This window comes from Metabacillus halosaccharovorans (assembly GCF_002019635.1).
Lineage (GTDB): Bacteria > Bacillota > Bacilli > Bacillales > Bacillaceae > Metabacillus > Metabacillus halosaccharovorans.
The window spans coordinates 288358-519043 of sequence record NZ_KV917372.1; the positions used below are offsets into that span (position 1 = coordinate 288358).

The window sequence follows — 230686 nt, forward strand, 5'->3', positions numbered from 1 at the left end:
AAAAAAATAAGCTCTGGCAGAAAGATGTTAACATTTTCAGTTAAAGTGAACAAATATAGGAAAGGACTCGGCAAGTACTCTACGAACTTGTGGTGTTTTATTTTAAAAAAGAACTAAATCTGATCTCGTTTTTGGACAATAACAGCCATTATATTTGGCTGTGTTTTTTTGTGAATTTTTCATCCTCAATCAGTATAGTTCCTCTTAAGACAGATGCTTTTCCTAATGAACGAGAGTAGGCTTTCTTAGAACATCCCATATGGTTTTCGAAAAAAAGTTATCAGAAAATTATAAACAAACCATTGACCTATGACATCATATGATGTACTATAACCTTATAGATGATGTTATATGACATCATAATATCTTAGAGTGGTAGCTGAAGACAAAAAATTCACTACCAATCTAAGTTAAAACTAGAGGGGAGAGGTAAAGTATGAAAAAAGAACATGTAGAACAAATTGAAAACGTTATCAGTGCTGTGAAAGGGAAGGATATTAAAAACATATTCTTCGTGGCTTGTGGCGGTTCAATGGCAGCGCTTTCGCTAGGGGATTATTTTATTACGAAGGATACTGACATGCCAAGCTTTGTTTATACATCAAATGAATTTATTCATCGTGCACCAAAAGCATTAGGTGAAAACAGTCTTGTCATACTAAGATCTCATTCAGGTACAACGCCGGAAACAGTTGGAGCTGCTACATATGCTAGAGAACAAGGTGCCCTAACTGTTACAATTTCAATGGAAGTTGAATCTCCTCTGTGTCAAGAATCAGAATATATTATTCATTACAATTACAAAGATGGCTCAGATGCAATTGATGGCGAAATAGGGATGTACTACACGTTACTCTTTAAATTGCTTCATCAATTCACCGGGGAAGAAAAATACCTTCGTGGTGTAGACCAATTATCTAAGCTAGGTCAATTAATAGAAAGCAACCAGGCAAAGCATAAGGATGTTGCTGACGCTTTTGGAAAGAAATATAAGCGTGATAAAGTGATTTACACTATGGCAAGTGGAGCGTATATTCATCATGCTTATTCATTCACTAGTTGCTTGTTGATGGAAATGCTTTGGATTCACTCAAATGCTATTCATGCAGGAGAATATTTCCATGGACCATTTGAAGTCACGGATGATGATGTACCATTTTTAGTTGTAGTTGGAGAGGGACCAAGTACACCACTTGATCAACGTGCTCTTGATTTTGTCACAAAATACAGCGACAAAATTGAGGTTGTTAACGTGAAAGAGTTTGATTACAGTGGCGTAGACGAAGATCTTAAAGAGTACTTTGGGTCAGCATTAGCAGGTCCTGTATTACGCTTATACGCTGATGGTTTAGCTGAACATACTGGACACCCATTATCAGTACGAAGATATATGTGGAAAATGGACTATTAATAGAATAAAAATTGGTTACGGGGAGGAAATAATGAATGAGAAAGTTTTTAAGCTTTTTAGTTATTATTTTAGCTAGCTCTATGTTTTTAGCAGCATGTTCTTCCTCCAATGAAAGCAATGGCGAAGCATCTAATGGTGATCAAGTGGTGATTGATTTCTTTCATAGATGGCCAAATGAACCTAGAAAATCATTTTATGATGAAAAAATTGCAGAATTTGAAAAGCTGCATCCTAATGTAAAAATTAATGTTGATTCTGTTTTGAATGATTCTTATAAAGAAAAGATTAGAGTACTTGTTTCAAATGATGATCTTCCTGATGTTTTCACCTCATGGTCTGATACATTTGCCGCAAATCTAGTAAGTTCCGAACGTATTATGGAGCTAAATGACATCATGGCGGAGGATACAGAGTGGTCAGGAAATATTATTGAGTCCCAATATGCCGGATTTACATTTGATGATGTGACATATGGAATACCATTTACTGTTGATGGTAAAGCGTTCTTTTATAACAAACAGATATTTGAAGAACATCATATAGCGGTACCAGAGTCATATGAGGAACTTATTAATGCGTTAGATCAACTAAAGAAAGCCGGCTATGAAACACCAGTTGTAGAAGGTTTAACAAATGGTTGGGCAATTTCTCATTACATGGGAACGATCTTTGATAGAGTTATAGAAAATGATGTCCTGCTTAAAGACTACAACATCGAGACGGGTGAATATACAGATCCAGGATATATTCGCGGGCTGGAAATCTTTAAAGAATTAACCTCCTACATGGGTGAAGTTTCAACAGCTATTGACCATGAAGCAGCTCGAAACATGTTTGCGGCTGGTGAAGTTCCAGTTCTTTATATGCAATTTGCAGAGGTTGGATATGTAGAAGAAGCTGGGGATGTGGAGTTTGGGTTCTTTAATTTCCCTGCAGTTGAAGATGGAGAAGGAAGACCTAAATCCCTTACTGGTGCACCTGAAGGATGGATGTTAAGTAAAAATGCTCCACCTGAAGCCGTAGAGTTTTTAAAATTCCTGACTTCAGAGGAAACGGCTAAAGCATTTACAAAAGCTGATGGACAGTTGAACGCGATTAAAGGAGGAGTAACGGAAGAAACCTCCAATCCAACAAGTCTGGAAGCCTATCAAATTATTCTGGATGCATCCGATTCGACTCCTTGGTTTGATAATGCAGTGGATATAACAATTGCTGATATTTTCATGAGAGGTGGTCAAGAATTAGCAACCGGTCAAACGACACCAGAAGAAATTATGAAAAAAGTACAGGAAGCATCTGCTAAATTACGTAACCAATAAAAAAAGAGAATTGCCCTAACTAAGATATGAAAAAGTTAGGGCAATTCTTGAAAATAAGGGCGGGGGGTTTGAAATGAAGCTAAAAAAGGCGAAAATAACACCAATCTTATTCATGTTACCTACCATTTTATTTTTAGGACTATTTATCTACATACCACTTATTCAAAACTTTTATAATAGTTTTTTTGAATTTAGTGTATTTTCTCAGTCGAAAGAGTTTGTTGGTTTCAGTAAAATAAAAGAATTACTTGTTGATGAGGTAGTCTTCATTGCATTAAACAATAATGTCAAATATGCCATCATTTCCGTGTTACTGCAAGTGTTCTTTGCGTTAGTACTAGCTGCTATTTTAGAGGATAAATTTTTTAGACGCTTCGCTCCAGCTTTACGGGTTATTTATTTTATGCCGGTTATGATTTCAATCTCTGTTATTGCCTTATTATTTGGATTTGTCTATAATCCCCAAATTGGGTTATTAAATAGTTTCCTAGAACTCGTTGGATTAGATCATTTTGCAAAGCCGTGGTTAGGTAATTCAACAACGGCCATCTATAGTGTGATCGCCATGTCCCAATGGCAAAGTATTGGGCTTATTACGATGTTGTTTATCGTTGCGATTCAGAAAATTCCAAAGGATTTATATGAAGCTGCAGAGATAGATGGTGCTGGAAAAATACGAAGATTCTTTAGTGTAACAGTGCCACAAGTAAAAGAAGCGATGTTTGTTAACTTATTAGTGACTGTGACAGGATCGATTCTAGTATTTAATGAACCTTATATTCTCACAAATGGCGGCCCGGGAAATAGTTCTATCACATTAGCGGTTCACATGTATCAAACAGGCTTCATTAAAGATGACATGGGCTATGCATCAACGCTAGCAACTCTTATCTTCTTACTATCTGCTGCATTTGCGCTTATACAAATCAAAGTATCGAAAACAGGGAAGGAGGATTGAAAGACATGTTAAAAACAAATATAAAGAAGTCAACATTCCCGAGTACCCTTCCTACAAATAAAATGAAAACCTCAGTTCAATCAAGAATCACCAAAAATATCGTCTTGCTCGGTTTACTGAGCTTTGCGGTTATTATTCTCTATCCACTATTTTGGATGTTGATCTCATCATTTAAAAGTTATCAGGAAATCTACAGTAATGTGTGGGCTTTACCAACAGAATGGAAATTTGAAAACTATTCGTTGGCATGGTCGAAAGGGATTTCGAGTTATTTTATCAATAGTGTTTATGTAACCGCTTTAACGATTATCTTAACTGTTATAATAGGATCGATGGCTGCGTTCGTCATATCCAGATATAAAAATCGATGGGTTGACGCGTCACTCTTATTTATAATTGGCGGGTTAATGATGAACCCACAAGTTGCCTTAATCCCTTTATTTGAAATCTTAACAATCACAAACTTATTAGATACACATTGGGCACTTATTTTGACCTATGTAGCCTATCGATTACCTTTAACCATTATATTGATTCGGGCTTTCTTTTTAACAGTACCAAAAGAGTTATCTGAATCAGCTTTGATGGATGGGTGTACGGAATTTGGTATTTATTGGCGTATTTATTTGCCAATATCATTACCTATTGTCGTAACATCTGTTATCTTAACCGCATATTTCGCTTGGAATGAATTCTTATTCGCGACCGTTTTCATTAATTCCAGTGAATTAAAAACGATTCCATCCGGTTTAATGGTCTTTCGAGATGCTCTCCGGACAGACTGGGGCGTATTGCTATCAGGTATGGTGATCGCAACAGTCCCAATGATTGTTCTACTTATCTTCTTACAAAAATATTTGGTTAGGGGTCTTGCAGAAGGATCTGTGAAAGGATGATAAATTATGAAACTAATAACAATCGGTGATAACGTAGTTGACTGCTACTTGGATCAAAATAAATATTATCCCGGTGGTAATTGTGTCAATGTAGCCGTAAACGCCAAACGAAATGGGGCTAGTGAAGTTTCTTATATTGGTATATTTGGAAACGATGAGCCTGCGAATCATATTAAGTATGTACTAAGCCAAGAAGACATCGATTATCGTTTTTCACGCGACGGTTCGGGTATTACAGGACAGCCACAAGTGACATTAACAGAAGATCATGACCGTGTATTTGTTGGAGGGCCTAAAAATACCGTACAGCATAGATTAAAAATTCAGCTCGTTCAAGAAGAGCTGGATTATATAAAAACCTTTGATTTAAGTCATGTGAGCTGCTATTCCTCCATGGAAAGTGAACTACCTAAATTGTCACAAGTGTCCAAAATCTCGTTTGATTTTTCAAATAGGAAGGACCTACCTTATATTGAATCGATTGCTCCATATATTTCTTATGCTTTTTTTTCAGCTGCTGAGCTTTCAGAAAAAGAGGTCGAACGTTTCATTAAAGATTTAAGGACTTTTCAATTTGAAATCATTGGATTGACGAGAGGAGGAAGGCCGGCGATTTTTATCAAAAATGGAGAGACTTACGAGCAGAAGGTAAAGAAAATTAATGTAGTTGACACAATGGGGGCAGGTGACAGCTTAATCGCAGGCTTTTTAACTTCTTTTATAAGTGGTGATGACATAGAAGTGGCGATTGCGAAAGGAACAAGCTCTGCCGAAAAAACATGCCAAGAATACGGTGGATTCGGTTACCCAAAAGAAATACAAAAAGTTTAACGGCTATCCAAAGTTATTGTATAATTAATGGTAACGTTAAACATATAGGAGCGAACGTAATGAGTAACCGCGATCAAATTCAAAATTATTTATATGAAGAAATTATGACCGGTATTAAACAATATATTGAATCAAATCAGCTAAACCAAGGTGATCAGATTCCGACTGAAGCGGAATTATGTGACATTTTTCAGGCGAGCAGAATTTCCATTCGACGTGCAATAAAAGAATTAGTAGACGAAGGAGTTCTTCAAATTATTCGGGGAAAAGGTACATTTGTGAATACAGTCCGTAAAGAAATTCACCTTTTACATTTTCAGGGATACACCGAAGGCTTGACGACAAAAAGTGATTTTATTAAAAAAGACATTATATCAATGGAGAAAATAAAGGGTACACCCCATATAAATCATAAATTTAACAATAAATTCGATGAGTACATTGAATTGGTGAGAAAAGTCTATCGAAATGACCAAATTTTAAGCTTGGATTATGCCTATTTTCCAACAGCACTTTATCCCTCAATTGAAGATAAAATAACATCAGAATGTTCAACCTTTAAGATTATAAACGACGAGTATGGAATAAAGTTCAAAAAAGTGTGTAAAGATCTGGAATTTGTCCATCCAACAGAAGAGGTGCAAAAGCACCTAGAAGTCAATCGAATGACACCTATCATTCTAGTAGACAAAATTATTTACAACGAAGAATCAATCCCTGTCCATTATTCAAACTACCATCTAATCGCAGATCGGGTGAAGTTACGACTGGAGACGGATTACTGAATGTGGTACACGGGGACAGGTACATCGTCCCTAAAATTTTGGCAGGGTAATACGTAGAAGTAGGGAAGGTTCTTTTGTTTTCAATCATGGAGCAAAAGAATCGTCCCTCTGTTTTCCTACAGCGGATTTATCATTTAACGAAAGATAGGAAATAGGGTTCAGAAAGTAAATTCCTAATCTAACAATAAATGGTTCATGTAAATCACAACCGTTCCTTTTGGCGACTAGTTGGAAAGATAACGCCAGACTATAAGGGTAAATGGTTGACTTTATCAAATATGAATGTTTAAAAGCCAAGGATGTATTAAAATGTTATGTACAGCTTAATAAAAAATAGAGAAGTGATTTAGATATTTCATCACTTCCCTTATTTTATTTAGTTTGGTATTTCCTTCAGCTATATTGATTAAATTATTTAATTGCTTTGCTCACTTTTAGTTTCTTACCTTTGATTGTTGCCTTTTCCATTGCTTGTAAAACAAGTGAGCCTTTTCCATTAAGAATATCAACGTATGACATATTATCATGGATAGTAATAATACCAATATCATCAGCTGTTACTCCAGGAATTTTCGCTATAGTTCCGACAAAATCTAGAGCTCGAATCTTCTTCTTTTTTCCACCACTGAAATGAAGTTTAATAATATCTTGGTTAATTCGAGCAGTTTTATTGTTCTTCACGATCCTGCGTCCACTCATTTTTTCTTCGAAAGCGGCTGTTCCTTTAGCAACTTCCTGATTTGTAGGAGCTTCTCTTACAGGTATTTCAAAGCCAATGTACTTTTCTATTGCTTTTATAAATTTCTCTTCATAAGGTGTCGCAAATGTAATGGCTTTTCCTTTATTACCGGCACGACCAGTTCTTCCTGTTCGGTGGACATAGCTCTCTTTTTCCATTGGAGTGTCATAATTGATAACAAGTGTTACATTATCAATATCAATTCCTCTTGCGGCAACATCGGTTGCGACAAGATAACGGAAATTCCCCATTTTGAAACCATCCATCACAGCAAACCGTTCCTCTTGCTCTAAACCTCCATGGATTTTTTCACAAGAATATTGGGATCTTTCCAATTCGGTATACACTGTATCTACGTTTTCTTTAGTTCTGCAGAAAATGATACAGCTCTCAGGGTTTTCAACGATTGTAACGCTTTTAAGAAGTGAAATCTTATCTCCCTCATTAACTTCAAATAATTGGTGTTCAATACTATCTGTGGTTATCGCAGTTGCTGCAATTTCGATATTAATAGGATTTTTCATATATTTGTGGCAGAGATTTTCTACATTTTCAGGCAATGTTGCAGAAAATACCATCGTTACTCTGTCTAAAGGTAGCTCCTTTATTATTGTTTCCACATCGTCAATAAATCCCATATTAAGCATTTCATCAGCTTCATCAATGATAAGATACTTAACTTGGTCTAAAACAAGGGTTCCTCGTTCGATATGGTCAAGGACACGTCCGGGTGTACCGACCACAACATGATTTTTTTGTTTCAATTCTTCTTTTTGTTTCATAAAAGGCTCTTTTCCATAAACGGCCATAGCTTTAATCCGCTTTAACCTTCCAATATTCGTTATATCTTCTCGAACTTGAACAGCAAGCTCCCTTGTAGGTGTAAGAATTAATGCCTGTGGCTTTTTTTCTTCCCATTTAACCATTTCGCAGATAGGTATACCAAAGGATGCGGTCTTCCCACTACCTGTTTGAGATTTAACAACAAGATCTTGATTTTCCAATGCTAATGGTATTACTTCATTTTGAACCTCTGTGGGGGTTTCATATTTTAACACTGCAAGTGCTCTTTTTATTTCATTGCTTAACTGATAATCCTCAAAACTTTTTTTACTCATAAATTAACCTCTTTTTTAGTATTATCCGATTTACGTATAGGATTCTCTTAAAAAAATCATCATATGCAAAATCTGAATATCGTTCATTATACTTGAAACATCAAACAAATCATCTTTTATTTTGAATTTTATACGGATAATGAATATATTTTCCCTTTTAGCTTAATGGTATATGACAAGTATCATACCATGTACATGATACATGCTACTTACAAGTCCATTATTTTTCGTGTATCATTCACTTTAGCACACATAACAAGGAAGGAAATTTCAAATAAAATGAACTTACAAAATACGAAAACTTTAAGAAAACAAGTTGCTCCATTTGAAAAAACAACAACAATGAAAAGTATATGGCAGATCACCAATACAATCGTTCCATTTATTACATTATGGTATCTTGCCTATATATGTCTGTCCGTTTCTTATTGGTTAGCATTAGTGCCAATAGTGTTAGCAGCTGGGTTTTTGGTAAGAGTCTTTATTATTTTTCATGATTGCACCCATCATTCCTTTTTTAAAAGCCGTCGCGTCAATCGAATAGTTGGAACAGCTATGGGTGTATTAACTTTATTCCCGTTTGATCAATGGGGGCATGAGCATTCTATTCATCACGCTACAAGTGGTAATCTGGATAAGCGTGGTACAGGAGATATTTGGACACTTACAGTGGATGAGTATTTGGCAGCACCGCTTAGACTTCGTTTAACATATCGTTTTTATCGTAATCCTCTCGTTATGTTTGGGTTGGGGCCAATCTATGTTTTCCTTCTAAAAAATAGATTTAATCGCAAAGGGGCCAGAAGGAAGGAACGCTTGAATACTTATTTGACGAACGTTTTATTCGTTGCATTAATGGGAATACTCTGCTGGACAGTTGGATGGCAGTCGGTGATTTTAGTTCAAGGATCTATTTTCTTGCTATCAGGGTCACTAGGCATTTGGCTGTTTTACGTTCAGCACACTTTTGAAGATTCTTATTTTGAGGAAAATAGTGAATGGGAATATGTAAAGGCAGCTGTGGAGGGAAGTTCCTTCTATAAGCTTCCAAAATTTATTCAATTCTTGACTGGAAATATTGGTTATCACCATGTTCATCATTTAAGCCCTAGAGTCCCAAACTATAAATTAGAAGAAGCACATAATAATACAACTCCCTTACAAAGCGTACCAACCATTACACTTGCTACAAGTTTAAAGTCGCTCCGTTTCCGTTTATGGGATGAAAAAACTAAGAATTTCGTAAGCTTTAAAGACGTTAAAGCGTTAGCTAAAAAAAGAGTTTCTGTTCAAATAAAACCTGAATTGTAACTATAATAAATAGAGCTCCCCATTATTAATGGGGAGTTTCTGCTTAATAGTAGCTTTCAGAAGGAGAGAACTAAAATGATTCGAATTGTCATTGCTGAGGATCAGGAGATGCTGTTAGGTGTAATAGGTTCCCTTCTTAATTTGGAAGAGGATATGGATGTGGTTGGTCGGGCTAGGAATGGGGAAGAGGCTGTTACTCTTGTGTACCGATTGCAGCCTGATGTTTGTATCATGGATATAGAGATGCCTAAAATGAGCGGACTTGAGGCAGCTGAAGCATTAATGCCAGCGGGATGCAAGGTAATCATTTTAACTACATTTGCTAGGAATGGTAATATAGACCGTGCACTAAAAGCTGGTGTAAATGGTTATTTATTAAAGGATAATCCAAGCAAGAAGTTAATCTGCTCGATCCGCAGTATTATGGATGGAAAACAAATTTACTCCCCCGAACTAATGGATGTTTCAAGAGATAGCAGACTTGGAACTGAAGTGTTAGAACTGTTTGACGATGGTCAAACTATAGATAAAACCTCTAATGGACCTAGAAACAAAAAGGGATCTGTGAGGAATTATTTTTCAGCAATTATTGATAAAATAAAGTTACAGACTGGTTAGGAATAGTTTTCTAGTTACCATAAAATAACAAACAGAACAGGCCTGCAAAATAAATTGATCCCATCACAATCTGTGGTGTTCATGACATTAGTAGATTAGATAGTAAAAGGGACCTTCTTTAATAGTAAGAGAGAGTCCTTTTACTATCTAAATATTAGTTTTTAACACTCTGCAACCTAATGTGTAGCTTAAAGAGATGAACATCTTTTCTCTCGGTCTTATAAAATATGGATAGAGTATACAGAAGGATGTTGAGTCGTGGGACACGGGGACAGGTACATCGTCCCTCTATTTTTGGTAGGGTAAGACGTAGAAGTAGGGACGGTTCTTTTGTTTTCAATTATGCAGCAAAAGAACCGTCCCTCTGTTTCCTACTATTGAATTTTTAAAATCCGATCTGTTTCACGTCCATACCCATCAACTTCCAATCGATCCTTGTAAACCCGAACAATTGAGTAGGAGTTTGTGTCATCGGTTTCGACCATTCCTTTGAGGTTTACATAGTGAATTCCGTTTTTCACTCCATAATTGCCTGCGTGATTATGTCCGTTGAAATAAGCAACAACATTTCCGGCTGCTTCTAGTTCTGCGATGACTGCTTCATCATTCCAAACATTGTGGTTATTTTCAGGGTACACAGGCATGTGGGACAATACCACAACTTTTTCTTGTCTTTGTGACGCTTTTTCCAGGACTCCGCGAAGCCATATTAACTGTTCCTCGCTGACCCCGCCATTCCATGTTTGAGCATTGATTTCATTAGTAGCCTTTAACGAATTGTACATATCTTGGGCTTGTTGGTATTTTTCTGAATCTACCGGGTTCGCGTAAAGGCTAAGGTCATTGGTATCAAGCACAACAAAGCGCCAGTTTTTGAATTTGAAGTCATAATATTGGTTCTTCATGCCGAGTATGTCAACCACTTCGTCGGTTGTCACAGGGAAGTCATGGTTGCCAAGGACATGATACTTCGGACCTTCTATAGTGTTGTAGATTGGAAGAATGTCTGAAAAGCTGGAAAGGTTTCGGTCGATTAAATCTCCCGTTTGAACAGTGAAATCAACTTTTTCATTGTTAAACGTTTGAACGGCTTCCATCAGCTTGTCCAATGAATTCGTATAGTAGCGCGTACCATTTATTTCACAGTCGCAATACTGGGCATCTGGAACAATCCCAAATTCGAGTTTTGGCTTTTCTTCGCTTTTAGCAAATGCGGATGTAGCACCTGTAAGGACCATCCCAAGTACAGCAGTTGCAGTTAGGTATTTCATTTTGGTTCCAAGTCCTTTTCTTCTTTTTTGCTCATTCAACATAAACATTCTCCTTTCGTTATCACCAGTAATCATCATTTATTTCCATTCAAATATGGCTGTTCACGGTCCAATACAATTTCAGCCGTGATTGGGAGATGGTCTGAAGCCAGACTTTGAATTACTTCAGCACTCACTGTTTCGATGTCATTTGATGTAAAGATATAATCGATACGCTTTGTAGGATTTTTTGCAGAATAAGTAAAAGCAGTCGGCTGATCTGCAAAAACATCAAGATAATTATCATACAAAGATTTCATTTCATTGCTTTCTGGAGTTGCGTTTAAATCTCCTACAATCACTTTTGGTCCTGCTGATTGGTTTGCAATTTTGACAACTTCATTGATTTGGATTTCGCGTTCAGCAGGTGTTAACGCCAAGTGGGTGTTATACACATGCAAATGGTTTCCCTTTACATTGATTGTTGCTTCTAACAGACCGCGCTGCTCCGTGTTTCCGATTTTTGTTAAGGAATGATTTTCAGATGATAGTATTGGATATTTACTTAAAATAGCTGTGCCATATTGACGACGCTCATCTCCATCATTCAAAGGTTCATTGTCAAGATTTGCTGCATAGGTATAAAACATGCCAAGACGCTCTGCCAATAATTTTGCCTGGTCTTGAAAATCACTGCGGCTGGACCAATGGTTGTCCACCTCTTGTAAGCCCACAATATCTGTATTGGATTCTTCGATGATTTTAGCAATTCGTTCTATGTCTAAAACATCGTCTTCACCTACAGCGTGATGAATATTATAGGACATCACGTTAATGTTTACTGGTTTACCATGTCCAAAGGCAAAAGTGTTATTGCTAAAACCTAAAACTAGCAAAAGCACCGCTATTAAACTGAGTAAAGTCCATTTCCTACTTGTTATCCGATTTAATCCAACCACCATTCATTACCTCCTTAATAAATTTTGATTACCATTTGATGCTATCAGATGAAATTAAAGCCTTTATTGATTTAATGTAAAAACAGAATGTAGGTTCTATTACATGTTTGTTAAGACAAGTCGTATTGCCCGTGTATATATTCCTAAGGAAAGGGGGGAGTTACTATAACTAAAATTGCAATTAACCGAAATTGGACAAAAAAGTTACTAGCTTTATATAAAACAGATAAATGATTGTGTAACGATGGGACGGTTTGAGACCGGTGAAAATGTAGAAAAACAACCTTTAGAGGAAGAAGATTAAAGAGAATAGTTTGAAAGATAGAGCTAATTCTTTGATAAAAGCAAGCCAATTTATATACAATATGTCTTGAACAAACCTGGCTTTTGTAATCTATGAAGAAGAGGATGATTTCACCATGAGTAATCATGACGCTAAAAAACAAGATATCCTTGCTGCATTCAATTTCCGCCATGCAACAAAGGTATTTAACCCGACAAAGAAAATTTCCGAAGAAGATTTTAGATTCATTTTAGAAACTGGCCGTTTGTCTCCAAGTTCGGTTGGATATGAGCCTTGGAAATTCCTTGTTGTACAAAATAAGGAGTTTCGTGAAAAGCTAAGAGAGGTTTCATGGGGTGCCCAAGGACAGCTGCCGACTGCAAGCCATTTTGTTATTATTCTTGCACGTACAGATGTAAGGTATGATTCTGAGTATGTGCAGCAGTTGCAGAAGAATGTGAAGCAGATGCCTGATGATTTACTTGAGACACTGAAGCCAAGATATAGAAGCTTTCAAGAGGAAGATCAGCGTCTGTTTGAAAGCGACCGGGCATTGTTTGATTGGGCGAGCAAGCAAACATATATTGCGCTAGGCAATATGATGACAGCTGCGGCGCAAATCGGCATTGACTCTTGTCCGATTGAAGGCTTTAGTTATGACAAAGTAAATGAGTTATTGGAGAAGGAAGGATTTCTTGAAAATGGCAAGCTAGCCGTATCAGCTATGGTTGCCTTCGGCTATCGCAAAGAGTATCCGGCACGCCCGAAAACGCGCCGGGCTATAGAAGATGTTGTAGAGTGGATTAACTAACTAGTGATTAACTTGAAGGAATTTTGCATGTATTTAAGGTCTGACCTCAAAATGGATTAACGTTTCTGAACGGATGCAAATAGTTAGACATGAGTAAGGCTAAATGCCTGGCTCGTGTCCTTTTTTTGCCTTCATTCATTTTTGGGTTGTAATAGGGGGCACATCTTGAAAAGGGAAAATTGGAAAATTTACTGGGAATGGGGATATATTGAGTTATTTATTTCATTTCTAACTAAGTAACATGGAGTTTATAATTTTAGTGCAAATTTTCAGATGGAAAATCTCCTTCCTCTTTGAGAATAGTGGATATTTTATATCTATATGAAATCGATTTCCTTTAGAAATTAAAGTAAAATATTTAGTTTTTTGGTATTGATGAAATCTAGTGGTTGATATAATATCTCTGTAATAAAAATTAGCAGATAATTAATGAAAACTCTAGTAAGCCTTTTTATTATTTATCTACTAGCAAACTATTAATAGGAGGGAAGATTGCAATTTTTTGTAAGCCTTTTCAAATGATGGAGGAGTTGAAAACATGCTAAAAGTTTTACGTAAACCTATTATTACTGGATTAGCTTTGGCCTTATTATTACCAACAGGATCGAATGTTTTGGCTGACACTACGAAGATTGAAAAAAAACCCACTATTAGCGCATTAACTGCACCAAAATTGGATAAGAGATATAAAGATTTTTTCACTATTGGTGCAGCTGTTGAGCCTTATCAATTATTAGATAAAAAAGACTCTCAAATCCTAAAACGCCATTTTAATAGTATTGTGGCAGAGAATGTCATGAAGCCTGTGAATATTCAGCCAGTAGAAGGTCAATTTAACTTTGAAGAAGCAGATAAAATTGTCAAGTTTGCAAAGGAAAATAATATGGACATTCGTTTCCATACCCTTATTTGGCATAGCCAGGTACCAAATTGGTTCTTCAGTAATAAACAGGGTGAGTGGATGCCAAATGAAACAGATCCAGTAAAGCGTGCGGCAAACAAAGAGCTATTATTAGAGCGTTTAGAAACTCATATTAAAACAATTGTTGAACGCTATAAAGATGATGTAAAATCTTGGGACGTAGTCAATGAAGTCATCTCTGATGGAGGTGGGTTACGTACCGATTCTAATTGGTATAGAATTGCAGGACCAGACTATATTAAAGTTGCTTTTGAAACAGCGAGAAAATATGGTGGAGAAGACATAAAGCTTTATATCAATGATTACAATACAGAGGTAGAACCAAAGAGATCTAGTCTATACAATCTAGTTAAGGATTTACTAGATCAGGGTGTTCCGATTGATGGTGTTGGTCATCAGGGACACATCCAAATTGGATGGCCTTCTGAAGCAGATATTGAAACGTCAATTAACATGTTTGCCGAACTTGGATTGGATAACCAAATTACGGAACTTGATGTTAGTATGTATGGCTACCCGCCAAGAGCGTATCCAACTTATGCTGCTATTCCAGAATTTAAATTTATGGATCAAGCAGCCCGCTATGATCGTCTGTTTAAATTGTATGAGAAATTGGGCAATAAAATTAGTAATGTGACATTTTGGGGCATTGCCGATAACCATACCTGGCTCGATGACCGTGCAAATGTTTACTATGATGCAAATGGTAACGTTGTAACTGATCAAAATGCACCATATACAACAATTGAAAGCGGAGCAGGAAAAGATGCACCTTTCGCATTTGATCCAGATTACAATGTAAAACCAGCCTATTGGGCAATTATCGACCATAAATAGGAGGAAAGTAAATCAGCTTCGTGTTAAACGGAGCTGATTTTTAAATTGAAAAGAACACATATATAATGGCACCATTTAGTATAACAAAAGATATCTTTATTGTGTAAGTGAGACCACTAAATAAACTCAATAAAAAGTTGAATAACCAATTGGACTAGCAATTAAGGACCACTTCAGTTCATTATTCAGATAGATTTTTAGATTGGTAAGATAAATGGGTTGATCTAAAAAAACACTTTAACAAAATAAGGAAGAAAGAGATTCAAACATTTGAGAAGATCTCTTTCTGTTTCTTTGAGAAATAGGATTCCGCAAAAGAACAAGTGTTTTTGTTTGTGTTGTATTAGAATTGCAATAGTTAGGTAAACTCAAGGGTGGTCAGCGTTACCCCGGATTGAAAGGGAGGATGCTTATTATGTCAGTATTTCAAACGTTAATGCCAATGATTGCATTTGCAAGTTTGGTATTGTACAATCATATCTTTTAGAGATAAAGAAAACTCGCCGATTGGCGAGCCTGAAAGGCGAAGACAGAGGCGTAGTTGCCTTATACTTTATACTTAAAATTGGTCTCTACGTCGAGTCACCTTCTAGCTGCCAATTTATCTATTTTAACTACAAAAAATAACCCACCCTTGAGCTTTTGCACGGCGATAGGATGAGTAATCTTCCAAGATCGCTGATCCCCTTGATGGGAATCTAGCTATTGTATGACTGTTTAGTGTTCGAGCACCGAACAGTCTTTTTTAGTTTATTCATATTACTACTATTAATATAACCAAAGATATTTATGTTGGAAAGTCATTTGTAAGTTAAACAATAAGTGTGATCGATTAAGTATAAAAAGGAATTTTGCGCTTCTTTATATAAAAAATGGCAATGTTTCGGGAACATTGCCATTTTTTTATTTCATTCAGTTCCTTACTTCTTAGAAATCCAAACGCTCTTAACTTCAGTATAGTTGTTCAATGCATAAGATCCCATTTCACGACCAATACCCGATTGCTTGTAACCGCCAAATGGTGATGCAGCATCGAAGACATTGTAGCAGTTTACCCATACCGTACCTGCACGTAAGTTTTCCGCAATATAGTGGGCTTTTGCCACATCCCTTGTCCAAACACCGGCAGCTAATCCATATTCACTATTGTTTGCACGAGCAATCAGATCATCTATATCATCATAAGGCATAGCTGAAATGACCGGACCGAAGATTTCTTCTTTCGCAATCGTCATGTCATCATTCACATTTGCGAAAATAGTAGGAGAAACGAAGTAACCTTCTTCATACGGTTTTGATCCACCTACTAATAGTACAGCACCTTCATTTACCCCTTTTTCAATATAGCCTAATACCCGGTTTTGTTGTTCGGTCGAAACAAGTGGACCAATTTCCGTATCAGCGTGGATTCCTGATCCTTGTTTGATTTTTTCTGCATGACTCACCATGTCTGCCACGACATTATCGAATTGTTTCTTTTGAACGAATACTCGGGATCCAGCACAGCAAACTTGCCCCTGGTTAAACATAACTCCGTTTAATGCACCAGGAATGGCTTGTGAAAGATCTGCATCAGGTAAAATGATGTTCGGAGATTTACCGCCTAATTCAAGCGTGACACGTTTTAACGTTTTCGCAGCCTTTTCCATAATAAGCTTTCCAACTTCAGTAGATCCTGTGAAGGCAATTTTATCTACTTTTGGATGATCAACTAGCGGTTGACCTGCCGTCTCACCAAAACCAGGAACAATATTAAGAACTCCTTCAGGGAATCCAGCTTCTTGAACTAATTCTGCTAAGTATAGTGCAGATAAAGGTGTTTGTTCTGCAGGTTTTAATACGACTGTACAGCCAGTTGCCAAAGCAGCTCCCAGCTTCCACATTGCCATTAATAATGGGAAGTTCCAAGGGATAATCTGCCCAACTACACCAACAGCCTCATGACGGGTATAGTTAAAATATGGCCCATTGACAGGAATGGTTTGTCCGACGATCTTTGTCGTCCAACCTGCGTAATAACGCATATGTTCTATCGCTAAAGGAATATCTGCATTTGTTGTTTCTCTAATTGGTTTACCGTTATCTAAAGTTTCTAATTGCGCTAAATCATCTTTGTGTTCTTCCATTAAATCTGCCAGCTTGTACATTAAGCGGCTTCTCTCAGCAGTTCCCATCTTAGACCATGGACCTTCATCAAACGCTTTACGAGCAGCGTTAACAGCAAAATCGATGTCCTCAGGTCCTGCTTCAAATACATGTGCTAGCACTTCACCTGTAGCCGGGTTATATGTCTCAAATGTTTTTTGTGAAACACTCTCCACAAACTCTCCATTAATAAAGAGCTTCTTCTTTCCATTCAGAAACTTTTCTACTCTTTCTCTTAATTGAACTACTAATTGGCTCATGCTATTCCTCCTCATGATTTGTATTATGTAATGGTCGACACAAGAAAAATAAGTGCCAAAATATTACACTTACAAAACTAGTTTTACATAGTAAGAGGAAGTAGCGCAAGGAAAACGCTTCCAAATATTTAGATATAATTTGACAAAGTGATTGAGGGTAGGTGACAGTTATCATGAAATTTTGTCGAAGTTGATAGAATATTAGATTGTAAGAGGTTGGTCGATTTGTTATGTAGACGGAAATTGTGATGGTGGTTGGTTATTTTACCAAAAATTCAATAGATCAAACATAAGCTTCCTATAAAGAATTACACTTATCTTCTAAAAATATGAAGCAAAGGCATATTATTAAAAAATTCACTAATTTTTATAGAATTTTTGAAAACAGAAAATCTATATCACATGGAATATTTACTACATACTAATTACTAAAAATCATATAGGAGTAATCTTTAAGATTTCCAAATGTGAGTTTGTTTCTGCTATTTTAAATCGTTCTGCTTCCTCATCGTATATTACTTAGCACACAGAATCAAATAACTAGAGGTTCTGAAAACAAAACTAAAAATAAATTAAAATTCATCTTTATAGAATCTATTATTTTACATATTAGCATTGAAAAACCCTACATATAAAGTAGGGTTTTTACTCTTTAACGCACAATCTTTTTCAACAATTAAGTTAGGTTCAAAATCAGCATTTAGTAGGTGTCTTATAACCTATTAAGAATAGATATAAATATTAATATATTTTGGTTTTTACCTACAGATATAATCAAGGCAATTTACAAACAATTCTGGTCCAAGAAACTGTTTCTTTCATTAATATATAATTCTATTAGAAGAAGCATTCTCGGTATTAGACTCTAATTGAAACAACAATAATATCTAAAAAATATGGTCAAAAGCAGATGTTAGAATTAACGGAGGTGCGGTTCTCTTGTATCTAAAATGAACATTGGAACCGTCCTTGTTTCTTATAAATAGCCTTAAAGTTTTCAAATGGTCACCTAATTGTTTTCTATTTGTTAAAATAGTACTTACGTGTCAGTCAAAAAGAGAGTAATTAGTCTGGAAGTGATATAATTAACAATACCTTGCACTTTTGGTAACTTTTTCATTGAGCTTAGAAATGCTATTTTAGAAAATATACCAAGGTGGAATATATGTCAGAGGTAGAGATTGATACGTGGCCATTTGGAGAAGAAAGTTTAAATCTTATGTGAATTATCAGTCTATTTATTTATTAAATAATGCTAAAGAAGGAAATATATACGAGACAGTATATTTTAAAAAATGTATGCGTGCACATGTATTTTGCAGGTGGAAAGCAGTAGGTAATTTGAGGTATTTTACTGCATTTGTATTCTTTATTTGAAAAACTAATTAAAAGTATGAAATTTGGAGAATTATGTTTAAAATGTAGGAACTTAGCAACTTTTATTTTAATCAGGTTCTCTCACTTATTTACTATTTTGAAATGGGAAATTAAGATTAATATTATATAAGGAATAATAAAGTATTTTAAAAGATATAAAGAGAGGTACATAATGATGGCGATGAACATGAAGAACATAATAAATGATTTTTCTACCCCCAAATATGATGAGCATCGAATGGCAATCGAAAAGTTGCGTAATAAAGGACGAGACTGGGATTTTATTAAATATTACGGTAAACAGGATGAAGAAGGGCTGCAGTATAAACTTGAACAATTACAAGAAGATGATATGATTCCTGAAGATTTAAATGCACCAATCTGGTTAGCAATTGTAGAGTTTTTACGTGAAGCAGCAGAACGGGAACAAATGATTGAAGAGAAAATTGCCAATAATCGCATTTTAAGTCTTCGTCAAGATAATGATTTGACAATCCCAAGTGGAGCAGCGAGTAGCTGGCAATTATATAAGGACAAGCTAATCAGACAAGGTTGGACTGATGAATCTGTAAAAGATATTGAAAATACAACAATAAGCATTTTAAGAAAGCTACGAGTAGAAACAGATAATCCTATTAAAGGGTTAACTATAGGGCATGTGCAATCTGGTAAAACAGCAAGTATGGCAGCATTAATGGCTATGGCTGCTGATTGGGAGTTTAACTTCTTCATTGTTTTATCCGGAACAATCGAAAATTTGCGTCAACAAACAGAAGATCGTCTAATGAGTGATTTAAAAATATCAGGCAACCTTTCTTGGGAACGTTTAAGTAAACTCTCATTAAAGGCAAGTTCTTCACATAAGGTAAGCAGTCTTTTATTAAATAAAGGATCACGTGAACGGTACTTAAATGTATGCCTAAAAAATAAAACTCGTTTAAATGATTTAATTCTTTGGTTAAAATCCGATGGAAAAAAGCTTTCGCAAATGCGTATTTTGATCATTGATGATGAATCGGATCAGGGTGGAATCAATACAAATGATGTGAATGATTCATTGGCCGAACGAACAGCTTTGAATAAAGCAATTGTAGAACTGGTAGATATTCAGGCAAATGATGGCTCGAAACCTTTAAGTATGAATTACATTAGCTACACAGCTACACCTTATGCTAACTTTTTGAATGAGGCTTCAGAAAAGTCCCTCTATCCACGTGATTTTATAGCAGTATTAAATCCAGCGAAAGAATATTTTGGAGCAAAACAAATTTTTGGGCTAGAAAAAAATGAATATTATCGCGGGCTGCCGATAGTACATGAAATAACAACAGATGAACGTGATTTAGTCGATAGTATTCATAAAGGAGAAGAATCATATTTACCGCAATCATTTGAAGATTCACTACATTGGTTTTTAATAGCAACTTCGATTATGCGCTATCGCAAATATAAAAAGCCGATTAGTATGCTTGTCCATACAAGTCAAAAACAGATACATCATCAAATTTTTGCGGAGTTAATAAACAGTTACTTCCGTAGTACACCTAAAGCTCAAATCATTGAATCTTGTCGAGTGCTGTATTACCAAGAACAAAAAAGGTTTACAAAAGAAGATTTTGAAATGGAATTTGAGGAGTATCCAAATAAAGATGAGGTAAAGGGTTATCCACCTTTTGAAAAAATCGAAGAAGAGCTAAAACGATTAATCCGTAATCATCCTTCGCACATCAATGTGTTAGAAGAGACAAAGAGCTTGGAATATCATGAAGGCCTACATTTATGTATCGATAACTGTGCAAATAATGGAATCACAGAAGATTTAGAGCATGTACGATTAGCATATCCTGATCCCAAATCACCGAATTACCCGGCACCGGCACCAGCATTTATTGTTATTGGTGGCAGTACGTTATCTCGTGGATTAACAATTGAAGGGTTAGTGAGTACCTATTTCCTTCGTACTACTTCTCAAGCAGATACATTACTGCAAATGGGTCGTTTCTTTGGCTACCGTAAAGGTTATGAAATGTTACCGCGTATTTGGCTGACAACTGATACAGAGGCAAAGTTCAGGTTTATGGCGACTCTTGAGGAAGAATTGCGTGAGGATATTGAAACTTATATTTTAGAAGGAATGGATGCCAACGATTACGGGCCAAAAATTAAAAACTCACCAAAACTGTCATGGCTGCGTATTACAGCGAAAAATCGAATGCAGAATGCAGAGGAAATCGATTTAGACTTCTCTGGGACGTCGAGTCAAACGATTTTATTTGATGATGATGCAAACATTCAGCGACAAAATATTGAAATAACTGAGAACTTTTTACATCGCTTAGGTATGCCGAAGGAAACACGAAATGGTCGTGGTCTTTATTGGGAAGAAGTGCCGTACCAACAAATAATGGATGACTTCTTCCATAAATTCTCTTTTAGTAAACAGAGCGAGTTTTCCAATATGAAAACCTTCTTTGAATGGTATCAAAGAAAAGAAGCTGAAGCAGGCTTTACTAATTGGAATGTCGTGTTATCTGGTACCGGTAAGTTAGATGATGACTCACATAATCAATGGATTGTCGGTGGTCGTGGTGTAGGACTGGTTACACGTAGTCGTCGTGGTTCGGCAACTGGCGAAAAAATTAATATTGGTGTGTTACGTGCGCCATCTGATTTATATGCAGATATGACAAAAGAGATGTATGACTCAATTCCAGAGGAATTTAAGTTTACTAAGGCTGGGAAAGAAGAGCGTACACGTATCGAGGATCAATTAGATGAAATTGATCAAAAACAACCAAAGAAAAGTGTTGTCAATGAAATACGTAAAGCCGCGGGTATTGGTTTAACTCCACAGCTGCTTTTATATCGAATTGATAAAAATTCGACATTTGGAAATAAACAAAGTCAAAATACAAAAGAAGCTAATAGACGTTATGACTTAAATGCTTCAGAAGATCTGATTGGTGTTAGTTTATTTGTTCCGGGATATCGTACGGGCAGAAATTTAGCAACAAAACTGTCTGTTCGCATCGAAAATCCAATGGGAGAGTCTGAAACGGAAGAAGGAAAAGAGTAATGCAAATCGAAATTGCAGAATTCGGGAAAATGTCCCAATCTGGCAGTTCATTATTAAAACTTATTCAGAATAACGATTTACCTATTCTTGATTTACTTGTACGTGAAGCTGTACAAAATAGTTTAGATGCCGGTATTCGTGTAGAAGGCCTCAATTCTGTGTATGTGGACATTGGTATTAGGGATGTCAATGTCCAAAACTTTGCTAAGCATTTAGATGGAGTTACTGATTCGTTAAACGAAAAGTTTGGAGCCTCGCCACAAAAGGCGATTTATATTGAAGATGCCAACACAACAGGATTAACGGGTTCATTAGACTTTAAGAATTCACCAAACGGGAATATTTTTAAACTAATTTATGGGATTAGTATGGCGCAGGATACACCAGGTGCAGGCGGGTCCTGGGGATTAGGGAAGACTGTCTATTTCCGTGTAGGCATTGGCTTGGTTGTTTACTATTCACGTATTTTAAACGAAGACGGTCAGTTCGAGCATCGCCTAGCTGTGACATTAGTAGAAAACGAGAAATTACCAAATCCACTTATTCCAAAATCGGCTGGAAAAGTCCCGAGCGGAATTGCCTGGTGGGGGAAAAGTTTAGCACCAGATAGTAATGATACCATTCCAATTACAAATGAACCAATGATTCATGATATTTTACAATCCTTATCTATTGAGCCATTTGAGGGAGAGCGGTTAGGGACTAAAATCATTATTCCATTTATCGATGAACAGCAGCTGCTTATTAAGCACGATATCAGTCCAGATGAAAAAAAACCGTGGGAATCGAATGCAGTAGATTATTTACGTATTGCAATGCAACGTTGGTATGCACCGCGCTTGGCTAATAATAAGTATACCTATGGCAAATATTTAGATGGACATATTAACGGAATGAGACTGGATAAGGATGATTTTTCACCATTATTCCTTGAGCTGCAATTAATGTACAATGCAGCTGTGTTGGGTGGTGAATCAAATCGTTACTTTGTTAACGATATTCAAATTCGTAATTATTTTGAAAACAATAAAGTAAATAACGCGGGGCGGGTTGCATATAAAAAGTTCACGAAGAAGCAGCTGGATATGCTGGCGCCACTAAATGGTCCGAGTCCGTTTACATGTGTGAATGAAAAAAATCCGATGGGCGAGCAAAATGCACCATTGATGACTTATGCGAGAAGACCAGGAATGATTGTCAATTATGAAACAAATGGTGAATGGTGTAAAGGAATTAGTGCAACAGAAGGACACGAATTCTTAGTGGCTATTTTTGTACCAAATTCCAATACCAAGCTACTGAATCCAGATAATGATGTCGTCGACTTAGAAGCGTATTTACGAAAAAGTGAGATGGCCGATCACACCTCATGGTCAGACATTATTATAAAAAGTAAGCCATTTGATATTGTTGAGAAAATTCGCTCACAGATTCGTCGTAAAATTAAAGCTTCATATGAAAATAAAGAAGAAGTGAAAGAAAAGCAAGGTATGAACACACTAGCACGCAATGTTGGAAAGCTGCTATTACCACCGACAGGATTTGGTCGTCGTGCTTCCAGTCGCAATCGGGCTGGAGGTACTAAGCTTTCAACTAATAAAGGAAGTGGTGGTGGCAATAGTTTTACGCTTGTATCACAAAAATATTTAGATACCGGTGACCTAGAAGTTCATTTTCAAATGAAACTAGCGAAAAATGTCACTGCTTTTACAATAGAGTTATTTATTTCTTCTGAAGGTGGAAAAATCTCAGCAACAGATTGGGAATCAGTAGATAGTGTTGGGACACCATTCCCTGCACAAATTACCGGCATTTCATTCCCAGGTAAGATTGGTCTATTTGGTCGATCCACGGCTCTAAAAAGTGACAATAAAGTGTTGCATGCTGTACGTATTGAGAAAACAGATAAGGCTGTAGAATGTACATGCATTTTAGCATTCACTTGCACGGACCCTCATGTACAAGTCGAAATGTCGATGAAGCCAGAAGGAAGTGTAGAAAATGCCTAATAAGGTTAGCATGAATCGACTTTTTGATGAGGCGATCGAAGAGTTGTTAAATGTCTCTGTAGATTTGCAGTTCTTTTATAGAGATGATAATGGCTCAAAGAAATTCCTCAATCAAACCGAAGACTATGAGTATAAAACATTATTGAGTAATGACGATGATAGCTGGGACTATGTAGAAAAAGGTTTTGGGCTCTTAGGCATTGTAAAATTGGGTTTTCCGTCTAGCTTGTTTGGTCCTACTCAATTGGTCAATGCAGATGCAGAGTTAGGGTTAGCATTACAATGGATGTCTAAACAATCTTCGCAGCGAGGTGTAATTTCGCTTTCAACCATTACAAGTACAACACCAAATGACGTGAGTATCCCTATTGATTATTATTTCCAAAAGGATAAATTATTTGGTGAAGTTCATATCTCACTTGTTGTTTTTTTGAAAAAGGCTAGTCGAAATAATATGCGAGGACAAGCACAACTACCAGGTACAATTTTAGGTAGGTTAGTAGAATGGCTTGTCATTTTAGATGGCTCTGGCTCGACGTTCCCGATCGTAATTGTAAATGAACCGGATAAACCTTTATGGTACGTCGATTTCAATTATTCGGAGCCACTAGTCGAGCCGTTTGATAAAGAATATATTGCAATCTATTTAAATAAAGCTCATGTTGCATACCAAGCAATACAAAAACCGAAAACCAAGCTAGATCAAGCATTGTATGTAGAATTTTTAGCGGGTGCATTGCAGCTTATATTGCAACACTTGATGGAATGTCCTGATTGGCAGGATATTCAGGACGGGAGAAACTGCGAAGAAGGTTCCATAGGGCAAGTCATACATTATTTTAAAACAACATTAAATTGGGATTTCGATACACCGGAAAAACTAGCGATGTCTCTACGTAACGATTTAGAAACAAGAGTAAAGACAGGTGATATGTAGTGTGGGAAAATGTAGTCTATACAAAAGCCCAAGCAAAATTTAAGTTTCAACAAATTGAGGCTGAACCAGAAAACTGTGCACCACGCCAAGTGAAAGCACCTTTTAATCAGCTGCGTAAAATCATGATGAACGAAAAGAATAAATTTTTAATGGATGAAATGAAGAAAATTAATTCCTATTCATTCGACTTGCATATGGGATTGATATTGTATCGTGTCCTTAAAGAAGAATACGGTTTTAACGAGAGACTAGCAGCTCAAGATGAGATGTGGCGTTACTTATCATTGGAAGTATTACCTGACTTAGTATACGATCGTTTTGGGATGAATGATCTGCGTTTTTATAAAGGAACACGTCGTATTTGGATGAAAAGTATTTGGTGGTATATTCATCTTTCTTGGCAAGGATCAGAGGAAGAAACATTCGTCATTTTAAAAGATAATTCGTCAGATGAAATCCTTCAGTTACTCGACCGTTCAGGAAGTGGCGGTTATCGCTTGGAACTTACACGCGAACTGATGCGTCAATATAAAGAACATGCTAGTAGCAAAGTGCCACAATTATTTCGTCGTGTGTTAAAATTAAACACAGCACGGTTAAATATGATTGAACCTAGTTTAGTAGAAGGCGGCATAGAAACATATGTAACAGATTTATATAAGTATTTTTTAAATGATGTAGCAAAATTGGAGAAAAGAGTAGAAGTATATGGAAATAACACGAAAAATTAGAGAAGGCTTCGCTTATTTTCGAACATCTGTAAAACGCTCTATTTCATTAAAAGAGCAGTTTTATTGGATTGTGAAAATAAATGGAATGCAAGGAGTTGCCATTGAAATCCCGCCAGAAAAACATGTAAATGAGCAGTTTGCCAACATCTATTACTTTACGAAAGTATATGTACTTGGTGGTCAAGAAAAGCATTTGTTAATACTCGTATCTGATCATCCGAAGTTATACGAAGATTTTGCGATCATTTGTGCCGGCTTTTTAGAGAGGGTACTCGATTCAGAATCGTATCAAGAAATCCAACAGAATCCGATTTCCTGGTGGCACGCAATGAAGGAACTGATGGGTAATGCCAATATTGAAAAAGCAGCTTATAGCGTACTGGCTGAAATGCTAAGCTACTATTATTTATTGAAAAAAGAAAAAGATGTTTCCTGGGTAGGCCCATTTGGTGGTTCAATTGATTTTAATAGTAATGATGGTGGCTATGAGGTGAAATCAACTATAGCTCGTTATGGATCACAAATTACTATTAATAGTGAATATCAGTTAAAAGCGAATTTTTTATTATTTTATCGTTTTGAGCCTGATATTTTTGGTATTTCAATTCAAGATATGATTAAAAAATTAGTAGAATGGGACGTAGAAGAAACGGAAATTGAACGTGCGCTTGAAAATCTAGAATACCCAATCGGCAGTGAAATTCGTAAAAAGTCTTATCGCCTGGTTGAAGTGACCAAATATAAAATTGATGAAAACTTCCCAAAAATTTTACCAGAGAGTTTTATTGAAGGACATTTGCCTAAACATATTAGTGGACTCATATATAAATTGAATTTAGAGGGTTTAGATGGAGAAGTTATTGATATAAAGGAATTCTAATATATATAGTCGATGTTTTCATATTTAACATCGACTATTTTTGATGCTTCATACAGAACTCTTAATAACATCACAAATATACTTCGTCCAGTTGAATTGCCAAATTTGCCTTCATATCCCTGTTAAGGCTACCAATCTTATACTTTGTTACTTTTAAAGATAAATAAAAGATTATAACATAAGCTTGCAAAGTTAATAACTGAAGATTGGAAGGCATGTTTATGCCCTCCAGTAATGTTCGATTAATTAAGGAGTACTTCTCCATTATTCATTATTTTTCATAAGGGTTAGTAGAATCCGATTGTAACTGTTCACTGTTTGATAAATAAAACCTCAATAATTTTTCTTTAAAGCCACTTTGACTATTATTTGCATAAGACTCCATAGCTTTGAAAACATCTATGATAAAACCATTGATTTGACCTAGATTAGATATCCCGTCTACAGCAGCAAATCCTAAGTATTCAATATCTTCATTAGTCTGGCCTGGAAAAAGAAATATATTTTCTATTTTATCTTCTTTATTTTTTATTAAAGTATGTCTATAAAAAAATTGTTTTACTAAATCACCCCAGCCAGGCAACTTAAGAGGTGCGTGTTTGATTCTGTAGTACTTTGCATCTAATATAAAAAGCCTGTTATTTATCCGAAACATAATATCAGGAATCTGTTCTGTTTTTGCCATTCGATTACCCACATTCCAATAAGGATTCGGGAGCTTTGGCATACTCTTATCGTTCACATCCGCAAATAACGAATAGCAAATCTTTTCCCAAACAGTGTGAAAATACGGTGTTACAATAGTTGTAATGCTGTCTTTTGACTGAGTATGACTTCCTATAATAAATTCTTTCAAATTTAGAAATAGATTCAATTTTCGTTCTTGAAATGTTCGTTGAGCTTCTAACTCCAAAATATACACAGCTGCATCTACATCACAGGGAAGATCATATTCCATCATATGTTCTCCATCATAATCAAATAACCAGCCATATAAATTTAAAGACTGTTCCACTGCATATTTATGAATTTGAGTAATTAAATGATCATACAGTATATGCTTTTTCGTGACTAGATCTAGATAGATAGGCCTTTGATTAGATATCACAGGGTTGATGCTCTTAATTGTCCTTGACCAATTGATATTTGTACTTTTATTTAAGTCGTAATCTTGGCGTTGAAAATTGATAGTACCGTTTTCAAAATAATCCCTGATTAACCAAAATGCAGCGGCAATATAAGCTGCGTTTTTTCCAGTACTTCCTAATAGAGAACTTTCACTGGGATCCAATTTACTATTATGGCTATATTTAGTTAAAACATCTATTAAAAGTCGAATATGTTTTTTTAATGACTTTTCCTCTTGAGGTATGACATAGCCTTTTGGAAAGACGACAAATATGTAGTTTTGAAAAACAATAAATCCTGTGCATTTAAATAATAGAGTATTTTCATTTTTAACACATAAACCTCTAATAAATAATTCATTAGGTATTTTTTCTTTAAAGCGGTCAAAAGGATATTCCTCTAATTCAACAAAGCACTTTTCATATAAATTAAGATCACTCATTTTTGTTATCTACACCTAAATCAAATTCAATCGTTTTTTCCGCAATCCTTTCATTCGGAGCATCTGGATGAATAGATTGATCATCTAATAAATCATTATCGGAACTTCTTAACGGTTCATTATATTCGTCTTTTATATATTGAAAATCCGTTTGAAACACGGGGATGCCTTCATTATATAACTTAACAAGTTGTGAGAACGTCTTTATTCCTTCTATAAAAATCTTTGAACGCTTTAGACGGGCAGCATCATCCCAAAGGTACATCAATAATTTTGACGTAATAATTTTGTTATTAGATGGTTCACCAGGTTTTAGGAAGTATGGCCCAATATGGCGATCTTCATTAATTGTGTGAGCAGCTAATAAATCATTTAATGATTCTATAAAATTGGACCATCTAACTAACTGTTTATTATAGGCAACATTTTCATCCTTATGAACAGCTTTTTTAGGATCTATCGGCATATATTCAAAAAACCAGCGTCTTTTAAAAGCGGAGTCCATTACAAATACCCCTTGGTCAGCACTGTTCATTGTTGCAACTATATTCAAGTTAAGTGGTATTCTAATTTCTGTTTGATCGGTATCGATTACCCGTTTGTCTTTTAAATATTTTATAATTTCAAGGTTAGAAACACCATATGTACTTTCTCCATTACTTTGTCGATCTAATAACTGAAATAAGTCACCAAATACAGAAGGAGCATTAGCACGATTAATTTCTTCTATAATTAATGTATACATTTGGGGATTAAGATCTTCTTTTGTTGAACGAAGTGCTTTTTCCAGTGATAGAGTAAAAGGGCCAGGTATAAAGTTATAATTTATATAGGGTTCTCCTTTATCGAAAGGCTCTCTTACTTCGGTTACAAACTTATATGTATCTGTATTAGTAGCTTCTACTTTATAGATTGGTTGAGGGCGGTAACTTCCTACAAAATCGTGATAAGTATACTCAGGATGAAAAGTTACCCGCACACTATTTTTGCCAGAATATCTTTTATCCAGTTCATGGCTTTTACCCGTACCAGGAGCACCGTAAATAATTAGATTTACTCCCGGTGTTGCAGGCTTTAATGAAACGTCATCTCCCCATTCTTCCGGAGATGATAAGGTCGAGGTCTGCCTTGTAGGAGAAAAGTCATCATATGCTACAAAACTTCGTTTAAAAGTATCCTCAATTTCAGCATAATCATCGTTGTTTATAACGATTAAATCATATGAAAACATATAACGATGTTTAAGAAAGATCAGAGTGTCCCCAATATCAAATAATCTCCTAAAGTCAGTAAATTCCTTTGAATCTGTATACATCGATCCCATTTCTGATTGATTTCCACCCCGGCTCAAATAATGAGTCGTAAAGCAGGAGATATCTGTACTCTCCTCATGCGTTTTGTATTCGAGGTTTTCTTTTAATAAATGAATGTTAATTTTAACGCCATAACGTCTTTTAAACTCGTTCGAATTATATCCAGGTACTTTTTTTGCAATCACTTCAACAAAGTTATCCAAGTAAGGAAAGAAATTAATTTCGTGTTCACTGCTAAATGCAATATGTTTTTGTTTTCCTCTATTTTTTGTTAACGTATTAGACTCAGCAAGTTTTTTTATAAATATCCCATCATAGCTATTACTGGTCGATAAGTTTAATCGATATGCAAGTGGATGATCTATTTTTTGAAAAAATCGATTTAGTATTTCCAGTGTTTCCTTAAAACTATAAGCCATAATTACTATCCTCCAGTTTATAATCTTGTTTGTACTAGATTAATTATACCAAAAGTACTGTAAAAATTAACTTTTACCTGTAAAAATGGGATTCTGAAATTTACTATTCAATTTACACCCTGATCTAAATGTGATATAGTAGAACATATTTTCGTAAGGAAAGGGAGAAACATAAGTTGAGCTCAAACTTAGTTGGAAGGCCAAGAGGGAAAAAAAAGACTGCTAAAATAGAAATTACAATTGAGCCAGAAATTAAAGAAGCATTTATGAAATCTTTGCATGAGAACAATCAATATGCATCTATTGTTTTACGTGAATGGATTATTGATTATATTAATGGACATGGAGTTGGAAAAAAATGAACGTTGTATCACTATTTAGTGGGTGTGGTGGATTAGACCTCGGATTTATCCAAGCAGGATTTAATATTATTTGGGCAAATGACATTGATAAATATGCCGTACAATCATATAGGCATAATATTGGAGATCATATCATTGAAGAAGATTTAACAAAAATTCCTGTTAGCCAAGTGCCGGAACATGATGTATTAATCGGTGGTTTTCCATGTCAACCATTTAGTATGATGGGAGAACAGAAAGGCTTTACAGATACTAGAGGGACATTATTTTTCAACATTGAACAGATTATTTTACACCACAATCCAAAAGTAGTTGTTTTAGAAAATGTTCGTAATCTGGTGAATCACGATAATGGAAGAACGTATAAGGTGATTAAAGAACATCTTGATTTAGCTGGCTATGAGGTATTTGATAAAGTATTAAATAGTGTAGACTATGGGGTGCCGCAAACCCGTAACAGAATTTTTATTGTATGTTTTAAAAAAGACTTAAATATTACTAAATTTGATTTTCCAAAAGCTGTTCCGTTAGAGAAGACGCTGCAAAGTATTTTAGAAACGAATGTCCCGGCAAAATACTATTTATCTCAGAAAATACTTCCAACGATCATGGCAAGTGGGACAAAGACATATAAGGCAAAATCGGAAATTGATCTACAGATCGCCAGACCGTTATGTGCTACGATGGCTAAGATGCATCGTGCCAGTCAAGACAATTATGTTACACAGCCGAGTGATATAGCAGAAAAAGAAGGAAAAACAAATATTAGAAGATTAACACCCAGGGAATGTGCCCGTCTTCAAGGATTTCCTGAAGAACCTAATTACGAGATTATAGTGTCTGATTCTCAAGCCTATAAACAATTTGGGAATGCAGTTACCGTAAATGTAGCTAAATATGTTGCTAAAGCAATTTTTGACATAGTACACAGCAAAGAGGTTGAGACATGTGAATTACAATATCAAGGATCTTAATGATAAAAAAGTAAAAAAGTCATTTCTTAATGAGATCAAAGAATTAATAAATACGTTAATAAATATGGATGAAATAGAAAAAATTCAGGATGATCAAAAAAGTATACAGCAAAAACTAATTGAAGTTGGAGTAATCTCCAAGCAGGAAGAATTAGAAGCTGTTTTGTCTCTGGTAGATAAAGAGTTTCATATTCCCTATGATGAATTTGTTTCGTTAATAAGTAAAATCCAGCATGATGAAACGAAGAACTGCTGTGTTTATAAATTTTGTAATTACTGTATTGACAATATATCATGTATAGAAGAAAAAGATGATAAGCCAGTGATTGTAGATTTATTCTGTGGTGCTGGAGGAATGTCATTAGGGTTTAAACAAGCAGGTTTTAAAATTGCTTTTGCAAATGATATTGAACAATCCTGCATCGAAACGTATTCTTTTAATCATCCTGAACTACCTAAAGAATATATTTATCATGAAGATATTAATAATATAATTGAAGAAATTGATGAAAGAATCAGATATTCAGAAGTAGATGTTGTAATAGGAGGTCCTCCTTGTCAAGGTTTTAGCAACGCAAATAGACAAAGAATTATTGATGATCCTCGTAACAAGCTTTATAAGAGCTTCGTAAAGATCGTGGAGAAGTTACAGCCGAAATTTTTTGTTATGGAAAATGTACAAGGTATGCTTTCGGTTGCTTCACAGGTACAGGAAGACTTTGAGGCTATTGGATATAAACTTCATTGTGAAGTATTAAATGCATTAGACTTTGGAGTTCCCCAAAATAGAAAACGAATCATCTTTATCGGAAACAGGCTTGGTTTAGACAACGCATCCATCTTTGCGGAAATAAATCTGCAGAATGCATACTTAAACAGACAATTTACTCTTAGAGATGCTATCGAGAAATTACCTAAACTAGAGGCTTTACGTGTAAAGAATGCAACAAATATAGAAAGCGAAGAAAGCGGCAGAGTGATTGCAAAATATCCTTCATTGCCATTAAACCATTTCTTATTGCTAATCAACAGTGGATCATCTCCTGAAATTCTGTACAACCATAAAGCGAGGTATAATAACGACCGAGATATTGAAATATTTGGAAGGATGAATCAAGGAGATAAATCGGATGATCCGAAAATTGCCGATATTATGCCTTATCAAAGTAGAAATGGTATTTTTAAAGATAAATATTATAAGCTCATATATGATGCACCATGCAAAACAATTACAGCTCATATGAAGTTTGATTGTAATATGTATATCCATCCAACGCAGGCAAGAGGATTAACTCCAAGGGAAGCAGCAAGGGTCCAGACATTTCCGGATGACTATTTCTTTAAAGGTTCCTATACAAAAACTTATATGCAGGTCGGTAATGCAGTTCCTCCACTAATGAGCAGAGGAATTGCTGAAGCGGTATTAAAAAGTTTAAAGGAAACTGAGCTCAAAAGTACAAACAATTAAATATATAATTATTATTAAGTAGGGTAGAAAAAGTCGGAGTGGATGACTTTTTGAAGACCCTTTTAACATAGACATTATAAAAACGTGAATAAAAAATAATCTGATTATAGCTCAAGAGACGATTAAACTCTTGGGCTATATTTTGTAACCGACAATGAATAAATAGTGGGGTAACTATGAAACTTTTATCAAACTTATTTAAAAAGAAGGATCAAGAAAATGAACAAAAATCACAAATAAAAGCTGAAACTCCAAAAATAAAACACAATGAAAAGGTCGCAAACAGAAAAGGAGAGCTTGGAGAATACAAAATCGATATACAATTAGCACAACTTCCTAAAGAGTATAGGCATTTATCTGATATCATGATAAAAAACGAAAAAGCTAAATCAGGCTTCTCACAGATTGATCATATTGTCATTACGCCATATGGAATCTTTGTAATCGAAACAAAAAATTATCAAGGTACCATATATGGTGGTAAAGACAGAATAACCTGGTCAGTAAATGGAAAGTTTAAGATGATGAATCCATTTATTCAAAATTATGGACATATTCAAGCGATAAAAAATCATATTGAAGAGAAATATCATCACTCATTTATTTCAATGGTGTCATTCACTAAACGGTGCACATTCAAGATTGACGAGTTAGATTTTAGAAAAATGAGTTCTGATGAGTTGATTGTATATGATGTTGAATTGTCGGAGTATATACATAGGAAAGTATCAGTTAATAAGATACATAATAAAGAGCCAATTTTAAAAGAAGATGAGATAAAAAGAATCCATTCAATATTAGTTGAAGCTAACATAGATGATCATTCTATTCGAGAGCAGCATGTTCAATCCCTAAAGTTAGAGGGGGAGGTAAATAGTCAAAATCAACAAGCAAAGTGCTTTGTATGTAATAAGACTGTCTCAGAAAAGGTCAAGTCATTTTGTTTGTCCAGTAAGGAGTTTAATGGGAAGATATATTGTTTTGAACATCAAAAGAGTTTAGGATAGTAGGTTACTTTTAGACAATTAAAATCCTTTTTTGATAACCCCATCTAATGAAAATAGAAGGGGTTATCTTTTTTGCACTTAACAAAATAATTGTTTTTAACATTTCGAGGTTGATTTTTACCTATTTAATAGTAAAATGAACCTATAACTTATAGCCTATTAGAAAACGGCAAACCTATCGAAAGGTAGGGACGCAAAACTACGGACCTAAAGCAAATGCTATGGTGGCCGAGTCGCCTAAAAGATGGACGTCAATACATAATGTTGATCCGCCTATTTAGGCGGGTCTTTTTTAGTTTGTAAAAATATAAAGAGGAGGAATATATATGGGGTTTTTAAGAGATGTAGGGAAATTCGCTGGAAAAGCAACAGGAACGGTTATTGGTGGGGCTGTTAATGTTGTTGGAGATGTAACAGGCAGCAAATTTATTAAGGAAGTTGGGGATGGAGTTAAAAGGCATCTGAATTTGCTGGGGATACAGTAGGTCAAATCGCAGATGGAGCTTGGAATACTGCATCAGGTATGATCCAGGACGAAAAATCTAAAATTGATCAAGGATTAAATGATATGGGTGATTCAGTAGGTAGAACGGCAAAGGGTGTATATCATACTGCCAAAAATACTTATCATAGTGGTAAATCTACATATGAGGGATTTAGAGATGGTGATGATACAAAAATTAAACAGGGTTTACGAGATATTGGCAAAACAGTAGCAATAGGTACACTTGCTGTTGGAGTTATTGATTTAGTTGATGGAGTTGACGGTGGTGACCCATCTACAAATAATCAGAATATGGCTGAAGGCGGAACAGAGGGAACATCCAATGTCATCAGGTTCAACCACATGTGGCACAAACAGATGTGGCAACTTCTGATGATACGACAGAACAACCAGGAACACATCATGTAAAACCTCACTGGGTAGAAGGCCATTGGCGTGATGGTGTATGGATTGACGGCTATTGGAGAGATGGAGATGGAAATACTGCCGTCAACTTAACTGAAGCAGATGGTGGAGGTTATTTACGTTCTGATGCTGATGGAAATCCTAATAATAATTTAAAATCATAGTTTAATTGCGAGGCTAAATGTTAGTCTCGTATTTTTTTGTCTTATGTAGAGGTAAAGACTAATAAAATATGATGTTAAACATAGTACTATACTCTCTATACTTTCAAGTTTTCGACCATGAAATATTTCCTGTAGACAAAGGAGAAAGTGAGCATATAGTTTTGATTTCATTTACATTTATATGAAATGATCCACTCAAATGGATAAATATGTTATATGTAATAAGTGTGACATTTTGATCAAAGACGATTATAAAACAATACTAACTCACTAGCCATGATTATACATAAAAAACCAGGAAGTGAGGGATGATGGCGACTTGAAAGTATTAGAGACAAAGACATTAATAGAATCAATGGAAGATAGAGCGAAAGTGTACACAGATTTTCGCGATAAAATTGATACATTAAAAAAGGCATTTACTGATATTACTCAGTTAGATGACGACTTGCAAGGTAAAGGAGCAGACTCCATAAAAGGGTTTTATCAGGCGCAAATAGATGTGGCAGATGGCCTGCTGCGTCTTGTTGACATGCAAATTGCTTTTCTAAATGGTGTATCAGGAGCTATAGCGGATATTGATTTATCCGGTGACACAGTGGTAGACGTCAACTTTCTAGAAACTGATCTATCTATCCATGCTTCGAACCATATCGCAATGGTGGAGAGCCAACGGGAAGATCTACAGAAAATCATTGATGGAATTGACGATATTGTTAATCTCGAAGCATTTTCAGCTGATGATTTCAATACTGCAATGGATGATGCTAAGAAAAAGAGAGAAAACACCATCAAGGACGTTGATGCATTGGATCAGCAATTACTAGAGGAATACAAGTTATCAGAAAATGCAGAATTCCATATTGGAGCTCTTTTTCAACAACTGTTAGAAGCAACAGCACAAGGCAACACCATTTCTCCAATCAACTTTAATGCGCAAGCATATAAAGCGAGTGAAGCCTATCAACTTTCAGATGAGGTTCAGCAATACGCAGATGACTACCTTTCATTTAAAGAGGATCAGGAAAAAATTAGAGAAGAGTTAAAAAAGGCCGAAGAATTAGAAAACCGTCCGATTTACGAAAAAGCATGGGATACTGTCAAAACGTTCACTGGAGAAGCAACAGGATATTACGATTTTCTCCGTGCAAAAGATGGTGTTGACCCCGTAACAGGAGAAGAACTAACAGACGGCCAACGAGTAGCCGCTGGTGCCATGGCCACCGCAGGATTCATCCCGGTTGTAGGATGGGGAGGAAGACTCTTCAAAGGCGGAAGTGCAATCTACAAAACTGCCAAAGGAATGAATACGGCCGAACAAGCACTAAGTGTTTACAAATCAAGCAGCACATTCTCAAATCTCCAAAAAGCAGAACTAGGAATCTACGGCCTCGCTTCCGCGAACGGACTTAGTGAATATATCACAGGGAAAGATATGTTTGGAAATGAGCTAACAGACGTTCAAAGACAATCTAGTTTATTTAATAGTATCCTAGGAGCTTCTTTAGTCGCTTCACCATTCGTGCCAGTACTCGTGAAAAATGGTAAACTAGTAAAAGAGGAAACACTTAACCAAATGCATAAGCTAGCGACAAATACGAAAGCTAGTGCGCGGTTTGTCTATGACGAAGTAAGAGGTGGCATGCAGGTTCTTTTAGGTAATCAGAATATGAATTTTGCGTTGGCTGGGGCAGACGGCGTAAAACCATTACTGTCCAACGTAATGAACTCAAAGGAAGTTAGAAATAGAATTGAAGAGACTATTTCGAGGTTTTCTTTTGCTAAGGATACAAGTAAATATAATAGAAGGACCATGAAACACATTTATCATGGTGAGATCAATAAACGCGGTAAAGCAGTTGGTTATCATCATGAGAGTATGATGGGTGGAAAGATTATTCCAGGAACGGAGACAAAGCCAGATAAAAATGGAGTCTATAGAGCTAAGGTAGAGATTGAAGGAGTCAGAAAAAAAGCTACTTCAAGTTTTTTCCCTAAAGAATGGGATCGTGTCCAAGTTTTAAAAGCGATCGAAGAGGCTTTTAATAATAAAAGACTTATTGGCGATAATAAATACTCTGGGAAAAGTGAATCTGGTCTTATAATTGAAATGTATTTAAATAAGGATGGTTCAATTGCAACTGCATATCCAATTTATAAAGGAGATTAAGAATGAAGTATCATTATAATTTTTATAGAGACCATCATAATGTTCTAAGAGTAAAATTGCCAGATAGTATAAAATTATTTGCTGATTTTATAGAAGATATTAGTACACAACAAGAATTAGATGAGTATGTAGAGGATATTAAAAAAGTTACCAATGGCTTATATGAAGACTTTGAAATTCAATTAAATGCTGCGAGCGTATCAATAAATAAAGATGTGACAATTGTAGAAAATAACTTTCGGATTGAAGAACCTTATGAAAATACTATTGAAACTGAGCAATTTATAGAGTTGTTGTTAATTTGGAGAGAGAAGATTTCAGAAAGATTTAAAGATTAAAGTTTTATTTGATCTAATTAGAATTATATGTTTGCAAAAAAATTATCTTTAAGGATTATGCCTTCTAGGTTTTTTCTTGAATTTTTAGCCCAATAATAGCAGATACTTATTTGAAGGATGGAGATATCATAGTCACAGCTTTTACTGATCTTAGCTGAACATCAATTATTTTCTCCATAAAAGGCATCTACACAAAAGTTGGTTGACTAGTGACACATGAAGCCGTTATCTCAAGTGTATTTGGCTTACCAAGCAGTTACAGGATTGGAAAATACTAATAAAATGATAATTAATGTCAACGAATTCGTGTTAGTGGAACAGCAGGGATATAGAATTAATGTAAATGTTGATTATCTATTAGTTTAAATAAAATATAGTCAGTGTTACTTGAGCGGTGCATACTTACAAAGCTTAATATGAAATTTACATGGAAAAGGTATGAGGAGTAATCCTATACCTTTTTTTATTTGAATGGAATGCTATTAAGATATGAATTATCTTTAGTACTTTATCCTCTGTTTTATTGAGGTTTATATATGATTTATTTCCTGTTTACATTTAACTTACTAAGTATATAGTTTTGATTTCATTTACATTTATATGAAATGATCCACTAAAATGGATAAATATGTTATATGTAATAAGTGTGACATTTCGATCAAGGACGAATATAAAACGAGACTAACTCACTAGTCATGATTATACATAAAAAACCAGGAAGTGAGGGATGATGGCGATTTGAAAGTATTAGAGACAAAAACATTAATAGAATCAATGGAAGATAGAGCGAAAGTGTACACAGATTTTCGCGACAAAATTGACACATTAAAAAAGGAATTTACAGATATCACTCAGTTAGATGACGCCTTGCAAGGTAAAGGAGCAGACGCCATAAAAGGGTTTTATCAGGCGCAAATAGATGTGGCAGATGGCCTGCTTCGTCTTGTTGACATGCAAATTGCTTTTCTAAATGGTGTAACTGGAGCTATAGCGGATATTGATTTATCAGGTGAAACAGTGGTAGACGTCAACTTTTTAGAAACTGATCTATCTATCCATGCTTCGAACCATATCGCAATGGTCGAGAGCCAACGGGAAGATCTACAGAAAATTATAGATGGAATTGACGACATTGTTAATCTCGAAGCATTTTCAGTTGATGATTTCAATACTGCAATGGATGATGCTAAGAAAAAGAGAGAAAACACCATCAAGGACGTTGATGCATTGGATCAGCAATTACTAGAGGAATATAAGGTATCAGAAAGTGCAGAATTCCATATAGGTGCTCTTTTTCAACAACTATTAGAAGCAACAGCACAAGGCAGCACAATTTCTCCAATCAACTTTGATGCGCAAGCATATAAGGCGAGTGAAGCCTATCAACTTACAGATGAGGTTCAACAATACGCAGACGACTACCTTTCATTTAAAGAAGATCAGGAAAAAATTAGAGAAGAGTTAAAAAAGGCAGAAGAACTAGAAAACCGTCCGATTTACGAAAAAGCATGGGATACTGTCAAAACGTTCACAGGAGAAGCAACAGGATATTACGATTTTCTCCGTGCAAAAGATGGTGTTGACCCCGTAACAGGAGAAGAACTAACAGACGGCCAACGAGTAGCCGCTGGCGCTATGGCAACCGCAGGATTCATACCGGTTGTCGGCTGGGGAGGAAGACTCTTCAAAGGTGGAAGTGCAATCTACAAAACCGCCAAAGGAATGAACGCCGCCGATCAAGCACTAAGTGTTTACAAAACCACCAGCACGTTCTCAAATCTCCAAAAAGCAGAACTAGGAATCTACGGCCTCGCTTCCGCGAATGGACTTAGTGAATATATCACAGGAAAAGACATGTTTGGGAACGAGTTAACGGACGTTCAAAGACAATCGAGTCTATTTAATAGTATCTTAGGAGCCTCTTTAGTCGCTTCACCATTCGTGCCAGCACTTGTGAAAAATGGTAAACTAGTAAAAGAGGAAACGATTAACCAGATGCATAAGCTAGCGACAAATACGAAAGCTAGTGCGCGGTATGTCTATGATGAAGTTAGAGGTGGCATGCAGGGTCTTTTTGGAAATCAGAATATGAATTTTGCGTTGGCTGGGGCAGATGGAGTAAAGCCGATACTTTCCAATGTGATGAACTCAAAGGAAGTTAGTAAGAGGATTGAAGAAGTTACTTCGAAGTTTTCTTTTGGGAAGAATATGGGTGGTAGTAAGGGGACTGCGAAGAAATCTAGTTTAGTAGGAAGAGAAGTAGAACTTGAATGGCTAGGTGACAATTATAAAGCAATAGAGATTGAAGGAACAGTCAAAGTTGGCGGGAAAGAAATGGATATCTCAAGACGTGTATATCAGAAAATTGATATCGATTTTGATTATACTCCAAAAACTCCAAAAGCCAAGGGTTTGTCAAATAGAGAGCTTGTTGCAAAAGGTCGACCGCCATATGTAATTGACAAGAATGGTGAAGAAGCACAAATTGAACTTCATCACATAATTCAAAAGGAATCAGGTAATATGGTTGAGATAATTGCAACAACTCATGATGATTATAAAAAAATATTACATGGTTTAATTAAAAATGGTGATAGTTTTAGAAATGATGAGGTCTTAGATAAACAATTTAACAATTTTAGAAAGAAGTACTGGAAATGGCGTTCAAATAACCTAGAATGAGGTGAAACTAAACATGAATAAAAAACTTGAAGAGATGATTAATGAATATATAGAAAAAGGGGACTTTATTGGAGAGGTTTCTGATGATCATATAAAAAAAGCAGAAAGAACCTTAGAGGTTAGTTTTCCAACAGAATATAAAGACTTCGTTAAAAAATATGGTTCTGGAGGAATTTGCGGGGTTGACATAAATGGAGTTGAGGGAGCAGATTACGCATCTGTTGTTGAAAGTACAGAACGGTATAGAAAATTAGGTTTACCAAATAAATATATTGTTTTAGAGAGTGTCGATGAATTTGTTTATTGCTTAAATACTTTAGAGAAATATAATGTTGTTCGATGGGATGATATAAGTAAACGAGAAGTAACTAGATACACAACTTTTATTGAATATTTACAAGATAACTTTCAAGAGGCAATTGATAACTGGGATTAATAAAACCCTTATTATTGAAGTGTTACTATTTGTAGTCTAATACACTAAAATATTCAAAGCATAAAGCACTAAAATGCATTTTAAGCATTAGGTGCTTTTTGTATTTTTGTATAAATTAGACAGGCTATACTCGTTATAATAATATTTAATGGAGTAGGAAGTGATTTTATTGGAAACAAAATTTGAATTTTCATTTGAACCAATTTTCGATAATGATATTGAGGCTTTCGAGAATGAATATAACGTAAATCTCTCGGAAGATTATAAGAAGTTTTTGCTACACAAAAATGGTGGTAAACCTGAGAAAAGAAGATTTAAAACTGCTGATGGAACTATTACATCCTCAGTAATGTTGTTTCTACCAATTTCAGAAGAAACCGATTCAAATTTAAAGAACTTTTATGAGAAGTATACTTTAAGCAAGATAGTTCCTCCTAATTTAATTCCAATTGGTTTAGATCCTGCTGATAGCTTGATTTGTTTGAAAATTGGTGAGAAGGATCAAGTGTATTTTTGTGATATGGATTACTTTGAAGAAGATAATGAGTTAAAAGATGAGTACATTAAGTTAATTTCGGAAAATTTCACATCTTTTCTCAATAACTTATATGAAGCATAAATATGAATATAAACATGTTGGTTACAAGATTAGTAATAACATTAAATTAATTAAATTATCTAACGATAAAGCACTTGATTGCCTTTTAGGCAACAGGTGTTTTATTGTATTATGAGAAATTTAATTTTTTAAATGACTTTGATGTTACTTTCTAATATTCAGAGCTCAGAATGATTGTATCAGCATGTGTATAGGAAAGATAAGAAAGCAAATAGACAGAAAATATTAGGCTTTTGTCCTATAATTGATAAAACATTGAGGGAACATTTCCCTCAATACGTTATTAAACAATTATTTAATAATACATTAATTCACTATCCCTTAGGTGGGTAAGCGATAGCATTACCAACAAAGTTACATCCAGGAACAGGTGGTATTCATAATGCCGAAAAGGCTGCTGGTGTATGGGGAAAAGATAGTGAATATGCTGAATTACTTGAAAAGTTTTTAAATAAGTATAGGGTGGTTACTTTGTCAACAAAACAAATAATGAAGAAATATTTTCAGATGAGAACTGAGTTAGTTGCTGAGGGTTTAGATTTTTTATTTAAAACACCGGTTAATTATGATGAAAATCTAGTAATATATAAAGGTGAGGTTGATGAGGACGAATATATCTCTTGGAAACCTGTAGAAATGACTGAATCACAAGATTTTAAAACATTAAAAAATGATTTTAAAATAGACTTGCACATCTCAATAATTGATTATTTTAACTCATATTGGTTTGCAGACTTAGATGGTTTTTTCAAAGAACACTATATTAAATTAGAACCTGTACTGCCAGGGTCGGAGTTAAGTTCCTTTATTGAGACTTTGGAGGGATATAAAAAAAATCATGGAAATATACTAGAGAAAATACCTATTGGAATTGAAGGAAATGGGTTATTGGTAGTTATTGATAACAAAAGTGGAATCGTCCAATTAGAAGATTTTGAAAGAGGTTCATTCGAGCATATAGCAGAAAATCTTCAAGAATTAATCGGTAATTTAAGATTAAAACGATAACTTATTTTTGATTATCGTTTGTTTTTAAGTTTACCGATAGAGGAAGTAGTAGAGATTGCTTTAGCATATAAGGAATGAGAAATAATTGTTTTTATAATACGTACTTGAGAACCTTGATTGGCATTTGATAATCAAGGTTTTTTTCCAAGCGATAAAATAATCTCCTCGTAATCATAAATGTAAATTTGGTCTTCACTCGGTGAAGGTAGTTTTACATTTATAGAGTAAAACATTATGGTGTGTCAGGGCCAATAGGGGATGTTGATTCATTGAATCAATAAATTATTAAGAAGGTAAGGTATAGACCTGATTGGTAAGGAAAACCTTGTTGGGCACCAAATGCTGTAATAATACCATAGTTTGGAGACTTTGGAGATTGTGGTGATTCATTTAAAGGCTGTGGAAGCACTGGAAGAATAAGGAGTATTAGCTAGTAGATGATAATTAAAAAATTGTGGAGGGAATGTTTTGGATAAAAAAAGCTTAAACAAAGCAATAGGGAATGCTATTAAATTGGGGGATATTAGAGAAGTCCAGCAATTAATAGGAAATGATAAAGAAATATTAAATACAATGACTGCATTCGGTACTTGGTTACACGTAGCTGCAAAGCAAGGACACGTTGAAATAGTTAAATTTCTAATCGATAAAGGTATAGATATTGATGCCAAAGGTGGTACTTTTGATGCTTCGGCATTAAATTTGGCAGCAGGAGCAGGACAATTAGAAATAGTAAAATATCTAATAGAGTCTGGCGCAGAATTAGATGAGAGCTTAGCTAAAAGAAATCCATTGTTTGGAGCAATTTATGGTGGGAATAAAGAAGTAGTTGAGTTATTAGTTGATTCTGGAATAAATATTTCAGTACGATATACTGGAGAAAGTATGAAGGATATGGATGCTTATGAATATGCTAGAGAATTTGGTCAAACTGAAATTGCTGAATATTTGAAGCAAAAGTTAGATGAGAGAAAATAAGAAATAGAACGACAACTAAACACTTATTATCTAGTAAAACAATTTTTAAAGTTCTCAGTAAAACACTTGATTGTCCGAAAAGACAACAAGTGCTTTTTGTATTAAATTTTATGCTTGAAACCAAAGGATTTTATCAAGCCCAAATTGATGTAGCTGAAGCCTTGCTACGTTTAATTGACATGCAAATTACTTTTCTAAATGGTTTATCAGGAGCTATAACGGATATTGATTTATCCGGTGACACAGTGGTAGACGTCAACTTTCTAGAAACGGATCTATCTATCCATGCTTCGAACCATATTGCTATGATTGAGAGCCAACGGGAAGATCTACAGAAAATTATTGATGGAATTGACGATATTGTTAATCTCGAAGCATTTTCTGCTGCTGATTTCAATACTGCAATGGATGATGCAACGAAAAAGCGAGAAAACACCATCAAGGATGTTGATGCATTGGATCAGCAATTACTTGAAGAATACAAGGTATCAGAAAGTGCAGAATTCCATATTGGAGCACACTTTGAACAATTATTAGAAGCAACAAAGCAAGGAAATACAATTTCTCCATTTAACTTTGATGCTCTAGCATATAAAGCCAGTGAAGCCTATCAACTTTCAGATGAGGTCCAGCAATACGCAAATGACTACCTCTCATTTAAAGAAGAGCAGGAAAAAACTAATTACTTACCCGTGCGTTCGAGACTGTTTGATTACGACCGTAGGAAACACCTTCTACAGTAGCTGCAAACGATAGTGAAGCTGCAGCGAACCAAGTGATCGCATAATTAAAAAGGACCTCTATTTTTTGTAATGTTACATGATGAATAATCACGTTTTGTAACATACTTCAACCTTATATCCCAACGTCATCCAGTTTTTCGACTTCTTTCAAGAAGAAATTTACTGGAGGGGGAGGAACACGATCTACGTAAAGGTAGAGAGGTTCCCTTCTACTCGACTAATTCAAGATGGGCCCCCGCAAAAAACACATATCAAGGTAGAAAAGTGCGTTTATCTTTTTTTGTAATTGCACTGGTCTCGGTAATAGAATAGCACTATCTCCATCTAGGTAAAACCAATATTCATTTTTTACGAAATTGAAGTATTATCTATAAGTTGACATTGCATGCTCTTGGATATGCTTATGAATAATATCAGGAACTTCTTGAAGTGAATTTAGTGTCAAAAAAGCACTAGTATGCTCAACGTTAACTTCAACAACGTTATATTGCCATTCTGTTTCAGCTGGAATATATATTGCATTGATGTCCATTTCAAGCGCTGGGACAATATCAGTTCTTAATGAATTTCCAACCATCCATGTTATTTTAGGATCGGCTTTAATTGTTTTTAAAATATCCGATAGAGCTGTTGTATCTTTATGTTCCGAAATAAAAACACGATGTTCAAAATATGTAGTGAGTTCTAACTGGACAATTTTCTTTCTTTGATTAGCCTTATCCCCACCTGTGTGTAAATATAATTCATGTCCCTCTTCTTTTAAAAGTTGGAGTGTTTCACCCATATATGGAATTGGTTCAACGGGAATTTCAAATACCTTAAAACCCAACTCTCTTAAATATTGGATTTCGTCTTTCTTCTTTTCCTTCCCTGTTAAGTCACAAAAGTATTTATAAGTATCAACAAAAGACTCAGGAAACCGTTCCGACTTTAAACCGTGCTGACTAATCGCCGTAACATCAATTTGAAGTTGTTTCTGTTTTACTTCTTCCTTGGTTATAGAATCAAACCATGTGATCATTTGGTCTGCGAACTCACCTATTACTCGGTTAAAATATCTATTACAGTAAGATAATGTATCGTCAAGGTTAAATAAAATGTTTTGTTTTTGCATGTTTTACTCCTTTCCAAATATTTTAAGTTCTAACTATTTTCCCACAATGTCTAAGTTAATATTACTTGAAGTAAGTAAGCAGCATGTAAATAAATGTACTTCATAAATACGGCTTTTTATAGTTACCCGGTTCAGTTTAGAGAGAAAATGACAAATAACTTACATTTTTAAAGATCTAATCTATAAAATTGGTCTTATTATGTCACTGTTAAATTAACGTTTTAACATACCAAAAAGCACACGGATTCGTAAGGAAATAACAATCGACCTATTAGTCATTTGTTAAAAGCTTTGTCAAAAAACATATCTTTATGAGACAAATACCGGAATGGGAAGAGGAAATTGGTAAAACAAGAAGTAGAGACTATATTTCAATATTGTAAGGAGATCATGTGTTTAAATTTGTTTTCACAGAAATGTTTGGAGGTTTTTTACCCATTTTTGTGACTGTGTATTAACAAAATAAGTCGTGGACTAATTGAGAAACTCGAATCCTATTAATTCTTGTTATAAAATGTAAATTGTTGCGGTTGCCTAGGAAATATTTTATATAAAAAATTATTGATAATGATGGTTAAAATAAGTTAATCTAGGAAAAATATACATCTGTTTGTTTATAGTATTTATAAGCGAAAACAAATGTTTTGTTTTTGAGGAGGAGAATAATTGAGCGGAATCAGGTGGTTATATATTTCTATGTAGCTTTTGCTACTTTGAGTTCATCTTTACCATTATTGATTTCATCATTTAACTCTAAAATATGATCATTCATTACATGTACTGCACACACTGTGAAGGACCGAAAGAACCACCAATTAACAATGCAATAACTGCAACTACAATATATCTCCAATGTCATTTGCTAAAACTAATTAACTTTTTCACTTAAATCTTCCTCTCAAATTATTAATTTTATTAACACTAAATTAATATCGTTATGACTCCATATAATTTTAAAATTTATATGTAAAAAAATTTATATGTAAATTAATGAAAATAAAAAACCATGCATCGTCTTCCAGTTTGTATGGGTGTACTCATACGTGCATTTGACTGACAAATATGTTCTCTAAATGATTGTAGTATGTCTCCTATTTGATATTCCTCAGGTATTCTAGATATCGTGATTTAAAATCCATCTTATGTGAAAAGTTAGAGGCATTAATGGAGGTAAATATTCAAACAAAAGAAAAGATAAATAAATTAGAGAAAATATTTGTTGGATGGGAAGTATTAAGTGTTACTCAAAAACCGTTAGAATATAAAATTATTAGAAATGAGAGGTCAGTTTTAGATGTTATTAGAGACTTTTGTAATAGGACACTTATATGCAATTAATATTGCTATCATTAGAGGTGCTCAAGCGGTATTGGTGAAGCTACAACGCACCGTTTAACAAATGAAGGTGCAAAAAATGTACTATTGTGATGAATTATCAAAAAAGAGAAAAATAATTCTAATTGATATTATTATTTTCTTCAATTTGTTATAATGAATTGTTTTTACATTATTAAGGGGGACATAATATTTATGTCAATTGAAGTAGGCAGCAAGGTACAAGGTAAAGTAACAGGCATCACTAATTTTGGAGCTTTCGTAGAATTACCCGGAGGTTCAACAGGTCTTGTGCATATCAGTGAAGTAGCGGATAGCTATGTAAAAGATGTTAATGATCATCTAAAAGTAGGCGACCAAGTTGAAGTGAAAATAATTAGTGAGAAAGATGGAAAAACGGCCTTGTCCATCAAAAAGGCTATAGATAAACCAGAAGGACAAACCTCTTCTTATTCCCAACGCCCACCACGTCAGGGAAGAACTGATAGCAAATCTAAAGACTTCCGTTCAAAAAGCAATTTCAAACCGAAGGAAAATTTTGAAGATAAAATGTCTCGTTTTTTAAAAAGTAGTGAAGAGAATTTATCCACTCTTAAACGTAGTACAGAATCAAAACGGGGCGGAAGAGGCGGAAGACGCGGATAACTGTTGTTTTTTTGATACTTCATTATACAGATAAAAGAACTTTTCTTTTAAAAAATGCATGGTTAACCTTGCTTTGAACTTTATCCCGAAATTCGGGATTTTTTTATTTTTTATCATAGAAAACTGATTATAATCAAATCAAATAGTGAAACGGGGAACTAGATATGAGTAAAGCACTGTATAAGAACCCCCCTTGATAAACAGAGGGATAGTTCTCTTGTATCAAAAATGAAACATAAGAACCGTCCCTCTGTTTTGTGTTTTGTATGAAGTTACAAGGGAGGAGTTTCACTTTATGAGCTTTTTTGAACAAGTTTGTATAGGTGTTGATAGGATTTGGATTCTTCTAGCATACCGAGTTCACGATATACCTTTATTAACCACTTTATAGGTTTAGAGCTGGAGGGATTCATCTCGATGTCCCAGAGAAAGCATTCGACTGCTTGGGGCAGCTGGTCTAGCTGGTAATATAATTGTCCCATATAGAACTGTTGGTCAGGCTCTTCTTGAATTTGATACATGATTTTAATGGTCTGAAAAGAGTCTAAAGGTAGATGGAGAAGAGGCTTTAGCCATTTATATACATAGGTAATATTGTTTTTTACAAAGAGTCTTGGAATAAGAATGAGCATCAGCTGTTCTAATTGTTCCTTGACTGCATGAACTAGATTACGTGTATTGATCAGTTCAAAAGGGATGGAATAAGATGGACCAAGATGATGAAGGACTTTTAGGAATAAATCGATTTGAGCTTTTGATAACGGCTCTTGATGTTGTGCGAGTACTGTAAAAATTTCCTTGTACTGCTTTGATGTCCATAAGATGGAAAGGAATTGTATATGCACCATTGCTTTGTTTTCTGTTGAGGTGGTTTCCTTGTAAAGGCTCTGTAGGATCGAGAAGGATTCTTGTTCTGAATAAGTGGTAGATAATAATTCAAGAAATTCATGAAAAAGCTCACTAAAGTGGTGTGTTTCTTTCGTTAATCGATCGAAATATAAGGCGAGACATTCCTGTTCTCTTGATTCTGAACGTAATTTTTTCTGAAGTAGATGAAAGGATTGAGCACTTTCTTTGTTTGAATACAGCTGGTTTTCGGCATAAAGAGGGTCGTAGTTAAGAAGTGTTACAGGATTAGATTGATAATGGAGTGAGTATTTATGATAGTCAAGATGACTAATTAAAGAGCGAGCCCATTCATTAGTAGGATATTTTTCTACTACTAGTCGGAGGATGCGATAGGCGTTAAGAAAATCTCCATCTCTACGGAATTGTAAACAAATATCCTTCACAATGGAAAGGAGTTTTTCTTTTTTTATATAGCAATCAAAAGCGGTTAAAATGTATGCTGCTTCAGCTTTAGGGTAGGTTTTATTTATTTTTTTCCAAGTTATGTTTAATGTTGGGAATTGTTGCAAAGGATGCTTGGATGTAAAGGAATCAAGCAGAGGGTGAGGAGAAGGAATGTATACACCTTGCGTTAAAATTTTAGCAAGTGTTGAGTTTCGTTTTATTTTTGTTGTCTTTTTTCCGAGAAGAAATTGATTTTTATAATAAAATGCATAATAACATTCTTCATTCTTGTAAGCCTCTATCACTTGAAATCCTTGGAAAAAGTAGAGACCATCAATGGTGAATGAGAAATTTGGGTTACTATCTTCAATAGATATAACACGTTCGTTTTTCATTTGCATCATCCCTTCACGATTCTTATTCTAATTATACCACTAATTATATCGAATTAAAAATGAGTAAAAATTGAGTAAGCATGTCCCGTGTATTTAAGAAATATATGCCACTTGTTGCTTAAGGTATGTCTGTCTGAATTAGGTTTTAAGATAAGACCTGACTTTTAGAAGGAAAAACAAGATCTGAAACGAGAACAACGTGAGAGGGGGCAGATTATCTTAGTTCACAATTGGAGCAAGACAACCATCCCTATTTTTCTATTTATAAAAAGTATTTTCATGATTATCTTTAACTCAACGTATTCAGGTAGTGACTAGTCATGAATCGATCACTATGAGTTGATTCTGTATAATCCGGAAACGAGGGAGCTCGTTATCAAAAACTGGGGAAATAAAACTTGGATAAGGGTGGAAAACCATTTATCGATTGTGTTTTGTCTGAATGAATTTGCTCTTTGGAACTGAAGTCAAAAGCACCTAGAAGCTATGGAACTCGAAAAATAAAAAAGGAATTGATGAAACTCGGCAAGATCGTTTCTAGACGACGGATCGGGCGAATTATGAAAGAGCAGGGTCTGGTATCTACTTATACACTAGCGCAATTTAGACAACTTTTTTAAGGTGTTCAAGTTTGAATTCTATTGGGCTTAGATAGCCTAGTGTTCCATGAATTCTTTTGTTATTAAACCAGTGGATATAGGTATGCAATTCCTTTTCTAAATCTTCAAGACTATCAAAGTGACTCCCTTATAAACTCTCAGTCTTAATGATTTTAAACGTAGCTTCTTCTACTGCATTATCATAAGGACATCCTTTCATACTTAAAGATCGAACGATATTAAATCTTGCTAATCTTAAACTGCTTGGTAAAAAACATTTAATTGATTTATCTACTATTACTCTTTTTTATTCAGATAGTTAGCAAAAAAATACACCTGAATAAAATTCTTAATATTGTGCAAATACTACTTAGTTTTGTGACTGTTGGTCCAATGTTTACTATTTTATACTTTAATGGAGATAAAAAAAGGAGGTAATAGATATAAATGGAAGCGAATACACCGTTATTACTAACAGATGAGCAAATGCGAAAGTTTATTACAGATGGATTCTTAATTCTTACGACCGATTTTTCTGAGGATTTTCATAATAACCTGATGGAAAGGTTAAATCATGTATATGAGGAAGAGGGAAATCCAGGTAACAATTTATTACCTCGTGTTCCGGAATTACAACGTGTATTTGAGCACCCCGTTATAACAGGTGCATTAACAAGTGTACTTGGTCCGAATTATATGCTCCATGCCCACCGACACGGACATTTTAATGCGGTTTCAAATCCAGGTGGATGGCATAAGGACAGCTATTGGGGCTATGAAAGAATGAGGAACCATCATCCTTGGTGGGCGATGATTATGTATTTCCCTCAAGATACGCCAGTGGAATTAGGACCGACTGGAATTATGCCTGGAACGCAAAATTATGAATCCCGCGTGTTTGATGCGGATGAAATGGAAACAGAAGCATTAGCGAGTGGAAATGCAGGAACATTTGCACTCATTCATTACGATATATGGCATCGCTCCACACCAAATTTATTAGGGAAGCCGCGTTACATGTTAAAGTTTGAGTTTATGAGAACAATAGCACCTGAAGCACCGAGCTGGAATAATGCTGAAGCTGCGTGGAGAAAACCACAAACAGTGAATTCACCTTTTGCAGATCATGATGTGATGTGGGAGGAAACTTGGAATTGGTTATCTGGAAAAACTGGCAGTATTACTGATATAAAATCAAATAATGAAGCAAGTATTCAAGAGTTAACGATGGAAATGCAGGATCAGTTTGAACCTATCGCTCTAAATGCAGCGTATGAGCTTGCCAGAAGAGGGAAGCATGAGGAATTATTCGATGCCATTCAAAGTGAAAATGTGAAGGTATCTCGTCTTGCTGCATATGGCTTATCTGTTTCGAGTAAAGAAGTTATACCTGGATTAATTGAAAATTTGGAAAGTCGCCGGGTTGAGACAGTCATACACACTATTTTTGCACTTGGAGAACAGCGCGAACAGGCAAAGGAAGCCGTATCTGCTCTTAATAAACTGTTAAAACATCCTTCAGAAAAGGTACGCCGTGCTGTTGTTGAAGCACTAGGGATGATTCAACAACCAACAGATGATGTAGTCGAAGGACTTTGCCATTGCTTAGAGGATAAGGATGTCCAAGTTAAATTTATGGCAGGTCTTTCCTTATCACGTCTTGGACCTTCGGCAGAGAAGGCCGTCCCTAAGTTGGAGATTGCATTAAACGATGAAAACCGTTATGTTCGTGCACATGCCGCAGAAGCATTACGTTATATCAATACAGAACAAGCAAAAGATGTATTGATTAAATTCTTATTTAATAGCCGTTGGTGTCCAACAACAACCAAGGTTAATACATTCTATCCATAAGCCGAACAATGTCAGAAGACTTTGGTCACCATTTCACGATAGGCAGTGGCGGTAAAACCGGTATGTTCTCGAAACTGCCTTGAAAAATAGGCAACCTCCATACCTAATGTGTCAGCAATGTTAGATACGGTGGAATCAGTCGTTGTTAATAAATGCTTCGCCTTCTCCATTCGGCGACGATTGATATATTGTATGGGTGAATAGCTAGTAAACTCTTTAAATACTTTGATGAAATAGTTTGGGTGGAAATTTGCAATTTGAGCCAATTGTTCAATTGTGATATTTCCATCCAAATTAGTTTCAATATAATTCAGCACACTATTCATTTTTTTGAAAGAAGGATTATCGTTGAGCGGTAATCTATCTATTTCATAATGTTCTAGAATGTTGGCAATCAATTGTAATAGTAAAGCATGCACTCGAAATTCACTTGAAAGGGAATCCTGTCTTGAATGATAAATAAGCTGTTTAAAAATAGTTTGTAATTCTTGTTTGTTGGTAGATTTAATACATACAGGTGCCTTTAGAATATGAAATAAGTGTAAATCACCTAGTTTTGCGGTAAAGTGACACCAATATTTTAAAAAGGTGTTTTCATTTACTACACCATAGGATTGTTTCGTTTCAGCAGGTAGCAGATATAACTCTCCAGGCTGTGGAAGATACCTCTGGCCATTGATTTCTAAAAATCCCTCTCCATCCAATATAAAGTAGATTTTATTAAAGTCCGGTTCGTAATTGATTTCGTTCCATGTTAGAGGTACCTTTGTTTTGTCTGCAATCGATAATTCGAACTGTGCATTTGCTAAGTAATTCTTCCAAAAAGCCCTGTTGTTCTGCATTATACTTCATCCCCATCCTTTCTCGTCCGCAGATGATACATTTCAAACACATGCTTTACATTATGGACACTCAACCTGATCAACACCTTCGCTTTAATGCCTAATCCAGTTCGTTCCTGTTCTCTAGCGATTTGTACCATATCCATGTTTGTCCAATTTAGTACTCTAAAATATATTATAAATTCCCATAAAATCAAAGTGAAGACACTTAAATAAAAATAATGTTATAAAAATGATTCACTCCCTCACACCAATACGGACACAAATCCATAACCAATTTTGTAATTGTGTATGCGTTTACACGTTGATAAGATAAGATCATAGCAAGGACGAAATGAGGTGAGAATTTCTTGAATGATCGAAAGAGTAAAATCATTGAAATTCTGAGAAAGGAGAGTCGATATGTAACAGCCGCTGAATTGGCTGCGGAGCTTTCTGTATCAGCTAAAACGATTTACCGGGATATGCAAGATTTATTAGAATTGGCTTCTCCTCAGTATAAAATAAGAAAAAAAGAGAAGTCAGGATACTGCCTTGAAGAGGTTAAGGAAAGTAAGTGGAATGAAGAAGATCAAATTGAGCATCCCGAGGAAAGACGTCTAAATTTATTACTATTTCTCCTTTCTATTACACCATGTAAAACATCCATCCAGAAAATATCAGAACGTTACTTTGTTAGTCAAAGTTCCATCATGAATGATTTTAAGCATATCGAAAATAAGATAAAGCCCTACGGTTTGCGATTATCGAGAAAAAATGACGGAACTTGTTTGAAAGGAAATCAACTTTCAACCTATCGGATCATGTCTGTTATTATAGAAAGTTATTTGAAACAATCGGGAGATCCGTTTAATCAATATGATATTCCTGATTCGATTCGAAATATAAAGGTTATAAACAAAAGCCTGAGAAAAATCAAAGAGCTTCTACACGAAATGCAATTGGATCATGACTTGGTATTAGATCAGCCATACTATTTAACTTTATTTTGTTCACTGCTTTCCATTATTGAAAAACATACGAATAATGTTCAACCTGTAATGAAAAAAGAGAAGATTTATGAAGAAATGGAGCAACTATCATCTATCTATGAAATGACGATGAATTTGGTTGCAAAACTTGAATCATCTTATTCCATTCAGTTAAGAAAATCCGAAATTTATCATCTTTATTATATTTTAAAAGCCTATAAACTTAATTCCCGTTTTTTATTAAATCATGACACTGAAAAGATCCTTAATAAAAATGTTGAGAGATTGGCACAGCAGTTAATTTTAAAAGTGAGTGAAAACAGTGGCTATCAGTTTATAGAGGATGACGATTTAATAGAGCGTTTGACCCTGCATCTTCACAGTATGGTATATCGGCTGGACCATCACATTTACATTATTAACCCAATCTTAAAGTCTATTAAAACGAATTTTTCCAATATATTCAACTTGGTCAAACACAGTACTGAAGAATTAACAAAAGAGGAAATCTACGATAGAGAATTGACAGAAGAAGAAATTGGCTATATCACACTTTATTTTCAAATTTCCTATGATGAACGATTTGCCAATAAGATCCCAATCCTTATAGAGTGTACAAGTGGTATTGGTACTTCACATTTGTTAAGCGGGAAAATCAAGAAAAGCTTTCCGAATATCCTTGTGAAAAAGATTATCGCTCAACAGCGGATTAAACAAAGTGATTATGACGATGTTGAACTCGTGATTTCCACAGTCAAAACTCATAGCATTATAGATAAACCAACGATTCTTGTCAGTCCTATTTTAAATGATGAGGATAAGTACAAGATCGATGAATTTATAAAAAATTATTACAAGCAACAAGTGATTTTATCCCAAACCTAATCAGTAGAAAAGGAGGCTCTTAGATTGGAAATAAAGATGGAAGAACTAGATTTTAGTAAGGTTGTTTCAGAAGACCTCATTCAGTTGGATTTACAAGCAACATCGAAGATTGAAGTTATCGAGGAACTAACAAACCTCTTATTTGTAAACGGTTGCATAAACGATGAAGAAGGGTTTATTCAGGATGTGATGTATCGTGAAAATGAGGGAGTTACAGGTTTAGAAAAAGGAATCGCCATTCCTCATGGCAAATCAGATTATGTATTGAAGACCTCTATTGCCATTGGAAGAACAAAGGAGCCTGTGGAATGGGAGTCTATGGATGGGAATCCCATCAATATTATCATCTTATTCGCGGTGAAAAACGCTGATAAAACGACAACACATATTAAGCTGCTTCAGAAAGTGGCCGTCTTATTATCAGACGAAGAGACCATCGAACAGTTTCAAACATTGAAAACAAAAAAAGAGTTTTTACATCTATTATCCAAACATAATTAGGGGGAATTGATATGAATATTGTTGGAATCTCTGCTTGTACATCTGGTATTGCCCATACGTATATCGCGAAAGAAAAACTAATCAAAGCAGGGCATGAATTCGGACATAAAGTTCGGATCGAAACACAGGGAACGATTGGCATCGAAGACGAGTTAACAAAAGAGGAAATTGCTGCAGCAGACTTGGTCATTATCGCTACTGATATCAAAGTTAGCGGGAAGGAACGTTTTAAAGGAAAGAAAATTATTGAAATCTCAACAAATATTGCGATCAAGGCACCGAAGCAATTGTATAAAAAGATCGAGGCTGAACTGAACACACAACAATAAGGGAGGTCTGTTATATGTTAAAAAAACTTCAAATTAAGAAGCATGCTTTAACCGCTATATCCTTTATGTTACCGCTTGTTGTCGCATCAGGACTATTAATTGCGATTGGAAATTTAACCGGTGGAACGGTCATTGAAAATTATCAGGAGGCTTATTCGATTCCATCAGCACTTGTCTCTTTAGGTGTCCTTGGAATGGGCTTGCTGGCCCCTGTTATTGCAGGTGCGATTGCCTACTCAATAGCTGATCGGCCGGGTATTGCTCCGGGACTCTTAATGGGGCTTATTGCAAATGCAATAGGGGCAGGATTCTTAGGCGGTATGCTGGGTGGATTTATCGTAGGTTACTTTGTTTTATTCCTGAAGAAACATTTAAAAGTACCAAAATGGGCAGAGGGCTTAATGCCAATGATGATTATTCCGCTGATTTCCAGTATTGTGGTCGGGTTACTGATGTTCTTTATCCTTGGAGTTCCAATTGTATGGGCAACAGATGGATTAACTTCCTTTTTAACAAGTATGCAGGGTTCGATGAGATTCGTTTTTGGAGCTATTTTAGGTGGGATGGCAGCGTTTGACTTTGGTGGTCCAGTTAATAAAGTTGCTTCACTGTTTGCAGATGGCCTTTTACTAGAGGGAATTTATGAACCGGAAGCAGTGAAAATTCTGGCTTCCATGGTACCTCCGTTTGGTGTGGCAATTTCCTGGGTTTTATCAAAAGCTCTACGAAAAAAGCGTTATACCAAATCGGAAGAAGACAATATTAAAATCGCTTTTCCAATGGGAGTTTGTATGATTACAGAAGGTGTCATTCCTATTGCAGCTGTTGATATCGTAAGAGTTGTTGTTTCTTGTACTACTGGTGCTGCAATCGGGGGCGGATTCTCGATGATGTGGGGTGTGGGATCACCTGTTCCATCAGGTGGATTGTTTATCGTACCGGCAATGACACATCCATTCCTTTTCCTGTTAGCTTTACTGATTGGATCAGTCATAACCGGAGTGATGTTGTTTCTGTGGAAGAAAGAACCTGCAAATGAATTGGCCGAGGATACGACTGAGGAAGAAGAGATGGATCTTTCAGATATAAAAATAACAATTTAATAGATTGGAAGCGATAAATATGTATGTATCAATGAAAGGCATGCTTGATCGTGCAAATAACGGCAAATATGCGGTTATGGCGATTAACTGTTTTAACTTAGAAACGGCTAAAGCTGTGATCGATGCAGCTCAGGAATTAAGGGCACCGATTATCATTGATTTACTTCAAGATCATCTGATGGCACACTTAGGCAGCAAACTTCTGACACAGCCAATCATTGAGATGGCAAATGCAGCAAGTGTGGAGGTAGCGATCAACTTAGATCACGGCCAGGAAATTGGCTTTGTCAAAAGATGCTTAAAAGATGGATTTTCCAGTGTCATGATGGATGCTTCCAAATATCCAATTGAGAAAAACATTGACATTACGCGGAATATGGTCGAATTCGCCCAAACCTATGATGCCAGTGTAGAAGGGGAAGTCGGAAGCATTGGCTCAATCTCCAGTGACCATATGACAGATGACGAGATGTATACCAATCCTGATATTGCAATTGAGTTTGCATTAAAAACAGGAGTAGATGCTTTAGCCATCTCTTTTGGCTCAAGTCATGGAAATTATCCTGACGGCTATGTACCTGAATTTCGATTTGATATTGTCGAAAAGATAAAAAAGGCAACAAATATTCCGCTCGTTCTCCACGGAGGATCAGGGTGTGGGGAAGAAAATATAAGAAAATCAATTGAGCTTGGGATCAATAAAATAAATGTTGGATCAGACTTTATGAATGCTCAGGTACAACAAATAAAAAATGACTTAAGAGAGCACCCGGAACTGAGTTACTTTGATGTAATCCACCATACAGTTACTGCGGGAACAGAGTTAGTCAAATATTATATCCGATTATCCGGATCTGAAAACAAATCTATATAATAAAAGGAGAGATAAGAAAATGTTAATAAATATGAAGCAATTATTAGAGGTGGCAAAGGAACATACATTTGCAGTAGGTGCTTTCAATGTAGCAGATAGTAATTTTCTAAGAGTTGTAGTAGAGGAAGCAGAGAAAAATAATTCGCCAGCCATTATCGCAGTACATCCAACAGAATTAGAGTTTACGAAGGATGACTTCTTCAGTTATGTGTTAAACAGAATTAAAAACAGTCATGTACCTTTTGTTCTTCATTTGGATCACGGAGGAAATGTAGCTGATATTATGAGGGCAATACGGGTCGGCTTCAGCTCAGTGATGATTGACGGCTCACTATTACCATTAGAAGATAATATTAAACTAACAAAGGAAATCGTCGAAATTAGCCATCCATTAGGTGTGTCAGTTGAAGGTGAGCTAGGAACAATTGGAAACACTGGAACATCAGTTGAAGGAGGCGTGTCAGAGGTTATTTACACAAGACCTGAAGATGCAAAGGAATTTGTAGAAAGCACAGGTGTGGACACATTGGCTGTTGCGATCGGCACATGTCATGGCATCTATCCAAAAGATATGGAACCAAAACTCCGCATGGATATTCTGCAGGCGATTAAACAGGAGGTAGATATTCCACTTGTCCTTCACGGAGGCTCAGCGAATCCGGATGAAGAAATTGCCGAAGCTGTGAGAATTGGGATTCAAAAGGTAAACATCTCATCAGACTATAAATACGCCTTCTATAAAAAATGCCGTGAAATTTTAGCAGCAACCGAACTCTGGGACCCAAACGCGATCTATCCAGAATGCATCGATGCAGCGAAAGAAGTAGTGAAATACAAAATGAACTTGTTTAACTCTCAGGATAAAGCAGACCTGTATCGTGATGAGAAGGTTTTAGCTTGGAGGAATGAATTGCTGTAAGGGATTTCAAAATCATATATAGTAGCAGCGCTTCTTGTGAAGGGTGTCACAAAGTTCTAAAGGTATGGGGAATCCATGCTTTTTTTGTTTGAAATAAATGGTACTATTTATCTGTTGTTAATTAAGAATTTATGACCTGTTGATATAGAAATCTGTCATTTATAGTTTCGTTTCATTTACAAATATAAAATGATCCAATCAAATGGATAAATAGGTTGTATGTAATAAAGTGTGACATTTCGATCAAAGAAGAATTTTAAACGATACTAACTCACTAGTCTTTATTATACACAAAGACAAGGAAGTGAGGGATGATGCGACGTGAAATGATTAGATCCTTTTTAACATAGACCCACTCATTTTTTAGATAAAATAATTAGGTTGGTTATGTTGAAGTGGGGATGATTGATTTCAAGCGTAAAGATGTAAGGTTAATATTGATTTCTTCACTTTATGATATATGATAAAATAATAAAATGAATAAGTTTAGGAGATGGTTGGAATGAATTTGTACATAAATGAGTCAATGTCCATTGATGACTATTATAAAATTCGAGAGAAGTCCGAACATCTTTTAGAGTACATTGACGGTTTCATCTATATGTCACCATCACCCTCAACAAAACATCAAAGAATTTCTAGCAAACTCCATATTAAACTTGGCAATTTTCTTGCAGGTAAGCATTGTGAAGTTTTTCATGCTCCGTTTGATATTGAATTAAAAAATGAAAACATAGAAGGAACGAAAATTGTTATACCAGATCTAAGCGTAATTTGTGAAAAAAGAGGTTTTACTGAATCACGGTATATTGGAGTTCCAAATCTTATTGTTGAAATCCTTAGCCCATCTAATCAATCGCATGATTTAATTACTAAACTAAATCTTTATATGAATTATGGTGTTAAAGAATACTGGATTGTCAATCCGATGCTACATTCAATCACTGTCTATGCTCTTAATGACGAAAGTATGTATGATCAACATGATATGAAAACAAGGAATGGGATCATTACTTCGAAGTTCCTAGTTGGATTCAAGATTGATTTAGAGGAAATATTTTAGTAATATGGGGACGATTTTGTTGATCGTTTTGGAAATATTTAAAATAAAAACATTCACTAATGTTGTTAATCAACGTTTGTGAGTGTTTTTATTTTACATAATTTCAATTCATGATGTTGGTTTAATTCTTCATGTTTTCTTAGGTTTCCTTTATATACCCAAATATTTCAGAAGAAAGAATCCCTAGACCTTAAACACTCACACTAAAAAACTTCTTTCTTCAACCTCTTCCTAACTCAATTATATCACGTAAAAACATGCGGAAATAGACTTTTTATTCCCATCTACTACTGCTAAAATCAATTGAACATTAATCGTTAGGGGAGATGTGGAATGAGTTCTTTGGTACTCGATTTTCAAGACGTCGAAAAATTACAGCTTATGCTCGTAGGCGGTAAAGGGTTAAATTTAGGGGTATTATCAAAAATCCAAGGAATACAAGTTCCCGAAGGATTTTGTGTTACAACATTAGGTTTTCAAAAAGCCATCAATGAAAACAAAAAGTACCATGCTTTATTGGATCAATTAGCAACGCTAAAAGTTGAAGATCGAGATCAAATTCGTGAAATTAGCAGTAAGATGCGACAACTCATAATGGAAGTAGGAATTCCTTCAGATGTTGTGAAAGAAGTTACTCATTATCTCTCCAAGTTCGGCGAGGAACACGCATATGCAGTGCGTTCTAGTGCGACCGCTGAAGATTTACCACATGCCTCTTTTGCCGGTCAACAAGACACCTATTTAAATATCATCGGAATAGACGCCATCCTGCAACATATCAGCAAATGTTGGGCTTCCTTATTTACGGAGCGCGCGGTCATCTACCGGATGCAAAATAGGTTTGACCACAGTGAAGTTTTTTTATCAGTCATCATTCAAAAAATGGTCTTTCCACAGGCTTCAGGAATTTTATTTACCGCTGACCCGATTACTTCCAATCGAAAATTACTTTCTATTGATGCAAGTTTTGGATTGGGGGAAGCACTGGTCTCAGGCTTGGTATCTGCAGATTGTTATAAGGTACAGGAAGATCAAATCGTTGATAAAATGATAGCAACCAAGAAACTGGCTATGTATGGACGAAAAGAAGGCGGAACAGAGACACAACTAATCGCTCATAATCAGCAAAAAGCCCAAACACTTTCTGATCAACAAATTTTAGAACTAGCACACATCGGCAGGCAGATCGAAGCATATTTTGGTAGCCCTCAAGATGTTGAATGGTGTTTGGTTGATGATATTTTTTATATTGTCCAGAGCCGTCCGATCACAACTTTATACCCGATTCCCGAAGCGGAGACACAAGAAAATCGCGTCTATGTATCTGTTGGTCATCAACAAATGATGACTGACCCCATGAAACCATTGGGATTGTCTTTTTACCTGTTAACAACTCCCGCACCTATGCGTACAGCTGGTGGAAGATTGTTTGTTGATGTGACGAATAATTTAGCTTCACCTGTCAGAGGAAAAATGGTGATAGAGGCTTTGGGAAAATCCGATCCTCTTATAAAAGATGCACTCATTAAGGTCCTTGGGCGAGAAGATTTTATAAAAACTTCACCAAATCCAATAAATATACCAGGTCCTAGTGATACCAATAAAGCAGGTCCTCAATCACAAATCGAAAACGATCCAAAAATCGTTTCTGATTTAATAAAGAAAAATCAAACATCGATAGAAGAGTTAAAACATAACATCGAAACGAAATCAGGAACAGAATTATTTGATTTTATTTTGGAAGATATCCAGGAATTAAAGAAGATTTTATTTGATCCACAAAGCTCGGCTGTTATTATGGCTGCTATGGATGCTTCATCATGGATCAATGAAAAAATGCTGGAGTGGCTAGGTGAAAAGAATGTAGCAGATTTACTTTCTCAATCTGTTTCAAACAATATTACTTCGGAAATGGGTCTGGATTTATTGGATGTCGCTGATGTGATTCGTCCTTATCCAGACGTCATTGAGTATTTACAACATGTAAAAGATGATAACTTCTTGGATGAATTAAGTAAATTTGAAGGTGGACAGGAAACTCAAATTGCAATAAGAAATTATCTTAATAAATACGGTATGAGATGTGCAGGAGAAATCGATATAACGAAAACTCGTTGGATTGAAAAACCAACTACACTTGTGCCTATGATTCTAAATAATATCAAAAACTTTATGCCTAATGAAAGCAAACGTAAATTTGAGCAAGGTCTGCATGTTGCGTTGGAAAAAGAACAGGAATTATTAGATCGCTTGAAGCAATTACCGGATGGTGAACAGAAATCCCAAGAAACAAAACAAAAGATTGACATAATCAGAAATTTTAGCGGATACAGAGAATACCCTAAATACGGCATGGTAAATCGTTACTTTGTTTATAAACAGGCTCTACTGAAGGAAGCCGAAAAGCTCCAACAAGAGGGAGTTTTTCATAAAAAAGAAGATATCTATTACCTTACTTTTGAAGAGCTCGGAGAAGTCGTTCGCACAAAATATCTAGATTATGGAATCATCACCCAACGAAAAAATGATTACAAATTATATGAAAAACTAACTCCACCACGCGTTATCACGTCTGATGGTGAAATCATGACAGGTGAGTACAACCGAGAAAATCTTCCAGCTGAAGCTATTGCAGGTCTAGCAGTTTCTTCAGGTGTTATAGAGGGACGTGCTCGTGTCATTTTAAATATGGAAGATGCTGATCTAGAAGATGGAGATATCTTAGTTACAGCATTCACTGACCCAAGCTGGACACCATTGTTTGTTTCCATAAAAGGCCTGGTCACCGAAGTGGGCGGACTGATGACACATGGAGCCGTTATCGCACGTGAATATGGCTTACCGGCAGTTGTTGGAGTGGATAATGCTACTAAGCTGATTAAAGATGGGCAACGAATTCGGGTGAATGGGACAGAAGGGTATATCGAATTCGTGTAAGTGTTGAATATCAACTTGAAAAAGGTATGAGGAATAATCTCGTACCTTTTTTGTTTAGGAATGAGCCTACGGATTGACAATCAAGCTTATAGAAAAGTATCCCAGGAGCTCTTTCATCTGTTCACCATTCGTCTTAATTTATTATGAGGGAGAGCAGGAGGAGCCAAATGTTTGATTCACAATATTATGAAACTACTAATTTATTTACCTAAGAGAACCCATTAAGGACTTCTTTTATTAGGATTCGTTACTTTCTTCCACTTTTATCACAACATTTCCTCGCTTATGCCCTTTCTCCACATATCGATGAGCTTCAACGATCTCATCAAACTCATAGTGCCTATCGATGACGACTTTTAATTTTCCCATCTCAACAAGTTCTTTAAGGAAGTCCATTGCTTCTGATGTTTCAGGTGCATTACGACTAAATAATAACTTCTTGCGGCTTTTCAAATTAGTCCATAGCATGTTAACACTTGGCAGCGGTTCAGTGATATTTATATATGTACCGTCTTTCTTTAACACCTTCATACAAGCTGAAAAAGAACTTTTGTTTACTGCTTCAAAGACCACATCATAAGTCTCGTCTGACCTGGAAAAGTCCTCTGCTGTATAATCAATGACCTTGTCGGCTCCTAAGGATTTTACCAATTCCAAGTTTGTCGTACTGCATACCCCTGTAACATTGGCACCGAAATACTTGGCAATCTGAACCGCATAACTTCCTACACTTCCTGACGCACCATACACTAGAACCTTTTGCCCGTTTTGAATATTGGCTTTTCTAAGAAAATACAAAGCAGTCCGTGCTCCAATTGGAATGGCAGCAGCTTCTGCAAAATTTATATTGGACGGTTTTATAGACACAGGACCATCCTCCGGTAAACAAATATATTCGGCATAGGCACCAAACCCAGAGAGAGAGGCTGCAAAAACCTGGTCACCTGTCTTAAACTTTTTGACAGCTTTACCAACAGACTCAATTTTACCAGCTAACTCCATCCCTAATATCTCTTTTTTTGGTCCTCTAAAACCAAGTGTTAATCGTGCAGGCAGCCAAAAAGCGGGTGGAACTGTAAAACTCCGTGCTCGAATATCTGCGATTGTTACGGTTGTTGCTTTAACTTTCACTAAAATTTCGTTTTCTTTAGGAACCGGTTTTTCTACTTCTGTCAGTTGAAGAACGTCGGGGGCACCGTATTTTGTATACACGATTGCTTTCATTATCCACCTCTAATCCGTATTATTCATTACTATCATACGAATAGTACGAATAAATAGACCAAAGGTTTCGCTTTTTAATATAAGAAAGATGGGTAGTTAGATCTGTATGTACGCCATAATAAAGTTGGACAGTTCAATTTCTAATAAAGGTACTCTTAATGAAAACCTTTACACATATGATATATCATGATATAACATTATGTATAGATCTATTTTTTTCGAAAGTTGGTGTTTGCTTTGACAAAGCCTTTATATGAGGTTTTATATGAAAACATAAAAAAAGATATTATGTCAGGCGTGTATAAAGAGGGTGACCGCGTTCCTTCCGAAAAGGAATTGTCAGAACAATATGATGTCAGTAGAATTACAACAAAAAAGGCATTGGAAATGTTAGCTGGAGAAGGCTTGATCGTTAGGCAGCCGGGTAGAGGCTCATTTGTAAAGCAAAATTCTAACGACGAAGAGAAGGGACCTGAATTAGTCGAATCTCCTTCAAATGAAGAAAAGCGTACACCACTAATGATCGGTCTAGTTATAACAGATTTCGATGATAGTTACGGGACAGCGCTTATTTCATCCATTGAAAAGTGTACAACCGAACATTCTTGCTTCCTCATACTGCGCCGCTCCTTTGGAATATCAGATATTGAAGAAAAAGCGATTCGGGAATTGGTTGAGCTCGGTGTTGATGGACTCATTGTCTTTCCTGCTCAAGCAGAATATTTTAGTGAAGAGATCTTAAAACTCGTCTTGAATAAATTTCCGTTAGTTCTGGTTGACCGTCATTTAAAGGGAATTTCCACTGCATCGGTAAGCACGGATAACGTTGGTGCGGCCAGAAAAGGAACAGAATACCTGTTGGAGTTAGGTCACAGACATATTGGCCTGCTGACGCCACCACCAAATGATACAACTGCTTTAGAAGACCGTATTGAAGGATTTGTACAGGCTCATGCAGAAAAGGGAGTCATCGTTGACCGAGATTTATGGATAAATAACATTACGTCAACACTTCCTAATTCTTTTAGGCCACCTAACATTAGGCATGATATAGATAAAATAAAGAAACACCTAATAGACCACCCGACAATAACAGCTTTATTTGCGGCGGAATATTACATTGCTTTAATGGCGAATGAAGCGGTTAAAGAGCTGGGGATCCGTGTACCTGAAGATGTTTCGATAATGTGTTTTGACAGTCCGCCAACACATATAGGTGAATTTCAATTAACTTACCTGGCACAAGATCAGGAAAAAATGGGGCAAAAAGTATTTGACATTCTTTTGAAACTACGAAATAAAGAGGATCAAGCCGTTGTACCAAAGCGGGTGTTGCTAGATGCTAATCTAGTAATTGGTAACTCAACCGCTCCAGTTACAATTAAAAAATAATATGGGTGAATGGTGTCTTCATAAGATTGGGGGCACTTTTTTGTTTGTAAAAAAGACTAAAACTCAATATACCATTATCTATCTCTTAAATTAAAATTTTAAATGATATAATTAAATGTAATATTAAATTACTTATTGACATACTATTTATATAACAATTATACTAATTGTAAGCGCTTCACTAAAAGGAGGTGAAATACATAGATGGAAACAAATACATTACCTGCAACAATGATTAACATGATGGATGATATAACGTGCCGTCTGGCAGATCGTCCAAAGCTTGCGAAGGTGTTTCAGAATTGCTTTAAAAATACGATTCAAACAACGGTAAAGCGCCTTGAAGATCAATCTACCTTTATTATTACAGGAGATATACCGGCCATGTGGTTGCGAGATTCGGCTGCACAAGTAAAACCATATCTTGCACTTGCTGACCGTGATGAAACAATCTCAACGATCATTGAGGGGGTGATTAAACGCCAAATTGATTATGTCAATATTGATCCGTACGCAAATGCCTTCAATAAAGAGGCTGACGGAGCAGGACATCAAAATGATCTAACTGATATGTCTGATTGGATTTGGGAAAGAAAATATGAAATTGATTCACTTTGTTATCCTATTCAATTATCTTATTTATTCTGGAAGAGAACTGGAATTACTCGGCACTTTGACGCCGACTTTTTGAAGGCTGTGAAGAAGATTATTGAGGTCTGGAAAGTAGAACAACACCATGAAGAACAATCACCATATCGATTTCAACGAAAAAATTGTCCGCCATCAGACACGCTCACTCGGGATGGTTTGGGAGAACCGGTCTGTTACACGGGTATGACGTGGTCAGGGTTTAGACCGAGTGATGATGCGTGTATGTATGGCTATCTAATTCCTTCCAACATGTTTGCTGTCGTTGTGCTCAATTACATGGAAGAAATTTTAACTAGTTTCTATAAAACTAGTAACCTTATTAGTAGTGTAACAGAGTTAAAGAAACAAATTCAATCTGGAATTAATGAATATGGCATTGTAAAGCATCCAAAGTATGGAAAAATGTATGCATACGAGACCGACGGATTTGGTCATTACAATTTAATGGATGATGCCAATGTTCCGAGTTTACTAGCTTTGCCATACCTGGGGTTTTGCAGTATTGAAGATGAAATCTATCAAAATACAAGAGCATTTATCTTAAGTGAAGATAATCCTTACTATTTTGAAGGTAAGGCAGCCAAAGGAATCGGAAGTCCACATACGCCTGATCAATATGTGTGGCATATTGCACTCGCAATCCAAGGACTTACGACAAATTCTTCAGAAGAAAAAGAGGAGTTACTAAGACTCTTTGAAACAACGGATGCTGATACTGGATATATGCACGAGGGTTTCCATGTTGACGATCCGACACAATTCACTCGTAAATGGTTTTCATGGGCTAACGCAATGTTTTGTGAGTTTATCATGAGTGTCGTTGAAAGCGCTTCTAAAAAGTAAATAAATGATAAAGAGGTGGCTGGGATGAGAAAATTTCGATTTGGTTGGATGCTGTTGCTGGGAGTACTGCTAAGTTTGGCATTAGTAGGTTGCAGCAGTGAAGATTCTAGCAATAATGACAGTGGTTCAGGTGATGAAAAAGTGAAACTGACCTTCTGGGGTGACTGGACAGGTGATGGGGAAGATCAGTTTAACCATATGGTTGAAAAGTTTAACGAATCTCAAGACCGTATTGAAGTCGAATACGTCATTCAAGAAGATTTAATAACAAAATTCATGACAGGTATTACATCTGGTCAAGTTCCTGACGTTTTGCTTTGGGATCGTTGGAGAACATCGCTTTATGCTCCAAAAGGAGTACTGCATCCAATAAATGAATATATGGAAGCTGACGGTGTATCCGAAGGTGATTTCTACAAAGAAGCATTAAAAGAATTAAGCTATGATGACAACTTATATGGTCTTCCGTTAACAGTTGATACACGTGCCTTATTCTATAATAAAGACCATTTTGAAGAAGCTGGCATTGAGCCTCCGACCACATGGGAAGAGCTTCGTGAAGCAGCGAAAAAGCTAACTGTTAAAAATGGAAAAGACTTTGAACGAGTTGGTTTTTCCTTAAATGATCTAGGATTATTCAATATGTGGCTTCAACAGGCTGGTGGCCAGATGTTGACAGAAGATTTAACTGCAACAGCCTACAATAGTGAAGCAGGTTTAAAAGTACTTGAATATTGGAATCAATTGCTGTTTGAAGATGAAGTGTATAAGACTGGATTTGACAAAGGACTTGAAGGTGCTCAGCATCCGTTTGTAACTGGAAAATCATCGATGCACTTTACTGGGCCATGGGATTTACGTACGTATGAGCAATACAGTGATCAGTTAAATTACGGGGTGGTTCCACCGCCGGCAGGTCCAAATGGTGACAAAGGTGCGGTTATGGGCGGCTTTGGTTTAGCTGTACCGGAAGCTTCTGAAAAGAAAGAAGCCGCATGGGAGTTCATTAAATGGTGGTTAGCAGAACCGGAAAATGCGCTTGAGTGGGGTAAAACAAGCTTGAACATTCCTGGTAACAAAATCGCGCTTGAGGATCCGTTCTTCCAAGATGATCCATTCTGGAAGCCATTCATAGATTCATTAGAATTTGCTAAAATTCGTCCTCGTCACCCGGGTTATTCTGTTGCAGAGGTTGACGCATTAATTCCAAACCTGGAAAAATTCGTGTTGAAGGAGCAATCAGCAGAGGAGACTTTAGAAAAAGCCCAAAAAGAGGGAGATAGGATGCTTAAGGAAAATGAAGTTGAATAAGATTAACAGAATTCAAGAGAGTGCACTCTCTCTTGATTCTGTTCCTAAAAAAAGTTCATTTAACCGATATCAATCACGGGCAGCGTATTTCTTAATTGCACCTACACTCATTCTGTTTATCGTATTTATGGTGATTCCTATAGGGATGGCTATTTTCTTAAGTTTTACTAATTATGACATTATTAGCTCGATGGAATGGGTAGGCTTTGATAATTTTAAACGACTAATCGATGATGCCATTCTTTGGCAGACATTCCGAAATGTCGGGGTGTTAACACTGTTTTTTGTGCCGCTTATGATCATTATTTCATTGCTTTTAGCTGTTTTAGTCACACAGCCATTTCGTGGTGTCACGTTTTTCCGACTCGCTTTTTACATGCCGACAGTTACATCTGCAGTAGCGGCATCGATCGTTTGGTTATGGATGTTGAACTCAGAATATGGGTTGATCAATCAAATGCTTAGTTATGTCGGGATTGCTGGACCTTCTTGGCTGTCCGAATCGGGACCGGCGATGACTTCGGTTATTGCGGTTACGCTTTGGTTAGGAGTCGGTGGAAACATGATTATTTACATGGCTGGTATTAAAGGGATTCCGACGCAGCTCTATGAAGCCGCAAAGATTGATGGTGCTTCAGCCTTTAAACAGCTCATTTATATTACATTTCCAATGCTTCGCCCAACAACATTGTTAGTAAGTACGATGACAATTATCGGTGCATTACAAATTTTTGATCAGGCGTACGTGTTAACACAAGGTGGACCTGCGAACTCGACGAAAACGATCGTGTACCACATTTATACAACGGGATTTGAACAGCTGCAAATGGGTTATGCATCAGCACAAGCGCTTGTTCTGACGATAACCATTTTAATTTTCACGGCAATTAACTTTAAGATTAATCAAAGTAAGGATCAATAGAAGGGAGGACCTGAGATGAAAAGAAGTGAAAATCTAAAAAAGCTGATCTTCTATATCGTAAGTTCGGCAATTGCAGTCATAATGGTTATGCCATTTATTTGGAGCTTATTAACATCCATAAAACCAGATACTGAAATATTTCGAATTCCTCTGCAGTGGCTTCCTTCGACGATCACCTTTGAACAATATATCGAAGCATTCGAATCAGTACCGTTTGGACGTTACTTGTTTAACTCGCTTTATCTTGCTGTAATGGGAGTTTTCTTTAATCTTTTATTTGGTTCAATGAGTGGTTACGCATTTGCGAAACTCAAATTTAAAGGAAGAAAAGTTATTTTTGCAGTCTTATTGGCAGCGATGATGATTCCAGGTGTAGTTGTCATGATCCCGCAATATATCGTTCTAAACAATATGCCGCTAATGGGTGGAAATGACATTTTAGGCCAAGGTGGGCATGGATTGTTGAACAACTTTTGGGCGGTTATTCTTCCAGGTGCGGCCGGTTCGTTCGCAGTATTCTTTATGCGCCAGTTTTTCTTAACCTTACCGGATGAATATATGGAATCAGCGCGGATTGATGGTTGCAGTGAGTTTCGGATTTATTGGAATCTTTACTTGCCACTTACAAAGCCGGCGTTAGCAACACTTGGAATTTTCACATTCCAAGCAGGCTGGAACAGTTTCTTGTGGCCGTTAATCGTCTTAAATGACAGATCATTATACACAGTACAGATAGGGCTTCAAGCATTTACTTTTGATAAACAAACAGCATACGGACCGATGATGGCAGCGACGATTATCATCATTTTGCCTATCGTTGCACTCTTCATGTACTTACAAAAATACTTTATTGACGGTGCAAACTTCTCTGGGATTAAAAGCTAATTAGGTAGAGGGTGAAAACAATGTATAAATGGATGGTATGGATCGCAAAGGCAGCTGGATTGAATTTATTATGGATTTTGTTCACATTATGCGGATTTGGTTTCTTGGGCTTATTTCCAGCAACAGTCGCTTTGTTAATGGTGACACGTGATGTAAAAACAGGGAATCAAAAGGAAATAGGAGCTTCTTTCCTGAATTACTATGTGGAAAATTTTATCAAGGCTAATGCCTACGGCTATTTGATCATGATTATAAATATAGCCTTGATATCACTTGCGATCCAATCTGTTCATTCCTCAGTACTACTTACCATACCAATTTTTGTGGTGACGGTACTGGTTTTCATGATATCCCTATATCTGTTGCCTGTATTTACGTATTTTCATGCATCATTTTTGAATCATCTAAGACTTTCAAGTGTGATGGCATTAGGACACCCAGTTGTATCATTTGTGCTAGTTTCTCTTTTTGCACTCAATTTTGGAGTAATCTTTTATTCTAGCATTTTGATTGCATTTCCAATCTTGTTTTTGTTCTTTATGGTCAGCGTTTCTGCTTATTTTGTGATGGTCGTATTATTGCCGGTGTTTAGGAAGTATGGCGAGTCAGAAAAAGCAGCTACCAGTAACCAGGTATCAGAAGTCTAATAGTTTCCAATATCCAGAGAATGAAAGCGTTTCATATTTTATTTATACAAAGGAGTGACATTATGATTACTAAATGGCGTGGAATGACCGTTTTGCCGGCAGTACTATTGATGATTTTCTCATTACTCGTAACAACTCTTTTTAATTCAGAACAGGTTGAAGCTGCAAGCTCATGGAGTGAGGAGTATGATGCAGCACAAGGAACGTTATATAACGTCGGAACAGAAAACTCGGAAGCAGGTTATTTCGGTGAAGGCTATGTTGCCGGCTGGAACAGAGATGGCCAAAAAGTAGATGTCGAAGTGAACGTACCTAGTGATGGCAGCTATACGCTGGTATTTAAATATGCTGGTGGTGCCGGCTCTGCTACCCGATATCTTGAAGTGAATGGGGAAGAGATTGTTGATCAAGTACGTTTTTCTGGAACAGGAAGCTGGGGTAATTGGCAGACCGCGAATGTTAACGACATCGCACTGAGTGCTGGAAAAAATACGATAACTCTTGGCTTTGATTCTGCGAGAGGCAGTACGAACTGGCTTAACTATGACAGTCTGACTGTAAAAGAACCAAGTGAAACAGAGATAGTAGCATGGGGATTAAAAGAAGAAGCTGAGCACGCTCAATTTTCGCTCACTGAAAACTTTTGGAACAATGATAGAAACATGTTCAATAATCAATACCCTGATAGCGAAACGAATGATCGATTCCATTACTGGTGGCAGGCACATGGAATTGACACGCTAATTGACGGCTATGAACGATCTGGTGATAAAGCGTATCTCGACAAAGCTCAAGCTTTATATGAAGGTGTTAAAACACGAAACGGCGGTGATATCCGTAACGATTTTTATGATGATATGTTGTGGATGGCACTTGCTCTTCAACGTTTGCACAGCTACACAGATAATCCGGAGCATGAACAAGCGGTGTTTACACTATGGGAAGACATTAAAACTGGCTGGAGTGAGGAATTTGGCGGAGGAATCGCGTGGAACAAATTCCAACTTGATTACAAAAATACACCATCAAATGCACCAGCAGTTATTCTTGCCGTACGGCTATTTGAGCAGTATGGAAAAGAAGAAGATTTAAAATGGGCAAAGAAAATCTATAACTGGCACCAGGAAACATTAGTGGATCCTGAAAACGGCTTAGTGTGGGATGGCATTAACCGGACAGGTGATGGAAATATCGATAAAGGCTGGGAATTCACGTATAACCAAGGTGTCTATATCGGGGCATCGGTTGAGCTTTTTAAGTTAACAGGTGAACAACAGTATCTTGATGCTGCCGTTAAGACAGCTGAAACGACAAAAGAACGATTCTCCAATCACAACGGAATCATCTATGAAGGTGGCACTGGTGATGGTGGATTATTTAAAGGAATTCTTGTACGTTACGTAACAGAGCTAGTAAAAGCAGACGAATCTCAAGTCGATCTGGCTGAATGGATCATTAAAAATGCCAAGAGTGTTTGGAATCAAACAAAGGAAGAGCCGGTAATTTTGTTTGGATCATCATGGGAAGGTGCAATTAATACCCCTGTTGAGCTTAGTCAGCAATTAAGCGGCGTTATGCTGATGGAGCATGCAGCAGAGCTCGAGCCAATTATGTTTGACAGTTTATGTGATGTGTTAGCAATTGAAGTAAATACTTATGCAGAAGATGGTATATTGGAGAAATCCGTTGCGAAAAAACTTAGCAATCGTATCAAACAAGTAGAGCACCATCTTGGCAAAGGGCACTTTAAGCAGGCACTTAAACATCTTGAAGACTTTGAAAAGCATTTACAAAAAGAGAAGCAACAGGGTCATGTCACCGATGCAGCTTATGAAGAACTTCAACAGTTAGTAGACAGAATATAGAAATAACAAGTGACGAATTGAAGAAATTAGTTAATTTATCAACAGGTAGGAAAAGGAGTGGGACGGTTGAAAACGATTCGAATTGGATTTATCGGAACAGGTGGAATGGCTCAAGTGCATGCAGGGCAACTTCTGGAACTTGAAAATGTGAAAATTACAGCGATAACCGATGTGAGTCCTGACGCAAGGGAGAGATTTATTGAAAAAGCGGGAATAGAAAATGTCCAGCAATTTACAGAGTACCGCGACATGCTCGACCAAGCAGAATTGGATGGAGTTGTAATCTGTTCACCACATACTTTGCACTTTGAACAAGCAACAGCGGTTTTGGAGAAGGGCTTACACGTGTTGATCGAAAAACCGATGACTTGTTCATCACATGAGGCTGAGCAATTAATTGAAACGGCCAAGCGAACAGGAATGATCATGCAAGTGTCATACCAACGCCATTTTCAGCCGGAATTTATTTATATTCACGATACAATCGCTGCCGGAAAAATCGGAAAGGTTACATCTGTTACAGCCTCATTGTACCAACAATGGTGGAACGGTTCGAATGACACGTATTCATGGCGCAAGGATCCAAAATTATCTGGAGGAGGATTTTTAATGGACTCCGGCAGCCATATAATTGATGTTTTGCTTTGGACGACAGGATTAACACCAGTTGAAGTAACGGCACAGCTTTCTCAACAGGGTGCACCGGTAGAAATCGATACATTCACATCAATTCGGTTTAAAGAAGGTGCGGTTGCCGGTTTGAACCTTGTCGGTTACTCACCGGCTTGGCATGAAACATACGTATTCTGCGGTGAAAAGGGAGCCATTTTTTATGACAACGATAAAATTACCCTTCATTTAACAGGAGAAGAACCAATCGTTCCGGATTTACCTAAGGCAACAACGAACCAAGACAAAAGCTTCATAGATGCGATCCGTGGAGATGGTGATGTACAGGTGCCGGGAGAATTTGCCTTAAAGGTTGTTAAGTTTTCGGAAATGGTTTATGAATCAGTTGGCTACAAGCCTTACTAAAGGAGGAATTGACTACATGAATTTTAATATAGGAATGCGGATTCCGCCAAAAATCGGTAGTGAAGGAATTGAAAAAGTTGCAAGCTGGGCAGCGGAAGTCGAATTGGACACCCTTGATGTCTCCCGGCTTACACCGGAAGTAATAGCTGCCTGTGAGAAGGCAGGCGTCGGGATTGGAACCGTTGATGTTGCACAGGTTGGTCAGCTTTTCAGTTTAGATGAAAAACGCCGTTCAGATGCAATTGACAGTGTAAAAAAACAGATGACAGACATCGCGGCATTAGGCGGCCGAGTACTGTTCATGTGTCTTGTTCCTGAGGATCACACACTGCCGCGAAAAGATTCATTCGGGATTTGGAAAGAAACGTTTCCTGAAGTTATTCAACATGCTGAACAAAATGGGTTATACATTGCCATCGAAGGCTGGCCAGGGCCGGCACCATATTATCCAACACTAGGCTGTACGCCGGAAACATTAAGGGCAATGTTCAACACGATCCCATCGAAGCACTTTGGAATGACGTATGATCCATCACATTTGGTCCGTTTAGGCATTGACTATATCCGCGTGTTATCTGAGTTCGGGGAACGAGTGAATCACTGCCACGGCAAGGACACTGAAATGTTAACAGATGATCTGTATGAATGTGGTGTGCTGCAGTCTACTTTCACAGAAAAATACTTATTCTCAGAAGGCTCTTGGCGATACACAATCCCAGGCCACGGGGAAGTTGACTGGGGGAAAGTTGCTATCCGTTTACAAGAGCTGGGCTACAATGGACCGATCAGTATTGAATTAGAAGATCACCGCTATTGGGGCACACTTGAAGCCGAGCAACAAGGGATCGTGAAAGCTGCACAGCATTTGCGCAGATACGTTAAATAATAGATTCTAACTTTACAAGGGGTGAATCGATGGACGAAAAACTTCGAGTTGGCATAATCGGTTACGGATTTGCATCAAAGACGTTTCATGCACCGGTCATTACAAGCTTACCAAATTTACAGTTAACAAAAATCGTCCAGCGCAACAGCACGACCGCAAACGAGCGTTTTCCTGAGGTAGAGGTCGTCAGTCATGTCGACGACCTCTACCAGGATGATGCGATTGATTTGGTTGTCGTGGCAACGCCAAGCACTGATCACGTGAAATTTGTACGTGACGCATTGCTTGCAGGGAAACATGTTGTGGTGGAAAAGCCGTTTACAACAACCTCGGCTGAAGCAGACGAGTTAACACAATTGGCAAAGGAGCAAGGAAAAGTTTTAAGCGTCTTCCACAACCGCCGTTGGGATGGAGATTTTATGACGTTGAGACGACTGTTAGATGGCGGAATGTTGGGTGATGTAAAAGAAGCCGTTTTTCGCTGGGACCGGTATATCCCGGATGCAAATCCTGATAAATGGCGTGACAGCAATGCAATAGGCTCTGGGGTGCTCTATGATCTTGGAGTGCACTTTTTTGATCAAGTACTCTGTCTATTTGGAAAACCAGACAAAATCCGTGCAGAAGTCCGGTCCTTGAGGCCAAATACAAAAGCGGATGATTACTTTGATGTAACACTAGGATATCGGCATGACTTGAGCGTTACCATAAAATCCACAGTTCTGGCCAGAGAGCCTGGTCCACGTTATGTCGTGCATGGAACAAAGGGTTCGTTTGTGAAGTTCGGAAATGACCCCCAGGAACAAGCGTTAATAGCAGGACGCTCACCTGCTGAAAACGGCTGGGGCAAGGAATCACAAGAAATGTGGGGCACTCTGAATACAGTGGTGAATAATCTTCATGTTGTAGGTACCGTTGAGACAGTTGCCGGTGCTTACCAAGCGTACTATCAAAATATTTATGATGCAATTACTGGCCGTGCCGAGCTGATCGTAAAACCTGAGGAGGCGAAGATGGCGATTAAGTTAATTGAACTGGCGCTTGTGAGTAGTCGTGAAGGGCGGACGGTTGATGTTGAGTAACAATACTGAATTATCCTATTTCATTAACCATAAGTTCTTACAAAAGGGTGTATTAAATGCGTGACGTTAAATTTTCTTTAAATACCTCGACACTTTTTCCATTTGACCTGAATGTAATCGATCAAATCAAGGTAGCAGCACATGCAGGATACGATGGCATTGAGTTATGGGTAAAGGATATCCAGGAGTATCTTGAGAAAGAAGGTTCAATAAAGGAGTTAATAAACTGCATTGAAGCGAGCGGCATTGAAGTGGTCAATGCGATTACTTTTTTCAAATGGTCGGATACAGATGAAGGGACGAGACAGCAGGGGCTCAAAGAAGCAGAGCGCGAAATGACACTATTAAAAGAAATTGGATGTAAAGCTGTTGCTGCACCTCCAAGCGGAGACATGGCAACCTTACCTTTACAAAAGATCGCTGAGCATTTCAGTGAATTAACAGAGCTTGCAGACCGAATTGGAATTGACGTCTACCTCGAATTCTGGGGTAAAGCTCCCAAATTAAGCACGCTAAGTGAGGCGATGATTATCGCACTTGAAAGTGGTCTCCCGGACGTAAAGCTATTGCTCGATCCATTTCATATGTATACGGGCGGAAGCCATTTTAGTGGTCTTGCTTATCTTAAATCTGAACACATCGGAATTTTCCATGTGAACGATTATCCAGCACACCCGACGCGGAAATCAATTACCGACAAAGATCGTGTGTTCCCAGGTGATGGGATTGCACCGACTGCAGAGGTAGCGAATTACTTAGAGAAGATGAATTACAACGGTTATTTGTCATTGGAACTGTTTATCGAAAACTACCACAACCAATCTGTTTTGGAAGTCGCCCGGTATGGGTTGGAGAAAATGAAGCAGACATACTTACGATGAATATTGATGTGGTACCCGACATAATATAGATCCTAGTAGAAGCATAGTCAAATATAGTCAAATTTGCAGGATAAATAACCACCTTCTTATAGAATGGAGAGGACACAATGAACACAGCCAATAAAACTACGAAATGGGTAACTCGAGCTCAGGACGCGTTTAACAGCTTGCTCCAAAATTACTGGAATCATCATTTAAATATGTTTAACAATCATTTCCCTAATCCGGATAACCGATGTAATTTGACGTTTCATTATTGGTGGTATGCACATGCGATTGATAGCTTAATAGACGCTTATAGTCGGACTAATGATGAGGAGCTTACAGCATATATTGAAAAAGAATATAACGGGCTTTTGTTCCGGAACGGTGGACAGCCGACAAATCTTTTATACGATGATATGGAATGGTTAGCACTTGCATTACTTCGAGCCTATCAAGTTACGAAAAACGATGCTTATATAAAAGATGTACAAATTCTATGGAATGATATTAAGACAGGCTGTAATGATCAAATGGGTGGCGGGATCGCCTGGCATAAAGAGCAGCTTGGTTATAAAAACACACCAGCCAATGGCCCTGCAATCATTTTGGCTGCTCGATTATATAAAGAGTTTGGAAATGAAGAAGATCTTGAATTCGCTAAAAACATCTTTACTTGGCTGGATGATAATCTAATCGATAAAGAAACTGGCTTTGTCATGGACGGGATTAATCGTCTTGGTGATGGACAAATCGATACCGACTGGGAATTCACGTATTGCCAAGGAGTGTATGTAGGTGGAGCAGTTGAACTGTATCGGATTACAAATGACGACCAATACTTAGAAAAAGCGCTTAAGACAGCTCATTTTGCAATCGAAAAACTACACGACCAAACTAATAACGTGTTGAAAAGTGAAGGTAACGGTGACGGTGGATTGTTTAAAGGTATTATGGTTCGCTATTTTACCGAGTTAATGAAAGCAGCACCAGAAAAAACAGAAGCAATCCGCACTTATTTTGAGAGAAATGCGGAAACACTTTGGGAGCAAGGTACAAACTCAGATAAAACTATTTTCAATCATCTGTGGAGTGAACAGCCTGACTTAACTGAAGGCATTGATTTAAGCATCCAGTTAAGCGGTGTATTCCTATATGAATGCTTGGCAGTACTTGAACGACAAGGTCTTATTAAAAGTTGAAAACAATCCAATATTTCATACACGTGCTCATTCAAGTCAGCTATTAAGAATACTGTTTAGAAAAAGGTAGTTCAGGATTTTCTTAATTAGAGAAAATTTTTGTGTACAAAAAATATAGTAACTTTATATATTCAATCCTTTACATTATGGCCTTGAAATAATAACAAGGTCATTTTTTGTTAAGGTGATACAAAGTGTTGAATTGACTTGCTATTCTTGTCAACACATAGAAGTATGATAATGCCTTTTTGGAGAAAGTTCACAGTTTCACTATGAGCTCTTTCTCAAAAAGTGTATTTACTTTTAGAATAGGACTAATTACCCGGAATTTTTTCAACAATAACCACCGTAAATAATATTGTCAAGAATATGACTTGTTTTTACGAAAAGGACAATTTATATTGAAATATTTCCTTTGCCTATAAATCTGAAGGACAAAAAGCACCTCTTAATTGGGATGGAAAGCGTATTTGTTACTAGTATTCAAATTTAGGAATGGGGAAAAACATATACTTATTGTAGTTTCATTTTAATTGTGTTCGTTCTACTTGTATTGTCATAGGAATGAAACTAATAGCGTTTATTATAAAGAACCTTGAATGGCCAAAAACCTTTAAGGTTCTTTTATATTAAGAAACCTAAGCTAGTCTTTAAAGCTCATAAGACCTAATTCTGATGAGAAAGCCTATACTGATGTGGAATTGTCCCAAGTCAAAAGGTTCCATATAATTTTCTTCAATCCATTGTATGATTCTTTCTGAATAGTAAAGTGAACAGTAGGATATTATCGTTCACTTGTTGATTCTCTTTTTTGTTGTATATTCCATATAACTATCAATCGCTTCTTTAAGTCTCTTGACGCCTTCTTCTATTTTTTCTATTGATAGACTTCCGTAACCGAGCACAATTTTATTGCTGTGAATATTATTAACGAGTGAATATTGGTCTACAGAATATATTTTGACTCTATATTTTTGAATCCAATTCATTAATGACTGATGATAGTCAACTTGAGGTATTTCCACCACTAAATGCATTCCTGCTGCATGTCCTAAAATGACACAGTCAGGAAATTGGCTTTTTAAACTATTTACCAGGGCCTCGCGTCTTTGTTTATAAATTCGTTTCATCTTACGAATATGTCGATCAAAATGACCTTCACTCATAAATCTAGTAAGAATCAACTGCTCTAGGGAAGAGTGATGACGGTCGGTATACCATTTCATTTTTTTAAAAGGTTCAATGAGGTCTTGTGGTAAAACAACATATCCTATTCGTAAGCCTGGTGAAAGTATTTTACTAAAGGTACCAACATAGATCACCTTCTCCGGATCAAGTCCCTGAACCGAATGAACAGGAGTACCTTCATAGGTAAATTCACTATCATAATCATCCTCCACAATATAGCAGTTATGCTGTCGGGCATAATGAATTAACTGAATACGTCTTTGAATGGTTAAGGTAACTCCCATTGGAAACTGGTGTGAGGGAAGGATAAAAATGAATGCCGGTGGATTTTCTTGAGATAAACCTTCTGGATTGATGCCTTTGTCATCTACAGGAATAGGGCAAAGACTGGCACCGGCGTATGAGAAAATTGTTCGCATTTCATCTGTCACGGGATCTTCCACCGCAACGAGTTTGTTATTTTGAATGAGCAGCTCAGTGAGTAAAAACAGGGCTTGCGTTGCTCCCGAGGTAATTATCACTTGATGAGGCTCACTGCGGACACCTCTCGTTCTAAAGATATAACGAGAAATCTCTTCTCGTAATGATAGTATGCCTTCAGCAGATTGATAACCGAAAATTGTTTCTGGTGAGCCTTCACATACATCCTTTGCAAGGCGTCCCCATATTTTACGGGGGAAATGATCCATCGCTGGAGTTGCTGCTTTGAAATCAATCATATCCTGTGGGGCCTCCGAAAACTGCTCCTTATTATTGATTTGTTGATTGACTTTATTTTTTTGAAAGAGTGAACCTGGAGCAACAAAGCTTCCCGATTTAGGACGTACGATTAAATAGCCTTCTGCAGCCAATTGGTCGTAAACATCTAAACAAATATTTCTGGATACTCCTAGTAAATTGGCTAGTTCTCTTGTAGATGGCAATTTCTCATTCGTCTTTAAATCTCCATTTAGGATATGTTGTCGCAGTTGTTCATACACCTGTTGTGTTAACGTTTTGCTAATAGTTCGATCCACTTGAAACCACATGACTATCCCTCCACTTTGTTTTCAATCTGGCACTATAAAGTTTTATCGTTTTTGGCTCTTTATAGTACCAGTATAACATGATAAGTTGATAGTATCTTACTAGGAGGCGAACGTTTTATGAAAACAATCGGATTAATCGGTGGCTTAAGTTGGGAGTCCACAAGTGTTTATTATGAATCTATTAATCGTTCTATTCAGCAGCAATTAGGTGGTATTCATTCAGCTAAATGCTTACTTTATTCCTTCGACTTCGAAGAAATTGCCAAGCTGCAAAGAGAAGGGGAATGGAATATAGCTACGAAGAGGATGATAGAAGTAGCCAAGATCTTAGAAAATTGCGGGGCAGACTTGATTGCCATTTGTACCAATACAATGCACCTGATGGCAAATGAAGTACAGGAAGCAATTGAAGTGCCACTTATTCATATTGTTGATTGTGTTGTAGAGGAAATTAAAGCGAAAAAGATTTCAAAGGTTGGATTATTGGGGACACGGTTTACAATGGAACAATCGTTTTATAAAGAACGATTAATCACAAATGATATAGATGTCATCATTCCTGAAGAGGAAGACAGACAAACTGTTCATGATGTCATTTTTGGAGAGTTATGTAAAGGGATCATTAACGAAACTTCGAAAGAAGCTTATTTGACTATCATCAACAAGCTAGTAGAATCTGGGGCAGAGGGTATCATCTTGGGATGTACGGAAATCCCTTTATTGATTCAGCAAAACGATACATGCATTCCTTTATTTGACACGACAGCCATTCATGCAAATAAAATGGTTCAAAAAGCCTTAGCATAGAAACACCGGGAAATATGAGAAACACAGGGACGGTTCGTTTGTTGCAAGTAGTTTTCAAAGAAAGCAGTAGATCCGTCCAAAAGTTTCCTCATAGAAGGACTCGATCATGAAAATAGATCTATCTAGCTAATTTGAGTGAAAAGTGGTGAGAAGGATCAAGAATATTTTAGTGATATGGATTAATTTGAAGAAGATAATGAGAAAAAATGTAACCGAAAGTATCTGCTACATTTTTCAACAGTTTATGTGATTCATAGTTGTTTCATATTATGAAACAACCTCAAATTTCAAGGTGTTTCGCTTTACTATAATATATTCACCTGTTGTTTTATTCATTACTTGAGACACTTCCTTCGTATGTGTTATCTCAATCCAATCATTTTGAATATCCACCAATAATTTTATTTCTACTTCACTTTCTCCATATTTTAAACCACTATAAGATAATTTCGTCATCATCATCATTCCTATCTTAATGATTAGTGAGTGTAAATTTTTTCCAATCTCTATTTATTTAACTAATTTATTATACTATACTTTAGTGGAATTTATAAAAAAGCAACACAGTGAAAATATAAGACTATTAAATTGGTCTACTCAAAGTTTTTTATGTAAGGTTCCTAAGGATCAAATAAACAGTCTGTAAATGATGAAATTAAATGATAAAAAGAAACTTTTTTGTTTTATTTCCATAATCCTACTTATAATTCACCTGATGAAAAAGCCTATACTGATGTGGAGTTGTTCCGATCATCTTTTTAAATAACTGAATAAAGTAGGAAACACTCCCAATCCCTACGCTTTCACCAATTAACTCAACAGGTTTATTGGTCATTTGCAGTAATTGACATGCCTGCTTCATTCTCCTAATCGTAAGATATTCTGTTAAGCTACTCCCGGTTTCACGTTTAAAAACTCTTGAGACATATGATTTTGATAAATGTAGATCATCTGATAATTGTCCCAAATCAAACGGCTCCATATAATGTTCTTCAATCCATTGCATGATTCTTTCTGAATAGTAAAGTGTACGGTAGTTACTATGTGAAGATGAATCTAGATCAATAGCGTGTATCTTTGAACGGATACATGACAGCAATTGCATGAGAAAAAGCTGACTATCTTCCTCCCAATTACTTGTTTGTAAAGATTTATTAAATTTTTCACATGCTTCGTATATGTAATGATAGGAATCTTCCAAATCAAATGCTTGAGGTTCATTCACACCATTTTGCAGTTGGTTTAAAAGGGAATTAAGACCAGGGAATATTTGTGAAGTGTTCTTCCCGAGCGTAAGTGGATCAAAGTGTATGATACTTCTTTCATAGGGAGTTTGCGGGGATACTTCAACATGGACTTTATGCAATTGAAAGGGCTGAAAAAAGAAAAGCATCCCTTTTTTGATTTCATACGTCTGCTGGTTCACAATGACACGTCCTTGTCCACAATAGACAAATAATAATTCACATCCTTGATGCCAGTGATAAAAACCTTCAAAATTTTTTTCCGAAACCTTGCGGTAATTCCATGTAAATGGCTTTAGGTCAATTTGTTCAAATAAATGATTCATAATTTCCCCTCCGTCTATTTTCAAGATCATTTAGAGTGAAATCGTTTATGTATAGTGTAACTACCAAACTCATAGCAAAGCAGTTTGAAATGATTGGTTGCTACCTTAATATATGACCAATTGTTTGTAATATCAATTTCTAATGGACTAATAAACTTGTACTCTAGAACAACACAACGATATTTTTGGTTATTATACAACAACTTTTAAGAGAATTCTCACGTTATAATTTTTTTAACAAAAAGAAAAGGAGAAGGGAGTTGTTGAATGAGTCCTATAGCAAAAATTAAGCTAGATACTAGCTAATATTTTTTCTTATGTAACTTATTATAAAACTTAATGAAACTACTAACACATGAACTTATTGGGGGGAATGACTATTACCTACTGATGATTGTAAAAAAATCAAACCCAGCAACAATCGTAATTATTGAACCAGCTAGAATTTTATTAAAAACTAAATGTAAGCGTTAACAACCGATCACGAAATTTGTCTTTTTAAGAAAGGAGACATATATGGCGAAAAACCAATTGGAGATTACGGCAAAAACAGATACTAGTGTTGGATTGAAGTTAATGAAGTCAAAAAAGAGAAGCTCGCAATGGACATGGTATATTTTCTTGCTTCCAAGCTTTCTTGGAATCTTACTTTTTATGGTATATCCAATCTTCGAATCTTTAAGGTTAAGTTTCTATCAATCAAATGGGACAATCGAACATTTTATTGGACTTGACAACTTTAAAACGGTTTTGACATCAGGTCCGTTTTGGAATTCTGTTTGGAACACTTTCTATATTGGGATCTTTCAAATTTTAATTACAATTCCATTAGGCTTTATTTTTGCCTCATTAATAAACTCAACATCTAGAGGGCAGAACTTTTTTAAGGTCATATACTTTTTACCAAACGTAACGTCTATTGTTGCCGCAGCCATGATTTTTGCTTTTGTTCTGCATCCTGAGATGGGGATTGTAAACTTTGCACTTGATGCGATAGGGTTACCGACACCGAAATGGTTAGCAGATCCATCAACGTCAAAGTGGGCCGTCATTTTGTTATCCGTCTGGCATTGGATTGGATTTGTTATTATTATATGTCTCGCGAATTTGCAGGCAATTTCAACTGAGATGTATGAAGCAGCTAAAATAGATGGTGCCAATGGTTTTCAGCAATGGGTGTATATTACCGTTCCTAATATGGCTGGAACATTTGCCTTCTTGTTGATTACCGGATGGATTGGAGCATTGCAACGATTTAATGAGGTGTATGTTTTAGGTGGACCAAATGGAAGTCCTGCGAGATCAATTCAAACAATGGGAGCGTTTATTTATGAACGCGGGTTCACCGGTTTTGAATTTGGGGTAGCTTCAGCAGCGACATACATTATGTTTATGATTATTCTTGCCTTTACGTTTCTTAATTTGAAAATTTCAAAAATGAAGCTTTAACAGAAGGGAGGAAAATAGATGAATCGCAAGATGTCATATAAAAACATTGAAAAGATAAAGATGTTCTGTAAATTTATGATTCTCTTAATTTTTGGTGTACTCCTAATGGCTCCTTTCGCCTGGATGGTAAGTGTCGGATTTGATCGTACAGCAAATATTACGATGCCATTTCCGCCACGATTAATTCCTGAAGAACCAACAGGTTTTAACTTCGGTATTGTTTTTGAAAATGGAAAACTAATCCAGTCCTATATTAATTCAGCAATTGTAACCATTACTTCAGTTCTCATAACAGTTTCTTCTTCTCTATTAGCCGGATATGCATTCTCAAAGGGGAAGTTCAAAGGGAAAAAACTTTTGTTTGTGATTGTCCTATGTACATTAATGATCCCATTGGAACCTCGATTAATACCGCTATATAAACTTTTTAATAGTGTAGATTTGCTTAATACGTTTTGGCCATTAATATTACCTTCCATTATTAATGGAATGCTGATTTTCCTTTGTAAACAGTTTTTCGACCAGTTACCAGACACCTTAAGAGAAGCGGCACAAATTGATGGAGCAGGTGAATTTAAGATTTTCTTTAAAGTTTATTTTCCTCTTTCCGGCCCAATTGCCGCAACGATGGTGATCTTAGCATTTATCTGGAGTTGGAATGACTTTTTATGGCCACTCGTTGTGTTAACGAATCAAGATCTACACACAGTACCGCTTTATTTAGCTAGTTTCTCATTGGAAAATGGTACCAATTTAGGTGGACTTACAATGGCATTAGCTACCGTAAGTGTTCTGCCGATTATCATCTTGTATCTGTTCTTACAAAGATACATTATACAAAGTATTGCCCTGAGTGGGGTGAAGGGGGAGTAAGTTGTAATTTTGAGAGCGTTTTTTATTATTTAAAATATAATCAGGGGGTATGATCATGTTGAAAATGTTAACGACAAAAGGCTCATCTTTGGCACTTGCACTTATGCTTTTATTGGTAACAGTTCTGGCAGGTTGCAGCTCAGATTCTAGCTCCAGTAGTGGAAAAGAAGCAGATGGGGAATGGGCAGGTCAAAAAGTAAAAGTTCAACTGATTGGCGACTTTTCGATGGATGATTCAACAGATCCAATTACTGGTGTAAAAACGACTGGATTACAAGTCCTTAAAGATGAGTTTGAAAAACAACACCCTGGTGCAAAAGTTGAATTTATCCTCATGCCTTGGGAAGGGTATACAGAAAAAACTCAGGCAATGTTAACTTCCGGTGAAGCAGATGTTTACCAAATGCCAGGTATCGCTGACTTTGCACCACAAGGCTTATTAGAACCATTGCAACCATTTATTGATAAGGATAGCGAGTTTAACCCTGATATTTTTATTGATCAACAACTTGATGGGTGGAAAGCGTTAGGTCCTGAAAGTGAAGAATTAGAAATTTATGGTTTACCGTTCTTTGGAGATGCCCGCTTTATTACTTATGATAAGAAGTTATTTGATGACTGGGGAGTAGAGTACCTTTCTGAAAATCCAACGATGGAAGAAATTAGTGAGAAAGCGGCAAAGATGACAGGTAAAAACCCTGTAACTGGTGAACAAAACTATGGAATTTGGTTCCGAGGAGATTGGTCTTCCGCCTTTACATTAATAAACGCTGCTGAAGGTATTGGTGGAAAGTGGGGATCAGGTTTTGCATGGAATGAAGTTAAGTTAGAGTTTAATTCATCGGAAATGCTTAAAGGTCTAGAGTGGTTGCTTGAGATGCAAAAATTAGCACCTGAAGGGATTGTAAGTAACCAAGGAAATGAGAAATGGCTGACAAAAGACAACAACATTGGCATTATGTTAAACACTGGTCCTGGAGAGTTAGTAAAACAAATAGAAGCACAAGGGTTAGAGGACCGCATTGCCATTTCTCAAGAATTTAAAAATGAAGAAGGAAAAGGCGGAATGTTTGCCGGTAGCCCAATCACAATTGCCAAGTCCAGTGAAAATAAGGAATTGGCTTGGGAATGGCTTAAATTTGCAACAAGTGATTTTGCCCAGGAATATTTTTATGATACTGGTGCAGCATTTCCATCTGTAAAATCAGCACTTGAGTGGGAAAGTGTTAAAAAACATGAAGATATCTTAGGACCGGTCTTTAAAGCGATGAGTACACCGTACACACCTAGATATCATTGGGCAGCGGCGCAGCCACGATTTATTTTAACTTCAGAGATTGAAGCTGCCTTAACTGGTAAACGAAGTGCTAAAGATGCATTGGAAAAGGCACAAAAAGAAAGTACAGAATGGTTGGAAACTAGATAAGGTGTTTAGTAGGAGAGAAGGATGATTTTATATCCTCCTTCTCCTCATATTTTAAAAGATTAATGTAAGAAGGTGGATTAATGACGTTAGTAAACAATGAAGAACGACAATATTGGCTTCAATCAATGTTGAAAATTGCAAGCCCAGTTCTCCAGCATTTAAAAGAAAGAACATTAAAAAAAGAAATGCCCTTAGAGATGAAGGAAGGGAACAATCGCGAGTCATTCTCTCATCTCGAAGCATTATCGCGTTTGCTTGTAGGTATGGCTCCCTGGCTTGAAACAACATGTGAAAATAGTGAAGAAGATAACCTTCGTACACACTTTTGTGAGCTGGCACGGGAGGCGATTGATTCAGGTACAGATCCAGATTCACCGGATTATATGAATTTTTCTGATGATTTTCAACCTATCGTTGATACCGCGTTTCTTGCTCATGCTTTTTTAAGAGCACCAAATGAACTTTGGAAGAAGCTCGATGAAAGGGTGAAAAACAATGTGATTGCTGCGATGAAAGCGACACGTTCAAGAAAGCCTGTCTTTTCGAACTGGTTATTGTTCTCGGCCATTATCGAGGCATTTTTATACAAAGCAGGAGAAAAAGACTGGGATCCGATGCGAATCGACTATGCGATAAGGCAATTTGACCAATGGTATTTGGGAGATGGTGTCTATAGTGATGGTCCTGAGTTTCATTATGATTATTATAATAGCTTTGTCATTCATCCGATGCTTATTGATGTAGTCGAAACGGTTGGTGATCAGTACAAAGAGTGGGTGGAAAAGAAAGAAGTGATCTTTGAAAGATCGAAAAGGTATGCGGTCATTCAGGAGCGATTGATTTCACCGGAAGGGACATTTCCACCGGTGGGAAGATCTATTGCTTACCGTTTTGGTGTGTTTCAAACTTTGGCACACCATGCACTCCGCAAGGATTTACCAAGTGAACTGGCACCTGAACAAGTGAGAAGTGCTCTGACTTCAGTGATAAAACGGACGCTTGAAGCGCCTGGTACATTTACTGATTCAGGATGGTTAACCATTGGTTTTTGTGGACATCAACCGGGGATTGGTGAAGGGTATATTTCTACTGGAAGTGTCTACTTGTGTGCAGCTGGATTCCTTCCGTTAGGATTGGCAGAATCAGAACCATTTTGGCACAATCCTCCAATGGAATGGACAGCAAAGCGAGCTTGGTCAAGTAATGAGTTTCCAATTGACAAATGCTTGTAGGGAACTTTAGGTTTACGATCATTTTTATACTAGAAAGGGGAAATAGAAGTGAAAACGATTAACGAAGGAATTAAACATGATAAATTTAAAGTGAAGAGTAACTTGGACAGTAACTGGCTAGATCAAGAACTTCAATTTGTATTAAAGAAAATTGATGAAAATTTAGAAACATTTAGAGAAAAAGTTCCGCCGGCTTCATCGAAAAATTTAATGTACATTCCAGAGGGAAACACAGATTGGACGGCCAGCTTTTGGATCGGAATGCTTTATCTGGCATACGAATATACAAAAGATGAAAAGTATCTTGATATCATAAACATTCAGCTTGAAAGCTTTAAACATCGATTAAAAGAGAATATAAAATTAGAAACTCATGATATTGGATTTTTATACTCGTTATCTTGTGTGGCAGGATACCAAGTATTGGGTGATGAATCAGCAAGAGAAACCGCGATTAAAGCGGCGGATAAATTAATCACTCGCTATCATGAAAAAGCGAAAATTCTTCAGGCATGGGGCGATTTATCTGACCCGGAACAACGCGGAAGAATGATTATTGATTGCAATATGAATCTGCCGTTATTGTATTTTGCATCAAAAGAAACGGGAGATCCTAAGTATTATCATATTGCTATTAATCATGCCGAACAAGCGGCGAACTATATTGTCAGAGAGGATTCTTCAACATTCCATACGTTTTATATGGATACAGCAACAGGTGAGCCGTTATATGGAAAAACTGCCCAAGGCTACTCAGATCAATCATGCTGGTCTCGAGGCCAGGCATGGGGTGTATATGGTTTTGCCTTAAGCTATGTACATACCGGAGATAAGAAATTCCTTGATGTCGCTGAAAAACTAGCAAACTATTTCTTAAATCGTCTACCTGAAGATGATATCAGTTATTGGGATTTGGATTTTACAGATGGAGATGAAGAACGCGACAGCTCAGCAGCCTCCATCATGGCTTGTGGATTACTGGAACTAAGCAAGCATCTGCCAGTTTCAAATGAATATAGAGAAATTTATGAAAATGCAGCAGTCAAAATGATTAAGTCACTCGCAGAGAACTATACAACGAAAAATGTAGATTCCAACGGTATTCTAATGCATGCTGTCTACTCGAAGCCGGGTGGTAATGGGGTAGATGAATGCTGTATCTGGGGAGATTATTATTATTTTGAAGCTTTAATTCGAACAGCAATGAGCTGGAGAATGTATTGGTAAAACGAACAGAGAATTTAAAGGGAAACGCTTTATCAACATCAGGCCTATCTATTGTAGATAGGCCTTTTAGGTTTGTCCTGCACATTGCTATAACGGATTGAAATATCTACTGACTGATCTAAAAATGGAAATTTTAAAGTCATAACTTATTTGTAAATATATTAATCATCCAAGTTTATCACTAACTTTCTTCTTTACCGGCATCCAAATTTCGCTATATACATTTACCGATGTACCATTATACTTTGTAAATGAAATTCCAGGTAAATCAGCTACTTCATATTCTGAAGAAGGTAACCATTCAGAATAAATTTTTGCAGTCGTTTCTTGAAGTGTAGCAGGAAATGGTCCTTGATTAGGGAAGATGGCCCATAAACTTTCCTCAATAGAAATTTGTTCTAAATCATCGAATGGATTTTCTTTTGTTGTAGCTAACCCAATCATATGAGTTAATGATCCTTTTTCTTCCAAGTAACCATCGTCAAAATCATAAGATACATTCAAGACTTGATGTGGATATAAGTCAGCTAATTGATGCATTTCATTTCTTTGTTGTTCTGTAATAGACTGGGCTAGTTCTATAATCGCTTGGTTCTCACCTTCGAATTGAATCGGCACTCGTTTTGAAACACCTACAATCGAAAACTTCTCTTTTCTTTCTATTTTGAATTCCATAGATATTCCTCCTTTAATATCAATAAAAAATGTGAATTTGGGAAATGATTTTTGTATTTTGTTTTTGCTTACTTCAGAAGGTAAAAATCCACTCCACTCACGAAAGGCTCTTGAAAATCCTTCAATTGATTGATAGCCATATTTATAGGCAATATCTGTCACTTTTTCTCCATTTATTAATTCAACATTCGCAACTGATAATCTCCGGTTCTTGATATACTCATTCAGTGACATTCCGGCCATATACGAAAACATTCTTTTAAAATGATAATCAGACATCCCCACTATTTTTGAAATATCTTTTCCGGAAATTTCTTCTGTTAAATGTGATTCAATATAATCCATTAATTGATTGAATTCTTGTAACATTCATTTCCCTCCTTTACATACTCATCATATCGCTGCCATTTATTATTCACTTGATATTTTTTGTACGGAATATATCGGAAGTTGTTTTGTTGTCACTTATTAATTATTTACAACAAGTATTTACTAGTTATAAATGAAGTTACATACCCAGATAATACTGTTGCATATAATGGAGCATTTTAACTATTTTTGAATTGGATAAGAAATAAACACGTAAACAAATGTTTAAAAATATTTAGCGTTGATGTTATTCTTATTTTATAAAATAAATGTGGGATTTGTAATAGTAGTGAGCTAGATTTTAATGATAAAAAAGAAGAACCTATACAAAAAGAATTAGGAGGGCAAAGCTTGAGCAAAACTAAAAATAAAGCCGACGCTTGGAAAGAAGCGAAAAAACGATGTCGGCTTAACGAAGCTGATATTCAAATGGCAAAGGAATTGGGAATGACACCTATGAGTCTAATTAAAAATATACCTGCCAAAGATCAGCAATGGAAAGCTCCTGTAAAAGTGTGGGTACGTGATCTATATGATGAAAAGTTTGGAAAAGTACTAACCGAAAAGACTTCTAACAATCAGAAAAGACAGGATAAGAAAACGATAAACTCGATAGAATGGGAAGATTTACCGTTTTGATGAATGAGAATATGAATCGATTAACTGTTGAAGAAATAAAAGCAATATTAAGAGGTGCGGATCCAATTATTATGGAAGGTGGAAGAACACTTCTAGCGAAAATACTAAAAGGGTCACGAGAGAAGAAAGTATTACAATTGGAGTTGAATACGTGTCCCGTGTACGGTTATTTTAACTCATACAAACTAAATGATATTATGGAAAAAATTGATTGGATGATCGATTATGATTTCCTGGATATTCAATATAGTGGAAAGTTGCCCATGATCGTCTTCACTGAACGTGGCTGGCAAATTGAATGTGACCAATATGCAGATGAACTATTACGTGAATGGAAGGAATGGGTCAACCAGGGAAAACAAGATCCTGATATGGTGTATTTAAAGGACCGGAATAGAGAATTGATTTTATTATTCCTAGAAAAAGTGAGAGAAACCGGTAATAAGTCTTTTATCCCTTATTTAAAATTATGGGAACAAATTGACTACAAAAAAGTTAGAGAAGCCATTCGAAGAACAATTACAGCACTGGAAGACAATGAACCTGTCGATGACAACGAATGCAGGAAAGAAATGAATCTATCAATGAGGCCTTAAAGAGTTCGGCACCACAGTACCTACTTCTAAAATGTTGGGACTGTGGCAACCGATTTACGTTTACTATTAGTGAACAACAGTTCTTTAAACAAAAAGGCTTTCAATTACCCAAAACGTGTAAAAAATGTAGAAACAAAAGAAGAGAATTATATTATATGTAGTATTTTTCCATTAAAAGTTCTACTATAGTTTATATAACTAGAATGTATTTATTTACTCAATAAACAGCAAACCAAAGCGACAGTTGTACTTAGTATATTTAAAAATAAAAAAGGGGTATTCCATAATGACCAATAGTAAATTAAATCCAAAGGTTGATGACTTTTTAAGTGAATCAAAAACGTGGAAGGAAGAATTTGTGAAACTTAGAGAGATTGTTCTTGGCTGTGAACTGACTGAAGAGTTTAAGTGGATGCATCCTTGTTATACGTTGAATGGGAAAAACATTGTTCTAATACATGGATTTAAAGATTACTGTGCACTACTTTTTCATAAAGGTGCCTTGTTAAAAGATGCAGAAAAAATTCTCATACAACAAACGGAAAATGTACAATCTGCCCGCCAGATTCGGTTTACAAATCTTCAAGAAATCGCTGAAATGGAATCAACTATTAAAGCTTATATCCAGGAAGCCATTGAAGTTGAAAAAGCCGGCTTGGAAGTGAAAGTTGAAAAAAATAAAGAGATTATCATCCCTGAAGAACTTCAAACGAAATTCGATGAACTTCCAGCCTTGAAAACTGCTTTTGAAGCATTTACACCGGGAAGGCAAAGAGCATACATTCTTCATTTTACTCAACCCAAACAAGCTAAGACCCGCGAATCAAGAATTATGAAATCTATAGAGCGAATTCTTATTGGGAAGGGATTAAATGATTGCATTTGTGGGTTATCGAAAAGGATGCCTAACTGTGACGGCTCACACAAGAATATACAGTAAATTTATATAAAGAAAAGGAAGTAGGTTTCCTGCTTTCTTTTCATACACAGTTTACATAATGTTATTATGGTATCGATTTAAAGGAAGTACGTTGACGAGGCACTAGTGGAAATATTGGACGTCCATATTCGTTATAAAGATTTTAGTGTGAAAACATATGCCGAAGCAAAGCTGTATATTAAAAATCAATTTAACAGAATATGATCTATTTCAGATTAATTAGTTAGTTTTCTTGAATGTCGATTTATAGTATAATAACGTTAATTTTGCAAAGAAGGGTGTAATTATAATAATGTGGAATGAATTTAAGAAATTTGCATTAAAAGGTAATGTTATGGACTTGGCTGTCGGTGTTGTTATCGGAGCAGCTTTTGGAAAAATAGTTTCTTCACTTGTAGATGATATCATTATGCCGCTTGTTGGACTTCTTATGGGTGGAATTGACTTTACAAATTTGATTGTCAAAGTAGGGGGAGCAGAAGTTAAATATGGTCTATTTATCCAAAATGTAGTTGACTTCCTAATTGTGGCCTTTTCAATTTTTATCGTTGTAAGAATGATCAACAAGTATTTCAAGAAGAAAGAAGAAACCCAAGCAGCACCAGCTCCTGTAGTGGATAAAAATGTTGAGCTGTTGACAGAGATTCGTGATTTATTAAAACATAATCAATCTTAAAATTTACATATTATTTGACATTATTCGTAGAAGAATAAACTATAAGTTTCAACAATTTTTAAAGTCCTGCCTACAAAAATAGGTGGGACTTTTACTATTCCATCCAAATAATTTCATAAATTCCTTTTGTACCTCATCTCATTTCTATGCCATAATTAACCAAGAACCAAGGAGTGATAAGCATGCAAAAAATTATGATTGTTGAAGACGATCCGAAAATATCAGAGCATCTAAAAAAACATATTGAAAAATACGGCTATTATGTTTCAGCTGTGACTGATTTTGATCATGTTATGGATGAGTTCTATCACATTAAGCCTCAGCTTGTTCTTTTAGATATAAATTTGCCAAGTTTTGACGGATATTACTGGTGCAGACAAATTCGCAAGGAATCGGTATGCCCTGTTATTTTTATTTCTGCCCGAATTGGTGAAATGGATCAGGTGATGGCGCTGGAAAATGGCGGTGATGATTATATCACTAAGCCATTTAGTGCTGAAATTGTGATGGCCAAAATACGCAGTCAGCTTCGCCGTGCCTATGGAGAATATGCATCAAAGGTAGAAGAGCGCGTATTGGAAAACAATGGACTGAAGCTTTTTCCGGAAAGATTGGAATTAACATTTGAGACAAAAACCGTTTCCTTATCTAAAAAGGAATCAGATATTATGGAGAGCTTGATGGAACGGTACCCACGTGTTGCAGGACGGGAAGATTTACTGGAGAAACTGTGGGATGATCAAACCTATATTGATGAAAACACACTAAATGTGAATATAACAAGAGTAAGGAAAAAATTACAGGAAATTGGTCTGGAAGGTGTTGTAGAAACGGTCCGAGGTGCGGGATATCGCTTACATATATCGTGGAAGGAGAATGAGGAATGAGGTTATTTTTCAAACAGCATTCCTTATTACTTGCCGTACAAACAGTTCAATTGGCTGTTATCCTTTCGATCTTTTGGCTTGACGGATTTCATGATCTTAAGCTGTTCTTTTATTCTGCCTTTCTGAGCTTTTTCATCCTAGCTATTTATCTTGTCTATCATTATATAAGTCACCGCAAGCTTTACGATCGACTAAAAACACCACTTACAAGACTGGATGACACCTTCCAGTTAACAGATAGAGCACCTTTGTCTGTTGCATTTGACAAGGTGTTACGTGAGCAATATGTTCTTTATCAGAGTCAGCTGGAGTTCATTGAAAAGCAGCAGGAAGAGCACCGAAAGTTTATGGATCAATGGGTTCACCAGATGAAAACACCATTATCAGTAATTGAGTTAACAGCTCAAAATTTAGATGAACCTGACTCATCAAGCATTCGTGAAGAAACAGACCGCATGAAAACAGGATTGAATACTGTTCTTTATATGGCACGCTTTAAAACAATTGAACAAGATTTTCATATTAAACATGTAGAGTTATCAAAAGTTGTACAAGAGGTAAATGGAGAAAATAAGCGATTTTATATTCGGAATCAAGTTTACCCAAAGTTAGTTATTGAAAGAGAAGGGATAACAGTTGAAACAGATGAAAAGTGGCTGTTTTTTATTCTATCACAGCTCTTTAATAATGCAGTTAAATATTCTGCAGGAAAAAGTAATTCAATCGTGATTTCCATTTATGAAAAAGAAAAGGAAGCTGTTCTTGAAATAAAAGACTTTGGAATTGGGATCCCTGATACAGATAAGCTTCGAATCTATCACCCATTTTTCACAGGAGAAAATGGTCGGAAATATCGTGAATCAACAGGAATGGGTTTATATTTAGTTAAAGAAACATTAAATCATCTAGGTCATCGATTGGAAATGGAATCAAAAGTAGGAATTGGAACAACTTTTCGAATTATTTTCTCAGAAACACAAAACCTTACAACACTGTAAGGAAAGTGAAAGAGTAATCGATAGTTTAAGAAAATATGTGCGCGTTATACTAATCACAGATCAGATAACGTGAAAGGAGATCTTGTGATGCTGGAAGTTAAAAACGCAAGTAAAATTTATGAAGGAAAAATTGCCTTCAAGGCATTAAGCGATATTCAATTATCGATTGGATCAGGTGAATTCGTTGGAATAATGGGTCCATCCGGAAGTGGAAAAACAACTCTGCTAAATATGATCGCAACAATTGATGAACCAACAACAGGTGAAATATTAATAAACGGGCAAAACCCTCATCTACTGAAAAAGGAAGATCTAGCGAAATTTCGAAGACGAGAACTAGGCTTTGTCTTTCAGGATTTCAATTTACTTCATACATTAACTGTAGAAGAAAATATTGTCCTGCCATTAACCCTTGATGGCAAAAAGGTAAAAGAGATGAAAGAAAAAGCGAATACGATTGCTGAAAAATTAGGGATATCACAAATTATGAAAAAACGCACCTATGAAATTTCAGGTGGTCAAGCGCAAAGGGCGGCTGTTGCTAGAGCAATGATTCATGTTCCGAAGCTGCTGCTTGCAGATGAACCAACAGGTAATCTGGATTCCAAATCATCTAAAGATGTTATGCAAATGTTAGAATCCATTAACCAGACAGAACGCACAACAATGTTACTCGTAACACATGATCCGCAAGCTGCTAGCTATTGCAACCGTGTTATTTTTATTCGTGACGGACATTTTTATTCAGAGATTCATCGGGGAAATAATCGACAAGCTTTCTTCCAAAAAATAATTGATACACTTTCGTTACTGGGAGGGGATGGAAATGACCTTTCGCAGATTCGCGTTTAATAACGTTTTCCGTAATAAACGGTTATATGCTGCCTACTTCCTAAGTAGCATGTTTACCGTAATGGTTTTTTTTACATTTGCCATTTTTGCATTCCACCCAACGTTAAGCGGAGGTGAAATGAATACGTATGTAAAAACTGGCATGTACATTGCTGCTGGGATCATCTATGTTTTCTCTTTTTTCTTTATCATGTATTCAATGAGTTCATTCTTAAATACACGAAAAAAAGAATTTGGTTTATTAATGACGCAAGGAATGTCGGTAAGACAAATACGACTTATGGTGTTTCTCGAGAACATGGTCATTGGTTTTTTCGCCACGATTAGCGGCATACTCTTTGGATTAGTTTTTGCTAAAGTGATTTTGATGATTGCTGAGAATGTACTTGTTATTGAAGAAGGCCTTAACTTTTATTTTCCAATGATGGCCATTCTTGCAACATTTGTATCGTTTATCATCCTATTCTTCTTTATTTCTTTATTCGTCTCATATATTCTACGCAGTAGAAAACTGATCGACTTAATTAAAGGAAATAAGAAATCGAAAGGTGAACCGAAAGCTAATATATTCCTAACAATTATTGCATGTGTTTTGATAGGAATTGGATATGTTGTTGCATTAATGGTGGAGGGATTGCAAGTTGTAGCCGCTTTGTTACCAGTTGTTATCGTGGTTATTATAGGAACTTATTTACTATTTACCCAATTAAGTGTTTATATTATCCGTAAATTTAAAAACAAAAATAATGTCTTTTGGCGTAAAACGAATATGATTTTATTATCCGACCTTTCGTTTCGTATGAAAGATAATGCCCGAACCTTTTTCTTGGTCGCAATTGTTTCGACGGTTGCATTTAGTGCAATTGGCTCACTTTACGGTTTTCAAAGTATTCTTACTTCTACGTTTAAAAATACCAATCCTACGACATTTTCGTATCGGGTAGTAGACGATAATGAAAAACGGGATGTGTCGTTGATTAACAAAACGATTAGTCAAAGAAATATGGAAGCGAATCATGAAGAAATAATGCTACGCTATTATGAAGTAGGGGAAGATATTAATCTTATTGCAAGTGAATCTGAGTTCAATCGTTTTGCGACCTTGATCGGAGAAGAAACGATTGAGATCAATAAAGATCAGATAAAGGTTGTGGAATTTACAGATTCCACATATGGACAAACAGATGAGTTATTAAAGCAATCCATCAAACTAAAATCAGGTGAAACCTTAAAACCTAAGGAAGTGATATATTCACGAGCACTGCCTGATACTGACTCCTACTATGTTATGTCAGATGAAAACTATGAAGAATTACAAGCTACTCTTTCTTGGGAAGAGAAGTATCATGCCTGGCAGGTAACAAAAGGTGAAGAAAACATATTAGAAGCTTCTAAAACATTAGCAGAAACAATGCAACGTTATCAATTCACTGCTGTCGAGTACGAAATCTATGAAATTAATAAAGCTTTTGGACTTGTAATGTTTGTCGGACTGTTTATTGGAATTGTCTTTTTCGTCTCTGCGGGCAGCTTCCTGTATTTCCGTCTTTATGCTGACTTAGATGAAGACAAACAAAAGTTCAAAGCCATTTCAAAAATAGGCTTAACTGAAAAAGAATTAAAGAATGTCCTGACTAGGCAAACGGCGATCCTTTTCTTCGCACCAATAGTTGTCGCACTCATTCATGGAGCTGTTGCACTTACCGCATTGTCAAACATGTTTTATTTTAATCTTGTGAAACAGTCTGTGACGGTATTAGGTGTATTCTTAGCGATACAAATTGTATACTTTTTCATTGTTCGATTTTTTTATACGAAACAGGTTAAAAGCGTGCTTTGATAAGGCTTTTTTTGAAACTTCTCGGATTAAAGAGGAGTTTCATTTTTTTATCTTCAAAGAATTATTTCCATTATTTTGTTGAAATGAATGAGAATTTCCATTATGATAATCTTAGCTACTTTGCAATGCAATATAGCTAACTTTTTAGTCTGGTATCTTGTAAAACAAGATAGTGAGGTGATGTGATGTCAATACGAAGTCAATTATTAAAAGGAGTTCTAGATGCGTGTGTGATGGCTATTGTAAAAAATCAAGCTGTATATGGGTATGAGCTATCTCAAAAATTACAACATGCGGGATTGCCTGATATTAGTGAAGGGACAATTTATCCGGTGTTACTTCGGCTTCAGAAAAACGGATGTATACGAAGTGAAATGAAAAAATCTCCGTCAGGGCCTAATCGGAAATATTATTTTTTAACCGAAGAAGGAGAAGAGGAATTGGAACGGATTTCAAATGAATGGTCACTTATAACCAATTCAGTTAACAATTTATTAAATAGAGGTGAAAAAGAATGAGAAGTGCAAAACAGTTAATTCATGAAAACAATGAAAAACGTGAGTTATTGACCGCTGAGAATAAACAGCTTTATGAAGATTTTTTGATCTATATGCGAACAGAATTACGAATAGCCGAATATGAAAGTGAGGAACTCCTAATGGATATTTTAGATCATCTATTAGAAGCCCAGGAAAATGGAAAAGATGCAACAACCTTGTTCGGCTCAAAACCAAAAGAATATGCAGAAGAACTAATAGCATCACTCCCTGAAGAAAAGAAACGCTATGTTTTTCCTTTTGTTATTTCACAAGTTTTCAATTTGCTCGGTTTGTTTTGCTTCATTTATGGGCTCGGACAACTAATTTTACCTTATTTTATAGAAATACCCCAAAGTATATCGCTTGGAAATAGTATAGGGCTTATCATGATCATATTGGCCATGACATATTTCGGCATCATTGTATTTTTTAAACTAATTCGCTCAACACTTTTCACACAAAATAAAAAGCAAACCCGGCATACAATGTGGAAAGCAGGCTTATTAGGTGGTGGATCATTTGCAATCATCATGCTTTTGACCTGGATCCTTCCGGACTTTGGCCCTGAGGTTAAGGTAGAGTGGTGGCTGTATTTCATCATTGGATTCATTTTGGTCGTGTTAAGTAAATTCACAGGTCTAGTAAATTCACAAACTCGTTTTGTTAATTGAAAAAAAAGTGTCTGATACCTAGTAATTAAGCATCAGACACTTTTCTTAGTCAACGTTTAACCTGATTAAACATCCAATCGATCATTTCTTTGTTGTCATAAGCAGGGACCCATGATCCATGATTATAGCCTAGTTCCGTAGGATATTCTGTGTAAATAGGATTTCCACCAGCTTCATTGATCGCTTCAATCGCATTTCTCGTGTAGGAAACAGGGATTACAGCATCATCTTCAGCATGAAACGCCCATAGTGGTTTGTCCTTTAATACATGGACTTCTTCCGGATTCCCACCACCGGCAATTGGTACCATCGCCGCGAAAAGGTCCGGGTATGCAACATTTAAATTAAATGTTCCGTAACCACCCTGTGAAAGTCCTGTAGAATACAGTCGATTAGTATCAATATTGTATTCTTGTATGACTTTTTGAAGGATGTTATAAGCTGTTCCTAAATCCTTAGAGAATTCAAATACTCTAGCTAAATCAACAACATTATCTGAATTTCGTGTGATGCCGAAGCCTCCATCATGTTGATTTCTAGCCTGAGGTGCCAGGACAAAGGCAGGGTGTTTTGCTTGATTTTCTGGTGCTGCCCATATCACCGCACCATCATTTGCCAGCAATTGCTTTTCATTGTCATCACCTCGTTCTCCACCTCCGTGAAGAAATAAAACGAGTGGATAAGCTACATTTGGATCATAATTTTCTGGGATATATAAACGATATGGCATGTTTTGATATTCAAGTATCAAAAACTGATCGGCTATTTCTTGTCTATTAACAAAGTCATAAGTCAATGTTACCACCTCACTGCTAATTTTTCCGTAACTTTTGGTAAGGGCATGTTCGTTCACATTTCCGCGCAAAGCAAAAGCTTTAATCATTACATCTTCATTGACAGTAATAGGAGCTGTATACAATTTGCTTTTTTTCGTAGGTGTACTACCATCTACTGTATAGTAAATTTTAGTGCCGGGAGTGTTGCTTTTTAATGTTATCTGCTGTTCCTTGTAATACTGGCCTGGTTCATGAGATGAATTAGGTGGTTGGACTTTTCCGTTGTTGTTGCCATTACTAGCAAATGCAGGTAAGGTGAATAGCAAGATCAAAGAAAGTGTGAGAAGCAAACTACTTATGAATACCTTTACTTTGTTATTTAACACATAAATCCCCTCCAAGCTCAGTTTAATAAAACAGAAAGTGTGAAAGCAGGTCTCGAAAATTTCAGGAACGATTTTGTTAACGCTTACATACTATTACGAAAAAAATTAAGCTGTCAATATCAATCTTTTACACTTTCAAATGAAAAAAGTAGATTTTTCCTGTTAAAATAAGGGTCAATCATATAAAAAAATATTTTTGTTTCTATGAAAATTCAAATTCAAGTTTAGGAGGAGGTTGGGCATTGTCTTACGAAAACTTTAAAGGGCTTTCGATAGAAGATCAATTAGAGTGGTATAAAGCTGCGATTTATTCGATTCATGATGGAGTACTTGTCATAGATTCAAAAGAAATTGTTCGATTAATTAATCCGGAATATACACGAATTACAGGAGTTAAGCCAAAAGACATCATTGGAAAACCACTTCGAGTTGTCCGCCCAAAGGCTCAACTTGCTGAAACCCTTAAAGACGGTAAAGAACGAATCGGTGTTTATCGAAAAGAGGGAAATGTAGAATATGTAGTTGATATGGCACCAATTCTTTTACACGATGAAATGATTGGAGCTGTTTCGATTTGTAAAGGATTAACGGAGGTACATACACTTTCAAAGGAACTGGAGAAAAATAAGCAAAAACTATCACAATTGAAAGAGAAGATGGGGACTTTATATCAAGCGAAATACACATTTGAACAGATTATCGGTACTGATGGTGGCCTGAAAGATGCTGCTTACTTAGGAAAAAAAGCGGCGAGCTCAAACTTACCGGTTTTAATTGTTGGTGAGAGTGGAACAGGAAAAGAACTCTTTGCTCAAGCTATACATAATGCCAGTCCGCGTGCTGATCGCCCGTTTATTCCAGTGAACTGTGCCTCGATTCCTGCTTCACTAATTGAAAGTGAGTTATTTGGATATGCGGAAGGTACCTTTACAAGTGCGAAAAAAGGTGGAAAGCTGGGACTTTTTGAAATCGCCAACTCCGGAACAATCTTTTTAGATGAAATAGGAGAATTATCATACGATTTACAGGCAAAGCTTCTTCGCGTTTTACAGGAAAATACACTTCGGCGTGTAGGGGAAGCGGGTGAAAGGCAAATTGATGTCCGTGTAATTGCTGCGACCAATCGTGACCTTCACCAACTGATCGAGAAAAAACGTTTTCGTGAAGACTTGTATTATCGGCTAAATGTCTTACACCTTGAGATCCTTCCACTTCGAAAGAGAAAGCAGGATATTCCCGATATTGTTGATTATATTTTAAATAAACATGCCATCCATTCTGAAAAAGAACAATCTTATGAGTTACATGAGTCAACTCTTGCTATTTTTCAAGCATATGATTGGGTAGGAAACGTTCGCGAATTAAAAAATACAATTGATTTTGCTGTTTGTATGACAGATACAAACGTAATTTTACCAGAGCATTTACCAAGTAATTTCCATAGTAGTACGATATATAAATCAAATAAGCAGACAAGTTATTTGTTAAAACAGGCTGTTGAAGAGACTGAACGAAACGTAATCATAGAGGTGTTGAAAAAACATGGATCAGAACTCGACGATAAGAAAAAAGCTGCCAAAGTATTAGGAGTGTCTTTAGCTACTCTTTATAACATAATGAAAAAATATCATATAGGTGATTTCTAATAAATTAGAAATGAGGATACTGTATTCTAAAATTTTAGAATACAAGGAAAAATCTATACTAAATTAACAAAAAAGAAGTTTTACATTTGTTATGATTTCTAAAAAATTAGAAATCTTTTTATAAAACGCTTACAATTAGGCGTTTTTTATTTTGGCATAAAAGTTGCATTACTTATTATGGAAGAAGGGAAGATTGTTACAACGTATATTAAGAACAGTAGGAAGTTGTGCGGTAACAAATACCGTTTAGTCATATGAGAGGTGAGAGATGTGTTAAAAATAGGTAGTGGTGCTGGATTTTCAGGTGACAGGCTGGAACCGGCGGTTGAACTAGCTAAAAAAGTAGACTTAGATTATTTAGTTTTAGAGTGTTTAGCAGAAAGAACGATTGCTATTGCTCAAAAGGAAAAGATAAAAGATAAAAATAAGGGGTATGATCCGCTGCTTGTTGATCGGCTACAAGCATTATTAACAGTTTTGAATGAGAAGCGGTTTCGAATTGTTACCAATATGGGCGCGGCCAACCCAATTGCAGGTGCGAAAAAAATTCTTGAGATTTCAAGGGAAATGGACATTGCCTGTAAGGTTGCTGTCGTAACAGGTGATGATGTAATCCTAGAGCTTGATAGTGAAAACGATATTCTTGAAAACAATCATAAACTAAAAGATTACAAAGTGATCTCTGCCAATGCATATCTTGGGGCAGAGGCACTTCTCCCGGCATTGAAAACAGATGCAGATATTATTATAACAGGCCGGGTGGCTGATCCATCTTTATTCCTTGCACCAATGGTTCACCACTACAACTGGTCCCTTGAGGACTATGAACGATTAGGTCAAGGGACTATCATTGGGCATTTGCTTGAATGTGCAGGCCAAATTACAGGGGGGTATTTCGCTGATATAGGAGAAAAGGAAGTTGATGGATTAGCTGAATTGGGATTCCCTTATGCCAGCATTGATCGAGATGGCACAGGCATTATTATGAAAACCCCACATTCAGGTGGAATTGTAAATCTAAGAACAGTTAAGGAACAATTACTATATGAAGTTCATAATCCAAGTCAATACCTGACACCTGATGTAACGGCAGACTTTTCCAATGTAACGCTAACTCAACTTGAAAAAAACAAAGTAATGGTCACAGGAGGTAGCGGGAGAAAAAAACCTGATTCTTATAAAGTTTCAATTGGTTATCATGCAGGATATATAGGAGAAGGAGAAATTTCCTATGCAGGCACGACATCTGTTGAAAGAGGCAGGATGGCTGAAGAAATTTTAAGAAAAAGACTTTCTAACTCAATTCAAGATTTAAGGGTTGACCTAATCGGACTTTCCTCTGTTCATAGGACAAATTTAGGGAATGAACATCCTTATGAAGTGAGGGTTCGAGCAATAGCACTTTGCCCCACAAGAGCGGATGCCATTTCTATAGGAAATGAAGTGGAAGCACTCTATACAAACGGGCCATATGGAGGTGGAGGTGCTAGAAAAAGAGTTTCAGAGTGTGTTGGTGTCGTGTCTACGTTACTAGAAAGGGAACGAGTCGATAAAAAAGTGAAAACGGAGGTTTTACAAAATGGATGGGAAATCAATCAAACTCTATAAAGTAGCACATAGCAGAGCTGGTGATAAGGGAAATACATCCAACTTATCGTTGATTCCTTACAATGAAAGTGACTATGAATGGATCGGTCAAGAGATAACAGCAAAAAGAGTAAAAGAACATTTACATGATATTTTCGATGGTGATGTGATCCGATATGATTTACCGTCCATTAAATCCTATAATTTTGTTTGCAAAAATAGTTTACTAGGCGGTGTCACAACTTCACTCGCATTAGATACCCATGGTAAAAGTTTAAGCAGTGCTTTATTAGAGATGGAGATTTCTCTTCCCGGATAGGGGGAGTCTTTAATGTAATGTAAATGCTTAAAATAATAGGGGGGGAATTCATGGTTGCGACATTGGGTTTTTTAACAATTATGGTGTTTTTGCTTTTGATTTTAACGAAAAAGGTCTCCGTTATTGTCGCGTTAATTATTGTTCCACTAGTATTTGCTTTGATAGGAGGATTTGGTTCTGAGTTAGGGACACTTATGCTAGATGGTATTCTAAGTGTAGCTCCCACAGGAATTATGTTAGGGTTTGCCATTTTATTTTTCGGTGTTATGAACAATGCCGGGTTATTTGACCCTATCATTTCAAGAGTATTAAAAATGGTGAAGGGAGATCCTTTAAAAATTGCAGTTGGAACAGCTGTTATTGCTATGGTTACTCATCTTGATGGCTCTGGCGCCTCAACTTTTTTAATTACAATACCTGCACTTCTCCCTTTATACGATAAATTGGGAATGAGTCGCTTAGTTCTTGCCGGTGATGTAGCTTTGGGAGCAGGGGTTATGAATATTATGCCATGGGGTGGACCGACCGCAAGAGCTGGGAGTGCATTGGAGATCGATCCTGGAGCGATTTTCACACCTCTCATTCCAGCCATGATTGCAGGAATTATTTGGGTACTTTTTGTTTCCTATATTCTTGGGAAAAGAGAGAGAAAACGCTTAGGTATTAAGGATATGGAATATAACTATGATCAAGAGCTCTCGGATGAAGAAAGAAGCATGAGAAGACCTAAACTATTTTGGATCAATCTCACTATCACCGTATTAGCTATTGTTGCTCTTGTCAAAGTTTGGTTACCTCTCCCAATTGTCTTTATGGTTGCTTTTGCGATTGCCTTACTACTTAATTATCCAAAACCACTGGATCAACAAGAACAAATTAAAAGCCAGGCACTTGGCATGGTTACTGTCATTTCTATTATTTTTGCAGCAGGTATATTTACCGGAATCCTAAGCGGAACAGGGATGATTGAAGAAATGGCATTGGCAATGGTGAATATTATTCCTGAAGGTGTTGGGGGATCAATGGCCATACTAATTGCCGTCATCAGCATGCCAATTAGTCTTCTTTTTACCCCGGATGCCTATTACTTTGGAGTATTGCCGGTATTAAGTCAATCCGCAGAGATGTATGGAGTCGCTCCAATTGAAATGGCTAGAGCATCGATCCTGGGTCAAATGACAACAGGATTTCCGTTAAGTCCATTAACAGCATCAACTTTCCTCCTTATTGGTTTAGCAGGAGTCGAATTAGGAGATCACCAACGCTTTATTTTCAAATGGGCATTTGGGACAACAATCGTTATGGCGATCGTGGCAGTTATTATAGGTGTTATCTAACTGTCATGAACGAATAGAAGGATATTTCTCATACATTATTATTAGCCAACTTATAAAGTTGGCTTTTTGGCGTAATTATCCGGAAAGATGGAGTAGGGTTTCTGCTCTTGACTGGATTAGCTAAAACGACCAATGTTATATTAAATAATATAGAAGGAAAATGATTTAATAAATGGTTAGTTATAATAAAAAACAAGAGGGATCAAATGACCAAGCATATAAAAGAAACACAAGCAAAAAAAATACTAACGGAAGCTAAAGGATATTTAGACGTTGGATTTACACATTCATTAAATCCATACAGCGGCTGCGGTTTTTCCTGTTTGTACTGTTATGTTCGAGAAATGCCTATTCAGCGTTTCAAAGACATACCCTGGGGAGAATGGGTAGATATAAAAACAAATGCAGCAGAAAATTACCGGAAAGAAATACAGAGACTTCGCAAAAAAGAGAAACCGGTGAACATTTTTATGTCTTCAGCCACAGATCCATATCAGCCAATTGAACGGAAAGCAACCATCACTCGTCGGCTTCTAGAAGAAATGATTGACCATCCACCTGATTTTCTTCAAATTCAAACACGAAGTCCTCTCATCAAAAGGGATATTGATTTGCTCGTTATATTGAAAGAGAAATGCAATGTAATTGTATCAATGACAATTGAAACAGATCGGGAAGATATTAAAAGATTATTTGCCCCATATGCACCCGGAATAACATTGCGGTTAAACGCTATGAAAGAACTTCGCGACGCACGAATACCAACACAAGCATCCATTTCTCCTGTATTACCCTTCACACCCGACTTTCCAAAAGCTTTACAAGGAAAGGCAGACCATATTTGGATCGATACATTGAGTATTGGCGATGGTTCAATGGGAAAACGTTCAGAGAAATTAGGTATGCCAACGTTATTTGAGGAACATGGTCTATCTAAATGGTATCGGAAAGATATTCACGTAGCCGTGGAAAAATATTTTAAAAAATACTTTCCTCGTGAAATGGTTAGAGTTTCTAAAAATGAAGCGTTTCTGAAGTGAAAAGCTTGTTAGCTTTCAACAAGATAAAATATAATAGCCCTTATTTTCATATGAAATGGATACTGTTCAAAAATGGATATAAAAGAATAATTAGGTAAAAATAAGTAAGAGTTATTTTTACCTAATTATTGTCCATATGCGGGGTCTTATTATGAAGAAAAATTGGAAAATGTATATGTTACTGATAATGCCATGGTTATCTGTCATAAAGCTGGGTAAACAATCGTTTATTAGGTACCTGCCAACAATTGTTTTTAGTGATTTGATTATAGCATTAATAAGTGAATTATCGCGGAAATTAAAATGGTGGAAAGTTAAAAATCCTATCATACCTAAGTTAGCAACAGATGTATCATTTGTATTTGGTCCTTTTACGATTCTTAACTTTTGGATCTTTAAATTAACGTATAAAAAATTTTGGTTATATTTGCTGACTAACATTATTTCTGATTATTTATTTGCTTATCCACTAACATCCTTAGCAGAAAAACTGGGTGTTTACAAAATGGTGAAAATGAGCCGCAAACAGCTTTTTCTTTTAAGTATTGCAGTAGCTAATTACCTTTACCAGGCTTTAATTGTTGAAACACCGAGAAGAGAACAAAGTAATAGAAATAACGAACCATAAAACTGTAAATTGTAAATGCTACACTACAATAATTCAGGTGTATTTGGGGATGAATATATTAATGGGTTGTAGAAGAATGGAGGGAACGAACTTGAAAACAAGCAGATTCCTTTTTCCTCCTAATTAGTAATAAAATAACCTAAAAAAGCTCATTCTAAATATACTTTCTAAGTTTATGTCTTACTAGGAGGATCTAATGGTTAACAACAACTTAAAGAAAGCAGAAAGAGGAGTATGGATCAGCATTTTAGCTTATGTTTTCCTTTCAGCAGTTAAGTTAATAGCTGGTTTTATTGGAAACTCAGATGCATTAAGAGCTGATGGATTAAACAATTTAACAGATGTGATTGCATCAGTTACAGTTTTAATTGGCTTAAAGTTTGCCCAAAAGCCTGCGGATGAAAATCATAAGTACGGTCACACCAGAGCAGAGACGATCGCTTCGTTAATTGCTGCAATGATCATGTTTATTGTAGGAATACAAGTTATTGTGGATGCTTTTAAAAATTTTACTTCTCCAACGGAAAGTACACCAGAATTATTTACTGCATTTGTTGCTTTATTCGGTGCCGTTTTTATGTATTTTGTTTATCGATATAACCGAAAATTATCAAAAAAACTTGAAAGTAAAGCATTATACGCTGCTGCCCAGGATAACCGCTCAGATGCATTAGTTAGTATAGGGGCAGTTATTGGGATCGTGGGTTCATATTTAGGATTTGCCCGTTTGGATTCTATTGTGGCTGCCATCGTCGGACTTATTATTTGTCATACTGCATGGGGAATCTTTAAGGAAGCCGTCCATGATTTAACAGATGGCTTTGATGCCGAGAAATTGAAAGAAATAGAAGAAGAAATCAAAAACACACCCGGAGTTACACTCGTTAAAGACCTAAAAGCACGCGTATCCGGCAATCAAACAACTGTCGACGCAATTATTTTCGTCAAATCAACCCTTACAATCATCGAAGGACACAACATCACCGACAAAATCGAACAACGACTCCGTGACACATACAACATCGAACGCGTCCACATACACGTCGAACCAAATTAGGGACAAGGGGACAGGTCAACTGTCCCGACTTCCTCGATTTCCTGCAGTGAATCCTTCTTTTACACCACATCAATGTACTTTCATTTTTATTGCATAACCCGATCCCATGTTATATCAAAAACCTTTTTCCAAAGCATCCACAGAGTGACAATCGAAATAACTAAATAAACATAGATCCCATAACTAAACAATGTACTGATAAAATGCAGACCAGCAAATAATCCGGCAATTAGCATTAAACCAAATACAAGTGCCCCATTATTTTGATTTACATGTTCAAATGACTCAGAAAAAGGTAGTGATTTTTTTAGAATCATAAAACAAATGACAGCATATAGACAAGAATTGATAAAGACGACAATTAGATCTGGCAGAACTTTCACACCAAATAATGCAAGAAAAAGTCCACATAGCAGCAAGTAAACAGGCAAATATAATTTAAAAATAAAAGCCTTTATTGTGCCCCTGAACATCGGCTTTAACTGCACAATAGGCGCCACCCTGTATATCCATGAGCCTTTATACTTTCCTGAAAACTTCAAAAGCATCATAGTGGTCGGGATAATGATTAAACTAAAGTAAATGGATAAATATGAATTGCTGTTGGATATCTGATCAAAATCAGTATTAAAACCATTCATAATAAAAATAAACGGGATAACAACGGAAAATCCCAAAGATGGATAAACTTTCAATTTGAAATCTCGTTCATTTTTCATCATTAAACCAGCAAATCGGAAAAAGGTTCTTTCCTCATGTGTTCGACAAATGAGTTTAAGGAGCAATTGACTAAGTTTACTCCGTCTTTTTTCTTTTGCTTTCCCTTGATCTGTAAGCTTTTGAAGGTTTTGCTCAAAAGCGGGATTAAATTTTATATATAGCCAGAGTGATAGAAGAGGGAATATGACCCCTAAAGCTGAAAATAATAGATAAATCGGCTGGAAATCACCATTCATAATCATATCCATGATTGCACCATACCACATTGGAATAATAAATACCTGCCACCATTGCGGTTCAAATGAAATGGCAAGGTCAATAATAACAAAAGAACGAGCAAGCAATTGATACCCGATCATAATCGCAAGCGAAAGGAAAATTTGAACATAATTAATGATATCTTTTAATTTTTCTCCATCGAAAAATAGTAAAATAGACAAATAGATAAGTGCTGTAAGCCCAACGACAAATATGTCTATGAGGAGAATGTTAATCACTGATACTAAGAAGAAAATCAATCCATTCTTAACAAGACCAACTATTAAAGGAATTCCTACAAGCGCAATCGTAAGGAAAAAGAGATAAATCATTACATGAACCATTTTAGCTGTGCTAATGGTTCTTCTATTAACAGGCTTTGGAAACAGGATATTTCGATCACGTATGTCCAGCAGTACAGAAGAAAAGTCGGAAATCATTGATGTCATAACAAAGAAGGTAAAAATTCCATAGAAGAGGCTCATTTGAAAAAGATAAGAATCTCCTATAAATAAAAAAGGAATCATAAACAGTCCGAATAAAACATAAATCCATAAAGATTTTATATACTGATTGCTGGTTTCCTTGTCTTTCTTTGGAGCATTTTGAGAGAATATAGTTGGAATCCGCCGGCCATCCATTGTCAATTTTACTTGAAGTATTTTTCTCATACTCTTGTAGTCTATATCAAAGCTTGTGAAAACTTTCTCTAATCGATCTAATATCTTAAGTGTGCGAAAATCCTTCATTTTTACATCTCCCTTACAACAGAAACAAATCGTGAGCCAAGTTCTTTATGTTCACTAAATCCGGTCAGTTGGGTGAAAATTTGTTCAAGAGTCCCATCCTTGTTTTCTTGATTCAACTCTTCAAATGGACCATCAGCCGCTATTTTGCCTTCATGTAGAAGAATAATTCTGCTGCTTATTTTTTCAACCACATCCATAATATGTGAAGAGTAGAAAATCGTTTTTCCCTGTGCAGCAAGCTGGGTCATAATTTCTTTGAAAACCATCACACTGTTTGCATCCAGTCCATTAATTGGTTCGTCAAAAAACAAAAGTTCAGGATTATGTAGTAAGCTTGAAATAATTAAAAGCTTTTGGCGCATTCCTTTTGAATAAGACACAATGCGGGAATGATAAACTTCACCGATACCAAATAGTTCCATTAGACGTTTAGCCTTATATTCAGCAAGGTTGGAATCGAGTCCATACAATTCACCAATAAATGTAAGGTATTCATGACCAGTTAAATTATCATACACCTCAGCAATTTCCGGAACATATCCAATTTTTCGTTTATACTCAATACTTCCATCTGAAATATCTTGACCGAATAGTTTGACCTCACCTGAGTATTCGTTTTCAATACCCAGCATAATTTTAACAGTCGTACTTTTTCCTGCTCCGTTTGGACCAATATAACCAATAATTTCGCCACTTTTCACTTGAAGTGATACACCATTTAATACAGTCTTTGGACCATAATTTTTTTTCAAGTCATTAATTTCTAATATCATATCTCTCATATCCTGAAACCCCCACTTTTTCCATATCATACTAAATAATACGAATGAGATATCAAAATAGTTTCACATTTTGTACATATTGAAAAACCTTGCAAAATGCAAGGTTAAAGATTAGTTGAAAACAAAAAGCCAACTTTTAAAAGTTGGCCGTTATTTCATTCTGTATATCAAATCTTGTAATTTAACTAATATAAACGAATTTTCCAAACTCTGGATTTCATATAGACCATTACCATGTTCATGAAAAATGAAATGGATCCGACTGTTATAAATAACTTTTTGTCCAAATTTAATATATATCCATCCTTTGTTAGTTTAGAATAATTATAACATATATATGACACACATACGAGTTTAATAACCACAACCAACACTCATAGTGTTGGTCGCCTGATTTTATATACATATAGACAAGTTATTTTCACTTGCTCAAATTTTTCAACCATCCAAATTTTCAAGACGCTATTTCGACCACTTTTCCCCTTAATTCAACCACTCTCTATGAATATTCAATCACTAACTCAATCTTTCCAACCAATCCTCAATTCATTTCTTCATAAAAAGTAATTCTATTAAAGAAAGGATCTATCACTGTCAACTCAACAGTATTCCATGGTGACTCCTCTAGAGCCGGATTGGAAAAAGCATACTTTTTTGCTTGAAGTATAGAATGAAATTGTTTTATATTGTCTATTTTAATTCGAATTGCACTGCCTGGAGAAGAGTCACCATGATGTTCTGAAAGGTGTAAAATATTATGATCTAAAGATATTTGGCAATAGATAGGCATATTTTCTTCATATTGATGGGTCCAATCTATTTTAAAACCTAAGAAATCAATATAGAATTCCTTTGCCTTTTCCAGTTCAAACATTCTTAAAATAGGTGTAATCACGATTCTTACACATCCTTTATATATAATCATCTTTCTATTTTACTTATAACATGACCGACGTCACATGAGTAGATACTTTTTAAATGCTTTATTGTGGTTTATATTTACGTGAAGGAAATATAGAAAGCTTAGAGAATAACATTATATAGTTATTTGAGATTACTAGATAAACGGATCTCATTTAATTAAAATGCTTATGATTAACTCTTTACCTAGTACTATTCTTTTAATGATAAACCAATCTAATGAGGTGAATGGAATGCCAAAAGTGGTTATGACTTTCCCAGAAGGAAAGCATAAAGTACTGACGATGAGCTATGATGATGGAAAAGCGGCCGATAGACGGCTAGTAGAAATTTTTAACCGATATGGGATAAAGGGGACTTTTCATCTTAATTCCGGTCTGTTTGGAACAGGTGACAGAATTCCTGAAAACGAAGTGGCTGAGCTATACAGAGACCATGAAATATCAGCACACACTTTGACACATCCAACTATTGCGAGGTCTCCTAAAGAACAACTTCTGCATGAGATATTGGAAGACCGTAAAAATCTGGAGAGAATCGCAGATTACACAGTTAGAGGAATGTCCTATCCAAACGGTTCTTATAATTCATACATAAAAGAACTACTACCTTATTTGGGAATTGAATATTCAAGAACCGTCAATAGTACCGGTGATTTTTCCATACCTGATGATTTGTTTGAGTGGAATCCAACCTGTCATCATAATAAAGAGTTAATGCAACGAGCTGATGATTTTCTTAATCTCCATAAAAAGCAATATCTATATATGATGTATGTATGGGGTCACAGTTATGAATTTGACAACGATCAAAACTGGGATCTAATTGAAAACTTCTGTGATCATGTTGGTAATCGGGACGATATCTGGTACGCAACAAATATTGAAATTGTGGATTATATGAAAGCATTCAAAAACCTCAAATTTTCAGCAAGCAGCCAGTTTGTCTTCAACCCATCAGCCATGTCGGTTTGGCTAAGTGTGGATGAAAAGATCTTTGAGGTAAAAGGAGGGAGTCAGCTTCTGCTAACTGAAGAAGCTTTGACAGAGTAAGCACTAACATAGTGAGCAGGATAAAATGACTATTTTTTATCCTGTTCTAGTAACTCAATAATTCTATCAAGCTTTTTTTCAATTTCATTATCTTTTTGAGACTGCGGATTCTTCGAAAGGAGAGATCGAACAAGAAAAAAAACGACAGCAAAAATTCCGAACATAAAAATAAACATTAATAGCTGAAATACAACATCACCAATATTCATATAAATACCTCTCTTAACAAGTTTTGGGAATAGTGTATCACAAATTCCCTTTAGAGAGTGAAGTATGATTCATTATTTTAAAACTAAAAACGCAAAAAATTACTTGGTGACACTCGATTTTTTCGATTATTTATTAAAGCGATACATTCTGCCAATTGCTCAACTCCTGCTTTAATTTGATTTTCCTCGACTTGAGAGATACTTAATCGCAAGAGATTTTCTTTTTTATATTCTGGCAAAAACATCCGGATCGCATCATCAACAAACACATTTTTCTCATTCAGCAAAAGAACGACCTGTTTTGCTGTTATATGTTCCGGCAAAATGACGGATAGATAAAAACCGGAAGTCGGTTTAGTGAACTGAGTATGATCTGGTAACAGTAATTCACACGATTCTTGAAGAATGTCCATCTTCCTTTTATATACATGTTTAATTTTTTTCAGATGTTTATTAAACATACCGCTTTTCATATAGACTTCAAGTGCTCCTTGAGAAAGGGCGGAACTATTAAAATCCAAACTGAATTTATATCGCAAAAAAGTGTTGATCAAAAACGTTGGAAGTACAACAGCAGCAACCCTTAATCCTGGTAGGAAAACTTTTGAAAAGCTTTTTATATAAATAACTCTCCCGGAAGGATCAAACGAATAGAAAGGATCCGATTTTGCATTAAGATCAAGGTCTCCTAAAAAATCATCCTCCACAATATAAACATCGTATTTTTCCGCTAATTCAACAATTTTTTTCTTTTCTTTATTCGTATAACTATGTCCAAGCGGATTGTGAAAACGGGGAATGACATAGAAAAATTTTATATCATTATTCCGGAATATATACTCAAGACGCTCAAGATCAATGCCTTCCATCGTTAAATCAACGGCTAATGCTTTTGCTGATTGTAAAGAGATCGATTCAAGGAAACCGAAATAGGTAGGCTGTTCAATAAGAATATTGTTTTTCCCATTAGGAAATGGCATAGAAATGAGTAAGTGCAGAGCTTGTTGTGAACCAGAAGTGATGACAATTCTTTCAGGTTGAGTGAAAACTTGGAGATTTCGCAAATATTTCGCCAACTGAACTCGTAATGAGTAAAGCCCTTGTTGATCAGAATATGTAAATAGTTCACCTTTATATTGTTCTATTGCTTCATTCATACAATGCTGAAAGTCTTTATAAGGCATAACATTTTTATCTGGACCAGCAGACAAGAAGTCGATTACATCATGCACACTTGCTTTATCCTGAAATTCTTTCATGACATAAAAGCCGCTTTTAGGTATGGAGTAGATGTAATGTTCTTTTTCAAGTTCTTCGTAAGCTTTAATTACTGTATTTTTGCTGCAAGAAAAATAATCAGATAACTGTCGGACAGAAGGAAGCTTATCACCTGCATGAAGTGATCCCTCTGCAAGTCGAATCTTTATTTCTTCCATTATCTCCGTATATTTTAAGCCCATCCGTATATCCTCCTCAATCTGTACCCGTACAGATAGGTGAAACAATTGTTTATTTCTACCATGTGTACCTATTAATATGTTAATTATATCAAAACTGTATCTTGAATCATGCAGAATATAATACTAAGGAAAAAGGTAGGTAGGAAAGCATGCAGAATGAAAAAAGGGAGAAAATTGGATTTTTGTTAGGAACTATAGGTGTTATTTGTTTTAGCTTAACACTTCCTGCTACAAGAATTGCTGTAGAATATTTTGGAACAACAATCGTTGGCTTAGGAAGAACAGTTGTTGCGGCTTTTTTGGTTGCAATCATATTCATCGTTCGAAAAGAAAAACTTCCGACACCACGTCAATTCAAAAGCCTCGGAATTGTTGCTTTTGGAGCAGTATTAGGATTTCCGCTTCTCACATCTTGGGCAATGGAGTCCTTGCCTGTGTCTCATGGAGCAGTAGAGGTCGCTTTGTTACCATTAGCTACAGCGGGATTTGCCATGTTAAGAGCCGGAGAAATTCCATCAATAAAATTCTGGATTTCTAGTTTAATAGGGTCTTTTGCTGTCATTATATATGCCTTTCATTTAGGTTTCGGTCACTTACAATTTGCTGATTTAGCCATACTGGCAGCTGTGCTAATTCTTGGACTTAGTTACGCAGAAGGTGGAAAATTAGCAAAGGAATTAGGAAGTTGGCAAGTCATTGCGTGGGCAATTTTGATTGGTGCACCGTTTTTCATAATTCCTGTGGGGTTACATCTTACAATTGAAATGCTTCATGCACCCATTCAGGCATGGGTCAGTTTTTTTTATCTCGCAGTTGTTAGTCAATTTTTAGCATATGTTGCTTGGTATAGCGGAATGGCTTTGGGAGGAATAGCAAGAGTAAGTCAGATCCAATATTTACAGCCCTTTTTGATGATTCTCTTTGCAACAGTTTTTCTCGATGAATCGATCACATTCTTTACTATACTCATAGCGTTGGTTGTTGTCCTTTCAGTTATCTTAGGTAAAAATGCTACTATTATAAAAAAGGGATCTCAACCAAAGAAGAACTAAATAGAAGTTACTCTTACTCTTTAGGTCCACGGTTGACATGCAAAACAGATCTTGATAATTTCAGATAAGAATAGCATATAAGGGAAGTAGCTGGGTAAAGAGAATGAAGATATATAAACTAAAGAAAAACTTTAAAGGCTTCAAAAAGGGGACACAATTCTATTTGATTGCTGAATCTGAGTTTATCGGTGTTAAAGACTTTGTATTCCGGACAGAAGATTTGGCAATTCGAATTTCTGTTAATGAAAGTGAACTGTTACAAAATTTTATATTGGTGAGAGATGGATGATTATTGGTCTTTTCATGATCAAATTTATTTATTTACCAGTTAATGATCATTATTTATAAAACCTCTATCTACACAATATTTAAGCGTTATCCTGAAATTATATTGACAAAATTTTATTCTGCATTATAAAGTTGAACATGTTTACAATAATGAAAAAGAATGGAGATTAACATGAAAAAGAAAATTTACTTTAACCATGATGGCGGTGTAGATGATTTAATTTCTTTATTTTTATTATTACAAATGGACACTGTTAAACTTACCGGTGTTTCAGTCATTCCGGCAGATTGTTACTTAGAACCTGCAATGTTTGCAAGCCGGAAAATTATTGATCGTTTTGGAAACGGTGGACTTGATGTAGCAGAATCAAATTCGCGCGCAAAGAATCCGTTTCCGAAAGATTGGCGCATGCATGCGTTTTATGTAGATGCGCTGCCAATACTTAATGAAGCAGGAAAAGTTGTCACACCTGCTGCAGACATACCTGCACATCTTCATTTAATCAAAACCATTCAAGAAACGGATGAAAAGACAACTTTATTATTTACAGGACCGCTTACCGATCTTGCCCGTGCGTTAGATGAAGCACCTGAAATAGAGGAGAAAATTGAACGTCTGGTGTGGATGGGAGGTACATTTCGCGAGGAAGGAAATGTACATGAGCCTGAACATGATGGAACAGCTGAATGGAATGTGTATTGGGACCCTGAGGCAGCAGCCCGTGTATGGGAAACAAACATTGAAATTGATCTTGTTGCTCTTGAAAGTACTAACCAAGTACCGCTTACTTTAGATGTGCGGGAGGGTTGGGCAAGAGAACGGAAAAATCTAGGTGTGGATTTCCTTGGACAGTGTTATGCAATGGTTCCGCCTCTCGTTCACTTTTCAACAAACTCTACTTATTATTTATGGGATGTGTTAACAACTGCGTTTGTTGGTAAACCTGATCTTGTAAAGGTACAAACAATTAACAGCATTGTCTTAACAGAAGGTCCAAGCCAAGGGCGTACAGTTGAAACAGCTGAAGGAAGACCTGTAAATGTCGTTTATGACGTGGACCGTGACGCTTTCTTTGATTACATAACTGAACTAGCTAAAAATGTAAGTGAGGATATCTAAAATGGCAGAAAAAAAACGAGTGATTATTGATACGGATACAGCAGGTGATGATACGATTTCCATCTTAACTGCTCTTCATTATTTTCAGGTTGAAGGCATAATGGTCACCGGTGGAAATGTACAATTTGATCAACAGGTTGAAAATGCACTTTACACTGTACAAGTAGCAGGAAAGAATGAAGAAGTACCCGTATTTAAAGGGTATGAACGTCCAATAATGGGTCTTGGAGAAAACCAGCATCTTACTGTTGAGGATGTTCATGGTAAAGATGGAATGGGGGATTCGTTTTTCGAAAAAGCGATCCAGTCTCCTTCAGAGGGACATGCAGTTGATTATCTAATTGAAACCGTTCATAAATACCCGGGAGAAATACATATATTAGCTATTGCTCCATTAACAAATATTGCCATGGCGATTAAAAAGGATCCGACCATCATTTCGAAAATTCCCCATTTATATATTATGGGAGGTACGAATAATGCATTAGGAAATATAACCCCAAGTGCAGAATACAATTTCTACGTTGATCCAGAGGCAGCGAAAATTGTTCTACATTCGGGTATTCCGATGACAATGGTTGGGTGGGAAATGTGTACTCAATATTCAATTATGAATGATCAGGATCATGAGGATATTGAAGCCTTGGCAACAAAAGGTTCTCAATTTTTTAAAGATGTTAATAAAGTTGTCATGAAATTTAACAAAAGTGTGCATAAATTGAATGGCACAACACATCCGGATACATTACTTGCTGCAGTTGCGGCAAACGAACACATCATGACAAAATCGAATCTCTATCATGTAGATGTTGAAACTGCCGGAGAATTAACAAGAGGTTACAGTCTTGTCGATGTAAATAATCGATTGGAGCGCCCAAAAAATGTTCGGGTTTGTGAAGCTATTGATCAAAAAGCTTTTAAAGAGATGGTCCTGGAAGTGCTGGGAGCAATAAAGTAAATGTTGTAAATGTGGAGAGTGAGTAGTGCAGCACTCTCTTTTTTACATTTAAATAGATTATGATATAGTTTACATATATTGACTTTACCAAGAAAGAGGATCCTATTTTATGAGAATACTATACATAGAAGATGAAGAAGAACTTGGTTCGTGGGTATACCAGGACCTAATAAAACGAGGGTATCAGGTAAATTGGTTAAAAAACGGAGACAAAGCCTTAGAGCTTGCTGATACAACAGATCTTGCCATTCTTGATGTTATGCTACCCGGATTAGACGGTTTTTCCATTGGTAAGCGCTTGAAAAAGACAGTGCCATCTTTGCCTATTATCATGTTATCAGCACGATCACAGGTAGATGATAAGCTGGAGGGTCTTGAATTTGCAGATGATTATATGACAAAGCCATTTCATCCAGATGAGCTTGCTGCAAGAATAAGTGTGTTATTACGCCGTTTTGATCGTATAATGCCTTCAGAAATAAAAGTTCAGCATTTACGCTATCTCCCTAAGCAATATCAGCTTTTTCGGCAAGAAGAAGACGAAGAAATTATCCTAACATCTAAGCAGCTCCAAATCTTCGATTATTTATTAAAGCATGCCGGACAAATTTTGACGAAAGAACAAATATACGAATCTATCTGGGAAGAAGATTATTTTGAAGGTGACAAGACATTAATGGTTCATATCCGTTATCTTCGGGAAAAAATTGAGAAAGACCCTGCCAAGCCAACCATAATCGAAACAATTAGAGGCATTGGCTATAGGTTAAAACAATGAAGCTTCGCAACACATTGCAAACAAAGTACTTAATTTTAATTGTATGCGCGATGTTAATCCTCCCAATTGCCTTTCCACTTGCATCAATGGTTGTTTATATGCCGGCTATTATTGTTCAACACAACGATATGGATGTTTATGATAGTGAAGAAGTTGAAACTGAGTGGCATGAAAAGGCAAAAGAATTAGACAGGCTTACTGAAGCTGAAACGGTAACTGCTTTAAAAGAAACAACAAATAAAATAAAAGAATCCAACGTATTTTGGATAGATGAAAACGGCAAAACTCGTTATATATCCGACAATACAGCAGATATTCCTGAATACTGGACACCAGCCTATACAGTTTCTTTTATGAAACAAAGCTATGGCGGAGATCCATTTACGGTTGTCTCGTTTATCGGAGAAGAAGAAAACAATGGCTTTATTGTTCTGCAAATTGATAGGAAGTACATGGATTACCCAATTCAACAACTTGAATATTATTTTGAAATCATTTATATCGTGGTTGTTGGACTATTGTTACTTTTATTTATCGCTCTTTCATGGCTATTTTTCCGGTCGATTCGAAAACGAATTGTACGACTTCAAACGTCAATGGATGTAGAGGAACAACGAATTCCAGATAAGGTTACCGTTGGTGAAATCGATGAAGTAGGTGAGCTGGAGGTATCCTTTAATAAAATGATTGAACGTTTAGAGGCTAGCAGGTTACGGGAACAAGAGGAAGAGGAGCTGCGAAAAGAGCTTATTGCTAACTTGTCCCACGATCTCCGGACACCTTTAGCCACCATTAGAGCCCACGCCTATACATTAAAAAATGAAAACATTTCTTCTGACGGACAGAAATCAATTGAAATAATCGATAAAAAAATCGATCATTTGCATACGTTAATTGAAAACCTGTTATCATACACGTTATTAACATCAGGGAAATATACCTACAAGCCACAAAATGTTGATGTTAATCGAGTGATACGACTCTCGCTAACAGCTTGGTATCCAATTTTTGAAAAGGAACAGTTTACAGTAGACATCGATTTGTTTGAAGAAACTGTCTTTTGGAAGATGGATCCAAATTGGTTTGAGCGAATTTTAGATAATCTTTTTCAAAATGTAGTGAGACATGCCAAGTCAGGTAAGTATATCAAAATCATGTGTGAAGGGAATTCGATTTATATAATGGATAAAGGACCTGGGATGAAAAACAAGTCAGAACAAGAAGGGGTAGGAATTGGTCTTTCCATAATTGACCTGATGACAAAGGAAATGAACATTACTTGGAACATTGAAACCTCTAGTGATGGAACTACAATATGCCTAACGAAACACTAAAGAGTACGATTGAACAACGTCGTATTCTTTTTTTATGTTTCCATAGATTTAAACAAAATTTAAACATTACCACCACTTCATTTTAAGATTCATTGTTTATCGTGTTAATAGAGGTGATTAAAATGAAGCAATACGTTGTGGAAACAAGCAATTTAACAAAAACATTTAATGGAAAAGCTGCGGTTAATCAAGTGAATCTGTCAATTCCGAAGGGAGCTATATATGGTTTCCTTGGTCCAAATGGAGCTGGAAAAACAACAGCAATCAAGCTGCTTTTAGGATTAATGAAGGAAACAACCGGTTCGATCCAAATTTTTGGAAAAGAATTAAAAAAAGAGAAGCAAACAATCTTACGAAACATAGGGTCTTTGGTTGAATCACCATCATATTATGGAAATTTGTCAGCAAGAGAAAACCTGGAATTACTCCAAATTATTTTACAAACTCCTAAAGAACGAATTGACGAAGTTCTTAATATCGTGCGATTAGAAAAGGATGCAAATCGACCGGTTAAAGGGTTCTCGTTAGGTATGAAGCAAAGACTCGGAATTGCTTCTGCCTTGCTCGGTAGTCCGGAACTGCTTATCCTTGACGAACCAACAAATGGTTTAGATCCATCAGGAATCATTGAAATGCGGGAATTAATTAAAAATTTACCAGAAAAATATGGTGTGACGGTCCTTGTTTCAAGCCATCTTTTATCAGAAATTGACCAAATGGCTACCCAGGTTGGAATTATATCAAAAGGATCTCTTATTTTCCAAGATTCAATTGACGTTTTACGAAAGAAATCTGTGAACAAAATTCGCATCCAAACAAACAATCGTGAGGCTGCTTGGAAAGTCCTCCTTAAAGAGGGCTTAAAAGGGAATGCAGAAGGAGATTATGTATCGTTTAATCAAAGTACAAATAAAGATGTTGCTGCGATGGTTCATGCCCTTGTCCAAAACGGGTTGGACGTGTACCGGGTTGAGGAGGAAAAACGCTCGCTTGAAAGTATTTTCCTCGAGATGACGAAGGAGGCGCAAAGCCTGTGATCCTTCGGTTATTACGAACAGACTTTAAAAAAATATCAATCGGCATGTGGATTCTTGTTTTCTTAGGACCAATTGGGATATTTTCTTTAACAACCGTCAATTATTTGGTCCGCTATGACTGGCTCATCCGTCAAACAGATGATTATTGGCTACAGTTATTGCGACAAATCAATTTATTTCTCACACCTGCTTTGCTTTTAGGAACAACACTTCTTGCGTCTCTTTTTGCTAATATCGAACATAAGACAAATTCCTGGAAACAGTTGTTAGCACTACCTATCAGTAGAGTAAAGGTATATAGCTCTAAATTTATGACAATTAGCTATTTGTTATTTATTTCTACATTGCTGATGTTTATTGGAACAATGGTTTTTGGCACCTTTTTTGATTGGGAGCAAAGCATGCCTATTAAGGAGATTGCAATTAACAGCTTTTATCCTTTTTTTGCTGCCTTGCCAATTTTAGCTTTTCAGTTATGGTATTCTGTTGCATCATCGAACCAAGGTACACCATTAACAATCGGAATTATTGGTTCGGTTGTGTCGATGTATGCCTATGGTGGACCGGAGTGGTTGATTTGGAAATGGCCATTGCTTGAAAATAAATGGCAAATACCAGAAATCAGTGTGTTACTAGGAATCGTTGTCGGTGGGATCATTCTTATCACTAGTCTCATCCATTTTGATCAAAAGGATGTGAAGTAATGCTAAGTAAACTTATTTATACAGAATGGTTAAAGCTTAAAAAATCGAGAGTTTTACAAATTTTGTTTATTAGTCCCATACTCTCAACGATTGCTGCTTATTTTAACTTATTTGAAAATGCAGGAAATGAGTGGATGAATTCATTTTTATCAATGATTATGGTTCAAGCCATTCTTTTCTTGCCCTTACTTGCTGGAATCTTTGCTGCAGCTGTTTGTCTTTATGAGCATGCTGAAGGGGGATGGAAGCAACTATTGGCTTTACCAGTTAATAGGCTCCAAGTATATAGCGCAAAGCTCATCACTGTTTGTACATTTGTAGCATTAACACAAATTCTGATGTTAGCAGGATTGTTTCTTGTGGGAATGTTACATGGTTTCAATGATCCATTTCCTTGGAAGGAAGTGTTCCTTCGTTTATTTATGGGCTGGTTAGGGTGTTTACCAATTATCTCCCTACAATTATGGGTATCTACCGCTTGGTCCAGTTTTGCTGCTCCTGTTGCACTTAATGTCATCTTAACTTTACCAAACATACTCATTGCAAATTCAGAAACATTCGGTCCATGGTATCCTTGGGCACAGCCGTTTTTAGGCATGGTGATGGATCAGCAGTCAGGCTTTACATTTTCTATAGAGACATTGGTATTTGTTATTATTGGTGGTTTTCTCGTCTTTACGGTAGGTGGCATGGTCTATTTTAAACAAAAAGCAGTTTAGTAACAGCATTTATAAAGACAATAAAGAAGTGTATACTCCCACTTCTTTATTGATTTTTCCCCGATGTATAATGAAACTTATTGTTTTAGTTGAACGTAGTAATAGTAGAATTTAATGGCTCAATTAAAATTACATAGTAAATTGGAAGGTGATAAGTCATGACTGGAGCTATTACTCATTTTATTTTATCAATACCTTTCTTGATTTTCGCCTATGTCCTATCAAAAGGAAAAGGAGCCTTTCTGCTTGCTGGTTATAATACGATGTCTGAAGATGAAAAAGCTCAGTATGATGAAGTAGCGTTGTGTAAGTTTATGAGTAAGATCATGTATGGAATCAGTCTTAGCTTATTTTTATGGGCACTTAGCGAAGGTTTAAAAAATCAAATTTTATTTATCATTGGCCTTATTTTATTTATTAGTCTTCTTATTTTTGCATTGGTTTACTCAAATACAGGAAACAGATTTAAAAGGGATAAAACGTGATAAAAGCATGTTTAAAATTTCGTACATGATGGCTTCGTTTCATTTTTTAATCAGTCAAAAAAATCTTCATTTATGTATTGACCTTGACGTTGCGTAAAGGTGTAAAGTGAAATTATCAGGGAGGGATTAGAGATGGAATACACGATCCAAAAACTTGCAGAATTAGCGGGTATCAGTACGAGGACTTTACGATATTACGATGAGCTTGGAATTCTTAAGCCGGCAAGAATCAACTCATCAGGCTACAGAATCTATGGACAATATGAAGTAAATCTCATCCAACAGATTCTCTTTTATCGTGAACTTGGTCTGCAGCTAAATCAAATAAAAGATATCGTGACTGATCCTGCTTTTGACTTCGCAAAGGCATTACATGAGCATCGAGAGCGTCTCCTTGATAAACGAAACCAGTTAGATCAACTAATTGCAAATGTTGAAAAAACAATTGCACATTCAGAAGGGAGAATGAAGATGACTGATCAAGAAAAATTCGAAGGCTTTAAACAAAAAGCTCTTAAGGAAAATGAAGATAAATACGGAAAAGAAATCCGTGAAAAATACGGAGAAGAAACCGTCAAGAAATCGAATGAGAAATTCATGAATATGTCTGAAGTGGAATACGAAAAATCTGTCAATATTGAAAAGGAGATGAGAGAACTATTAAAAAATGCGATGATAACGGGAGATCCTGCTAGTGAATTAGCACAAAGAGCTGCCCAGTTGCATAAACAATGGTTACTGTTCCACTGGCCTTCCTATAGTAAAGAGGCACACGCAGGTCTAGCTCAAATGTATGTCGACGATGAGAGATTTACAGCTTATTATGATCAGGAGCAACCGGGTACAGCTGAGTTTTTGAGAGATGCTATTCAAATTTTTACTGGAGTGAAGAATCATTAAAAGTCTTGTTAACGTAATTCACTTTTGTTAATATTTAAGTAACTATGGATGAAATGGAGGTTTTCCTTTTGACAGCATCAATGAGATTAAGATTCCTAGACTGCAATCGTTAATTGAATACGTTTGTAAGGAACTCTGCCTATGTTCAGAGTAACGGGATTGGTCTGTCTATTTTTAAAGGAAACCATTATTTAGCGGTTTATTAAAAAGAGGGATTATTTTTCCCTCTTTTTTTGATGTCTTTAAAAATATACATCAACAGAGCGGTTCGATGTAGATGGAGATGGGTGAAGAGTTGATTTAAAAAACTTAATAGAAATGAGTTGTTAAAAAAATGAATACAGTAAATAACGATCTCAAGGAGAATTGGTTTAAGAATATTATACTCTTCTTAAGTAGTCAGACGATATCACTATTCGGGTCTTCATTAGTCCAATACGCGATTATGTGGTACATCACGCTGGAGACTGAATCTGGTTTAATGATGACTTTGTATATCATTTGCGGATTTATTCCTACATTTCTTTTGTCTCCAGTTGCAGGAGTGTGGGCAGATCGGTACAATCGAAAAATGCTTATTATGGTAGCTGATGGGCTTATTGCTACAGCAACGCTTATTTTGGCCATTCTCTTTTTAATGGGCTATGATGCCACTTGGTTATTGTTTGTGATGGCAGCAGTACGTGCCTTTGGAACAGGCATTCAAACACCAGCAGTGGGAGCAATTCTTCCGCAAATTGTTCCGAAGGATAAACTAACAAAAGTAAACGGCGCAAATGGAAGTATTCAAGCCATTATCATGTTTGTTTCACCAATGGTAAGTGCGGCACTGTTAGCAACAACATCAATTGAAATCATCTTTTTCATTGATGTCATAACAGCTGTTATCGCGATTTTTACTCTCCTTGCCTTTTTAAAGATCTCTACCCATGAAAAAGCAGCCGAAAAACAAACTACAAGCTACTTAAGTGATTTTAAACAAGGCTTACAGTATATAAATAATCATGCATTTCTCAAAACGTTTTTCTTATTCTTTGCTGTCTTCTTTGTGTTGATGGCACCTGCTGCATTTTTAACACCATTGCAGGTAACACGTACATTCGGTGATGATGTATGGAAATTAACGGCAATCGAAATCGCCTTTTCCATTGGTATGATGATTGGTGGGGGGATTATTGCTTCATGGGGAGGCTTCCCAAATAAAGTGAAAACAATGGCGTTCTCCAGTCTTATTATGGGAGTCTGTACGTTTGCCCTTGGTGCCACACCAATCTTTTGGTTGTACTTGATATTTATGGCGTTATTCGGAGTGGCCATGCCGATCTTCAATACACCAACGACTGTATTGTTGCAGGAAAAAATTGAAGAAGAATATTTAGGTAGAGTATTTGGTGTTATGGGGATGATCTCAACCTCAATGATGCCTATTGGAATGCTCATCTTTGGGCCGATTGCGGATATCATTAGAATCGAATGGCTTCTATTAGGAACAGGACTGTTCATCATCATCCTAACGCTATTCATGAATCAAAATAAAGTATTAGTCGAAGCCGGTAAACCGGTTTTAAATGAAGCTTAACAAATGAAACTGAATAAATAGAACAGGCAAAAACGTCTTTTATCTTTAGGACGTTTTTGCCTTTTTTTATGAACAATTTTGAAACTTTTTACACCATTTAATCGTATGTAAAGGTAGCACGTTACTTGCTAGGGGGAACATAAATGAATGACCATCTTGATCAAATAAAAACAACCATTAAGGAGCTTAGAAAGATTGATAATAAAAAAAACACTGGAAAGCTTGATTTTAATAAATGTGAACGAGTTGCTGAAAAATTGGATTCATTATCTGAAAATTGTCAGGAATGTGAGCAACAATTACTAGAATTAAAGAATCATTTTATCAAATTAAAAGCAGATTTAGACAACTTGGATAAAAATGCTCTGAAACAACACCAACACTTTATCCAGCAAACCTATAACCATCTCCAGAAAAAACATAAACTCTTACCAGAAGGATATTACATGAGTATTTACATGTCGATTGGAATGAGCATGGGGGTCGTGTTTGGTTTAACAATATTCGACAATATTGCCTTAGGAATCCCGATAGGAATGTGTTTGGGAATAGCAATCGGGGCCGGTTTGGATGCCGATATAAAGAAAAAAGGGAAAACAATATAGTTCTTTTTACATTCAAGTTGTGTAACATAGTATACTAATAGAAAAAGACTTTCTGCGCTTTTCGGAGGAGTTTACAGATACTAATGAAGAAGGTATATCTTATTTGGTTAGCTATTCATATCGCTGTATGGGGAGTAACTTTTTATGAATTTCCATCAAGTATAAATGAGAGACAACTGGCCGCTACAAGTTTATATTTTGTTATTTTATTTATTCTACCTCTATTTAAAGAAAGAACAATGGTGCAAACACTATTATTTTGCACACAGACCATCTTAACGATCCTCGTTTTCTATCCGGCAGACAATTTGTTAAATCCATATCTGCTCTTCATACATGCTTTACTACTAGCAGAAGCAGTTTTTTATTTACCTAGGTGGAAAAGTTTAATAGTGGTTGTATTTCAATTAGGCAGTTCGATATACCTATTATCAGAAGCAAGTCTTAGTACTACACAATTAATATGGAGTAGTTTGTTTTATATGATGTTAATAAGCGCGTTATACCATTATCAAGCCGTACATAAGCGAGAAAAGGAAACACAACAAAAAAATGATGCCTTACTTGATGAGTATCGGAAGATGAAAAGACAGCTTGTTACAGAAGAACAACAGGCAAGACAGGATGAGCGAATGCTTATTGGTCATGAAATACATGATTCTGTTGGACATAAACTAACAGCACTGATCATGCAGTTTGAGGTATTTCGCCTGCATGCAGAGAATAAGGACAAAGAAAAAATAGCAGAGCTTAAACAACTTGCTGAACAAAGCTTAGAGGAAACGAGACGTGCTGTAAAATCCTTTAAACAGACAGAAGTAGGTGGTTTACAAGGTGTGATCCGCTTAATTCGCAAACTGGAAATGGAAAGTTTTATGAAAATAAGTTTTTCTGTTAAGCATGGAGCTTTTGCTGCACCACTAACAGGTGAGCAGTCTTTTGCAATCTATCGGGCTGTCCAAGAAGCACTCACAAATATTATGAAACATAGTACCTCAAGAGAAGCTCATGTCATGTTTGAGTCTCCGGGCGGGAGTATTTTTAGATTTGAAGTATTTAATATTGCTCCTTCTCATCCATTTTTTCAAGAGGGATATGGATTGAAAGCCATGCGGACTCGATTAGAAAAAGTTGGAGGTTCCCTGGAAATTGATCATAATGAGCGTCATTTCGTCGTGAGAGGGAGTATACGTTTAGTTGAACGGAGAGGGTCATATGATTAAGGTGTTACTTGCGGAAGATCAAGTGATGGTACGCCAAGGCTTAAAGGCAATGATTGAAACAGATGAAGAGATCACTGTAACTGGTGAGGCTGATAATGGCAAAGAAGCGATTAACCTATGTGAGAAGCAGGTTTTTGATGTAGCCATTTTAGATATACGTATGCCAGTAATGGATGGAATTGAGGCAACGAAAATATTACGGTCACGTTTTCCTCTAATGAAAATTCTAATGTTGACAACATTTGATGACGAAGAATACGTAATGGAAGCCTTAAAATTAGGAGTAAGTGGATATATGCTTAAAAATGGTGATACGGAATCACTTATTCGCTCAATTAAAAGTGCATTAAGTGGCGGGCTTTCTTTGGAAGATCAGGTTGCGGCAAAAGTAATGCCAGTCTTACTTCAAAAGCAAGAGAAGGATTCAATAGATCCGAGATTAACTCCACGGGAAAGAGCCATATTAACATGTATCGGTGAAGGGTTAAATAATAAGGAAGTTGCCGAACGGCTGGGCTTGTCAGTTGGAACCGTCAAAAATCAAACAAGTATGATTTTAGAGAAATTAGCATTAAGGGACCGGACACAGTTAGCTATTTACGCCATTCGCAATCATCTCGTCTAAGGTAAAAAAGTGACAAAAGTAATAAGTGTCGATTCATACAGTGACCAGAGTCAGTAGTGACTTTGGTTTTTTTGTTTTAAGATGCAAATAGTAAAGATGCTAAAACATCAAAGGAGGCATACCCGTGCTTGAGACAATTAATTTAAAAAAGTCGTTTAAAGGGAAATCCGCTGTGCAAGAAGTGAATTTATACTTGGATCATGGTGAATCTGTTGGATTATTAGGGCCAAATGGAGCAGGGAAATCAACAACCATTTCCATGATATCAAGTTTGATTAAGCCAACAAGCGGTGAAATAAAGCTAAATGGTGTAAACATTGTTGATAAACCTGGTGAAATTAGAAATATTTTAGGTGTCGTACCACAAGAAATTGCGCTTTATCAAGAGCTGTCAGCCTATGAAAATCTCAAATTTTTTGGATCTATTTATAAAATAAAAGGAAAAGAACTGGAGAAAAGGATTCAAAATGCTCTGGATATTGTTGGATTACAAGAACGTCAAAAGGATTTAGTAAAGACATTTTCAGGTGGTATGAAACGCAGGGTCAATATTGCTGCAGCTCTATTACATCAACCGAAAATACTCATTTTAGATGAACCGACTGTTGGAATTGATCCGCAATCGCGAAATCATATCCTAGAGATGGTACGTCATTTAAATGAAAAAGATGGAACAACGGTACTCTATACAAGTCATTATATGGAAGAAGTGGAACAACTTTGTGACAGATTATACATTATGGATCATGGTGAAATTATAGCCTCAGGGACAAAAGCAGAGCTACTTAGCATTTTATCAACTGAGGATACGATAAAAGTGGAGTTAAGTAGTATGGATGAAGCATTTGTCGAGCATGTCAAGACCATAGAAGGTGTTCGTAAGGTAGAGGCAAATCACCTGCAAATGAAAGTGATTGTAAAAAAGGGAAGTCAATTAATTAGTGAGCTTGTTCATTTAGCTGACCAATATCATACTCAAATTGTTAATTTTCATACTGAAACACCTAGCTTGGAGGATGTATTTCTTCATTTAACTGGCCGGACATTACGGGACTAAGGAGGTGGAATGATGTTAAGTTTTATAAAAAAGGACTTACTAATGTTTTGGCGTGACCGTAAAGAGATCATTACCGTACTAGTCCTTCCCATTATTTTAGTCTTGGTTTTAAATTTTGCTTTTGCCGGCTTGTTTGGTTTTAATGAGGATGCAAAGATGGATTTACAATTGGCAGTGGTGAATCAGGATGACGACACAGAAGCAATGACTCAATTAAAGGAGCGTTTGGTCAAAGAGGCTACGTTAGGTGAAGAGCAAACAGCGGAGATATTGAGTCAAGCAACTTTAATAAAACCTATTTCAATGTTAGAAGATTATCTTCATAGTGATGATTTAAAGGAATGGGTAACGGTTCATGAGATGGAGGAAACAGAGGCAGTAGCTAACATGAAGGAAGGAGAATTGGATGGAATCCTAATCATACCGGATGGATTTACAGCAGATAGTTTATATTCAGCTTTAATGGGAGAACCGCCAACTGCTTCACTTAAATATAAAATAGAAATGGAAACGAATGACACCAGTACATTAGCCCAAATAATCCAAGGGTTTATGGATCAAATGAATGTTCAGTTTGCCCTACAGAAAGTGGGAGGTACCCCGCAGGAGGAAGTCATCCTGCCAGAGGGAGGCATTGAGAAAATTGGAGCTGGTGAAAGCTTTACACTCACACAGTATTTTCCGATTGCAATCGGGGCGTTGTTTACATTATTCCTTGCAGCAACCGTAGCAACGAAAACAGGTGAAGAAATTAGACAAAAAGTATTCCAACGGATTTTATTGACAAATAGTCATCCATTCCATTTTTTAATAGGGAAAATGGTCTCAACATTCTGTTTAGCTTGGTTGCAAACAATGTTTGTATTCATTTTGTCACACTTTATTTTAGATATTTTTCCAGGTCGGACGATTTCCTTCTGGCTTGGTACCATTGGGATTGTAACATTACTATCCTTAGCAATATCCGCGCTATCTGCTGTCTTTACCAGCATCTCGCTCAGAGTGTCTGATATCGATGTTGCGAATGGTATTTTTATGATCGTTATTATTCTCTTTGGTATCATCGGTGGTAGTTTTGTTCCTGTTTATATATTACCTGATTGGCTGCAAAAGATCGGAGAGTGGACACCGAACGGTCTATCTTTAGCTATCATGACACAATGGATTCAATTTGAGGATTTTTCCTCCATCATCAAACCAAGTATGTTCCTTGTTGTATTTTTTATTCTGTGTACAGTAATTGGTTTAGCTCTATATCCAAAAAGGGGGGAAGCGTAGTGAATTCAGTAGTTTGGGCGCAATTTACGAAGGATAAACGCAACCCTATCTTCATTATTTTATTTATTGCGGGTAGTATTCTTGCAACGTTAGTTTTTGCCGGAGGTGTTTATTCACCGACAAAGGTTGCTATATTCAGTGAAGAAGATAATGCCTCAGAAATTGAGAAGAAATGGGTAGATCTGTTAAATGTTGATGACTCCTTTCAGTTTGTTGTCGTAGAACCAAATGAAGCGCGTGAGGACGTACGGGATGGTAAGCTTGATGTAGCAGTAAAGGTTATGGAGACAGATTACAGGTTGGTTGCTACAAGTGAGCTTCCAACAGTATCGTATGTTCAGCAGCATGTTGACAAGGTATTTCAACAGGAGGCACAATTAAGTGCAATTGTTCAATCAAAAGAAAACGAAAACGTTAGAGAAGAACTCGAACGTTATATGGAAGAAGCACCATTTCAAATAGAGACTCAAGGACTTGAAAGTGATAAAGTTCCGAATTATAACATGAGTACTCAATTATTATTTGCTTTTACATTTTTAATTTCGATGTTTATTCTCGGACTAAAGGTAAACAATGTCACACATGATAAAGTCTCTGGCATTTGGAATCGAATGATCCTATCACCGATTAGTAAAACCAAGATGTACTGTGGCTATGTACTTTATAGCTTTTTGATTACACTATTCCAAGTAGTTGTTGTTCTCTTCGTGTTTAAGTACTTGATGAACTATGAGCTGGGAGATCAATTATGGTTAATTATCTTAATTGCTGCGTTCTTTATTTTTAGTATGATCAGTATCGCGATGTTAATTACCGGGTTTGTAAAGACTCCGGAGCAATTTTATGCGATTTACCCATCAGTTATCCCCCTTATACCAATTGTTAGTGGAGCTTATATGATGCCGGGAACGATTACAAATTCAGCTCTATTGTTCATAGCTGATCTATTTCCGATGGCACATGCAATGGATGCGATTATGTCAGTTATTTTTTATGATGCCGGTTTTCAGGATGTGATGATGTCTTTATTATTTATGCTGTTAATTGGTGTGGTGACTATGGGATTAGGGATTAATCTTATAGAGAGAAGAACCAGATAGGTTTTTAGAAGGAATTTTCAACTCACTTCTAGAAAGTAAACCCTAGGTCATTTATTTTTTAGGAGGAATCGTGATGGTGATGCAAAGAGTTAGCCTGCTTACAATCGGTGCTTATAATTTACCAGTTCTTCGGTCTTTTTATCAAAAACTTGGATGGGAAGAAACAGAATTTAGTTCAGATTCCTATGCTGCATTTAAAACGGCAGGTGTAATTCTAACTCTTTTTCCAATTGAGGAATTAGCAAAAGATGCCGGAATTGAAATTTCACGAAGTAAAGAAGGGTTTCGTGGTGTAACATTTGCTATCAATCTAGATACCCCGGAACAAGTAGATGCAACTATTGAAGAGGTACGCAGCATCGGTGCCAGGATCTTAAGAGAACCAAGTGACGCATTTTGGGGTGGAAGGACTGCCTACTTTGCAGATCCCGAGAATAACCTATGGGAGATTGCTTGGAATCCATCTGCAGAGTTTGATGAAAGAGGAGCGATGATTTCATTCTAAAATGTGAATAGAGAGAGTCTAAAGCCACAGTTTAGTCATCTAAATTGTGGCTTTTTCTTATACTTTAAGAAAGGTTAACTATATTAAAGGATTAAAGTATAAGAAAAGACATCAACTTCCGCCATTCTTGGCGGTAAGTCGTGTTTTTCTAATTTTTATTTAATATTATAAAAACTTAATTGATTGCGTCACAATAATAGTGTATGATACATAGTATAAAATAAATACTGTATGACATATAGTAAAACAAATCGAGGTGGGTGAAATGAGCAATTTAATTCAATCATTATCAACAGAATTACGAAGAGGAACATTGACGCTTGCTGTTTTAAGTCAATTACGTACTCCTCAATATGGATATTCACTTGTTCAATTATTAGAAGGATCAGGTATTCCTATTGATCAAAGTACGTTATATCCCTTATTGCGACGATTAGAAAAACAGGAATTGGTTTCAAGCAGTTGGGATACATCAGAAAGTAGACCCCGTAAGTACTATGTTTTAAGTGAATTTGGTGTAGAGGTATTTTTGCAGTTGAAAAAAGAATGGATTGCAAATTCAAAAGAGCTTTACAACCTATTGAAAGGGGAGGAAGATGATGAACTTAATTGAGATTTATATCCAGGAGGTTACACGCAGATTACCTGAAAAAAATCGTAGTGACATTGCGCTTGAGTTACAGTCGACAATAGAGGATATGCTTCCTGATAATTATAATGACGACGATGTAAAAAAGGCACTCGAGAAGTTAGGGAGTCCAGTTTCATTGGCAAGCGGTTATCGCGACCAGCCAATGCATCTGATTGGACCGAGATACTTTGATGTATATATGTCACTACTAAAAATGGTCTTACCGATCGCTGCAGTCATTTCTTTAATTTCGATGCTGGCAGAATATTTTATTGGGTATACAGGAAGTGAAGCGATTATTAATGTCGCACTACGTCTCATGGGTGAAGGGATCTGGAGAATCATTGAAGTAGGGATGCAGGTTTTCTTCTGGGTCACATTGACATTTGCCATTTTAGAGAGAACTGATAAGGGGAAAGATGGAATACCACTAACAGCAAGTTTGCAGAAATGGACTCCTGATGATTTAAAAAATATCACGTATATACCTAAGAAAAAGGCCATTTCAAAGGTTGAAGTTTTTGGAGGTCTAATGTGGACAGCGATCTGGGCAACACTTTACTTTTATGCCAATCATCTAGTCGGTGTCTATAGAGGCGGGAATGAAGGACTTGATTTTAAAATTCCTGCATTGAATCAGGATGTGTTGCTTCAATACTGGCCGATCGTCGTCGTCGTAATTGGACTTGAAATATTATTGTCTCTATACAAATTAATAAAGGGTCAATGGACAAAAAGAATTGCCCTATTTAATACAATCGTTCAACTAGTCGGAACAATAGTATTTATTATCATCCTACTAAATCCAAACCTACTAAGCTCCGAATTCACAACATTTATGGCGGACTTATTCACAATAAACCCAAATCAATTCAAAACATCACTCACCGGCGGCATCCTCTTCATCTACATCCTATCAGCCGCAATAAGTGTGTATGACGGATACAAAAAGGCCAAAATTGGTACAGAGGGACAGGTTCGTTGACCCATTTTCAAAAGTAGATTCCTATAGTATATAAAAAAAATAAAAGCAGGAAAAAATACTTTGAAATTTTTCCAGTTACATTCGAGATTTAAAAATGGGCTTCATTATAGGTGTTTTCATGAAGCATTCTTCCTACAAGACGGGCTCCAAATATCAAGTAAACGTATATACTATATCGACTTAGATTTTTCACAAACGAAAGGAAGATGTTTAAATGTACGGTTATGAAAACAGTCCACATATGGCAGGTGCAAACGCACCACATGTTGCTGGGGCAAATGTTCCACATCAACCTGTTATGCCTAGTTATGTAGCTCCTGCTTATGGTTATTGTGCTCCAAGTTATGGAAATACATTCGCGCTCATCGTTGTCCTATTTATCTTATTAATCATTATAGGTGCAACAATCTACGGTAATAAATGTTAATAATATAGGCTAAAAAGACACTAATTATTAGTGTCTTTTTACATTTATACAAATAAGCAGATGCATAAAGATAAAATACTGTAGAGTGAATTTCATGTTGTACTGCACAAGTTCAATAGCTTTAATGGTGTTAAAATAAGAAGGACTATAAACACGTTTATGGAACTTATTCTTAGTACATTATTAAAATAAGCTAAAGATTTTAACGATGATTATTGGTGTGATATAGGAGGAAGGTATATGAGCATACGTTTTGAAGTAATCAGAACGGTAAAGGTAACAAAGCAAAGAGCATACTTTGGTTTGTTGGATCTTGATTCCGCACAGAACTGGATGAAAGGTTTCGTCAAAATCGAGCGGATGGATGAGGGACCCCTTAAAGTAGGAAGTGAATGGAGTGGGAGTGGAAGATTACGATACTACTGAAGCTAAAATTGTGCAAAACGGTGGAAAAGTGGCTCTTCCAAAATACGCTCTTCCAGGTATGGCATGGCAAGGATACTATATTGATCCTGAAGGAAATACATTTGGCATTCATCAACCAGATGAGAACGCCAAATAGTTTGACCAAGATGGGAATGAGTATCTATTAAGGGTAGATAAATAACAAACTAATACATATTTTTACTGCAAAAATTATGAATAAGAGAACAGCTAGCTACAACTAAATATTCGAAAAACAAAACCTCATTTCATTTGGTATTGAAATGAGGTTTTGTTTTTTAAATTTTCAAAAAGGTCGATATAACTAAATTAATACTAAAAACACCTTCAATGAAAAAATATGGTTTATAATAAACATAGTAATCTATACAAACAGGAGCATCTACAAATGAACAAACAAAACAGTAAGTACAGATGGATCGTTTTTGCATCCGTACTGTTCACGTATTTTCTTATCGTTAGCCAAAGAACTGCACCGGGCCTAATTACAGACCAATTGATGAATGAATTTAGTGTCACGGCCGCAACTATTGGATTTATCGCAAGCATACAATTTTTTGCTTATGCAGGTTTGCAAGTGCCAATTGGTATTTTGTCCGATCGCTTTGGTCCAAATTTCTTTCTTATTGTTGGGACATTTTTGGCCGGAATAGGGACATTACTGTATAGTCTAGCACCGAATGAATTCGTTCTTCTTATTGCACGATTAGTTGTCGGAACCGGTGACTCTGCCATTTGGGTAAATTTAGTCTTAATTCTAAGTCAGTGGTTTAAAGGAAATGAATTTGTTAAATTACTTGGAATGGCAGGTGTGTCAGGTAGCCTTGGGTTTTTGCTGGCAACAGTGCCTTTTTCGCTTTGGATCGGCTTACTAGGATGGAGAACATCCTTTTTATCTATGGGGATTCTTTTATTACTATGTGGAATACTCCTCTACGTTGTACTCATTTATCAACCAAAACGAATCATTAAATCGAATAATTTACCTGACTCCTCACTGAAAAAAATTAAGGCTAAACCTGAGAAAACCTCGGTGATATTAAAACGGATTTTTACGAGTCGGCAGGCTTGGGCAGCCTTTTTCTGTCATTTTGGGGCAGTAGGAACTTATGTAGGTTTCATCGGTTCATGGGCTGTTCCATATGGGACATCAGTATTTGATATGTCACTGTCAACAGCGAGTCAATTTATTATGATCGGTCTTTTTGGGGCCATAATTGGTGCACCTTTAGCAACAATGATATCAAGCAGAATACATTCTATCAAAAAGCCGTATTTGATTTTTCATGGTATGATTTTTTTAAGTTGGGCTACTTTCCTCGTTTTTATCGGGAAACCACCACTTTTTATGCTTGTTTTGCTTTTTTTCATTATCGGCTTTGGAAATGGTGCCAGTGCATTAACTTTCGCATTTGTTCGTCAGTCTTTTGATGCAAAAGAAGTTGGTGTAGCTACTGGTTTTGCAAACATGGGAGGTTTCTTGAGTGCTGTATTATTACCAAGCATTTTCGGAACAGTTTTGGACTCATTTCAAACCGGCAATAGTCATATCGGTTATTTTTACGGTTTTATGATTCCTGTAATTTTTTCTATTTTAGGTTTGTTTGGAGGATTTTTAATTAAAGAAAAACAGCAGGAAGTTGTCCAATCGAAGGAACTAAGTTATTAGACATTCACTATGAAGCTATGATTTATAGCTTTGAACGTTTTTTCATGCATTAATAAATGAAGTACTACTCCAATGCTACCTGTTTACTTATTTCAATACTAATGAATAAAGCTAACAGGTAGTCTATTATAGAATTCATATACTTAAAAAAGATCTCCTCTTTTTATATAAATGATTTACCATATTCACCCCCTGGATTTCAGCTTCACTTATGAATTTTCTCCACGGAATTTAAGTCCTATTAAAGCCTTCAAATTGGAACATTTCTACTCATCGCGAATATATATACCTTCCTTTGGCTTAATCCGCCAATAACATGACCTTAATGACCATGAATTTTCCACTGTTAAAAAGTAAGATATAAAAAAGGGTAAATCACTTAATAACCTTTTAAAAATTATTTTAGGGGGAGTAATGTGAAGGTAATTTTTATCTCACTAGATACACTCAGGGCGAAAAATCTAGGTTGTTATGGATACAAGCATCCAACCAGCCCTTATATTGATCAAATTGCAAATGAAGGGGTCTTATTTACTCAAGCATATGCATCCGATATTCCTACAGAAGTTGCGCACACGTGTATTTTTACCGGGAAAGTAGGATTAACTACAGGAGTAGTTTCACACGGTTCTCCATCCTCTTATTTACCTAAAGACTATGAATGGCTTCCGACTATTTTAAGAAAGGCAGGGTTTACAACAGCGGCTGTTGATAATCTATATCACTTAAAGGAATGGTTTGCTAGAGGATATCAGTATTATATGAATACTACTGGAAAAACAAGGTGGATAAAAGGTCATTCGATTAATAAGCTGGCTAAACCTTGGATAAATGAACATAAAGATGAAGACTTCTTTTTATTTTTGCACTACTGGGATCCGCATACACCTTATTTACCACCTAAAGAATATATCAACGAATTTTATGATTTTGATAATAATCCTTATGATTTAACAAATAAAAGTATGGAGCCTGCATTTAATCATCCTGCATATCCTTTTTTCAAGCACCATCACTTTGATTTACTTGAAAATGTCACTGATTCTAAATACGTAAGCGCTTTATACGATGCGGAAATTCGATATTTAGATGATATGTTAAAAGATTTAGATGAGTATTTAATAAAGCTGGGTATTAAGGATGATACTTTGCTTGTGTTATTTGGGGATCATGGGGAGAGCTTAACAGAGCATGATATATACTGGGATCATTGTGGACTCTATGAGGCAACAGTACATGTACCAATGATTATGCGATGGCCTGGCAAAATCCCGGAAGGATTTAAAGTGTCAAATTTGGTTCAGCATGCAGATTTAATGCCAACATTGCTCGAAGCAATAGGTCTTGAATTACCAGACAAGCTTGATGGGAAAAGTCTGTGGCCACTAATTCTAGGCAAAAAAGTAAACCATCATTCTGAAATATATTTAAGTGAATGCGCTTGGCAAGCTGCTAGAGGTATCAGGACTGACCAATATAAATACATTGAGACGTATGACGCTGGGCCTTTTTCCCGACCACCAATTGAACTCTATGACATATTAAATGATCCAAATGAAGAAACAAATCTATCTGACAAGCTTCCTAAGCAAGTGGAAAAGTTTAAAAAGCAGTTAAATGACTGGGTTGATTCAAAACTTGGATCCGAAAAGGACCCAATGAATGAAGTCTTAATAGAAGAAGGACTTCCTTTTAAACGTAGAATTGAAAAAGTTCTTTCAGAATACGGAATGACATGGGATGAATGGAAGGCTGATCCTAAACGGGAGAAAATTGATTTAGCTTTTAATAACCAATCCTAAATAAAAACAGGAGTTGATTGTATGAAAACGCTAAGAAAATTCGGTTTGATTTCGATTATTATTCTATTAGTTTCATCACTCCTTACAGGATGTATTGTTCCTAGTTCATCTCCAGATGAAACGAATCAAACAGACGGAGAAGAGTTTAGCGGAACCATTACGATGTATGCGGGTACCTATAGTCCTAACAGAGTTTTAAATGCTAATCAAAAACCAGCAACAGAATTAAAAAAATTAGCAGAAGAGTATGAAAAAGAAACGGGAATTAAAATTGAATTTATTAAGGGATTACCTGCAGATCAAGACTATATGACATGGGTTCGAACAAAGGCTTCTGGCGGTCAATTACCAGATATTATTTGGAGCCAATGGTATGACGCAAATACAGCATTAGCAAAAGGGACACTTACGGATTTATCAGAATACCTGGAACAACCAAATCCTTACGTTGAAAATAAACCTTGGAATGAATTATTGAACAGACAAATTATTTCTGATACGAAGTCAGCGGATGGAAGTACTTATGTTATAAATGGAGACTATGTTGGAACAGCAACGTATTTTAATAAAGAAGCATTTGAAAAAGCAGGTATCAAAGAGATGCCCACAACATGGTCAGAGTTTATTGAAGCATGTCAGAAATTAAAAGATGCCGGGTATACTCCATTTGCATGGAATCTCGCTTCAACTCCTACTGGAACAGACCGTATCACATGGTTAACTAGATTGTTTTTCACAAATTTCTTTGCAGACGAATATGATGAGCTTCGCTATACAAAGAATGAGGGAATCACCAATCAAGATCAAGTAATTGCTATTAAAAAGGGTGTTTTCGGACCTGAAAATGAGAAATGGATGGCTATATGGCCTATTTTAAAAGATTTTTCCCAATATTGGCAGCCTGATTTTACTGGTGGTGATTCAAATGGACAAGGAACAATGCTTGCCTTTTTAACAGGAGAAGTTGGGATGTATTTCGATGGATCTTGGGCATCACAACAAATTAAATCAGCAAACCCTGATTTTGAGTGGTCATCGTTTAAAAATCCGTTTCCTGATCATGCTACTTCAGAATTCGCAACAGAATTTGATTCATCTGCAGCAATCGGTGGACCCAGCGCATCATTTCAATATGCTGTTCCAACAAAGAAAGCGAATAATTCTCTAACTCCAGCGAAAGAGAAGGCTATAATCGATTGGTTAATGTATATTACAACTCCAGAACATAATGAAGCAATTGTTAATGAGCTAGGGGAAAATGTCCCTACAGTTGCAGGTGCAAAACCGATAGAAGAATTAAGTGGTTTATCTGATCTTGCTAATCAACCATTACAAAGTGTTTTTGGTGGTATTAATCTTGAAAAGAAAGAACTGGATGCAATCTATCGTGCCTTCCAAGGATATATTCTTGGTGATACCACATTAGAAGAGTTTGCTAAGGTGGCTGATACAGAGATGGAAAAAACGGCAGATTCATTGATTCAACAAAACAACTGGGACTTATCGGAATATTTAGAAGAATAACGAATAAACGAATGCGGGCTAAAAAACGAAAAATTATTGTAAATAGCCCGCTTTCTTACTGAAAGGGGAGAAGCTTATGGCAGAAACAGTCCAGCAATTAGAAAACAGCAGTATGAAAAAGAAAAAGGCAGGAAAATTGCGGTATAATTGGAAATCCGGTTATGGAATGCTTATTCCTTCCTTTATTCTTTTGATCACCTTTATGTATTATCCTGCCTTGATAGCAATAGGTTTTTCATTTACAAATTGGGACGGGTTCAATCAGCCGCAGTTTACCGGTCTTCAAAATTATATAACTTTGCTCAAAGACAAGATCTTTTTGATTTCGATGAAAAATGTTGGGTTATGGACATTCATTAAAGTAATCGTAGAACTGCTTATTCCTTTATTCGTTGCTGTTGTTATCTTTCATTTAAAAAGCAAAAGAATGCAGTATATTTACCGTGTATTATTCGTTATTCCAGTTGTTGTCCCAGGAATTGTTATGTTTATGATATGGGGATTTATCTATGATCCAAACGTAGGCGTGCTCAACACTTTATTGAAAACATTGGGACTAAATGGAATTATACAAAACTGGCTGGGTGATCCAAATATAGCTCTTTACGCATTGATGTTTGTAGGGTTTCCTTTTGTTGTACCGTTTAACCTATTAATTTTCTATGCCGGATTACAATCTATTTCAGAAAGTGTCTATGAATCTGCAAAACTAGATGGAATCACGAAAGTTAGAAGGTTTTTTCAAATAGAGATTCCCTTAGTTATGGGACAAGTGAAATTAATATTGATCTTAACAGTGATTCAATTACTACAAAACGTAACACTCCCACTAGTTATGACAAATGGCGGACCAGGTTATTCATCATATGTTCCTGGACTTTATATGTATTTCCTTGCATTCCAAAATGGAGAATTCGGACTAGGAATGGCTGTTTCTATGGTGATTTTTGTGATTGTTTTGATTTTAACTTGGATTCAGATGAAGTTTATTAATCCTAGCACAGAATATAAAGCATGATAAATGAAAGGAGAATATGATGCTTAAAACCATTAAGCAGGATTTTTGGAGCCATCTATTTCTTATCGTGTTGGCATTTATTGCCCTTTACCCGTTTTTTTATATGATTATCACCTCGTTCAAAACAAATGGCCAATTTTATAGCAATTTCTTTGGAATAACTTTTCCTTTGCACTTTGAAAATTATGCCGTTGCATGGGAAGCTATTGGCGGTTATATTTTTAACTCTGTTTTTGTTGGGGTAGCAAGTGTGTTAATTATTATTACAACTTCTGCACTTGCAGGTTATTCCTTTGCACGTTTGAGATTTAAGGGAAAGAACTTTTTATACATGTCGGTGGTTGCTTTACTCATGATACCCGGATTGCTTACGTTGATTCCTCTTTTCTTATTAGTTAAAAGTTTTGGTTTACTAGACTCATATATGGGCTTAATCATTGCCTTTGCAGCTGGGGGTCAGGCCTTTACAATTTTTGTTTTTAGACAATCCTTCGCCTCTTTACCTGAAGAATTATTTGAAGCTGCTCGAATTGATGGTTGTGGTGAACTTCGAGTATTTTGGCAGATTGTTCTTCCTTTATCCAAGCCGATCATTGGTACGATGGCGATTTGGAACCTTTTAGCTATTTGGAATGAATATATGATGCCGTTAGTTTTATTGAGTGATCCTACTAAATTCCCAATCACAGTTGGATTAATACAGTTTGAGAGTCAATTTGTTTCACAAACATTATATGGTCCGATGTTTGCAGGCTACACGATTGCCTCGTTACCATTATTAATCTTGTTCTTATTTACAATGAGACTATTTATGAAAGGATTAACCTCTGGTGCAGTAAAAATCTAATAAGATTCATTTGGCCAAATCGACCATTAAAGTGGCAGAATGAGCAATGAAGAAAGTTCCAGGTTAAGATAACATGAATTTATTCCAACTTTGAAATGTTTACAGTTACTAAAAGAGTTAAAGGCAAATATGGTAACCAGAAATGGGGGGATGTATATTGATAGGAAAACAAATCTGGATTATACCGGATGGTTTTTTACAACCGAAGAGCAAGGGAGACCAGATCAGCCATGAGGCAGTATGTGTTTTAAATCTAACTGAAAGTAGTGCAGTCATTAATCTCACATTTTATTTTGAAGATCGGGATCCAATGGATTTGTTCTTTTCAGAATGTGGTCCAAATAGAACACATCATATTCGGTTAGATAAAATTATAGACCAAGAAGGAAATATGGTACCAAGGAATATTCCTTATGCAATAAAAGTGGAAAGTAATGTGCCAATTATTGTTCAGCATAGCAGATTAGACACATCCCAGGAAGCACTAGCGCTATTTACAACAATGGCCTATGCGATAGAAAGCTAGTTTTAAATAAATGAATATATTATTGGGTTTGGTTAACAATTTTGCTTTATGGGAGATGATTGAATGACATTAAAAGTAGCGATTGTAGGAATTGGAAACATAGGTAGTATACACGCAAAAGTATATGAAGAAAATCCATACACAGAAATTGTAGCAATTTGTGACATTGTAAAAGCAAAGGCTGATCAAGTTGCAAGTAAGTTTGGTTGTAAAGCATTTTACAGTGTAAAAGAGATGATAAATGATGGAATAAAACTAGATCTTGTAAGCGTTTGCACTAAAGGAGAAGAGAATGGAAGCGAACACTATACACCAACAATGGAATTATTAAATGCAGGTATCCCAGTTCTTGGTGAAAAACCGATATCAAACAATATTGAAGAAGGACATAAAATGGTTGAACTTGCTAAACAAAATAAAATACCATATGCCGTAAATCTCAATCATCGCTTTACACCTGCTGCTGAAAAGGCAAAAGATTGGGTTGTAAATGGCCGTATTGGAAAGCTTCATATGATAAATATGAGAATGTGGATTAACAATCCAGTAGAAAGCTCACCATGGTTCCATTTACGCGCATTACATCCACACTCTTTTGATGTGATTAGATATTTTTGCGGTGATGTCAAAAGGGTTGGTGCATTTATGATGAAAGGAGAAGGCAGGCAAATATGGTCTAACACTCAAATCATGTTGGAATTTGAAAATGGCGCAATTGGTCATTTAGTAGGAAGCTATGATGCTGGAGCGAGCTATGGGTTAGAACTTTGTGAGGTGGTAGGCTCTAAAGGACGATTTGTACTTGAAGATGCATGCGAAAAATTAACATATTATCCACGATCAAGTATTGAGACTGAAAGTTACAGTTATTTAGGAGGCATGAAATCTTTTCCGGAAACATTTAAATCCAGGATTGATTCCTTTGTAAATCAGTTAATTCAAGGTGTTCCATATGATCAAGTGGATGGTTCAGGTAATGATGCTTTAAAGGCTCAGCAAATTATTGAAGCAGCCATAAAATCTTTTGAAACAGGTACAATCGTTCAGGTTAAAGATGTAGAGCTAATTTCAGGAGGGGTAATATGATAAAACTTGGCGTGAACTCTGTGTTATTTAAGGATTTTGATTTTGAGACAGCTGCCAGGCAAATCGCTTTATGTGGATACGATGGAGTTGAAATCTCTGCAATAAAAGGGATGTGTGAACATTTAGAGTTAGATCGATGGAGGGAGCAAGCAGTAGAATTAAGATCGATACTTGAAGAAAATAATCTTGAATTTCTTTCAATGGAGGTTGCTTCACTTGATGAAGATCGGTTGACAAAAGCTTTTGAGGCAGGAGCTGAGATAGGCATTCCCATAATTAATGTAGGACCTGGAGGGAAGTCGGGCGATGAAGGCGACCTTCAGCAATCCATTGAAACCCTTTATCGTTTATCGAAAAAGGCAGAGACTTATGGAGTTACACTTTGTGTAAAAGCGCATGTGGGGAATGCCATTTATAACACGCCTACAACACTACGAGCAATGAATGAAATTTCATCTACTGCATTTGGTATTGATATGGATCCTAGTCATATCTATAGGGGAAATGAAAATCCTGAAGAAGAGCTTACTAGAGTCCTAAATCGAGTGAAACATATTCATATACGTGATTGTAAAGGGCGTTCAAAGGGGCCTGGAAATATTACGAATCAAGCATGTGGACGTGGTGATATAAATCTTTTTGCATATTGTAAGGCTATGGTAGAAGGGAATTACAGTGGACCGGTTTGCTTGGAGGTAATTGGAGCGAACCAGCATTCTTTGGCAGATGTATCCATTGTGGCAGCAGAAAGTTATGGGTATTTGAATGCAACTTTAAAAGCTTTAGGGGCAAGAGAAACTAATTTTGTTCAGAAAGGATAATTTGTTATGAAAAAACAGGCAAATGTCATTCTCTTTGGTATTGATAGTCTAAGAAGAGACCGAATGAGTTCCTATGGCTACAATCGATTAACAACACCGCATATTGATAAGTTAGCTGAATCAGGGGTATTATTTGAAAACCATTTTAGTCCAAGTATACCAACCACACCAGGTTATGCTTCAATGCTTACTGGCATGGATTGTTTTGGAACTGATGTCGTGGCTCTTAGACATAATGGCCCATTGGGTGAACATGTTAAAACACTTCCGGAAGTTCTAAGTGAAAATGACTATAACACAACTTGTATCGGGTTTACAGGAAACCCTGCCTCAAGAGGGTTCCAAAAATATATTGATTATGAAGCTTGGCAGCCTGATGAAACAGGACGTTGTCCGAAAGCACAAAACCTTAATGATGTAGCACTCCCGGAGTTAAAAAGACTTGCAAATGATGAAAAACCATTTTTCTTGTTTTTAAGACATATGGATCCACATTCTCCATACTTACCTCCAAAACCATATGAAAGAATGTTTTTTGATGGTGACGAATGTGATCCATCTAATAGTTCTTTAGCAAAAATGAAGGAATTTAAACCTTTTGCTGACTTTATAACTTCATGGATACCTAAAGACTGTACAGACTCAGAATACATTGATGCCCAGTACGATGGTGCTGTTGCCTATATGGATGCATGTATACAAAATATATTAACCTCTGTTGAAACACTTGGTTTAACTGAAGAAACACTCATCATCATCACATCAGATCACGGTGAAACATTAAATGAACATGAATGTTGGTACGATCACCATAGTCTATATGAACATAATCTAGTTGTTCCATTAATCCTTAAATATCCCGGATTACCCGAAGGAAAGAGAGTGAAGGATTCCTCATTAATAAAAGATATTATGCCAACAATCCTAGAAGTTTTAGGTATTGATACGAATATTTCATTTGACGGTAGAAATCTTATGTCCCTTGTAAGAGAAGAAGGGGAAACGTTTAGTCAGGAACCTGAATTTTATCTTACAGAATGTACGTGGATGCGTAAACATGGTTGGCGCACTCCGGAATGGAAGCTGATTATTGCTCTTGAACCGGATTTTCATTTTAAACCTGAAGTAGAGCTGTATAATCTTGTGAAAGATCCAAACGAATTACAAAATGTAGCAAATGAGGAGCCGGAAATTGTCAATTTATTAACAGGAAGGCTTAATGAATATATAAGGAAAAGAGAACAAGAAAGTGGCAGAAAGAATCCAATGTATACAAACCTAAATTGGCATGGTTTAAACCAAGGTCCATTTAAAACTTCGCAGGAGGCATACGATTCATTATACATTGGCTCCATTCATACTGCACAAAAGTTACAAGAGAAGAAAAAAGAAAAACAGCTTTAATTTGTTTTAAAATTTTCGAAAATACTTCGAAGGCATTCTCCTTCGAAGTATTTGATCTAAGAAAGGATAGAGAAATAATGATAAAAGCAGCCGTTGTTGGCGTTAACAATATAGGGAAAATACATTGTCGTTATTTTAAAGAAAATAACGACACCGACCTAATTGCCGTTTGCGATCTAAATAAAGAATTGGCGAATGCAGCAGCCAATGAATTTAACGTACTTGCTTATACAGATTTGAAAAGTATGTTAGAAAATGAGGAGATTGATGTTATTAGTATTGCAACTGGTGGTAAAGAAAACGGCTCACATCATTTTGCACCTGCAAGAATGGCGATTGAGGCAGGAAAAGATGTACTGGTAGAAAAACCTTTATCTAATAGCATTGAAGAAGCTCGGGAATTGGTGAGTTATGCAAAAGCAAAAAACGTGCGGTTAGCATGTAATTTAAATCACCGATTTGTACCGATTGCAGAACAGGCTAAAAAGTGGATTGATAATGGAGACCTCGGAGAATTATTATACCTTAATATGAAATTAACAATTGGTAATCCTAACGAATCTAGTCCCTGGATCCACATGAGAGCACTTCACACACATTCAATAGATGTGATTCGTTATTTTGGAGGAGATATTAAACGCGTTCAAGCATTTATGACAAAAGCACCAGGGAGAAAAGTATGGTCTACAGCATCAATCAATTTACAATTTGAATCTGGTGCAGTTGGGCATTTAACGGGTAGTTATGATATGGATAACAACCATCCAATAGAATCTTGTGAAGTTGCCGGGAATAAGGGAAGGTTTATCATTGATAATGTATATGAAAGCTTAACCTATTATCCCCATAAAAGCAGTGAATTAAAGGTGTTTCGTAATTCAGTTCTAACAGGGATGAAAGGTTTTAATGAAACATTTAAAAATAGAATAAATACGTTTATTAGTGAGATAAAACAATCTATTCCACCGGAAAAAATCTCTGGCTCCGGTCATGAGGCGTTAGCAGCACAGGAAGTAATAGAAGCAGCTATTCGCTCACAATTGGAAAATGGTGCAGTTATTGAAATTGGAAAATGAATAAGTAGTAAAAAAACACCATTTTCATTTCGGTAATTGACTATAAAAAGAGAATGTTTAATACTTATTGTAAGCGTTTACTACAGTAAGAAAGAAAATGTTTACTTACTAGATAAACATCCAGATTATTTTATCTAGAGGAGGCACATATATGTCAGCAACTACATATCAAAGTAGTGAATATATGAAAACAGAAGAATTTCCGTTTTGGATTCAGAGATTTCATCATGATTCTACAAACATACCTCCTGCGCATTCACATGAGTTCATTGAACTTGTATTTGTTGTTAAAGGTAATGCAAGACATATATTTGAAGAACAATCCTACATGATCAAAACAAATGATGTTTTTATCATTAATCCCGGTGAAGTTCATACGTTCAATATTGATAAGGGCGAATCATTAGAAATTATTAATTGCTTATTTCTTCCTAATTTAATTCAAGATTCCTGGTTAAAAGAACTGGGTGTTTCTCAATCAATGGATTATTTTTATATTCATCCTTTCTTAGATAATAGTGAGCGTTTTCATCATCTCTTAAATTTAGATGTCAATACCTCATCAAGATTTCTACATTTATTAGAAGGGATGATGTTTGAATACAACAAGGAAAATTCATGCTATTCCACTTTAATCCGTTTACAGCTAGTGGAATTGTTAATCATTTTGTCCCGTCAATATAATGAAAGAAAATCAAGATCTATGCAACCTCTCTCAAAGCACGATGATGTAAACATTTTGATTCAAAGAATATGTGGATATTTAACGAGAAACTTTGATCAAAAAATCTCCATCCAGACCCTCTGTCACTTATTTAATATTAGTCCACGTCATCTAAATCGCCTATTTAAACAAGAAACAGGACAGACCATAATAGAGATGGTACACAATATTAGAATTGAAAAAGCTAAACAATATTTGATAGAAACCGATGAAAAAGTGATTAATGTTGCGATAAGAGTCGGTTATGAAGACCCTGCGTTTTTTAGCCGCTTATTTAGAAGAATAGTTGGCTGTTCTCCCGGTAAATTTAAAGCAAGTAGCTACACTACAAGTATTAAACATTAATGCTCATTATATTTGAAAAGACCCGATAGATTGATATCGAATAGGAATCTATGATATGTTTCAGGAAACCAACCCTTTTCCTCTTTTATTTTTAACAAAGTATCATTCAACAACAAATCCATTTTACAAACTACTAAGTCTATATTATACTCTCTAATAGAAAACAAAAAAATAAATATAGAACAAATAGGTTTCTTACCATATGTAAGACTAAGAGGGAAGTCTGGTGTAAATCCAGCACGGTCCCGCCACTGTAAGCGAAGAGTAAGGTTATGTAATATCCACTGTGTGTTAAGCATGGGAAGGAATAACCGACAGTCATACTCGTAAGTCAGGAGACCTGCCTATTATGTTTTTTAAGCTTCCTCGAGGAAAGGAATGTTTAAAGTGCTCTTTAGTCTCTTGCTGCTTTATTGCTATTATTTTTATAGTAGATTGGATGTTTATACATATCTTGACCAAGAGAAATACCATTTAGATGCCTTTATTCAACGCTTTCGATAGAGAATAGCGTTTTTTTGTGTTCAAAAAAGAAAGGAAGAATGAACAAATGAATACGTTTTTGAAGAAGTGGGGTTTATTAAGTGTTGTTCTTTTGTTAAGCATGTTCATGATCGTGGGGTGCGGATCTCAAGAGGATACCACACAAGGTGAGCAGAATACTGAGAATGATTCGGCTCAACAAGAAGAGAATACTGAGAGTACACAGGCGTTTCCAGTCACGATAACGGATGATGCAGGAAAGGAAGTAACCATTGAATCTGAGCCTGAATCAATCGTTTCTATCCAAGCGAGTAATACTGAAATTGTTTTCGCTCTTGGACTAGGTGATAAAGTGATAGGTGTTTCTGATTATGATAACTACCCTCCAGAAGCATTAGAGATAGAGAAAGTAGGTGCTCAGGATATCAATGTTGAAATGGTACTATCCCTTCAACCTGATATTGCGTTAGTAACCGATTATCATAATGAAACACACCCTGATATTTTAAAGCAATTTGAAGAAGCCGGAATTAAAGTTGTTGTTGTTGGCGAGACCACTTCATTTGAAGAAGTATATAAAAATATCCAAATGATTGGACAAGCAACAGGGACTGAAGAAAAAGCTAACGAAATTGTAACAGATATGAAAGATCGTCTTGCTGCTATAAAAGAAAAAGCTGCAGCAGAAATTACAGAGAAAAAGAAAGTATGGGTAGAAGTTTCTCCATCACCGGATATCTTTACGACAGGTAAAAACACATTTATGAATGAAATGCTGGAATCAATCCAAGCAGTTAATGCGGCAGAAGACCAAGAAGGCTGGGTGAAATTAACGGAGGAAGAAATCGTTAAACTAAACCCTAATGTAATTATTACAACGTATGGCTATTACGTTGACAATCCAAGTGAACAGGTTTTAGCACGTAAAGGTTGGACAGAAGTACCAGCAATTAAAAATAAACAAGTATTTGATGTTGATAATGATACAGTAACAAGACCAGGTCCGCGTTTAATTGAAGGAGTCGAGACACTTGCGAAGCTTATTTATCCTGAAGTGTTTGAAAAGTAAAATTACGTGGCTGTATTTTCTAAGCGGAGGGTTTGTACTTAGTACAGCCCTCCTTGGTTTATTTATCAGCAGTGTCCAAGTGCCCATTTCTACTATTTTACATATTATTTCTGAAAATGCATTCGGTTTTGGATGGCTGGAAGAAATTCCAAAAAATGAAGAAATGATCATATGGAATATTCGTTTGCCAAGAGTACTGCTGGGATTTTGTGTTGGGGCATCATTATCGTTAGCAGGAGCCGCCTTTCAAGGACTGTTACGAAATCCATTGGCAGATCCTTATACAATCGGGGTATCGTCAGGAGCCTCACTTGGTGCAGTGTTTGTTATCTTTTTTCAATTTTCGATAATCGGCTTAGGAAGCTTTACACTTCCTGTTGTGGCAATCATAAGTGGATTTCTTACTCTTTTCCTTGTTTTTGGTCTTGTTAAATTAAGCAGTCGAAACCTGGCAATTGAAACGATTATTCTGTCAGGAATTATCGTAAGTGCATTTATTGGCGCCATTGTCTCGCTAATTATCTCATTAAGTGACCGTGATTCAATGACACAAATTATATATTGGCTGTACGGTAGTGTTGGGATGAGAAGCTGGACACATGTTACATTAATTATTCCGTTTATGGCTCTCGGGACCTTAATTTTATTTGCAAATCATCGGGAATTAAATGCATTGGCACTAGGTGAGGATGCGGCAGACCATATAGGTGTTGATGTGAGGAAAAGAAAAATCTTTATCTTAATTGGTGCTTCCTTATTAACAGGTGCAGCTGTTGCGGTATCAGGTTCGATAGGTTTTGTCGGACTTGTTATTCCACATCTTATTCGTCTACTTACTGGACCGAATCATCGCCATGTTCTACCATTGTCAATGCTTGTAGGCGGAGCATTTCTCATATTGGCAGACTTAGTATGCCGAACGATTATTGCTCCCAAGGAGATGCCGATTGGTGTAATCACAGCTTTAATTGGTGCACCTGTTTTTGCACTTTTATTAATTAGAGAACGTATTGGGCGGAGGAGATCGTAAATGTTAAGAATTCAAAACTTAGTTGGCGGTTATTCACATCCGCCTATCATAAACGGTATTGATGCTGAAATCAAAAAAGGTGAGTTTTTTACCCTCCTTGGTCCAAACGGAAGTGGAAAAACAACTATATTTAAGCTTATTACAGGTCAACTACCGATTATGGCTGGAGAGGTATATCTATCAAACCAATCGATCTCAAGCCTATCAAAGCTTGATAAAGCAAAAAAAATGGCTGTACTCACACAAGAAGCAAATGTATCATTTGATTATACAGTTGAAGAAATTATCGCACTCGGTCGATACCCGCATCAAACGGGATTTCTCAAACAGCTTACAAAACACGATATGGCTTTAATGGATCATGTCATGGAAATGACAAACATTACCCAATTCAAAAAAACTCCATTTCGTATGATAAGCGGTGGGGAAAAGCAAAGAGTCTTATTGGCGAAAGCTTTAGCGCAGGAACCTGAAATTTTACTTTTAGATGAACCTACCAACCATTTAGATATTAAGCATACTTTTCAAATGCTCGATTTATTAAAAGAACAACAGCAAACAATGGGATTAACCATTTTTGCCATTTTACATGATTTAAATGTGGCATCACTTTATTCCGATCGCATCGCTCTGCTGCATCATGGGCAATTTCTAGAAGTTGGAGATGTAGAAACGTTAAGAAAAGTGAATCAGCTGAAAAAAGTGTATGAGGTGGATGTACTTTCTCAATCACATCCAACAATTCCAAAACCACAGCTGTTGTTGACTCCAAACCATAGTATATCTCCACAACCTTATGATTTTAAAAAATCTTATGAGATTAAACAAACGAAGGAATTCATCCATATTCAGTTCAACCATCCGTTAAAATCAATATCTAATGGAGTAATTGGCGATGGCATTCAGTGGCTCACTCATTTTTGTAATTTTCATGTGAAGAAAAATTATCATTGTGATGACCCGCCTAAAGATGTACAGACCTGGATGACAAAACTTAACATTCCATTTGAACAAGCACTTGGGATGATGACAGCTGTTATTTTGGAGGATGTCGTCATAATAGAAGAGAAAGTAAATGGAATCCAGCTGCTTGCTATTGTTACTGCTGGTGTTGGAAATGCAGTTGATATCACAAAACAACCAATTACTGAACCAGTTCAAACGATTGGAACAATTAATACTATGCTCTTTATTGATGCACATTTTACAGATGGAGCACTTGTTAATGGGTTACTGTCAGCAACAGAAGCAAAAGTCAAGGCTCTAACCGATTTAAACATAAAAGATCCCCTGACTAAGTCCATGGCAACCGGCACATCAACCGATGCAGTTGTTCTCGGTTTAACACAGCAGGGAGAAAAAACTCCTTATGCCGGATCAGGGACGGTTGTTGGCCGGGCAATAGGACAAATCGTCTATAAGGCAACACATGAAGCAATCCAGAAATATTTACTTCGCGTAAACAAAGGTCGTTATGATAGAAAAGAGGAATCTTGATGCAACAGAAAAGATTAGTAATTGCAGGAACCGGAAGTGGTGTTGGGAAAACAACCCTTACAATAGGCTTAATGTCAGCCTTAATAAAACGTGGACTTATTGTCCAAGGATTTAAATGTGGTCCTGATTATATTGATCCAAGTTATCATACGGCTGTTACAAAAAGAGCTTCCCGAAATTTGGATAGTTGGATGCTCTCACATGATCATGTCATCGACATCTTACATCATGGCAGTATTGGAGCTGATATTTCCGTTATTGAAGGAGTAATGGGCTTTTTTGACGGGAAAAACCCGGAAACGAATGAAGGAAGTACCGCGGAAATTAGTATCATCACGAAAAGCCCGGTTTTATTAGTTGTCAATTGTGAAAGCATGGCCCGCAGTGCTGCTGCTATTGTGAAAGGCTTTCAACTTCTCTCGGACGGACCGAACATCGTTGGAGTCATAGCAAATAAAGTCGGGAGTGAGGGGCATTATCAGCTTGTGAAAAAAGCAATTGAGAAGGAATGTCTTGTACCTGTTGTCGGATATTTAAAAAGAGAATTGGATATCGAGATTCCTGAACGACATTTAGGTCTCATTCCTTCGATCGAACGAGGAGATCTTGATCATTATTTTCATACATTAGGAGATTTAGTCAGTGAAACAATTGATATACAAAAACTAGTCGAATTAGCGGCAGCAGATCCTTTACCTTTAAATGAAGGTTCGTCCCTATTTAAAACCAAAGAAGAACAAATCGTAAAAATTGCTGTAGCAAAAGATGCTGCGTTCAATTTCTATTATCCTGAGAATTTAGAAATGTTGGAATCAAAGGGAGCAGACATTGTTTATTTTTCACCACTCGAAGATGAAGAGTTACCATCAGATATCGACGGTCTTTATATCGGCGGGGGATTCCCAGAGGAATTTGCCCAAAAATTAGAGAAAAACCAAAAAGCAAAGCATTCTATTAAAATGTTTATAGAACAAGGGCTACCAACACTAGCTGAATGTGGCGGGTTCATGTATTTAACAGAATCAATTAAAACAACTGAAATGAAAACCTATCAAATGGCAGGAGTCATTCCTGGTAAGGTTCATATGCAACAAACATTAGCTGCTTTAGGCTATAGAGAAATAAGCGGTCAAAATGATAATTACCTTTTAAAAAATATAGTCGCGAAAGGACACGAATTTCATTATTCAACCTATGAATCTACGGAAGATAACGTTCCTTACGCATACGAAACAAAAGGACTTAGAGGAATAAAAAAGGAAGGGTATTTACTTGAAAATGTAGTGGGTGGCTATACACATTTTCACTTTAGTTCAAACCCTGACATGGTTGACAATTTGATCGGTAAATGCCTTGAATACAAACAAAATCGGAGGAATCATCATTGACTAAACACCTATATAACATTCCAGAAAAATCCATAGATATAGGAAAACAAGTCTCAAACTATATCAATTCTTTAACAAAACCGCTTGGGAGTTTGGGAAGATTAGAAGAACTGGCGATTTCACTAGCTGAAATGAAAAATGAATCTTTTCCAACTGTAAGTCCTGCAGGAGTACTTGTCTTTGCTGCAGATCATGGCATAACAGATGAAGGGGTATCAGCATATCCAAAAGCCGTTACAGAACAGATGGTCCTTAATTTTTTAAATGGCGGAGCAGCTATTAATGTATTTAGTAGACAAATAGGAGCACTTTTAAACATTATTGACATTGGGGTTGCAAGCGATCTCGATCATTCAGATTTAATAAACAAAAAAGTACGATATGGGACAGGTAACTTTCTGAGAGAAGATGCTATGTCTCGTGAAGAAGCTGAAAAAGCAATTGAAATTGGTTATGAAGAGAGCATTGAAATCATTAACAAAGGTGCACAATGTCTGATTCTAGGTGAAATGGGAATTGGCAATACAACAGCAAGCAGTGCAATTTTAGCTTTATTAAGTGGAAAAGCGATTGAAGCTCTCGTTGGTACTGGCACTGGAATTACAGAAGAAGGCATCCAGCATAAAGTATCTGTTATTAAGAAATCTCTTCAAAATCGAAATCCTGATTCATCTGATCCAATCGATCTCATCGCGAAAGTAGGTGGACTTGAAATTGCCGGTATGACAGGTGCTATGCTTGCTGCAGCGAGCATGAGAGTACCGATTCTTGTTGATGGGTTTATTTGTACGATAGCGGCATTACTGGCAAAGCAACTTTCACCGAATGCTTCAGATTATATGATTGTGACACATCAATCAGTTGAACCTGGTCACCAAATTGCCCTTTCCTTATTAGGGAAAAAACCACTTTTAGATTTAGGTCTCCGGTTAGGTGAAGGAACAGGAGCAGCGGTTACATACCCAATTATTCAATCAGCTACACTCATACTAAAGGAAATGGCAACATTCGAATCAGCTGGAGTTTCTCAAAAAAACTAGGAGGTCATAGATGATGGAGAAAAAAGGTTTAACACTTGTATACACAGGCGATGGAAAAGGAAAAACAACGTCTGCTCTTGGATTAACATTGCGGGCGGTAGGCAGAGGGTACAAAGCAAAAATCTTTCAATTTATAAAGTCTCCCCAGCGTTCATATGGAGAACAAATTGCCCTGCAAAAATTAGGTGTGGACATGGTTCAACTAGGTATTGGCTTTACATGGACGAAAACACCTGAAGAGCATCGGGAAGCATTGAGAATTGGCTGGCCGAAAGCGAAGGAAGCAGTACTCAGTGGAGAATATGATGTCGTGATTTTAGATGAGCTAAATAACGCACTTTCTATTGAGACTTTTCCAATAGAAGATGTTTTACCCTTACAAGAAGTGATTGACGTGATTCAAAATCGTCCATCACACGTCCATCTTGTTATAACGGGCAGAAATGCCAAACAAGAAATTAAGGACGTTGCCGATCTTGTTTCAGTCATTGATGTGGAAAAGCATTATTATAATGAAGGAATTCCTGCAGTGAAGGGAATTGAATTTTAACCGCGCAAAGGAGTTCATACATATGAAAAAGGCAGTACCATTAATGATTCAAGGCACACATTCTGATGCTGGAAAAAGTGCGATTGTAACAGCACTATGCCGTATCTTTATGCAGGATGGCTATAAGACAGCTCCATTTAAGTCACAAAACATGGCACTCAATTCTTATATCACAATTGATGGAAAAGAAATTGGCCGGGCACAAGGTGTGCAAGCAGAGGCAGCTAAGATCATTGCGACAACTGATATGAATCCGATCTTGATCAAGCCGACAGGAGCTTACCAATCTCAAATTGTCGTACATGGTAAACCATTTAGAAATATGAAAGCAGGCGAATACCGGCAAGACTTCTTTCAACAAGGGTTAACATTGATAAGCGACGCTTATGATAGATTGTCATCTAGCTATGACCGAATTGTGATTGAAGGCGCTGGAAGTCCGGCAGAAATTAATTTAAATGACCGTGAACTTGTAAATATGCGTGTTGCCAAATTGGCTGATGCACCCGTCATTTTAGTTGGGGATATTGAAAAGGGTGGTGTATTTGCGAGCTTAGTCGGAACACTTCAGCTATTAGAGCCGGAAGATCGCAAAAGAATTATTGGAGTGATTATTAATAAATTCCGCGGGGATGTCTCTTTATTAGAACCAGGCTTAAACTGGTTTGAAGAATACACCGGTGTTCCTGTTTTAGGGGTTGTTCCTTATATTGAGAATTTATTTATTGAAGCGGAGGATTCTGTTGTTTTAACAAATTATTCTTCTAAACAAGATTCTTCTAAAGATATTGATATTGCTGTTATTCGCCATCCGATGATTTCTAATTTTACTGACTTAGATCCATTTTTTGAAGAAGATGATTGTCATGTTCGTTTCGTGAAACAAGCAGATGAACTAGGAAACCCTGACTTACTCATTTTACCCGGGAGTAAAAATACGATAGAGGATATGATATTTCTACATCAGAGTGGATTAGCGAATAAAATATTGGAGCTCTCACAAAGTGAAACAATAATAGTTGGCATTTGTGGGGGATATCAAATGCTCGGTAACAGTATTGAGGACCTACATAAAGTTGAATCAGTACATGGAAAAACGAGCGGATTAGGTTTACTTCCAATGAAAACTGTTATAACAGAAAAGAAAAAAACAGTCCAATCAGTAGGAATGGCGATGTTTGGAGAAAAGCAAATTCCTGTAAAAGGCTATGAAATTCATATGGGTGAATCGTATTTTGAGAAAACATATAAACCTTTTATACACTTAACAAATAGTCAAGATGGAGTTATTACCGAGAAGAAGCAATTGATTGGTACGTATTTTCATGAGATTTTTCATAATGATTTATTACGCGAAAACATTCTTAATGAAATTCGTACCAAAAAAGGATTGGAGCCAATATATGATCGGGTGTCATTTGCTAAGAAAAAAGAAGAGGGTTTTGATTTATTAGCGAATGAGATTAGGAAGAATCTCAACCTGGATCTAGTGTATCAATTATGTGAAGAATTTGGCTCATACCGAGCCGACAATAATGATGTAAAGGAATAAACATGAATGTTGTTGTTTAATGTATTTTCAGAATATCTTTTATTAATCATTGCAGCTGGAATTCTACTTGATTTAATCATAGGTGATCCAAGATGGCTTCCTCATCCTGTCGTAATGATGGGGAAGCTCATTTCTTTTTTAGAGAGAAAGTGGAATCAGGGGGAACATCGTGTCCAAAAAGGACTGGCCCTTACCATATCCGTTATCTTAGTCGTTTTTCTTGTTACTTCTTCGGTTTTGTTTATCGCATATAAGCTTCATCCAGTCTTAGCTATTATTCTTGAAATTTATCTTATTTCAACAACTATTGCGATAAAAGGATTATCTACTGCTGCAAAAGAAGTGCTTCTTCCATTAAAAAAAGGGGATACCATAGAGGCAAGAAAACAGCTGAGTATGATTGTAGGACGCGATACGTTAAACTTACCTGAAAAAGAAATTGTTAGGGGTACAGTTGAAACGGTTGCAGAAAATACCGTCGATGGAATTACATCTCCATTATTTTGGACCATAATCGGTGGAGCACCTTTTGCACTCGTTTATCGGGCAATTAATACATTAGATTCGATGGTTGGGTACAAAGATGAACGATATGGTCAATTCGGATGGGCCTCTGCAAAACTTGATGATCTTGCCAATTGGATTCCAGCTAGGCTAACAGCACTTTCCATATGGATCTCAAGTCTTTTCATAAAAGGTTCAAAGGTAAAACAGGCTTGGAACATCACCTTGAGAGATGCAAGAAAACACCCCAGCCCTAACAGCGGGTGGTCTGAGGCAATGGTTGCCGGCTTGTTAGGAGTTCAATTAGGTGGAATTAATTATTATAAAGGAAGAAAGTCAGAAAGAGCGACAATGGGAGATCCAGAAAAAGACTTAACTCAATCTGATATTCCAAAAGCGATCAAATATATGCATGGAGGATGGATTGTTTTTTTCCTAATCCCAGGCATAATTATTTTATTCGTTCTGTCGTAATAAGAATGAGGTGAAATCATGAAGTGGCCAAACCACGGTGGACAGCCAGAAACAATTAAACAATTATTTCAAATGAATCACAATAAACCTGTACTAGATTTTAGTGCAAATTTAAATCCACTAGGCCCTCCTAAATGGCTGAACGATGCATTGCAGGAATCCTATAATACGATTACGTCTTATCCAGATCCAACTTATTCTAATACAAATGCAGCTGTAGCCAAATATGAAGGTCTTCAACAGCAGAATGTATTAGTCACGAACGGTGGAGCAGAAGCGATATTTTTAGTCGCGAAGTATTTTGAAAACGGGAAAGCATGTATTGTACATCCAACCTTCTTAGAATATGAGCGTGCATGCAAACATTATCATATTAGTGTAGAAGAATTATACTATGACCAAGCTATCGGATTTTCATTACCATGGTCACAAATAAAAGAGAAACTAGTTGATATCGATGTTTTGTTCTTATGTCGACCAAATAATCCAACTGGAACTGTCATAGCAGAAAAAGAGATTAAACAATTACTTGAGGCTGGAAAAGAAGTGGAAACGTGTATTGTTATAGATGAAGCATTTGTCGATTTTCTTACAGAAGACAATTCAAGCTTAACAAGTTGGTTAGCTCAATATCCTAATTTAGTTCTCCTTCGCTCCTTAACTAAGATGTATACAATTCCCGGTTTAAGAATCGGTTATGTAATGGCACATCAGAAGATCATATCTGTTTTAAAACAAGAACAAATTCCGTGGAGCATTAATTCAATCGTCGATTTTATCGTTCCTAAGCTATTGGCGGATACATCATATGTTGACCATACAAAAGCATGGCTCCTTAAAGAATCGCAATTCATACATAACACATTAACGGAAATGGACTTTTATCTATCTCCATTTCAAGTGAATTTCTATCTTTTAAGAGACATGCTAAGACCTGATGAGACAGAGAAGCTTTTTAGGTTTTTACTAGAGAATGGAATTGTCACTCGCCATACCCATAATTTTAAAGGTCTTAACGGTGAATATCTTCGTCTTGCCATTCGGTCACATGAGGAAAACGAGCAGCTAGTGAAAGTTCTACAAAAATGGAGAGATGACATGTGATTGCATTTATATGTGGTGGCGCAAGATCCGGCAAAAGTCAATTTGCAGAAAATATGGCCTTAAAGTTAACAAAACAGAAAAACGGTAACCTTTATTATCTTGCAACTGCTAGAAAAAGCGATGATGAAATGGTCGAGAGGATTCTTATCCATCAGAAGGATCGGGGAGACACTTGGAGTACATTGGAAGAACCTTATGATTTAGAAAAGGTTCTTATGAGTTGTAGCACAAATGATGTAATCTTAATTGACTGTTTAACTATTTGGTTAAGCAATGTCATGTTTGATCGTCATTATGGAATAGAAAAGTTAGAAGATGAGGTATCAAGTTGGATACACTTAGCGAGAAAAAATCAATTTTCTCTAGTAATCGTCTCAAATGAAGTAAACGAAGGAACACCATTTGCTGATGAATTTGTTCTCATGTATATATATTCCTTACAAAAACTGCATCAATTACTTGTTACACAAGCAGATACAGCAGTTGAGGTTCAAGCTGGTATTCCAACTTATTGGAAGGGGGAAGCAGAATGAAGTCAGTCATCTATGGAATTTGCCTGGCGATACAGTTTTTAACAAGAATTCCGATTCCCGTGCAATGCCCTTGGAACAGTAAGACAAGTAAATGGGCTTTACGAAGCTATCCTTTTGTAGGCTTGATAATTGGCATAATAATGATGATCGTGTATATGGCTTTAGAGTCTTACCTTCCAGCATTTTTCTTAACGTTGTTCATTATCTCAGGCTGGGTGTGGATCACAGGTGGTCTGCATTTAGATGGATGGATGGATGTAGCTGATGCTGTTGGATCAAATGCTCCCCTTGAGAAAAAATGGGTAATTATGAAGGATCCTCATGTCGGAAGCTTTGGTCATATAGCCCTTCTATTTTTACTAGCTTGGAAGGCAGTTTTGGTTTATGAAATGATTCATTTTGACATGTTTATTATGTCCATTCTCTTTATTGTGACTTATTCCCGACTAGGAGTCGTCATGTTAATGATCTTTTTGCCTACAGCAAAAAATGAAGGACTTGCATGGGAATGGAAGAAAAATCTTAGTCGCAATGATTTGATTTTTGCTATCATTCCAGTGGTAATTCTCAGTTTGCTGTTTCCCGCGTTTTTCTTTTATGTCCCTGCCTACATATTGTTTGTTATTTTATATGGAAGATGGGTTATTCGAACCTTTAAAGGAACCAATGGAGATTTATTAGGAGCAGCTATTGAAGGAGGAGAATTATGGGGACTTGTCGTCACGTGGATCTACTTCTCATTCGTCATGGCATAACACAGTGGAATCAAGATAAAAGATATTTAGGTCATACCGACCAAGGATTACTACATAGTGAATTGACCATATTGGATAGATTAAAAAGTGAATTGAAGCTAAGAAAATTTGACCACATTTTTACAAGTGATTTAAAGCGTTGTCTGGAAACTTTCTATTATTTTGACTTCCAGCAAGAGCCAATCTTAGATCATAGATTAAGAGAAATGAACTTTGGTGATTGGGAAGGAAAAACATATACCGAGTTGAAAGATATGCAAACATATCGAAACTGGTTGGATAACTGGGAATTAGCCCCTGTCCCCAATGGAGAATCTGCTCCAATCTTTAAAGCTAGAATTGATTCTTTTTTTCACGAGCTTTTTCATGATATAGATACTCAAAAAGAAACTCAAAAAATACTGATTATCACTCATGGTGGTGTTATCCGTTACACTGTTTCTAAGTATGTAGCATCTTCATCTTTTTGGAATGTTTCCATCACACATGGACAAGGTCTTCAAATAAGTTTTGAAAAGAAAGAGGGGGAATGGAGATGCAGCTCGTTCTCGGAGGTGCTTTCGCAGGAAAAAGAAAAATAGTGAAAGATAAGCAGCAAACATTCAGCTGGGTATCTTCCTATAGCGATGGAGTTGTATGGGACTGGAAATCAGTATGGCTGACTGATACAACACTAGTGCTTGAAGGCTGGGAAAAATGGATTTTACAAGAAATCAAAAATAATGATAGCAATGACCAAATTCGTCATAAGTTTAAAGAGCTATTTCATTGTTTATTAGAAGAAGAGAATAAAAGAAACAGCGATATTGTCCTTATCATGCTGGAAATGGGGAAGGGAATAGTTCCTCTTGAAAAAGAGGAGAGAAGATTGAGAGATATTGCTGGGTGGATTGCACAAGATGCAGCAAAACTCTCTGAACAGGTTGAATATGTATGGAATGGCTTATCAAAAAAAATAAAATAATAGATCAATGGGGGGATATTGGTGAAATTAATTTCCATTTGTCCAAGTAATACAGAGCTTGTAGGGTATTTAGGCTTAACATCTTCTTTACTAGCTGTAGATGACTATTCAGACTGGCCTGAAGAGGTTTGTCATTTGCCGAGACTTGGCTCGGATTTACATATAGATATTGACAAAGTCGAAAGGCTGGAACCTGACTTAGTGCTGGCTTCACTTTCTGTACCGGGCATGGAAAGGAATATTGAAGAATTAAAAAAGCGAAAAATTCCATATGTTATTGTACCTAATCCTAAAACACTCACAGAAGTAGGTGAGAGCTTACGTTTTGTCGGGAATGTCACAGATACTCAAGTAAAAGCAGATGAATTGTACATGAAATATAATCAACTGCTAGAACAGTTTCGTCTGATTTCCAAGAAAGTAGAAAAAAAGAAAACGATTTATTGGGAATGGTGGGCAAAACCTATCTTTACACCTGGTGCTTACAATTGGTTAACTGAAATAAGTGAATTAGCCGGCGGGAGAAATGTTTTTGATGATGTCGAAAAAGCCAGTGTTCAAACAAATTGGGAAGATGTGAAAAGAAGAAATCCCGATGTGATGAGTATTATCTGGGTTGGGGTACAAACAGAACGAGTAAATCCAAAGGTCATCTTAAAACGTTCAGGTGCAGAACAAATGGCAGCCGTTCAAAACGATCAGCTATACATACTGGAGGAGCCATTATTTTGTAGACCTTCACCAAGATTACTTCTCGGCTTAAGTAAGATTGCAAGTATTCTTCATCCTGAACTTTATCCGGTTTTTGTTGAAGGGAAAGATCCTTTACTTACTAAAGAATAAAAAAAGAGTCAGTCCACCAAATGGTATGTAAAAGGGGGACTGACTCTTTTTTAAACTATTACCTTAAATTACACCTTGCTCGATCATTGCATCTGCTACTTTGACAAATCCTGCAATATTTGCACCAACAACAAAATTACCAGGAGCACCATATTCTGCTGCTGCTTGCTTGCTGTTTTGGTAAATATTTTTCATGATTTGTTGTAGTTTTGCATCAACTTCTTCAAATGTCCAAGAAAGTCTTGCACTATTTTGGGCCATTTCCAACGCTGAAACAGAAACACCTCCAGCATTAGCCGCTTTAGCAGGACCGAATAAAACATTGTTTTCTAAGAATGTCTCAACAGCTTCCAAAGTAGATGGCATATTGGCTCCTTCACCAATTGCTTTCACACCATTGGATACTAAAATTTGGGCAGAAGCTTGATCGATTTCATTTTGAGTCGCACAAGGTAAAGCGATATCACAAGGTACTGTCCAAATTCCACTGCAATTTTCCGTGTAGATTGCTTCAGGGTGTTCTGAAACATATTCACTAATTCGTTGTTTTTCTACTTCTTTAAGACGTTTTACTGTATCTAAATTAATTCCATTTGGATCATAAATATAACCATTTGAATCACTGCAAGCTACAACTTTCGCACCAAGCTGTGTCGCTTTTTCGATCGCATAGATCGATACATTACCTGACCCAGATACTACAACTGTACTGCCTTTGAAGCTAAGACCTTGGTCTTTTAACATTTCATCAACAAAATAAACTGTCCCGTAACCAGTTGCTTCTTTACGTGCCAAGCTTCCGCCATAGCCGAGACCTTTTCCTGTTAACACACCAGCTTCATAAGCACCGCGCATTTTTTTATACTGACCAAATAAATATCCGATTTCTTTACTGCCCACACCGATATCACCTGCAGGAACATCCGTATCAGGTCCAATATATTTACTAAGCTCTGTCATAAAGCTTTGACAAAAGCGCATTATTTCACCATCTGATTTTCCTTTAGGATCAAAGTCTGATCCACCTTTTCCACCGCCAATTGGTTGACCGGTTAAGGAATTTTTGAAGATTTGTTCAAAGCCTAAGAACTTAATAATACTTGCATTTACTGATGGGTGAAATCTTAATCCGCCTTTATATGGTCCGATCGCACTACTGTATTGAACACGGAATCCACGGTTTACCTGTACGTTTCCTTCATCATCTACCCAAGGAACACGAAACGAAATAACTCTTTCAGGTTCAACAATTCGTTCAAGAATTGCTTGTTTAATATATTCCGGCTTTTTAACAAGTACAGGAACTAAAGAATCAAATACTTCTTTTACTGCTTGGTGAAACTCAGCTTCATTAGGGTTTCTTTTTTGAACCGTTTCAAATACTTGTTGAACATATTTTTGTACACTTTCTGTATACATCTGTTGAGTGTTTTCCATTGTTTTCATATATGATATTCCCCTTTTCTAACATCTAAATCATGAAAAATAAATTTTCTAAATGTTCCAAAATAGATGAATTGTTATTATGAAATATTTTATAATTAAATAATTGATCGAATCAATATAAAGAAACGATAATATTAATGCGTTTTATGCATTAATTCTAGGAGGATAAAAGTGGACTTCAGACAAATACGGTATTTTATGGAGGTTGCAAATCGTGAGCATGTTACAGAAGCAGCAGATAACTTACATGTGGCACAGTCCTCTGTAAGTAGACAAATAGTCAATCTGGAAAGTGAACTGGGCGTGGATTTATTTATTCGCGAAGGTAGAAGAGTTCGCTTAACACCAATCGGGAAAATATTTTATGAACGAATGAAAAATGCAATGAATGTAATGGATGACGCAAGAAGAGAAGTTGAAGAATATCTAGACCCGGAAAAAGGAACTGTTCGTATCACATTTCCAATCAGCTTAGCTGCCTATACGTTACCAACTGTGATTTATGCCTTTCGATTACGCTATCCCGAAGCAAAATTCCAACTGAAACAAGCACTATATCGGGACCTAATAGATGGTGTGGTAAAAGGTGATTTTAATCTTGCATTAATCGGACCGTTGCCACTCGAAGAAAAGAAACTCAAACGGAAGATATTATTCACAGAAAATATTGTGGCATTATTGCCTATACATCATCGACTAGCTAAGAAACCTACAATAAAACTTCAAGAATTAGTAGACGAACCATTCTGTCTACTACCTGAAGGCTTTGTGTTTCGTGACATTGTAATGGACGCATGCCAAAACATTGGCTTCACACCAAAGGTTTCATTTGAAGGGGATGATATTGATGCATTAAAAGGCCTTGTGTCAGCTGGTTTAGGCATTGCACTCATGCCGGAGGTAACGTTGGTTGACAGCTTGCCACGTTCAACAGTAAAAATACCTTTAGTAGAACCAAGTGTAACAAGAACAGTAGGTGTCATTACTCCTAAAGACAGAGAATTACTTCCAACAGAAAGATTATTTTATGATTTTCTTCAAGAGTTTTTTGCAAGATTGGATGAGTTTAATCAATCATTTTGAGCATAAATGAAAAATGGAATTATTTTTTCAGAAAAACAATAACACCCCACTATTCACATTGATTTATCATCATGTACAATAAATAGTAGTACAATTGTAATATGCTTAAGGAGCCTAAACATGTCAATCGTAGAAAAATTGAATTTATCAAAATATACTAATATGGCTGTTATCAACCAGCCTGAAGATTACTCAGTTTTTATAAATTATCCGGCAGAATTTTCTAAAAACCATGATGCACTTTTTATTTTTATCCAAACAGTTGATGAAATGATAAACCATACTCACCATATTATTGAACACAATCTTTTAGTAGAAAAAGGCTATGTCTTTTTTGCTTATCCGAAAAAAGGAAACAATCGCTATGAGACTTTCGTACATAGGGATGAAATTTTTCCAGCAATGAAGGTTGGAGAAGATGGATATGTTGGGAATAGTGATATTAAATTTGCCCGAATGGTTAGTATGGATGATGTGTTTACAGTGGTCGGGTTAAAGAGAGAAAAAAAGAAAGTGAAGAAAACATCAGCTGCCAGTCAATGTGTAGCAGATTATGAAAATAATGTATCAGATGTGGAACAATTACTAACAGGGAATCCTTCCGAACTGCAATTTTTCCAAAGCTTAACACCTGGGTATCAGAAAGACTGGGCGCGCTATATCTTCTCCGCCAAACAGCAAAAGACACGTGAGAAGAGACAAGCTCAGATGATTGATGTCCTTTCACAAGGCTTTAAAACTATGGATCTATATCGTCAAAACAAGAAATAATTGACGTAGCCAGCTTGGTCATTCCTCCATCAAGCTGGTTTTTTTATTGGTAACCTCCTCATATTCAAACCTTATATCATCATAAAATGAAGAAATATAAGTAAGAAATATGAGAGGATGGTATTCATGCACCGAAATCCTAATTTACAGGATGAATTATCCGAGCTTGATAAAAAACATTTTCTCCACCCGACATCTCCTATCCAACAACAACAAGAGCATGGTCCTGCATTTATCTTCACAAGGGGTGATGGGATTTACCTTTACGATTTATCCGGTAAAAAGATGATTGATGGCATGTCATCTCTTTGGAATGTAAACATTGGCCATGGAAGAGAAGAGCTTGGCAAAGTAGCCAAAGAACAAATGTCGACGCTTGCATTTTCTTCTAATTTTGCAACATTTAGTAATGAACCGGCTATTCGACTAGCAAAAAAACTCGCTGACATTTCACCCGGTGATCTTCAGTCAACTTTTTTTACGTCAGGTGGGTCTGAAGCCAATGATACAGCATATAAGCTAGCCCGACATTATTGGATATTAAAAGGGCAACCTAACCGAAAGAAAATTATTTCAAGAACAAAATCTTACCATGGTGTTGCGATCGGATCGACAAGTGCTACAGGAATAAAGCCCTTTAGAGATTTTACCAATTCTCTTGCACCAGATTTCCTTCATGTAAATCACCACTCCTCAAATTCATTTCGTGAACTCATTGAGAAGGAGGGTCCTGACACAATTGCTGCCTTTATCACAGAACCTGTACAAGGAGCTGGAGGAGTTCATATAGCACCTCATAATTACTTCAAAGAAGTAAAGGAACTGTGTGAAGAGCATGACATCCTCTTTATCACAGATGAAGTGATCACTGGATTTGGCCGCACAGGAACATATTTTGGAATTGAACATGATAACATTGTGCCTGATATGATGTGTTTTGCTAAAGGTGTGACAAGCGGTTATGCCCAATTAGGCGGAGTGATGCTTTCAAAGAAAATACACAAAGTGTTTAGCGACATGTCAACAGGTACATTACTTCATGGATATACCTATAGCGGGCATCCGATGGCATGTGCTGTAGCTTTAAAAAATATTGGCATCATTGAGTCTGAACGATTAATAGAGAATTCCAAACGAATGGGAAAGGAACTTTTAGATGGATTAAAAGCGATTCAACAGGTTTATCCTATTATTGGAAAAGTCAAAGGAATGGGATTAATGGGAGCAATAGAATTTAACAATAAGAATACGGAAATAACATTGGCTCCTCTTATTGTGAACGAAGCAGCGAAACGTGGGCTTATTTGCCGGTCAGTCGTGTTTGATAGGCAGGATACAGTTGTCCTGGCTCCACCTCTTGTTATATCAAAAGAAGAACTTGATCATTTGCTAAACATATTAGATGAATCGATAAAAGCTATAATTAAACAATAAATACTTAACTAAAATTACACATTTAGCAACATAAAAGCCCTCACTTCAAAATTGTAGGGCTTTTTATAATATTTGAAAAATCTCCTTATTTGTATGTCTTTTTTCTATAGCTAGATATCTATCATATACAATTTAGGTATTACCATAATAGGATGTTAAGAATATCTTTTTGATAAGGAGGACTACTTGTGCCCTTTCCAAGTAATTCACAATTTACACCTATTACGGTTGGGGGAACTCCGATTTTTGATTTATTGGGGGATGAAAGTCCGGTTTCAACGGACATTGTTGGCAATTCATCATTTCCAGCTGCCTTTTTCGCCTATGATGGAACAAATGTTTATTTCCGGCTGAGATTAAATGGTGATCCTCGAAATGCTCAATTAACAGGCTTTAGAAATTTCGCCTGGGGTGTATTAATTAATACACAGGGTGTACCTGGAACATATGACTGGCTTTTTAATGTTGACGGCTTGAATAATCGTGTTAGCTTAATACAAAACACTGTCAAGCAGGTTAACTCATGGAATGATCCTGCTGAAGGAACGGGAGGAGGTAATCCTAACTTTTCTCAAGCGATTACTAACTTTGATTATGCGAGAGTTACTCTGGCTGATTCCAGTATTGGCGGTGATCAGGATTATTTTTTAGATTGGTTTTTACCTGCTACTACATTTTTTTCGTTTCTAGGAATAAATGAAGCTTCATTATTACGGGCAATTTTTTTCACCTCAGCGAACATTAATAATTACAATAAGGATTCATTGCGATCAGCTGAAGGTTTTTCATTTTCTAATGCCCTTAGTAATCCAGTTTCACCAGATCAAGTCGATGTACGAGCAGAGATTGCTGTAAACAAGACGCTTACATCAGGACCAACAACAGTTTTAATTGGCCAGCAGGCAACATGGACGGGGAATGTGACTGTCATTAACACAGGTAAGTCACAAGCAACAACGATCTTTTTAGATGATGTGCTAGGTCCGGATTTAATTAATTCATTTACTGTCAATACGGTGTCACAAGGGTTAACGGCTTATAATAGCAGTACAAAAACGGTAACGTGGAATGTTGGAAATTTGGCACCTGGCGGATCTGCAACATTAACGTTTACATTAAATGGTCTTTATAGTACTAGCGGGATAAGACAGTTAAATCGTGTAATAGCTTCAGGTTTTGATAATTTCACAGGTGGCAGAATTGAATCAAATACTTCGGTAGTTACTATTACGGCACAAGCAGCTGCTTCCATTAATGGAACAATCTTTGATCAATCGACTGGATTGTTCTTACCAAATGCAACGGTGAATTTATTGCAAGGAATGACGATTGTTTCCACGACATTGTCAAACAATAATGGTATTTATACGTTTACAAATGTGTCTCCAGGAAATTATTCCGTTCAAGCCTCAAGGGCAAATTATGCGACAAATTCTGTAGCAGTTGTAGCATCTAGTGGTATCTCGACCACTGCAAATATATCGTTGCTTCCTTTACCTAGCACGATATCAGGGAATGTATCAAATGGAGGACCGATTAATAGCGCATCTGTTACCTTAACAAACCAGGAAGGCATTGTCATTACTTCTACAACAACCAATGTTACAGGGAATTACACGTTTCCTAATGTGTCGCCCGGCCTTTATAATGTCTCCGTTTTAGCATCAGGATATCAGTCACAAATTCAGTCTATCACGGTTGATCCTAATCAAAATTATATAGTCAACTTTGTACTAATCGCAAACCCTGGGGCCATCACAGGGGAAATAAGGGATGCCATAACAAATACAGTTATTCCAAATGCAGTTATTGAGTTATTAACACAGGAAAGCATATTTATCGCTTCAACTACGTCAAATGGTGCAGGAGTTTATACGTTTTCAAACCTTTCACCTGGAACTTACCTAGTAAGGGCTTCAGCCACAAACTATGCTACTTCATTAGTATCTTCAACGGTAACTGCTGGAAATACAACGACAACAAACCTGTTTTTACAACAGAGTCCGGGAGCAATCCAGGGAACGGTTAGTGACAGTGGTTCACTCTCTCCAATTCCGAATGTAAATATACAGGTTGTTAATGCTCAAAATATCGTCGTTGCAACAACTGTTACGAACGTAAATGGACAATATACAATTGATCAATTATTACCTGGATCGTACACACTTATTTTTACAGCAGATGGATTTTCTAATGCAATATTAGGTGCGATCGTTACATCCAATGATACAGCTATTGTTAATGCAGTTTTATCAAGACTGGCAGGAGCATTAATGGGAATTATACAAAATCCTCAAGGGAATCCCATAAGTGGAGCATCCGTTTCAGTGTTCCAAAATAATATCCTTATTCAAACAATTTTAACAGATGAATGGAAATTATATGATCACCGGTTTGGCACTAGGTACTAATTATTCCATTGTTATTAGTGCAGAAAGTTATTCTACCTTTACTGCTGCTGCAACAATTATAAATGGCCAAACAACCACTTTAAACGCAACATTGACTGAAAACCCTGGTAATTTAACAGGGATTGTAATTGATAGTGCTAATAATCCAGTGCCGGGAGCAAATATTAGTGTCCAATTAAGTACAGGATCCGGAATCATTATTGCTACAACCGTAACAGACTCAAATGGAAATTATTTTGTGCAGGGGTTAGCTCCTGGAAACTATTCCGTCGTCGTCACAGCACCAAACCTTCAATCCTCAACTTTTGGAACAACCATTACCTCAAATGTTACTTCAACTCTTAATTTTACATTACTACCTGATCCTGGCTCAATTTCTGGTCAAATAACCAACGCACAGACGGGAGCTCCAATAAATAGTGCAAATGTTCAAGTAAGAATTTTAGATGGAAGTGGAGCAATAGTTGCAACAGTTTTGACAAATAGTAATGGACAATATGTTGTCAACCAATTGGCTCCGGGAATCTATACAATTGTTGTTTCCGCAGAAAACTTCCAGTCAAATGCAGCAACCATTCAAGTCTTATCGAATCAAACAGCATCAGGTAACGTAGCACTTCTGCCTAATCCGGGTCAAATTACCGGGTTTGTTTTTAATAGTGTTGGGGGGAGTCCGATAATTGGTGCTAGTGTTAATGTAATAAACAGTGTTGGAGCTTTAGTCACAACTGTTTTAACTGATCAGGGTGGAGGGTTTACAGTAAATGGGTTAGCACCAGATCAGTACACTTTAAATGTCATTGCCCAAGATTTTCAGAACGGGATTGTAGGGGCTTTTGTAAATTCTGGTCAAGTAACTCCTGTCGAAATTACTCTTATTGCTAATCCGGGAACGATTACCGGGACTGTTGCACCAAATATTTCAAACACACTCGTTCAACTTTTAGATGTTAATAATTTGCTTATAGATTCAGTTTTGGTAGACAATAATGGCAGTTTCTCGTTTCAAAATCTCAGTCCAGGTATTTATACTGTTGTAGCTTCTGCACCAACCTATTCTGCAACTCCAGTTGGTGCAAGTGTGTTCGCAAATCAAATTACGAATGTTTCTATTTCAATGATTCCAAATCCAGGTTCTGTTTCTGGAAATATAACGGACAATATAGGTAATCCAATTACAAATGCAGCTGTTCAAGTTCTTGATCTTAATGGCATTCTTATTGCAACAGGTTTTACCAGTACAGAAGGGTATTACACAATAGGTAATATACCGAGTGGTTCTTTTACGATCGTCGTTAATGCATCTGGATATGGTCAAGTAAGTGTTGGGATAAACGTTAGCCCAGGTGAAGTATTAACAGGTATTGATGCTGTATTGGTTGCAAACCCGGGTGCCATTAACGGACAAATCACGAATCAAAACACAGGAATTCCTATTGAAGGAGCAGTCGTTTCCATTTTAGATGGCACATCACAAGTTCCTGTTTCAGTAACCACAACTTCAAATTTTGGCAATTATACTGTTTCAGGTCTTGCCCCGGGAAGCTATATTGTTACTGCTTCAAAACCAAACTTCGGTACAAATCAAATCGGGGCCATTGTCGTTAGCGATAGGACGGTAACAGCTGATATAGCTCTTGTGCCAAACCCCGGTGTGATAAATGGTAATGTCATAGACATAAATGGAGTGCCGGTTACAGGCGCAGAGATTCGAGTGTCTGTTTTAAATGAAACTCAAATAATTGTTGTGACATTGTTAGCTAATTCTGATGGGACGTATAGAGTTCCATTCTTAGCACCTGGGACATATTTTGTGACTGTTAATGCTCCAAATTATAGTTCCTCCACTGTTTCAGCAACAGTTGAATCAAATCAAACCGTAAATGTTACTAATATTTTGACACCAAATCCTGTCACTTTATCTGTTCAAGTCATTAATACTAACACGGCAAACACGATTGCTGGAGCAACAGTAACAGTAAGAAATTCAACAAATATTCCAATTACTTCTGGAGTAACAGATCAAAATGGCAACATCACGTTTTCTTCTTTACCAACAGGTGTTTTAACTATTTCGGCAATTGCACTTAATTTCGGAACTGATACAAAAACTGTCATAGGTAATCCAGGAGATATACTCTTCGCTCAATTGTCGTTACCATCTGAACCTGGAAATATAAAAGGATTTATTACAAATATAGCAAATGGCGACGCTATACCAAATGCTGTCATTCAGCTTTATGATTTTACAAATATTCTAGTTCAAACAACCGTTTCTAACCAATTTGGTGAGTATACGTTTTCGGGTATTACACCAGGGGTATATACAGTCGTTGCGAATGCAGCTGATTTTGGGCCGGAAACTGCGGGTGCCATCATAAATTCAAATGAAACAAATACACTAAGTTTTGCATTATTTCCTAATCCGGGAATTATCCAAGGATTTGTAAGGGATATGGTGAATAATGCTCCTATAGCTGGAGCAAGTATTATTGTCAGGGAATTTTCAGGTACAGGTCCAATCATCTTTTCAACGATTACAGATGCTAACGGCTTCTTCCAATCTACATCATTATCTCCAAAAACGTATGTATTAGTTGCCAGTGCAGAGGATTATGGAACGAATAGTGTCTCTGTTAACGTCATTAGCAATAGCACCACTACGACTGAAATTTTGCTCACAAGAGACCCCGGGGCTCTTCAAGGCATCGTCAGAGATGCTGAAACATTAACCCCTATACCAGATACCCTCGTTAGAATCATTAATGATCAAGGAATTATTGTTAGAAGTGTACAAACGGATAGTAATGGTTTCTATCTACTCACTGGTCTTCCAGAAGGAATCTACACTGCCACAGCTATAAATCCGAATTACCAGTCACAAATCAATCAAACACAGATCGTGGCAAATACCACGGGAATGCTGGATTTTGCTTTACAAGGAAACCCTGCCACGCTTTTCGGAACAGTTATTGATTCTGAAACTCAATCACCATTAACAGGCGTGATTATCGAAGTTCGTGTTAGTGGAACAGATATTCTCCTTAGAAGAACTCTAACAGATCAAGATGGAAATTATCTAATCGAAGGACTCCCGCAAGGATCATTTGATGTCATTGCACAAATGAGAGATTATGCAATTAATAGCAGTACAGTATTTCTATCACCAAACGATGTCGAACTCCTGAATTTCGCGCTAAATCCGTTTCCAGCCACCATTCAAGGTCTAGTAGTCGATGCATTATCAGGAGATCCTATAGTAGGTGCATTAGTTACAGTTGTTGTACCAAATACAGACATTATCATTGAAAGTATTGTAACAGGTGTTGATGGAACTTATACGATAAGAAATTTACCGCAGGGAACCTTCAATATTGTTTTTACGGCATCTAATTATGGAAGTACAGTCATACCTGTTATTTTAACACCAAATGAGGTAGAAACAGTCAATGCTTCCTTACTTCCAAATCCTTCAACACTGGTCGGAACTGTATCGAATGTACAAACAGGAATAGGGATTTCCGGAGCACTAGTTAGAGTATTTGATCTAAATGGAACATTGATAAAAAGCTCACTAACAACTGAAACTGGTCAATATACAGTAACCGGTTTATCACCTGGAAGCTATTCGGTTATTGCAAGTGCTGAAGGTTTTGGCAATATGATAAATGTGGTCACTTTATCTCAAGGAGAAATAGAAACCCTTGACTTTGCGCTAAGTCAAGAATTCGCAAATTTGTTAGGAACAGTACGTGATGCATTAAGTGGCCAAACGATTCAAGGTGCTCTAGTTCAAGTTTTTCGGATAGGAACAGAACTTCCAGTCGCTTCAGTCCTTACTAATGGAAATGGAGAATATCTCATTACAGGGCTGGAACCACGTGAATATCGGGTTGTCTTTACTGCTGATAATTACTCTAGTGAGGTATATAGAATCTTTTTGGAGCCGGGAGAAAGCAGGATATTAAATGTAGACCTTGAGACTAATCCGTCAGTAATAAGAGGACAGGTAACAGATGCTGTAACAGGATTGCCAATTGAAAGGGCAGGAATTATCACCGTTCTTAGTGGCAGTGGTGTTATCATTGCATCAACAGAAACAGATCAAAACGGCCAATATATTCTATCGAATCTCCCTTCAGGAACTTATGATGTTATCTTTTCAGCAGAAGGCTATGTGACCGAAACAAGATCGATTATATTACCTCCGAATGAGATTCTTGTTTTAAACATTGCACTAGTTCCTAATCCAGGTTCCATTCGTGGTTCTGTAAGAGAAGAAGGTGCATTATCGCCAATTAGCGAAGCGCTTGTCCAAGTGTTTTCACCTTCAGGAACACTATTAGGTGTAACTTTAACAGATGTTGAAGGAAATTATTTTATTACAGGTCTTCCGGGAGGAGAAGCAATCGTTGTTGTACGTGCAATTGGTTATCAGGCACAAATTCGTGACGTCTTTATTATAAGAGGTGAGATTGTTACAGCTAACTTCTTATTACAAGCAAATCCTGCAACAATTAGCGGCATTGTTACCGACAGATGTACAGGTGGACCATTAACTGGTGTTCTTGTTCAAATTCTCCCTGAAAATATGAGTGTTCCAATTCGTTCCACATTAACGGATGTAGATGGTTTTTATATTTTAACCGGTCTTCCTGAAGGTACCTTTACCGTTAGATTTACTATAGATGGAGAACATGTAAGGGAAGTAAGTGTTGAACTTGAAGCAGGTGAAGAGATAACGTTAAATATTGAACTTGGAGCGATTACTCTTATTTGTCCATCGAATATTGTGATATCAAATGATCCGGGTGTATCTGGTGCAATTGTAAACTTTCCACCTCCTATTGTAATAGAAGATTGTCCAAATGTAACAGCAACATGTACACCAGCTTCCGGCTCATTTTTCCCTAGTGGTACAACAATTGTAAATTGTATAGCAGAAGATACAGAAGGAGTGCTAAGTTCATGCTCCTTTACAGTAAAAGTTGTTATTGATCCTTGTAGATATTTAGGCTGATGTTAATGTGAATTCTCATTATAAGTGGAGCACAGTGGTTAGAGGCGGTGCTCCACTTATAATAAATTCGTGTACCATAAGTTTTAAAATAGAAATTTTTTGTAGCCTTTTTATCTATTAGTCTGACGCCTGACCATTTTGCATAAAAAAACATAGTATAAATAAGGAAAAGTGTTGAAAGGTTGTATAAAAATGCCGATGATAAATCAAGAAAGACTGTGTATTACTACTTCAAAAGTATATGATTGGATCGTTGGACAAATTGATGTACCAACTCAAAGTTTTAGAGGAACTGCAGGACTTGTAAGGCTGGGCTTTTCGTGTGAAGAAATAACGGATCAAACGAAAGGCGGGCCCTTACTTTCTGAATGTATTCCAACAGATGCAGAGGGAAATCCGATTGATCCTTTATCACCAGGCTCTATATCATGTACAGAACTAACACAACCTGGCGGAAGGAGAAATGTTGATGTTACTCTTTCTTCAGGAGAAACTGTCACTCTGCAAGAAGTGATGATATTAATAAGAGGATATTATGTGATACAAATCAGTAGCCCTAGTGGTGTTACGTGTACATCCTCGCCACAGACTTACTCCGTTATTCAAACATCCATACTTTGTGCACCTGAGGGAACAAATTTAACATGTGATATTACAGATTTTCAGTGCTTTTCTTGCAACTCATGTAGTTTAGATGACGAAGGAAATCAACAATTCCAACAGATTGATGTTTCAATTACGCTTTGTCATAGTCTACAGGTAGAGAGCACAGTTACAATAGAGCTGGATGCAGATATTTGTCAACCGCGATTAACGAAAATAGAACGTAATTGCCCTCAAATCAATATTCCACCAGTATGTCCGGCTTTTTAAAATCAGAATAAAATAATAGAGATGCGCCCTTTAAATCAAAATAAGGCACATCTCTAATTTCTGTTCAATTGTTCAATTGTTCAATTTACTATTTTTTATCTAACAGCAACGATCGATTTTCTTTTATATAACAAAGATCCCAATACAAATGTGCATACTCCCCAAAGAACCATTATTCCAATACCTATCCATATGTTTGTAGAAAGTATACTTGTTTCATAGACCATACTTTCTCTTAAGCCTTCAACAAAATAGGTGAGAGGAAGAACATTCGAAATTGGTTGTAGCCATTCCGGCATCGTTTCAACAGGGAAAAACACACCGCTTAGAAACATCATAAGAAAGTTTGAAATATTAGCTACACCCATATATGCTTCAGTGGTATTACTAAAGGAAGAAATAAAATATCCCATCGCTGTAAATGAAAGGGTACCAAGTAAAAATACAATCAGAAGGCTTGGAAGATTGATAAATAAGTTGGCACCAAAGATAAATACGCCTATTAAGGATAATAACAGGATTTGAACAACACTAAATAACACACGCATAATCATATCGCTTAAACCAAAATAATTCATATTGGCAGGGGTCATCCGGAGCCGTTTGATCAACCCTTTTCTGCCCATCTCAACCAAACCTACCATCCCAAACATACCACCTTGCGCAATGGAAAGAGCAATCATACCTGTTAATAGAAAATCAGTATATTGTAATTCCGTATTACCTGAAGAGATTGCTTCAATTTGTAATTCATATGTTGGTGTTATACCTGCAGCCGAAAGATTTGCTTGTTGCACAAATTGATTCAGCATACCAGAAAGAGCTTGAGCAGTGACTCCTTGCTCATCTTCTTTGTTTACAACCAATTGAAGGGCAGATGCATCTATTGATTCAGGTAGGATGATAGCAGCATCCACTTCCTGATCTCTGACCAATTGTTCAGCCTTATCTCTTGAAACAGGATCTTCGTTCTCAAATTCAAATACTGGAATATGCTTAATTTGCTCAAGGAGCATCGCAGAGGTTGGATTCGGCTTTTCATCAACGATGGCCACACTTGCTGAGAAGTCTGTATCACTTCGCCCACTAAAAATTGACATAAAAATAATCATTAATATAACTGGAAAAAAGATACCCCAAAACCATGATTGCTTTTCTCGAAACGTTAATTTAAGTTGGGCTATAAACATTTGCTTAAATTGGTTCATATTAATCCCTCCATTCCTTGCCCGTATAAGCAATAAACACATCCTCCAGACTCATTTCACGAATGGACACCTGTTCTACCTGATAGTTTCTTTCTTTTGTAAATCCAAACAAATCAACCAACGTATCCTCAGGCTTTGTTGTCCATAACTTTAATGAACTACCTTCGCGCTCAGTATTAGTCACTGATTGGAGGGTTTTCGCAAACATATTTGCTTCCTCAGATGCGTGATCACCATCAAGAAAGGTGAGACGAACTTCTCTTTCTTTTGTTAGCTTTTCTATTAGGGAAGAGGGAGTATCCAATGAGACAACTTTGCCTTGATCAACAATACAAACCCGATCACTTAATTTTTCTGCTTCTTCCATATAATGTGTGGTTAATATCGTCGTTTTCCCTAATTCCTTAAGCTGTAAAATAATATCCCAGATATTGCGTCTAGCTTGTGGATCTAAACCTGTTGTTGGTTCATCAAGGAAGATGATGTCAGGATCACTTATCATCGCAAGACCGATCGCAAGTCGCTGACGTTGACCACCTGACAGCTTCTTAACTTGATTTTTCCTGTGATCAACAAGATTAACAAGTTCTAATATTTCATGTGTAGATCGTGCTTTGTCATAGAAGCTTGCAAAGAGGTTAAGATTTTCTTCAGGAGTTAATAAATCGAACATGGCACCAGATTGAGGCTGAACCCCTATTTTCTTTTTAATTTCATTTCCGTTCTTTTCCCATGATAAATCACCAAAGGTAATTTCACCGGCATCGGGAGTCACTAATCCTTCAACCATTTCCAGTGTTGTTGTCTTTCCAGCACCATTCGGACCGATAATGGTGAATATTTCTCCTGAATTGACTGAAAAATTAATATCCTGAACCGCACGAATTGAGCCAAATGACTTTTTCAAATGCTTTACTTCTAATACAGTCACGTTTTCTCCTCCTTTTCAAGAATTTTGCAACCATTTAATTTTACGCAATAAAATACATAATAGTTTCACTATTTTAAAAATTCTAAACTTTATTTCTTTGGTCAATATATTTTCAACACAAAAGCTTCTTAATGGTATATTTATAAATAAGGATAGATACGGTTGGTAACTGTACATATTTCAATGGGGGAAGGCTTATGTTTAAGGTGAAAACAGTGAAAATTGATGGTGAAGAAATTCACGTATTTAATAGCGCGATCTTTATTTTTGAAGCTAGTACTGGATTGACTTTAGAATGTAATGTGATTGTGACTGAAGTTGTCGTGAAAAAATATCAACGAGAGGAAAATGTTATTGTAGAAATAGAATTGGAAGATGGAAGAATAATCAATTCAATTATGATGGTGAATACAATACATGGTGGATTGCCACAATTACATTTATGCTGCAATATTGATGACACTGAAGAATATAAGGATTTTGATCGGGTAAACGAAAATGATACAAGATTTCCAGACATAGAAGAGGGAGTGACTCTGGAGGATATAAGAAAAGTCGAAATGCCAATTGAACCGATTACTCTAAAATTAAAACTTCCTATCGATCAGGTCGAATGGTTAAAAAAGCAAAAAAAGAACGAATTGAACGAAATTATATCAGAGATTATTAAGTTGAAAAGACAATAATTTTTTTAAAAAGATTGGTACATTTCATGACACATTTTCTTTCCTCCGTCATATATTAGCTTCTGTGAGAATTTTTAATATGAAAGGAAACGTGATCATGAGCAATTATCAAATAAAGGTACCAAAAAAGGAAGAATATAAAGGTGGTAGTAATGGATATAAGGTTATTGAAGTAAATGTATCCACTTCGACCGATAGTTTATATGCAGTAGTTACTCCTGTTAAAAAAATGTAAAAATGAAGAAAAACAATCTTTTTGTACATATACATAGAAAGATTGTTTTTCTTTTTAACGGCAAAAAAGTAGATATTCCTCTCTTAGTCTAAGTACGTACTTGTATCAAATGACCATATTGAGGGCATAGTAAAAATAAAAAGGAAATAAACATGATTTTACTTTTTACTTCCATTATTTTGTTTAACTTAATTGCTTATAAATATTCTAAGAGGCTAACTCAAAATCAAATCTGTCATATTTGGATTTTCACTATTTCATTTCAAGTGTTATTTGATATATTTATGGAGTATAAATATATGGCTTACTGGTATTTTGATAAAGGTGTGGATTGGCTGGGATTGTTGGCACATATTTTCTTAATACCTCCAGTTAATATCATTTTTTTGAACGGGTTTCCATCTAGATCATCTCCACTGAGGCAATTAGTATATATTGTCTTATGGACTTGTTTTGTACTCATTTATGAATACACTACTATATTACCGGAGCCGATAGGGTTTTTTCATTTAGGCTGGTGGGAGGTATGGTATGACATTTTTGTTGCCCCTGCTCTCTTCATTATCTTACTAGGGTATTATAAGTATATTTTAATTTTAGAAAAAAAGGTTTTAGATAGTAGGAACACTTAAAAAAACGCCATTTTAATGGCGTTTTTTCTAAGTAATCTATTTATTTTTAAATGTTAGTCCAATTTCCTGCAATGCTGAACGAAGTTTTGGTAAAGAGGAGGGGCCGATACCATGGAATGACAGGATTTCTTTTTCGCTATATTTAGCAAGCTCCTCGACGGTTACGATTTCTTTGCTCTCTAGTGCTCGTCGTGCTGGTGCAGAAAGAAGTGACAAAAATCCTGTTACAGGCTTTCGCTCATTTTCACAAATTGGACATGTAGGGCAATCACTGCTTTTCTCAAACACATGTCCATTTTTACATGTTCGTTTTGTCTTTTTAGAGTCTGTCATTAGCAAGGCTCCTTCTTTACAGCTATTTATAAATATTGTAGCAGATGAACCTGCCGATATCCTCATAAAACATAATTCACATGAAAATTAATCGATATTTGCAATTTGGAAATAATAATATTTCTATACTTTAAGTGTAAAACCTATTAAAAAGAAAGAATTTTCATAATATAAACTTATATTCTAGCTTTTCAGAAAGATAAATTAGTATAATATTATTCAAATAAGAAGAAATATATTGATTATTTAGTCAATTAGAAGTACCCTTATAATATCATTCTTGAATTATGTTTAGTGAAGGGAGTTTTGAATGATGAATTTACGTAGCAATATGATTAAAAAGGGCTTTGACCGCGCCCCACATCGCAGCTTACTTCGTGCTGCAGGGGTAAAAGAAGAGGATTTTGATAAACCGTTTATTGCGGTTTGTAATTCATATATTGATATTGTACCTGGTCACGTACATTTACAAGAGTTTGGAAAAATTGTTAAAGACGCAATTCGCGAAGCTGGTGGAGTTCCGTTTGAATTTAATACGATCGGTGTAGACGATGGTATTGCAATGGGCCATATCGGAATGCGTTATTCATTACCAAGCCGTGAAATCATTGCTGATTCTGTTGAAACAGTCGTATCTGCACACTGGTTTGACGGAATGGTTTGTATTCCAAACTGTGATAAAATCACTCCGGGTATGATGATGGCGGCATTACGTATCAACATTCCTACACTATTTGTTAGTGGAGGTCCAATGAAGGCCGGTGTAACAAGTGATGGTAAGAAAATCTCTCTATCTTCAGTTTTTGAAGGAGTAGGAGCCTTTCAATCTGGTAAACTTGATGAAAAGGGCCTAACAGAACTAGAGCAATTCGGTTGCCCAACTTGTGGATCCTGCTCAGGAATGTTCACAGCTAACTCAATGAACTGTTTAGCTGAAGCACTTGGACTAGCAATGCCGGGTAACGGGACAATTTTAGCTGTTGATCCAAAACGTAAAGAGTTTGTTAAAGAATCTGCTAAACAATTAATGAATTTAATTAAAGATGATATTAAACCGAGAGATATCGTGACAGAAAAAGCAATTGATAATGCATTTGCACTTGATATGGCACTGGGCGGTTCTACAAATACAGTATTACACACATTAGCTTTAGCGCATGAAGCTGAAATTGAATATCCAATTCAACGTATTAATGAAGTAGCAGCACGTGTTCCTCATTTATCTAAGCTTGCACCAGCATCAGATCATCATATCGAAGATTTGCATGCCGCAGGTGGGGTATCTGCTGCATTATATGAGCTATCGAAAAAAGAAGGAGCTCTTCACCTTGATACTTTAACAGTTACAGGTAAAACATTAGGTGAAAACATTGCCGGCTGTGAGATACAGGATCATGAAGTCATCCGACCAATTGACAATCCTCATACAGAAAAAGGCGGACTTGCTGTTTTATTCGGTAACCTTGCTCCAGATGGTGCGATCATTAAGACAGGTGGCGTACAGAACGGAATTACTAGTCATGAAGGTCCTGCGATCGTATTCGAATCACAAGAAGAAGCAATCAACGGAATTGCCAATGGAAAAGTAAAAGAAGGACATGTCGTGATTATCCGTTATGAAGGACCAAAAGGCGGTCCGGGAATGCCGGAAATGTTATCTCCAACTTCGATGATCGTTGGGATGGGACTTGGACCAAAGGTAGCGCTTGTTACTGACGGACGTTTCTCAGGTGCATCTCGTGGTCTTTCAATCGGGCATGCTTCACCTGAAGCTGCTGAAGGCGGTCCACTTGCATTCGTTGAAAATGGTGATCATATTGTCATTGACATTGAAAACCGTACAATGGATGTTCAAGTTGAGGAAGACATATGGGCAGAACGTAAAGCAAACTGGAAAGGCTTTGAACCTAAAGTGAAAAAAGGATACTTAGCCCGTTATTCTAAGTTAGTTACTTCTGCAAGTACTGGCGGAATTATGAAAATCTAAAGATAAATACAATTGGGGTTGGAAGCTGATAATTCCAACCCTTTATAATTGTATAAGAAGGAAAATCTATTTAATTCTTTTTATATTCAACAAATTAGATATAACTGTTACGACACCGGCAAAAAAAATGCCTATTCCCCAAATGTAACCTCCAATGCTTCCGATAATTCCCACTATAGACAAGACAATACCTATCATCCCTCCGACCATAGACCCTACTTTTGAAATATGCTTTGAAGGATATTCTCCATTTGCAGCTCGTTTAGAAAATTCTACGTATTTTTGAGTATGTTCGCCAGCTTTAACTTTCTTTATCATCTTGATCTCCACCTATTCAAATATTTTCTCAATTAAGTGATCTACCATAAAATCGAAAACATCAAATGAATGACTAAGCATTTTATCTCTCAGTGAAATAGTAAGTAAAGTTGTGGATAGGACAGACAAAGCTAAATCTTCACTTATTTTTAATGTTAAGAAAGGTTTCCTTAACATAGTCTTGGCTCCTTCATAGCTGAGAGAATTTAGTTCGGATTGTTGCTGAATTGAAAGCTTATTGAAAAAACTTATAAAATCTTCACTCGTTGTTTCATACATAAAAGGACTTTCATAATACACTCTATAGATTTTTTTCAATGCTTTTGCAACGCCATATTTGTTCGGAGTCTCTGATAAAATCTCCTCAATTTTGGAGTATAGATTTATTTGTACAGATTTTAATGTTTGTAAAAAAAGATCTTCCTTTGTATCAAAGAAAAGATAAAATGCACCTTTGGAAATTCCTGAACCTTTACATAGTTCATCAATATTGGTTTTCTTATAGCCAAATTTTTGCCAATTCAATTTACAATTTTTGATGAGTGTTTGGTTGATATTTAATTTTTCTTGTTCAGTGAATCCTTTTGGAATTAGTTCCACCCTCCTTGTGACTATAAATATTATTTTAGTCATACATATTATACGGTAAGTGATTATAAAAGTAAATTAATTCCAATATTGGTTTTAAAATCAATTTTTGATGAAGAGATTGATTGAGGAACGATGTAAAATTAAAGTGATTAAGAAGTGTTATCCAGTAAGAAAGTCATGTATATAAGTGGGCTTAACTTCCTTTATCAAGAATAATATATTGTAAGTGTCATTTTTATTTAGGGAGGAATTTATATAAAAGCGATCTTTTCCGGCAAATACGGTCCGCCTGAAGTCCTGGAAGTAAAGGAAGTACCAAAACCAAGCGTGAATGATAATCAAGTTTTAGTGAAAGTCCATGCAGCCTCAATAAATTATGGAAATCTGGTGTTACTAAAGGGAGAACCTAAACTTGCGCGTCTGGTATATGGACTGTTCAAACCTAAATATTCTATACCTGGTGGAGATATATCTGGGATCGTTGAAGAGGTTGGATCACTTGTAAAAAAATTTAAACCTGGTGATGAAGTGTTTGCAGATTTATCTAATTCTGGTTGGGGTGGGTTTGCAGAATATGTATCCGTTTCAGAAAATGTACTAGTGAGTAAGCCTTCTAATTTGACGTTTGAGGAAGCTGCAGCAGTTCCAATGGCGGCAGTGACTGCTCTTCAGAGTTTGAGAGATAAAGGGAAAGTAAAACAAGGTAAAAAAGTTTTGATTTATGGAGCGTCTGGGGGCGTTGGAACGTTTGCGATTCAAATTGCTAAATCACTTGGTGCTCAAGTTACTGCAGTTAGCAGTACGAAAAATATTCACACAGCAAAATCTCTTGGTGCAGACTTTGTTTTAGATTATAAAAAGGGAGAATTTGAAAAAGCAACAACTCGTTATGATGTAATTTTAGGAGTAAATGGTCATCAGCCTTTAACTATCTATAATCGAGCTTTATCTACCAATGGGGTATTTGTCCATGTAGGAGGTTCAGAGGCTCAAATGTTTCAAGCGCTGTTTCAAGGTCCATGGATCTCAATGAGAACAAGAAAAAGGTTTGGTACATTTTTACAGAAAGCAAACCAGTCAGACTTGTACTATATGAAAGAACTTATTGAATCAGGCAGTGTAAAACCTGTTATTGATCGTTGCTATAAGCTCAGTGAAATAATACAAGCATTTAACTATTTTGCTGAAGGGCATGCTCGTGGAAAGATCGTATTGACAATTTAGAAAAGGAAACAAAAAAGTGGAACCAATCAGACTTGGTATGGTTCCACTTTTTTTCGTAGAAAAGATAATAACTAATTATTTTAAACAATTATGTATTTACTAATAACTTAGAAAGAAAGCTACGATATGTGAACAGGATATCATATAGAACCCTGATAATTTAACCTGAATTTTTATCTTACTGAATTAATTTTTAAACACATGTTGTCCAATAACTACAGTCGTTTCTCTGGAATCTAACCAGCGATTTGTAGCAATATCAGGGTTATAAAAAAATAATGAGTCTTTAGCAATTTTCCTCATATCAGATAATGCTGCGAAGACAGCTCTTCTAGATTCTTTGTCAGCAGGTTTGTTAATTTCACCATTTGAGACAGGTTGGAATTGTCCACTTTGATAGATAACATCTCTAATTGTATCCGGGAATTTCGGACTATCTACACGATTTAATACAACACTGGCAACTGCAACTTTTCCCTCAAAAGGTTCTGATTGAGCCTCAGCTCGTACAATTCTTGCTAATAAATCTATGTCAGCTTCTGCAATATTTACTTTACTTGAAATAGTTTCCCCACGACTTGCAACGACTGGTCGACTTTTTTTATCTTTATCTATAGAAATCTCTTGTCCCACATAAATGAGATCGAGGTTTTTTACCTGTGGATTTACTGAAGCTAATTCGGAAAGTGACAAACCATTGTCTCTTGCTATTTTTGACATTGTATCCCCTTTTTGCACAGTATAAGCGAAAATAGGTTCAGCCGATAAAAGAGTGAAAAGTAATGTTAGTAAAAAAATTAGTTTTTTCAAAATTTGTCCTCCTAGACGATTTCTTTTTTGAACTCTTGTCTCATTCCATACCTATGTGATAAAAAATCCGAATAGTGTTACAATTTGTTTACATAGACGTTACAAGAAGCTCGAAATATCTTAATATAGGAAGAAATAGGAAATTTCATGTAGTCTTTTTGGATAATAGTCTCTATGAAACATATACTTTTGTAAATTCATATCTAAAAAGGGGATGAGGCAGTGGAAGCAAAAAATCTGGAATTAGCTAAAAATTTACGTCATGAACTTCATCAACATCCTGAACTCTCAAATCATGAGGTATGGACGAAAAACTATATAATCCAGTTCTTAAAAACATATACTTCGCTAGAAATTGTTGACAATGGTCAATGGTTTTATGCGGTGTATAGAGCTGGTGAAAAGAGAAGAAATATTGCATTTCGAGCAGATTTTGATGCTCTGCCGATTGATGAAACGATAGACATTGCACATTCTTCTAAATACCCCGGTATCTCACATAAATGTGGACATGATGGTCATACTGCATGCCTAGTTGGCTTCGCTCTTGAGGTTGATCAAAAAGGAGCAGATAAAAATATCTTTTTTCTCTTTCAGCATGCAGAAGAAACAGGAGATGGTGCCATTCAATGTGTCCCATTTTTACAAGAGAACAACATAGAAGAAATTTATGCCTTTCACAATATGAGTGGACTGACATTAAATTCGGTTTATGTAATTGACGGAACGGCACATTGCGCATCAAAGGGAATGACTATTCTAATGGAAGGCACACCGGCACACGCAAGCCAGCCTGAAGATGGAGTGAATCCAGCTTTTGCTATAGCAGGGATTATTAATACGATTCAAGATCTTACTTCCTCCAATACGTATAAAGGAAGGGTATTGTGTACAGTCGTGCATGTAAATATTGGAGAAAAAGCCTTTGGTATTGCAGCAAGTAAAGGGAGCTTAATGCTTACATTACGTGCTTATTATGAAGAAGAACTTGTACAACTAGAAAAAAGCATTGAAAAGTTAACACTTTCTCTGGCCAAACAATATGGACTAAAACCAAGTTTCTCATACACTGATAAGTTTCCTGAAACGGTAAATCATAAAGAAAGCACAGATAAAATCAGATCAATCTGTGAAAAGAAAGAAATTCCCCTCGATGAAATAAAGGAAGTATTTCGTGCATCAGAAGATTTTGGTCATTATTTAAAAGTAACAAAAGGGGCTATTTGCTATATTGGCAATGGGGAAGACTACCCTCATATACATACAGTTCATTATGATTTTCATGATGGAATTATTGAGACAGCAGTAGAACTATTTAAAGGTCTAGCGGAAATGTAAAAGCTATATAAGTTTAAGCATACATAAGTCCTGTACAGTCTGACCTATGAATTGTATGGAGATTCAGATCAAGGTCATTATGTAATAATACATAATGATTACTACATAAACCACAACATTTTCTATCATACTTATTATGGTAAAATATCTAAAACAATGTTTATTAGACAAAACAAGAGGTGAGCATTCTGGCAAACATAAAATATGAAATTCAGCAAAGTTTTGGAGTCATTTCTGAAGGTGCAAAAGGATGGAAAAAAGAATTAAATTTAATAAGTTGGAACAACAGGGATCCGAAATATGATCTAAGAGATTGGGATGAACAACATGAGAAAATGGGGAAAGGGCTAACAATGTCAAAAGATGAGTTGATTAAATTGAGAGATTTATTAAATTCGATGGAATTATGAGAAGGAACCTATCAAAAGGCTCCTTTTTTGATACTTATTTTTCGTTATTATTGATTTCTGTTTTTATAGACTTATGATATATTCGCTGATAAAATTGATAGGTATATTTACTTATATTTATTATTTCACGTTGGAGGCTTAAATGTAGACATGATCAAGACATTAAAAGCAAAATTATTTCTTTCTCTGCTATTAGTATCAATCGTCCCATTACTAATTGTTAGTATTGTGCTTTATATAAATACAAATCAGGGATATGATACTGTACTAAAAAATGAACAAGCTGTTAATGCGGAATCGATTTCAGATCGACTGAACACTTCTTCAACAGAACTTCTTGAGTTAACAAAATACTATGCTAAACAGCCAGAAGTAATTGAGGTTTTTAAACAAGGTGACCGAGAAAAGATGGCAGAGTTAGTTAAATCTACATTTGAGCGGCTGCAACGAGAGCATCAGTTGGATGTTTTCGAGGTTGGGGATGCATATGGCACGGTATTTTTTAGAGGTCATAACCCGGAAAAGTATGGAGATGACAAAAGTGATAAACCGGTTATACAGGCTTCATTAGAAGGAAGGGAATTAGCTGGTTTTGAATTTGGAACAAGTGGTTTAGGAGTGAGAGCGTTTGTTCCCATTATGGATAACAGTGAAGTAATAGGTACATTGCAAACAGGATTAGATGAAAAAGTAATCGAAGAAATCACACAATCCATGAAGGGTATTAGATTATCCATATCAAATATTGAAGGTGAAATTTTAGTAGCCTCTCATGAAAAATATGTAGGTGGAAAGATAGATAATTCTTCCATCCTTAATAAAGTTTTGAGTGGAGAGGAAGTTTCAAATGAAGATAAAGAAAGCTTAGAATTCTATATGCCGCTTTTTGACCCTACAAAAACGGAAGTTATCGGGGTTATCCAAATCGTCCAAGACACCGGTATGATCAATCAGATGAATAATCAAGCTTTATTATTCCTTGTCATTACTGCGATAACTACTCTTATTATTGTAATATTCATAGCAATGTTGTTAAGTAGAAGCTTTTCAGAACCAATTAAAGATATAATGAACTTTATGGGCGAACTTGCCAAAGGTAACCTGAAAAGCACATTGAAAATTAAAAAGAGAACAGATGAAATTGGACAACTTTCCCACTCAGTTGTTGTGACACAGTCTAGTATGAGGGAGATGTTACAACAGATTTCAACCCTATCATCAACAGTTTTACAGCAATCTACTGCAATGAAAGAGGCATGCATAGAAATAAATGAGGGTAGTGATCAAATAGCTACAACTATGCAGGAAATTGCAATGGGATCCGAAGAACAAGCAAGTAGTTCCTCAAACTTATCACAACAAATGGATATTTTTGTGGATGGCATTAAGCAAGCAAATGAAAATGGTGCTATGGTACAAACATCATCATCTGATGTCCTAAACATCACAAAACAGGGTGAAAGCCTAATGAAAGAGTCTATTCAGCAAATGGACGCATTATTTCAGATTATGAACCAAGCTGTTCAAAAAGTAGATAGACTTGAACAGCAATCTATAGAAATTGCGAAAATAGTCACTGTTATTCAAGCAATCTCAAATCAAACAAATCTATTAGCATTAAATGCTGCAATTGAGGCTGCAAGGGCAGGAGAAGGCGGTAAAGGATTTGCTGTTGTTGCAAATGAAGTACGAAATCTGGCAGAACAAGTATCAAACTCAATTTTAGATATAACGACGATCGTCTCTAATATTCAATCTGAATCCACCAGTGTGATTGAAGCGCTGACCAATGGTTATAAACAAGTTGAGATAGGATCAAATCAACTACAGCAAACAGAAAAAGCTTTTTATGAAATAAATGAATCTGTGTTAAGTATGGCTAATAAAGTGAAAAATATAACGACACAGCTTTCAGATATAACATATCATAGTCAACATATAAATCAATCCATCGACAATATTGCTTCGATATCGCAAGAATCCGCAGCAAGTATTGAAGAAACTAGTGCAACTGTTCAACAAACAAACAGCTCTATAGAACTTCTCTCAAGAAATGCTAATTCTCTTGAACAGCTTTCAGAAGAATTACAAAAAATGGTCAAAACGTTTCATATATGATTGAATGAAACCACACCATTTCGTTGTGTGCCTTTGTTTTAATAAAGAGAATGGAAGATGATATAAATATTCCGAAAAAATAAAATTTTATGTGCATCAATTTAAAAAAACTAAGTAGAAAAAGAATCCGTCTTATAACAGATTCTTTTTTTTTTCGTGCAAAACAAGATTTTATATTTCCTGTTCAAAATCAAGAAAAAAAGAAAGTGTAAAAAGTAAGAAGAGTCTAAACATTTCAACTTATATTGTTCCAAGGTTTTTTTGTTGATATGTAAAACTTGCTGTGGCATTGTAGGATAATCCCTCTGCTATTAAACCAAACTAATACGTGTCTTACTCTTTACTAACAAACCAAATACTACTGGGAGGTACACAACATGAAAAAGTTATATTTGAGCCTTTTGGCTGCAACTTTACTTTTCCTTTTAGCTGCTTGTGGAGGAAATCAGGATAATGCAAACGGGAAAACAGATTCACAAGATGCCGCTGAGAAGGAAGTTCTTAAAGTTGGTACTGAAGGAACATATGCACCATTTACATTCCATAATGAAGAAGGAGAACTAACCGGATATGACGTTGAAGTGATCAAAGAAGTTGCCAAGCGCATGGGTGTTGAAGTGGAATTTATGGAGACACAATGGGATTCAATGTTTGCTGGTTTAAACTCAAACCGTTTTGATTTAATCGCGAATCAGGTCGGAATCAATGAAGAACGCTTAGCCAATTATGACTTTTCGAACCCTTATACATATTCTTCATCTGTTATTGTTACAAAGGCCGATAACAATGATATTAACACGTTTAAGGAATTAAAAGGGAAGAAATCAGCACAATCGTTAACTAGTAATTATGGCGCAATTGCTGAAGAAAATGGAGCAGAGATTGTAGGAGTAGAAGGCCTTGCACAATCGATTGAATTAATTAAACAGGGGCGTGCTGAGGTAACAGTAAATGATAAATTAGCTGTTTTAGATTATATGAAAACACAAAACGATAAAAATGTAAAAATTGTAGCAGAGTCTGATGATGTATCCGAAATGGCATTCACATTTAATAAAGGAAATGAAGAGCTGATAGAAAAGGTTAATAAACAATTAGAAGCAATGCAAGAAGATGGCACATTAACAAAAATTTCCGAAGAATGGTTTGGCGAAGATGTTTCTGCAAAGTAATACAATAACAGCTGATATGGGAGGTTGGGAGTTATTTTTCAACTCTCTTCTCCCTATGATTACAGGAGCCATTCAATACACGATCCCACTTACATTAATTTCATTTACTGGTGGTATGATTTTAGCGCTAATCACTGCGATGATGCGGATATCAAAATCACGTATTTTACAGATACCTGCAGCAGTGTATGTTTCAGCAATCCGTGGAACACCATTGCTTGTGCAATTATTCATTATTTTTTACGGCTTGCCTAACTTGGGTGTTAATCTTGATCCGTTTATTAGTGCCACTATTGCTTTTATATTAAATGTAGGTGCCTATGGATCCGAAATCTTACGGGCTTCTATTTTATCTATTCAAAAAGGACAGTGGGAGGCCGCTTATACCATAGGAATGACGAGATGGCAGGCTCTATATCGTATCATTCTTCCGCAAGCAACTAGAGTTTCTGTACCGCCACTATCTAATTCATTTATTAGTTTAGTAAAAGATACGTCACTAGCTTCACTTGTATTAGTAGCTGAATTATTTCGAAAAGCACAGGAAATTGCAGCAAGGACATATGACTTTTTGCTTTTGTATGTCGAAGCAGCACTTATTTATTGGGTTATTTGCTTACTTTTATCACTCGTTCAAATCGCAATAGAAAAACGTCTGGATCGTTATGTAGCAAAATAAGGGAGGTGTAAAGCTTGTATTTATCAATAAAAGGGTTGGCAAAATCATTTGGGGAAAATGAAGTATTAAAAGATGTGAATGTTGACATTCAAAAAGGTGAAGTAGTATCGATTATCGGTCCTTCCGGATCAGGTAAAACAACCTTACTTCGTTGTTTTAATGGGCTAGAGGATCCTGATAAGGGGCTTTTCACCTTTCATGATGGGCAAATTTTAAATTTTGAAGAAAAAATGAATAAACGAGATATCGTACAATTCAGCAGAAGATCAGGTATGGTTTTTCAAGCTTATCACCTATTCCCTCATAAAACTGCATTGGAAAATGTAATGGAAGGCCCTATTATTGTTCAAAAGCGAAATAAAGCTGAAGTCAGACAGGAAGCGGAAACACTCCTTGAAAAAGTAGGGTTAAAAGATAAAATGAATTTTTATCCCCATCAATTATCAGGAGGACAGCAGCAGAGAGTAGGTATTGCCAGGGCATTGGCATTAAAGCCGGAATTGATGTTATTTGATGAACCAACATCTGCTTTAGACCCTGAATTAATTGGAGAAGTTTTAACTGTAATAAAAGACTTAGTCAAAGAAAATTGGACGATGATTATCGTCACCCATGAAATTCAATTTGCTGGTGAAGTATCAGATAAAGTGTTATTTATGGATGGTGGATACATCATAGAACAAGGCACACCAGATGAGGTACTTAAGTCACCGAAAGAAGAAAGAACTAAAAGATTCTTACAAAGAATTTTACATCCTTCAATTGAGGTGTAGGCTGAATATTTGGATAAGGATTGAATCCATCATCCTTATCTTCATTTCCGTGCTTAATATCAGAAAGAGAATTTGACTATTAAAATACTTACTTGATAGTATTAAAAGAAAAACAATGATTTACCAAGGCACTGAGATAAGGTGGTTGCAAATGAAATCAAATGAACCAAATCAATTGATCTCCGATTGGATGTCTTTAGCAAACATTCAAATTCGCGTGGAACATGAACTAGAATCAATTCTTCAAGAAACCCATCAATTAACATTAAAAGAATTTTATGTGCTATTATTTCTTTCACAAACACCTAATAAAAAATTAAAATTACAGCAATTACAAAATATGGTTGGATTAAGCCAGAGTGCAATGTCACGCTTAGTCAGCAGATTTGAGGCTAAAGGCTGTGGAACATTAAGAAGGCATGTTTGTGTTGAGGATCGTCGCGCAATCTTTACAGCTCTAACAGAGTCAGGAGAAAAAAAACTGGAAGAAGCCATTAAAACAGTACATCAAACATTACAACATTCTTTTGCTGATAAAGGAATACAAGCTGAATTAAAAAGGCTGCTTTCTCAATTTTAGAAGGAATAGCAATAGCTTATTCTGCAATACAAATAAGGTAATAGGTTCTTTTAAGTTAGGAATCATTTCGCTTGACGAAATATTTTCTCATGTGATAATTTTGTATGCATGCACATACATTTTATTAGATTTTCATAGAAGGAGTTTTTAAGTTGAAACATTTATTCAGTCCATACGAGATAAAAGATCTTTCACTAAAAAATCGTGTAGTTATGCCACCAATGTGTCAATATTCTGTAACAAACAAAGACGGGATCGCAACCGATTGGCATTATATGCACTATGTAAGTCGGGCGATTGGTGGAGCCGGATTAATAATTATTGAAATGACTGATGTTGAACCAGATGGTCGCATTACAGATTTTGATTTGGGATTATGGTCAGATGAACAAATCCCTGCATTAAAACGTATTGTAGATGCTTGTCACCAATATGGTGCAAAGGTTGGTATTCAAATTGCACATGCTGGCAGAAAAGCAGAAGATGCTGCCGAACCAGTAGCTCCATCTGCCATTGCTTTTGATGAAAATTCGAAGACTCCAAGAGAGCTATCAACAGCTGAAGTAAAAGACATGGTTGAAAAGTTTCGACTTGCAGTAGGCCGTGCGGTTCAAGCAGGGGTTGACGTAATTGAACTTCATGGTGCACACGGATATTTAATACATCAATTTCACTCTAGTTACACAAATAAACGAACAGATGAGTATGGCCGGGATCTAACCAAGTTTGGAAGAGAGGTCATTGAAGCAGCAAAAGGAGAAATGCCCGAGAGTATGCCTCTCATCATGAGAATATCAGCAAGAGAATATGTAGATGGAGGGTATGGATTAAACGAGAGCATTGAGTTTTCACGTGAATATCAACGCGCTGGTGTTGATATGTTCCATATCAGTGCAGGTGGAGAAGGTCCAATTGCTGCAGCAGGAAGACCAGGTACACATGTTGCATACCAAGTACCAATGGCCAGAGCAATAAAAGAGGCTTTACAAGTACCAGTTATTGCTGTAGGAAGATTAGATGAACCGGCTTTAGCAAACTCTGTAATTGGAAACGAAGAAGCTGATCTTGTAGCAGTTGGGCGCGGCATGCTAAGAAATCCTTACTGGACTTTAGAAGCAGCAACTGTTTTACGAAAAGAAATTGATTTACCTAAACAATATATAGCTGGCTTTCCAAGAAATTAGAAGGAAAAGTTAACCGGTTAAAGAATATGTTAGATAGAACAATAAACTAGAATTTTATGAAATTCTAGTTTTATTGTTCAAATATAAATTTATATTTTTCTTTATAGAAGGGCGAGAACATTTTGAATAAATTATCCGGAACAAAACGATTACAGCTTGCTTTGCTTTTAGGATCACTTGGACTATTAGGACCGTTTACGATTGATATGTATCTGCCTTCATTTCCTACAATTGTAGAAGATTATCAAACAGAAGCATCTTTAGTACAGATTAGCTTAACGACCTGTCTATTAGGGCTTGGATTAGGTCAATTAATTATTGGTCCAATGAGTGATGTTCAAGGTCGACGTAAGCCATTACTTATTTTCTTGATTTTATATTTATTAGCATCATTAACTTGTTCGTTTGCACCCAATATTTATACCTTTATTGCATCACGTTTCGTTCAAGGCTTCGCTGCAGCAGGCGGACTTGTTATTTCCAGGGCTGTAGTTCGGGACGTATATAGTGGTAAAGAATTAACTAAGTTCTTTTCATTATTAATGTTGGTTGGGAATTTGGGTCCAATCGTAGCACCGATCGTAGGAGGCGGTGTTCTTGCGTTTACAAATTGGTCAGGGGTTTTCGTTGTTTTAGCAGGTGTTGGATTAATCTTATTTCTAATTGTTACATTTAAAATGGAAGAAACCTTACCAAAAGAAAACCGGGTACCAAGCAATTTTAAACAAGTAGTCAGCAATTTTGGTTCATTATTAAAGGATCGGCAATTTACAGGCTATGCACTTACACAAGGCTTTATGATTGCCGGTATTTTTGCCTATGTATCTGGTATCCCATTTGTCTATCAAAATATTTATGGCGTATCTCCACAAGTATTTAGTGTATTATTCGGAATAAATGGTATTGCTTTAATTATTGGAACTCAATCTGTTGGTCGGTTAACAGATTATATTTCTGAGAAAACATTCTTAAAAATAGGTTTAATTCTTTCTAACACAGCTGGTGCACTTTTACTTATTGCACTTCTTTTAAAAGCGCCACTTATACTGGTCGCCATTCCAATCTTCTTTTTAGTAGCGTCGATCGGAATTATATCAACGACTTCCTTTGCACTGGCAATTGAAACTCAAGGTCATATTGCGGGAAGTGCATCCGCATTATTAGGCTTATTGCCATTTGTTTTAGGCTCTTTAACAGCACCTCTTGTAGGAATTGCCGGCGAATATAATGCGATTCCAATGGGTGTCGTGATCTTCTCAGCTAGCTTTTTAGCATTTTTATCATATTACGGCTTAGTTCGCAAATCTTCTGCAAGTATTCAAACTGCCAAATAATACGTATTCTTTTTCATTTAGATGGAATTCTAGTATAGTAATAATGAACATGGACTTTTTAATAAAGGAGAGAGTGTAAAATGAATTTTGTTACATTAAACAATGGATTAAAAATGCCGCAGCTTGGCTTTGGAGTATGGCAAGTTGAGGATGATCAAGCAACTTCAGCTGTTAAAAAAGCCATTGAGGTTGGTTACACTTCGATCGATACAGCAATGATCTATAAAAATGAAGTCGGTGTTGGTAAGGCAATTAAGGAAGCATCTGTCCCACGTGAAGAGCTATTCATCACGACCAAGGTATGGAATACTGATCAAGGATATGAAAATACAATAAAAGCATTTGAAGCAAGCTTGGAAAGATTAGGTCTGGATTATGTTGATCTATACCTTATTCATTGGCCAACACCAGAGTTTGATCAATATGTTGATACATACAAAGCACTTGAAAAACTATATAAAGATGGGAAAGTTAAAGCAATTGGTGTATGTAATTTTGAAATTGAACATTTAGAAAGATTATTAAACGAATGTGAAGTAGTGCCGGTTCTTAACCAAGTTGAGTGTCATCCATACCTTGCACAAAATGAATTAAAAGAATTCTGTGCTAAACATAATATTTTTGTTGAAGCATGGAGCCCACTGGATCAAGGTGGAGAGGCATTACAAGATGAAGTGATTCAAAAAATTGCAAACTCACATAACAAATCAACAGCACAAGTAATTTTACGCTGGCATTTACAAAACAATACAATTGTCATTCCAAAATCAGTAACCCCTTCTAGAATTGAAGAAAACTTCAACGTTTTCGACTTTGACCTAACGTCTGATGAAATGAATGCAATCAATGAACTTAACCGTAACCGACGTAAAGGTCCACATCCAAATGAAATGAATGTAAGATAATGAAAAGACTGCTTCCAAAACATGTTGGAGCAGTCTTTCTTGCATTCTTACTTTTTAGAAAGTTTCCATGCAGGGATTAGAGAATGAAAATAGAAAAAATAGCTCATAACCATATGTATCACAGTGTAAATCGCAAGTGTAGTCAGGTAGGTAAGAAACCATTGACCAACTGAATCATCTAAAAAGAAAAATAATAAAATCATACCGATTGGAAAGGGAACTAATACGATTAACCAAATTGGTGCACCAACAGCCTCTGTTATTGCACCTAGCGATACCACAGAGAATCCTATCAATATTGCTTGCCAAAAGGCAATTCCATCACTTATGAGTATACTTCCTAAATCATATGAGATGGCTGTAAGAATAATAGCCAGCATAAAATCAACTGCATATTTCATCATTATTCAACTCCTCAGGTAGTCTCTTACTATATTACCATTATCATCCATTTCCCGTAAATATTATAGATTAATAGGTTCAAAACAATGAAAGAAGAGGGAGGATTCTGATTCGTTTACTATATTGTCTATCTGTTGGTCGCTGGTACTATTATTATGTAAATTGATAAAATAAAGTTGATTATGACCATTCCCCTTCATGATCTACACGTGGGTAAAATTGATATTGGGATAAATCAATTGAATGATGCTCGGTTAATTTTATGCCTTCATTTTCAAGGAATTGCTTTTGCAATAGAAAGGAGGATTCTTCTTTAAAACCAATCTCACCTTTGGCATTCACAACCCGATGCCATGGGAGTTGGTATTTCGCACTCATTGAATGAAGGATGCGTACAACTTGTCTGGCACCTCTTGGACTGCCTGCCAACCGGGCAATCTGGCCGTATGTCATAACATGACCTTCTGGTATATGCAATATAAGATGTATAACTCTTTCTGTAAAAGGGCGAATGATAAACACCTCCCAGGTTTTAGAGTTTCGAGATGGCTAATAAAAGATAAGCATAACTTTATATGTATTATTTATATAATATAACACATAGTACCATAGTAAAATTTGAAACAGAAATTACTACTAATCATAACTAATTTTTTCATAATTCCTAATACTTTTACAAAATCTGTTGACAGTTGTAAGTCCTTGTGGCAAATTTAAAAGATATATTTACATAATTCAGGAGGAAATGATGACTATGGAAAATCGCACGAATATAATCGATTGTACCATTCGTGATGGCGGGTTAGTAAATAATTGGGATTTCAGCGTAGAATTTGTTCAAGACTTGTATCACGGCCTAAATGAGGCTGGTGTTGAGTATATGGAAATTGGCTATAAAAATTCACCAAAGCTTTTAAAGGCTAGCGAACCAAATCCATGGAGATTTCTTGATGATCAGTTTCTTAAAGAAGTGATTCCTGAGAAAAAAAACACAAAACTATCTGCTCTTGTTGATATTGGCCGTGTTGATCCAGATGATGTTTTACCACGCGAACAGAGTGTATTAGATATGATTCGAGTGGCATGTTATATCCGTGAGGTAGACAAGGGTCTTGAGCTCGTACAAATGTTTCACGAACTTGGCTATGAAACAGCTCTTAACATCATGGCGCTTTCCAGCGTTCCGGAGAACCAATTAATCGAGGCTTTTGACATGGTTAAGGAAAGCCCAGTAGATGTTGTTTATATTGTTGATTCGTTTGGAAGTTTAGATCCTTCTGACATTGAACACCAAGTAAAGAAATTTAAAGGCATGCTACCTAACAAAAAATTTGGTATTCATACACATAATAATATGCAGCTTGCTTTTGCCAACACATTAACAGCAATGCGTAATGGAGTTAATTTCCTTGATTCATCTGTTTATGGAATGGGTAGAGCGGCAGGGAATTGCCATACAGAGCTCCTTGTTACACATATCCAAAAAGCAAGCTATGAGCTTAAACCAGTTCTGGGTATCATTGAAAAGCATATGCTGGACATGAGACAAAAGTGGGAGTGGGGGTATATCATTCCTTATATGATCTCTGGAACATTAAATGAACATCCACGTGTAGCAATGGCTTACCGTGATAGTGAGGATCGGGATAAGTTTGTTGAGTTTTATGATAAAGTCACTTCACCTGAAGCATCAGTTGCTCCTGCGACAAAATAAATAACGTAATAAAAACTCAGCCCCAATAAGGCTGAGTTTTTTTAAAATTTAATCCATAATTACATCATAAGCTGGTTTGACTTGATACTCATTATCAAATACAAATGGCGCGTCTACGCCAACACCATCATTATATTGCTCCGCACGATCGTTTAACCATGTATGATTATCAGCAATTCCCCAGAAGGTAACATTGCTAATATTGCTATCTAATCTTTCATAAAGTTCAAATAATGCATTATAACGTACTGCCTGTCTTTCAAACTCAGATTCAGGTATGTCTTCATAAGTTGGATAAGCAGGTCGTGGCGGCCATCCATATAAACTCACATCTAACTCGGTAATTTGGTTATCTAAGCCTAAGCTTTCAAATAGACGAATGGAATCCTCAATTTCTTGAATTGAAGGCCATCCAATTTGAATATGTGTCTGATGTCCAACCCCATCAATCGGCACACCTTGTTCCAATAAATCCTTCACTAAATTGTATAAAAAATCTCTTTTGGGTTGTACTTCTGTATTATAATCATTAATGTATAATTTAGCATCTTTACCGCCGTATTTTCTAGCTGTTTCAAACGCAACTTTAATATAATCTGTTCCAGTTATTTGATACCAAGGAGATTCACGTAGGCCTTTATCATTTGATGCGTATTCATCAATTACTTCATTCACAACATCCCATGCATCGACATCGTTTTTATAACGCTTTACAATTGTCTTTACATGTTTTTCCACACGTTTAAGAAGAAGCTTTTTATTTTTCTCCCTTTGCTTTGGATCTGTTTCTTCAATCATTGGATTTCCATTTTTGTCTAAAAAGAACCATTCAGGAACTTGACTATGCCAAATTAATGTATGAAAGCGTAGGTTCAAATTGTTTTCTTTTGCAAATTTCACAATTTTATCAGCTTCTTTAAAATTAAATTTTCCTTCTTCAGGCTGAATATTAATTGGCTTCATTACATTCTCTGCAACAATACTGGTATAATGACGTTTTAAAACTTCTCCATTCATTCCTTCTAGTTGATAAGGTTCCACTGCTGCTCCAATTGTAAAAGAATTATCATATCTCTCACTAATTGAAGGAACCTCAAGAGCACTTCTTGTTTCGTTTGCTGACGCAGCATTTCCTCCTACTGGTAAAAGTAAAGCTAAAGCTAATCCAGAAATAAGTGGTTTTCTTAAAACTTTTAACATTGTATCGTCTCCTTTTTAAAGAACATAAAGTAAGGACTTACAAAAGAGTTGTCCAGCATAACCTCCTTAATAATAATAAAGAAGAGGAAGGAAGTAAGGGGTTACATATGCATGTTCATTTAATTCCTCTTAAGCTCGAAATGATTATACCAACAAACAAAATAGTTTGTATACTGAATAAACTAAGTAATTGGAGATGATGGTAAAAATGAATCTTTATTCATAATAACCATAATAGAATATGGTAAAAAATGAAAATTAATAGTTCCTTCGACATCTTATTGAAAGCGAGATTTTCTTGTACTTACACAAAAAGAAGACCAAGAAATACATGGGAGGAAACTTACTCTGAAATCTATGCAAAAGATGACAAGTGAACAAATACAATAAAAGAGAAATGAAGAAGATGAAGCATTACTTAATGCTCATCAACATTCATTATCGGATACATATTTATTGCTCCCAGGAAGTTTCTTTATCTTTTTCCAGGCTTCAATTGCATCTGTTCGATTTTTTCCTCGATTCTTAGGATCAGCAAAGAAGTCACGAGTGAATTGATTATATTCAAATTGCGGGGCGATTTTTTTCGTATAAGTTGGGGCTTTCTTTCGTTCTTCTTCCTCATACCAAGCATCAACAACATCTCGATATGTTTTTCCAATGTTATTTTTAAAGTAGTCCTGGATATACGTAGAAAAATGAAATTTAGGGATAACTGTCTTAAAAAATGCTCTCACACTCTGACTGCAACGATGATTTTCTGTAATAACAGTATCAAGGCTTAATTCTTCGAGCAATTGAATATTTCTTTTTACACTTGGTTTTCTAATAGGAGATTTTATCTCTCCTGTTTTTAAAAATGCCTCAATTCTATCTGCGATTTCCTGTTTTGAACCAGTAACGCTAATCAAGTTTTCCCTGCAAAATGTTTGTAGTTCCGTTTTCAACCAATAATAATTTTTAAAACTTTGAATGCTGGTATGTTTTGTTAATTTCGGTCTCATTACATATCCTCCTTTTCTCTTTATAACTTATTATAGAACAAATGTTCCTTTCGTACAAAAGAATTATAATCGGAAGTAATTTATTGTGTGAAAGGAATAATCCTCATTCTATACAATTGTTATCACTGCCAATGAAATCATACAGAAAATGGCGATTCTCACGACGTTTTTCCACGTTGAGCATTGAATAGAGAGTTCGATAAAAATACCCTTCAAAACTTGTATGTATTTTTCTCATCCGTTTCATAAATACGGTTTGCTTAAAAGCATATACAATAATATCCATTACATCTTCAATACACCTTTCAAAGTTGATTTTGATATAAGCAATTAACATGATAAAAGTTCGGTCACTCTTTATATAGGGAATTTTTGAGGGAGAGTAGCATTAAAATTAATTTTTTTTTATAGTAGAATTAAATTTTCCAATAATATACTAATGAGAAACACTTGCAAACCTGTTAGCCTTGTATATGACCTGTTTCGAACCAATAAATAAACAGGAGGTATACATGATGAAAAAAATACTATGTTTATTCATAACTCTAAATATGATCTTTTTCTCTTTTACTATTTCTAAAACCAATGCTGAAGAACAAGATACGAATGAAACTGGAACTTCATTACATTTACTATTAAATAAGCACGGAATTGAAACTGAAGAAAACAATTTGAATTCCATTGATTTACGATTTCAACAAAAAGAAGTTATCAAGAAGGATGAGACAATTATAAAGGCTGACAAAGAAGTGTCTGCTACAATTTCGAAAGATGAAAAAAAATTGCTTGCCCAACTGGTCCATGCAGAGGCAGAAGGTGAGCCATATGTTGGTAAGGTGGCAGTTGCTGAAGTTGTACTAAATCGTGTTGATCATGATCAATTCCCAGATACTATTAAACAAGTCATTTATCAAGAAAATGCTTTTGAACCTGTCTCAAATAACTCCATTAACGAACCGGCTGATAAGGAAGCTTATAAGGCTGTTCAAGATGCATTGACAGAAAACGATGAGAATGATGAGCTTCTTTATTTCTATAACCCGGACACAGCTACAAGTGATTGGATACAAACTCGTGAAGTTGTAAAAACAATTGGTAATCATGCATTTGCTATATAGAAAATAGAAAAATGCGTACAGTCTAAAATGCTGTACGCATTTATTTTTCTTAATCTTCAAGGTCCTATTAATAACTGCACGATGTATGATCCAAATTCCCAGCACTATTTTTACCATTAAATACAACTTCACTACCTTATCCATCTATGTTAAATTAGATATACACGATACGTAACACGTATTGTTCATACCATACAAATACATGTCATTTATACATACCGTGCTAGATGGGGAGATGGCGGTGCCCTGTAACCTGCAATCCGCCTTAGCGGGGTTGAATTCCTCTTTAGCGGTATGGTGCATGTAAGGTTTGCCTTATGCAAGCGGTGATGACGATTGGGGTCCGCGCAACAGACATCTATGAAACTGGTCAGGCCTGGAAGGGAGCAGCCATAAGTAGATTCGTCGGTGTGCCGCAGGGTAGCCCTGACTGAGCTGGCTACTTAAGTAACACTTATGTGACCATATCAATAAGAGGTGCACGGTTTTACATATGAACATAGCAGATGACTCCTTTTAGACAAAAAGGAGTCATCTTTTTTATTTATTATCAACGTCTTTATCTGGTTTAAACAATTTTTTAGAAAAAGCATTTAACTTATTTAAAAACCGATTAAAGCCAAACCCTACAAAAAACGCAATACTGATTTGGGCTAACGGAGTTTCATTGTAATCAATAAAATCAATCAAAAAGATTCCACTTTGTAGCAATGTAACAGCTATAACAGCCGTACCTGTAGCAAATATCGGATAAAAGATATACATAATCCACTCTCTATAGTCTGTTAGCTCGCCCTTCATATAGTGAGAGCAAAACATGTAAAGATGGCGAAGGGATCCACCGATTGCTCCGGCAAAGAAATAATAAAGAAAAATCTCAATAGAAGAAATAAACGGAAACAGATTTTCTAATACTCCAGTCCATAATGCTCCGACAGCTAAAAAGCTGCCAAAAAACAAAAGGGAAAGATAAAGTAAAATCACGGTTTTTAACCACCGTTTCATTCTATCACCCCTAGTTGAAGATTTGATATTATATGATGCAGTCATCTGAAAAGTGTTTTAGTTCATGCACCGTTTCAAATAGGAGAAAAAACAAAAGGTATTTTATAAAATCAAAATGCTTTACATAGGTTAGGGGGGTATGGTAGATTATATTAAAGAGGAGGTTTTGGATATGTTTGAAGAAGAAGAGGCCTTGAAATTTGAACAATGTAATATGAATCACTCTGAAAGACAAAGCCACCATTCTGATAAGGTAAAAAAATCCTTAATTAGCCGGTTAAATAGAGTTGAAGGTCAAGTTCGCGGTATTAAAGGGTTAATTGAAAAAGATACGTATTGTGATGATATCATTACCCAAATTTCCGCCGTTCAATCTGCCCTTAATAGCTTCTCAAAAGTTTTATTAGAAGCTCATTTAAAAAGCTGTGTAACAGAAAGAATACAAGATGGTGACTTAGAAGTTGTTGATGAATTGCTTGTTACCATTCAAAGATTAATGAAAAAATAAGGAGTGTTGAATTATGGAGAAAATAACGTTAACAGTTCAAGGTATGTCCTGTGGACACTGTGTAAGTGCAATTGAAGGAAATGTAGGAAAACAAAATGGTGTAGAAAACGTAAAAGTTCATTTATCTGAAGGAAAAGTGGATATCGATTTTGATCCGGCTGTTGTTTCATTGGATAAAATAAAGGAAATAATTGATGAACAAGGGTATGATGTAGTGTAACAATTATTCCGAAAAACAAAACGTGCTTATATCGTTAGCACGTTTTATTTTGAAAAACAATATACCACTACAGGGTATAGGAGGCGTAAAAATTGTCAGAACAAACAAAAGAAGCAATATTACCCATTACTGGAATGACATGTGCTGCTTGTGCTGTTCGAATAGAAAAAGGACTTAATAAAATGGATGGAGTGGAAAAGGCAACTGTTAATTTTGCTTTAGAAAGAACATCCATTAAATATGATCCAAGTGTGACAAACATAGATAAATTCACAAAGAAAATAAATGGTTTAGGTTATGATATAGCAATGGAAAAGGTTGAACTAAATCTTATTGGTATGACTTGTGCGGCCTGTGCGAATCGTATTGAAAAAGGTTTACACAAACTGGATGGTGTGACAAATGCATCAGTCAACTTAGCATTAGAAAGAGCAACTGTTGAGTTTAATGCCTCACAAGTTAACACTACAGATTTAATTAAACAAGTAGAAAAATTAGGTTATCAAGCCAGCTTGAAAGATGAAGAGAAAAAAAATATCACTGATCAAAGAGCTAAGGAATTACAGACACAGAAAAGAAAGTTTCTTTTTTCCTTGATCTTATCCATTCCTTTACTTTGGTCAATGGTTAGTCACTTTAGTTTCACATCATTTATATATTTGCCTGAGATACTTATGAATCCATGGGTACAATTAGCCTTTGCTACACCAGTACAATTTATTGTCGGGAAACAATTTTATATAGGAGCTTATAAGGCACTCAGAAATAAAAGTGCCAATATGGATGTACTTGTTGCTTTAGGAACATCTGCTGCATACTTCTACAGTTTATTTTTAACGATTGCATCAATAGGTTCTGATCACCATATGGTAGAGCTATATTATGAAACAAGTGCAGTTCTTATTACTTTAATTGTATTGGGAAAATTATTTGAAGTTCGAGCAAAAGGGCGTTCCTCTGAAGCAATAAAAAAACTGATGGGATTACAGGCCAAAACAGCCATTGTTATCCGTAGTGGGACGGAACAAGAAATCCCTCTTGAAGAAGTACAGGTTGGAGACATCGTAATTGTTAAACCCGGGGAAAAGATACCTGTTGATGGTGAAATTATCGAGGGTCGTTCTGCTTTAGATGAATCCATGCTAACAGGGGAAAGTATACCAATTGATAAAAATGCAGGGGACAGTGTGATAGGAGCAACTTTAAATAAAAATGGTGTGTTAAAAATAAAAGCAACTAAAGTGGGTCGCGATACAGCTCTTTCACAAATTATTAAAGTTGTAGAAGAAGCACAAGGTTCAAAAGCACCCATCCAACGTATAGCTGATCACATTTCCGGTATTTTTGTTCCAATCGTTGTTGGAATTGCCATCGTTACATTTATCATTTGGTTCTTTTGGATAACACCCGGTAATGTTGCAGAAGCACTAGAAAAGATGATTGCAATCTTAGTCATTGCCTGCCCTTGTGCATTAGGACTTGCAACACCAACTTCTATTATGGCGGGATCAGGAAGAGCTGCTGAATTCGGTATCCTCTTTAAAGGTGGAGAACATCTTGAACGAACTCATCGCTTAACGACAGTTCTTTTAGATAAAACAGGAACGATTACAAATGGCACACCAATCCTAACAGATATTTTTGTAGAAGAGGGGTTTAATGAAAGTGAATTTTTACAACTGATTGGTTCAGCAGAAAAGCAATCTGAACACCCTCTTGCACAGGCAATTGTTTCAGGTATTCAGAATAAAAATATTGACCTGGTTGATGTTGAGGAGTTTGAAGCAATACCGGGATATGGCATAACCGCAAAAGTGCAAGGGAAATTGATCATAGCAGGTACAAGAAAATTAATGATAAAACACAATATTGCGATATCATCGGCACTTCAAACAATGGAAACACTTGAGAGATCAGGAAAAACTGCCATGTTAATCGCAATTGATGATCAATTTGCCGGTATGGTAGCTGTTGCAGATACGATAAAAGATACATCGAAAGAAGCCGTCCAACGCTTAAAGAATATGGGATTACAAGTTGTTATGATTACTGGTGACAATGAGCGAACAGCAAAAGCAATTGCCAATACAGCAGGGATTGAACATGTTGTATCAGAGGTTTTACCAGAAGGAAAAGCAGAAGAGGTAAAAAAACTTCAACAGCAAGGAAAAGTTGTTGCTATGGTTGGGGACGGAATTAATGATGCACCGGCTTTAGCAATGGCTGATATTGGAATGGCAATCGGAACAGGAACAGATGTTGCCATGGAAGCAGCAGATATTACGCTTATTCGGGGAGATCTTAACAGTATTGCTGATGCAATCTCTATGAGTCAAAAAACGATTCGAAATATTAAGCAAAATCTCTTTTGGGCATTTGCCTATAATTCACTTGGAATACCAATTGCAGCTTTGGGATTCTTAGCACCTTGGTTAGCAGGTGCAGCCATGGCCTTTAGTTCAGTCTCAGTTGTCTTAAACGCACTTCGATTACAAAGAGTGAAACTATAATCATAGGACAAATAAAGGAGATTTTGTTTAGCTTCTTTATTTGTCCTTACTTTTAAATAAGGATTGAAAGCTCTTCAAAATTTATTAATTGCTCTACATTCTGCCTTCTTCCCCAAAAAAACCCTCACCAAATATGGTGTCTATACCTATTCATCTTTAAAGTATGACAAGGTTAAGCATTATTTTTCAATAATGATTAAAAATTGGTATCAAAAGCAATGGAATGGAATATAATACAGGATCTTCAAGTAGGGGTGTGAAATATGATTCATCAACAAACAATTGAGTTGGTTGAGGAACTGTTACAGTCTCGAATTAACGAAATCCTACTAAATAATGAAGCAGAATATTTTGATAAACTACCAGGTTTAGTTGAGTCATTGAAGCTTATAAAAGAACAATTTTCTAATAAAAAGTGAATGCGTTTTCTATAAAGATAGATAGTCCAAAGAATAGAATCTCTTTGGACTTTTTCTATTTTTAAAAATAAGGCTAATTTCTTAGTGAAAGGTTAAGACTTATGACATGTTGACGAAAAATATATACTGATTAAAAATTAATCAGTATATGACAAGCTGTAGTTTGCAACTTAGAAGGTGGGACAAGTCTTGGGAAGAATGGAAAAAAGGAAAGAACAAAGATCTTTAAAGAAAAAGTCATTTTTAGCTAAAAAAGTGGTTGTCAAAATAATTGCAGTACTTTTGTTAACTGTAATTTGTGGCCTCTTAGTCATCAATATACTGATTTGGACAAGTGATGTGAGCAAATTAGAAAAACCTGCACCTCAGCCAACGATTATTTATGATCAAGATGGAGAAATAGCAAGTAAGCTTTCAAACTCAAGTATTGAAGGTGTTTCATTAGAGGATATATCAGATGATATGATACATGCTGTAATCGCTACAGAAGACCAACGTTTTTATCATCATCATGGTGTGAATTATTTCGCTATAACTAAAGCGTTTGTTACGAATTTGTTTAAAGGTAATGTCGTTGCAGGTGGAAGTACAATCACACAGCAGCTCGCAAAAAATGTATTTTTGTCACATGAGCGTACTTATACAAGAAAAATGAAGGAATTGATTCTAACAAAAAAGATTGAGCGTTCTTATACAAAAGATGAAATTTTGGAACGGTACTTAAACCAAATTTATTTTGGTGAAGGTGCATGGGGAATTCAACGTGCAGCCCAAACCTATTTCGGAAAAAATGCCGCAGACTTAACATTGAGTGAATCTGCCATGTTAGCTGGCCTAATAAAAGCACCTTCTTCACTATCACCTATCAAACATTTCGACCAATCTGTCAAACGAAGAAATATTGTTTTAACCTTGATGGAAAAAGAAGGGTTTATCACGGAAGAAGAATTAAAAAGTGCGAAAGCTGATCAAATTGTTTTAGATAGAAGAAAAACCGAAGATGAATATAAGGGCAATTATCCATATTATATTGATTATTTAATAGAAGAAGCAATTAAAAAATATGAACTTACTGAAAATGAAATTCTTTCTGGAGGACTTCATATTTATACAGAATTGAATCCAGTCATTCAAACTGCCGCTGAAGAAGTATACAATTCAGATTCACTTTTTCCGGAAAGCAGCTCCGATCAACTCATTCAAAGTGGCAGTGTATTTATTCATCCATCAACCGGTGGAATTCAGGCATTAGTTGGAGGAAGAGGAGAGCATACATTTCGCGGATTTAACCATGCAAGCCAATTAATTAGGCAGCCGGGATCAACTATGAAACCTTTAGCAGTATACACCCCTGCACTGGAGCAAGGGTATGAACCATTTGATCTTTTATCAGATCAGCCTCTAACTTTTGAGGGAGGATACCAGCCTAAAAATTCCGACCATCAATATCGAGGCCAAACGACACTATTTGATGCTGTAATTCACTCGTACAATATTCCAGCTGTTTGGTTATTAAATGAAATAGGTTTAGAGAAAGGAATTCAAGCTGTTGAACGTTTTGGCATTCCATTAGTGAAAGAAGATCATAGCCTGCCACTAGCTCTCGGTGGAATGTCAAAAGGAACTTCACCGTTATTAATGGCGCAGGCATTTGCTACGTTCCCCAATGATGGTGTTATGGTTGAAGCCCACTCTATTCAAAAAATTGAAGATGCAAATGGAGAAATTATTGCCGAATGGCAGAGTAAAGCAACACGGGTTACAGAGCCCGAGGTTGCTCAGAAAATAACATATTTACTAAATGGTGTGGTTGAAAAAGGAACTGGTAAAAATGCTAAGATTTCCGGAATTGATGTGGCGGGAAAAACGGGTACTACCCAATTACCGTTTGAAATCAATGGTGGATCAAATGATCACTGGTTTGTTGGCTATACACCGGAGTTAGTAGGTGCTGTTTGGTTAGGTTATGACAAGACAGATGAACAGCATTATTTATTATCATCTAGCAGTCAAACTGCAACATTTTTATTTAAGGAGATCCTCTCCAAATCAAAAACAGAACTGACAGAAACTTCGTTTGATTTATCACTTATTGCAGGAAACATAAAAAAAGCAATTGAACTTAGAGAAGAAGAAGAGGAAAAAGCAAAAGAACAGGCTGAGAAAGCAAGAGAAAGAGAGGAAGACGAAGAAGAGGACGAAAACCAGGAAGACGAAGATGAGGAGGATGAAAAGGAAAACAAAGGAAAGGGAAAAAAGAATAAAGATAAAGGCAAGGATAGGGAAAACAAAGATAGAGGTAATGGCAAAAAGAAAGAAGATGATGAGGAGGATTAAGCTTCTGATCTAAAAATAGGTATAAAAGACAGACATGCTATTTCAACATGTCTGTCTTTTAGTTTGTCATTATCATGTAGGAGAGTATGCGGAACTGTTAAATATAGCAGTGGAGAGCTGGGCAATCATCTAAGTTGACCAGCTTCTATTAATTACACATAAAATAGTTTGTTACCCATTGTAAAAGCAGAAGGAGATCACATTTTTTTGTGGAACTTAAGAAGCATACATGATTGAAACAGTCCGCTAATATAGTGAATAACACATGACAAATGAGGAGTGAGATCTTTGTACGTGCTAATTGCTGTACTTTGTTTGTTTTTTGTTATCTATTCACTTTATCGTTCACACCAAAATGCAAAATGGAAGCTTATTAACTCAAGCTTAACGAAAGATGAATTTTTCCAGGTTCTTGATATTTTATCATCAGCAAATATCCGCTATAAAGTTCAACCTCCCACTCCAAGAAAGAGTCACTATGATATTTATGTGCAAATAGATGATGAAGTAAGTGCGATTTATTTGTTACAGACTGTTATACTTTCAGAGAACAGAGTCACAAAATAGAAAGAAGGACAGCAAATGAGTAATCTTGATTACAAGCAAATTTCACGCAAAGTGTTTTTTTATAACGCCAAATATAATTATATTCTAATGCTTTTGATCGTTTTTGGAGGATTTCTTATTTTCGGATTATCTGAAAATGTAAGAGGACCTGCCATACCTGTTATTCAAAATGACTTCCAATTAACTCAGACACATCTGGGCGCCTTATTAGCTTTAAACTCTCTCGGATATTTGCTTGCATGTTCATTCACCTCCATCCTTGCGAACAAAATTAGTATTAAGTGGACAGGGATCGCTGCATTTTTATCGATGACTGCAGCTGGATTTACCATCTTTTTTTCTACAACTTTTACAACTCTTTCAGCTTCTTTTTTCTTTTTATACATAGGTAATGGTATGTTAGAAATTGGGCTCGGAATAATGGCCGCCAGGATTTTTACGAAAAATACGGGAATGATGATGAACCTATCACACTTTTTTTATGGCCTGAGCTCAACAGTTGCTCCTATAATGGCTGCTTCCATTATGGGTTGGAATGGGTTAAGTGGAGAAGAATTTGGTTGGAGGGGGATGTATCTATTCATCCTTTGTTTTTCAATACTACCAATCATTCCTTCATTACTAGGGAAATTTCCAACGGAAAAGATTGAAGAAGGGACTGTTCTATCTTTTAAATCTCTTTCAAGAGATCCGATTGCTTGGTTAATCGTTGCGATTTTATCATTTGGAGTCGTATCAGAGCTTGCTGTTGGAGGATGGTTAATTAATTATTTAGTAAAGGCTTATCAATGGGAAATAACAGATGCTTCACATATGTTGTCTTTATTTTTTTTATTTTTCATGCTTTCAAGATTATTGCTTGGACCTTTAACCGACAGGGTAGGATTCACAAAATCCATTATGATATTTTCAGCTTTTTCTGGAATTTGCAACTGTGCTGCAATTATAATAGGAGAAAAAGGAGCCATTTTATTCGCAGTCTCAGGAGCAGGGATTGCTTTAATTTATCCAACAGTTATGGCACTTCTTGCAAAAAGATATCCACATGGTACAGGAACTGCTATTACGTTTACCGTTACATTAATGGGGATAGCAAGTGTAATCGGAAACTTTCTAATCGGATTTATTATTGATTTTGTCACAAAAGTATTCAGTAACGGGGATAATGAATTAATCGGCTTACAGGCAGGTTATGGATTCATCGCATTGCTTGCATTATTATGTTCTGGGTGTTGTTATGTTCTATATCGTATTTTTCGTAACCGAAATGAATTAGTGTAAGTGTCCTGCATTAAAATGTCTTCGGCACTTTAATGCAGGCTTTTTTTTAAAAGTCAATTTAATGTTAACGTACAAAATGACACCAAGCCTGGAGGGGAAAAATGAAAAAGACAGGGACTATTATCATCTTAAATGGTACTCCAAGATCCGGAAAATCAAGTATAGCCAAATTTATTCAAGACAACTTTAAAGGTGTATGGATGAATCTAGGTGTTGATCATTTAATGAAAATGACTCCGGATGCATATCAACCAGGCATTGGATTGCGTCCTGGAGGTGAGAGACCTGACCTGGAACCTGTTATTGAACGTTTATATATTGCCATGTATGAGTCAATTGCTTCTTTTAGTCGAGCTGGTATAAATGTAGTAGTAGATGTCGGCCACCATGACGGCTATTCGACTTCATTAGATATTCTTAAAAAATGCGCAATGATCTTAGAAGGTTACCCAGCTTACTTAATAGGTGTTCACTGTCCCATTGAAATAATTATGAAAAGGAGACTTACTACATGGAATATTGGTTACACACCTGATGGCAATATTCCAAAACCGGTAAAGCTGTGGCAAAAGCTTGTCCATGAGCCTGGTATATATGATTTGGAAGTAGATACATCTATTTTATCTTCCGCGGAATGCGCGAATCTCATTAGAAAAAGAATAAAACTTGGACCTATGCCTACATCTTTTGAAGAAATTCGTAATTTATAACTGATGATTTTTAAATACTCGTTAATTTAAAAGTTGTATTTCTGATTCCTGTACTAATAAAATTTGCTCTCCGAAAACAATTTCATAATTACCATTTCCATAATTATAGATGACTTCACACTTTATACCTTTATAAACCACTATTTGCTGACCAATTGTACTCGTTTCGTTAGACATGAAAACTCCTCCTCTATTGAATAAAATTTATATTATATTTTTAGAATATTCATCTTGATAAAAAATGAAAAACCGTCAATACTTAACTATGCAAAAGAATAGCATGCTTTAAGATGAATGACGGTTAGCTATAAAAGCAGGATTCCCTATCATTAACAAACTATTTTAATAACGTTTTCGTTTTATAGAAACTTTAATTGAATTTAATATCACACTCAACTCGACACATTTATTATTTTAACAACAAATTAACAACGTTTGCACTACTAATCATCCGACATTTTCGGTCAAACTTTTTAAACTCCATAACATACTTTGAAAGGGTTTACAACAATAAATCGTCATAAATATCTTTAAATTATTTGCCATTTCCTTTACAATAAATTTTACGGAAGATTATCTTACATACTTCTTGAAAAACTCACTGTAAGGGGAATGTTTTATGAACGTTGAGAAAACACTTCAAAAAAATGAGCAAAGCATTAATATATTTTTTTATTCTTACTTGATGAAAATGAGGGGAAACCAGAGAATACAAACGAATGTGAAGCTTGGAGACACAATTATATCTGCGAGCGGCGGATTGATTGCTATTACACTCATTAGCTTTGTTGCAGTATTGTTAGGGTATCCAATGATTTTAGGTCCGATGGGTGCAAGTTGTTTATTAGTATTTGCTGCTCATTCTTTACCTTTTTCACAACCAAGGCAAATATTGGGTGGCCATCTCATTTCAACCTTTACAGCTTTATCAATCTGGCATGTATTTGGTAAATCCCATCTATCCATTGGTCTTACACTTGCAATTGTGTTATTTCTTATGATCACACTAAAATTTATTCACCCACCTGCAGCTGCAAGCGCAATGGTGGCCATCAACACAGAAGCAGGCTGGGGGTTTTTATTATCTATCGTCTTATCATCTATTCTCCTTATTTTAATTTCATTACTTTATAATAATTTATTTAAAAATAGACAATATCCGAAACAATGGATATAGCATTTATCAAAGAGGCCGTATTATATGGCCTCTTTTGTTACATATTCAAAAAAAACTATTTAAAAAAGTATCTTCACAGCTGTTTTTGAGCACTAAAGTTTGTTATGTTTTCTTTCTATTTTTTTAAATAGTTTTAAGATGCTCCAGCAAAATAATCCAATTATCCAATAAATAGGAAAGGAGTATATGTTTTTCCATGTTATTTCCATGTACATATCAAACCGCTCCATTGTTGTTTCTGCTACAAATGCAATAAGTAACGCAAGTAAACCTGTTGAAAAAAAGAACTTTATAAATTTCTTTCCTGTTCTTTGGTAAACCATCATAAAAGGAATGATAATAATTCCAACATCATACGGATACATTTGCGGGTATAAATATGGTGTTAAACGAACAGGATATGTCCAAATCATAGCATTGCTTCCAATGGAATCTAAGAAAATAGCGATAATCCCAAAAAACATTCCGAAGGCTGTTATTTCTGTAATTCTTTTTTTATCAACGAAAATAAACCAAACAAATGGAGACAAAATACTTAATGTAACCAAAACCCACCATTTCATAGTTAAGTAATTATGTTCTTGCCAGTAAGAGTGAAGTGTTTGGTAAAATAACTTTTCTTCTTTAAGAAGTTGTTCTAATGATATCGAATGTAAATATTGAAAGGGTAATAAATCTAAGATCATTTCCAATCATAGCACCACATTTTATCTTATTTATCTTTATTCTTTCCAAAAAATAAAAGAATAATAAAAAGTCGGTAAAAATAAAGAATAAACATGACACCAAAAGGTGTTATAATAAAACGCAACCAATTGGTTTCATTTTAATTAATATTCATAGGAGTGAATTGAATGCCAGCAATACAGGACATTAAAAAAACTACCATTTTTCAAGCACCAATCAACAAAGTATGGAAGGTAGTCTCAACTTCAGAAGGAATTTCAGAATGGTTTATGCCCAACGATTTTGAAGCAAAGATTGGACATGAATTTCACATTCAATCTCCCTTTGGTCCTTCACCTTGTAAAGTTTTAGAAATTGAAGAACCCACAAAAATCGTTTTTTCGTGGGACACTGATGGTTGGATTGTCTCTTTTCTTTTAAAAGATTTAGGGGATAAAACAGAGTTCACTTTAATTCATAGTGGCTGGAAAGACGCAGATGATATTCAACAAAAAGCAAATGAAAAAGCTTCTGTTGTTCGTGATAGAATGAATGGCGGTTGGGAGAATATTGTAACCGAAAAACTTCGAAAGGCTGTTGAAGGATAAGTGGCACAAGCAAAGCATGATGTGTTTCAAGCTATTGCTGACCCGACCAGAAGAGAGGTTCTTCGTTTACTAGCAAAAAGGAATTTACCTATTACAGAGATAACGGCTCATTTTCCAATAAGCCGGACAGCAATCACAAAACATCTCACTATTCTTTCAGAGGCAGAATTAGTGAGTGGGAAGAAAGTTGGTAGGGAAAAAATCTATCAACTTCATCCTGAGCCACTTATTGAATTAAAAGATTGGCTTTCATTTTACGAACAATTTTGGGATAATAAAATATCTATGCTAAGACATCTTGTTGAAAATGACAAAGATGATAACTCTTAATAAAATATCTTTAGTATACCGCACTTATTATAGTGCGTTTTTTAATTTTAATTATATGACGATATCCTATACAATAAGATATAATATAATTTATAATTTTCAAAAAATTCAACTGAGGTAAATTGAAGAGGTAGCGATGAAAGAAAACATTGTGCAATTATCCCAAATGATGAACATAACCAACCATGGACATATATTATACATTTATGAATCTATAGAAGACTATATCGAAAACGCATCTTCATATATTTTTACCGGCATTGAACAAGGTCATCATATACTATTCATTGAAAATAAAGAAATTTTTGATAGGATTTCTCTAAAATTACAAGATATTTTATCACAGGATCAAATGAAGAGTGTTCATTTTATTGATAACTATGATTTTTATCGCCTATATGGTGATTTTCAATATGATTTAATTGTTCAACATTTTTCAAAAATTATCGATCAAATTAAGAATAAAAGCCTAACTGTTAGAACTTGGGCTAACGTAGATTGGAAAGAACAAGATCATATAATTTCAAAGCTCACAACCTTCGAAAAATTAGCAGATCATAGTGTACAATCATCAAATCTTATTTCAGTTTGTGCTTATAACGGTCATAAAATTTCTGCTGCCCTTCAAAATAGTATGTTGAAAAGTCATGAATACTTTATGACAGATAAAGAATTAGTCAAATCAAGTTTATATAACAAAAGATCGGTTATTTCCCCTTCTATAAAGATCGTTTATTAAAGAAAATTCGGACCCGATTGTTATTTATGATATACATGATCGAGTTGTTTCAATTAATGATGCTTTTGTGTCAACATTTGGCTTCACTTCAAACGAAGTAATTGGATTAAATGTAACTGAATTACCTATCATTCCCGAAGAAAGAACCTTTGAAGCAAATTTAAGCAGAAGCTATGCAATCTTAGGTGAAAAAATAAAGGGGTATGAAACCATTAGGAAAACGAAGGACAACAGAACCCTATCCATAATATTATCTAGCTTCCCGTTATTAAATGAAGATTCCACTCCAAATGGGTGGGCCGTGATTTATAAAGATATAACCGATAAAAAAGAAGCACAAGAACTATTAATCAAATCTGAAAAATTATCTATAGCCGGAGAACTTGCTGCAGGAATTGCTCACGAAATACGGAATCCAATTACCACAATCAAGGGATTTCTTCAGCTATTACAAGCAACTGGAAACGAAAAACAAACTTATTACGATATTATGAAGTCTGAAATTGATAGAATTGAGCTCATACTCAGTGAACTTCTTATGCTTGCAAAACCGCAGGCTGTTCATTTTGCGCCATAGGATATTAAGGCACTTGTAAAAGATATGATTACACTGTTAAATCCACAAGCTATCATGAATAATGTTCAAATTAGGACTGATTTTGTACATGAAGAAGTAAGCGTCATGTGTGAGGAAAACCAACTAAAGCAAGTTTTTATTAATTTTATTAAAAATGCTCTTGAAGCTATGCCGAATGGTGGCAATCTAATTATTAAACTCATCACTAATGATAAGGAATTGCTGATTCGTTTCATTGATGAAGGTTGTGGAATACCAAAGCATTTATTATCAAAATTAGGACAGCCTTTTTACACAACGAAAGAAAAAGGAACTGGATTAGGACTTTTGGTCAGTAAAAGGATTATCGAGAATCACCAAGGAACAGTTGAGATAACAAGTGAAGTTAATAAAGGGACAGTCATTGATGTGAAACTGCCTTTATAAGGTGTAGTTTATAAAATAGTAGCGAAAAACCTTTAACAATTAGACCTCTTACCTTACACTAAAGATATATATAAAATATATGTTTAGTTTCAAGAAAGGAGTTTTTATGGATTTTAAAGATGTGGTGAAAAACAGACGGGAAATTACGAAGTTTACAAACAAAGCCATTCCTACGGAAACAATCGAGGAAATCATCCAACTAGTTTCTTTATCTCCAACAGGAAATAATTTACCTTCCAGAGAATTTATTATCGTTAAAAATCGAAAAACATTAGACTACTTATCTGAAACTACTCCGTTTATGAAATGGTTAAAGGAAGCTCAAGGTGCCATTGTCATTACTGGATGTCCTAACATAAGTAAGTATTGGCTTCAGGATGCTTCAATCGCCAGTAGCTATATATGGTTAGCTGCTGTTAATGAAGGCTTAGGATGTGCATTCGGCGCTGTTTTTAATATCACAGATGAAGCTGAGACTTTACAAAGAGAGGATTATGTAAAAAATGCTCTATCAATTCCTAGTGATCGAAAAATCGTTGCTATTTTAGGTCTAGGTTATATAAGTGATCAACCAGCGAAAAAGAAGATAATTCCGACAGAAGACATCGTCCATTACGAAGTGTTTAACCAAAAATAGGGAGGCCTGTCTATGGTTGAAAAAGTCGGTGAATGTGTAACATGTAAAAAAATCATTTACTGCACAGACGGTTTTTTGAATGGAGTTGTAAAAAATTCAGAAGTTTATTGCTTTACTTGTGCAGAAAAAAGTGACCAGAACCGTCATTGTTCTTCCTATTAAAAAGGTTTGATCACCAATAAGGGGGCCTAAAAAATATGAAAGGTTCCCCTTTGTTATAATTCTCATTTTCGTTTAAGGGTAATACCCGTTAGGAGAATTAAACTATATGCCCAAAGTAACCACGCAGAAAAATATGGCAGTGTGTCATTATGCAGGTTAGGGAACACAAGAGGAAAAAAGATGATGCTAAATATATCTAAAACCATTCCGGGAACAGCAATTTGGATGGCTGCTAACATGCGATTAGAGTCTGATACTTTCATAAAATGATAATAAGGGTAGGTCGCAACAAATATTAGCGGGATTGCCATTAAAAAGCTAACTAATAATAAAATGTAATGCCCCTGAATCAAAAAGTGATGACCAAAAAATCGAAAAATCATTGTAGCTGCAATCCATAATAAAAATCCCCATAGAATATTTCTCACCGATATTCTCCTCACTTGGTACTTTTTGGTAAACACAACCATCTATACTCTAAGCGAAATTTAGTGAAAATTCAATATTCAAATGGAACTATTTTCTATTAATATTGTAAATAAAATCCATTCATATTAAAATTTATATGATAATCATTTTACTTTATGGAAAAGGATATAGAAAAAATGAATGAATGGCTAAATACTCATATAAGTCTGGAAACACTTTTGTGGTTATTCCCAATCATGTTCCTCTTACACGATTTTGAAGAAATACTTTTTGTCGAGTTATGGTTTAAAAAAAATTATAGTAAAGCTTCCAAAAAAGTACCGAAATTTTTTATAAAAACCTTTCAAAATATGTCAAAAGTCACTGCTGCACAATTTACTCTACCTGTTGTATTCCAATTCTTGATCTACATCATATCTACTTATTTAGCTGTGGAATATCAATATTATAATATGTTCCTAGGTTTTAACCTTTTCTTACTTCTTCATGTGTTTATGCATATTGGTCAATTATTCCTGTTAGGTGTATATACACTAGGACTCGGTACAGCTGTGACGATAACATTGCCATATTCCATTTACTTATTTTATAGGTTGTTAGATGAGGAGATTGTTGAAATAACAACGATTGCCGCCTCCTTGCCTTATGGTGTTATAACCATAGTGATTGTCTTGTTAGGACATAAATTGGCTCACAAGCTGATTCCGTCATAACCTTACGATCATTTTATAATGAAAAGAGAAATATTTAATAGGTGTAAAACTTAATGTTTATCTTCAAGTTATCAAAGCACACCTTTTTAAAGATTAACAAACACGGTAAATAATAATGAATAACGGAGTGATAGCATGAACTTTAAGATGAATGAAGCGATTGATATTCTCGAGCAAACACCTGTAACATTATCTGGTTTACTAAGGGAATTATCACATGGTTGGGTTCTATGTAATGAAGGAGAAGGAACATGGAATGTAAAGGAAGTAATTGAACACTTAATCGAAGCAGAAAAACACAATTGGATTCCACGATTGGAATTTATTCTTCAGGAAGGTGAACATCAACCGTTCCCGGTATTTGATCGATATTCACATTTAAAAAACTCAACCAAACCACAAATAGACGAACTATTAAATGAATTTATTGAGATACGGGATAAAAACATAAAAAAGTTAATGAGCTTAGTAACAACAGAGAAACAATTGGAGCAAACTGGTTATCACCCTGCATTTGGAAAAGTAAAGATTAGAGAACTTATTTCAACCTGGGCCGTTCACGATCTAACCCATTTATCACAAATTGTTAGAGTAATGGCGAATAGATATAGAGAAGATGTTGGTCCATGGCAGGAATATTTGGGGATATTGAATAAGTAATGTTATTCAAAAAATCATGAGAAAGGAATTTTTCTCATGATTTTCACGTGTAATCTACATATTTACTTTTCTAGCACCTAAATAACGGGGTTTCCAATAGCTATTATTCATATCTGAGATTGTAACACCCGTTGACGAGCCTGCATGGATAAATTTATAATCTCCTATATAAATTCCGGCATGGCTTGGACCTTGCGATGTTGTTGCGAAGAACACAAGATCACCTTTTTTAGGTGAAGTAACAGGTGTTGTTGCTTCCCAAATTGTCGCTACAGTACGAGGAATTGTAACTCCTTGTGTGTTAAAGACATATTTTAAGTAACCTGAGCAATCAAAACCGTTTGGAGTATTACCAGCCCATACATACGGAACCCCAATGTATTTCTTTGCTTCAGTAATGAGTTTATCTACATTCAAAGTTGGTTGTGAACTTTGTTTTTCCGTTAATTTGAGAACTTGTCCAACTTTAATAGTATTACTAGTTAAATTATTTAAAGCCTTTAATTGTGTGACTGATACTCCAGTCGAAAGAGCTATTTTCCATAAAGTATCTCCAGCTTGGACGGTATAACTTTGACTTGAAGTAATTGTAGGTATAGCTACTGAATCTATTTTTGTAGAAATTGGAATTTTTAGAGTTTGGCCAATATAAATAGTGTCAAAAGTTAAGTGATTGATTGATTTTAGTTCTGTAACAGTTGTGCTGTGGATTTTAGCAATTAATGACAATGAATCACCTGATTTTACTGTATATGAGTCTATTTGTTGTTTTAAATCATGGGAATGTGGTTCAAGCAATGATAATTCCTGTCCTATATAAATAGATGAAGAAGTTAAATGATTATACTGTATGATTTGCTCGACGGTTAAATGATGAGAAGAGGAAATTTTCCATAATGAGTCACCAGCCTGAACTTTATAAGTTTGTTCATGTGCGGAAGTTTGGTTTGAAATCCCAACACTTAAAATGCCTATGGAGGATAACGCAATGATGAAATGCTTTTTCAATATAACACACTCCTGATCGTCTGAAGACATGTAATAAAATCTATTACATCATAACTTGAACGTTTCCGAACGTATACTTCAAAAATGTTGGAGAAAAAGGTGGGATTTTCCACGTATTCTTCTAAAATAAAGAAATTAACTATACATTTAAATGAGTAATATATTGCTAGACAACGTTCCATTTGCAGAAAGGAGTTGATAGTAGATGACGAAAATAGGTTTTATACGACACGGGAGTACACCATGGAATATAGAAGGAAAAGCACAAGGTTGGTGTGATATTCCTTTGAATATTGATGGAATTGAAGATGCAAATCGTTTGGCACAGCGCTTACTTTCAGAAGACTGGGATATCATCTATTCCAGTGATCTTATTAGGGCACATCATACCGCAAACATTATTGCAGAAAAGATGATGAAAACCGTATACTTAGATTCAAGACTTCGTGAGATTGCTGGAGGACTTATTGAAGGAACCACTGAAGAGGAAAGGATCTTAAAGTGGGGAAGTGGGTGGAGAGAGTTAGATCTACAAATTGAATCAGATGATCGCGTTCTTTCCCGTGGCATTACATTCATTAATGAAATTTGTGAAAAGCATCCTAACGAAAACGTATTAATTGTTAGTCATGGTTCTTTTTTAAAAAAGATAATTAAAAATTTTATACCAAATGAACCATTTGAAGAGTCCTTATTAAATACTTCCATTACTTTGTTACAAAGAGACACGAGCGGATGGAGCTGTTCTTTGTTTAATTGTACCAAACATCTAGTTTTAACGAATAAAGAAATTACATAAGAAGTTGGAGAAAATATGAAAATTAGACGATTAGAAAGTGAGGAGCAAATACCAATAAATTTGTTACTTCAAGCAGATCCATCAGAGCAATTAATTATCGAGTATACTCGTAATGGTGAATGCTTTGTTGCACAAATGAAAGATCAAGTAATAGGATCCTATGTGTTACGTGAAAAGAATATAGATACAATTGAATTAAAAAATATTGTGATAAAAGAAGATTTTCAAGGTCAGGGCTTAGGTAAAATACTTCTTTTTCACTCAATTAAACATGCCAGAAACAAAGGATACAAGGCAATAGAAGTAGGCACAGGTAACTCCAGTCTAGGACAATTGGCCTTTTACCAAAAATGTGGTTTTCGAATGATTAAAATCGATCAGGATTTTTTCATTCGTCAATACTCTGACATCATTATTGAGAACGGTATTCAATGTAGAGATATGATCATCTTACGAATGGAGCTTTAAAAAGAAAATGAACTACAAGATTCGAAAGATAGAAAAATGGTTTCCATCTTTCCGACAAGTAATTTTTACATACATAAAAATTTTCAATTACCATAATTCTTATTTACTAATCTCGGTTTATACGTATAGGCTTGAAACATATTTAAAACAATGTATTCAAAAATAAACGCCATTCCAATATTTTTAAAAATAAGATCCACGTGTTTGAAGATCTACGTTTTTTTAATAAGCATAAAAAGAGAGTTTGAAACAATGCCAAAAGCAAAAAGGGAACAGATCTTTTATTTAAATGCCCTGGAAGTGCATCAAATCAGCAGCTATTCAAGCTCTATTATTATCAAGTGTAATTTCTAATTAATGATGAGGGAATGAACACATTAGCTGTCACAAAACGGAGGAGGTCAGGGCTCTATGAAAATTAGATTTTTAACTGGATTAGATTCAGCTTCCTATAAATCCTTGAGATTGGAAGCACTGCAAAATAATCCTGAAGCTTTTAGCTCAAGTTATGAAGAAGAAGAAAAAATGCCTATTCAACAAACGGAATTAAAATTAAATGCCGAATACACACATACAATCGGTGCGTTTATTGAATCAGATCTTATTGGGATTGCCACTTTAGTCGTTGAAACCAAAAAGAAAATACTTCACCGAGCCACAATCGTTGCAGTGTATGTTCATCAAGATTATCGAAATGCTGGTATCGGTAAAAAAATAGTAACGGAACTTATTAAAAAGGCAAAATCAATGATGAGAATAGAACAGATTTACTTAACGGTAACTGCAAGCAACCTTCCGGCCAAACAGCTATATCAGTCAATAGGATTTGAAACGTATGGAATTGAAAAAAGGGCACTGAAAATAGAAGACACTTATTTTGATGATGAATTAATGGTCTTATTTATTAAATGATTTTTTATAGCGAGGTAATTTTCCCAATATAGGTATTCACCCAAGAATTTTCTACCCATTTAGCATAAGTTTATAGTGGAAAAAGGGAGAGGAGTGCTTATATGCAAACTGAATACCATGTACCAGCAATAAATCAGTATGATGTTATTCATCCAAATGACTCACGAATTTTTGGTAGACCTTTTGGCAGATTTGGATTCGGCAGACCTTTTGGATTTGGTTTCGGAAGACCTTTCGGGTTTTATCGACCATTTTGGGGAGCTCCATTTTTAGGAGGAGTATTAGGAGGCTTGTTAGCTGGTTCTTTAGCCTATCCATTTTACTACGGATATCCATATCCATACTATCCTTATTACCCTATCTATTAGTAAAGAAGTTATGATTATGGCCTTAATTATTGTATTAAGGTCGTTTTTTATTTAGAAAATTTCTACTTGCTTCAAGGTGTATTTGGTTGCATTATTAAGATAAAGAAGTGTGGCTGCCTTTAGGAACATCCTGATGTTTTTTATAAAAGATTTCAACTTCTTTATCACATTGTACAGGGAGAGTCTATGCGAACACCAGTTAAAGAAATGTCAAAAAAACCATGGTTTCTCGGAATGATTGTATGTATATTTATTATCATTATGTTGTGGTTCATTCCGATAGAGAAACGAAAATATGGTGTTGATCAACATTTATTAACTACTGACTACACAGGTTTACTACCTGAAAAAATAGCAAAAGTAGAAAAACATGATACTCGTTATGAGTTGCAAAAAATCGTTAAACAAGCAAATATAACGGGCGAAAAAGTTTCAATTGCCGGTTTGCAGCACTCCCAAGGTGGTCATACATACTATAGAGATGGTGTTTTAATCGACATGAAGTCTATGGATACCATTATTGACATTAACGAAAAGAAAAGAACAGTAAAGGTTGAAGCAGGTGCAACTTGGGAAGATGTTCAGGAAGCCGTAAACCGTTATGGATTAGCATTGAAAGTAACTCAATCTCAATCTATCTTTACAATTGGCGGCTCTTTGTCTGTTAATGCCCATGGAAGGGATATTCGCTTCGGGTCCATGGCTGATACCGTAAAGGAAATGACATTACTTACTCCAACGGGTGAAATCAAGACTTTATCTCGTGATGATGAAGAGCAATGGATGAAGTATGTCTTCGGTGGTTATGGATTATTCGGAATCATTCTTGATGTAACATTAGAATTAACAGACAATAACATATATACGATTCATACGGAAGAAATAAAAACTGACAAATATGAATCGTATCTTACCTCAATACTTAAAGGACGAGAAACGGCTATGCATTATGCAAGAATTAGTGTTGCTCCAACATCATTTTTAGATGAAATGTATGTGATTGACTACAAAAATACAGGAAAAACAGATCATACAACACAGTTAAAAAAAGATACAGGGATAAAAATAAGTAAATTAGCCTTAGATTTAGGCCGGCAGGGCGGATGGCTGGAAGACCTTTTCTGGGAGATGCAAAAACTTTTTATTCAGTCTCTTGATCATGATTCAATCACCCGAAATAATGCTATGAGATCTGAATCAACATTTATGGAGTTTACCAAGCCTGGTCAAGTTGAAGTACTCCAAGAGTTCTTTATCCCAGTAGAAAATTTCGAAGAATATATCTCCGAGCTTAAGCCATTACTTACAAGAGATGATCACGACGAAGACTTTAAGATCCATAATATAACTGTCCGTTATGTGGCTCAAGATGACGTTACAAGTTTACACTATGCTACTAAGGATATGTTAGGACTTGTTGTCTTAATTCAACATGGAGTAGAGAATAAAGACATAGAAGAGGCGAAAGAAATGATCCAAAAATGGACAAACCTAACGATAAATCATGGTGGATCGTATTATCTACCATACTATCCTTATCAAACAGAAGAACAGTTCCAGACAGCCTATCCGAATTGGAGGAACTTCCAGGAAGAAAAAAGACGCAGAGATCCTAATGGTGTTTTTCAGAATTTGTTTTATGAGCACTATTTCAAATGAGTAAAGCTCAATTGAAAAGTAGAATAATAGAAAACTTTCCGCTCATTATAACTGTAGGACAAGTTGTTATTTTGCCTTATTATATTATTTGGTTAAAAGAAATTTCTTACACCTATACTTTATTTGCATGGTTTTTTGCAGGGTTCTCTTTTTCAGCTGCATGGGGTTACAGAGTCTATCATTCTAAGAAGAATCTTCATTTTTCAGAAATACCATTTATCTATTTCGCGATGGGATTCATTTATGTGTCAATTTATTTTATAAACGTACAAAATGAAGTTCTCCCTTATTTTGCTCTGATGATTCAGGTTCTATTAGGTTTTTTACAAGGTTATTTCCGTGCATGGCATGTTGAACAAACCTCTTACAAATTGCATGCTGTTCACCATTACCTACTAGTTGGTATATGTATGATTGGACTATCCTTTATAAAAATCCTCTCACCAGTTGCTTTTCTTACATGTTTTGGGGTTTTTCTTCTTATAATTGGAATTATCGGAATCATTCAAAGAGCATTTACAAGATATCTATAGTAAATAATGATTTAAACAAGAATCACCAATTAAATAATGGAAGTCTAGTAAATAGTCAATAAGAGGAAAGGAGGATCGAACTATGAAAAATCAAAGAACATGGATACCCCTAACAGTTCTAGTTTTAGCTATTTATATCCTTCATTCCACTCCTCATATGTCCTTAAGAACATATGTCTTTTTTACAGGTTATCCAATCCAAGCCATCACATCTGATATCGTTGATGATAGATATCACAATGAAATGGATAATAAAGATTATGAAAAATTAAATGCAAAGGCTTATACATTAACAGATCCTCCTGTTGAAAAGCAAACACAAGGTATCCTTTGTAATTATTTAGTGAGGAAATATGGGATCATCTACATAACTGATTACTTAGGGGATACTTAATTAAAAAAAGTATAAAGCTCGCTATTCAGTTAAATAATATTCCGAATCATCTCATAAACTAAAACATGTCCAAATTTCGGAGGAGAGACATGAAATATGTGAGAATCGGTGTCATGATAATTCTTGGCAGTATCCTTCTATCAATAGGGATTAACTTATTCTTAACTCCGTATAAAGTATTAGATGGAGGAATTATAGGGATAGGGTTAATTTTGCATTATTTATTAGGACTAAAAGCAGGTTTAATGGTCATTTTTCTAAGTATTCCTGTATTTCTAATCGCATGGATTTATTATCGTCAATATTTTTATAATAGTTTACATGGAATGCTTGTATCTTCTTTTTTTATCGATTTGTTGAAGCCGCTCTCGGGTGTTATTCATTTAGCTCCTTATATCAGCTCGTTAATTGGAGGGATATTTGTAGGTCTTGGGATCGGTTTAATGCTTCGGATTGGTACTAGTACAGGGGGAACAGATTTACTTGCTCAATTTTTATTTGAAAAGACAGGGATTAATGTCGGGATCCTGATATTTCTCATTGATAGCATCGTCATTTTACTTGGGGGTTTGTTAATCTCAGGAGATACGTTCCTATTATCCTGTATAACGATACTTGCCGTTGGATTAACTACAACATTTATTTCAACTAAATCCAGTCATTCTACGTAAATAATGCAGAAATGGCCCTTCCTGAAAATGGAGGGCGCTATTTTGTCAAAACATACTTAGTTGATAGTCTTTTGATAACAATTCCAATAACCGGATACCGGCAATACTATTTCCTTTTTCATCTAAAGAAGGACCAAATATTCCAATTCCGAATCTTCCAGGAACAGATCCCATAATACCGCCGGACACTCCGCTTTTAGCAGGAATTCCAATTTTTATTGCAAATTCTCCTGAAGCATTGTACATTCCACATGTGACCATGAAGGTTTTACATATTCTTGAAACATCAGAGGGAATGAGTTGCTTACCAGTCTGCGGATCAGCTCCATCCATAGCAAAAACAGCCCCAATCCTCGCTAAATCCAAGCAATTCATTTCAATCGAACACTGTTTTGAATACAAGTCAATTAATTGTTCAACATCTTCGTCTATAATTCCATGTTGCTTTAAAAAATATAGTAAGGAGCGATTTAAATCAGCTGTTTCATACTCTGATTGAGCCACTTCTTTATTATAGGTAACCGATTGATCATTTGTCAGATCTTGAACAAATGACAATAATCGCTGTAATCTTTCTTCTGTAGAATCTCCATTGATCATATGTGTCACAACAAGTGCGCCGGCATTTATCATCGGATTTAATGGTTTTGCAGGTGCCATCGTTTCTAATTTGGCGATCGAATTGAATGGATCTCCTGTCGGTTCCATTCCTACACGATCAAACACAAAATCTTTCCCCTTGTCCATTAATACAAAAGCGAGGCTTATTACCTTTGAAATGCTTTGAAGAGTGAATTTCTTTTTGATATCTCCCGCTGAAACACATTCTCCGCTTGGATAGTGAATCGCTATGGATAGATCATCCGGATTTTCTTTACCTAGCGCAGGAATATAATCTGCAACTTTTCCTTTTTTTGTCCATTCCTTTGATGTTTCCACATATCGTTGTAATTCATCACTTGTCCGACATAGCATTTATTATCACCTTCAATGTAAAAATGTCTTTTGCTGCCGGAATAATGTCCATGCAATCAAAAGACATTTATAAATTAGCTTGATTTTCGATTATTAAACATTTGGTCAGAAGAACGAAGTTGCAAGGGATCAAAGAAGTTCGCAATCTCTCTTTCTGCACTTTCTAATGAATCCGAGCCATGAATCACATTTTCCTCTTTTTTGAATGCAAAATCACCACGGATGGTACCCGGTTGGGCTTCTGTTGGGCTGGTTTTACCTATCATCGTACGGGAAACATCGATTATATTTTCTCCTTGCCATACCATCGCAAAAACTGGGGAAGATGTAATGAAATCAACCAGTTCTCCGAAAAATGGCTTATCCTTGTGCTCCTCATAATGATATTCTGCCTTTGACTGATCAATTGTCATTAACTCGGCATTAAGTAAGACAAATCCTTTTTGCTCAAATCGTTTCACAATTTCTCCAATTAACCCGCGTTTGACACCATCCGGTTTCACCATAATAAATGTTCGTTGCATCGCCATCTTATATCCACCTCTTGAATCATTTTTAAAGAATCCTGTAAACAGTATTGACAATTTGCAGCATCCCTTAAACATTTAGTGAAATAATTGTGATCATTCATTTTTTCACGGCATACAATGGTGTTAGACATTAGTTATCAGGTAAGAATCCAGATGAAAGAGTTGTTTTTGTATGGCATTAAGTAAAGATCGCCTTATTGGGAGGAAAGCAATACTCCTATTATTATCAGAAGACCCCGACATGCAGTTAAATCAACTCAAAGAAAACAATTGGAAGGGCTGTATTGGTAAAGTCGGTTCAATGGATGCACATAAAGTAGTGGCTGCGATCGAAACAGCGGCTAAAAAGAATGGCATTATTGAATCTACTTTCTATCGTGAATCACACGCCTTATATCATGCAATTATGGAAGCCTTACACGGCGTGACCCGTGGCCAGGTTCAATTAGGATCAGTTCTTAGAACAGTTGGACTATCATTTGCTGTCCTGCGAGGAAATCCTTATGATAAGGAACAAGAGGGTGACTGGATTGCTGTCTCTCTTTATGGAACAATAGGTGCACCTGTTAAAGGGTCAGAACATGAAACCATTGGTCTTGGAATTAACCACATATGAAAATGCCCAAAGTGAAAATAGTGAGTAGGGGGCTATATCTTGGAATCCATTGATTTCCTAGATATAGTCCCCTTTTCTATTTGTAAGAAGGAGGAAGTAAATAGGTGATTACGTTAAATGGCCAAAACCTAACGTTTCATTCTTTGCAAAAAATTATTATTGGTCGAGAGAAAGTTAGTTATACAGAAGAAAGTATGAAAAAAGTGATAGAAAGTAGAAAAGCCGTCGAACATATTGTTTCTAATGGAAAGATTGTATATGGAATTACAACTGGTTTTGGAAAGTTCAGTGATGTTTTTATAGATAAAGATAATGTTGAGAACCTTCAACTCAATTTAATTCGATCACATGCATGCGGGGTGGGTGACCCTTTTCCGGAAGAAGTATCACGAGCAATGATTCTGCTAAGAGCAAATGCCTTACTAAAGGGATTTTCCGGTGTTCGACCAGTTATTATTGAAAGATTACTTGACTTAGTTAATGCAGAAATACATCCTGTTATCCCACAACAAGGCTCTCTTGGTGCTAGTGGTGATTTAGCTCCGTTATCACATTTAGCTCTTTGCTTACTAGGGGAGGGAGAGGTTTTTTATAAAGGAAAAAGAATGCCTTCAATTGATGCATTATCTAAAGAGTCTATTTTACCGGTTACACTTACCGCAAAAGAAGGCTTGGCCTTAATTAATGGGACACAAGCGATGACTGCGATGGGTGCTATAACATATTTGGAAGCAGAGAAACTAGCATTTCAAGCAGAGTTAATTGCTGGTGTTACGATTGAAGCATTGGAAGGAATTATAGATGCCTTTGATCATGAAATACATGTTGCAAGAGGGTTTAAACAACAAATAGATGTAGCAACAAGAATTCGAGACTATTTAAAGGATAGTCTACTAGTTACAAAACAAGGCGAACGACGAGTTCAAGATGCTTACTCAATAAGATGTATCCCCCAAGTACACGGAGCTATATGGCAAACATTGAACTTCACAAAAGAAAAGCTCGAAATAGAAATGAATGCAGCGACAGATAACCCTCTCATCTTTCAAAACGGATTGAAGGTATTATCAGGAGGAAATTTTCACGGTCAGCCCATTGCGTTTGCGATGGATTTCTTAAAGATTGCCTTGTCAGAGCTTGCCAATATATCCGAACGAAGAATTGAACGACTTGTTAATCCTCAGTTAAATGATTTACCGGCTTTTTTAAGTCCGGAGCCAGGCCTTCAATCAGGTGCCATGATCATGCAATATGTCGCCGCATCACTTGTATCAGAAAACAAAACGTTGGCACATCCGGCAAGTGTTGATTCCATTCCATCATCAGCAAATCAGGAAGATCATGTAAGTATGGGGACAATTGCAGCGAGGCATGCGTATCAAATTATAACAAATGCACGACGAGTTCTTGCTATAGAAGCCATTTGCAGTATTCAAGCGGCAGAAATTCGAGGATCTCATAAAATGGCATCTATTACTGGAGCATTTTATAAAGAAGCAAGGAAAATTGTTCCATCGATTACACATGACCGCATTTTTTCAACTGACATCGAAGCAATGACGAATTGGTTAAAAACAGAGGCTCTTTACTTCAAAAATGTATTGGAGGGAAAGCAATATGAATAACAATCAAGTGTCGAAATACAGAGGAAATACCTTGCATACAAAAGGGTGGCAGCAAGAAGCTGCTCTTCGAATGCTCATGAATAATCTTGATCCTGAAGTAGCCGAAAATCCATCAGAATTAGTCGTATATGGGGGAATTGGAAAAGCAGCACGTAATTGGGATTGCTATGATAAGATTGTCCATTCACTTAAACAATTAAATAACAATGAAACATTACTTATTCAGTCAGGAAAGCCGGTTGCAGTCTTTCAAACACATGAAGATGCCCCACGTGTTTTATTAGCAAATTCAAATATTGTGCCTGCCTATGCTAATTGGGAGATGTTTCATGAACTTGATCAAAAAGGGCTAATGATGTATGGACAAATGACGGCCGGAAGCTGGATATATATCGGTTCACAAGGCATTGTTCAGGGTACTTATGAAACATTTGCAGAAGTAGCAAAACAGCATTTCAATTCAACATTAAAAGGAACGATTACCTTAACAGCAGGTCTTGGTGGAATGGGTGGTGCCCAACCATTAGCAGTAACAATGAACGGTGGTATTTGTATAGCAATTGAGGTTGATGAAAGGAAAATTGATCGTAGAATACAAACCCGGTATTTAGATGTAAAAACTACTAGTTTAGAAGAAACGATCAAGCTGGCCACAAATGCAAAAAAATCACGAAATCCGCTATCCATAGGTCTACTAGGAAATGCTTCAGATCTATTACCTGAGATGATGAAGATTCATTTCATTCCTGATATTTTAACAGATCAAACTTCAGCACATGACCCTTTAAATGGGTATATTCCATCAAATATGACATTAGAACAAGCAGAACACCTGAGAACATCTGATAAGAATCTATATATAAAATATGCCAAAGCCTCAATTGCCAAACATGTAGAAACAATGCTTGCAATCCAAAATAAAGGAGCCATTACATTTGATTATGGTAATAATATCCGTCAAATAGCCAAAGATGAGGGGATACATCAAGCATTTGACTTTCCGGGTTTTGTTCCGGCATACATTCGTCCACAATTCTGTGTCGGCAAAGGACCGTTCCGTTGGGTGGCATTATCAGGAGACCCGGAAGATATTTTAAAAACGGATCAAGCAATCTTAAAAACGTTTAGTGATAACAAGCCACTTTGTAATTGGATTAAGATGGCGCAAGAGAAGATTCAATTCCAAGGCCTTCCATCACGCATTTGCTGGTTAGGATATGGTGAACGTGCGAAGTTTGGAAAAATTATAAATGACATGGTTGCAAGCGGTGAGCTCAAAGCACCTATAGTAATTGGCCGTGACCATTTAGACGCTGGTTCCGTTGCTTCTCCTAATCGGGAAACAGAAGCAATGAAGGATGGATCAGATGTTGTCGCAGATTGGCCAATCTTAAATGCGATGATTAATGCGGTTGGAGGAGCAACATGGGTGTCTGTTCATCATGGAGGTGGTGTAGGTATGGGCTACTCACTGCATGCTGGGATGGTGATTGTTGCTGATGGCACAAAAGAAGCTGAACGACGAATTGAACGTGTATTAACAACTGATCCCGGAATGGGAGTTGTCCGTCACGCAGATGCGGGATATAACCTTGCCATTGAAACAGCAAAACATCATGGATTAAACATGCCGATGTTAAACCAAGGAGGAGATGCTTCATGAAAAGGCCATTATGGATTAAACACATAAATCAATTGGCCACATTAAAATCAAGCCAACTTGGTCCTCGAACAAAAGCTTCGATGTCAGATTTAGGAATTATTAAGGATGGGAGTATATGGGTCGAAGACGGGCTCATCCAAGCAGTTGGAACAACAGATCAATTAGAACAACTCTATCAAAACAATCAGCACAATGCCGATATTATTGATGCAACAGACCATTTAGTCACACCCGGCCTAGTCGATCCACATACACATGTTGTGTACGGTGGAAGCCGTGAGAAAGAATTCGAACTAAGATTAAATGGAGCTTCTTATATGGACATCATGAGTGCAGGCGGTGGAATTCATTCCACTACGAAAATGACAAGAGAAGCAACAGAGGAAGATTTGATAGAGCAAACAATAAAAAGGCTCGATTCCTTTTTAGAGCATGGTGTTACAACAATTGAAGCTAAGAGTGGATATGGACTTAACTTAGAAACAGAGCGAAAACAATTAAATGTGATTAAAAAACTACAGCAACTACACCCCATCGATCTTGTTCCAACTTTTATGGGTGCCCATGCTGTACCTGTGGAATATAAAGGAAAAGAAGCCCACTACGCAAATCTGATTATTAACGAAATGTTACCGATAATAGGATATGAAAACTTAGCTGAGTTCATTGATGTATTTTGTGAAAAAGATGTGTTTACCGTTGAGCAATCTAAAAATATTTTAGAAGCAGGGAAGCGTTTTAACCTAATACCAAAAATTCATGCTGATGAAATTGTTTGCTTAGGTGGAGCAGAATTAGCTGCCGAAGTTGGAGCCATATCAGCTGAACATTTACTTAAAACAACTGAGCAAGGAATGAAAGCCTTGGCTCTTACAGGAACAATTGGATGTTTACTTCCAGCCACAGCTCTATACTTGAGAGAAGAAGCAGCAAATGGAAGAAAGATGATTGATGAAGGAGTAGCTGTTGCCATCTCTACAGACTGTAACCCTGGTTCATCACCAACTACCTCCATGCCTTTAGTGATGAACTTAGCATGTTTAACAATGAAATTAACTCCGGCTGAAGCATTAACCGCAGCCACATACAATGCAGCCTGTGCGATAAAACGTGAACATATAGTTGGTAGCATAGAAAAAGGAAAGCAAGCAGATATCCTTTTGTGGGATGTAAAAAATTATCAAGAACTTCAATATCGATTTGGTGTCAATCATGTGAAAACAGTCTGGAAAAAAGGAATCAAGGTGGTAAACCGATGAGAGAGCATTGGTTAGTTCAACCAGAATGGTTATGGAATCAACCTAATAAACATGATCCAACTTATGTTCATGAATGGGTACAATCCATTCATACGATGAACACCCCACCTGAACTTCTCATTTATGGTGCACCATTATCACGTTCTTCCATCAGTGTATCAGGAGCATCTCTTTACCCGATGGAATTTCGTCGTATTTGGAAAGGTTTTGCTACTTATAACATAGAGAAAAACATTGATCTTAGCTCGTTTCTTGTCGGGGATGCAGGAGATATCTCCATGCATACGACTGATATTTCTTTGTCACATGATCGAATCAAACAATCTACAACATTTCTTTGCTCAAAATATCCATACACACGAACATGTATGATCGGTGGAGATCATTCCACAACCGCTTGTGCAGTAAGAGGCATTCAACAGGCATTCCCTGATGAAACAATTGGTATTTTGCAGCTTGATACACACCTTGATGTAAGAGATCCTAAAATAATGGGACCTTCAAATGGAACACCGATTAGGCAATTGATTGAAGAGAATATTGTAAAGGGAGAAAATATCGTTAATATTGGGCCACATGGTTATTATAATGCCAAGCCATTAGTTGATTTTGCCAATAAACACCATATTAAGATCATCACATTAAAAACAGCGCGAAAAGCAGGGGTTATACAAACTGTCCTTCATACCCTTAAAACATTAAGCGAAAAAGTAGATCGCATTTATGTAACAGTAGATCTTGATGTGCTCGACATCTCTTTCGCCCCGGGTGTTCCCGCATCAACTCCAGGTGGAATGACAACAGAAGAACTTTTTGATAGCTTACTCGAAATTGGAAGTCATGCGGCTGTTCAGCATATCGATTTTGTTTGCCTCGATCCTAGTAAAGACACGCCTGTAAATGAAACAGTTAAGATAGGTGGGTATGCCTGGATGCAGTTTGTTACAGGCTGTGTGTTAGGAAAGATATCTTGATACATGTTTTCAGTTCCCTTTTATTGTGGAGCTGTTTTTTTATGTCAAAAAACATTTGCTAACAAGATTATGAATAAAACAATCGTTCTATGTAACATAATGCTACACATTTGTAGACTGAACGATTGAAACGTTGGATAATTTAGAAAATTAAAACTAATGAGGTGATGGATGATTGCCAACTACTCAATTTGCAATTGAGATGACAAACATTGTCAAAAAATTCGGCCCTGTTATCGCGAGTGATCATGTAAACTTTTCCGTAAAAAATGGTGAGATACATGCATTATTAGGTGAAAATGGAGCAGGAAAAAGCACAATCATGAGTATGCTTTCAGGCACTTATAAAGCTGATAGTGGAACAATCATAGTCAATGGTTTACCATGTCAGATTCATTCTCCAAAAGAATCTATGAAGATGGGAATTGGAATGGTTCATCAAAACTTTCGATTAGTTCAGACTCTAACAGCTACTCAAAATATCATTCTCGGAGAAAAAGGTCAAATATGGCGGAGTACGTCTTGGATGAAAAGGAAATCAAAGGAGATTGAGCAAATTGCCGAGAAATATGGTTTAACATTCCCTACCAATGTTCCAATTTGGCAGCTTTCCGTTGGTGAACAGCAGCGTGTAGAAATTGTTAAAATACTATACCTTGGGGCAGATATTATCATTTTTGACGAGCCAACATCTGTTTTAACACCAGCTGAAGCAGAGCAATTATTTTTAACGATGCAGGAACTAAAACGGAATGGAAAAACGATGATTATTACAACACATAAGTTAAAAGAAGTAATGAAGGTTGCCGATCGCATCTCTGTTATGAGAAAAGGCAAAATGATCAAACATTTGTACAAAGAGGAAACGACTGTTCAGGAATTAGCCCAGTTAATGATCGGAAGAGAGGTAAAAAAGGGAATAACTGTTGAGTCACATCCTATAGGAAAACCAATCCTCCAAGTGAATAAGCTCACCGTTCAAACCGTACAGGGCTCAAACGCTTTAAATCAGATCGATTTTACCATACATGAACACGAGATTATTGGAATTGCCGGAGTCGCAGGCAATGGACAAAAAGAACTTGCAGAGGCATTAACAGGACTAATTCCCTGGAGCAGTGGAACTATCTTTTTTGAGGACGATCAAATAGTTAACCCCTCTATTCAGAGCTTAATTGATAAAGGAATCGCACATATACCTGAAGACCGTATGAAAAGTGGGCTCGCAGGAAGCTTAGGGATTGTTGAAAACTTACTGTTTAAATCTTATCGGTCAAAAAAACGAGCAACACTCGGATTACTAAAAAAGAAGCAAAATGAGCATTGGGCTAGTGATCTGGTCAAGAACTTTGATGTTCGTACTTCTGATTTACATAGCCCTGTTCAGCAGCTTTCTGGAGGAAATCAACAAAAGCTCTTATTCGCAAGAGAAATTGATCAAAATCCAAAACTGATGATAGCTGTCCATCCTACACAAGGACTGGATGTAGGTGCTACAGAAGCTGTTCATCAAATGTTACTTGAGCTTCGACACTCAGGAGGGGCCATTCTGCTCATTTCTGAAGACTTAGATGAAGTGCTTTATCTTTCAGACAAAATCCTTGTTCTTTATAACGGAAGAATAAATGGTGTCATTGAAAGGGGGAAGGAAGAAAAAGAATACATTGGTCAATTAATGGCTGGTTTAGACGCGATGGAAGGAGTTGTTTTATGAGTCAAAAAACCTCAATTGAACAGACAGTCATAAATGGTAATAGCACGAATAAAAGACATGAACTACCATTCCGTTTTGAATATGATCCGGACAAAAAGTCACATAGCATCCTTGTTCCAGTCCTTTCCATCATCGTAGCTTTAATGCTCTGTGGTCTCTTTATTCTATTAAATGGATTAAATCCAATAACGGTGTATTTGAAGATGCTACAAGGTGCATTTGGTTCCAGCTTTGGAATTAGTGAAACCCTTGTAAAAGCAACACCACTCTTACTTTGTGGTCTTGGCGTCGCTATCGCGTACCGTATTTCGATTTGGAATATTGGAGCAGAGGGCCAATTTTTATTAGGTGCTATCGGTGCCACGGCAATTACTATTTATTTTCCACAGTTGCCGGGTGTTGTCTATATCCCGCTTATGATTATCGTTGGTATTGTCTCAGGTGCATTGTGGGGCTTATTAACCGCTATTCCTCGTACATATTTTCAAGTAAATGAACTGATCACTTCTCTTATGCTGAATTATGTAGCACTTTTACTATTAGATTATTTTGTTTTTGGTCCATGGAGAGATCCAGAAGGCTTTAATTTTCCTGGAACACCTATGTTTGTTCCTTCTCAATTACTAGCGACGATTGGAGGTACAAGATTACACATCGGCTTATTTTTCGCTGTCATTGCTGTATTTCTCTCTGCTTTTTTCACATTAAAGACACGTTGGGGCTATGAGTTAAGGCTTTTAGGAGCGAATCCAACTGCAGCAAAATATGCAGGTATACGTATTAATAAGCATATTTTGATTGTCATGATGATAAGTGGAGGATTAGCTGGCTTAGGAGGCATGGTGGAGGTGTCAGGAGTAGCTGGAAGGCTGATGTACGGAATCTCCCCCGGTTATGGGTATACCGCCATTATCGTTGCATGGCTTGCAAAACTAAATCCATTCGCTATGATTCTTTCTTCTGTTTTTATCGGTGGTTTGATCGTTGGTGGATACAGTGTTCAAACAATAGGATTGCCGTCATCTTTATCGTTCATGCTACAAGGAGCCATTTTATTTTGTTTAATAGGTGGAGAAATGATCAGCAAATATCGCGTAAAAAAAGTATATAAAGAAAATTCATAGAGTACTAGAAAGGAGGGATTGACATGGATGTAACCGTGCTTTTATTAACAGCTGCTATATCTTCCGGAACACCCTTACTCTTTGCTGTACTTGGGGGAATATTGAGTGAAAAGGCCGGTGTTATCCATTTAGGTACAGAGGGCATAATGCTCATTGGCGCCGTAACATCCAGTATTATTTTTCTTCAAACAGAAAGCTTGATTATTACATTTTTCGGTGCTTTGTTAGCTTCAGCAGTGCTAGGGCTTATCCATGCATTTTTGTGTATTACCCTGCGCGCAAACCAGATTGTAAGCGGACTTGCAATTACTCTTTTTGGAACTGGTATGAGTGCTTACCTAGGAAAAGCTGTAGCTGGTGTTGCTTTATCAATATCCGTTCCACACGTCCCATTAACCTGGCTTGAAATCATCCCAGTTTTAGGACGTATTTTTTCTAATCTTGATCTCTTTATTTGGATGAGTATCGGTTTAGCTGTCCTTCTGTACCTTTATATGTATAAAACTTCTTTGGGTCTTCACCTTAAAGCAGTTGGTGATAGCCCATCCACCTCAGATGTGATGGGAATATCAGTTATCGGATTTCGATATATCCATGTTATTGTTGGCTCTATGCTCATGGGGCTTTCAGGCTTTTATTTAATTATGGCATACTCTCCTAACTGGATTGAAGGAATGACAGCCGGGAGAGGATGGATTGCCATTGCCTTAATTATCTTTGCGAGGTGGAATCCATTATATGCACTAGCCTGTGCCTACTTTTTTGGAGGATTAGATGCACTTGGGTTTAGAATTCAATTATTCGATATTGGCATACCTTCATATTTT

General features: G+C 36.1%; 223 protein-coding genes, 1 other RNA gene, 4 pseudogenes and 2 riboswitches (1 of these 230 cut by a window edge). Of the genes and pseudogenes, 188 read left to right on the forward strand and 40 right to left on the reverse strand.

The features are described from left to right. The first annotated feature begins 436 nt into the window (after nucleotides 1–436). The 7 genes and pseudogenes from BK577_RS15715 to BK577_RS25770 all read left to right on the forward strand — a co-directional run. On the forward strand, nucleotides 437–1411 hold the full coding sequence (locus BK577_RS15715) for an SIS domain-containing protein (RefSeq protein WP_078433825.1): 975 nt from the start codon (nucleotides 437–439) through the stop codon (nucleotides 1409–1411). A gap of 35 nt (nucleotides 1412–1446) precedes the next feature. Next, a complete protein-coding gene (locus BK577_RS15720; RefSeq protein ID WP_078433826.1) occupies nucleotides 1447–2730 on the forward strand; it encodes an ABC transporter substrate-binding protein in 1284 nt (427 codons plus the stop codon). A gap of 73 nt (nucleotides 2731–2803) precedes the next feature. Beyond that, the gene (locus BK577_RS15725) at nucleotides 2804–3688 is read left to right on the forward strand and encodes a carbohydrate ABC transporter permease (RefSeq protein WP_078433827.1); all 885 of its coding nucleotides are present in this window, start codon (nucleotides 2804–2806) and stop codon (nucleotides 3686–3688) included. Between the two features lie 5 nt (nucleotides 3689–3693). Next, nucleotides 3694–4584 (forward strand): carbohydrate ABC transporter permease, encoded by an 891-nt coding sequence (locus BK577_RS15730; RefSeq protein ID WP_078433828.1) that lies wholly within the window; start codon nucleotides 3694–3696, stop codon nucleotides 4582–4584. A gap of 6 nt (nucleotides 4585–4590) precedes the next feature. Beyond that, on the forward strand, nucleotides 4591–5415 hold the full coding sequence (locus tag BK577_RS15735; RefSeq protein ID WP_078433829.1) for a PfkB family carbohydrate kinase: 825 nt from the start codon (nucleotides 4591–4593) through the stop codon (nucleotides 5413–5415). A 59-nt stretch (nucleotides 5416–5474) separates the two neighbouring features. Continuing rightward, a complete protein-coding gene (locus BK577_RS15740) occupies nucleotides 5475–6200 on the forward strand; it encodes a GntR family transcriptional regulator (RefSeq protein WP_169908308.1) in 726 nt (241 codons plus the stop codon). A 188-nt stretch (nucleotides 6201–6388) separates the two neighbouring features. After that, nucleotides 6389–6490 (forward strand): annotated as a pseudogene (locus BK577_RS25770) (M48 family peptidase); the annotation flags it as partial. Nucleotides 6491–6611: 121 nt separating this feature from the next. Here the strand turns inward: BK577_RS25770 and BK577_RS15745 are convergent. Next, on the reverse strand, nucleotides 6612–8057 hold the full coding sequence (locus tag BK577_RS15745; protein WP_078433831.1) for a DEAD/DEAH box helicase: 1446 nt from the start codon (nucleotides 8055–8057) through the stop codon (nucleotides 6612–6614). Between the two features lie 279 nt (nucleotides 8058–8336). On the opposite strand from BK577_RS15745, the gene desA reads away from it, so the two are divergent. Both desA and BK577_RS15755 read left to right on the forward strand, forming a co-directional pair. Continuing rightward, entirely contained in the window at nucleotides 8337–9368 is a 1032-nt protein-coding gene (gene desA, locus BK577_RS15750; protein ID WP_078433832.1) for a Delta(5) desaturase DesA, read from the forward strand. A gap of 75 nt (nucleotides 9369–9443) precedes the next feature. After that, nucleotides 9444–9986, forward strand: coding sequence for a response regulator (locus tag BK577_RS15755; protein ID WP_078433833.1), 543 nt, complete (start codon nucleotides 9444–9446; stop codon nucleotides 9984–9986). A gap of 374 nt (nucleotides 9987–10360) precedes the next feature. Here BK577_RS15755 and BK577_RS15760 read toward each other — a convergent pair whose 3' ends face one another. Further along, the gene (locus tag BK577_RS15760) at nucleotides 10361–11299 is read right to left on the reverse strand and encodes a metallophosphoesterase (RefSeq protein ID WP_169908310.1); all 939 of its coding nucleotides are present in this window, start codon (nucleotides 11297–11299) and stop codon (nucleotides 10361–10363) included. Between the two features lie 32 nt (nucleotides 11300–11331). Next, entirely contained in the window at nucleotides 11332–12198 is an 867-nt protein-coding gene (locus tag BK577_RS15765) for an endonuclease/exonuclease/phosphatase family protein (protein ID WP_078433835.1), read from the reverse strand. A 416-nt stretch (nucleotides 12199–12614) separates the two neighbouring features. On the opposite strand from BK577_RS15765, the gene BK577_RS15770 reads away from it, so the two are divergent. Both BK577_RS15770 and BK577_RS15775 read left to right on the forward strand, forming a co-directional pair. Continuing rightward, entirely contained in the window at nucleotides 12615–13289 is a 675-nt protein-coding gene (locus BK577_RS15770) for an NAD(P)H-dependent oxidoreductase (RefSeq protein ID WP_078433836.1), read from the forward strand. Between the two features lie 538 nt (nucleotides 13290–13827). Beyond that, nucleotides 13828–15048 carry an endo-1,4-beta-xylanase gene (locus BK577_RS15775; protein ID WP_078433837.1) on the forward strand — a complete coding sequence of 407 codons (1221 nt, stop codon included), beginning with the start codon at nucleotides 13828–13830 and terminating at the stop codon, nucleotides 15046–15048. Nucleotides 15049–15968: 920 nt separating this feature from the next. Here the strand turns inward: BK577_RS15775 and BK577_RS15780 are convergent. Beyond that, the gene (locus BK577_RS15780; protein ID WP_078433838.1) at nucleotides 15969–17453 is read right to left on the reverse strand and encodes an aldehyde dehydrogenase family protein; all 1485 of its coding nucleotides are present in this window, start codon (nucleotides 17451–17453) and stop codon (nucleotides 15969–15971) included. A 1552-nt stretch (nucleotides 17454–19005) separates the two neighbouring features. Between BK577_RS15780 and BK577_RS15785 the strand changes: the two genes are divergently transcribed. From BK577_RS15785 to BK577_RS15805, 5 genes are read left to right on the forward strand one after another with little or no spacing between them, the layout of a single operon-like run. Beyond that, nucleotides 19006–21906, forward strand: coding sequence for a Z1 domain-containing protein (locus BK577_RS15785; protein ID WP_169908312.1), 2901 nt, complete (start codon nucleotides 19006–19008; stop codon nucleotides 21904–21906). Further along, a complete protein-coding gene (locus tag BK577_RS15790; protein ID WP_078433840.1) occupies nucleotides 21906–23915 on the forward strand; it encodes a hypothetical protein in 2010 nt (669 codons plus the stop codon). The genes BK577_RS15785 and BK577_RS15790 overlap by 1 nt, the downstream gene beginning before the upstream one ends. After that, nucleotides 23908–24852 (forward strand): hypothetical protein, encoded by a 945-nt coding sequence (locus BK577_RS15795; RefSeq protein WP_078433841.1) that lies wholly within the window; start codon nucleotides 23908–23910, stop codon nucleotides 24850–24852. Before BK577_RS15790 ends, BK577_RS15795 begins: the two co-directional genes overlap by 8 nt. Then, on the forward strand, nucleotides 24852–25583 hold the full coding sequence (locus tag BK577_RS15800; protein WP_078433842.1) for a DUF6339 family protein: 732 nt from the start codon (nucleotides 24852–24854) through the stop codon (nucleotides 25581–25583). The genes BK577_RS15795 and BK577_RS15800 overlap by 1 nt, the downstream gene beginning before the upstream one ends. Further along, nucleotides 25561–26463, forward strand: coding sequence for a PD-(D/E)XK motif protein (locus tag BK577_RS15805; RefSeq protein ID WP_078433843.1), 903 nt, complete (start codon nucleotides 25561–25563; stop codon nucleotides 26461–26463). Before BK577_RS15800 ends, BK577_RS15805 begins: the two co-directional genes overlap by 23 nt. 70 nt (nucleotides 26464–26533) lie before the next feature. Here BK577_RS15805 and BK577_RS26045 read toward each other — a convergent pair whose 3' ends face one another. From BK577_RS26045 to BK577_RS15815, 3 genes are read right to left on the reverse strand one after another with little or no spacing between them, the layout of a single operon-like run. Next, a complete protein-coding gene (locus BK577_RS26045) occupies nucleotides 26534–26680 on the reverse strand; it encodes a hypothetical protein (protein WP_169908315.1) in 147 nt (48 codons plus the stop codon). 54 nt (nucleotides 26681–26734) lie between these two features. After that, a complete protein-coding gene (locus BK577_RS15810; RefSeq protein ID WP_078433844.1) occupies nucleotides 26735–28033 on the reverse strand; it encodes an LlaJI family restriction endonuclease in 1299 nt (432 codons plus the stop codon). Beyond that, on the reverse strand, nucleotides 28026–29765 hold the full coding sequence (locus BK577_RS15815; RefSeq protein WP_078433845.1) for an AAA family ATPase: 1740 nt from the start codon (nucleotides 29763–29765) through the stop codon (nucleotides 28026–28028). Before BK577_RS15815 ends, BK577_RS15810 begins: the two co-directional genes overlap by 8 nt. Before the next feature lie 176 nt (nucleotides 29766–29941). Here BK577_RS15815 and BK577_RS15820 point away from each other — a divergent pair, with 176 nt between their 5' ends. From BK577_RS15820 to BK577_RS15880, 17 genes are all read left to right on the forward strand, one after another. Further along, on the forward strand, nucleotides 29942–30127 hold the full coding sequence (locus BK577_RS15820; protein ID WP_078433846.1) for a hypothetical protein: 186 nt from the start codon (nucleotides 29942–29944) through the stop codon (nucleotides 30125–30127). Further along, complete coding sequence (locus BK577_RS15825; protein ID WP_078433847.1) at nucleotides 30124–31101, forward strand: DNA cytosine methyltransferase; 978 nt, start codon at nucleotides 30124–30126, stop codon at nucleotides 31099–31101. The genes BK577_RS15820 and BK577_RS15825 overlap by 4 nt, the downstream gene beginning before the upstream one ends. Beyond that, on the forward strand, nucleotides 31076–32569 hold the full coding sequence (locus BK577_RS15830) for a DNA cytosine methyltransferase (protein WP_218970495.1): 1494 nt from the start codon (nucleotides 31076–31078) through the stop codon (nucleotides 32567–32569). The genes BK577_RS15825 and BK577_RS15830 overlap by 26 nt, the downstream gene beginning before the upstream one ends. A gap of 176 nt (nucleotides 32570–32745) precedes the next feature. Continuing rightward, complete coding sequence (locus tag BK577_RS15835) at nucleotides 32746–33576, forward strand: nuclease-related domain-containing protein (RefSeq protein WP_078433848.1); 831 nt, start codon at nucleotides 32746–32748, stop codon at nucleotides 33574–33576. Between the two features lie 158 nt (nucleotides 33577–33734). Continuing rightward, a riboswitch (cyclic di-GMP riboswitch) is annotated at nucleotides 33735–33817 on the forward strand. A gap of 85 nt (nucleotides 33818–33902) precedes the next feature. Beyond that, on the forward strand, nucleotides 33903–34061 hold the full coding sequence (locus tag BK577_RS26050) for a hypothetical protein (RefSeq protein ID WP_169908317.1): 159 nt from the start codon (nucleotides 33903–33905) through the stop codon (nucleotides 34059–34061). Nucleotides 34062–34144: 83 nt separating this feature from the next. Further along, nucleotides 34145–34489 carry a hypothetical protein gene (locus BK577_RS15840; RefSeq protein WP_139367362.1) on the forward strand — a complete coding sequence of 115 codons (345 nt, stop codon included), beginning with the start codon at nucleotides 34145–34147 and terminating at the stop codon, nucleotides 34487–34489. Next, nucleotides 34441–34650 carry a DUF3892 domain-containing protein gene (locus BK577_RS25775; RefSeq protein ID WP_169908319.1) on the forward strand — a complete coding sequence of 70 codons (210 nt, stop codon included), beginning with the start codon at nucleotides 34441–34443 and terminating at the stop codon, nucleotides 34648–34650. The genes BK577_RS15840 and BK577_RS25775 overlap by 49 nt, the downstream gene beginning before the upstream one ends. A gap of 319 nt (nucleotides 34651–34969) precedes the next feature. Continuing rightward, nucleotides 34970–36820 (forward strand): T7SS effector LXG polymorphic toxin, encoded by a 1851-nt coding sequence (locus BK577_RS15845; protein ID WP_078433850.1) that lies wholly within the window; start codon nucleotides 34970–34972, stop codon nucleotides 36818–36820. 2 nt (nucleotides 36821–36822) lie between these two features. Then, on the forward strand, nucleotides 36823–37158 hold the full coding sequence (locus BK577_RS15850; RefSeq protein WP_078433851.1) for a tRNA-Val4: 336 nt from the start codon (nucleotides 36823–36825) through the stop codon (nucleotides 37156–37158). 216 nt (nucleotides 37159–37374) lie between these two features. Continuing rightward, nucleotides 37375–37524: a hypothetical protein gene (locus BK577_RS26055; RefSeq protein WP_169908321.1), complete on the forward strand. Its 150-nt coding sequence runs from the start codon at nucleotides 37375–37377 to the stop codon at nucleotides 37522–37524. 372 nt (nucleotides 37525–37896) lie between these two features. Then, a complete protein-coding gene (locus BK577_RS15855) occupies nucleotides 37897–39840 on the forward strand; it encodes a T7SS effector LXG polymorphic toxin (protein WP_078433852.1) in 1944 nt (647 codons plus the stop codon). A gap of 13 nt (nucleotides 39841–39853) precedes the next feature. Next, a complete protein-coding gene (locus BK577_RS15860; RefSeq protein WP_078433853.1) occupies nucleotides 39854–40276 on the forward strand; it encodes an SMI1/KNR4 family protein in 423 nt (140 codons plus the stop codon). 169 nt (nucleotides 40277–40445) lie between these two features. Next, nucleotides 40446–40895: an SMI1/KNR4 family protein gene (locus BK577_RS15865; RefSeq protein ID WP_078433854.1), complete on the forward strand. Its 450-nt coding sequence runs from the start codon at nucleotides 40446–40448 to the stop codon at nucleotides 40893–40895. Nucleotides 40896–41081: 186 nt separating this feature from the next. Next, nucleotides 41082–41228, forward strand: a complete 147-nt coding sequence (locus BK577_RS26425; RefSeq protein WP_245823573.1) for a hypothetical protein — start codon at nucleotides 41082–41084, stop codon at nucleotides 41226–41228. Nucleotides 41229–41384: 156 nt separating this feature from the next. Further along, nucleotides 41385–41903 carry a SecY-interacting protein Syd gene (locus BK577_RS15870; RefSeq protein ID WP_078435279.1) on the forward strand — a complete coding sequence of 173 codons (519 nt, stop codon included), beginning with the start codon at nucleotides 41385–41387 and terminating at the stop codon, nucleotides 41901–41903. Between the two features lie 468 nt (nucleotides 41904–42371). Further along, complete coding sequence (locus tag BK577_RS15875) at nucleotides 42372–42881, forward strand: ankyrin repeat domain-containing protein (RefSeq protein WP_078433855.1); 510 nt, start codon at nucleotides 42372–42374, stop codon at nucleotides 42879–42881. A 110-nt stretch (nucleotides 42882–42991) separates the two neighbouring features. Beyond that, complete coding sequence (locus BK577_RS15880; RefSeq protein WP_139367364.1) at nucleotides 42992–43624, forward strand: T7SS effector LXG polymorphic toxin; 633 nt, start codon at nucleotides 42992–42994, stop codon at nucleotides 43622–43624. A 364-nt stretch (nucleotides 43625–43988) separates the two neighbouring features. On the opposite strand, the gene BK577_RS15885 is transcribed toward BK577_RS15880, so the two are convergent. Next, on the reverse strand, nucleotides 43989–44738 hold the full coding sequence (locus tag BK577_RS15885) for an HAD family hydrolase (RefSeq protein WP_078433857.1): 750 nt from the start codon (nucleotides 44736–44738) through the stop codon (nucleotides 43989–43991). 1530 nt (nucleotides 44739–46268) lie between these two features. Here BK577_RS15885 and BK577_RS15895 point away from each other — a divergent pair. Further along, entirely contained in the window at nucleotides 46269–46718 is a 450-nt protein-coding gene (locus BK577_RS15895; RefSeq protein ID WP_078433858.1) for a S1 domain-containing RNA-binding protein, read from the forward strand. 293 nt (nucleotides 46719–47011) lie between these two features. On the opposite strand, the gene BK577_RS15900 is transcribed toward BK577_RS15895, so the two are convergent. Further along, nucleotides 47012–48406 carry a hypothetical protein gene (locus tag BK577_RS15900; RefSeq protein ID WP_078433859.1) on the reverse strand — a complete coding sequence of 465 codons (1395 nt, stop codon included), beginning with the start codon at nucleotides 48404–48406 and terminating at the stop codon, nucleotides 47012–47014. Between the two features lie 479 nt (nucleotides 48407–48885). Between BK577_RS15900 and BK577_RS15905 the strand changes: the two are divergent. After that, nucleotides 48886–49014 (forward strand): annotated as a pseudogene (locus tag BK577_RS15905) (IS3 family transposase); the annotation flags it as partial. Here BK577_RS15905 and BK577_RS26435 read toward each other — a convergent pair. Continuing rightward, nucleotides 49010–49258, reverse strand: a pseudogene (locus BK577_RS26435) (IS3 family transposase); the annotation flags it as partial. The pseudogenes BK577_RS15905 and BK577_RS26435 sit on opposite strands and share 5 nt — an antisense overlap. A 194-nt stretch (nucleotides 49259–49452) precedes the next feature. Between BK577_RS26435 and BK577_RS15915 the strand changes: the two are divergent. Next, a complete protein-coding gene (locus tag BK577_RS15915) occupies nucleotides 49453–50859 on the forward strand; it encodes a HEAT repeat domain-containing protein (protein ID WP_078433862.1) in 1407 nt (468 codons plus the stop codon). Between the two features lie 11 nt (nucleotides 50860–50870). Here the strand turns inward: BK577_RS15915 and BK577_RS15920 are convergent, their stop codons facing one another. Beyond that, nucleotides 50871–51701 (reverse strand): AraC family transcriptional regulator, encoded by an 831-nt coding sequence (locus BK577_RS15920; protein ID WP_078433863.1) that lies wholly within the window; start codon nucleotides 51699–51701, stop codon nucleotides 50871–50873. A 350-nt stretch (nucleotides 51702–52051) separates the two neighbouring features. Here BK577_RS15920 and BK577_RS15930 point away from each other — a divergent pair, with 350 nt between their 5' ends. The 8 genes from BK577_RS15930 (at nucleotide 52052) to ppsA (ending at nucleotide 61283) form a co-directional block, all read left to right on the forward strand. Continuing rightward, nucleotides 52052–53557 (forward strand): BglG family transcription antiterminator, encoded by a 1506-nt coding sequence (locus tag BK577_RS15930; RefSeq protein WP_078433865.1) that lies wholly within the window; start codon nucleotides 52052–52054, stop codon nucleotides 53555–53557. 30 nt (nucleotides 53558–53587) lie between these two features. Continuing rightward, entirely contained in the window at nucleotides 53588–54058 is a 471-nt protein-coding gene (locus BK577_RS15935; RefSeq protein WP_078435280.1) for a PTS sugar transporter subunit IIA, read from the forward strand. An 11-nt stretch (nucleotides 54059–54069) separates the two neighbouring features. Further along, nucleotides 54070–54387 carry a PTS fructose transporter subunit IIB gene (locus BK577_RS15940; RefSeq protein ID WP_078433866.1) on the forward strand — a complete coding sequence of 106 codons (318 nt, stop codon included), beginning with the start codon at nucleotides 54070–54072 and terminating at the stop codon, nucleotides 54385–54387. 14 nt (nucleotides 54388–54401) lie between these two features. Beyond that, entirely contained in the window at nucleotides 54402–55490 is a 1089-nt protein-coding gene (locus BK577_RS15945; RefSeq protein ID WP_078433867.1) for a PTS fructose transporter subunit IIC, read from the forward strand. 19 nt (nucleotides 55491–55509) lie between these two features. After that, a complete protein-coding gene (locus BK577_RS15950; protein ID WP_078433868.1) occupies nucleotides 55510–56364 on the forward strand; it encodes a class II fructose-bisphosphate aldolase in 855 nt (284 codons plus the stop codon). 19 nt (nucleotides 56365–56383) lie between these two features. Beyond that, nucleotides 56384–57283 carry a ketose-bisphosphate aldolase gene (locus BK577_RS15955; RefSeq protein WP_078433869.1) on the forward strand — a complete coding sequence of 300 codons (900 nt, stop codon included), beginning with the start codon at nucleotides 56384–56386 and terminating at the stop codon, nucleotides 57281–57283. Between the two features lie 502 nt (nucleotides 57284–57785). Then, a complete protein-coding gene (locus BK577_RS15960) occupies nucleotides 57786–58346 on the forward strand; it encodes a Uma2 family endonuclease (protein WP_078433870.1) in 561 nt (186 codons plus the stop codon). A 333-nt stretch (nucleotides 58347–58679) separates the two neighbouring features. Beyond that, nucleotides 58680–61283, forward strand: coding sequence for a phosphoenolpyruvate synthase (gene ppsA / locus BK577_RS15965; RefSeq protein WP_078433871.1), 2604 nt, complete (start codon nucleotides 58680–58682; stop codon nucleotides 61281–61283). A gap of 237 nt (nucleotides 61284–61520) precedes the next feature. On the opposite strand, the gene BK577_RS15970 is transcribed toward ppsA, so the two are convergent. Then, the gene (locus BK577_RS15970) at nucleotides 61521–62507 is read right to left on the reverse strand and encodes an NAD(P)-dependent alcohol dehydrogenase (RefSeq protein ID WP_078433872.1); all 987 of its coding nucleotides are present in this window, start codon (nucleotides 62505–62507) and stop codon (nucleotides 61521–61523) included. Between the two features lie 228 nt (nucleotides 62508–62735). Between BK577_RS15970 and BK577_RS15975 the strand changes: the two genes are divergently transcribed. The 12 genes from BK577_RS15975 (at nucleotide 62736) to BK577_RS16030 (ending at nucleotide 76091) form a co-directional block, all read left to right on the forward strand. Further along, a complete protein-coding gene (locus tag BK577_RS15975; RefSeq protein WP_139367365.1) occupies nucleotides 62736–63899 on the forward strand; it encodes a GntR family transcriptional regulator in 1164 nt (387 codons plus the stop codon). A 204-nt stretch (nucleotides 63900–64103) separates the two neighbouring features. After that, nucleotides 64104–65393, forward strand: coding sequence for a glycoside hydrolase family 125 protein (locus BK577_RS15980; protein ID WP_078433873.1), 1290 nt, complete (start codon nucleotides 64104–64106; stop codon nucleotides 65391–65393). Between the two features lie 24 nt (nucleotides 65394–65417). Then, nucleotides 65418–66704, forward strand: a complete 1287-nt coding sequence (locus tag BK577_RS15985; RefSeq protein WP_078433874.1) for an ABC transporter substrate-binding protein — start codon at nucleotides 65418–65420, stop codon at nucleotides 66702–66704. Further along, entirely contained in the window at nucleotides 66691–67626 is a 936-nt protein-coding gene (locus BK577_RS15990) for a carbohydrate ABC transporter permease (RefSeq protein ID WP_078433875.1), read from the forward strand. The genes BK577_RS15985 and BK577_RS15990 overlap by 14 nt, the downstream gene beginning before the upstream one ends. A 15-nt stretch (nucleotides 67627–67641) precedes the next feature. Then, nucleotides 67642–68511, forward strand: coding sequence for a carbohydrate ABC transporter permease (locus BK577_RS15995; RefSeq protein WP_078433876.1), 870 nt, complete (start codon nucleotides 67642–67644; stop codon nucleotides 68509–68511). 20 nt (nucleotides 68512–68531) lie between these two features. Continuing rightward, entirely contained in the window at nucleotides 68532–69158 is a 627-nt protein-coding gene (locus BK577_RS16000; protein ID WP_078433877.1) for a YesL family protein, read from the forward strand. 62 nt (nucleotides 69159–69220) lie between these two features. After that, nucleotides 69221–71023: a glycoside hydrolase family 76 protein gene (locus BK577_RS16005; RefSeq protein ID WP_169908323.1), complete on the forward strand. Its 1803-nt coding sequence runs from the start codon at nucleotides 69221–69223 to the stop codon at nucleotides 71021–71023. Nucleotides 71024–71089: 66 nt separating this feature from the next. After that, nucleotides 71090–72058: a Gfo/Idh/MocA family protein gene (locus BK577_RS16010; protein ID WP_139367366.1), complete on the forward strand. Its 969-nt coding sequence runs from the start codon at nucleotides 71090–71092 to the stop codon at nucleotides 72056–72058. Between the two features lie 16 nt (nucleotides 72059–72074). Beyond that, nucleotides 72075–72944, forward strand: a complete 870-nt coding sequence (locus tag BK577_RS16015; RefSeq protein ID WP_078433879.1) for a sugar phosphate isomerase/epimerase family protein — start codon at nucleotides 72075–72077, stop codon at nucleotides 72942–72944. A 29-nt stretch (nucleotides 72945–72973) separates the two neighbouring features. Continuing rightward, on the forward strand, nucleotides 72974–74026 hold the full coding sequence (locus BK577_RS16020; protein ID WP_078433880.1) for an oxidoreductase: 1053 nt from the start codon (nucleotides 72974–72976) through the stop codon (nucleotides 74024–74026). 56 nt (nucleotides 74027–74082) lie between these two features. After that, nucleotides 74083–74907 carry a sugar phosphate isomerase/epimerase family protein gene (locus BK577_RS16025; RefSeq protein WP_078433881.1) on the forward strand — a complete coding sequence of 275 codons (825 nt, stop codon included), beginning with the start codon at nucleotides 74083–74085 and terminating at the stop codon, nucleotides 74905–74907. A 107-nt stretch (nucleotides 74908–75014) separates the two neighbouring features. Next, nucleotides 75015–76091 (forward strand): glycoside hydrolase family 76 protein, encoded by a 1077-nt coding sequence (locus BK577_RS16030; protein WP_078433882.1) that lies wholly within the window; start codon nucleotides 75015–75017, stop codon nucleotides 76089–76091. A 791-nt stretch (nucleotides 76092–76882) separates the two neighbouring features. On the opposite strand, the gene pdxR is transcribed toward BK577_RS16030, so the two are convergent. Next, nucleotides 76883–78307, reverse strand: a complete 1425-nt coding sequence (gene pdxR / locus BK577_RS16035) for a MocR-like pyridoxine biosynthesis transcription factor PdxR (protein ID WP_078433883.1) — start codon at nucleotides 78305–78307, stop codon at nucleotides 76883–76885. Between the two features lie 117 nt (nucleotides 78308–78424). On the opposite strand from pdxR, the gene BK577_RS16040 reads away from it, so the two are divergent. Further along, nucleotides 78425–79114, forward strand: coding sequence for an aspartate/glutamate racemase family protein (locus BK577_RS16040; RefSeq protein WP_078433884.1), 690 nt, complete (start codon nucleotides 78425–78427; stop codon nucleotides 79112–79114). Nucleotides 79115–79381: 267 nt separating this feature from the next. On the opposite strand, the gene BK577_RS16045 is transcribed toward BK577_RS16040, so the two are convergent. Next, complete coding sequence (locus BK577_RS16045; protein WP_078433885.1) at nucleotides 79382–79570, reverse strand: hypothetical protein; 189 nt, start codon at nucleotides 79568–79570, stop codon at nucleotides 79382–79384. 241 nt (nucleotides 79571–79811) lie between these two features. Beyond that, complete coding sequence (locus tag BK577_RS16050) at nucleotides 79812–80684, reverse strand: AraC family transcriptional regulator (protein WP_169908325.1); 873 nt, start codon at nucleotides 80682–80684, stop codon at nucleotides 79812–79814. Nucleotides 80685–81200: 516 nt separating this feature from the next. On the opposite strand from BK577_RS16050, the gene BK577_RS16055 reads away from it, so the two are divergent. The 5 genes from BK577_RS16055 (at nucleotide 81201) to BK577_RS16075 (ending at nucleotide 86891) form a co-directional block, all read left to right on the forward strand. Then, on the forward strand, nucleotides 81201–82133 hold the full coding sequence (locus tag BK577_RS16055) for a carbohydrate ABC transporter permease (RefSeq protein WP_078433887.1): 933 nt from the start codon (nucleotides 81201–81203) through the stop codon (nucleotides 82131–82133). Nucleotides 82134–82151: 18 nt separating this feature from the next. Then, a complete protein-coding gene (locus tag BK577_RS16060) occupies nucleotides 82152–83006 on the forward strand; it encodes a carbohydrate ABC transporter permease (protein WP_245823527.1) in 855 nt (284 codons plus the stop codon). Nucleotides 83007–83061: 55 nt separating this feature from the next. Further along, complete coding sequence (locus tag BK577_RS16065; protein WP_078433888.1) at nucleotides 83062–84432, forward strand: extracellular solute-binding protein; 1371 nt, start codon at nucleotides 83062–83064, stop codon at nucleotides 84430–84432. Nucleotides 84433–84512: 80 nt separating this feature from the next. Then, nucleotides 84513–85664: a DUF2264 domain-containing protein gene (locus BK577_RS16070; RefSeq protein WP_078433889.1), complete on the forward strand. Its 1152-nt coding sequence runs from the start codon at nucleotides 84513–84515 to the stop codon at nucleotides 85662–85664. Nucleotides 85665–85712: 48 nt separating this feature from the next. Then, nucleotides 85713–86891, forward strand: coding sequence for a glycoside hydrolase family 88 protein (locus BK577_RS16075; RefSeq protein ID WP_078433890.1), 1179 nt, complete (start codon nucleotides 85713–85715; stop codon nucleotides 86889–86891). 165 nt (nucleotides 86892–87056) lie between these two features. Here BK577_RS16075 and BK577_RS16080 read toward each other — a convergent pair whose 3' ends face one another. Continuing rightward, nucleotides 87057–87935 (reverse strand): AraC family transcriptional regulator, encoded by an 879-nt coding sequence (locus BK577_RS16080; protein ID WP_078433891.1) that lies wholly within the window; start codon nucleotides 87933–87935, stop codon nucleotides 87057–87059. Nucleotides 87936–88286: 351 nt separating this feature from the next. On the opposite strand from BK577_RS16080, the gene BK577_RS16085 reads away from it, so the two are divergent. From BK577_RS16085 to BK577_RS16130, 11 genes are all read left to right on the forward strand, one after another. After that, complete coding sequence (locus BK577_RS16085) at nucleotides 88287–88574, forward strand: hypothetical protein (protein ID WP_026561884.1); 288 nt, start codon at nucleotides 88287–88289, stop codon at nucleotides 88572–88574. Beyond that, nucleotides 88574–89170: an RQC-minor-1 family DNA-binding protein gene (locus BK577_RS16090; protein ID WP_245823575.1), complete on the forward strand. Its 597-nt coding sequence runs from the start codon at nucleotides 88574–88576 to the stop codon at nucleotides 89168–89170. Before BK577_RS16085 ends, BK577_RS16090 begins: the two co-directional genes overlap by 1 nt. Beyond that, nucleotides 89134–89331 (forward strand): zinc-ribbon domain containing protein, encoded by a 198-nt coding sequence (locus tag BK577_RS26440; RefSeq protein WP_139367368.1) that lies wholly within the window; start codon nucleotides 89134–89136, stop codon nucleotides 89329–89331. The genes BK577_RS16090 and BK577_RS26440 overlap by 37 nt, the downstream gene beginning before the upstream one ends. Nucleotides 89332–89456: 125 nt before the next feature. Then, nucleotides 89457–90110: a DUF1801 domain-containing protein gene (locus BK577_RS16095; RefSeq protein ID WP_078433892.1), complete on the forward strand. Its 654-nt coding sequence runs from the start codon at nucleotides 89457–89459 to the stop codon at nucleotides 90108–90110. Between the two features lie 292 nt (nucleotides 90111–90402). Then, nucleotides 90403–90786, forward strand: coding sequence for a large conductance mechanosensitive channel protein MscL (mscL, locus tag BK577_RS16100; protein WP_026561882.1), 384 nt, complete (start codon nucleotides 90403–90405; stop codon nucleotides 90784–90786). Nucleotides 90787–90968: 182 nt separating this feature from the next. Continuing rightward, nucleotides 90969–91673, forward strand: coding sequence for a response regulator transcription factor (locus BK577_RS16105; protein ID WP_078433893.1), 705 nt, complete (start codon nucleotides 90969–90971; stop codon nucleotides 91671–91673). Next, nucleotides 91670–92671, forward strand: coding sequence for a sensor histidine kinase (locus BK577_RS16110; RefSeq protein WP_026561880.1), 1002 nt, complete (start codon nucleotides 91670–91672; stop codon nucleotides 92669–92671). Before BK577_RS16105 ends, BK577_RS16110 begins: the two co-directional genes overlap by 4 nt. A gap of 87 nt (nucleotides 92672–92758) precedes the next feature. Then, nucleotides 92759–93523 carry an ABC transporter ATP-binding protein gene (locus tag BK577_RS16115; protein WP_078433894.1) on the forward strand — a complete coding sequence of 255 codons (765 nt, stop codon included), beginning with the start codon at nucleotides 92759–92761 and terminating at the stop codon, nucleotides 93521–93523. Next, nucleotides 93498–95363 (forward strand): ABC transporter permease, encoded by a 1866-nt coding sequence (locus BK577_RS16120; RefSeq protein ID WP_078433895.1) that lies wholly within the window; start codon nucleotides 93498–93500, stop codon nucleotides 95361–95363. The genes BK577_RS16115 and BK577_RS16120 overlap by 26 nt, the downstream gene beginning before the upstream one ends. 185 nt (nucleotides 95364–95548) lie before the next feature. Next, the gene (locus tag BK577_RS16125) at nucleotides 95549–95881 is read left to right on the forward strand and encodes a PadR family transcriptional regulator (protein WP_026561877.1); all 333 of its coding nucleotides are present in this window, start codon (nucleotides 95549–95551) and stop codon (nucleotides 95879–95881) included. Continuing rightward, nucleotides 95878–96573 carry a DUF1129 family protein gene (locus BK577_RS16130; protein ID WP_078433896.1) on the forward strand — a complete coding sequence of 232 codons (696 nt, stop codon included), beginning with the start codon at nucleotides 95878–95880 and terminating at the stop codon, nucleotides 96571–96573. The genes BK577_RS16125 and BK577_RS16130 overlap by 4 nt, the downstream gene beginning before the upstream one ends. Before the next feature lie 49 nt (nucleotides 96574–96622). On the opposite strand, the gene BK577_RS16135 is transcribed toward BK577_RS16130, so the two are convergent. Continuing rightward, nucleotides 96623–97735, reverse strand: a complete 1113-nt coding sequence (locus BK577_RS16135) for a chitobiase/beta-hexosaminidase C-terminal domain-containing protein (RefSeq protein WP_078433897.1) — start codon at nucleotides 97733–97735, stop codon at nucleotides 96623–96625. Nucleotides 97736–97977: 242 nt separating this feature from the next. Here BK577_RS16135 and BK577_RS16140 point away from each other — a divergent pair, with 242 nt between their 5' ends. The 7 genes from BK577_RS16140 to BK577_RS16170 all read left to right on the forward strand — a co-directional run bounded on the left by BK577_RS16140 (nucleotide 97978) and on the right by BK577_RS16170 (nucleotide 105349). Continuing rightward, entirely contained in the window at nucleotides 97978–99381 is a 1404-nt protein-coding gene (locus BK577_RS16140; protein ID WP_139367369.1) for a sigma-54 interaction domain-containing protein, read from the forward strand. 270 nt (nucleotides 99382–99651) lie between these two features. Then, nucleotides 99652–100989 carry an acyclic terpene utilization AtuA family protein gene (locus tag BK577_RS16145; protein WP_078433899.1) on the forward strand — a complete coding sequence of 446 codons (1338 nt, stop codon included), beginning with the start codon at nucleotides 99652–99654 and terminating at the stop codon, nucleotides 100987–100989. Continuing rightward, on the forward strand, nucleotides 100961–101287 hold the full coding sequence (locus BK577_RS16150; protein ID WP_078433900.1) for an AtuA-related protein: 327 nt from the start codon (nucleotides 100961–100963) through the stop codon (nucleotides 101285–101287). The genes BK577_RS16145 and BK577_RS16150 overlap by 29 nt, the downstream gene beginning before the upstream one ends. A gap of 50 nt (nucleotides 101288–101337) precedes the next feature. Beyond that, nucleotides 101338–102624, forward strand: a complete 1287-nt coding sequence (locus BK577_RS16155; RefSeq protein WP_078433901.1) for a CitMHS family transporter — start codon at nucleotides 101338–101340, stop codon at nucleotides 102622–102624. Between the two features lie 206 nt (nucleotides 102625–102830). Beyond that, nucleotides 102831–103664: an SPL family radical SAM protein gene (locus BK577_RS16160; protein WP_078433902.1), complete on the forward strand. Its 834-nt coding sequence runs from the start codon at nucleotides 102831–102833 to the stop codon at nucleotides 103662–103664. A gap of 151 nt (nucleotides 103665–103815) precedes the next feature. Further along, entirely contained in the window at nucleotides 103816–104292 is a 477-nt protein-coding gene (locus BK577_RS16165; RefSeq protein WP_078433903.1) for a hypothetical protein, read from the forward strand. Nucleotides 104293–104488: 196 nt separating this feature from the next. Then, nucleotides 104489–105349, forward strand: a complete 861-nt coding sequence (locus tag BK577_RS16170; RefSeq protein ID WP_078433904.1) for a cation diffusion facilitator family transporter — start codon at nucleotides 104489–104491, stop codon at nucleotides 105347–105349. 86 nt (nucleotides 105350–105435) lie between these two features. Here the strand turns inward: BK577_RS16170 and BK577_RS16175 are convergent, their stop codons facing one another. From BK577_RS16175 to BK577_RS16185, 3 genes are all read right to left on the reverse strand, one after another. After that, nucleotides 105436–107076 carry a hypothetical protein gene (locus BK577_RS16175; protein WP_078433905.1) on the reverse strand — a complete coding sequence of 547 codons (1641 nt, stop codon included), beginning with the start codon at nucleotides 107074–107076 and terminating at the stop codon, nucleotides 105436–105438. Between the two features lie 2 nt (nucleotides 107077–107078). Beyond that, complete coding sequence (locus BK577_RS16180; protein WP_078433906.1) at nucleotides 107079–107858, reverse strand: ABC transporter ATP-binding protein; 780 nt, start codon at nucleotides 107856–107858, stop codon at nucleotides 107079–107081. Nucleotides 107859–108399: 541 nt separating this feature from the next. Next, a complete protein-coding gene (locus BK577_RS16185; protein WP_078433907.1) occupies nucleotides 108400–108753 on the reverse strand; it encodes a glyoxalase superfamily protein in 354 nt (117 codons plus the stop codon). 259 nt (nucleotides 108754–109012) lie between these two features. On the opposite strand from BK577_RS16185, the gene BK577_RS16190 reads away from it, so the two are divergent. Beyond that, the gene (locus BK577_RS16190) at nucleotides 109013–109831 is read left to right on the forward strand and encodes a polysaccharide deacetylase family protein (RefSeq protein ID WP_078433908.1); all 819 of its coding nucleotides are present in this window, start codon (nucleotides 109013–109015) and stop codon (nucleotides 109829–109831) included. 29 nt (nucleotides 109832–109860) lie between these two features. On the opposite strand, the gene BK577_RS16195 is transcribed toward BK577_RS16190, so the two are convergent. Together BK577_RS16195 and BK577_RS16200 are read right to left on the reverse strand one after the other, a co-directional pair. Continuing rightward, nucleotides 109861–110040, reverse strand: a complete 180-nt coding sequence (locus BK577_RS16195) for a DUF4083 domain-containing protein (protein ID WP_078433909.1) — start codon at nucleotides 110038–110040, stop codon at nucleotides 109861–109863. Nucleotides 110041–110123: 83 nt separating this feature from the next. Continuing rightward, the gene (locus tag BK577_RS16200; RefSeq protein ID WP_078433910.1) at nucleotides 110124–111500 is read right to left on the reverse strand and encodes an aminotransferase-like domain-containing protein; all 1377 of its coding nucleotides are present in this window, start codon (nucleotides 111498–111500) and stop codon (nucleotides 110124–110126) included. A gap of 149 nt (nucleotides 111501–111649) precedes the next feature. On the opposite strand from BK577_RS16200, the gene BK577_RS16205 reads away from it, so the two are divergent. The 49 genes and pseudogenes from BK577_RS16205 (at nucleotide 111650) to BK577_RS16445 (ending at nucleotide 157962) form a co-directional block, all read left to right on the forward strand. Beyond that, a complete protein-coding gene (locus tag BK577_RS16205; protein ID WP_078433911.1) occupies nucleotides 111650–112552 on the forward strand; it encodes a DMT family transporter in 903 nt (300 codons plus the stop codon). Between the two features lie 103 nt (nucleotides 112553–112655). Further along, complete coding sequence (locus BK577_RS16210; protein WP_078433912.1) at nucleotides 112656–112841, forward strand: hypothetical protein; 186 nt, start codon at nucleotides 112656–112658, stop codon at nucleotides 112839–112841. A 171-nt stretch (nucleotides 112842–113012) separates the two neighbouring features. Further along, nucleotides 113013–113960: a nucleoside hydrolase gene (locus BK577_RS16215; protein WP_078433913.1), complete on the forward strand. Its 948-nt coding sequence runs from the start codon at nucleotides 113013–113015 to the stop codon at nucleotides 113958–113960. A 1-nt stretch (nucleotide 113961) separates the two neighbouring features. Further along, the gene (locus BK577_RS16220) at nucleotides 113962–114918 is read left to right on the forward strand and encodes a nucleoside hydrolase (protein WP_078433914.1); all 957 of its coding nucleotides are present in this window, start codon (nucleotides 113962–113964) and stop codon (nucleotides 114916–114918) included. A 109-nt stretch (nucleotides 114919–115027) separates the two neighbouring features. Further along, nucleotides 115028–115696 (forward strand): response regulator transcription factor, encoded by a 669-nt coding sequence (locus BK577_RS16225; RefSeq protein WP_078433915.1) that lies wholly within the window; start codon nucleotides 115028–115030, stop codon nucleotides 115694–115696. Then, nucleotides 115693–117030 (forward strand): HAMP domain-containing sensor histidine kinase, encoded by a 1338-nt coding sequence (locus BK577_RS16230; RefSeq protein WP_078433916.1) that lies wholly within the window; start codon nucleotides 115693–115695, stop codon nucleotides 117028–117030. The genes BK577_RS16225 and BK577_RS16230 overlap by 4 nt, the downstream gene beginning before the upstream one ends. A 122-nt stretch (nucleotides 117031–117152) precedes the next feature. Then, complete coding sequence (locus BK577_RS16235) at nucleotides 117153–118067, forward strand: ABC transporter ATP-binding protein (RefSeq protein ID WP_078433917.1); 915 nt, start codon at nucleotides 117153–117155, stop codon at nucleotides 118065–118067. Continuing rightward, nucleotides 118064–118771, forward strand: coding sequence for an ABC transporter permease (locus BK577_RS16240; RefSeq protein ID WP_078433918.1), 708 nt, complete (start codon nucleotides 118064–118066; stop codon nucleotides 118769–118771). The genes BK577_RS16235 and BK577_RS16240 overlap by 4 nt, the downstream gene beginning before the upstream one ends. After that, nucleotides 118771–119490: an ABC transporter permease gene (locus BK577_RS16245; protein ID WP_078433919.1), complete on the forward strand. Its 720-nt coding sequence runs from the start codon at nucleotides 118771–118773 to the stop codon at nucleotides 119488–119490. Before BK577_RS16240 ends, BK577_RS16245 begins: the two co-directional genes overlap by 1 nt. Before the next feature lie 158 nt (nucleotides 119491–119648). Next, nucleotides 119649–119975: a DUF3784 domain-containing protein gene (locus BK577_RS16250; protein ID WP_078433920.1), complete on the forward strand. Its 327-nt coding sequence runs from the start codon at nucleotides 119649–119651 to the stop codon at nucleotides 119973–119975. 132 nt (nucleotides 119976–120107) lie between these two features. Continuing rightward, nucleotides 120108–120875 carry a MerR family transcriptional regulator gene (locus BK577_RS16255; protein WP_078433921.1) on the forward strand — a complete coding sequence of 256 codons (768 nt, stop codon included), beginning with the start codon at nucleotides 120108–120110 and terminating at the stop codon, nucleotides 120873–120875. A 334-nt stretch (nucleotides 120876–121209) separates the two neighbouring features. Then, nucleotides 121210–122454 (forward strand): MFS transporter, encoded by a 1245-nt coding sequence (locus BK577_RS16260; protein ID WP_078433922.1) that lies wholly within the window; start codon nucleotides 121210–121212, stop codon nucleotides 122452–122454. A gap of 143 nt (nucleotides 122455–122597) precedes the next feature. Then, nucleotides 122598–123059, forward strand: coding sequence for a glycine zipper domain-containing protein (locus BK577_RS26445; RefSeq protein ID WP_245823528.1), 462 nt, complete (start codon nucleotides 122598–122600; stop codon nucleotides 123057–123059). An 83-nt stretch (nucleotides 123060–123142) separates the two neighbouring features. After that, nucleotides 123143–124282, forward strand: coding sequence for a sensor histidine kinase (locus tag BK577_RS16270; protein ID WP_078433923.1), 1140 nt, complete (start codon nucleotides 123143–123145; stop codon nucleotides 124280–124282). Further along, the gene (locus BK577_RS16275) at nucleotides 124275–124907 is read left to right on the forward strand and encodes a response regulator transcription factor (protein WP_078433924.1); all 633 of its coding nucleotides are present in this window, start codon (nucleotides 124275–124277) and stop codon (nucleotides 124905–124907) included. The genes BK577_RS16270 and BK577_RS16275 overlap by 8 nt, the downstream gene beginning before the upstream one ends. Nucleotides 124908–125031: 124 nt before the next feature. Continuing rightward, on the forward strand, nucleotides 125032–125964 hold the full coding sequence (locus BK577_RS16280; RefSeq protein ID WP_078433925.1) for an ABC transporter ATP-binding protein: 933 nt from the start codon (nucleotides 125032–125034) through the stop codon (nucleotides 125962–125964). A gap of 12 nt (nucleotides 125965–125976) precedes the next feature. Next, entirely contained in the window at nucleotides 125977–127242 is a 1266-nt protein-coding gene (locus tag BK577_RS16285) for an ABC transporter permease (RefSeq protein WP_078433926.1), read from the forward strand. Next, complete coding sequence (locus tag BK577_RS16290) at nucleotides 127242–128342, forward strand: ABC transporter permease (RefSeq protein ID WP_078433927.1); 1101 nt, start codon at nucleotides 127242–127244, stop codon at nucleotides 128340–128342. Before BK577_RS16285 ends, BK577_RS16290 begins: the two co-directional genes overlap by 1 nt. Before the next feature lie 73 nt (nucleotides 128343–128415). Further along, nucleotides 128416–128847, forward strand: coding sequence for a VOC family protein (locus BK577_RS16295; protein ID WP_078433928.1), 432 nt, complete (start codon nucleotides 128416–128418; stop codon nucleotides 128845–128847). 265 nt (nucleotides 128848–129112) lie between these two features. Then, on the forward strand, nucleotides 129113–129460 hold the full coding sequence (locus BK577_RS16300; protein WP_026561479.1) for a PadR family transcriptional regulator: 348 nt from the start codon (nucleotides 129113–129115) through the stop codon (nucleotides 129458–129460). After that, nucleotides 129447–130463 carry an HAAS signaling domain-containing protein gene (locus tag BK577_RS16305; protein WP_078433929.1) on the forward strand — a complete coding sequence of 339 codons (1017 nt, stop codon included), beginning with the start codon at nucleotides 129447–129449 and terminating at the stop codon, nucleotides 130461–130463. The genes BK577_RS16300 and BK577_RS16305 overlap by 14 nt, the downstream gene beginning before the upstream one ends. A gap of 298 nt (nucleotides 130464–130761) precedes the next feature. Continuing rightward, the gene (locus tag BK577_RS26825; protein WP_139367431.1) at nucleotides 130762–130890 is read left to right on the forward strand and encodes a YjcZ family sporulation protein; all 129 of its coding nucleotides are present in this window, start codon (nucleotides 130762–130764) and stop codon (nucleotides 130888–130890) included. 240 nt (nucleotides 130891–131130) lie between these two features. Continuing rightward, on the forward strand, nucleotides 131131–131316 hold the full coding sequence (locus BK577_RS16315; RefSeq protein WP_078433931.1) for a hypothetical protein: 186 nt from the start codon (nucleotides 131131–131133) through the stop codon (nucleotides 131314–131316). Next, nucleotides 131288–131452 (forward strand): annotated as a pseudogene (locus tag BK577_RS16320) (VOC family protein); the annotation flags it as partial. The gene BK577_RS16315 and the pseudogene BK577_RS16320, both read left to right, overlap by 29 nt. 270 nt (nucleotides 131453–131722) lie before the next feature. Further along, nucleotides 131723–133003 (forward strand): MFS transporter, encoded by a 1281-nt coding sequence (locus BK577_RS16325; RefSeq protein ID WP_078433932.1) that lies wholly within the window; start codon nucleotides 131723–131725, stop codon nucleotides 133001–133003. Between the two features lie 416 nt (nucleotides 133004–133419). After that, a complete protein-coding gene (locus BK577_RS16330; RefSeq protein ID WP_078433933.1) occupies nucleotides 133420–134805 on the forward strand; it encodes a sulfatase family protein in 1386 nt (461 codons plus the stop codon). 21 nt (nucleotides 134806–134826) lie between these two features. Next, complete coding sequence (locus BK577_RS16335; protein WP_078433934.1) at nucleotides 134827–136329, forward strand: ABC transporter substrate-binding protein; 1503 nt, start codon at nucleotides 134827–134829, stop codon at nucleotides 136327–136329. A 76-nt stretch (nucleotides 136330–136405) separates the two neighbouring features. Then, complete coding sequence (locus tag BK577_RS16340; RefSeq protein WP_078433935.1) at nucleotides 136406–137347, forward strand: carbohydrate ABC transporter permease; 942 nt, start codon at nucleotides 136406–136408, stop codon at nucleotides 137345–137347. 19 nt (nucleotides 137348–137366) lie between these two features. Beyond that, a complete protein-coding gene (locus BK577_RS16345) occupies nucleotides 137367–138194 on the forward strand; it encodes a carbohydrate ABC transporter permease (protein WP_169908327.1) in 828 nt (275 codons plus the stop codon). A gap of 157 nt (nucleotides 138195–138351) precedes the next feature. Continuing rightward, entirely contained in the window at nucleotides 138352–138720 is a 369-nt protein-coding gene (locus tag BK577_RS16350; RefSeq protein ID WP_218970496.1) for a sensory rhodopsin transducer, read from the forward strand. 63 nt (nucleotides 138721–138783) lie between these two features. Next, nucleotides 138784–139806 carry a Gfo/Idh/MocA family protein gene (locus BK577_RS16355; RefSeq protein ID WP_078433938.1) on the forward strand — a complete coding sequence of 341 codons (1023 nt, stop codon included), beginning with the start codon at nucleotides 138784–138786 and terminating at the stop codon, nucleotides 139804–139806. Then, entirely contained in the window at nucleotides 139803–140627 is an 825-nt protein-coding gene (locus BK577_RS16360; protein ID WP_078433939.1) for a sugar phosphate isomerase/epimerase family protein, read from the forward strand. Before BK577_RS16355 ends, BK577_RS16360 begins: the two co-directional genes overlap by 4 nt. 6 nt (nucleotides 140628–140633) lie before the next feature. Continuing rightward, nucleotides 140634–142031, forward strand: coding sequence for a sulfatase family protein (locus BK577_RS16365; protein WP_078433940.1), 1398 nt, complete (start codon nucleotides 140634–140636; stop codon nucleotides 142029–142031). Nucleotides 142032–142108: 77 nt separating this feature from the next. Further along, complete coding sequence (locus BK577_RS16370) at nucleotides 142109–143107, forward strand: Gfo/Idh/MocA family protein (protein WP_078433941.1); 999 nt, start codon at nucleotides 142109–142111, stop codon at nucleotides 143105–143107. 151 nt (nucleotides 143108–143258) lie between these two features. After that, complete coding sequence (locus BK577_RS16375; protein WP_078433942.1) at nucleotides 143259–144176, forward strand: AraC family transcriptional regulator; 918 nt, start codon at nucleotides 143259–143261, stop codon at nucleotides 144174–144176. 171 nt (nucleotides 144177–144347) lie between these two features. Further along, a riboswitch (cobalamin riboswitch) is annotated at nucleotides 144348–144538 on the forward strand. Nucleotides 144539–144726: 188 nt separating this feature from the next. Next, on the forward strand, nucleotides 144727–145728 hold the full coding sequence (locus tag BK577_RS16380; protein ID WP_078433943.1) for an ABC transporter substrate-binding protein: 1002 nt from the start codon (nucleotides 144727–144729) through the stop codon (nucleotides 145726–145728). Beyond that, nucleotides 145691–146758 (forward strand): FecCD family ABC transporter permease, encoded by a 1068-nt coding sequence (locus tag BK577_RS16385; RefSeq protein WP_078433944.1) that lies wholly within the window; start codon nucleotides 145691–145693, stop codon nucleotides 146756–146758. The genes BK577_RS16380 and BK577_RS16385 overlap by 38 nt, the downstream gene beginning before the upstream one ends. After that, nucleotides 146759–148255 carry an adenosylcobinamide amidohydrolase gene (locus BK577_RS16390; RefSeq protein WP_078433945.1) on the forward strand — a complete coding sequence of 499 codons (1497 nt, stop codon included), beginning with the start codon at nucleotides 146759–146761 and terminating at the stop codon, nucleotides 148253–148255. It abuts the gene before it with no gap. Continuing rightward, nucleotides 148255–149643: a cobyrinic acid a,c-diamide synthase CobB gene (locus tag BK577_RS16395; protein WP_078433946.1), complete on the forward strand. Its 1389-nt coding sequence runs from the start codon at nucleotides 148255–148257 to the stop codon at nucleotides 149641–149643. Before BK577_RS16390 ends, BK577_RS16395 begins: the two co-directional genes overlap by 1 nt. Next, a complete protein-coding gene (gene cobT / locus BK577_RS16400; RefSeq protein ID WP_078433947.1) occupies nucleotides 149640–150683 on the forward strand; it encodes a nicotinate-nucleotide--dimethylbenzimidazole phosphoribosyltransferase in 1044 nt (347 codons plus the stop codon). Before BK577_RS16395 ends, cobT begins: the two co-directional genes overlap by 4 nt. A 10-nt stretch (nucleotides 150684–150693) precedes the next feature. Then, nucleotides 150694–151233, forward strand: a complete 540-nt coding sequence (locus BK577_RS16405; RefSeq protein ID WP_264141883.1) for a cob(I)yrinic acid a,c-diamide adenosyltransferase — start codon at nucleotides 150694–150696, stop codon at nucleotides 151231–151233. Between the two features lie 22 nt (nucleotides 151234–151255). Then, a complete protein-coding gene (locus tag BK577_RS16410; RefSeq protein ID WP_078433948.1) occupies nucleotides 151256–152785 on the forward strand; it encodes a cobyric acid synthase in 1530 nt (509 codons plus the stop codon). 6 nt (nucleotides 152786–152791) lie between these two features. Beyond that, a complete protein-coding gene (cbiB, locus tag BK577_RS16415) occupies nucleotides 152792–153763 on the forward strand; it encodes an adenosylcobinamide-phosphate synthase CbiB (RefSeq protein WP_078433949.1) in 972 nt (323 codons plus the stop codon). A gap of 18 nt (nucleotides 153764–153781) precedes the next feature. Further along, complete coding sequence (gene cobD, locus BK577_RS16420) at nucleotides 153782–154867, forward strand: threonine-phosphate decarboxylase CobD (protein WP_078433950.1); 1086 nt, start codon at nucleotides 153782–153784, stop codon at nucleotides 154865–154867. Beyond that, nucleotides 154864–155400, forward strand: coding sequence for a bifunctional adenosylcobinamide kinase/adenosylcobinamide-phosphate guanylyltransferase (locus BK577_RS16425; RefSeq protein WP_078433951.1), 537 nt, complete (start codon nucleotides 154864–154866; stop codon nucleotides 155398–155400). The genes cobD and BK577_RS16425 overlap by 4 nt, the downstream gene beginning before the upstream one ends. Next, entirely contained in the window at nucleotides 155397–156155 is a 759-nt protein-coding gene (cobS, locus tag BK577_RS16430) for an adenosylcobinamide-GDP ribazoletransferase (RefSeq protein WP_078433952.1), read from the forward strand. Before BK577_RS16425 ends, cobS begins: the two co-directional genes overlap by 4 nt. Next, nucleotides 156107–156736: a histidine phosphatase family protein gene (locus BK577_RS16435; RefSeq protein WP_078433953.1), complete on the forward strand. Its 630-nt coding sequence runs from the start codon at nucleotides 156107–156109 to the stop codon at nucleotides 156734–156736. The genes cobS and BK577_RS16435 overlap by 49 nt, the downstream gene beginning before the upstream one ends. Continuing rightward, complete coding sequence (locus BK577_RS16440; protein WP_078433954.1) at nucleotides 156691–157119, forward strand: bifunctional adenosylcobinamide kinase/adenosylcobinamide-phosphate guanylyltransferase; 429 nt, start codon at nucleotides 156691–156693, stop codon at nucleotides 157117–157119. Before BK577_RS16435 ends, BK577_RS16440 begins: the two co-directional genes overlap by 46 nt. 21 nt (nucleotides 157120–157140) lie before the next feature. Beyond that, nucleotides 157141–157962, forward strand: a complete 822-nt coding sequence (locus tag BK577_RS16445) for a cobalamin-binding protein (RefSeq protein ID WP_078433955.1) — start codon at nucleotides 157141–157143, stop codon at nucleotides 157960–157962. Nucleotides 157963–158025: 63 nt separating this feature from the next. Here BK577_RS16445 and gdhA read toward each other — a convergent pair whose 3' ends face one another. Beyond that, complete coding sequence (gdhA, locus tag BK577_RS16450; protein WP_139367370.1) at nucleotides 158026–159408, reverse strand: NADP-specific glutamate dehydrogenase; 1383 nt, start codon at nucleotides 159406–159408, stop codon at nucleotides 158026–158028. Nucleotides 159409–159579: 171 nt separating this feature from the next. On the opposite strand from gdhA, the gene gltC reads away from it, so the two are divergent. From gltC to BK577_RS16480, 6 genes are all read left to right on the forward strand, one after another. Further along, nucleotides 159580–160491: a glutamate biosynthesis transcriptional regulator GltC gene (gene gltC, locus BK577_RS16455; RefSeq protein ID WP_078433956.1), complete on the forward strand. Its 912-nt coding sequence runs from the start codon at nucleotides 159580–159582 to the stop codon at nucleotides 160489–160491. A gap of 120 nt (nucleotides 160492–160611) precedes the next feature. Continuing rightward, on the forward strand, nucleotides 160612–161262 hold the full coding sequence (locus tag BK577_RS16460; RefSeq protein WP_078433957.1) for a YdeI/OmpD-associated family protein: 651 nt from the start codon (nucleotides 160612–160614) through the stop codon (nucleotides 161260–161262). A 126-nt stretch (nucleotides 161263–161388) separates the two neighbouring features. Then, a complete protein-coding gene (locus tag BK577_RS16465) occupies nucleotides 161389–162696 on the forward strand; it encodes an aminotransferase family protein (RefSeq protein ID WP_078433958.1) in 1308 nt (435 codons plus the stop codon). A 188-nt stretch (nucleotides 162697–162884) separates the two neighbouring features. Further along, the gene (locus BK577_RS16470) at nucleotides 162885–165107 is read left to right on the forward strand and encodes a carboxypeptidase regulatory-like domain-containing protein (protein WP_078433959.1); all 2223 of its coding nucleotides are present in this window, start codon (nucleotides 162885–162887) and stop codon (nucleotides 165105–165107) included. Continuing rightward, nucleotides 165079–170127 carry a carboxypeptidase regulatory-like domain-containing protein gene (locus BK577_RS16475; RefSeq protein ID WP_169908328.1) on the forward strand — a complete coding sequence of 1683 codons (5049 nt, stop codon included), beginning with the start codon at nucleotides 165079–165081 and terminating at the stop codon, nucleotides 170125–170127. Before BK577_RS16470 ends, BK577_RS16475 begins: the two co-directional genes overlap by 29 nt. 192 nt (nucleotides 170128–170319) lie before the next feature. After that, nucleotides 170320–171000, forward strand: a complete 681-nt coding sequence (locus BK577_RS16480; RefSeq protein ID WP_078433961.1) for a BMQ_0737 family morphogenetic spore coat protein — start codon at nucleotides 170320–170322, stop codon at nucleotides 170998–171000. A 95-nt stretch (nucleotides 171001–171095) separates the two neighbouring features. Here BK577_RS16480 and BK577_RS16485 read toward each other — a convergent pair whose 3' ends face one another. Both BK577_RS16485 and BK577_RS16490 read right to left on the reverse strand, forming a co-directional pair. Next, entirely contained in the window at nucleotides 171096–172208 is a 1113-nt protein-coding gene (locus BK577_RS16485; protein WP_245823529.1) for an ABC transporter permease, read from the reverse strand. 1 nt (nucleotide 172209) lies between these two features. Continuing rightward, the gene (locus BK577_RS16490; protein WP_078433962.1) at nucleotides 172210–173139 is read right to left on the reverse strand and encodes an ABC transporter ATP-binding protein; all 930 of its coding nucleotides are present in this window, start codon (nucleotides 173137–173139) and stop codon (nucleotides 172210–172212) included. 197 nt (nucleotides 173140–173336) lie between these two features. Here BK577_RS16490 and BK577_RS16495 point away from each other — a divergent pair, with 197 nt between their 5' ends. The 3 genes from BK577_RS16495 (at nucleotide 173337) to BK577_RS16500 (ending at nucleotide 174692) form a co-directional block, all read left to right on the forward strand. Beyond that, complete coding sequence (locus BK577_RS16495) at nucleotides 173337–173825, forward strand: hypothetical protein (protein WP_078433963.1); 489 nt, start codon at nucleotides 173337–173339, stop codon at nucleotides 173823–173825. Nucleotides 173826–173922: 97 nt separating this feature from the next. After that, complete coding sequence (locus tag BK577_RS26060; RefSeq protein ID WP_169908329.1) at nucleotides 173923–174060, forward strand: hypothetical protein; 138 nt, start codon at nucleotides 173923–173925, stop codon at nucleotides 174058–174060. Between the two features lie 299 nt (nucleotides 174061–174359). Then, nucleotides 174360–174692: a hypothetical protein gene (locus tag BK577_RS16500; RefSeq protein WP_245823530.1), complete on the forward strand. Its 333-nt coding sequence runs from the start codon at nucleotides 174360–174362 to the stop codon at nucleotides 174690–174692. Between the two features lie 36 nt (nucleotides 174693–174728). On the opposite strand, the gene BK577_RS16505 is transcribed toward BK577_RS16500, so the two are convergent. After that, nucleotides 174729–175025 carry an RNA polymerase alpha subunit C-terminal domain-containing protein gene (locus BK577_RS16505; protein ID WP_078433965.1) on the reverse strand — a complete coding sequence of 99 codons (297 nt, stop codon included), beginning with the start codon at nucleotides 175023–175025 and terminating at the stop codon, nucleotides 174729–174731. A gap of 310 nt (nucleotides 175026–175335) precedes the next feature. Here BK577_RS16505 and ilvD point away from each other — a divergent pair, with 310 nt between their 5' ends. Further along, on the forward strand, nucleotides 175336–177012 hold the full coding sequence (ilvD, locus tag BK577_RS16510; protein WP_078433966.1) for a dihydroxy-acid dehydratase: 1677 nt from the start codon (nucleotides 175336–175338) through the stop codon (nucleotides 177010–177012). Nucleotides 177013–177078: 66 nt separating this feature from the next. Here the strand turns inward: ilvD and BK577_RS16515 are convergent, their stop codons facing one another. Next, nucleotides 177079–177330, reverse strand: coding sequence for a hypothetical protein (locus tag BK577_RS16515; protein WP_078433967.1), 252 nt, complete (start codon nucleotides 177328–177330; stop codon nucleotides 177079–177081). Nucleotides 177331–177342: 12 nt separating this feature from the next. Then, nucleotides 177343–177963 carry a TetR/AcrR family transcriptional regulator gene (locus tag BK577_RS16520; RefSeq protein WP_218970497.1) on the reverse strand — a complete coding sequence of 207 codons (621 nt, stop codon included), beginning with the start codon at nucleotides 177961–177963 and terminating at the stop codon, nucleotides 177343–177345. A 285-nt stretch (nucleotides 177964–178248) separates the two neighbouring features. Here BK577_RS16520 and BK577_RS16525 point away from each other — a divergent pair, with 285 nt between their 5' ends. Next, on the forward strand, nucleotides 178249–179145 hold the full coding sequence (locus tag BK577_RS16525; protein WP_342743305.1) for an NAD(P)-dependent alcohol dehydrogenase: 897 nt from the start codon (nucleotides 178249–178251) through the stop codon (nucleotides 179143–179145). Nucleotides 179146–179331: 186 nt separating this feature from the next. Here BK577_RS16525 and BK577_RS16530 read toward each other — a convergent pair whose 3' ends face one another. Further along, nucleotides 179332–179955 (reverse strand): cell wall hydrolase, encoded by a 624-nt coding sequence (locus BK577_RS16530; protein ID WP_078433969.1) that lies wholly within the window; start codon nucleotides 179953–179955, stop codon nucleotides 179332–179334. Nucleotides 179956–180177: 222 nt separating this feature from the next. On the opposite strand from BK577_RS16530, the gene BK577_RS16535 reads away from it, so the two are divergent. The 10 genes from BK577_RS16535 (at nucleotide 180178) to BK577_RS16580 (ending at nucleotide 190448) form a co-directional block, all read left to right on the forward strand. Continuing rightward, nucleotides 180178–181293, forward strand: a complete 1116-nt coding sequence (locus BK577_RS16535) for a M20 metallopeptidase family protein (RefSeq protein ID WP_078433970.1) — start codon at nucleotides 180178–180180, stop codon at nucleotides 181291–181293. Between the two features lie 188 nt (nucleotides 181294–181481). Continuing rightward, entirely contained in the window at nucleotides 181482–181703 is a 222-nt protein-coding gene (locus tag BK577_RS16540) for a YdbC family protein (RefSeq protein WP_078435289.1), read from the forward strand. A 150-nt stretch (nucleotides 181704–181853) separates the two neighbouring features. Next, nucleotides 181854–183821: a methyl-accepting chemotaxis protein gene (locus BK577_RS16545; protein ID WP_078433971.1), complete on the forward strand. Its 1968-nt coding sequence runs from the start codon at nucleotides 181854–181856 to the stop codon at nucleotides 183819–183821. Nucleotides 183822–184198: 377 nt separating this feature from the next. After that, on the forward strand, nucleotides 184199–184993 hold the full coding sequence (locus tag BK577_RS16550) for an amino acid ABC transporter substrate-binding protein (protein WP_078433972.1): 795 nt from the start codon (nucleotides 184199–184201) through the stop codon (nucleotides 184991–184993). Beyond that, a complete protein-coding gene (locus BK577_RS16555; protein ID WP_078433973.1) occupies nucleotides 184977–185672 on the forward strand; it encodes an amino acid ABC transporter permease in 696 nt (231 codons plus the stop codon). Before BK577_RS16550 ends, BK577_RS16555 begins: the two co-directional genes overlap by 17 nt. Before the next feature lie 14 nt (nucleotides 185673–185686). Beyond that, nucleotides 185687–186445 carry an amino acid ABC transporter ATP-binding protein gene (locus BK577_RS16560; RefSeq protein ID WP_078433974.1) on the forward strand — a complete coding sequence of 253 codons (759 nt, stop codon included), beginning with the start codon at nucleotides 185687–185689 and terminating at the stop codon, nucleotides 186443–186445. A 151-nt stretch (nucleotides 186446–186596) separates the two neighbouring features. Continuing rightward, on the forward strand, nucleotides 186597–187025 hold the full coding sequence (locus tag BK577_RS16565; RefSeq protein ID WP_078433975.1) for a MarR family winged helix-turn-helix transcriptional regulator: 429 nt from the start codon (nucleotides 186597–186599) through the stop codon (nucleotides 187023–187025). Nucleotides 187026–187177: 152 nt separating this feature from the next. Beyond that, the gene (locus BK577_RS16570; RefSeq protein WP_078433976.1) at nucleotides 187178–188209 is read left to right on the forward strand and encodes an NADH:flavin oxidoreductase/NADH oxidase; all 1032 of its coding nucleotides are present in this window, start codon (nucleotides 187178–187180) and stop codon (nucleotides 188207–188209) included. Nucleotides 188210–188331: 122 nt separating this feature from the next. Continuing rightward, entirely contained in the window at nucleotides 188332–189543 is a 1212-nt protein-coding gene (locus BK577_RS16575; RefSeq protein WP_078433977.1) for a Bcr/CflA family multidrug efflux MFS transporter, read from the forward strand. An 80-nt stretch (nucleotides 189544–189623) separates the two neighbouring features. After that, nucleotides 189624–190448 carry an aldo/keto reductase gene (locus BK577_RS16580; protein ID WP_078433978.1) on the forward strand — a complete coding sequence of 275 codons (825 nt, stop codon included), beginning with the start codon at nucleotides 189624–189626 and terminating at the stop codon, nucleotides 190446–190448. A 47-nt stretch (nucleotides 190449–190495) separates the two neighbouring features. Here the strand turns inward: BK577_RS16580 and BK577_RS16585 are convergent, their stop codons facing one another. After that, a complete protein-coding gene (locus tag BK577_RS16585) occupies nucleotides 190496–190852 on the reverse strand; it encodes a hypothetical protein (protein ID WP_245823531.1) in 357 nt (118 codons plus the stop codon). 178 nt (nucleotides 190853–191030) lie between these two features. After that, nucleotides 191031–191363, reverse strand: a complete 333-nt coding sequence (locus BK577_RS16590; protein WP_078435291.1) for an MGMT family protein — start codon at nucleotides 191361–191363, stop codon at nucleotides 191031–191033. Between the two features lie 241 nt (nucleotides 191364–191604). On the opposite strand from BK577_RS16590, the gene BK577_RS16595 reads away from it, so the two are divergent. Beyond that, entirely contained in the window at nucleotides 191605–192564 is a 960-nt protein-coding gene (locus BK577_RS16595) for an aldolase catalytic domain-containing protein (protein WP_078435292.1), read from the forward strand. 48 nt (nucleotides 192565–192612) lie between these two features. Here BK577_RS16595 and BK577_RS16600 read toward each other — a convergent pair whose 3' ends face one another. Further along, nucleotides 192613–193764: an endo-1,4-beta-xylanase gene (locus tag BK577_RS16600; RefSeq protein ID WP_078433979.1), complete on the reverse strand. Its 1152-nt coding sequence runs from the start codon at nucleotides 193762–193764 to the stop codon at nucleotides 192613–192615. Nucleotides 193765–194192: 428 nt separating this feature from the next. Further along, complete coding sequence (locus BK577_RS16605; protein WP_078433980.1) at nucleotides 194193–194768, reverse strand: DUF6434 domain-containing protein; 576 nt, start codon at nucleotides 194766–194768, stop codon at nucleotides 194193–194195. 515 nt (nucleotides 194769–195283) lie between these two features. Between BK577_RS16605 and BK577_RS16610 the strand changes: the two genes are divergently transcribed. Together BK577_RS16610 and ffs are read left to right on the forward strand one after the other, a co-directional pair. Then, nucleotides 195284–195886, forward strand: a complete 603-nt coding sequence (locus BK577_RS16610) for a cell wall hydrolase (RefSeq protein ID WP_078433981.1) — start codon at nucleotides 195284–195286, stop codon at nucleotides 195884–195886. A gap of 218 nt (nucleotides 195887–196104) precedes the next feature. Further along, nucleotides 196105–196371: signal recognition particle sRNA large type (gene ffs / locus BK577_RS16615), an RNA gene on the forward strand. A 55-nt stretch (nucleotides 196372–196426) separates the two neighbouring features. On the opposite strand, the gene BK577_RS16620 is transcribed toward ffs, so the two are convergent. Beyond that, nucleotides 196427–196891 (reverse strand): hypothetical protein, encoded by a 465-nt coding sequence (locus BK577_RS16620; protein ID WP_078433982.1) that lies wholly within the window; start codon nucleotides 196889–196891, stop codon nucleotides 196427–196429. Nucleotides 196892–197063: 172 nt separating this feature from the next. Between BK577_RS16620 and BK577_RS16625 the strand changes: the two genes are divergently transcribed. The 8 genes from BK577_RS16625 (at nucleotide 197064) to BK577_RS16655 (ending at nucleotide 205443) form a co-directional block, all read left to right on the forward strand. Then, a complete protein-coding gene (locus BK577_RS16625; RefSeq protein WP_078433983.1) occupies nucleotides 197064–197399 on the forward strand; it encodes a metal-sensitive transcriptional regulator in 336 nt (111 codons plus the stop codon). A 13-nt stretch (nucleotides 197400–197412) separates the two neighbouring features. Beyond that, a complete protein-coding gene (gene copZ, locus BK577_RS16630; protein WP_078433984.1) occupies nucleotides 197413–197619 on the forward strand; it encodes a copper chaperone CopZ in 207 nt (68 codons plus the stop codon). Between the two features lie 92 nt (nucleotides 197620–197711). Then, complete coding sequence (locus BK577_RS16635; RefSeq protein WP_078433985.1) at nucleotides 197712–200129, forward strand: heavy metal translocating P-type ATPase; 2418 nt, start codon at nucleotides 197712–197714, stop codon at nucleotides 200127–200129. A gap of 263 nt (nucleotides 200130–200392) precedes the next feature. Then, nucleotides 200393–200548 (forward strand): hypothetical protein, encoded by a 156-nt coding sequence (locus BK577_RS26065; protein ID WP_169908331.1) that lies wholly within the window; start codon nucleotides 200393–200395, stop codon nucleotides 200546–200548. Nucleotides 200549–200746: 198 nt separating this feature from the next. Next, nucleotides 200747–202885: a transglycosylase domain-containing protein gene (locus BK577_RS16640; protein ID WP_078435293.1), complete on the forward strand. Its 2139-nt coding sequence runs from the start codon at nucleotides 200747–200749 to the stop codon at nucleotides 202883–202885. A 288-nt stretch (nucleotides 202886–203173) separates the two neighbouring features. Continuing rightward, the gene (locus BK577_RS16645) at nucleotides 203174–203452 is read left to right on the forward strand and encodes a hypothetical protein (RefSeq protein WP_078433986.1); all 279 of its coding nucleotides are present in this window, start codon (nucleotides 203174–203176) and stop codon (nucleotides 203450–203452) included. Nucleotides 203453–203467: 15 nt separating this feature from the next. Beyond that, the gene (locus BK577_RS16650) at nucleotides 203468–204733 is read left to right on the forward strand and encodes an MFS transporter (RefSeq protein WP_078433987.1); all 1266 of its coding nucleotides are present in this window, start codon (nucleotides 203468–203470) and stop codon (nucleotides 204731–204733) included. Between the two features lie 101 nt (nucleotides 204734–204834). Further along, entirely contained in the window at nucleotides 204835–205443 is a 609-nt protein-coding gene (locus tag BK577_RS16655) for a chloramphenicol phosphotransferase CPT family protein (protein ID WP_078433988.1), read from the forward strand. A gap of 21 nt (nucleotides 205444–205464) precedes the next feature. Here BK577_RS16655 and BK577_RS26070 read toward each other — a convergent pair whose 3' ends face one another. After that, entirely contained in the window at nucleotides 205465–205620 is a 156-nt protein-coding gene (locus BK577_RS26070) for a hypothetical protein (protein ID WP_156932044.1), read from the reverse strand. Between the two features lie 442 nt (nucleotides 205621–206062). On the opposite strand from BK577_RS26070, the gene BK577_RS16660 reads away from it, so the two are divergent. After that, nucleotides 206063–206620: an HPP family protein gene (locus BK577_RS16660; RefSeq protein WP_078433989.1), complete on the forward strand. Its 558-nt coding sequence runs from the start codon at nucleotides 206063–206065 to the stop codon at nucleotides 206618–206620. Between the two features lie 92 nt (nucleotides 206621–206712). On the opposite strand, the gene BK577_RS16665 is transcribed toward BK577_RS16660, so the two are convergent. Continuing rightward, nucleotides 206713–207306, reverse strand: coding sequence for a CBO0543 family protein (locus BK577_RS16665; protein ID WP_281252641.1), 594 nt, complete (start codon nucleotides 207304–207306; stop codon nucleotides 206713–206715). A gap of 168 nt (nucleotides 207307–207474) precedes the next feature. Here BK577_RS16665 and BK577_RS16670 point away from each other — a divergent pair, with 168 nt between their 5' ends. From BK577_RS16670 to BK577_RS26075, 7 genes are all read left to right on the forward strand, one after another. After that, a complete protein-coding gene (locus BK577_RS16670) occupies nucleotides 207475–207894 on the forward strand; it encodes an SRPBCC family protein (RefSeq protein ID WP_078433991.1) in 420 nt (139 codons plus the stop codon). Beyond that, a complete protein-coding gene (locus BK577_RS16675; RefSeq protein WP_078433992.1) occupies nucleotides 207895–208224 on the forward strand; it encodes an ArsR/SmtB family transcription factor in 330 nt (109 codons plus the stop codon). A 136-nt stretch (nucleotides 208225–208360) separates the two neighbouring features. Beyond that, nucleotides 208361–208963 carry an MEDS domain-containing protein gene (locus BK577_RS16680; protein ID WP_078433993.1) on the forward strand — a complete coding sequence of 201 codons (603 nt, stop codon included), beginning with the start codon at nucleotides 208361–208363 and terminating at the stop codon, nucleotides 208961–208963. Between the two features lie 22 nt (nucleotides 208964–208985). Next, nucleotides 208986–209540 carry a histidine kinase dimerization/phospho-acceptor domain-containing protein gene (locus BK577_RS16685; protein ID WP_483869349.1) on the forward strand — a complete coding sequence of 185 codons (555 nt, stop codon included), beginning with the start codon at nucleotides 208986–208988 and terminating at the stop codon, nucleotides 209538–209540. A gap of 105 nt (nucleotides 209541–209645) precedes the next feature. Continuing rightward, the gene (locus tag BK577_RS16690) at nucleotides 209646–209966 is read left to right on the forward strand and encodes an ATP-binding protein (protein ID WP_169908333.1); all 321 of its coding nucleotides are present in this window, start codon (nucleotides 209646–209648) and stop codon (nucleotides 209964–209966) included. 106 nt (nucleotides 209967–210072) lie between these two features. Next, the gene (locus BK577_RS16695; protein WP_078433996.1) at nucleotides 210073–210603 is read left to right on the forward strand and encodes a nitroreductase family protein; all 531 of its coding nucleotides are present in this window, start codon (nucleotides 210073–210075) and stop codon (nucleotides 210601–210603) included. Nucleotides 210604–210615: 12 nt separating this feature from the next. After that, nucleotides 210616–210765, forward strand: coding sequence for a hypothetical protein (locus tag BK577_RS26075; RefSeq protein ID WP_169908335.1), 150 nt, complete (start codon nucleotides 210616–210618; stop codon nucleotides 210763–210765). Nucleotides 210766–210827: 62 nt separating this feature from the next. Here BK577_RS26075 and BK577_RS16700 read toward each other — a convergent pair whose 3' ends face one another. Beyond that, entirely contained in the window at nucleotides 210828–211193 is a 366-nt protein-coding gene (locus BK577_RS16700; protein WP_078433997.1) for a DUF5367 family protein, read from the reverse strand. A gap of 177 nt (nucleotides 211194–211370) precedes the next feature. Here BK577_RS16700 and BK577_RS16705 point away from each other — a divergent pair, with 177 nt between their 5' ends. Both BK577_RS16705 and BK577_RS16710 read left to right on the forward strand, forming a co-directional pair. Beyond that, nucleotides 211371–211907 (forward strand): HXXEE domain-containing protein, encoded by a 537-nt coding sequence (locus BK577_RS16705; RefSeq protein ID WP_169908338.1) that lies wholly within the window; start codon nucleotides 211371–211373, stop codon nucleotides 211905–211907. A gap of 135 nt (nucleotides 211908–212042) precedes the next feature. Beyond that, nucleotides 212043–212567: a DinB family protein gene (locus tag BK577_RS16710; protein ID WP_078433999.1), complete on the forward strand. Its 525-nt coding sequence runs from the start codon at nucleotides 212043–212045 to the stop codon at nucleotides 212565–212567. Nucleotides 212568–212621: 54 nt separating this feature from the next. Here the strand turns inward: BK577_RS16710 and BK577_RS16715 are convergent, their stop codons facing one another. After that, nucleotides 212622–213575, reverse strand: a complete 954-nt coding sequence (locus BK577_RS16715; RefSeq protein WP_078434000.1) for a C40 family peptidase — start codon at nucleotides 213573–213575, stop codon at nucleotides 212622–212624. A 205-nt stretch (nucleotides 213576–213780) separates the two neighbouring features. Between BK577_RS16715 and BK577_RS16720 the strand changes: the two genes are divergently transcribed. From BK577_RS16720 to BK577_RS16755, 8 genes are all read left to right on the forward strand, one after another. Continuing rightward, nucleotides 213781–214374: a histidine phosphatase family protein gene (locus tag BK577_RS16720; RefSeq protein ID WP_078434001.1), complete on the forward strand. Its 594-nt coding sequence runs from the start codon at nucleotides 213781–213783 to the stop codon at nucleotides 214372–214374. 15 nt (nucleotides 214375–214389) lie between these two features. Next, nucleotides 214390–214842, forward strand: coding sequence for a GNAT family N-acetyltransferase (locus BK577_RS16725; RefSeq protein ID WP_078434002.1), 453 nt, complete (start codon nucleotides 214390–214392; stop codon nucleotides 214840–214842). Between the two features lie 411 nt (nucleotides 214843–215253). Further along, nucleotides 215254–215754: a GNAT family N-acetyltransferase gene (locus tag BK577_RS16730; protein WP_078434003.1), complete on the forward strand. Its 501-nt coding sequence runs from the start codon at nucleotides 215254–215256 to the stop codon at nucleotides 215752–215754. Nucleotides 215755–215882: 128 nt separating this feature from the next. Then, nucleotides 215883–216122 carry a hypothetical protein gene (locus tag BK577_RS16735; protein ID WP_078435294.1) on the forward strand — a complete coding sequence of 80 codons (240 nt, stop codon included), beginning with the start codon at nucleotides 215883–215885 and terminating at the stop codon, nucleotides 216120–216122. A gap of 186 nt (nucleotides 216123–216308) precedes the next feature. After that, nucleotides 216309–217781: an FAD-binding oxidoreductase gene (locus tag BK577_RS16740; protein WP_078434004.1), complete on the forward strand. Its 1473-nt coding sequence runs from the start codon at nucleotides 216309–216311 to the stop codon at nucleotides 217779–217781. An 11-nt stretch (nucleotides 217782–217792) separates the two neighbouring features. Beyond that, nucleotides 217793–218314: a hypothetical protein gene (locus BK577_RS16745; RefSeq protein ID WP_139367373.1), complete on the forward strand. Its 522-nt coding sequence runs from the start codon at nucleotides 217793–217795 to the stop codon at nucleotides 218312–218314. An 82-nt stretch (nucleotides 218315–218396) separates the two neighbouring features. After that, nucleotides 218397–218708: a hypothetical protein gene (locus BK577_RS16750; RefSeq protein ID WP_078434006.1), complete on the forward strand. Its 312-nt coding sequence runs from the start codon at nucleotides 218397–218399 to the stop codon at nucleotides 218706–218708. Between the two features lie 89 nt (nucleotides 218709–218797). Continuing rightward, nucleotides 218798–219379: a YitT family protein gene (locus BK577_RS16755; RefSeq protein WP_078434007.1), complete on the forward strand. Its 582-nt coding sequence runs from the start codon at nucleotides 218798–218800 to the stop codon at nucleotides 219377–219379. Nucleotides 219380–219424: 45 nt separating this feature from the next. On the opposite strand, the gene glsA is transcribed toward BK577_RS16755, so the two are convergent. Both glsA and ndk read right to left on the reverse strand, forming a co-directional pair. Continuing rightward, a complete protein-coding gene (glsA, locus tag BK577_RS16760; RefSeq protein ID WP_078434008.1) occupies nucleotides 219425–220354 on the reverse strand; it encodes a glutaminase A in 930 nt (309 codons plus the stop codon). 74 nt (nucleotides 220355–220428) lie between these two features. Continuing rightward, a complete protein-coding gene (ndk, locus tag BK577_RS16765; RefSeq protein ID WP_078435295.1) occupies nucleotides 220429–220878 on the reverse strand; it encodes a nucleoside-diphosphate kinase in 450 nt (149 codons plus the stop codon). Nucleotides 220879–221056: 178 nt separating this feature from the next. On the opposite strand from ndk, the gene hutP reads away from it, so the two are divergent. The 8 genes from hutP to BK577_RS16805 all read left to right on the forward strand — a co-directional run. After that, nucleotides 221057–221500: a histidine utilization transcription antiterminator HutP gene (gene hutP, locus BK577_RS16770; RefSeq protein WP_078434009.1), complete on the forward strand. Its 444-nt coding sequence runs from the start codon at nucleotides 221057–221059 to the stop codon at nucleotides 221498–221500. Nucleotides 221501–221604: 104 nt separating this feature from the next. Then, nucleotides 221605–223125 (forward strand): histidine ammonia-lyase, encoded by a 1521-nt coding sequence (gene hutH / locus BK577_RS16775; protein WP_078434010.1) that lies wholly within the window; start codon nucleotides 221605–221607, stop codon nucleotides 223123–223125. Then, complete coding sequence (gene hutU / locus BK577_RS16780) at nucleotides 223118–224788, forward strand: urocanate hydratase (protein WP_245823532.1); 1671 nt, start codon at nucleotides 223118–223120, stop codon at nucleotides 224786–224788. Before hutH ends, hutU begins: the two co-directional genes overlap by 8 nt. Next, the gene (gene hutI / locus BK577_RS16785; RefSeq protein ID WP_078434012.1) at nucleotides 224785–226047 is read left to right on the forward strand and encodes an imidazolonepropionase; all 1263 of its coding nucleotides are present in this window, start codon (nucleotides 224785–224787) and stop codon (nucleotides 226045–226047) included. The genes hutU and hutI overlap by 4 nt, the downstream gene beginning before the upstream one ends. Beyond that, entirely contained in the window at nucleotides 226044–227021 is a 978-nt protein-coding gene (locus BK577_RS16790; RefSeq protein ID WP_078434013.1) for an agmatinase family protein, read from the forward strand. Before hutI ends, BK577_RS16790 begins: the two co-directional genes overlap by 4 nt. Nucleotides 227022–227196: 175 nt before the next feature. After that, nucleotides 227197–228735, forward strand: coding sequence for an ATP-binding cassette domain-containing protein (locus BK577_RS16795; RefSeq protein WP_078434014.1), 1539 nt, complete (start codon nucleotides 227197–227199; stop codon nucleotides 228733–228735). Then, on the forward strand, nucleotides 228732–229859 hold the full coding sequence (locus BK577_RS16800; protein WP_078434015.1) for an ABC transporter permease: 1128 nt from the start codon (nucleotides 228732–228734) through the stop codon (nucleotides 229857–229859). Before BK577_RS16795 ends, BK577_RS16800 begins: the two co-directional genes overlap by 4 nt. 23 nt (nucleotides 229860–229882) lie before the next feature. Continuing rightward, on the forward strand, nucleotides 229883–230686 hold the 5' portion of the coding sequence (locus BK577_RS16805; RefSeq protein ID WP_078434016.1) for an ABC transporter permease. The gene runs 126 nt beyond the window's last position; only the first 804 of its 930 coding nucleotides appear in the window; the start codon lies at nucleotides 229883–229885; the stop codon falls past the right edge of the window.

Bases quoted from the DNA above. Each gene is read 5' to 3' on its own strand.
- ndk (WP_078435295.1), bottom strand. From the start codon at position 220,878: ATGCAACGAACATTTATTATGGTGAAACCGGATGGTGTCAAACGCGGG.
- hutP (WP_078434009.1), top strand. From the start codon at position 221,057: ATGGCATTAAGTAAAGATCGCCTTATTGGGAGGAAAGCAATACTCCTA.
- BK577_RS16045 (WP_078433885.1), bottom strand. From the start codon at position 79,570: ATGACGAAATTATCTTATAGTGGTTTAAAATATGGAGAAAGTGAAGTA.
- BK577_RS26055 (WP_169908321.1), top strand. From the start codon at position 37,375: ATGAAGCCGTTATCTCAAGTGTATTTGGCTTACCAAGCAGTTACAGGA.
- BK577_RS15915 (WP_078433862.1), top strand. From the start codon at position 49,453: ATGGAAGCGAATACACCGTTATTACTAACAGATGAGCAAATGCGAAAG.
- BK577_RS16105 (WP_078433893.1), top strand. From the start codon at position 90,969: ATGCAAAAAATTATGATTGTTGAAGACGATCCGAAAATATCAGAGCAT.
- BK577_RS16790 (WP_078434013.1), top strand. From the start codon at position 226,044: ATGAGAGAGCATTGGTTAGTTCAACCAGAATGGTTATGGAATCAACCT.
- BK577_RS26065 (WP_169908331.1), top strand. From the start codon at position 200,393: ATGATTCATCAACAAACAATTGAGTTGGTTGAGGAACTGTTACAGTCT.
- BK577_RS16080 (WP_078433891.1), bottom strand. From the start codon at position 87,935: ATGTTACAAGAATTCAATCAATTAATGGATTATATTGAATCACATTTA.
- BK577_RS16225 (WP_078433915.1), top strand. From the start codon at position 115,028: ATGAGAATACTATACATAGAAGATGAAGAAGAACTTGGTTCGTGGGTA.
- BK577_RS16005 (WP_169908323.1), top strand. From the start codon at position 69,221: ATGATTACTAAATGGCGTGGAATGACCGTTTTGCCGGCAGTACTATTG.
- BK577_RS16595 (WP_078435292.1), top strand. From the start codon at position 191,605: ATGGAAAATCGCACGAATATAATCGATTGTACCATTCGTGATGGCGGG.
- BK577_RS16130 (WP_078433896.1), top strand. From the start codon at position 95,878: ATGAGAAGTGCAAAACAGTTAATTCATGAAAACAATGAAAAACGTGAG.
- ilvD (WP_078433966.1), top strand. From the start codon at position 175,336: ATGATGAATTTACGTAGCAATATGATTAAAAAGGGCTTTGACCGCGCC.
- BK577_RS15770 (WP_078433836.1), top strand. From the start codon at position 12,615: ATGAGTAATCATGACGCTAAAAAACAAGATATCCTTGCTGCATTCAAT.
- BK577_RS16375 (WP_078433942.1), top strand. From the start codon at position 143,259: ATGTCAGCAACTACATATCAAAGTAGTGAATATATGAAAACAGAAGAA.
- BK577_RS15735 (WP_078433829.1), top strand. From the start codon at position 4,591: ATGAAACTAATAACAATCGGTGATAACGTAGTTGACTGCTACTTGGAT.
- BK577_RS16285 (WP_078433926.1), top strand. From the start codon at position 125,977: ATGTTAAGTTTTATAAAAAAGGACTTACTAATGTTTTGGCGTGACCGT.
- BK577_RS15945 (WP_078433867.1), top strand. From the start codon at position 54,402: ATGTTAAAAAAACTTCAAATTAAGAAGCATGCTTTAACCGCTATATCC.
- BK577_RS15785 (WP_169908312.1), top strand. From the start codon at position 19,006: ATGGCGATGAACATGAAGAACATAATAAATGATTTTTCTACCCCCAAA.
- BK577_RS16190 (WP_078433908.1), top strand. From the start codon at position 109,013: ATGCCAAAAGTGGTTATGACTTTCCCAGAAGGAAAGCATAAAGTACTG.
- BK577_RS16345 (WP_169908327.1), top strand. From the start codon at position 137,367: ATGCTTAAAACCATTAAGCAGGATTTTTGGAGCCATCTATTTCTTATC.
- BK577_RS16250 (WP_078433920.1), top strand. From the start codon at position 119,649: ATGACTGGAGCTATTACTCATTTTATTTTATCAATACCTTTCTTGATT.
- BK577_RS16565 (WP_078433975.1), top strand. From the start codon at position 186,597: ATGAAATCAAATGAACCAAATCAATTGATCTCCGATTGGATGTCTTTA.
- BK577_RS15725 (WP_078433827.1), top strand. From the start codon at position 2,804: ATGAAGCTAAAAAAGGCGAAAATAACACCAATCTTATTCATGTTACCT.
- BK577_RS16210 (WP_078433912.1), top strand. From the start codon at position 112,656: ATGAAGATATATAAACTAAAGAAAAACTTTAAAGGCTTCAAAAAGGGG.
- BK577_RS15795 (WP_078433841.1), top strand. From the start codon at position 23,908: ATGCCTAATAAGGTTAGCATGAATCGACTTTTTGATGAGGCGATCGAA.
- cobD (WP_078433950.1), top strand. From the start codon at position 153,782: ATGAAGTGGCCAAACCACGGTGGACAGCCAGAAACAATTAAACAATTA.
- BK577_RS16205 (WP_078433911.1), top strand. From the start codon at position 111,650: ATGCAGAATGAAAAAAGGGAGAAAATTGGATTTTTGTTAGGAACTATA.
- BK577_RS16730 (WP_078434003.1), top strand. From the start codon at position 215,254: ATGAAAATTAGATTTTTAACTGGATTAGATTCAGCTTCCTATAAATCC.
- BK577_RS16090 (WP_245823575.1), top strand. From the start codon at position 88,574: ATGAATGAGAATATGAATCGATTAACTGTTGAAGAAATAAAAGCAATA.
- BK577_RS16620 (WP_078433982.1), bottom strand. From the start codon at position 196,891: ATGAAACGGTGGTTAAAAACCGTGATTTTACTTTATCTTTCCCTTTTG.
- BK577_RS16295 (WP_078433928.1), top strand. From the start codon at position 128,416: ATGGTGATGCAAAGAGTTAGCCTGCTTACAATCGGTGCTTATAATTTA.
- BK577_RS15825 (WP_078433847.1), top strand. From the start codon at position 30,124: ATGAACGTTGTATCACTATTTAGTGGGTGTGGTGGATTAGACCTCGGA.
- BK577_RS16520 (WP_218970497.1), bottom strand. From the start codon at position 177,963: ATGACTAAAATAATATTTATAGTCACAAGGAGGGTGGAACTAATTCCA.
- BK577_RS16025 (WP_078433881.1), top strand. From the start codon at position 74,083: ATGCGTGACGTTAAATTTTCTTTAAATACCTCGACACTTTTTCCATTT.
- BK577_RS26445 (WP_245823528.1), top strand. From the start codon at position 122,598: ATGAATGACCATCTTGATCAAATAAAAACAACCATTAAGGAGCTTAGA.
- BK577_RS16380 (WP_078433943.1), top strand. From the start codon at position 144,727: ATGAATACGTTTTTGAAGAAGTGGGGTTTATTAAGTGTTGTTCTTTTG.
- BK577_RS16360 (WP_078433939.1), top strand. From the start codon at position 139,803: ATGATAAAACTTGGCGTGAACTCTGTGTTATTTAAGGATTTTGATTTT.
- copZ (WP_078433984.1), top strand. From the start codon at position 197,413: ATGGAGAAAATAACGTTAACAGTTCAAGGTATGTCCTGTGGACACTGT.
- BK577_RS16580 (WP_078433978.1), top strand. From the start codon at position 189,624: ATGAATTTTGTTACATTAAACAATGGATTAAAAATGCCGCAGCTTGGC.
- BK577_RS16120 (WP_078433895.1), top strand. From the start codon at position 93,498: ATGACCTTTCGCAGATTCGCGTTTAATAACGTTTTCCGTAATAAACGG.
- BK577_RS16195 (WP_078433909.1), bottom strand. From the start codon at position 110,040: ATGAATATTGGTGATGTTGTATTTCAGCTATTAATGTTTATTTTTATG.
- BK577_RS16600 (WP_078433979.1), bottom strand. From the start codon at position 193,764: ATGTTAAAAGTTTTAAGAAAACCACTTATTTCTGGATTAGCTTTAGCT.
- BK577_RS16690 (WP_169908333.1), top strand. From the start codon at position 209,646: ATGTGTGAGGAAAACCAACTAAAGCAAGTTTTTATTAATTTTATTAAA.
- BK577_RS26075 (WP_169908335.1), top strand. From the start codon at position 210,616: ATGGTTGAAAAAGTCGGTGAATGTGTAACATGTAAAAAAATCATTTAC.
- BK577_RS15790 (WP_078433840.1), top strand. From the start codon at position 21,906: ATGCAAATCGAAATTGCAGAATTCGGGAAAATGTCCCAATCTGGCAGT.
- desA (WP_078433832.1), top strand. From the start codon at position 8,337: ATGAACTTACAAAATACGAAAACTTTAAGAAAACAAGTTGCTCCATTT.
- BK577_RS16395 (WP_078433946.1), top strand. From the start codon at position 148,255: ATGCAACAGAAAAGATTAGTAATTGCAGGAACCGGAAGTGGTGTTGGG.
- BK577_RS16410 (WP_078433948.1), top strand. From the start codon at position 151,256: ATGAAAAAGGCAGTACCATTAATGATTCAAGGCACACATTCTGATGCT.
- BK577_RS16475 (WP_169908328.1), top strand. From the start codon at position 165,079: ATGATCACCGGTTTGGCACTAGGTACTAATTATTCCATTGTTATTAGT.
- BK577_RS15760 (WP_169908310.1), bottom strand. From the start codon at position 11,299: ATGTTGAATGAGCAAAAAAGAAGAAAAGGACTTGGAACCAAAATGAAA.
- BK577_RS16625 (WP_078433983.1), top strand. From the start codon at position 197,064: ATGTTTGAAGAAGAAGAGGCCTTGAAATTTGAACAATGTAATATGAAT.
- BK577_RS16200 (WP_078433910.1), bottom strand. From the start codon at position 111,500: ATGGGCTTAAAATATACGGAGATAATGGAAGAAATAAAGATTCGACTT.
- BK577_RS16655 (WP_078433988.1), top strand. From the start codon at position 204,835: ATGAAAAAGACAGGGACTATTATCATCTTAAATGGTACTCCAAGATCC.
- BK577_RS16695 (WP_078433996.1), top strand. From the start codon at position 210,073: ATGGATTTTAAAGATGTGGTGAAAAACAGACGGGAAATTACGAAGTTT.
- BK577_RS15805 (WP_078433843.1), top strand. From the start codon at position 25,561: ATGGAAATAACACGAAAAATTAGAGAAGGCTTCGCTTATTTTCGAACA.
- BK577_RS15995 (WP_078433876.1), top strand. From the start codon at position 67,642: ATGAAAAGAAGTGAAAATCTAAAAAAGCTGATCTTCTATATCGTAAGT.
- BK577_RS16160 (WP_078433902.1), top strand. From the start codon at position 102,831: ATGACCAAGCATATAAAAGAAACACAAGCAAAAAAAATACTAACGGAA.
- BK577_RS15990 (WP_078433875.1), top strand. From the start codon at position 66,691: ATGAAGTTGAATAAGATTAACAGAATTCAAGAGAGTGCACTCTCTCTT.
- BK577_RS26045 (WP_169908315.1), bottom strand. From the start codon at position 26,680: ATGCCTTCCAATCTTCAGTTATTAACTTTGCAAGCTTATGTTATAATC.
- BK577_RS16665 (WP_281252641.1), bottom strand. From the start codon at position 207,306: ATGATCTTAGATTTATTACCCTTTCAATATTTACATTCGATATCATTA.
- BK577_RS16275 (WP_078433924.1), top strand. From the start codon at position 124,275: ATGATTAAGGTGTTACTTGCGGAAGATCAAGTGATGGTACGCCAAGGC.
- BK577_RS16270 (WP_078433923.1), top strand. From the start codon at position 123,143: ATGAAGAAGGTATATCTTATTTGGTTAGCTATTCATATCGCTGTATGG.
- BK577_RS15835 (WP_078433848.1), top strand. From the start codon at position 32,746: ATGAAACTTTTATCAAACTTATTTAAAAAGAAGGATCAAGAAAATGAA.
- BK577_RS16750 (WP_078434006.1), top strand. From the start codon at position 218,397: ATGAAAAATCAAAGAACATGGATACCCCTAACAGTTCTAGTTTTAGCT.
- BK577_RS16480 (WP_078433961.1), top strand. From the start codon at position 170,320: ATGCCGATGATAAATCAAGAAAGACTGTGTATTACTACTTCAAAAGTA.
- BK577_RS16245 (WP_078433919.1), top strand. From the start codon at position 118,771: ATGCTAAGTAAACTTATTTATACAGAATGGTTAAAGCTTAAAAAATCG.
- BK577_RS16365 (WP_078433940.1), top strand. From the start codon at position 140,634: ATGAAAAAACAGGCAAATGTCATTCTCTTTGGTATTGATAGTCTAAGA.
- BK577_RS15880 (WP_139367364.1), top strand. From the start codon at position 42,992: ATGCTTGAAACCAAAGGATTTTATCAAGCCCAAATTGATGTAGCTGAA.
- BK577_RS16115 (WP_078433894.1), top strand. From the start codon at position 92,759: ATGCTGGAAGTTAAAAACGCAAGTAAAATTTATGAAGGAAAAATTGCC.
- BK577_RS26825 (WP_139367431.1), top strand. From the start codon at position 130,762: ATGCCTAGTTATGTAGCTCCTGCTTATGGTTATTGTGCTCCAAGTTAT.
- BK577_RS16150 (WP_078433900.1), top strand. From the start codon at position 100,961: ATGGATGGGAAATCAATCAAACTCTATAAAGTAGCACATAGCAGAGCT.
- BK577_RS16705 (WP_169908338.1), top strand. From the start codon at position 211,371: ATGAATGAATGGCTAAATACTCATATAAGTCTGGAAACACTTTTGTGG.
- BK577_RS16495 (WP_078433963.1), top strand. From the start codon at position 173,337: ATGTTTAAGGTGAAAACAGTGAAAATTGATGGTGAAGAAATTCACGTA.
- BK577_RS16165 (WP_078433903.1), top strand. From the start codon at position 103,816: ATGAAGAAAAATTGGAAAATGTATATGTTACTGATAATGCCATGGTTA.
- BK577_RS16235 (WP_078433917.1), top strand. From the start codon at position 117,153: ATGAAGCAATACGTTGTGGAAACAAGCAATTTAACAAAAACATTTAAT.
- BK577_RS16155 (WP_078433901.1), top strand. From the start codon at position 101,338: ATGGTTGCGACATTGGGTTTTTTAACAATTATGGTGTTTTTGCTTTTG.
- BK577_RS15960 (WP_078433870.1), top strand. From the start codon at position 57,786: ATGAATTTGTACATAAATGAGTCAATGTCCATTGATGACTATTATAAA.
- BK577_RS16020 (WP_078433880.1), top strand. From the start codon at position 72,974: ATGGACGAAAAACTTCGAGTTGGCATAATCGGTTACGGATTTGCATCA.
- BK577_RS16060 (WP_245823527.1), top strand. From the start codon at position 82,152: ATGAATCGCAAGATGTCATATAAAAACATTGAAAAGATAAAGATGTTC.
- BK577_RS16050 (WP_169908325.1), bottom strand. From the start codon at position 80,684: ATGAATCATTTATTTGAACAAATTGACCTAAAGCCATTTACATGGAAT.
- BK577_RS15840 (WP_139367362.1), top strand. From the start codon at position 34,145: ATGGGTGATTCAGTAGGTAGAACGGCAAAGGGTGTATATCATACTGCC.
- BK577_RS15745 (WP_078433831.1), bottom strand. From the start codon at position 8,057: ATGAGTAAAAAAAGTTTTGAGGATTATCAGTTAAGCAATGAAATAAAA.
- BK577_RS16070 (WP_078433889.1), top strand. From the start codon at position 84,513: ATGACGTTAGTAAACAATGAAGAACGACAATATTGGCTTCAATCAATG.
- cbiB (WP_078433949.1), top strand. From the start codon at position 152,792: ATGTTGTTGTTTAATGTATTTTCAGAATATCTTTTATTAATCATTGCA.
- BK577_RS15780 (WP_078433838.1), bottom strand. From the start codon at position 17,453: ATGAGCCAATTAGTAGTTCAATTAAGAGAAAGAGTAGAAAAGTTTCTG.
- BK577_RS16340 (WP_078433935.1), top strand. From the start codon at position 136,406: ATGGCAGAAACAGTCCAGCAATTAGAAAACAGCAGTATGAAAAAGAAA.
- BK577_RS16435 (WP_078433953.1), top strand. From the start codon at position 156,107: ATGGGGACTTGTCGTCACGTGGATCTACTTCTCATTCGTCATGGCATA.
- BK577_RS16555 (WP_078433973.1), top strand. From the start codon at position 184,977: ATGTTTCTGCAAAGTAATACAATAACAGCTGATATGGGAGGTTGGGAG.
- BK577_RS16800 (WP_078434015.1), top strand. From the start codon at position 228,732: ATGAGTCAAAAAACCTCAATTGAACAGACAGTCATAAATGGTAATAGC.
- BK577_RS15895 (WP_078433858.1), top strand. From the start codon at position 46,269: ATGTCAATTGAAGTAGGCAGCAAGGTACAAGGTAAAGTAACAGGCATC.
- BK577_RS16040 (WP_078433884.1), top strand. From the start codon at position 78,425: ATGAAAACAATCGGATTAATCGGTGGCTTAAGTTGGGAGTCCACAAGT.
- BK577_RS16125 (WP_026561877.1), top strand. From the start codon at position 95,549: ATGTCAATACGAAGTCAATTATTAAAAGGAGTTCTAGATGCGTGTGTG.
- BK577_RS16755 (WP_078434007.1), top strand. From the start codon at position 218,798: ATGAAATATGTGAGAATCGGTGTCATGATAATTCTTGGCAGTATCCTT.
- BK577_RS15985 (WP_078433874.1), top strand. From the start codon at position 65,418: ATGAGAAAATTTCGATTTGGTTGGATGCTGTTGCTGGGAGTACTGCTA.
- BK577_RS16110 (WP_026561880.1), top strand. From the start codon at position 91,670: ATGAGGTTATTTTTCAAACAGCATTCCTTATTACTTGCCGTACAAACA.
- BK577_RS16260 (WP_078433922.1), top strand. From the start codon at position 121,210: ATGAATACAGTAAATAACGATCTCAAGGAGAATTGGTTTAAGAATATT.
- BK577_RS16545 (WP_078433971.1), top strand. From the start codon at position 181,854: ATGATCAAGACATTAAAAGCAAAATTATTTCTTTCTCTGCTATTAGTA.
- BK577_RS16065 (WP_078433888.1), top strand. From the start codon at position 83,062: ATGTTGAAAATGTTAACGACAAAAGGCTCATCTTTGGCACTTGCACTT.
- hutU (WP_245823532.1), top strand. From the start codon at position 223,118: ATGAATAACAATCAAGTGTCGAAATACAGAGGAAATACCTTGCATACA.
- cobS (WP_078433952.1), top strand. From the start codon at position 155,397: ATGAAGTCAGTCATCTATGGAATTTGCCTGGCGATACAGTTTTTAACA.
- BK577_RS16405 (WP_264141883.1), top strand. From the start codon at position 150,694: ATGATGGAGAAAAAAGGTTTAACACTTGTATACACAGGCGATGGAAAA.
- BK577_RS15870 (WP_078435279.1), top strand. From the start codon at position 41,385: ATGAAGAAATATTTTCAGATGAGAACTGAGTTAGTTGCTGAGGGTTTA.
- BK577_RS16370 (WP_078433941.1), top strand. From the start codon at position 142,109: ATGATAAAAGCAGCCGTTGTTGGCGTTAACAATATAGGGAAAATACAT.
- BK577_RS16740 (WP_078434004.1), top strand. From the start codon at position 216,309: ATGCGAACACCAGTTAAAGAAATGTCAAAAAAACCATGGTTTCTCGGA.
- BK577_RS16170 (WP_078433904.1), top strand. From the start codon at position 104,489: ATGGTTAACAACAACTTAAAGAAAGCAGAAAGAGGAGTATGGATCAGC.
- BK577_RS16605 (WP_078433980.1), bottom strand. From the start codon at position 194,768: ATGAGACCGAAATTAACAAAACATACCAGCATTCAAAGTTTTAAAAAT.
- BK577_RS16720 (WP_078434001.1), top strand. From the start codon at position 213,781: ATGACGAAAATAGGTTTTATACGACACGGGAGTACACCATGGAATATA.
- BK577_RS16305 (WP_078433929.1), top strand. From the start codon at position 129,447: ATGAACTTAATTGAGATTTATATCCAGGAGGTTACACGCAGATTACCT.
- BK577_RS15730 (WP_078433828.1), top strand. From the start codon at position 3,694: ATGTTAAAAACAAATATAAAGAAGTCAACATTCCCGAGTACCCTTCCT.
- glsA (WP_078434008.1), bottom strand. From the start codon at position 220,354: ATGCTATGTCGGACAAGTGATGAATTACAACGATATGTGGAAACATCA.
- BK577_RS15740 (WP_169908308.1), top strand. From the start codon at position 5,475: ATGAGTAACCGCGATCAAATTCAAAATTATTTATATGAAGAAATTATG.
- mscL (WP_026561882.1), top strand. From the start codon at position 90,403: ATGTGGAATGAATTTAAGAAATTTGCATTAAAAGGTAATGTTATGGAC.
- BK577_RS16440 (WP_078433954.1), top strand. From the start codon at position 156,691: ATGCAGCTCGTTCTCGGAGGTGCTTTCGCAGGAAAAAGAAAAATAGTG.
- BK577_RS15885 (WP_078433857.1), bottom strand. From the start codon at position 44,738: ATGCAAAAACAAAACATTTTATTTAACCTTGACGATACATTATCTTAC.
- BK577_RS16390 (WP_078433945.1), top strand. From the start codon at position 146,759: ATGTTAAGAATTCAAAACTTAGTTGGCGGTTATTCACATCCGCCTATC.
- BK577_RS15755 (WP_078433833.1), top strand. From the start codon at position 9,444: ATGATTCGAATTGTCATTGCTGAGGATCAGGAGATGCTGTTAGGTGTA.
- BK577_RS15850 (WP_078433851.1), top strand. From the start codon at position 36,823: ATGAAGTATCATTATAATTTTTATAGAGACCATCATAATGTTCTAAGA.
- BK577_RS16015 (WP_078433879.1), top strand. From the start codon at position 72,075: ATGAATTTTAATATAGGAATGCGGATTCCGCCAAAAATCGGTAGTGAA.
- BK577_RS16230 (WP_078433916.1), top strand. From the start codon at position 115,693: ATGAAGCTTCGCAACACATTGCAAACAAAGTACTTAATTTTAATTGTA.
- BK577_RS16095 (WP_078433892.1), top strand. From the start codon at position 89,457: ATGACCAATAGTAAATTAAATCCAAAGGTTGATGACTTTTTAAGTGAA.
- gdhA (WP_139367370.1), bottom strand. From the start codon at position 159,408: ATGAAAACAATGGAAAACACTCAACAGATGTATACAGAAAGTGTACAA.
- BK577_RS15810 (WP_078433844.1), bottom strand. From the start codon at position 28,033: ATGAGTGATCTTAATTTATATGAAAAGTGCTTTGTTGAATTAGAGGAA.
- BK577_RS16585 (WP_245823531.1), bottom strand. From the start codon at position 190,852: ATGATGAAATATGCAGTTGATTTTATGCTGGCTATTATTCTTACAGCC.
- BK577_RS16710 (WP_078433999.1), top strand. From the start codon at position 212,043: ATGAACTTTAAGATGAATGAAGCGATTGATATTCTCGAGCAAACACCT.
- BK577_RS16220 (WP_078433914.1), top strand. From the start codon at position 113,962: ATGGCAGAAAAAAAACGAGTGATTATTGATACGGATACAGCAGGTGAT.
- BK577_RS16000 (WP_078433877.1), top strand. From the start codon at position 68,532: ATGTATAAATGGATGGTATGGATCGCAAAGGCAGCTGGATTGAATTTA.
- BK577_RS15765 (WP_078433835.1), bottom strand. From the start codon at position 12,198: ATGGTGGTTGGATTAAATCGGATAACAAGTAGGAAATGGACTTTACTC.
- BK577_RS15970 (WP_078433872.1), bottom strand. From the start codon at position 62,507: ATGAAAGCAATCGTGTATACAAAATACGGTGCCCCCGACGTTCTTCAA.
- BK577_RS16550 (WP_078433972.1), top strand. From the start codon at position 184,199: ATGAAAAAGTTATATTTGAGCCTTTTGGCTGCAACTTTACTTTTCCTT.
- BK577_RS16300 (WP_026561479.1), top strand. From the start codon at position 129,113: ATGAGCAATTTAATTCAATCATTATCAACAGAATTACGAAGAGGAACA.
- pdxR (WP_078433883.1), bottom strand. From the start codon at position 78,307: ATGTGGTTTCAAGTGGATCGAACTATTAGCAAAACGTTAACACAACAG.
- BK577_RS15940 (WP_078433866.1), top strand. From the start codon at position 54,070: ATGAATATTGTTGGAATCTCTGCTTGTACATCTGGTATTGCCCATACG.
- BK577_RS15720 (WP_078433826.1), top strand. From the start codon at position 1,447: ATGAGAAAGTTTTTAAGCTTTTTAGTTATTATTTTAGCTAGCTCTATG.
- BK577_RS16255 (WP_078433921.1), top strand. From the start codon at position 120,108: ATGGAATACACGATCCAAAAACTTGCAGAATTAGCGGGTATCAGTACG.
- BK577_RS15815 (WP_078433845.1), bottom strand. From the start codon at position 29,765: ATGGCTTATAGTTTTAAGGAAACACTGGAAATACTAAATCGATTTTTT.
- BK577_RS16335 (WP_078433934.1), top strand. From the start codon at position 134,827: ATGAAAACGCTAAGAAAATTCGGTTTGATTTCGATTATTATTCTATTA.
- BK577_RS16465 (WP_078433958.1), top strand. From the start codon at position 161,389: ATGCACCGAAATCCTAATTTACAGGATGAATTATCCGAGCTTGATAAA.
- BK577_RS16215 (WP_078433913.1), top strand. From the start codon at position 113,013: ATGAAAAAGAAAATTTACTTTAACCATGATGGCGGTGTAGATGATTTA.
- BK577_RS26060 (WP_169908329.1), top strand. From the start codon at position 173,923: ATGAGCAATTATCAAATAAAGGTACCAAAAAAGGAAGAATATAAAGGT.
- BK577_RS16660 (WP_078433989.1), top strand. From the start codon at position 206,063: ATGAACGTTGAGAAAACACTTCAAAAAAATGAGCAAAGCATTAATATA.
- BK577_RS15860 (WP_078433853.1), top strand. From the start codon at position 39,854: ATGAATAAAAAACTTGAAGAGATGATTAATGAATATATAGAAAAAGGG.
- BK577_RS16505 (WP_078433965.1), bottom strand. From the start codon at position 175,025: ATGACAGACTCTAAAAAGACAAAACGAACATGTAAAAATGGACATGTG.
- BK577_RS16640 (WP_078435293.1), top strand. From the start codon at position 200,747: ATGGAAAAAAGGAAAGAACAAAGATCTTTAAAGAAAAAGTCATTTTTA.
- BK577_RS15980 (WP_078433873.1), top strand. From the start codon at position 64,104: ATGGAAACAAATACATTACCTGCAACAATGATTAACATGATGGATGAT.
- BK577_RS16355 (WP_078433938.1), top strand. From the start codon at position 138,784: ATGACATTAAAAGTAGCGATTGTAGGAATTGGAAACATAGGTAGTATA.
- BK577_RS16680 (WP_078433993.1), top strand. From the start codon at position 208,361: ATGAAAGAAAACATTGTGCAATTATCCCAAATGATGAACATAACCAAC.
- BK577_RS16515 (WP_078433967.1), bottom strand. From the start codon at position 177,330: ATGATAAAGAAAGTTAAAGCTGGCGAACATACTCAAAAATACGTAGAA.
- ppsA (WP_078433871.1), top strand. From the start codon at position 58,680: ATGAGTTCTTTGGTACTCGATTTTCAAGACGTCGAAAAATTACAGCTT.
- BK577_RS16460 (WP_078433957.1), top strand. From the start codon at position 160,612: ATGTCAATCGTAGAAAAATTGAATTTATCAAAATATACTAATATGGCT.
- BK577_RS15950 (WP_078433868.1), top strand. From the start codon at position 55,510: ATGTATGTATCAATGAAAGGCATGCTTGATCGTGCAAATAACGGCAAA.
- BK577_RS15715 (WP_078433825.1), top strand. From the start codon at position 437: ATGAAAAAAGAACATGTAGAACAAATTGAAAACGTTATCAGTGCTGTG.
- BK577_RS15920 (WP_078433863.1), bottom strand. From the start codon at position 51,701: ATGCAGAACAACAGGGCTTTTTGGAAGAATTACTTAGCAAATGCACAG.
- BK577_RS26440 (WP_139367368.1), top strand. From the start codon at position 89,134: ATGCAGGAAAGAAATGAATCTATCAATGAGGCCTTAAAGAGTTCGGCA.
- BK577_RS16500 (WP_245823530.1), top strand. From the start codon at position 174,360: ATGGCTTACTGGTATTTTGATAAAGGTGTGGATTGGCTGGGATTGTTG.
- BK577_RS16610 (WP_078433981.1), top strand. From the start codon at position 195,284: ATGAAAAAAATACTATGTTTATTCATAACTCTAAATATGATCTTTTTC.
- BK577_RS16650 (WP_078433987.1), top strand. From the start codon at position 203,468: ATGAGTAATCTTGATTACAAGCAAATTTCACGCAAAGTGTTTTTTTAT.
- BK577_RS16030 (WP_078433882.1), top strand. From the start codon at position 75,015: ATGAACACAGCCAATAAAACTACGAAATGGGTAACTCGAGCTCAGGAC.
- hutI (WP_078434012.1), top strand. From the start codon at position 224,785: ATGAAAAGGCCATTATGGATTAAACACATAAATCAATTGGCCACATTA.
- BK577_RS16325 (WP_078433932.1), top strand. From the start codon at position 131,723: ATGAACAAACAAAACAGTAAGTACAGATGGATCGTTTTTGCATCCGTA.
- BK577_RS16055 (WP_078433887.1), top strand. From the start codon at position 81,201: ATGGCGAAAAACCAATTGGAGATTACGGCAAAAACAGATACTAGTGTT.
- BK577_RS26050 (WP_169908317.1), top strand. From the start codon at position 33,903: ATGGGGTTTTTAAGAGATGTAGGGAAATTCGCTGGAAAAGCAACAGGA.
- BK577_RS15775 (WP_078433837.1), top strand. From the start codon at position 13,828: ATGCTAAAAGTTTTACGTAAACCTATTATTACTGGATTAGCTTTGGCC.
- BK577_RS16670 (WP_078433991.1), top strand. From the start codon at position 207,475: ATGCCAGCAATACAGGACATTAAAAAAACTACCATTTTTCAAGCACCA.
- BK577_RS26070 (WP_156932044.1), bottom strand. From the start codon at position 205,620: ATGTCTAACGAAACGAGTACAATTGGTCAGCAAATAGTGGTTTATAAA.
- BK577_RS16180 (WP_078433906.1), bottom strand. From the start codon at position 107,858: ATGAGAGATATGATATTAGAAATTAATGACTTGAAAAAAAATTATGGT.
- BK577_RS16725 (WP_078434002.1), top strand. From the start codon at position 214,390: ATGAAAATTAGACGATTAGAAAGTGAGGAGCAAATACCAATAAATTTG.
- BK577_RS15955 (WP_078433869.1), top strand. From the start codon at position 56,384: ATGTTAATAAATATGAAGCAATTATTAGAGGTGGCAAAGGAACATACA.
- BK577_RS16175 (WP_078433905.1), bottom strand. From the start codon at position 107,076: ATGAAGGATTTTCGCACACTTAAGATATTAGATCGATTAGAGAAAGTT.
- BK577_RS15900 (WP_078433859.1), bottom strand. From the start codon at position 48,406: ATGAAAAACGAACGTGTTATATCTATTGAAGATAGTAACCCAAATTTC.
- BK577_RS16315 (WP_078433931.1), top strand. From the start codon at position 131,131: ATGAGCATACGTTTTGAAGTAATCAGAACGGTAAAGGTAACAAAGCAA.
- BK577_RS16485 (WP_245823529.1), bottom strand. From the start codon at position 172,208: ATGAACCAATTTAAGCAAATGTTTATAGCCCAACTTAAATTAACGTTT.